The 230686-nt window shown below is 42.9% G+C and carries 115 protein-coding genes and 3 pseudogenes (1 of these 118 cut by a window edge); 22 read left to right on the plus strand and 96 right to left on the minus strand.

Annotated features, from left to right (window positions below):
• Window positions 1-207: 207 nt before the first annotated feature.
• Both MLE17_RS13005 and MLE17_RS13010 read right to left on the minus strand, forming a co-directional pair.
• Window positions 208-1824, minus strand: a complete 1617-nt coding sequence (locus MLE17_RS13005; protein WP_243349141.1) for an ABC-F family ATP-binding cassette domain-containing protein — start codon at window positions 1822-1824, stop codon at window positions 208-210.
• Between the two features lie 108 nt (window positions 1825-1932).
• Window positions 1933-2472, minus strand: coding sequence for a DUF4337 domain-containing protein (locus MLE17_RS13010; protein WP_243349142.1), 540 nt, complete (start codon window positions 2470-2472; stop codon window positions 1933-1935).
• 200 nt (window positions 2473-2672) lie between these two features.
• Between MLE17_RS13010 and MLE17_RS13015 the strand changes: the two genes are divergently transcribed.
• Window positions 2673-4892, plus strand: a complete 2220-nt coding sequence (locus MLE17_RS13015) for a RelA/SpoT family protein (protein ID WP_243349143.1) — start codon at window positions 2673-2675, stop codon at window positions 4890-4892.
• A 111-nt stretch (window positions 4893-5003) separates the two neighbouring features.
• Here the strand turns inward: MLE17_RS13015 and rplI are convergent, their stop codons facing one another.
• The 14 genes from rplI to MLE17_RS13085 form a co-directional block, all read right to left on the minus strand.
• On the minus strand, window positions 5004-5447 hold the full coding sequence (gene rplI / locus MLE17_RS13020; RefSeq protein WP_243349144.1) for a 50S ribosomal protein L9: 444 nt from the start codon (window positions 5445-5447) through the stop codon (window positions 5004-5006).
• Window positions 5448-5471: 24 nt separating this feature from the next.
• Entirely contained in the window at window positions 5472-5741 is a 270-nt protein-coding gene (rpsR, locus tag MLE17_RS13025) for a 30S ribosomal protein S18 (RefSeq protein ID WP_243349145.1), read from the minus strand.
• Between the two features lie 12 nt (window positions 5742-5753).
• Window positions 5754-6092: a 30S ribosomal protein S6 gene (rpsF, locus tag MLE17_RS13030; protein WP_243349146.1), complete on the minus strand. Its 339-nt coding sequence runs from the start codon at window positions 6090-6092 to the stop codon at window positions 5754-5756.
• Between the two features lie 126 nt (window positions 6093-6218).
• A complete protein-coding gene (locus tag MLE17_RS13035; protein WP_410795628.1) occupies window positions 6219-6935 on the minus strand; it encodes a lysophospholipid acyltransferase family protein in 717 nt (238 codons plus the stop codon).
• Between the two features lie 112 nt (window positions 6936-7047).
• On the minus strand, window positions 7048-7752 hold the full coding sequence (locus MLE17_RS13040; protein ID WP_243349148.1) for a response regulator transcription factor: 705 nt from the start codon (window positions 7750-7752) through the stop codon (window positions 7048-7050).
• A gap of 5 nt (window positions 7753-7757) precedes the next feature.
• The gene (locus MLE17_RS13045) at window positions 7758-9299 is read right to left on the minus strand and encodes a sensor histidine kinase (RefSeq protein ID WP_243349149.1); all 1542 of its coding nucleotides are present in this window, start codon (window positions 9297-9299) and stop codon (window positions 7758-7760) included.
• Between the two features lie 331 nt (window positions 9300-9630).
• Window positions 9631-10761: a radical SAM family heme chaperone HemW gene (gene hemW / locus MLE17_RS13050; RefSeq protein WP_243349150.1), complete on the minus strand. Its 1131-nt coding sequence runs from the start codon at window positions 10759-10761 to the stop codon at window positions 9631-9633.
• Window positions 10762-10766: 5 nt separating this feature from the next.
• Window positions 10767-11717, minus strand: a complete 951-nt coding sequence (locus tag MLE17_RS13055) for an MraY family glycosyltransferase (RefSeq protein ID WP_243349151.1) — start codon at window positions 11715-11717, stop codon at window positions 10767-10769.
• A 101-nt stretch (window positions 11718-11818) separates the two neighbouring features.
• Window positions 11819-12793, minus strand: coding sequence for an NAD-dependent epimerase/dehydratase family protein (locus MLE17_RS13060; protein ID WP_243349152.1), 975 nt, complete (start codon window positions 12791-12793; stop codon window positions 11819-11821).
• Window positions 12794-12877: 84 nt separating this feature from the next.
• Window positions 12878-15076: a B12-binding domain-containing radical SAM protein gene (locus tag MLE17_RS13065; protein ID WP_243349153.1), complete on the minus strand. Its 2199-nt coding sequence runs from the start codon at window positions 15074-15076 to the stop codon at window positions 12878-12880.
• 307 nt (window positions 15077-15383) lie between these two features.
• Window positions 15384-17615: a signal peptidase I gene (locus tag MLE17_RS13070; protein WP_243349154.1), complete on the minus strand. Its 2232-nt coding sequence runs from the start codon at window positions 17613-17615 to the stop codon at window positions 15384-15386.
• Complete coding sequence (locus MLE17_RS13075; protein WP_243349155.1) at window positions 17605-18456, minus strand: hypothetical protein; 852 nt, start codon at window positions 18454-18456, stop codon at window positions 17605-17607. The genes MLE17_RS13070 and MLE17_RS13075 overlap by 11 nt, the downstream gene beginning before the upstream one ends.
• A 35-nt stretch (window positions 18457-18491) precedes the next feature.
• The gene (locus tag MLE17_RS13080) at window positions 18492-18764 is read right to left on the minus strand and encodes a PqqD family protein (protein WP_243349156.1); all 273 of its coding nucleotides are present in this window, start codon (window positions 18762-18764) and stop codon (window positions 18492-18494) included.
• A 185-nt stretch (window positions 18765-18949) separates the two neighbouring features.
• Window positions 18950-21265 carry a T9SS type A sorting domain-containing protein gene (locus MLE17_RS13085; protein WP_243349157.1) on the minus strand — a complete coding sequence of 772 codons (2316 nt, stop codon included), beginning with the start codon at window positions 21263-21265 and terminating at the stop codon, window positions 18950-18952.
• Between the two features lie 282 nt (window positions 21266-21547).
• On the opposite strand from MLE17_RS13085, the pseudogene MLE17_RS18980 reads away from it, so the two are divergent.
• Both MLE17_RS18980 and MLE17_RS18985 read left to right on the plus strand, forming a co-directional pair.
• Window positions 21548-22621: pseudogene (locus MLE17_RS18980) on the plus strand (glycoside hydrolase family 88 protein); the annotation flags it as partial.
• A gap of 207 nt (window positions 22622-22828) precedes the next feature.
• Window positions 22829-23593: a discoidin domain-containing protein gene (locus MLE17_RS18985; protein ID WP_410795629.1), complete on the plus strand. Its 765-nt coding sequence runs from the start codon at window positions 22829-22831 to the stop codon at window positions 23591-23593.
• Between the two features lie 865 nt (window positions 23594-24458).
• On the opposite strand, the gene MLE17_RS13095 is transcribed toward MLE17_RS18985, so the two are convergent.
• The 56 genes from MLE17_RS13095 to MLE17_RS13370 form a co-directional block, all read right to left on the minus strand.
• Window positions 24459-27440, minus strand: a complete 2982-nt coding sequence (locus MLE17_RS13095) for an immunoglobulin-like domain-containing protein (protein WP_243349159.1) — start codon at window positions 27438-27440, stop codon at window positions 24459-24461.
• Between the two features lie 306 nt (window positions 27441-27746).
• A complete protein-coding gene (locus MLE17_RS13100) occupies window positions 27747-30242 on the minus strand; it encodes an immunoglobulin-like domain-containing protein (RefSeq protein ID WP_243349160.1) in 2496 nt (831 codons plus the stop codon).
• A 38-nt stretch (window positions 30243-30280) separates the two neighbouring features.
• Window positions 30281-32944, minus strand: coding sequence for an alpha-L-arabinofuranosidase C-terminal domain-containing protein (locus MLE17_RS13105; protein ID WP_243349161.1), 2664 nt, complete (start codon window positions 32942-32944; stop codon window positions 30281-30283).
• 154 nt (window positions 32945-33098) lie between these two features.
• Entirely contained in the window at window positions 33099-34739 is a 1641-nt protein-coding gene (locus tag MLE17_RS13110) for a RagB/SusD family nutrient uptake outer membrane protein (RefSeq protein WP_243349162.1), read from the minus strand.
• A gap of 44 nt (window positions 34740-34783) precedes the next feature.
• On the minus strand, window positions 34784-37987 hold the full coding sequence (locus tag MLE17_RS13115) for a SusC/RagA family TonB-linked outer membrane protein (RefSeq protein WP_243349163.1): 3204 nt from the start codon (window positions 37985-37987) through the stop codon (window positions 34784-34786).
• A gap of 25 nt (window positions 37988-38012) precedes the next feature.
• Entirely contained in the window at window positions 38013-39617 is a 1605-nt protein-coding gene (locus tag MLE17_RS13120; RefSeq protein WP_243349164.1) for a fasciclin domain-containing protein, read from the minus strand.
• A gap of 35 nt (window positions 39618-39652) precedes the next feature.
• Window positions 39653-41563 carry a fasciclin domain-containing protein gene (locus tag MLE17_RS13125; protein WP_243349165.1) on the minus strand — a complete coding sequence of 637 codons (1911 nt, stop codon included), beginning with the start codon at window positions 41561-41563 and terminating at the stop codon, window positions 39653-39655.
• Window positions 41564-41577: 14 nt separating this feature from the next.
• Window positions 41578-43173, minus strand: a complete 1596-nt coding sequence (locus MLE17_RS13130; protein WP_243349166.1) for a RagB/SusD family nutrient uptake outer membrane protein — start codon at window positions 43171-43173, stop codon at window positions 41578-41580.
• Between the two features lie 12 nt (window positions 43174-43185).
• Window positions 43186-46488, minus strand: coding sequence for a SusC/RagA family TonB-linked outer membrane protein (locus tag MLE17_RS13135; RefSeq protein ID WP_243349167.1), 3303 nt, complete (start codon window positions 46486-46488; stop codon window positions 43186-43188).
• A 14-nt stretch (window positions 46489-46502) separates the two neighbouring features.
• Window positions 46503-49076, minus strand: coding sequence for a hypothetical protein (locus MLE17_RS13140; protein WP_243349168.1), 2574 nt, complete (start codon window positions 49074-49076; stop codon window positions 46503-46505).
• An 89-nt stretch (window positions 49077-49165) separates the two neighbouring features.
• Window positions 49166-51898, minus strand: coding sequence for a glycosyl hydrolase (locus MLE17_RS13145; protein ID WP_243349169.1), 2733 nt, complete (start codon window positions 51896-51898; stop codon window positions 49166-49168).
• Window positions 51899-52560: 662 nt separating this feature from the next.
• Window positions 52561-53892, minus strand: coding sequence for a hypothetical protein (locus MLE17_RS13150; protein ID WP_243349170.1), 1332 nt, complete (start codon window positions 53890-53892; stop codon window positions 52561-52563).
• Window positions 53889-54374, minus strand: a complete 486-nt coding sequence (locus MLE17_RS13155) for a T9SS type A sorting domain-containing protein (protein ID WP_243349171.1) — start codon at window positions 54372-54374, stop codon at window positions 53889-53891. Before MLE17_RS13155 ends, MLE17_RS13150 begins: the two co-directional genes overlap by 4 nt.
• Before the next feature lie 499 nt (window positions 54375-54873).
• Window positions 54874-57912, minus strand: a complete 3039-nt coding sequence (locus tag MLE17_RS13160) for a LamG-like jellyroll fold domain-containing protein (protein WP_243349172.1) — start codon at window positions 57910-57912, stop codon at window positions 54874-54876.
• Window positions 57913-58358: 446 nt separating this feature from the next.
• On the minus strand, window positions 58359-60785 hold the full coding sequence (locus tag MLE17_RS13165) for a sugar-binding domain-containing protein (protein WP_243349173.1): 2427 nt from the start codon (window positions 60783-60785) through the stop codon (window positions 58359-58361).
• Window positions 60786-61119: 334 nt separating this feature from the next.
• Window positions 61120-63369, minus strand: a complete 2250-nt coding sequence (locus tag MLE17_RS13170) for a T9SS type A sorting domain-containing protein (RefSeq protein WP_243349174.1) — start codon at window positions 63367-63369, stop codon at window positions 61120-61122.
• A 732-nt stretch (window positions 63370-64101) separates the two neighbouring features.
• Window positions 64102-66435 (minus strand): glycoside hydrolase family 44 protein, encoded by a 2334-nt coding sequence (locus tag MLE17_RS13175; protein WP_243349175.1) that lies wholly within the window; start codon window positions 66433-66435, stop codon window positions 64102-64104.
• Between the two features lie 207 nt (window positions 66436-66642).
• On the minus strand, window positions 66643-68838 hold the full coding sequence (locus MLE17_RS13180) for a beta-glucosidase family protein (RefSeq protein ID WP_243349176.1): 2196 nt from the start codon (window positions 68836-68838) through the stop codon (window positions 66643-66645).
• Between the two features lie 24 nt (window positions 68839-68862).
• Window positions 68863-69990: a glycoside hydrolase family 5 protein gene (locus MLE17_RS13185; RefSeq protein ID WP_243349177.1), complete on the minus strand. Its 1128-nt coding sequence runs from the start codon at window positions 69988-69990 to the stop codon at window positions 68863-68865.
• 54 nt (window positions 69991-70044) lie between these two features.
• Window positions 70045-72867, minus strand: coding sequence for a TIM-barrel domain-containing protein (locus MLE17_RS13190; protein ID WP_243349178.1), 2823 nt, complete (start codon window positions 72865-72867; stop codon window positions 70045-70047).
• A 23-nt stretch (window positions 72868-72890) separates the two neighbouring features.
• Window positions 72891-74972, minus strand: coding sequence for a beta-galactosidase (locus tag MLE17_RS13195; RefSeq protein ID WP_243349179.1), 2082 nt, complete (start codon window positions 74970-74972; stop codon window positions 72891-72893).
• Between the two features lie 362 nt (window positions 74973-75334).
• Window positions 75335-76270, minus strand: a complete 936-nt coding sequence (locus tag MLE17_RS13200; protein ID WP_243349180.1) for an alpha/beta hydrolase — start codon at window positions 76268-76270, stop codon at window positions 75335-75337.
• A gap of 50 nt (window positions 76271-76320) precedes the next feature.
• Window positions 76321-77244, minus strand: coding sequence for an alpha/beta hydrolase (locus MLE17_RS13205; protein ID WP_243349181.1), 924 nt, complete (start codon window positions 77242-77244; stop codon window positions 76321-76323).
• 23 nt (window positions 77245-77267) lie between these two features.
• Window positions 77268-79067: a glycoside hydrolase family 2 protein gene (locus MLE17_RS13210; RefSeq protein WP_243349182.1), complete on the minus strand. Its 1800-nt coding sequence runs from the start codon at window positions 79065-79067 to the stop codon at window positions 77268-77270.
• Between the two features lie 102 nt (window positions 79068-79169).
• On the minus strand, window positions 79170-81545 hold the full coding sequence (locus tag MLE17_RS13215; RefSeq protein ID WP_243349183.1) for a T9SS type A sorting domain-containing protein: 2376 nt from the start codon (window positions 81543-81545) through the stop codon (window positions 79170-79172).
• A 19-nt stretch (window positions 81546-81564) separates the two neighbouring features.
• Window positions 81565-83646, minus strand: a complete 2082-nt coding sequence (locus MLE17_RS13220) for a discoidin domain-containing protein (RefSeq protein ID WP_243349184.1) — start codon at window positions 83644-83646, stop codon at window positions 81565-81567.
• A 91-nt stretch (window positions 83647-83737) separates the two neighbouring features.
• Window positions 83738-86149: a carbohydrate-binding protein gene (locus MLE17_RS13225; RefSeq protein WP_317236632.1), complete on the minus strand. Its 2412-nt coding sequence runs from the start codon at window positions 86147-86149 to the stop codon at window positions 83738-83740.
• Between the two features lie 228 nt (window positions 86150-86377).
• Entirely contained in the window at window positions 86378-88801 is a 2424-nt protein-coding gene (locus MLE17_RS13230) for a sugar-binding domain-containing protein (RefSeq protein ID WP_243349185.1), read from the minus strand.
• 228 nt (window positions 88802-89029) lie between these two features.
• Window positions 89030-90922, minus strand: a complete 1893-nt coding sequence (locus MLE17_RS13235) for a T9SS type A sorting domain-containing protein (RefSeq protein WP_243349186.1) — start codon at window positions 90920-90922, stop codon at window positions 89030-89032.
• 147 nt (window positions 90923-91069) lie between these two features.
• The gene (locus MLE17_RS13240; protein WP_243349187.1) at window positions 91070-93514 is read right to left on the minus strand and encodes a T9SS type A sorting domain-containing protein; all 2445 of its coding nucleotides are present in this window, start codon (window positions 93512-93514) and stop codon (window positions 91070-91072) included.
• 51 nt (window positions 93515-93565) lie between these two features.
• Window positions 93566-95977: an alpha-L-arabinofuranosidase C-terminal domain-containing protein gene (locus MLE17_RS13245; protein WP_243349188.1), complete on the minus strand. Its 2412-nt coding sequence runs from the start codon at window positions 95975-95977 to the stop codon at window positions 93566-93568.
• 134 nt (window positions 95978-96111) lie between these two features.
• Window positions 96112-98040, minus strand: coding sequence for a sialate O-acetylesterase (locus MLE17_RS13250; protein ID WP_243349189.1), 1929 nt, complete (start codon window positions 98038-98040; stop codon window positions 96112-96114).
• A gap of 46 nt (window positions 98041-98086) precedes the next feature.
• Window positions 98087-101224, minus strand: a complete 3138-nt coding sequence (locus tag MLE17_RS13255; RefSeq protein WP_243349190.1) for a glycoside hydrolase family 2 TIM barrel-domain containing protein — start codon at window positions 101222-101224, stop codon at window positions 98087-98089.
• A gap of 59 nt (window positions 101225-101283) precedes the next feature.
• Window positions 101284-102654 carry a glycoside hydrolase family 27 protein gene (locus MLE17_RS13260; RefSeq protein ID WP_243349191.1) on the minus strand — a complete coding sequence of 457 codons (1371 nt, stop codon included), beginning with the start codon at window positions 102652-102654 and terminating at the stop codon, window positions 101284-101286.
• Window positions 102655-102698: 44 nt separating this feature from the next.
• A complete protein-coding gene (locus MLE17_RS13265) occupies window positions 102699-104648 on the minus strand; it encodes a glycoside hydrolase family 97 protein (RefSeq protein WP_243349192.1) in 1950 nt (649 codons plus the stop codon).
• A gap of 57 nt (window positions 104649-104705) precedes the next feature.
• Window positions 104706-107114 (minus strand): VPS10 domain-containing protein, encoded by a 2409-nt coding sequence (locus tag MLE17_RS13270; RefSeq protein ID WP_243349193.1) that lies wholly within the window; start codon window positions 107112-107114, stop codon window positions 104706-104708.
• 82 nt (window positions 107115-107196) lie between these two features.
• Entirely contained in the window at window positions 107197-109212 is a 2016-nt protein-coding gene (locus tag MLE17_RS13275; protein ID WP_243349194.1) for a sialate O-acetylesterase, read from the minus strand.
• Window positions 109213-109293: 81 nt separating this feature from the next.
• A complete protein-coding gene (locus MLE17_RS13280) occupies window positions 109294-110934 on the minus strand; it encodes an alpha-L-fucosidase (RefSeq protein ID WP_410795627.1) in 1641 nt (546 codons plus the stop codon).
• Between the two features lie 92 nt (window positions 110935-111026).
• Complete coding sequence (locus MLE17_RS13285) at window positions 111027-111380, minus strand: L-rhamnose mutarotase (RefSeq protein ID WP_243349196.1); 354 nt, start codon at window positions 111378-111380, stop codon at window positions 111027-111029.
• Between the two features lie 35 nt (window positions 111381-111415).
• Window positions 111416-113842, minus strand: coding sequence for a TIM-barrel domain-containing protein (locus tag MLE17_RS13290; protein ID WP_243349197.1), 2427 nt, complete (start codon window positions 113840-113842; stop codon window positions 111416-111418).
• 14 nt (window positions 113843-113856) lie between these two features.
• Window positions 113857-115416: a carboxylesterase/lipase family protein gene (locus MLE17_RS13295; protein ID WP_243349198.1), complete on the minus strand. Its 1560-nt coding sequence runs from the start codon at window positions 115414-115416 to the stop codon at window positions 113857-113859.
• Between the two features lie 2 nt (window positions 115417-115418).
• The gene (gene xyl3A, locus MLE17_RS13300) at window positions 115419-118016 is read right to left on the minus strand and encodes a xylan 1,4-beta-xylosidase (RefSeq protein WP_243349199.1); all 2598 of its coding nucleotides are present in this window, start codon (window positions 118014-118016) and stop codon (window positions 115419-115421) included.
• 117 nt (window positions 118017-118133) lie between these two features.
• Window positions 118134-119768, minus strand: coding sequence for an alpha-L-fucosidase (locus tag MLE17_RS13305; protein ID WP_243349200.1), 1635 nt, complete (start codon window positions 119766-119768; stop codon window positions 118134-118136).
• A gap of 127 nt (window positions 119769-119895) precedes the next feature.
• Entirely contained in the window at window positions 119896-121185 is a 1290-nt protein-coding gene (locus tag MLE17_RS13310) for a T9SS type A sorting domain-containing protein (RefSeq protein ID WP_243349201.1), read from the minus strand.
• 98 nt (window positions 121186-121283) lie between these two features.
• The gene (locus MLE17_RS13315; RefSeq protein WP_243349202.1) at window positions 121284-122819 is read right to left on the minus strand and encodes a T9SS type A sorting domain-containing protein; all 1536 of its coding nucleotides are present in this window, start codon (window positions 122817-122819) and stop codon (window positions 121284-121286) included.
• 78 nt (window positions 122820-122897) lie between these two features.
• Entirely contained in the window at window positions 122898-124628 is a 1731-nt protein-coding gene (locus MLE17_RS13320) for a RagB/SusD family nutrient uptake outer membrane protein (protein WP_243349203.1), read from the minus strand.
• Between the two features lie 38 nt (window positions 124629-124666).
• Window positions 124667-127741, minus strand: a complete 3075-nt coding sequence (locus tag MLE17_RS13325) for a SusC/RagA family TonB-linked outer membrane protein (protein ID WP_243349204.1) — start codon at window positions 127739-127741, stop codon at window positions 124667-124669.
• 54 nt (window positions 127742-127795) lie between these two features.
• The gene (locus tag MLE17_RS13330; protein WP_243349205.1) at window positions 127796-129673 is read right to left on the minus strand and encodes a RagB/SusD family nutrient uptake outer membrane protein; all 1878 of its coding nucleotides are present in this window, start codon (window positions 129671-129673) and stop codon (window positions 127796-127798) included.
• A 10-nt stretch (window positions 129674-129683) separates the two neighbouring features.
• Window positions 129684-132818 carry a SusC/RagA family TonB-linked outer membrane protein gene (locus tag MLE17_RS13335; protein WP_243349206.1) on the minus strand — a complete coding sequence of 1045 codons (3135 nt, stop codon included), beginning with the start codon at window positions 132816-132818 and terminating at the stop codon, window positions 129684-129686.
• A 244-nt stretch (window positions 132819-133062) separates the two neighbouring features.
• Window positions 133063-134967, minus strand: a complete 1905-nt coding sequence (locus MLE17_RS13340) for a glycoside hydrolase family 44 protein (protein WP_243349207.1) — start codon at window positions 134965-134967, stop codon at window positions 133063-133065.
• A gap of 104 nt (window positions 134968-135071) precedes the next feature.
• Window positions 135072-136649 (minus strand): glycoside hydrolase family 43 protein, encoded by a 1578-nt coding sequence (locus tag MLE17_RS13345; RefSeq protein ID WP_243349208.1) that lies wholly within the window; start codon window positions 136647-136649, stop codon window positions 135072-135074.
• A 189-nt stretch (window positions 136650-136838) separates the two neighbouring features.
• The gene (locus tag MLE17_RS13350) at window positions 136839-140855 is read right to left on the minus strand and encodes a two-component regulator propeller domain-containing protein (protein ID WP_243349209.1); all 4017 of its coding nucleotides are present in this window, start codon (window positions 140853-140855) and stop codon (window positions 136839-136841) included.
• Window positions 140856-141001: 146 nt separating this feature from the next.
• Window positions 141002-143047: a beta-galactosidase gene (locus tag MLE17_RS13355; RefSeq protein WP_243349210.1), complete on the minus strand. Its 2046-nt coding sequence runs from the start codon at window positions 143045-143047 to the stop codon at window positions 141002-141004.
• 192 nt (window positions 143048-143239) lie between these two features.
• Complete coding sequence (locus MLE17_RS13360) at window positions 143240-144655, minus strand: cellulase family glycosylhydrolase (protein ID WP_243349211.1); 1416 nt, start codon at window positions 144653-144655, stop codon at window positions 143240-143242.
• A gap of 74 nt (window positions 144656-144729) precedes the next feature.
• The gene (locus MLE17_RS13365) at window positions 144730-146664 is read right to left on the minus strand and encodes a sialate O-acetylesterase (RefSeq protein WP_243349212.1); all 1935 of its coding nucleotides are present in this window, start codon (window positions 146662-146664) and stop codon (window positions 144730-144732) included.
• 12 nt (window positions 146665-146676) lie between these two features.
• A complete protein-coding gene (locus tag MLE17_RS13370) occupies window positions 146677-148662 on the minus strand; it encodes a glycoside hydrolase family 97 protein (protein WP_410795630.1) in 1986 nt (661 codons plus the stop codon).
• Between the two features lie 1336 nt (window positions 148663-149998).
• Between MLE17_RS13370 and MLE17_RS13375 the strand changes: the two genes are divergently transcribed.
• On the plus strand, window positions 149999-154030 hold the full coding sequence (locus MLE17_RS13375) for a hybrid sensor histidine kinase/response regulator transcription factor (RefSeq protein WP_243349214.1): 4032 nt from the start codon (window positions 149999-150001) through the stop codon (window positions 154028-154030).
• Between the two features lie 252 nt (window positions 154031-154282).
• Window positions 154283-155134, plus strand: a complete 852-nt coding sequence (locus MLE17_RS13380) for a helix-turn-helix transcriptional regulator (protein WP_243349215.1) — start codon at window positions 154283-154285, stop codon at window positions 155132-155134.
• A 58-nt stretch (window positions 155135-155192) separates the two neighbouring features.
• Here the strand turns inward: MLE17_RS13380 and MLE17_RS13385 are convergent, their stop codons facing one another.
• On the minus strand, window positions 155193-156710 hold the full coding sequence (locus tag MLE17_RS13385) for a glycoside hydrolase (protein ID WP_243349266.1): 1518 nt from the start codon (window positions 156708-156710) through the stop codon (window positions 155193-155195).
• Window positions 156711-157208: 498 nt separating this feature from the next.
• Between MLE17_RS13385 and MLE17_RS13390 the strand changes: the two genes are divergently transcribed.
• Both MLE17_RS13390 and MLE17_RS13395 read left to right on the plus strand, forming a co-directional pair.
• Complete coding sequence (locus MLE17_RS13390) at window positions 157209-158333, plus strand: glycoside hydrolase family 88 protein (RefSeq protein WP_243349216.1); 1125 nt, start codon at window positions 157209-157211, stop codon at window positions 158331-158333.
• A 67-nt stretch (window positions 158334-158400) separates the two neighbouring features.
• The gene (locus MLE17_RS13395) at window positions 158401-160746 is read left to right on the plus strand and encodes a beta-galactosidase (RefSeq protein ID WP_243349217.1); all 2346 of its coding nucleotides are present in this window, start codon (window positions 158401-158403) and stop codon (window positions 160744-160746) included.
• Window positions 160747-160824: 78 nt separating this feature from the next.
• Here MLE17_RS13395 and MLE17_RS13400 read toward each other — a convergent pair whose 3' ends face one another.
• Window positions 160825-160965 (minus strand): hypothetical protein, encoded by a 141-nt coding sequence (locus MLE17_RS13400; protein ID WP_243349218.1) that lies wholly within the window; start codon window positions 160963-160965, stop codon window positions 160825-160827.
• A gap of 207 nt (window positions 160966-161172) precedes the next feature.
• Between MLE17_RS13400 and MLE17_RS13405 the strand changes: the two genes are divergently transcribed.
• The 6 genes from MLE17_RS13405 (at window position 161173) to MLE17_RS13430 (ending at window position 171547) form a co-directional block, all read left to right on the plus strand.
• Entirely contained in the window at window positions 161173-162159 is a 987-nt protein-coding gene (locus MLE17_RS13405; RefSeq protein ID WP_243349219.1) for a family 43 glycosylhydrolase, read from the plus strand.
• Window positions 162160-162221: 62 nt separating this feature from the next.
• The gene (locus MLE17_RS13410; protein WP_243349220.1) at window positions 162222-165338 is read left to right on the plus strand and encodes a glycoside hydrolase family 2 TIM barrel-domain containing protein; all 3117 of its coding nucleotides are present in this window, start codon (window positions 162222-162224) and stop codon (window positions 165336-165338) included.
• A gap of 475 nt (window positions 165339-165813) precedes the next feature.
• Window positions 165814-167040, plus strand: a complete 1227-nt coding sequence (locus tag MLE17_RS13415; protein WP_243349221.1) for a DUF2264 domain-containing protein — start codon at window positions 165814-165816, stop codon at window positions 167038-167040.
• Window positions 167041-167418: 378 nt separating this feature from the next.
• Window positions 167419-169638, plus strand: a complete 2220-nt coding sequence (gene pflB / locus MLE17_RS13420; RefSeq protein ID WP_243349222.1) for a formate C-acetyltransferase — start codon at window positions 167419-167421, stop codon at window positions 169636-169638.
• A 115-nt stretch (window positions 169639-169753) separates the two neighbouring features.
• Window positions 169754-170482 (plus strand): pyruvate formate-lyase-activating protein, encoded by a 729-nt coding sequence (pflA, locus tag MLE17_RS13425; protein ID WP_243349223.1) that lies wholly within the window; start codon window positions 169754-169756, stop codon window positions 170480-170482.
• 282 nt (window positions 170483-170764) lie between these two features.
• Entirely contained in the window at window positions 170765-171547 is a 783-nt protein-coding gene (locus MLE17_RS13430) for a formate/nitrite transporter family protein (RefSeq protein WP_243349224.1), read from the plus strand.
• Between the two features lie 181 nt (window positions 171548-171728).
• On the opposite strand, the gene MLE17_RS13435 is transcribed toward MLE17_RS13430, so the two are convergent.
• A complete protein-coding gene (locus tag MLE17_RS13435; RefSeq protein ID WP_243349225.1) occupies window positions 171729-173714 on the minus strand; it encodes a polysaccharide biosynthesis protein in 1986 nt (661 codons plus the stop codon).
• Window positions 173715-174361: 647 nt separating this feature from the next.
• Between MLE17_RS13435 and MLE17_RS13440 the strand changes: the two genes are divergently transcribed.
• A complete protein-coding gene (locus tag MLE17_RS13440) occupies window positions 174362-175654 on the plus strand; it encodes a hemolysin family protein (protein WP_243349226.1) in 1293 nt (430 codons plus the stop codon).
• A 95-nt stretch (window positions 175655-175749) separates the two neighbouring features.
• Here MLE17_RS13440 and hemG read toward each other — a convergent pair whose 3' ends face one another.
• Entirely contained in the window at window positions 175750-177129 is a 1380-nt protein-coding gene (hemG, locus tag MLE17_RS13445; RefSeq protein WP_243349227.1) for a protoporphyrinogen oxidase, read from the minus strand.
• A 50-nt stretch (window positions 177130-177179) separates the two neighbouring features.
• A complete protein-coding gene (gene hemN / locus MLE17_RS13450) occupies window positions 177180-178553 on the minus strand; it encodes an oxygen-independent coproporphyrinogen III oxidase (RefSeq protein ID WP_243349228.1) in 1374 nt (457 codons plus the stop codon).
• 255 nt (window positions 178554-178808) lie between these two features.
• Between hemN and MLE17_RS13455 the strand changes: the two genes are divergently transcribed.
• Window positions 178809-181604 carry a glycosyl hydrolase 115 family protein gene (locus tag MLE17_RS13455; protein ID WP_243349229.1) on the plus strand — a complete coding sequence of 932 codons (2796 nt, stop codon included), beginning with the start codon at window positions 178809-178811 and terminating at the stop codon, window positions 181602-181604.
• Between the two features lie 75 nt (window positions 181605-181679).
• Here the strand turns inward: MLE17_RS13455 and uxuA are convergent, their stop codons facing one another.
• Complete coding sequence (gene uxuA, locus MLE17_RS13460) at window positions 181680-182858, minus strand: mannonate dehydratase (RefSeq protein WP_243349230.1); 1179 nt, start codon at window positions 182856-182858, stop codon at window positions 181680-181682.
• Between the two features lie 87 nt (window positions 182859-182945).
• Window positions 182946-183752, minus strand: a complete 807-nt coding sequence (locus MLE17_RS13465; protein WP_243349231.1) for an SDR family oxidoreductase — start codon at window positions 183750-183752, stop codon at window positions 182946-182948.
• Between the two features lie 333 nt (window positions 183753-184085).
• On the opposite strand from MLE17_RS13465, the gene MLE17_RS13470 reads away from it, so the two are divergent.
• The 4 genes from MLE17_RS13470 (at window position 184086) to MLE17_RS13485 (ending at window position 187980) form a co-directional block, all read left to right on the plus strand.
• Entirely contained in the window at window positions 184086-185126 is a 1041-nt protein-coding gene (locus MLE17_RS13470; RefSeq protein WP_243349232.1) for a hypothetical protein, read from the plus strand.
• A 218-nt stretch (window positions 185127-185344) separates the two neighbouring features.
• Entirely contained in the window at window positions 185345-186382 is a 1038-nt protein-coding gene (locus tag MLE17_RS13475) for a T9SS type A sorting domain-containing protein (RefSeq protein ID WP_243349233.1), read from the plus strand.
• Window positions 186383-186471: 89 nt separating this feature from the next.
• On the plus strand, window positions 186472-187248 hold the full coding sequence (locus MLE17_RS13480) for a TIGR02757 family protein (protein WP_243349234.1): 777 nt from the start codon (window positions 186472-186474) through the stop codon (window positions 187246-187248).
• A gap of 126 nt (window positions 187249-187374) precedes the next feature.
• Entirely contained in the window at window positions 187375-187980 is a 606-nt protein-coding gene (locus MLE17_RS13485; protein ID WP_243349235.1) for a hypothetical protein, read from the plus strand.
• A 475-nt stretch (window positions 187981-188455) separates the two neighbouring features.
• Here the strand turns inward: MLE17_RS13485 and MLE17_RS13490 are convergent, their stop codons facing one another.
• The 16 genes and pseudogenes from MLE17_RS13490 to MLE17_RS13565 form a co-directional block, all read right to left on the minus strand.
• Window positions 188456-191752, minus strand: a complete 3297-nt coding sequence (locus MLE17_RS13490; protein ID WP_243349236.1) for a glycoside hydrolase family 2 TIM barrel-domain containing protein — start codon at window positions 191750-191752, stop codon at window positions 188456-188458.
• A gap of 105 nt (window positions 191753-191857) precedes the next feature.
• Window positions 191858-193885, minus strand: coding sequence for a glycoside hydrolase family 127 protein (locus tag MLE17_RS13495; RefSeq protein ID WP_243349267.1), 2028 nt, complete (start codon window positions 193883-193885; stop codon window positions 191858-191860).
• Window positions 193886-194206: 321 nt separating this feature from the next.
• A complete protein-coding gene (locus tag MLE17_RS13500) occupies window positions 194207-195295 on the minus strand; it encodes a glycosylase (protein ID WP_243349237.1) in 1089 nt (362 codons plus the stop codon).
• Window positions 195296-195518: 223 nt separating this feature from the next.
• Complete coding sequence (locus MLE17_RS13505; RefSeq protein ID WP_243349238.1) at window positions 195519-197642, minus strand: amylo-alpha-1,6-glucosidase; 2124 nt, start codon at window positions 197640-197642, stop codon at window positions 195519-195521.
• A 531-nt stretch (window positions 197643-198173) separates the two neighbouring features.
• Complete coding sequence (locus MLE17_RS13510) at window positions 198174-199745, minus strand: sodium:solute symporter family transporter (RefSeq protein WP_243349239.1); 1572 nt, start codon at window positions 199743-199745, stop codon at window positions 198174-198176.
• A 153-nt stretch (window positions 199746-199898) separates the two neighbouring features.
• Entirely contained in the window at window positions 199899-200963 is a 1065-nt protein-coding gene (locus MLE17_RS13515; RefSeq protein ID WP_243349240.1) for a Gfo/Idh/MocA family protein, read from the minus strand.
• 80 nt (window positions 200964-201043) lie between these two features.
• A pseudogene (locus tag MLE17_RS13520) lies at window positions 201044-202102 on the minus strand (cobalamin-binding protein); the annotation flags it as partial.
• A gap of 225 nt (window positions 202103-202327) precedes the next feature.
• Window positions 202328-204592, minus strand: a complete 2265-nt coding sequence (locus tag MLE17_RS13525; RefSeq protein WP_243349241.1) for an alpha-xylosidase — start codon at window positions 204590-204592, stop codon at window positions 202328-202330.
• Between the two features lie 154 nt (window positions 204593-204746).
• Window positions 204747-205376: pseudogene (locus MLE17_RS13530) on the minus strand (corrinoid protein); the annotation flags it as partial.
• Between the two features lie 114 nt (window positions 205377-205490).
• Window positions 205491-207371 carry a right-handed parallel beta-helix repeat-containing protein gene (locus tag MLE17_RS13535; RefSeq protein ID WP_410795631.1) on the minus strand — a complete coding sequence of 627 codons (1881 nt, stop codon included), beginning with the start codon at window positions 207369-207371 and terminating at the stop codon, window positions 205491-205493.
• A 492-nt stretch (window positions 207372-207863) separates the two neighbouring features.
• Window positions 207864-208535 (minus strand): vitamin B12 dependent-methionine synthase activation domain-containing protein, encoded by a 672-nt coding sequence (locus MLE17_RS13540; protein ID WP_243349242.1) that lies wholly within the window; start codon window positions 208533-208535, stop codon window positions 207864-207866.
• Between the two features lie 69 nt (window positions 208536-208604).
• Window positions 208605-212144 carry a malectin domain-containing carbohydrate-binding protein gene (locus MLE17_RS13545; protein ID WP_243349243.1) on the minus strand — a complete coding sequence of 1180 codons (3540 nt, stop codon included), beginning with the start codon at window positions 212142-212144 and terminating at the stop codon, window positions 208605-208607.
• Between the two features lie 96 nt (window positions 212145-212240).
• Complete coding sequence (locus MLE17_RS13550) at window positions 212241-214961, minus strand: hypothetical protein (protein WP_243349244.1); 2721 nt, start codon at window positions 214959-214961, stop codon at window positions 212241-212243.
• 191 nt (window positions 214962-215152) lie between these two features.
• A complete protein-coding gene (locus MLE17_RS13555; RefSeq protein WP_243349245.1) occupies window positions 215153-216592 on the minus strand; it encodes a sialate O-acetylesterase in 1440 nt (479 codons plus the stop codon).
• A 137-nt stretch (window positions 216593-216729) separates the two neighbouring features.
• Entirely contained in the window at window positions 216730-219327 is a 2598-nt protein-coding gene (locus tag MLE17_RS13560; RefSeq protein WP_243349246.1) for a glycoside hydrolase family 2 protein, read from the minus strand.
• A gap of 86 nt (window positions 219328-219413) precedes the next feature.
• Window positions 219414-222167, minus strand: a complete 2754-nt coding sequence (locus MLE17_RS13565; protein ID WP_243349247.1) for a glycoside hydrolase family 78 protein — start codon at window positions 222165-222167, stop codon at window positions 219414-219416.
• A 699-nt stretch (window positions 222168-222866) separates the two neighbouring features.
• Between MLE17_RS13565 and MLE17_RS13570 the strand changes: the two genes are divergently transcribed.
• From MLE17_RS13570 to MLE17_RS13580, 3 genes are read left to right on the plus strand one after another with little or no spacing between them, the layout of a single operon-like run.
• Window positions 222867-224354, plus strand: coding sequence for a DUF4992 family lipoprotein (locus MLE17_RS13570; RefSeq protein WP_243349248.1), 1488 nt, complete (start codon window positions 222867-222869; stop codon window positions 224352-224354).
• A 35-nt stretch (window positions 224355-224389) separates the two neighbouring features.
• Window positions 224390-227731: a SusC/RagA family TonB-linked outer membrane protein gene (locus MLE17_RS13575; RefSeq protein ID WP_243349249.1), complete on the plus strand. Its 3342-nt coding sequence runs from the start codon at window positions 224390-224392 to the stop codon at window positions 227729-227731.
• A gap of 12 nt (window positions 227732-227743) precedes the next feature.
• Window positions 227744-229891, plus strand: coding sequence for a RagB/SusD family nutrient uptake outer membrane protein (locus MLE17_RS13580; protein ID WP_243349250.1), 2148 nt, complete (start codon window positions 227744-227746; stop codon window positions 229889-229891).
• A gap of 488 nt (window positions 229892-230379) precedes the next feature.
• Here the strand turns inward: MLE17_RS13580 and MLE17_RS13585 are convergent, their stop codons facing one another.
• Window positions 230380-230686, minus strand: partial view of a polysaccharide lyase family 1 protein gene (locus MLE17_RS13585; RefSeq protein WP_243349251.1) — the final stretch only. It continues 1268 nt past the right edge of the window; 307 of the gene's 1575 nt are visible here — the last part of the coding sequence; its start codon lies beyond the right edge, outside the window; it ends in the stop codon at window positions 230380-230382.

Below are 230686 nucleotides of genomic sequence, written 5' to 3' on the forward strand. Positions count from 1 at the left end.
CTATCCAGAAAGATGGCCACAGCAGCATAATCCACCCTATACACCTCCTTTTTTGCTTATTCTGCAACTCTTTGGCCAGACTCCGATAAAAAACAATCTTTCGCAATATTAATGCTAACGCCTGCCTGGTGAGTTCTTAATTGAATGAAATGGGCAAAAATGAAGAGAGGATGCCCTTTTGGGACACCCTCATATATTATTGTGCGATTATGAATTGTATTTCGACATACGAAGCTCGTGAATCTTCTCATCTGTCAGGTACTCTTCAAAATCCATATATTTATCAATAGCACCATCAGGTGTCAGGTCAATCACACGGGAACACACAGACTCGATAAACTCATGGTCATGAGAAGCCATTAGGATTTGTCCCGGATAAGCAATCATATTGTTGTTGAATGCCTGGATAGATTCCATATCCAAGTGGTTCGTCGGGTGGTCAAGAATCAATAGGTTCGGATTCTGAAGCATCATGCGCGAAATCATACAACGCATTTTCTCCCCTCCTGAAAGCACTTGAGCATTTTTCAACAGATCATCACCAGAGAACAGCATACGCCCCAGATAACCACGAAGGAACGACTCACTGGTATCGCTTGAGGATTTGCTCAACCACTCTACCAGGTTTTCCTCTTTCTGGAAAAATTCGGTGTTATCCATTGGCAGATAAGCAGGAGTAATCGTTACACCCCATTCAAATTTACCTGCTGTCGGCTCTAATTCTCCATTGATAATTTTAAAGAAAGTCGTAGTTGCACGGTTATTTTTACCCAGGAATACTACTTTATCTCCTTTTTCAATATTGAACTCTACATTTTTGAACAGGACTTCACCATCTACTTCATATGAAAGACCTTCTACTGTCAGTACACGGTCACCGCAAGGACGTTCCTGCTGGAAGATAATCCCCGGATAACGACGGGTCGACGGTTCAATCTCGTCGATCTTGAGTTTGTCCAACATTTTCTTGCGACTGGTCGTTTGTTTTGACTTCGCCACGTTAGCACTGAATCGCTGGATGAATTCCTGAAGCTCTTTGCGTTTTTCTTCGGCTTTCTTGTTGGCATTTGCCTGTTGACGAGCTGCCAACTGGCTTGATTCGTACCAGAAAGTATAGTTACCCGAGAATGCACGGATTTTACCAAAGTCGATATCCACGATATCGGTACATACATTATCAAGGAAGTGACGGTCGTGAGAAACCACAATCACCGTATTTTCGAAGTTAGCCAGATAGTTTTCCAACCAAAGTACAGTCTCAAGGTCAAGGTCATTGGTAGGCTCATCGAGCAACAGGTTGTCCGGATTTCCGAAAAGAGCCTGAGCCAAAAGCACACGTACCTTTTCTTTACCACTGAGGTCTTTCATCAGCTGGTAGTGCATATCTTCTTTAATCCCCAGACCGCTCAACAGGTTAGCAGCATCGCTCTCAGCTGTCCAGCCCCCCATGTGACCAAATTCATCTTCCAGTTTTGCAGCCAGGTTTCCGTCTTCTTCGGTGAAATCAGCTTTTGAGTATAATTCCTCTTTCTGCTTCATATTATCCCACAACTCTTTGTAACCCATCAGCACAGTATCAAGTACCGTACATTCGTCAAATTCGTAGTGGTTCTGTTTGAGTACCGAAAGGCGTTCGCCTGGTCCCATTGAAATTGTACCTCTTGTAGCATCCAGTTCACCGGAAATCAGTTTTAGGAATGTTGATTTTCCAGCACCGTTTGCGCCGATCACCCCATAACAGTTGCCTGAGGTAAACTTCAGGTCAACATCCTGAAAAAGAGGCTTCTTGCCGAACTGAATAGCTAAATTTGAAACAGTAATCATTAGCGTATATCTTTTCTATATTATTTTGGGCGCAAAGGTACGACTATTCGCCCATTAACTAAAGCAATCTGGGTTAATTATTGATTAATAACCTGACAATGAATCTCATTACATAAAGAGAAAGAACCCATTGAAGAAATAAAGCACACCGGCCACCCCTACCCCAATACTCAGAATCCAGAGAATTTTCTTTTTGATCAACGCTGCTACCGAAGAAAGCAAAATAGCAATCTGCAAGAAAATAACAGCTATACCAAACGCCGAAGAATGTAATTGGCAGTTATCGCGCTCTTTTTCGAATGCTTCTGCCTTTGCCTTGATATCCGCTTTATCGGCATCATACTGTTTCAATTTCTCGTTATAAGTATCTATTTTCTTCTGATATTCAGTTGAGATAGCTTTTGAATTTGGCGAACCAGCCAATAAGTCGCGCTGCAATTCCAGATTATCTTTCTGATTTTCAAAAATGTAACTTTTGATACTTTTTGACTGATAATAAGACCATTGGTTAGCCGCATTGGTTTGGTTCATCAACGCCTTACTCCCATACCCTCCACCTTTAAATGTGGACAAGGTGGCACATACAGCAATCAACACCGTGGACAACGCCAAATAATTAAGCCATTTCTCTTTCTTTTCTTCTGCCATATATTCTGATTTTTAGATTAAATGAATGTAATGCGACGATAATAATTGGTTTGCAAAATTAGAAAATGAAGAGCGATTGACGAAAACATCTGATTCCAAATTATCTTTTTGATATCAATATATTGTGATTAATGACATCTCTATTAATTGGGTATATCTGATAAAGATTGTATATTTGAACCAAATAAAATCCTAAAGAAATGAGTAGTCAGGAATATATCAGTGCAGATGAAGCCAGGGAATTTATTATCAACTACAGGCGATTATTGAAAGCTCTGGAAGGGACAGTTACTTCTCCGGAAATTGATTTAATCAAAACAACAATAAAAGAGGCAATTAATCAGGGATTATACCAGCGTAACGCATACGGTATCCATCCACTGATACGGTTAATTGTGACCGCTAATATACTCAATGAAGAGATTGGGTTGAAGAAAACTTCTATTATCTCCTGGTTCCTCTATGAAGCAGTCGTCAACGGTATATACCAGTTAAATGATTTACAGACGAATTTTGGAGCCGATTCAAGCACTATCATTCGCGGATTATCCAAAATCAACGAACTGTATGCGAAGAATCCCTCGATAGAATCAGAAAATTTCAGCAAACTCTTTATCACCTTCTCTGAAGATGTTCGGGTAGTATTAATCATGCTTGCCGACCGTCTGTTTCTGCTTCGCTCAATCAACCATCATCCCAATGATGATTTCAGGCGTCAGGTAGCGTATGAGGCTTCATACCTCTATGCGCCATTAGCACACCGGCTCGGTCTTTACCGCGTTAAGTCGGAGATGGAAGACCTTTCGCTAAAATATACCAACCGGGAGATTTACACCGAAATTGCAAAGAAGCTGAGTGAAACCAAACGTTCACGTGACACTTATATCTACAATTTCATCGAACCGGTTAAAACCAAACTGGAAGCAGCCGGATTAAAGTTTTCGATAAAGGGACGGACAAAATCGATTCACTCAATCTGGAATAAAATCCGGAAACAGGAAATCGCATTTGAAAAAATATATGACCTTTTCGCCATCCGTATTATCATAGACACTCCTTACGAAAAGGAAAAATCAGATTGCTGGCACGCCTACTCTATCGTTACCGATATGTACCAGCCTAATCCTAAGCGTTTGCGCGACTGGCTCTCCATACCTAAAAGTAATGGTTACGAATCATTACACATCACCGTGATGGGCCCGGAAGGAAAGTGGGTTGAAGTCCAGATCCGTACAGAACGTATGGATGAGATAGCCGAAAAGGGTCTGGCCGCCCACTGGAAATACAAAGGAGTAAAAGGAGAAAGCGGGCTCGATGAATGGCTGAATAACGTACGTGAAGTATTGGAAGCCTCTGATGCCAGCCCGCTCGATGTAATGCAAGAACTAAAACCGGACCTTTACGATAAAGAGATCTTCGTCTTTACCCCTAAAGGCGACCTGCATAAGTTACCGAAAGGTGCTACTATTCTCGATTTTGCTTTCCTGATCCACACGAAACTGGGAAGTAAATGCGTTGGTGCCAAAGTCAATGGTAAGAATGTGACCATCAAGCACAAACTAGCTAGTGGTGATCAGGTGGAAATCCTGACAGCAGCCACACAAGTCCCCAAACAGGACTGGCTCAATATTGTCACAACCTCCAAAGCGCGTATCAAGATCAAACATACGCTCAAGGAAATGGCCTCTAAAGAGGCAGAATACGGCAAAGAGCTTTTGCAACGTCGATTTAAAAACCGCAAAATTGAGATTGATGAGTCAATCCTGATGAAACTGATCAAGAAAAACGGCTTCAAACAGGCAACTGACTTTTTTGCAGATTTAGCTACTGAAAAACTGGACATCAACAAGATACTAGAACAGTACCTGAGCCTCGAGGTGAAAGAGAAAGAACCATCGTCAGAAGGTCGTACTGCTACTGGATTCGTAGCACCGGCTCCAACACCTGAACACACTCATAAAAAGGACGATGAACTTGTTATCGATCAAAATCTGAGAGGAGTTGAATACAAACTGGCTAAATGCTGTAACCCTATATATGGGGACGAAATCTTTGGGTTTATCTCGACACTAGGAGGTATTAAAATCCACCGTACTTCTTGCGCCAATGCTCCGCAGATGATCTCCAGGTTTGGATATCGCATTGTAAAAGCTAAATGGACCGGTAAATCCGATTCTCAATATGCAATCACCTTGCATGTCCTCGGAAATGACGATATCGGCATTGTCACCAACATAACCTCTGTTATTTCAAAAGAGAAAAATGTCATTCTACGCTCAATTTCCATTGATTCTCACGATGGTCTTTTCAGCGGAAATATTACAATATCCATTGGTGACACAGGTCAACTTGAGGCACTAATTAAAAAAATACGCACCATAAAAGGTGTAAAGAAAGTTGAGCGCGGAAGCCAGATATAATCTGACTTCCGCTTTCACAATGTTTTGAACATTGGAAAGTAACCTCAAATCACACAAAAAAGGCTGTCTTCGAATGAAGACAGCCTTTTTCAATTTATAATGTAGCTAAAATTACTCAGCAACAACTTCGAAAGGAATCTCAACGCTAACTTCTTTGTGAAGTTTCAAAGTAGCTTTGAATGAACCCAACTCTTTAACAGCTTCTTTAATGATGATCACTTTACGATCAACTTCGAAACCAAGTTTAGCCAAAGCTTCAGCAATCTGAATGTTGTTTACAGATCCGAATACTTTACCGGTAGAGCTTGCTTTTGCACCGATTGTCAAAGAAACACCATCAAGTTTAGCTGCCAACTCTTGCATATCAGCTTTTATTTTAGCCAATTTGTGAGCACGCTGTCTAAGGTTTTCTTCCAACATTTTGATTGCAGAAGGTGTAGCGATGATCGCTTTTCCCTGAGGAATCAGGTAGTTTCTGCCATATCCGTCTTTAACGGTTACGATATCGTCTTTGTAACCCAGGTTGGTTACGTCTTCTTTTAATATTAATTGCATAGTTGTATTTCCTCCTTCTGATTATTATTTCATCATATCAGTAACATACGGAAGCAACGCCAGGTGACGAGCTCTTTTTACAGCCTGAGCAATTCTTCTTTGGAATTTCAGTGAAGTACCGGTGATACGACGTGGTAAAATTTTACCCTGCTCGTTCAGGAATTTTTTCAAGAACTCAGGATCTTTGTAGTCGATGTAACGAATACCGCTTTTTTTGAAACGGCAATATTTTTTTCTGTTTACGTCAACAGAAGGGGGAGTTAAATATCTGATTTCAGAATTTGCTTGTGCCATGATTGATTCTCCTTACGCTTTAGTTGCTTTAATACTTTTTCTTTTAGCTGCATACTCAGCGGCAAATTTATCCATTTTGAAAGTAAGGAAACGGATAACGCGCTCGTCGCGACGATAGTTAACTTCTAACTTAGCGATAGTGGCCGGAGAAGCTTTAAACTCGATCAATTGGTAAAAACCGGTAGATTTTTTCTGAATTGGATAAGCCAGTTTTTTCAAGCCCCAATTCTCTTCATTCACGATTTCTGCGCCTTCAGCTGCCAGAATACCTTTGAATTTTTCTACCGCTTCCTTCATCTGTACATCAGACAAAACGGGAGTCAAAATGAAAACGGTTTCGTAATGGTTCATTTGTTTATAATTTGGTTTATTAAATTGCGGTGCAAAAGTAGCGATTATTTTCCGTCCGACAAAACAGAATTCAAAATTTCGCAGCATTAAAATGCTCAGCCACTTAATTTTCGGCCTACATTCGTTTTACTTCAATCCTAAAGATATAACGCTATGACATTTTTCCATCAGTGATGGAATATCATCAACTGATAAATCGTCCGTTGAAATTGGCTCATGAATAACCAGTTTCAGATGCATCGGACGCAACGTATGTGCTCCTCTGGGCATAATACGAAAAGGACCATCTATTGAAATCGGCACTATAGGCAGATTCAGATCTGTTGCCAATTGAAATGCGCCTTTTTTAAACCTGCCTATTTTTCCGGTTTGAGTACGGCTTCCTTCCGGGAATACAACAACAGAAAGCCCACCGGAAAGTTGTTTCCGGGCATTTTCAAGACTCTCCTTAATGGATTTGGGATTGCTCCGGTCTACAAAAATATGTCCGGCAGACGCACAGGCTGCGCCAACAAAAGGCAAACTCCGCAACTCCTGCTTCATAATCCATCGAAAGTTATGATTTAAGAATCCATAGATCAGGAAAATATCAAAGGCCCCCTGGTGATTCGCAACAAAGATATACGAGTGTGACTTCATCAGATTATATCTGCCCTCAACTTTTACAGGGCAGAATGCCAGATAACAGGTTATTATAGACCACAAACGAGCCGGGTAAAATCCCCAAAAACGGTTCCCAAACAAGAAAGAACCGATGATAGTCGTTAGCGCCGTAAAAACTGTCACTACGATAAAAACCGGCAAAAAAACAAGCCATTGATACAGAAAGAGAACAATTCGAATCATTTTTGGAAGATATTAAATTCTGGGAAGAATATATTTATCCGGCAAAAATAGAATAAAAAAGCCGCCGCGAAATTCTCACGGCGGCTTTATAATCATTTAATAAACAGAATTAAGACTGTTCGATTTCCGGTGCTATCAATTTGTATCCTTTACCGTGGATATTGATGATTTCAATTTCCGGATCATCTTTCAGGTGTTTACGAAGTTTTGTGATGTAAACATCCATGCTACGAGCATTGAAATAGTTATCATCCACCCAGATAGCTTTCAAAGCAAAATTACGCTCCAGAATTTCATTTGCATGAGCGCATAACAAGCTCAACAAGTCTGATTCTTTCGTAGTAAGTTTGGTTGATTTTGTTCCAATAGAGAGAATTTGTTTCTGGGTATCGAAAGTAAATTTACCGATACGGTAATTTTGAACTTCTTTTCCTTTTTTACCTTTGATACGACGCAGGATAGCTTCGATACGAAGGATCAACTCTTCCATAGAGAAAGGTTTAGTGATATAATCGTCAGCTCCAAGCTTGAAACCTTCAAGAATATCTTCTTTTAATGTTTTTGCTGTAAGGAAAATAATGGGCACTTCACTGTTGGTAGCTCTGATTTCCTGAGCGAGTGTAAATCCATCTTTTTTAGGCATCATGACATCAAATACACAAATGTCATAGCTACCTTTCATGAAAGCTTTATAACCAGCTTCGCCATCCGGACAAAGTTCTGCGTTATAACCTTTTGCCTGGAGATACTCTCTCAGCAACATACCTAGATTTTCGTCATCTTCGCAAAGAAGGACATGCAATTTTTCTTCCATAGTGGTCAGTTTTTAGTTATTTGTAGTGAAATAATGAATTTAGTTCCAATGTTAACTTCGCTTTCAGCACGAATACTTCCGTTATGATCATCAACAATTTTCTTCACATAAGCCAATCCAAGCCCAAAACCTTTAACATCGTGCAAATTACCGGTATGGACACGGTAAAAACGTTCGAATATTTTTTTCAGATTTTCCTTTTTAATACCGATCCCATTGTCCATAATTGAAATATGTAACTTACCGGCATCATTCCAGGTTGCAACACTTAATTTCAGTGGATCTTCCGGCCTACTGTATTTTACAGCATTATCCAGAAGATTAAAAACCACATTGGTTATGTGCATTTCATCAGCCATTACCCGACTATGCACAGCCTGAAGTTCACATTCGATAGTCCCGCCGTATTTCTCAACCTTCAATCTGAATTTATCAACGACATCAGCAATCAGGTTATTCATATCAACCTCTTTAAATTTCAACACCACTTTCTGGCGATCAAAGAGCGACATTTGCAGAACTTTCTCAACCTGAAAACTTAAACGTTTTGTTTCATCAGTTATTACACCAGAAATATGTTGAAACATTGTCGGATTTTTGGCTACAGCTGAGTCTTTCAACATTTGCGCCGCCAACGATATCGTTGACAGTGGCGTTTTAAACTCATGGGTCATATTATTAATAAAATCATTCCGCATCTCAGACAAACGCTTCTGCCTGAATATCACAATAATGGTAAATCCAAACGTTATCAACAGGACGAAAGTAAAAATAAAAGACGGTATCATAAACCTCACGGAGTTAAAGATATAACTACGTTTAGTCGGGAAATAGACTTTCAGCAAATTCAAGGTCAACGGGGTATCATTTGGAAACAATATCTGAGTATAAACCTCATCTTCCCGTTGCATTGCAACATCTGCACTCTTATATATTACCCTCTTATTATTATCAATCACCTCATACTCAAAGAGTAAATTCAGCCCATTATTCTGAAATTCAGATTTAAGCATATCTTTGAGGTCCTTTACCTCAATACGCTCAGACAGAGGTTTTGTACCAGATTTGTACAAAATATTCAGAATCACATCATCCAAAAGAGCCTTTTCATACAAATATCGTCCTTTCAGAACCTCCTGCAATTCATTTGAAGTCTTCAGTATCGATTTCACGCCATGCTCTGAAGAAATATAAACTCTGGGAGCACTTTGTTTAGTCGAAGGATTAACACCTGGCTTTGTAAGGTTTTTCGACTTAGCCATCCGATAATCCTGATTCAGGATTTTCTGATACTGGTCTGTTAGTTCATCAAAATTATATTTATGCTCTGTTTTAGCAGTTGCGATTATATCTTCTTCCAGATAATGTTTTGTCTCTTCGTTTTCCAGATTCTTAGAGACTTGATAAAGGCTTCGCATCACAGCTTCGTTAAACTGCTCTTTTCGCATCTTTACCATCTCGTTAATGTAGTCAATCTGAAGAGCGAGGAGCGTAACGAAAGTCAATACCATTACAATGATTAAAAGCCAAATCGTAGATTTTCTCATTTCAGGGTTACATTATAATCATTGATTAGTTCTTAATCAACACAAACACGCCAACCTGTTTAATAATTAAACACATGATTGGTTAATTTGTTTAGGTCATCTTCAAAATCAGGGTCTTTTCCTATTAACATGCAACTGCAAATTTAACAGGTTGGCTGTTAATATCCAAATTTTTATTTGCGTTTTTTTGAAAGGCCACCCACCTGATTACTGTTATTTAACTTTATCGCCTCACGACAGGTAAATATTCTTAATACAAAACAAAGAGACTATGTATTAGTTTTGGAGATATTTTTAGTTAACAAGGGGGATTAATGAGAACTACTATAACTTAATCTACACACATTAGTTGCGCCATAATCGCATCAGACATAAAAAGGCCACAATCTGTGATTTTCAGACACTTACCATCATCAACCAGCCACTTTTTATCAATAAAACCACGGGCTTCATCGAGACAATAACGGTAGAGTTCATTGCCAAATTGAGTCTTCAAATCATCAAGATTTAACCCCCACATGGTACGCAGAGAGGTGATGATAAGGTCATTATATCTGGAGTAAATATTTGATTTTTCAATCTCAGGTGACCAATTCCCAGTCTCAATATTTTCAATATAATTCTTCAGATCGGCTCTGTTTGAAGACCTATTTATCCCATTATAAGAATGAGCGGATGCTCCGATACCCAGATAAGGCACTCCTTTCCAGTATGAAGAATTGTGCTTTGAAAAATATTTATCAAGAGCAAAATTGGAAATTTCGTAATGAACAAACTGATGTGCGGATAGTTTTTTCCGCAAAAGGTCGAACATATCCAGGCTTAATTGCTCATCAGCTTCTTTGACTTTTCCTGCCTTTAATTGACTATGTAGCTTTGTCCCCTTTTCATAAATCAGATGATAAGCCGAAATATGCTGAACAGGAAGTTTTATTGCCTCATTAAGATTATACGACCAGTCTGATAATGTTTGACCGGGCAATCCATACATCAAATCAATGCTGATATTTGAAAAACCCAAACGACTACAGCACCACACTGCATCCTTTGCTTGTTGAGCGGAATGACGACGGTTAATCTTTTCAAGTTCACCATCAATAAAACTCTGAATTCCAATACTAATACGATTGAATGGCAACTGGAGTAAGCCTCTGATATAATCCTCACTCAGGTCATCCGGATTGGCTTCGAGAGTAATTTCAGCCCCGGAATCAACCCGATAATATTGATTAATGACAGAAAACACCTTTTCAAAATCAGTTATCGAAAGCTGGGAAGGTGTACCTCCGCCGAAATAGATGGTCTGAATTGTGATATCCGGAAGCTCATCTTTTCGCAACTGCAACTCTTTACAAATCGCATCAACATAGCGCTCCACCCACTGTTCTTGAGTGGAAGAGTAAAAATCGCAATAACTGCAACGCGTTTTGCAAAAAGGGATATGGATATAGATGCCTGCCATATATATTATTTTGTAGAAGCCATAAGTCTCAGCTTCAAAGGATAGATTGCCACAAAGGGTAAAACAACCAAAGCGTAAAGTGCAATTGCGGGTAACCGGTTATAAAATAAAATGACAACCAACGAAACAATCCCCTGAAGCAGAGCATAGGAGAAAGAAACAACACGATGGTCTATCTTTTGCTCATTGGCCAGAATCTGATAAAAATGAAGTCGATGCGGCTGAAAGATATTCTGTTTGAGATAAATACGGTGAATCACTGTAGCGGCAGCATCTACGCCATAAACGGTAAGTAGTAATAACCATGAGGCATTGCCGGTTTTCATTACCAATTGCAACAACAGCATAATAATCCAGAATGCAATGGAAACGCTGCCCACATCACCGGCAAAGCATTTTGCACGCTTCCTGTAATTAAAGAAAAGGAATACAAGTGAAGCAAAAACCGGATACCAAATAAAATCAGATTCGGTAAAAGCAACTATCTTGTTATTGATAAAAGCCAATGCCAAAAGGATAGAGAGGCTGTACAGACCTGTAATGCCATTAATCCCATCCATGAAGTTATAGGCATTTATCACTCCCACAACAAAGAAATAGGCCAATGTTATTTGCCAGAAATTGAGGATTTCAAATAATCCGATACCGTAAAATGCCAGGGAAACGGCTGTCATGTGGATTGCAAAACGTACCCGTGAATGCAGATTCTGAATATCATCCATAAAGCTGATAAGGCTTATCAGTGTAAAACCGGCCAGAAACCAGCCGCTTTCCTGAATATGCAAGCAGGAGTAAATTGCCCCTGCTACCCAGAAAATTACGCCACCTCCACGAAGCGTAATATCACTGTGAGAACTACGCTCATTCGGTTTATCGATAATATTGAATTTGTCCGCAATTTTGAAATAGATGAGTAAGGCACCAAAAAGGGCAGCTAACAATAATAGATAGTTCATTGGGATTATTTCTGGGTTCCTTCGAATGGTAAAAAATTTATTGCTCCGCGGTGTTCAGTATGGCGACCTCCCTGAATTATGGTAGGTTAGGTAGGTGTTTATTATTTTCCACAGATAAAATCTAGTGCCAAAAAAGATTTAATCGTTTGCTGCAATCCCTCTTTAGCTGAAACAGGCATTTTCTCTATCCCCAACGCTGTCTTCAGTTTTGCATTCGAAACGACATAATTTTCGGTCAGCTTCTTGAGACGTTCCGAATTCAATGGCAAATGAAGAGTATCTCCGGCTTTTGCGACAGAGCGGATAAGTCCTGCATTGATATTCCATATTCTTGTACGCGAACCAAGCGTCCCGGAAATGACAGATATCAGTTCATTAGTCGAAAGCGCCTCGTCGTCCCCAATCTGATAAATACCTGATTCGACATTCCCCTCAATCAATCGCATTAATACAAAGCCTAAATTGTCGATTGAGGTAAAAGAGCGTTTATTTTCAAAAGCGCCCAAAGGATAGGGGATACCTTTTTTCACTAAACGGTACAAGAGGTTCAGATTACCCTTATTGCCCGGACCATGAATCATACAGGGACGGAGGATATAGACTCTCTTTCCCGTACTTTCCAGTTTCTGCATTTCCGATTGAATGTATTCTTCAGCCTTAAGTTTTGACTGCCCGTAAGGAGTCTGTGGATTAGCTTTGTGACTTTCAAGCAATATATCACCTTCAACTGTATCAGCTGCGGCTTTTACCGAACTGAAAAAGATAAAGGTTTTCGCTTTGGATTGCAGGAAAAGGTCAAATATCTGTTTGGTCAGGCCATAATTGACATCAAAATAGGATTGAGCGTCAGAGGTATTTTTAGTATCGTGAGCTTTGCCCGCGAGGTGAATAACAGTATCAACAGTATCCCAATCGATTGGTTTTAGGTATTCCCATATAAACTGTCTCTGATAAAGAGCCGTTGCATAGTGTATAACATCCAACGCATGAAGTTCAAACCAGGATTTCTCTTTCAGATAAGCGGCAACATTCTTGCCCACAAATCCATAAGCTCCTGTAATTAATATTTTGGTCATATAGCTCTTTCTTAATTTCAATTCTGGAATGCAAAGATAGCCATCTTATCAATATTTGCTTTTGATAAAGAGTGATAAAAACAATTACAAGAGTAACAGGCCGTTTTCCCTCAGCTCTTCCACCGTGCGGCTGTTCCAGAATATCTGGAAATCGCCCAGTTTTGCCGATTCATAGCTCTCTTTAAGTTGTTGGAGTTTCACCGGCTTGTCGCTTTGAAGCGAGATTGATGTCATTGCCTCTGCCAGCCATCTGCCTAAATCCTGCGAAACCTTCAGCGCCAGGTCGTATTTCTTATTGTGGAAAATCAGTTCCGAAGCCTGGACGGTTTTGCCCTTTTTCTTCTTTTCGTAGAAACGGATTTCGGGAAGATTGCCCAACCAAATCACCTGCCGGTTCAAAGGCAATCCCGTTTCATCCGGTGCTGCGAGGGCTTTCTGGATAAAATTGGACGGGATGGTGGTCACCGGCACCTTGAAATCAAACCACTGGCTGAGCGGAATATCAAAACCAACGCCGTGCATGTAATTGAACAAGGATTTGCGCAGTCCTTCGCCGAACATCTGGTGGTCTGCCCCGATGCGGTCGATGTGCGGCACATCATTATTGGCAAATTTGCCTTTATTCTTGATAGCCTGCACGCCAAAAGGCTGCGGATTGAGTCCGATAGGGCTGTGAGCCGTCATGGTAAAGAGGTGCCAGAAGCCCGATTGCAACACACCTTCCTGAAATAGCTGACGAACCATTTCGAGTGAGTCGATGGTTTCGCGGTCAGTCTGCGTAGGAAATCCATACATCAGGTAAGCGTGTACCATGATGCCGCATTGGGTGAAATTGTCGGCTACCTTGGCCACCTGTGCCACGGTAACGCCTTTATTAATGAGTTTCAAAAGACGGTCGGAAGCCACTTCGAGACCACCCGAAACAGCGATGCAACCCGCCTCTTTCAGCAAAGCACAAAGGTCTGCCGTATAGTTTTTCTCAAACCGGATATTGGTCCACCAGGAGACGCGAAGACCGCGTCGCAGGATTTCCAGCGCCAAATCACGCAACAAAGCGGGTGGTGCGGCTTCATCCACGAAGTGAAAACCGTTTTGTCCGGTCTGACGGATAATCGCCTCCATCCTATCGCATATCAAAGCGGCGGAATTGGGCTCGAAACGGCGGATGTAATCGAGCGAACAGTCGCAGAAGGAGCATTTCCCCCAGTAGCAACCGTGCGCCAGGGTCAGTTTATTCCAGCGTCCGTCACTCCAGAGGCGGTGCATCGGATTGACAATCTCGATGACCGAGAGATATTTATCCAAAAGCAAATCGGAATAATCAGGCGTACCCACTTCGGATTGCGGAAAATCCTTTTCATCTGACTCATTGAGGTAGCACACCTCGTCATTGAGGAGTGTGAAAGTGCGTTTGAGGTCGTCGAGCTTGCATTTTCCCTCAAAATATTCCAACAGGCGAAGCAAGGGCAATTCGCCGTCGTCGAGAGTTACAAAGTCGACGTATTTAAAGAGTAATTCTTCACGTAATGATCGCAATTCGGTATTCGGATAGCCGCCCCCCATCACCACTTTTATCTCCGGGTGATTGGCTTTGAGCCATTGGCCGCACTTGAGTGCGCTATAGAGATTACCGGGAAACGGCACGGAAAGTCCGACCACGGTTGGCTTTTCCTGATTGATTTTTTCCTGTAAAAGTGAAAGAAGAATCTCATCCACAAAGCTCGCCGGAGCATTGAGTCGCTCCTCCAGCGCATCGAATGAGGTGGCGCAACGGCCCAGACTCTCGGCATAACGACTGAATCCAAACTGCGGGTCAACCGCCTCTATGATCAGGTCGGAAATATCTTCGAGATAGAGGGTAATGAGGTGTCGCGCCTTGTCACGCGTCCCCATCGTGCCAAAGGCCCACTCCAGCTCCTCGGTCTCTTCGGTAAAGCGGGAGGCTTCGGGCAGGAAACTGCCTTCGCAGATGACCTGTGCCAGGGTGGAGTTTTTATCTTGCAGAAAAGCAATGGCCGCATCGATGGTCTGAATATAGTCGCGCTTCAGACTGACCATGCGTTGGGCATTAGACGAAAGTTCGGGTTTATTTTCCTCAATATATTGAAAAAGGGAGCAGAATCCTTCGGATGAAAACAGCCTCAGAATCACCTCAATTCCCAAATCGGCCTGCACGGAGGCGATACCGCGGGTGTTGAAAAAACCTTTGAGGTACATGGTCGCCGGATAGGGCGTATTGAGTTGGGTAAACGGTGGCGTGATGAGCAGTATCTTCTGATTCATTGATGCGTGTTAGTTATTTGTCTGTCATTAAACAAATAAGAGAGGATAAAGTTAGGATATTTACGAGGATGGGGCCGGTTGGCTTTGGGTTAATTAACGAATTTCGAAAAGATAAAGCGCTGACTTAGCGGTCAAGAGCGGCAAGTTAACGCTCCGGAGCGACAATCTGACGGTCGGGAGCGATAAATTGTCGGTCAAGAGCGACAATCTGACGGTCGCGACCGACAACTTAGCGGTCAAGAGCGGCAAGTTAACGCTCCGGAGTGGCAATCTGGCGGTCGAGAGCGACAAATTGCCGGAAACTATCTTATTCCGAAAACTCCTTGTTGACAAACTGCCAGTAACGTCCCTGCATAGCCATCAACTCAGCGTGCGAACCGGCCTCAACTATACGTCCTTCCTCAAAATGATAGATAATATCGGCCCATTGCACCGTCGAGAGGCGGTGGCTGACGATAACAACCGTTTTTTGGCGAGAGAGCTGTTTCAGTTTTTGGAGAATCAAAGCCTCCGATTCCACATCCAACGCACTCGAAGGCTCATCCATAAAGAGTACCGGAGAATCCCGGTAAAAGGCACGCGCGATGGCCATCTTCTGCCATTGGCCGATGCTCAGCTCCTCCCCTCCTTCGAAGAGATTACCGAGCATGGTATTATAACCTTTGGGCAAATGCTCTAACACATCCGAAACACCGGCCAGTTGAGCCGCTTCGGTGACTTTATCCGGATTAAAATCGAAAGCCAGACGGCCCAGACCGATATTTTCGGCAGCCGAAATATTATAAAGGGCAAAATCCTGAAACACCGCCGTCACCTGGTGGCATACGGACTCGGGACTTTGTCCGCTCAAATCGGTATCATCGTAAAGAATACGGCCGGATTGGGGTTGGTAAAAACCACACAGCAACTTAATCATGGTGGTTTTACCCGAGCCATTGCCCCCGACGAACGCGACCGTCTTACCCGCCGGAATGGTCAGGCTGACATTATCCAACGCTTCCCGATGGCTCGTTTCGTACCTGAAACTCACCTGTTCGACTGCGATTCCCCGCTCCAGGAGAGGGATTTGCCTGCGCTTTTTATCTTTACCCGAATCTTTCATTTCCACAAATGAGACAAAATCATCGAGGTAACTGTTGTCTTCGAGCATCAGTGTCAATGAACGGAACAGGTCATTTATCACTGTAAATCCGCGTTGGAACAAAAAGAAGAAAAGCACCACTATGCCCAGGCTAATCTCACCATGCAACTTGAGATAAGCCACAAAACCGAGCATCAGGAAAATCATCACAGCCGAAGAAATCTGAGCAATGAAATCCAGTTTCAGTTCCGAACGTAGCAGGGTCGCCTTCTGGTCAAACAGCTGCTCCTGCACCTTATTGAAACGACTCCGGAAGAAAGGCGCAAAGCCAAACAACCGCATCTCCTTGGCAAATGGGAATCCGGTCAGTACACGGTTGAAGTAATACATTTCGCGTTCGGGCGCACTCTGCTCCTGCTTGAGTTTGTAAAAACGGGCCGATGTCTTCAACCGCACCAATACGCCCGGAATAACAACCAAGACCAACGGCAGAATCAGGTACCAGCGAATCATCGAAAACATCCCCAGCATCACGAGCACAGCCACCAGTGATTTGGCCACCGAGATAGATTCGTTGATGAGCTTCACAGGACGAAATCCGGCTTGCTGAATGGCGCGGTGCATCTTATTTTGCTCCTCAGGATTTTCATAATGGGAAAGCTCCAGCGTCTCATGCTTCGAATGGAGTAATTCGTATATCCAGCGGGAGACCGAATGGTTTAGCTTTTCGGAGAAATAGCTTTTGATGCCGTTCAGCAGTGCATTTCCCATAAACAAAAATGCGGTCAGCGCCAGCAAAAGCAACAATTGGCGATTCACACCCTCTGATTGGGTCGTTTTTGACAAAAAGTCAATCAACAGCTTGATGCAATAAATCATACCGAGCGGTATAATCCCCTGCAACAGCGCCAATAGGGTATTGATGAAAATCATTTTGCGGGAATGGGTAGAAACCAGCCGCAAATTGTGCCTCAACGTATGAAATGAGGTAGAGTAATGGATAAACAACAGCCCCAGCCGGATTCGAAACCGGTTAACAGGCAACACCAGTCCGGGCAAATACCCCGAAAACAACCCCTGAAGAATCACCGTCAGGCTATCCAGCCGGCGTTTCTTCCCGTTTCGGGTAAAGGATTCCACTTTCCCAATCAACGCCTCCTCCCTGAAAGGAGTATCGGTGTGGCGGTTATTATCCCCTTTAGCTATATAAAAATGGGTATTCTTTTTCTCAACGATTTTGACTAAGCGATGGGCAACCAGCTTTTGTGCGGTACGAAAGACGATGATATCGCCCGTGTACAAATCTTCCGGGGCGCACTTTTTGACCAAACCAACATCACCCGGTTTCAGGGTCGGATACATGCTGTACCCTGCCATCGTAAACGAAACGGTACGCCCTTCCTGCAGCAGGGAATCAGCGATTCCAACCAGTTCCTCGTGTGCCAATTCAGTCTTCATGATCAAGAATATATTGAACGATACTACAATCCGGCACAAAACCGGTTTCATAAACCGATACCGATGAGCAAATCACACTCATCACCCGAAGATTATTTTGCACAAATCGTTTGTCGTAATTATTCTGAATGCAGAAAGCCAAAACTTTGGAAAGCGCTTTAGCTCCGGCCACCTTCTCCACAATGTTTTCCGGCGCATGCCGAATCAGGTGAATACTGTTTAAACGCTCTTTTTTCGGAATATCCCGGTAAAACATCGGCGTGTTATAGAAGTAGATTCCGTCAGCACATTTGCGGATAATCAGACGGTCGTCATTTACCACCCGGGAACCGTTTTCAGCCCATATCCGGGACATGGTACTCTTTCCCCGACCTGAAAAACCGGTAAATATCCGGCCTTTCGCTCCGTCAAAAATACCGGATGCGTGAATCATTACCGCATCAGAGTTCACCGTCAGATAGTACATCATAATCGGACCCATCGGATATTTCAATGGCATCAATTCGCTCTCTTCATTCGGCTCTGAGTAGATTTTCCAATGGGTAAACGACACATCAAGCAGGGCAATCTGCTGAATATCCTGTCCTTTTTGCGGTTCATAAATGGCAAATCCTAGTCCGGACTCCATCTTGTATATGGAATAAAAACGCTGCTGCTGATTTTTTGCCTCAAACAAAAGCTCTTTACCGTCAATCACTTCGTAGGGAATGCCCTTATAACAGGTAATTTCGACATCAGGCTGTACCTCTTTTTCATTCACAAAAAGGTCATAGCCCTCTTCGAGCATAACCGGGTATTCTGAAGTTATTCGAATGTGAAAATCAGCGATTGATAGAATCATTGTTTACTGAAAATCTGTGGTGCGGAATTGTAATATTAAAGCATTTGTTCTAAACGGGCAAGAAAAGCTTCGATATCTTTATGTGCCGTCTCACGGTCAATCTCAAACTCTTGCACGACGATATCCTCCAATTCATCAACAGTGATGCCTTCCGAAATATTTTCCCAGATGAAACGTCCCGTCTCATTCATGGTAAATAGTTTATTCATGTGAGCAACGCTTTCGGTCAGGGGAACCAAGACAAGCTCTTTATCAACTTCCCGGGCAACAAACTGTGATTTCGATTTATATATTCTCTCTATGTTCATATTCTATCAAATAAACAGAGCCCCTGAAAACTCAGAAGCTCTGCAAACTTAGTGATTATTTGTTTAATATTGGTGTTTCAGCGGTTTGGAAGTGAAAATAGAGAATAAGAAAATAGCCTATTAATGAAAACGAGGATGCCACATCTGACATCCTCGCTTTAGGTTATATTCTTAATGGTCAAATGTTATTTCACCACTTTCAGTACTTTGTCATTTACTTTGATTACATAAACGCCTGATTTCAGATTCAATGATGTTGCATCTGAAAGTGCTACCACGGTTTGAACCAATTGACCGTTTACGCTGTAAACTTTTACATCATCACCAACCTGGGTACCATTAAGAACTATTTGATCTCCAATTCTTGAAACAGTCAGACTTTTAGCAACGTCTGTTGAATTAACAGAAGTCGGAACGCCGGTAATATCATACAATTCCCAGTTATCAATTAATCCTAAAGTACCTGTTCTACTCCAGTTGTTGAAGTAAACAAATCCAGAAGTTGCATTAGTTCCTGCTGTAATAGTAAAATCTACAGGTTGCCAAACACCGTCTGTACTTGTAAGCTGCTGTTCGTAGGTTGCATTTGTACCATCTGCATAAGTATTTTGGAACCCAAACTGGAATACGCCTGTTGTATTGATCATGGCTTTCATGCGATATGTGTGTCCAGGTGTCCAGGTATAATTTGAAGTCGTAATTGATCCGCCATTAGCTCCGGTTACTTTACCAGCACCGTAACCACAATATGCATCTGAACCAGTCACTACAGATGTAGCTCCCCATGAATTTGTATAGACTGACAAATCATTCATATACGGATTTGCAATCATATTGGTCAAATTAGTATATAACGGAGTAAAACATCCTGCATCCGCTGAAGCATTTACAGTAATTGTGCGGGTTACTGATCCTGTTGTTGCTGAAATAGATCCGGCAGTAATAGAAGTTGTACCATCAAAAGTTGCTGTAACAGTTGAGCCAGCAGCCACTTCTGCGGGTGTCAATGAAGTTTTATTCAGTGTAATACCAGTCGGAGCACTTAGTGAAAGATTGCTGGTCAGGTTTCCACCACTAACATTGAATGTTTTTGACAGGTTTACGCCATCAAACAACAGCGCACCCGGAGTTAGTACAACATAAGGAGATCCATCACTGATATATGACAATCTGAAGTTATCAATTGCCACCCAGTTACCGGTAGAAACTACGTTATATCCAATCTCAAGTGTATTATTTGTAACTGTAGTTGTTACAGAATAATCATTTGTTGAGAACACCTCTGTTTGCTGGTTATTTGCATACAGAAACGCACCTCCCGGATAAGTTCCTCCAGTCTGTTGTGTTGCCATCGCAGAGGCTGTTACCAAATAAATACCATTCGGCAGATTCTTGATGACTTGCGAAAGCTTCAAACCCGACAAAGAACTACCTGAATTTATCCATTTTTCAACATAATTGGTTCCGTCTTTTTTAGTAAATGAAGTATTGGACTGTCTTACAAATGAACCGACATTAGTCCATCCGGTTGCCAAATCAGACTCAAAACTTGGATTTACAATAACTGAAGATGCATTATAAGGAAGAGAAGTCCAGGTAGAAATTCTTGATTGCAATAGAATTGCTCCATAAACATTTGTAATAGCGGTTTTCAGAGCCTCCTCCTGGCCTAATACCTGTTCAGACGTTGCACTTGAATTATCGTAAACCACTTGAGCAGCTGCGATTGTAGTATTCAAATCTGTATAAACGGTAGATGAAGCAGGCACTGGTTGAGGATTATTATACATCACTGTCGCTGAATCTTTCAACTGTTTAAGTGATGTTTTATCAACCGGCAAAAGAGTCAATTTGACATAATCAAAGAAAATTCGTCCAACAGTTCCTGAACCCGAATTTGGAGAGCCCACTCCGATCTGAATCTTACCAGAAGTCGAACTTGCTACAGTAAAGGTCAGGGTTTCAGTACTCCAGGCAGCCTGGGTAAAGGATGTCTTACTGGATATTACAGATGTACCGGAAGATGGAACCCAACCAACTTTACTGTAAGCTGCAGCAGCAGGGCCTGAATTATATGCTGCATATTCGAGAGTATATTTACCTGCTGGTAAAGTCACATTCTGATAATAAGTGATAGTTGAGGACCATGCAGCAGAAATACCCAATGCTCCATGACCACTACCGGTAGCACCATCATAACCTTGAGAAGGAATAAAGCCATAAGTAGTACCAGACAAATTTAATGTTCCGGCGTATCCATATTCAAAAGTTGAAGAGGCTGTGTTCGCTGCTGAAGCAGTTAATGTCCAGCCATTAATTGTCTGGTTGTTTGTGCTTCCGGATGCAAGGTTACTTGCCGTAGTTGTTGTGAGATAATTACAGCTATTATCAAACCCGGCATTGGTTAGGTACGTTGCTGTGACATCGGTTTGAGCCTGCAAACTGAATGCTCCGGCAAACAGGACAAAGGCTGATGCAATTAATGAAGTAATTTTCCTCATGATAAAAGAATTAAATAGTTTATAGATAGGTAATTGTTTTTTATATCGCAAATATATCTACATGGCTGTAGCACAAGGAGGAATATTCATTCAATTAGGAAGATGAAACACATGTCACTCCCTTTTGACAATAAATCAGACCTGTTTAAAATGTCTCAATATTATCTTCCGTGGTATTCTTATTTGAATATATCCTCTCCCCCATTCTTTCTCAATCAATCTATTTTTGCTTCTGAGAAATAAGAGCCAAACATTAACCCTCTAATCAAATAAAAAACACAGATGAATCGACGATGTACCTTTTTTGGAGCATTACTACTTTCAACCAGTCTGATGGCTCAGGTACTTCCTTCGAAACTGGAGATTATCTCATCCATGAAATCGGTCAACAATTACTGGATAGAGCAGAATACCGACCCGGGCAACAACCAATGGGCCAGAGCGGTCTATTTTACCGGGAATATGGATTTCAATAAAATCTATCCGAAAGATACTTACCTGAACTATTCAACCTTATGGGCAAACAATAATAGCTGGTCACTCAATGGGGGCACCTCTACCCGTAGCGCCGATAACCAGATATGCGGTCAAACCTACATCGATCTCTATAACCTGGATCCGTTAAAGCCGGCCTCGAAAATCAACGCCATCAAAACTTCGGTGGACAATATGGTCAACAGCTCCACAGTCAATGACTGGTGGTGGATCGATGCCCTGAATATGGCCATGCCGGTTTTCACCCGTCTTGGTGTGATGTACAACAATACCAGCTACTTCAATAAGATGTACGACCTCTATTCTTATGCCAAAGTCACGCTGGGATTGTACAACAGCGCAAAAGGCCTTTGGTACCGTGACGCATCATTCAAACCGCCTTACAAAACCATTAACGGCAATGAGTCTTACTGGTCACGTGGTAACGGATGGGTGCTTTCTGCTCATGCACGTGTATTGCAGATGCTTCCACTGACCGATCCTCACCGTACAGAATACATCGAAACTTTTCAAAACATGGCCGCAGCCCTAAAAGACCGCCAGCGTACAGACGGTTTCTGGAACGTCAGCCTCGATGATCCGAATGAATACGGAGGGCCGGAGACAAGTGGTACAGCCATGTTTGCCTATGACATGGCATGGGGGATCAACAACGGATTCCTCGACAGTACCACCTACTATCCTGTGGTGGTGAAAGCCTGGAATGCGTTAACCAGCGTAGCAGTCCAGTCCAATGGGTTCCTGGGTTATGTACAGGGCGTGGGTAGTAATCCGGCCTCTTCACAGCCGGTTACGGTCGCTTCCACGGCAGACTTCGGAGTAGGTGCATTTCTTTTGGCGGGTAGCGAGGTGGTCAAACTGGCTTCCGGAGAGATGCCTGTTCCCTCACCTTTCGTCCTGATTTCGGCAACAGCGACTGACCCGAATCATATCAAAGTAAAGTTCAATAATATGATTGACAGCAATACCTCATTGGTGGCTTCGAATTATACCGTGAGCAACGGAGTAACAGTCTCCACTATCGCTAAAACCGGCAATGATAGTTGCTGTGTGCTTACGGTCAGCGGAATGACTTTTGGATCTTATAAACTTACCGTTCAGAATATAACGAGTGCCACTGGTTATGTAGTCGAAAGCGGAGATTCAAAGACCTTCGCCTATTCGGGGATTACAGCAGTAACAGCCAGTGGATACCAAAGCGGAACCACCAATACTCCGGATAAAACAGTCGATTTTGACTTCAACACCCGTTGGTCGTGCGATGGTAAAGGTCAATGGATCATGTATGATCTTGGAGATACAAAGCTGGTAACCTCCGCCGATATTTCTTTTTATAGCGGGAATTCCCGTAAAAGTTATTTCAGTATCAACCTTTCAAGCAATGGTACTGACTTTACGGAGGTCTATAATGGACAATCGAGCGGAACAACGACCAGTCTGGAAAACTTTGACTTTACCGATCAGAATGCCCGCTACGTGAAAATCATAGGAGGCGGCAATAACCAGAGCACCTGGAACAGTTATACGGAAGTGCGAATCAACCATGGCACTGCAGCCGGAGTTAATGACCTCTTCAATGGTGGTAAGAATCGTTTGGTGATATATCCAAATCCGATGGTTGGGCATGAACTGACTCTTGTTCTTAAAGCAAATGAAACTGGAAGCGTGACCGTTCAGATTACTGATGTGGCCGGGAAAACTTTAATTTCCAAGACGCGTAACATCGAAGAAAACAGCATTCATCTTTCTGATCTAAATCTCCCATCCGGCCAATATTTAATCAAGGTAAAAGCAAATGATATCGTACAAAGTGGATTGCTTATCGTGAAATAGTTGAAAAACCCAAAGATAGGATGTCAGTACGGCATCCTATTTTTTTGTCTTTAATCCAACGCACCGGCGTTTTTCATTCCGGAGAAACTTATTGTCGCCACTTGCTTGTGATATTATTTCTACAAATATTATTATCCCTACAGCAATCTATCTCTATATGACACATTCTTAAGCATCCCCAAAATGCATAGCACCGTAATCTTGTTGAATAGTTTGCTCAGGTAAATATCCGCACTATCAAAATATGCAGAAAACACTCTTTTATTAGATACTTTCGAGAATTATATCTTAAATTCCTGCTTATCAATTCACGCAGGCACAACTTACAATCTATCACACAAATAGGCTATTTTATATCAATTCAACACTAACAAACCCCCTCAAAACACAAAACCAACACAAGCCTACAACCTCTCTTTACTAGAGTATCTCTGGAGCATCTGTAGAGGATCACTGGAGCTAGAGCGGAGGATGAGTGGAGTTAGAGTGTTTCTTGACCAATTTACACATATGAGATAAATACTTACAGGAATCAATTATTGTAAAGTAGCTACATATTGCGACAATATACTTTGAAAGTGCATATCAGGACCGAAATTCCACTCTTCAAAGTCCCCTTTAGATTTAGGGGAGATAAGAACAGACGAACTATCAATATGTGAGTTTAATGACTTTTGGGACACCCTCTTCCGAATATACACCCCAACAATCCATCTGACATCGTGCCGAACCATCAGGTATGTAGGTGTCCTGTTTTTCTGAATTAAACAGGTTGACTATAATTCTAAATTCTCTGCGGATTGACATTAAAAAAGGGAGAAGCCAGAATGACCTCTCCCCTTGGTGATAGTGTGTGTATTTGGGATTATTTTACTACTACCTTAGTAACAAATCCGTTTACTTTCACGATATACATGCCCGGAGTCAATGCAATCACAGATGGGTTAGTCACTTGGAACTGGCGACCGGTTACATCAAATACAGATACTTTCTCGCCACCTGCAAGGCCTGTGATTTTAATAGCACCTTCAGTTGCGATTACCTGATATTGTGAAGCTTTTACCTGTGATACACCAGCTGCTCCTGAATTTGCATTATATGCGGCATCCAGTAAAGAAATTGTGTTGCCTACATTCAGATCTGTTGTCATGATCTCTTCAGCACTCAAAGCTTTACGGTACAGACGGAAGTCATACACCATAGTCTTGCGAAGATAAACGTCACCGGTATAGCAAGAACGACCAATCCAGTTATACAAAGTACCAAGAACTCCATCTTTTGGAAGAGTTGTGCTTAGCAGATTAGTTACAGCAGCTGTAGCTACCGGCATTCCGTCAACATAAATAGTACCTGTAGTACCACTTTGAGTATAGGTAAAGTTGTGCCAGCTACCCATCAATGCAGCAGTAGCAAAGGTTACAGATTGTTCACTGTTCCAGTTGCTAGAAGAGAGCGTCTGAACTTGTGATCTCAAGCTAGCGATAAGATAACCAGTTGGGTTATTAATAATATCTTTTGAGTTGGAGAAATTCCAGATAAAGTTACCAGCTTTAGTCAGATTAGCATAAGTATTATCAATACGATAATAAGCAGTCATGGTGTAATCATTGAGATGATACATGAGTTTACCCACTTCAGCACCCATATCGAAATAACCGATACTATCACCCAATGCTAAGACTTTATAGGTTCCTGTTTCAGCAGTACCGATAGTACGGATACCTGCATAACTGGCATTTTTCACCACACCGGTAAAGTGTTTCTCTGCAGCATCTGTTACGATGGTATCGTTAGTTACGTTTGCAAAATCATATTTAACCAAAAGGTCATTAGCAAACTGTGTACCTGGTTTAACCAATACGGTTGGGTGGAAAACTTTACTTACTTTCTGACCATTCAATGATAAATTAGCAGTCAGAGTAACTGTGTAAGGATAGTAATCAGGACGTGTTACCTGACCAGCCGCTGTTATCACTTTGTCATTTGACGTGCTCCATGTTATGGTAACATTATTGTGCAACAATCCGGCAGTAGGTAAAGTCAGATTTGTGGTTACCTGAGCAGAGTCTTCAGAGGTCAATTTTGCAAATGTCAGGTTAGCAAGTTCATCATTGAGGTCTGTATTTACATAGTTCGGATTTTCAGCATAAGCCGCTTCCAGGTTACCCAGGGTTGAAATAACGCCTTCTTCACCTTCGTTCCATCCGGTCACTGCGATATCATCTGGTGTCAATGCTGTGCTCAACACCTGGAAATCGTAAAGCATAGTTTTACGCAAGTAAGAGTCAGCCACATAATTTGAACGGCCCAACCAGTTGTAAAGGGTTCCGGTCAATCCTGCTTTAGGCAAAGTTGTAGCAGGTAGGTTGGTCATAGTAGTGCTCTGAGCCACTTGTACTCCATCAATATATACCGTTCCGGTATTTCCACTCTGAGTATAGGCAAAATGGTGCCATTTACCCAATCCGGCATTTACATTGGCTCCGGTAGCCTGGTTTCCGTTATCGTAACGATTGGAAGATACACTCTGGCTTTCAGCCTTCAAGCTACCGATGATATAACCGGTTGGTTTGGTCATAGCCGAGTCAGTGTTAGAGAATGTCCAGTAGAAGTTACCGTTACTGTTAATGGCTGTATAATCATCATCAATACGGAAATATCCACACATTGTATAGTCAGTCAATGAATATATCGCTTTACCAATCTCAGTTCCCATATCCAGATAACCGGAACCATTACCTGTATATAAAACGTTATATTGCGCAGAACCCGGATTACCGATAGTTCGGATACTTGCCTCATTTTTCACTGTTCCGACAAAACCGCTGTACTGATCTTTAACCGTTACAACACCGTTTGCTGAAGTAATATCGCTGTTATCAAATTTCCAACGAGCCATGTAAGTGGGCATTTCAGTAACCGGAGCAACGATAACTCTAAAGCTTTTTGTCTGGTTGTAAGTCTTTCCATTTAAGACCATAGACAGCGTAGCAGTAAGAGTTGCCAGCGCATTGTAAGTCTGCGGACGGGTCACAACACCAAATGTATCCACAACGGCATTGTTTGACGAAGCCCATTTAATGGTCACACCCTGTGTTCCTGCTGTCGTCGGCAAAGTTAAATTAGAAGATATCGGTTTACTTAAATCACCTAAGGTCAATGCATCAGTTTGTTTCTGTAATTCTGCAAGCGCAGCATAGTCAGTTCCTTTATCTACAAGTGATAAATCCCGGATAGCACAAAGTGACGCGGTATTAGCACCGAATGAGATATAATAATCACCATCTTTAGACGCCAAAAATGTAAGGCTACCAGTCGTCATTGATTTTGCAGTAGTACTTAACGGGAAAGTGGCACTTGTACCAGAGATAGCTGCGTTTGTACCGGTTACCTCTAATGGAGCTATTGCACCTGAACCATCTCTTGCAGTACAAACGGTTGTAGTAATTGTAGGAGCTGATCCATTACTATTCCAGGCATAACTCCATGTAAAAGTGTAAGCATGTCCAGCGGTAAGTTTTGTTGTGTTTATTGTATCCAACTTCAGGTAATACTTTCCGGAAGTAGAAACAACGCCATCCCAACGGATGTACATAAGACGACCTGCATCATACCCCGATACATTATCCATATAACGAATATTCCCTGAACCATTCGCTGTGTTCCAGTTTGTAACTGCAGTAGCCGGGTTAGTTGACCAGCCCCATTTATTTGCCTGAGACCCCTCGCCTGTTGCATAAGTGGCCGTAGAGGCGGTATAACCATTCCAGAAATCTATAAGATTCTGGGCATTCGAAGTGAGTATCATGCAAAATGACACCACAATAAAAGTCAAGATTTTCTTCATGATAAATTGATTAAAATGTTCATTACCTAATTACATTTGATTTGTGAGTAAATTCAAGTAAGCATAAGGCTCTAAAAGGGTTTACCCTTTTTACCCGTTACAAAACTAATAGGAGACTCACTCAACCATGAGGAAAATTAATTCAAAAAGGAGGAGACAATCTGAGCGGCTTGTAAAAAACGATTCTTTGAAAATATAATGGCCCCGACTGACCTAAAATGAGAACGGTAAACACAGATGCACTGTATTTACCGTTCTTTGCTACTATCACTTAACCTGAGAAGGAATGAAAAAAAGCAGATTTTTTTACTTTACGATGAAGCGGGTTAGGCCTGTGACTTTTTCGTCCGCCACTGATTGAATCAGATAGACACCGGGAGTCAGGGTTGAAATATCCAGGGTTGAATTTGGAGAGGTTACTTCCTGACGTTTTACCTGTTTTCCCAGCATATCATAAATAGCCACATATGATTTTACCGCATCTGATTTCGGTAGATTTAGATTCAAAACATCTTTCGCCGGAACCGGATAAACCGAAAATCCATTATCGTTTTTTTCTGAAGTTACTGCTGATGGATTCCATTTCGCATTCAAAGCATTCAACTCTGCCGCTGTAATCGGGATAATCGTTCCGTGACGCGGAGTGAAATCAAATGATACGGGATTAGGTACTACTGAGAAGTTGATCAGATCTCTACTTACCGTAAACTGATATGCCCCGCTGGTGTACATGTCGTAAATCAGAATCCAGTCATCGGTGTTGTACATTCTGTAAACGCAGCCGCCTTCTACCGCATTGGTGGTTGACTGAAGGTATTTATCGTACAATACATATCCTCCGGTGAGTGTATTGGAAACCGCTCTTTTTATCCCATTGCCATTGCCTTCGGTTTTAAAGAACATATGGTACTGTCCATCTTTATAAACTATATCAGCATCAATTGTTGACAACCCGTTATTATTAAACAATAACTGAGGAGCCGATTCCAAAGCGGTGAAAGTACTGTTTGCATAAGCGTAATAGATTTTGTCAAAATCAGAAGATCCCAAACGCATGGCGAAATAGACCATGTATTTACCAACCTTCGGATCAAAAATGGTCTGTGGTGCCCATACACGGTCAGCAGCAGCATACTGCGAATACAACTGTGGAATATTCAGATCGACATGAGTCCAGTTGATCAGGTCTTTGGACTTCATGAGAACCATTGCCCGGTTTGAACTCCAGCCTAATGAGGATCTCATATCCGTTGCCACCATGTAATAATCGTTATTCTCTCCTCGAAGGATATGCGGGTCACGCAGGCCGTAACTCGTAGTAGCGACAGTATCGGCACTCACTACTGGGTTATTATTGTTCAAAGCTTTATAGATGAATCCGTCGTTGCTGGTAGCAAATCGGATCTGCTCTTGCGAGCTACTATTCCCTGTAAAGAAAGCAAACAAATAAGCAGCAAACCCCTCATCCTCAGCCACTGAAATGGAAAATTGTTTTTGGACCGAAACACCACCTTTGGTAAGGGTAGCCGTTAGAATTACAAGTGAATTTCCACTCCCGTGTGCCGGACGATTTACAATCGCACCTGCATTCGACAGAACTGTTGGTTTATCCGAAGTCCAGGTGATGGTCGACCCCTGAGCACCTGATGCCGGAAGAGTGAGACTAGAATGAAGATTGGTCAGATTTCCGTTCAGGTGAAGGCTGTCTGCATCCATTTGCACACTCACCTGATTACTGTAGGAAGGAACAACCTTAACAGTGATCACACGGACAACTTTGATAAAGCCGCGTGTCACTGTAGCCGTCATTTGAACTATAGCGGTATCCGAGCCACTGGCAGGACGGGTTACCACTCCACTGTTTGAGACGACTGCGGTATTAGACGAACTCCATTGAATCGTAGAACCATTGTTGTCGGAAAGTGGCAATGTCAGGTCTGTTGTAACGGCATTCACATCGCCCAATGAAATAGCGGCAGCCGCCTCTTGTGCCTGTTGGGTAAAAGTAAGCGTGTCGAGCGACGCGATATTCGAGGCCAGACCTGCAACTTCTGTTGCCGAAAGCGCCCGGTTGTAGATGCGGAAATCGTTGTACATCGAATTGAGCAGATACTGATCAGAGGCATAGGCTGATTTACCTAAGTAATTAAATGGAGTCGCGCCCAAAGCAGAAGGTAACATTGTCACGGTGCCGGTCTTTTGGGGTACACCATCAATATAGACCGTTCCTGTTGAACCCGACTGAGTATAGGTGATGTGCGTCCACTCCCCCTTAGTTGCAGCCGTACCGTAACTCACCGATTTCTCTGTACTCCAGTTAGTAGGGCAAATAGCATACCGTGATTGTTTGGCAGAATAGAACATACACCCTGTAGCAGTCGTGTTGATGTCTGCTGAATTGGAGAATGACCACACAAAATTCCCGTTATTGGTCAAGACCAATGAAGGGTCAATGTATAAATAGGTCGATATTGTAAAATTTGACAACGAACTGATAACCTCCCCAAGCTTTGCCCCCATATCAGCATACCCGGTTGTAGAGCCAATTTGCATCAGGCTGAATTTCCCCAGCTTTTTGAGTTGTGCACTACCCATCAGACGGGCATTATAGCCGTGACCTGTTTCATCTATAATTGAGTCCGTATTGGTTTTACCATTAAATCCATACTGCACTCTCAACGAAGTATCCTGCGCATGTATGACATTTGCAAATAAAAGACTCCCCATCACAATTATGCCTTTAAAGCCGGCTTTCAGACTCCGGCTCCTGAGCATAAATTCTTTTCCTAATCGTTTTTTCACGTTCTAAATGTATTATGAGCTGTATTAATGTTTGAATCTTATTCTTTGATGACTTTAGTTGAATAGCATTGACCGCCTTTTATCGCTTTGACAATGTACATAGCCGACGAAAGTGATGACAAATCCAGTCGGCCCTTCTCTCCTATCTGTTTCTGCAACACGGTTTTTCCGTTCAAATCAAAAACGGAAACCTGTACCGTTTCATTTCCGGCTCCTTTAAGGTAAATGAAATCCCTGGTCATCTGTGGGTAAAAGGTTATTCCATGTGCAGTCTGCTTTACTTCTGAAATTGCACTGGAATTGGAGGTATTCAATTGCATTACAGTTACGGAATTGGCTTTAAATGTTTGGCTGAACGATTTGTTCAGAACTCCAAGAGTAGATGCCACCGGAGCTACTTTCAACGGTTCGGTGAGTGAGTTTTCGTCAGTCTGACTTGATGATGTCAACACAGTGGACATGCCACCTGTGAAACCGGTCAGGCTCTTGAAATCTAATGCAGTCGTAACATCTGATGTTGTCGGGTTAATAACCTTCAGATAGAGCTGCTTGCTGTTTTCATCCAATGTTGCAGAGGTATAAAGTAACGGAGTTACCGTTTTGAGCGTATGAATCAGCACATTATCGAGATAACATTTCACCTGGGTTTTACCCACTTCGATGCGAATATCATACCATTTCCCGGTAGTTACACTCCCGGCTGCCGAGGCTACTACCGATTTGGTCCCGCTTACACACTGCTCGATGGCATGTTGCGTATTGCCCCATCCACCGATATTCCACCAGTAGAAGTTACTAGCATCTTTGTAACCGAAAATAATGAGGAACCCTTCGTTGCCACTATTCTTACGAGCTTTAAGGGAATAGGTATAAACCGAATCGGAAATATTCGCTGCTACCGAGCGACAATCAGTTGAAGTCGCCGTTTGCGAATAGACACCGTTCGATACGCTCCAGGTTCCGGAAGTTGGTGTCCAGTTGGCGCTATTGGCAAACTGGTCGGAGAATAGCGTAGTTCCTGCTCCGTTTTGCACCGTCACATTACTATAATCAGAAACGGTTGACCAGGTTCCCAGTCCGACTTTTCCTGTTATGATATTGTAATTCTGGCATAATGAATCGTTTACGGCTACATTGACAGTTCCGACATTATTGGAAAACATCTTCTGCACATAATAGGATGGCGTGCAATAGACATTCGAAGCGTTATAATCAATCATATCCGGCGACCACTTCCGGTCATTTACATTGACAAAAATAGGAGCGTAAGAGTTCATGGGAACAATGTCCGAGTTACGTTCCATCCCAGCCATATAGACTGCCTCCCCAATTGCTGCGCTAAGATTACCCAAACCACAATCGGAAGTTACGGCATATTCACCCGCATAAACCTTGGGACCTGTACGGCTGTAGGTATCGTATTTATTATACTGATTAATAAACCATTTAGGATTCCGGTAATAGTGCTCATCTACGAGGTCAACCGGATAAGTGAATGTCCAGCTTGGATTATCTGTTCCCCATGCAGCAACATTTCCGATACACTGGATATCAGGATACTTCGCCTTAATTGCGTTGTAGAACAAGATATAACGATTGCCATAATTATTTCCGAAATAGTTTTCATTTCCAATCTCGATGTACTTGATATTGAAAGGTTCCGGATGGCCGTTAGCAGCGCGGATAGCGCCGTATGTGGAAGTTACCGGCCCGTTGGCATAATCTATCGCGTCGAGTGCATCCTGAATGTAACCGTTCAGGGATGTATAAGCCTGGTAATCATTGTGAGCCAAACCAACATTGACTACATATAAAGGCGCTGCACCCAAATCTTCGCAAAGTTGCAGGAACTCGTGATAACCCATTCCGTCAGAAGTATGATAGCCCCAAAGGTTGGAATGTCTGGGACGCTCTTCTATTTTACCAATCGTATTTTTCCATTGGAAACGATTCGCCAGATAATCGCCTTCGATAAAGCAACCACCGGGGAAACGCATGAATTTAGGCTTCAAATCCACCAGTAGTTGAGCCAAATCAGGTCTCAATCCATTTTCCCGGTTATTGAATGTAGGTGGAAAGAGAGAGACAACATCCAGCCACAATGTACCGGCCGATTTCATGATGAGTGAAAAACGGGCAGCCGGGTCACTGCCGGTTGCAGTCAGTGTACAGGTATATTTTTGCCAGTCTGTGCCGGTCACGTTGATTTCGGTCTGTGCATACTGCACACCGGTTGCACTTTCAAGTGTTGCATTGATTAATCCGCTGAACGCTGCATCGCGTTTAGCATAAAATGACAAGGTGTATTGGGTACCTTTCACTACATTGATGCCCCAGAAGCCGGTATTCGCCAGCTGTGCTTTTGTGGAAGAAGTTGCGCTGCTAACATTTAGCTTTAAGGCTTTTGTCTGAGCTGAATTCAACAGGTTAGCAGTTTCAATCGTTGCAGTAGCGGTTCCATTGGTTGTGGTAAATGTCCAATAGTCTGGTGTTGTGGCATCTTCAAATGAACGGTTACGAATCAATTCAGCATACAATCCGCCATCAGCCGCGTGGTTGATATCTTCGAAAAATACCCCATAGTGCATCGGGCTGATCTTTGCCCCTTGTTTGCTCAGATCAATAGTAAGTTTAGGTTGGGCAAAGAGAGAACTTAATATCGCCAAGAAAAATGCAATAAATAAAGTTAGCTGTGTTTTCATTTGTAGAGTATTTCAAAGTGAGTTTAAGGGAAATTTGCCTGGTATATAATTAGCACAGGAGAGACTGCTCTCACGAACAATCTCTCCTTCAAACTAATTTCAAAACCATTTATATAAGAACTTATCTTTCAAGAACAAAGTTCAGAGTATGATCTTATTTTCTAAGATACCAATTGCTGCGATCCATCAACTTGGTTTTGATCGCGTCGCTATTGGATTTATATTTTGCCGATATTTTATTTGCCAGATAAGCATTATCATTCCGACGAATAGCTACACGCATCAGGTCATGGAAACGGTTACCTTCGAATGCGGTTTCAAGAGCTAGCTCATTTACTATAAGGTCTTCAACATATTTCACTGAATCTGTTCCCAGTTTTGACAAAACTGCCCCCTTGGGTATAATGTAGTATAAAGTATCATTTTGCAGATTGCCTAACACCCGTGCTCTAAGCCCAAAATTATTGGTAAAACGGGTATCGTTGAAATTCATATAGTTGGGCAAAGAAGTTCCAATTTCTTTTGCCGGTATAATTTTACGGTTATCCAGAGTTGCCTTTTTCAATCCATTTTTAAGTACAGCCATCGCCAGATTTGGTTTACCTAAACGGTTTACGGCTTCTGCATAACGTAAATAAAGCAATGAGTTCCGATAAATCCTAACCTGACGACTGGTCTTAATATTAGTAGTCTTAGGATTCATGTTTATATACTTCAGAATTGCACTATCTTTAAAGGATTCCGATACAGATGCATAAAGGCTACTGCCATAAGAAAGTTGTCTCCGGAAATCGCCCATTTTATACACGGTATCATTATAAAAATACATCTGGCTGTCCCAGTTCTTTCTGGCAACATCAGATGCAGCCAACATATTATTACGATTCAGGCTATCGAGGTGGAATATCTGTCCATACTCATTAGAAGCGACAATATTGGTAAGCGCCTCTGATGAATATGCTGTAAACATATAATTCCAACTGTAATCTATACTCCCTGTAAAAGCATAATTGGTTACCTTGCGATCAACGTCATAACCCAATAATAAGTTTGAACCCTTGTACATCAAATCATGATACTCATTGGCAGCGTTTTCATACTGACCAGACCATAAGTACAGATCACCCAATACAAACCGGATCGGGAAGAATGAAGTGGAAGTATCATAAGAATACAATGATCCCAGATTCGGATTTTCAACATCTTTGTAAGGTTTAATGTCATTGATCAATATGGGTGCCAGCTCTTCAATAGTCAACTTAGGGGCATTCTTCTCGATATTTTCTGCGTCTGTCAGGTTGAGAATAGGTTGCTCATAATAAGTTGCAGTCTTGAAGTTAAGAGCAACCTGCATGTAAGTCCATGCACGGATCGCTTTGGCTGCAGCATAAACCCTCTTCATCACCAGCTTACCACCTTTTACTTTAGTGGTATCAACGGTTTTGATTACGTAGTTACAGTTGTTGATTACAGCATAGTAATCCTTGATGTTGTTAGTGTATGGATTTTCTGATGAGAAATTAAAATTATTGATCTCATTCAGATATACATCGGATTTATCAGTTACATCCATCAAATCTCCACGAAGCTCACCCAACAGGACATAACTGTCTGCCAGTTTTTCCAGCTTGTTAAAGATGCCAAACATCGCATAAAGGCTATCGTTGGCTGCATTCATCTGATATTCGTCTTCGGTTACGATTCTATCAGAATTCACATCCAGCAAGTCATTACAACTCACTAGTGCAAACGATGATAAAAGGAGGAATATCAATATTTTACTGAATTGTTTCATATCTCGTTATTTTAATATTAAATGCTGATTTCGTTGAGTCTGGATTATAGATTCAACTTAATTCCAAAATAATAGCTTCTGGTAGCAGGTAGCAATCCGGCATCAACTCCCTGGTAATAAACAGAGTTCTTAGCTGATACTTCCGGATCTACACCAAGGTATTTGGTTAAGGTAACCAGATTGTTAGCTGACACCCAAAGGGTCACACCCTGGATAAAGTTATTTTTCAGAGCCAAATCGTAAGAGAGGGAGACTGTTTTAAGTTTCAGATATGATCCGTCTTCAATCCAACGGTCTGAGAAACGGGCATTTCCCATCGGGTCACCATATACGGCTTTAGGCTGAGAGGTTATCTGGCCATCAGCTGTCCAGCGGGCATTCATTGCGGTTGACTGGTTGCTCAGGTCCTTTCCTGATTCGAGCTGACTGCGATAGTAGTTATAGATATCATTACCCAACGAATAGGTGAAGATCGTATTCAGTGTCAGTTTTTTCACAGCAATCTTACTTGTAATCGTTCCGTAAACATCCGGGTTAGGATTACCGATCACCTGCTTATCTTTAGCATCAATGATACCATCCTTGTTTACATCTACAAAATGAATGTCTCCGGCGCCAAATGTTGCATAAGTACCATCGCTTATTTTTGTTTTTAGATTAGCGACAGCAGCTTCTGGTGACGTTGAGAATACACCCAAAGTTTTGTATCCATAAAAAGTACCTGCTGCTTGTCCTACTGCTGTAAGCACTTCACCTTCATATACCGATGTGGTGTAATCGCCATTAGGTAAAGTGGTGATTTGGTTTTTGTAATGACCAACGCTTAGGCCCAGTTCCCATTTGAGAAGCTTCGAGTTCAATGCTTTTACATTTGCCGAAAATTCAAAACCTTTATTGGTCATGGTACCGCCGTTGCTCCAGTATTTACCCAAACCGGTTACTTCCGGAAGATCTTTGAGCGTCAGCAGATCAGAGGTTTTGTTTGAGAAATAATCAAAGTTAAATGAGGCTCTATCATTCAAAATGGACAAATCCAGACCAACGTTTGCTTTTGCGGTGGTTTCCCATTGCAATTTATTATTAGCAACGTTGTCAATAGCAAGACCGTTAGCCACATTCATCAGACGTACTGATGAAAAATAGGCCATTGACTGATAATCCTGAAGACCGTCATTTCCGGTCAGACCATATCCGGCACGCAACTTACAATAATTTATCACATCCACATTTTTCATAAACCGCTCAGAAGAGAGTAACCAGCCTGCATTTACAGAAGGAAAAACACCCCATGAATGTCCGAAAAGTTGAAATCCGCCTCTGGTCTCATTACCAAAACGAGAAGATCCGTCAACAGCTGCCATTGCATTTACAAAAATGCGGTTATCGTAGTTATATTCTGCATTCAGATAGTTTGACAGCGAATTGGTCAGATTGTTGATACCTGTTGTGGTCAGGAATTCATAATCTCCGGTAATCGTTGTCTTGTTATTTGACTTCGAGTTATACTCAGCCAAATAGTCTGATTCGTAGTAATTTGACATATATCGCCATCCCAATATAGCCTTCAAATGATTCGATTTATTGAAGGTTTTCTCATAGGTCAGGCGGGTATCATCATAAATAGCAGTATTGCGCATCACCTGACTGCTGGTCTTATTGTAGAATGCGCCAAAATCCTTCAGTTCTCTTGTAGGAACATATTGATAAGGATCGAAATGGCCTTCTACTGATTTGTCTAGATTGTAATCAAACTGAGAACTCAATGACAATTCAGGTGTAATCTTATAAGTTGGCAATAATCCGATGTTGAAACGATATTGTTTCAGGTTATTCACTGCATTATAGATCACCCCCATTGGATTACTAATACCGAATTCATCAGCAAAAGCATAGTTATGGGTGATTTGTCCGCTATTCGTAAACTTATACATGCTCAGGAATGGTGACTTCAGCATACTTACCCAGGTTGGTGAAGTATAGTTGTTTACACCGTCATCCTGCAAAATCCGTTCATTACGGGTAAAACCGATATTCATTCCCAGGCTCAGGTCTTTCATCATTTTGAAATCGGCATTGAAACGGGCATTGTAACGCTGAAGGTCTGTTGTTTTTACAATACCGGTATTTCCTGTATAACCTAATGACAGATAATACATGGCCTTTTCATCACCTCCGGTTACATTGATCGAATAGCTTTTATTCACTCCTCTTTGGTATACGACATCCGACCAGTCTGTATTGTTGTGATAGGTATTGTAAACGGGATTGCTTTTGTTGGTTTGCAGGAAGCCCATCGAAGAAACCTCACTTCCCGAAAGACCTTTTGAACCAAACATATCACTGGCATAGCTTCTGAACTCTTCACCGTTCATCAGCGGCAGAGTTTTAGGCTGCCCCACAATACCGTGCAGGATACTTACATTGATTTTGGTAACCATTGATTTCGCACGTTTGGTCTTGATCAGAATCACGCCATTACCACCTTTACTGCCATAGAGCGATGTTCCGTCTTTAAGTAAGGAAATGCTTTCAATATCATTTACATCAATACTATTCAGGGTATTTGCGAAGTATCCGTCATGAAGGGAAACTGCATCGTACTGATTATTCCAGATTACACCATCCACTACGAAAAGCGGCTGGGCATTTGCATTCAAAGAGTTGAGACCACGAACGAACAACGAAGCTCCTTCTCCCGACAAACCGGAACGAGTGATCGCACGCACATTACCTCCAAGTGCTGTTTGTAAAGCGTCATCGGCGGCGACTGCTTCTGACAGGCTTAGATCATCAATACTGTTAGCTGATGCTCCTATCGAGGAATTATCAGTAGTACCGGTCAATCCTTCAATTTTCTTGTACTTATTGGTAAATACATCGGAATAGAGATCGACAATGATCGAATCTTTACCTCTCAATGTAATCTCCTGTGGATTATAATCGTAAGCGCTTACCCGCAAGATGGATCGTATGGAAGATACTTTGATGCTGAATTTTCCCTTATCGTCAGTCACCGCTGATATCATAAAATTTGGAACTGAAATTTCAGCGGCGCTGATAGGTTGTTTAGTATGAGCATCACGCACCAGACCAACAATCGTCTTGCCTGTGTTGGACTGCTTACTTTTGTTCTGTGCACAGATTACCGATAAAGGTAGAATGAATGCCACCAAAGCTATTGCTCCGATGCGTTTTACCCGATCAGATTCCCGGCCCATTCCTATTATATTTATATATTTTTTCATCATATGCCATTTATAGATTTACACAATACTATTGTACAGGTTCCAGAATAATACAGTCAATGCGTATTGTTCGGTTGTAATTTTTCGTTTCGGTAGTTGAAGTTCCGGTCACATTCTCCACCTTCAGAAATACAGACGTTTTTTCTGACGTGGTAGAACTTCCGGATTGATCTACAATGTTACAGAACGGGAACTGAAAATTCTCAGCCACCAGCATTTTAGTTGGTGATGATCCATCTGTTGTAAATGTGGCAATCTGAGATGTTACGGTGGTCAACTTATGATTTGCATCAAATCCGGCTTTACTATACGGAGCCACTGCATTTACTTTATTACCATTAGCATCAACATAAGTCATATAAAACTTAACTTTATATGGTCTTTTATCTGCTGTATCAACAATAGATGACGGTACGAACCGGCAATAGATATTGTATTTAGTGGATAAAGTATTAGGGATCGGGAATCTTACATACAATTTAGATATACTACTAGTTGTAGTCGGAACGCAAGTCAAATAATATTTGTTAGAAACTGAGACTCCGGTACCAATACTTGAGGTTGCAACCATTGAATAGTTACTTTTCAATGAGTCTGTTGCGTAAATATACTCAGCTTCCGGGCGGATTTCCTTATACCACGACTCGGTCGCTTTGTGCTTCAGGAGACTCGTCTTATAAGCAAGTCCGTTACTTAAAGTGTCAGGCTGTATTCCACCGATTATCTCATTTATATTTGAGATTTTATTTCCATTCGTTGAAACCACAGTATCTTTTTGACTCGGAACTGTAATTTTTCCGCTGAAAAACAGATCCTGAATCAGCGTTGATTTAGCATAAGCTACCTGAGTAGCTGTCCCTCCGCTTGCAGGCAATGTTTTGAAGAACGGAAAAATGCGGTTGTATGCCTCTGACCAGGCAGCATTGTCAGGGAAAACGGTAGTATAAGTACTGTCTTCCGACTTCATTTTACACAGATAGGTAAAGACCGGATTGTAATCGTAAAATACAGAGTCAACAAAAACACCGTCAGCATTGAAACTGGTACTGGCATCGTATTTCTTTTGTGTCAACGAATTAACAAAAGTACGTACCGAATCAAGTCCGGGTTTTTCATTCAGGTATTCCCATACATTCAGCTTATAAGGCACATAATTACCCAACACATGTACAATACCATTTCTCATTGCTTTATCCGCCTCTACGATCGGCTTTCCCGCCAGGCTGTAATCAGATCCGCTTCCGGCGAAAGTAAGTAACTTATTATTCAACATGGTCAGGGTTTTACTTGTGATCCCAGCCGTTGGAATGGAAAACTGCGTAATGTGGTTTTGTAGAAGCCGACGCACAGCCAGCGTATCATTTACATTAAAACCACTTAATGAGCTGTTAGTCGGCGCCCATACCGTGAAAGTCTGGGCGCTGTTTAATGTACTATCATATCCTTTTGATTTAAGCAGTTGTGCAAACGTGCTCATATCGGGACGAGACTGGATATATTCGTATAAACTCAAATTACTCTTTCCGTTGATTTCCGGATAAAAGTGGCTATCCCAGTCATCCTTACATGATCCTAACAGCAATGTTATCAAACAAAGCGTGAATAGAGGAAGACCATAAATTCTTTTTCTCATATTTCTTTGGTATTTAGAGCTATGATGCATCGTTATCAATAAATATCTTCAGTTTCAATTGCACTTGTTGGCACAAACTCCAGGAAGTCAAACATAAACTCTCCGTTACTCAACCCTTTTACTGTCAATTGGTGTTTTCCTGCTGAGGTAAAGGTATATGTTCCTAAAATGCGCCGTAAAGAGTTGGCATTTTTACGAGCCGGGCCAACTGTCTGCCATCTTAGGTCAGGTGCAGTATAGCCAGCAGGACCTTTCATATATCCACGGTTACGCATCATTTTATCATTCTGATATCCGTATGGGTCCTCTGCAACAGAACCGATTGTCTGATAACCAATTGCAGAGTTAGTGGCTGAGTTATTGAGGTTAAGTGGCAATCCGGCCGGTGTACCATCAACATAGAATTGAGCAACACCGCGTTGTCCGTTAGTCAGATATCCGAAACGAACCTCATAAGTTCCAGCTGGGATCGGAGGAGTAGTCACCGTAAAGTCGTAAAGCTTACCGTTTGCAGCACTCAGAAAGATCTCATCGCCCTCATAATCCAGAAACGCATCAAATGCAGTTAAATAATTTATAGTGGTTTGCTCTGACCATGTTAATCGGTCTAGATATCCTCGCGGAATGTAAAACTGAAGGTTCTTTTGATCATATTTGGTACTTCCTAACCCGCGCATATTGTTATTAGCAAACTCATTAAAGAAACTGGCAACATCAAAACGCAGACGCTTACTGGATAACATAGCATCAACATCCTGGCTATAAACCAACATTTTATCAATTTCGTGATATACCCCGTTTGAAGCATCTTTATCACTATTTGACGTTACAACATTGACAGCCAATCCGGTTTCGGGCATTCTGTTCAACTGATTGGTTTTGTTGGTCGATCTGATCTTTGAAACTTCAATAAGTGTATTCGGACACATTGTTTCAAGGTATTCGAACATATCGATAGTCTTAAGCATGTGACCGGTATCATACGCATCGATTAATTTAGCCACATTCAACTGTTTTTCGATAATGTGATAAGCGATAAAACGGTTAAGGCTGTTACGACGATCATGAATGTCTGAAATATTGGCATCTTCCGGATATACCTGATCATACACGCTTGCAGCATAGGCTTTCATAGAAGCCAGATCGGTAATTCCATTTGCATTCATGGTGGTGTTGCTTTCCATCAATAGGGTGTATCCATACTTTCTGGATGCTGGAACTTTTAAGATAGTCCATGAACCTTCACTTTCAAGACTTTTGTAGGCTGTAGCATTATAATTTGGATCCTTATCCTTTAATAGTGAATCAGCCAGCCCGGTAGCTACCAAAGCCTCGTTAAATAACGAGAAGGTCTGATCCTGAGCGACAACACTTGCAAGACCAAAACGGGTAGGATTCAAAACTTCACCAATCTGGAATACTACACCATTGTGCAATCTGATATCCTTTTCGATAATCTGCGATGTATTGTTCAGAAAAGTTGTATCTCCGGAAATACGAATCGAAAAGTAGCGATCACTCATGGAAAGCTGAGATAGACGTTGGCCATTTAAAAAGCTTCTTGACAATACAGTATCACCACTTACAATATGATCGTAAGCGATAAGCTTTAATGAATCCAGAGTAAAGTCTGACAACTTAGCCTTTCCTTTCTTTTTATAAAATGCGGCCATCGCCTTATTATTGGGAGCGAAACAGGAATAGGTGCCATAAGCATCCAAAAGGCCGATTACACCAGTCGTATCCAGTAAACGTGTAAATTCAGAATACTGTGCCGGATTATTTCTAAGATATTCTCCGACGTTCTTATCGGTGAAGGTGTATAGATTACCTCCTACATCATCAGAGTTATAACATGCGGTAAATAGCAAATTCGACAAAATTGCCAATGCTATACCGACAATGAGTTTATTATAAAATGCTGTTTTCAATATATTTCTTTTCATAGCACTGAGTATTATTATCTTGAAGAACTACTTGAAACCGTGTAGTATGGATTTTGCTTCAGGTTTGGATTTGCTTTCAATTCAGACTGTGAAATAGGCATATACAATCCGTCCAGCGAAGAGACAGCCAGCGAAGCACCGCTTGTAGAGGCTTTATGGTCCACATACTCATTTAATGATGAGGTAGATTGCTCGCGGCGAGCTAAACGAACCAGGTCAAACCATCTTTTACCCTCAAACATCAACTCACGCTGACGCTCACGCAACACCAGTTTCTCCATCTCCGATTTGGTAGGATAATTGGTTACATACAAGGAGTCTGCTACTATTCCGTTAGATGTGTTGGCTCTTAAATAAGGAATATTGACCATCTTGATCGCTTCATGATAATTGGATTCACCCATCTGTACCAATGCTTCCGCTTTCATCAACATAACATCTGATAGTCGGTAAAGAATCCAGTTACAGGTGTTGGTTCTGTAGAAATAAGAACTGATTCCATTAATGTTTTCTATTCTACGAATACCGGAGTATTTGAAAATGTAATACTTACCGCCGGAGGCTAATGACATATTTAAGAAATCCTTCTGACGAATATCATTAGCGCTTTCATGCAACGTTGAAGATAAAGAATAGTTGAATGGGCTATAGGCTCCATAATACTTATTCTGGACATCATACGCCAAGGTCGCCGGGAAACTAAAATCGCCTAAAACATCGCTACTATAACCATATAAGTTAAATACAGGATTATTCTTCTGTACTTTATCGTCAAACTGTAGTTCCAGAATACTTTCTGTTGAGTTACCGTTATTAAATACTGTACTGTACATGAGTTCAGATTTAACCAGTTTCAGTTGTTTATCTGCAAGTACACTGTTACAGGTTTCCACGCATTTGTCGTACTGTTGATTCCACAAATAGACATCTGCCAACAAAGCATTTACAGAGTTTAGCGTGAACCGGCCTTTGTTGTAGTTTTCATTTCCAAAGTCAGTCCGTGCATATTGTTGCGCAAATTGCAGGTCTGCGATGATATGAGCGATAAGCTCGGGTTCTTTCGACTTTTCCTTATTAAAGTTCTGAGTATCATCGATGCTGGCATCCTCAATCCAGGGAACCTCCTTGAAGGTTCTTACCAGATAGAAATAGCAAAGGGCTCGAATGGCTCTGGCCTCTGCCTGAACATGATGCAAATCATCTTCGGTGAAGTTTTCATCACGGTCTATTACATATGGAGCATAATACAACAATGTATTGCAATAGTTGATTACACTGTAAAATGAGCCCCAGCTACAGTAGGAATTGGTTGGGCTGATATTTCCCTCCAGCAATCGTTGAAGATCGTATCTTTCATTGGGGATAGAACCGCCATAGGTTAAGTCATCAGAGCGAAGTTCTCCCCAGACGATCATCCTGTAAACATTATCATCCGAAATCAGTCCCCGGTAACAAGCTGCCAGCACGGCATCCACATCAGACTCCGATCGCCAATAATCTTCAAGAATAATCTGGCTTTCCGGCTTTACATCCAACCAGTTGGAACAACTAGTTCCTCCAAAAAGCAATAATACCGACAATGCGATTATATATAATTTACTTTTCATCATTTTCTGCTATAATTAAAATCCTAGTGAGACTCCCAGTGTAAAATCTTTTGTACGTGGCGTGCTTGAGCCATCGGTACTTACCCCCAATGATCCATAACCAACCTCGGGATCTACTCCGGTATATTTTGTAAATACATACAGGTTGTTAAATGTCAGATAGGTCGTTAGCTTGTTGATTCCAAATCTTTTCAACTTGGAAGATGGTACTGAATAGTTAAACGTCAGGTATTTGAAACGAAGGAATGAACCATCTTCCACGTAGCGGTCACTGCCCAACCAGTTGTATCCGTATTTATGTAATGCTCTCGGAATTTCTGTAACATCTCCATCTTTGCGCCATCTCCAGTTAACAGCTGCGCTCTGGTTGTCGTCATAATACATGTTCTCTGCATTCATACGGGCAGCATTGATAATCTTGTTTCCGTAGCGGAAGTTGAAGAACATGGTACATGAGAGGTTTTTATAACGGAATGTAGGGCCAAATCCACCATTGAGTTTCGGATTACTGTTTCCGAGATAAACGATATCGAGCTCATCGATATTTCCGTCATGGTTTATATCTTCATACATGGCATCTCCACCACGGAAACGATATGCACCAACACCTCCTTTTTTGTAGTAATTGAACCACATTGGTAGTGCGTTTCCATCCTGATCCGTCAAAACGTTACCTTTTGCATCACGGGCAACAGGTGCACTTTCGTGAATGACTGTATTTCCCTTGCTATCAGTACCCTTATATTTGTCGTATTGATAAACGCCCTTATATTTAAATCCATAAATAGATCCAAAGGAGTTACCTAATTGAACTCGGGTAAGATACGAACCGTTGGCATAGTTAAACTCACCATTGTAGCTGTTCAGCAAGGTTTGGTCAAGGTCAATCAGTGTATTCTTATAATTGGAGAAGTTACACTTAAAGTCCATACTGAAATCTTTCGTTTTGATAATCTTGGTCGCATAGAAGTTTAACTCCCAACCATTATTATCCATGGTACCACCATTGATATAAGGCAATGTCGTATAACCGGATGATGTCGTGATCGCTACATCTTTAAACAATAAATCTTTTGTCCGTTTATTGTAGTAGTTCAGGTCAAATACATACTTATCGTTTAAGAATCCGAGGTCCATACCATAATTGTAAGATGTGGTAGTTTCCCATTTCAGGTTACTCAAACGAAGAGACAAAGGTCTTACGGCATTCATATCAATATAGCTTCCGTAAGCGTCATATTTACTAAAGTGCAAATATTCGTAGGCTGGCTGGTTACCACTTACCCCCCATGCCGGACGAAGTGCCAGTGTACTTAACCATTTCTGGGTAGGTTTCATAAAAGGCTCATCCGAAATGATCCATTTCAAGGAAACTCCGGGGAAATTACCCCACTTATTGGCATTACCGAACTTGGTACTACCATCACGACGCAAAGTTCCATCAATGATATATCTTGATTTGTAAGCATAGTGACCGCGAGCCATCAAAGCCAACGATCTCCAGGATGAGTGGCTTGAACTACCATCTGCCAGATAACCGAAGTTAGATGCGTCAATTGCTTCACCTGAAGGTAATGAGTACGATACAATACCCTGAGCGGTTGAATTACCTAGGTTAGTCTGGAACGAACCATACAATAAGAGACTATGATCTTTGTTCTCAAAAGTGGGTTGCCATGCAATATTATTATCTGTATAAATAGTAAGACTTTCAGAGTCATAGTTCTCAGCACGGTTCACATTCTTGTCCGACCAATAGAGGTTTGATACCTCCTGCGGTAAAAACATGGTAGTTTTGCTGTTATTGATGTCAAACGATACATACATGTTATATCTTAACATCGATTTCTGTGGATCCATCAGATCATATTGCAAACGGAAAGTCGGCAAAATACGAAATGATTTCAGCTCATTCTTTGCCAGATGAGCCAGTGCAACGGGGTTTCTGAGATCCCTTTGTGAAGCATCCAGTGACGAAGATCTGGGTATATTATAATAGGAGCTTGTATTATTTCCATTTGAATCCTGTGCATAAATGCTAACGTTTGGCATTTTATTGTATGCAATACCAAGTAAATTGTCGTAGTTTCTGCTATTATCCGAATTGGTCAGGGAGAATTCCGAAATAAACTTAATCCGGTCAGAAACCGCATACTCCAAATATGCGCGTGATGAAACACGGCTTAATTCCTGTCCGATTACAGTTCCGTTCTGACGGAAAAAACCACCGGATACACGGTAAGTTGCACGGTCTCCACCTCCTGATAATGTCAGGTAATGGTCACTGATATTACCAACCTGAGTTACTGCTTTCACCCAATCGGTATTGTTATTGTAATTCTCGTATTCAGGGAAGTTTTTATCATAGTTGTATTCGTTCTGATTGCTTGCAGTTTCATCCAGAGCAGGATTCAAATATGACTGTTTCATCAACATGGTAAACTGGTCACCATTCAACATATTCAACCCTTTAGGTTGTACGGTGCGGGTATAACGGTAAGTATAATCCACCCGGGTTGGACCGGCAACACCTTTTTTGGTGGTAATCATGATTACACCGTTAGCTCCCTTAGACCCCCAGATAGCAGAAGCGGCAGCATCTTTCAATACTGAAATCTCCTGGATATCATCCGGATTGATACTCAACATATTGGCATATTGCTCCTGATTGGAGTTGGCAAAGTCAAAACTGGCATCAATCTGTACTTCATAAGGCACACCGTTTACAACGATCAATGGCTCGCTACTCCCGTTGATAGAGGTTACCCCACGAATACGCATTGAAGAGCCACTACCCGGGTCACCGGAGTTGGATACGATATCAAGACCGGCAATACGTCCCTGCAGAGCCTCATCTACCGATGATACCTGCAGCCCCTCAACGTCTTTCATATCCAACGTCTGGATTGCAGTACCCACCTCACGGGTAGGAATCACATAACCGCCCTGACCAGTCTTTCTAGTTGCTTTTACCTCAACGACTTTAAAGGTGTGGCTGTCGTCCTGCATGACGATATTGATCTGTCGTTTATTATCTATTTTGCGGATTTGTTTGGCAAAACCGATATAACTTACTGAAATGCGATTCTGCATATTCTTAACTCGCATCACGTAGTGACCATTTACGTCCGTAATGGTTCCGCTGACCACACGGTTATTGGCATCGAGTTCTGTCACGTTTACCCCGATCAACGGACTGCCATCCGAGGATGAGGTAACCACACCCTGTACAATTGTTGTCCCTCCGTTCTGGCTATAACCCCGCATTGGAAGCATAACAATCAACAGAAGGATAAAAAAGGCTGTTCTGAATTTCATTATATTTCTCATTATTATTGGAAAGTCAATACATTATCAATTTGATGGATGACTGCTGAAGCAGACGATGTTATGGAAGAAGAAGAGAAATTTGATCCCGTTGCATTTCCTGTTCCATCAATATTTTTATACTTGCTTGGCACCTGAGCAAAAATGTAGTCCTTAACTATGATGTTATATAAACCGTCCTTGGTCTCTACATTTGCGGTCTTGTTATTCTCGGTTGTTAAAGTCAGGCTACTGTTATTCCCTACAACCCCGATTTTATAATATTTATTTTTGGCTGTGCCCCAATGGGTGGCAAGGTTGTCATTTTTTATCGTAGCCGATTGATATACAGCGTTAACGTTTTGGCCAAAGAAGACGGCATTATCCTGGAAATGGTAACGCAGGAAACGGATCATCTTATTGATTGCCGCACTCTGTATTTTACCCGGAGTAAGGGTGTAGATCTGACTCCATGGAGTAATAGTCCCATTATCCAATGCTGCCTGAACAGCATCATTAGTCGGTACATAAATGGTATAACGGAAAGCATTGAAGAAGTTAATGCGGTTATCAACTCCCTGTTGAGTAAAGATCTGTGAGACGCAGGTATCAGGCACACCATTCAACAATTCAAAGAATTTAGAGAACTGAGGGGTTTCACTCAACACTTTGTATGAAGATCTTAGCGCCGACTGAATAGGCTTATTGATAAAGAATGTTTTACCATTTTCCTGACTGTAATATTTATCTGAAACCACCTCCGCTTTCGCATTCTTGGCCAGATCCTCTCCACCCTGAACAACAAGGGATGTCCCGGTTCCGGATACTTTAATCAGATCATTTGCTTTGGTCACGTAATATCCGGCACCCGACTCCACATTACCGACAACAATATGGCTGTCCAGCAAATTATGCAAACGGTTGATGATAAAAGCTGGTTCTGTAATCAGGCCCACAGAATCGCCAACCACATCTGTCGTTTTGTTGTATTTATAGACTGTGGCTTTTACGGCTGCATCCTTTTCATCATACCAGAATTTCAACACACCCTGTACATCCTGACCGTATGCTATGGGGTCAATGTATTTGGTTAAATAATTATCAGTCGGAATAAACAGGCTATAATTAGCCGCCAGCGAGTTAAGGTATAATTTATAGAAAGCAAACGGAGTTCCGTCTTTTGCTTTTTCTGTTTCATATTTTATCGCCCAGTTCAGAATCTTAGAATCATCACTAAACAAAACCGGACTATAAACAGAGATGTAGTCAACCGGAGGATAAACGGCATTAGTTGTATATACGACACCATTCACTCCGGCATAAGTATCTACGACATGGTTTTTCTCAACCGGCAAGGCAAAATTTTCGGCATCGATCATCTTACTGAATTTACTGGGAACCGATTCAATCAGCGATGCACGCATGTGACGTTTTACCAACGGCAGGGCAATCGCATCAGGAACATTATCCCAGGTTTGGAAACGAGCCTTAAGCAGCTTACCAACGCCATTGTTGAAATATTCATTCATGGCATCGTCAGAGGGAACAAACATTGCCGCCATGTCAGACTGAAGCTGTGCATCCGAAGAAGTTTTGTAGGAATTCCATCCCGGATCAAATGCTAACAGGTTCACAGCAGGAGTAATACCATTTCTCAAAGTTTGAACTCCTCCATTCACGGCAAAATATTTTTTCTCAAACAGCGTGTCGTTAAATTCAGGGTGATTCTGATGGTAATCACTCGTAAGTTTAGCGGCCTTAGTTGTGTAATAAGGAGTGCTATAGCGTTCCAGTAACTTTGAAAAAATAGTGGTTTTAGGATTTGAGAAGATGTATTGAGCCATATTCACCGGTGGAACCAACACTTTATTCAGAATATTGACATAACCATTCTGACAGGTAATGTCACGTTTCTCTATTTTACAGTTGAAAAGATGAGCATCATTGGTCTCCCGTGTCATTCCACCGGTAATGATGCTGACATCCTCATTCGTTATGGCATTTTTATCGAGGAAAGGCTGAAAAAAATAGACGATAGGGCTTGAAGTTCCGTCTTTCATCAGATAAAGCCCCTTATCTTTATAATAGGTCCAGTTGGAATTCGATGGTATTTTGTCTCCTTTATCAAAAGAGATACTGTCCAATGGTGAATTTGCTGTCGCACGACGCATAGCGTTATCCTCCACCAAAGTACCGCTATTATTATAGCTGGTCAATTGCTGAATCAGGAACGCGTTATTAATCATCGTGTAATTCAACAGCATTTTCTTTTGTGAAAGAGACAATTGTTCATAACTGGTTACACCCCAGTCGTTCTTTTTAAAGAACTCATTATAGGCACTGTCAGTAGCCACAAACAATGTCTTACTACCGGTTCTCTTTAATACTTCAGCATAATCAAGGTCATCTGCAAGTTTTAAGGTGTACTTATAGTTCCCCTGTTGTTGAAGATAATCATAAATACTTGATCCTAACCAGGATGGCATCGTGTCATCGTAAAAATAATCATCCTTACAGGAAACAAACATAGATATCCCTAACGCCAGGCTAATGATTAGCTTGGAGAGTCGAAAACCTGTTCTCCTAAAATAATTTTCCATTTTCTATTTGTGTTATAAACTATAATTTAGAGTATAAAGAACCGCAACACAGTCTGATACCGTGTTGCAGTCATTAAATTTTTCGGGATTTATAATTTCACGAACTTCTTGGTTCCGTAGGACGTGCGCAGAATATAACATCCTGCCGGTAAATCTCTTACATCGATCTGGTTTTCCATAACACTCAGGCGTTTTACCATCGCACCAACCATGTTATAGATTTCAACGTTCAGAGTTCCCAAATCGGCAATATTCAGATAAAGATAATCTCTCACAGGATTAGGATAAATCTTAAATCCTTCAGTGGAAGGAACATCTATACCCTGTGGAATGGCAGCAGGCTTTATTAATATCCAACCTACGGTTTCCGCTGCAGCTGTTGTCGCCTGATTATATGATCTCTCGCGCTGTTTTACTATGGTCGCTGATTTTATGCCGATTGTCAGACAACGTAAGGTTGCCGTTACAGTATCGTCATTACAGGTTTGCATTTGTGGCAGGAAAATAGGATTCGCCACACTGTCACCATATAATATAGATGAATAGGTTGTACCAACAGTGTTACCTGTTCTGCCCACAGTGATTTTATCGTTGTTGTAAGAACCAACACCCGGAGTGATTGCCATATAAGAAACTGTTTCTGATGGTAATGCAGTAGTCACTTTTGACTCTTTCTGCAATTTCACCTGAAACCCTGTTTTGGTCACATTTCTAATCCGTGTAGTAATCGGGAAGGTTGATGAGGTATTATACTCAGAAGTAAGAACCACCGGAATAGTATCAAAAGCTGTTGGGAATGTTACAGAAACCCAACTTCCACTGACACCGGTTACCCGATCTGAAATTACTTTTAAACCACCTAAGTCATAAGTGCCTTTATTCGTAATGAAATAAGAGATCTTCTCTTCATTTGACAATGAAGAAACGCCCTGATATGACCACGGTGCCAATTGAACTCCGAAGCGGCTGGATGCACTAATCAATTTTGTTCTGGGGCATAGCAATACAGATATATTCTTATTGGTTGGAGAACCCATAATTACAACCGGATTAGTTATCCCCTGTTTGAAAAATACAGTATTCCAGTCAACATTCCCTAATGATAAGTTTCCGTAATGAACATCAGATGTTCCACTGGTGACATCATAACCGACTTCATTGGAATAAGCCGACAAAAGTCCTCCGGGAAGTTTTGAGCGCACCCGGTACCGGATTTTGCTGGCAGCATTGAGATCCAGGGTGTCAAGATAATTTACAGTCGAATGATTATCGGTATTAAATAACTCAACATATTCACCATTATCCATCTTCTTCTCTAAAATCATTCCTGAATAATTTTCAAGGTTTGGATCAAAAACTGATATGGTTGACTTTTTGGATAGTACAGAAAATGAGATTGATAGAGATGGGGTTCCGTAATTAAATGTAGGGATTACCTCATTGACGCGATTGAAAGCCATTGGGGCATTATCGGCTGCATAATATTTTCCGGCCGGAGTCAATGTGTCGGCCAAAATCATTGCACGACAATCCTGTACCCAATCATAAATAGCATAACGCTCAACAAAATGAGCAGTATCCAACACCTGAAGAATTCCTTTTATGTCACTCAACTGTTTTGCAGCATTTGCGGGTGAAAGGGAATGATCTGATGTTGGCCAATATTCATTTGTCCAGTTAGCACCGTTATTCCATTCAGTAATCCAAATTGGGCGACCGGTTCTCTCATGTATTGCTTTCAGATCATTATACCAGTTTTGCGGAGATTTTCCACCCCAGTAAGCATGCCATCCTACGAAATCCACACGATAGTTTTTAGCTTTACAACTATCCATAAAGGCATAAAGCCAATTTGCATCGGTACACGAAGGTGCACCCAGTCGCAATCCGCTTTTTATCATATCGGGCCATTGAGCCAAAGCCTGAGAAACAGTCAGCGCCTTTCCGCCATTATCATCCTTATGCTGTTCGGGATGGTCCGGCTCATTAAACCCAAGACTTTGAGTCACAAATTGCAGTGAATTGATTTGAGTAAACGGAGCCCAGGTTAGCTTGGCATGCATTGGTACATATTCAAAATTAGCAGTTGTTGCACCATATGCGCTCCAATCATACCCCCAGGTTGCATTTACTTTATTCAAAGGAGTCGCATCGGAACTGCAATATCCTTTTTTAGAGACATAATTCCAGGCAAATACACGGATAAAAGACACTTTCTGATCCAACAATTCAGGCATTACCGGGACTTCCAAATCAGAGTTATCAGCTATGAAACAACGGCTGTATCCTGTACCATCTGATTTGGTAGCCATTGTAACCATGTAACCTCTTTTCAATTTAAAAGACTGGATCTTGTTATCCATGGCTCCCAGCGAATTGTAGTATGTAAAAAGTGAATACTTCTGGGAAGTACCTGTAAAATTCTGATCGTTATAAACTGTCAGCGGCTGGAAAGTTGACGTTTGAGGAATGATTATAGTACCTTGTTTATACATTGATACCCGCACGTTTGTATTAAGAGCTGCGGCTTGCCCATTTACATAAATACAGGAAAGCAAAGAACTGACAACATTTGCAGGACGGATATTATCAATAATAACCCATGAATCTTCAGAATTAAGATTGATAACACTATTAACCAAAGGATTAAACAAAGCTGTCAGATGTAAATCTGTTTTTCCGTTTATAACAATAGAATCATTGGTATAAGAAGAAACAGTTACTACACCTTCGGGAAGAGTAATGGTCGTACGCGTAGTCTGACCAAATGAGAGCAAACAACATGAAATGAATAACAAGAATAGAGTAAGGTGTTTTCTCATGATAAATTACTTAGTTGAATAAACCTAATTAGCGATATTATTTCAGTACAAAATTACATGCGTTGGAAAAAACGAGGGAAACTATACGTTCAAATAGGGTGACTATATATTCACCGCTGAAATTCAGGTGTAAAAACAGTTAATTGACCGTTTTCACCATCATTAAAAACGCCATTCCCAGGCAAACAGAGCGACAAAAACCGTGTTTTTTGTGCATTTCAGACAAATCATGCAATCAAATGAAAAAATCCACAGCAAATATGAGATATTTCACTCTTTCTGGTTCATCCCACCACAATCTGGAGATTTGAAACAATTATCAACCCGGAAGTTATCAATTCCGACAATAACAAGACCAATCAGAGTGGAAAATCCCGGGCAAATACCGGTAATGGCTTTGAATTTTCAATTCTCATCAGCTTTAAAACAGCTTTCAAAGAGAGAACCTGACAAAAGCAACTGTCATAAAAAACTGTTATTCAGCAGATAAAACCTGACCTGTTGAACAATGGCCGTTATTATCGACTGTTCAACAGTTTCACTCATTTGGGAAAAGCGAACTTATAGAAGTAACCGCGTTTAATCAGGTAAGGCCAGGGTTTTCATTTCATGAAAACCTCGACAAAAAAAGAGGCAGACCGGATAGTCAACCTCTTTATCATTTATAATCCACAATCAAGCTTACACATCGCTTGCACAATTTTTGTATGGATAATGAGTCCGTTCTTCTGGGCCGTCGCATCGCCTAATGAAGTGATCTCCGATTTGTAATTTATACCATAAGGCCAGAAGTGCATTGCATCCCCTTTGAGCGTTTCGCCGGTTAATGTTTTAAGCAAAGTAGAGGCGTTTGTACCGGTCCAGACATTACTCACCATTTTACCCTGCCAAACCGACGTGGTACCTGATCCGAAATAGTGAGCCATCTCATGCATGGCAGTACCTACCCACATATAAGTAGTATTCGATCCAAATCCGATGCTTCCATGATAAGAGGCCTGAGCCGTTGGAATACCGGAATTATAATACACATATATATTAGCCGTAAATGAGGTATAGCGGTTGTAATAATAACAGGCACTATCCATTGCAGCTTTAATCAGGCGAAACGGTTCTGGATTAGCCGTCGAGTCAATACCCATCGTAAAGGTCACGTTACCCATCAATGCTCTTACCACCAATTGATTTCCATAAGAGGTACCGGCGCAGTTTGTTGCAAAAGAGCGAACATAGTAAGTAGCATTGACTGACAGATTTGACATCATAGCGTAAAACTGTCCGGTAGTTATACCACTGGAATATTTAGAGTTGGCAATAGTCGGGTTAGGAGAAGTGGACCAACAAATACCACGTTCAGTCAACGCGCATCCTCCGTTGCTTTTCACGTTTACCACGCAGGTTGCTTTATTGGTGCTATAATTATAGGTCGCTGACACGGTTTCTACGACCGGCAATGAATAACTGCTCGTTGTGAAGCTGACCTGGCTGCCGTATGTTACACCGAAGGCATTACTGGCATAAGCTCTTGCGTAATATTTAGTACCTGCTGTCAATGATGCGATGCTAACAGTCGAAGAGTCGGTTCCCTGTGTTGTGATTGCTTTTGTATCATTCATAGTCGGGTTTTGTGATGTACTCCAGCAAATACCTTTTTCGATAACCACAGATGCTCCGGTTGAGATTTGTTTCATTCCACAGGTTGCCGTTGTATATGAAACGCCGGAAACAGTACCGGTAACCACAGCTGGCAAATCCTGCGGATCAACATCATTAACGGTAATACTATCAATCGCTGCAACCGGGAGAGTTGTTACGGATTTGTCCGAATTATGGATATTCATGCCGGTTTTGTCACTGCTAAAAGTAATGCTGTCAACGGCACCAATAGCGACTCCCAGTTTTGATGTATCTGTTTTAAATATACTGAGTTTCTTTTGAGCAAAAAGAGTGACTAGCGAAATCACGCAAAGGGAAATGAGTCCGTATTTCTTCATATTTTGGAGAATTTTGCAACCTGATTATTGACTTTGATCAAATACAATCCTTTCGGTAAACCACTCACGTTAATCTGGCGGGAATCAGAATCAAGTTGAAGATTTAATACTAAAGAACCTGCTACCGAATAAACAGCAACATTCAACTCACCCTCCGGGGTATTCTTCAATTCTATGTAGGTTGTTGCAGGATTGGGATAAATCCGGATAGCTTTACGGTCAGCCATGATCTGGGTTACTCCCGCAGCCTGGGTAAATACGATTTTCTTTACAGACGAGAGGGTTACCGGTTCATCGTTGCCTACGGAGTAGTTCAGTATAAGATTTACATCGGAAAATGTTATCTTACCAAGAGTAGTCAGATTCAGAAATTTGTCAGTGCCATCAAACTTTTTAATGTTCAATAAAGTTTGGGCCTGCATGCTGATGTATCCTATTCCCAGAAAAAATAAGATATATGTCAAAAGCAGTTTGTTTCTCATTAGAATAATTTTTAAGATCAGAAAGCGATCTGTTTAGATTCGGACCCATTTAGCCCGAAGATATTTGTTGTAAAAAAAGGAAAAGTCCGGCTCAAAAGCCTCCTTAAAACCGGTTAGAATACGAAGTATTATTCCCCCATAAGCAGTGTTTAAAGTATTATTTATTTGACCAGGTATTTTCTGTACAAAGTCTTTAAATCTGACACAAAGTTACATACACGGCTAAAGAGCATGGTATAAAATATGGTCATATAGGATGATTATCCTACCACAACCCTTTAACGATTAAATGGCTACAAGATATTTCCTTGTTACCTGGCCGGAATGAATTACTACCGACCAGAATGCGCCAGCGTAAGCTCAGAATTTACCTGTAACTGTACAAAATGGAATTCTCTCAAGATTTCGGCAACCAACAAAAAAGAAAAGCGGTAAACAGTGGGCATTTACCCAACCGTTTACCGCAATAATAATGAAGTTTTCTATTTCACAGAAGCGATTACTTAACAATCACTTTAGTTACATAGTCATTTACTTTTACAATATACATACCTGACTTGACCGTAATTGAAGAAGGTGTAGTTACTTTAAACTGACGACCTGTGATGTCAAACAAAGATACTTTTTCGCCACCGTTCAATCCCTGAATTGTGATCAGGCCTTCAGATGCAATTACTTTGTATTGGCTTGCTTTTACTGAAGCTACAGACATTCCGGTATTTGCAGCATAAGCAGCATCAAGAGCACCCATCATATCATTGATAGCTAATCCTGTTTGAATTTCTTCTTCTGTCAATGCCTTACTGTACACTCTGAAATCAGCTACAAGCGCCTGACGAAGATAAACATCACCGGTATAACAAGAACGACCGATCCAGTTGTATAAAGTTCCAAGACGTTGGTCTTTAACTAATGTATTGATTGGATTTTGTTTGACTGTTCCAGACTGTACTACCATACCATCAACATAGATTGTACCGATTGTATCTTTTTGAGCATATAGAAAGTGGTGCCAGTTACCTGTCAAAGCTATAGAACCCAACGCAACAGTTTGCTCACCACCCCAGTTTCCACCGGTGATAGTAGCAGCCTGATTTCTAAGGCTACCAATCATATAACCTGTAGGATCGTTGATGATATCTTTTGAGTTAGAGAAATTCCATAGGAAGTTACCGTTTGAGCTAAGAGCTGTGTAAGCAGGATCAATGCGGTAGTAAGCACCAACGGTATAATCACTTAAACCGTACATAACCTTACCTACTTCTGTCCCCATATCAAAGTAACCTTTGGTATTCAAGCTATCGCCCAATGACAATACTTTGTAAGTTCCGGTTGCAGAAGTACCGATTGTACGGATTTTCGCATCATTTTTCACAATACCTGTAAAGTGTTTTTCAGCGCCATCAGTAACGATAGTATCATTGGTTACATTGCTGAAATCATATTTTACAACCAGGTTATTGGTAAACTCAGTACCTGCTTTTGGCAATACATTTACATTAAATACTTTGGTTACCGTCTGTACACCTTTTGACAAAGTAGCCGTCAGTTTTACTTTGTATGCGTGGTAAAAAGGACTTGTTACCACACCGGTATTACTGATGATCTCATTGTGGTTAGATGCCCATGCGATAGAGATAGTCGGATCCAATATACCACTTGTAGGCAAAGTCAGATTTGCTGTCACTGCAGTAGTATCACCTATAGATAAATTACTTGCTTCCGTAATAATACTAGTGCTTACATAGTCTGGATTTGCAGTGTATGCTGCATTCAGTTTACCAAGCGTAGTTGGAACAGCAAAATCACCTTGAGTCAAGTCATCACCCGAAACAGCAACATTCAACAACTGGAAGCCATAGTACAAAGCATTTGGAGTATAAGCATCACCGGTATAACCAGATTTACCTAACCAGTTGCAAAGCGTACCGGCCTGGTCATTTCTGCGTAATGTTATACCCGGCACATTCGTCATTGTAGTATTTTGTGCTACCTGTGCACCGTCAACATAAAGTGTTCCAACATTTCCTTTCTGAGCAAAACACATATGATGCCAAGCCCCTACACCGGCATTAGTACCAGTCTCTAGTCCTTGTTCACCATACCATGTGGTTGGGCTGATCGCATATCTTTGGTTATTCAAACCGAGGATGATATTACCGATAGGATTTTGAGTACTACTGTCACGGTTAGCAAAGTACCAAAGAAAGTGACCATTTCCACTGAACGAGAAGTTTTCCGGCAGACGGAAATAAGTTTGAACAGTATAATCTGCCAATCCATACATAGCTTTACCGAACTCGGTTCCCATATCAAAGTAACCGTTATTGCTTCCCAGGTCAACTACATTAAACTGATCTCCGGAAGGATCGCCAATTGTACGGATTCTTGCGCCATTTTTACAGGTTCCCACGAAACCGCTTTCATTATCGACCACGGTTATCACACCATTCTGAGAAGAAATTTTATCCGTATCGAAATTCCAGGTTGCCAGGAAATCAGGTACAGCAGTCGGACCGGCTACGATGAACATGATATCTTTAGTAGCAGTATAAACTTTACCATTTACGGTTTGAGACAGAGTCGCAGTCAATCTAACAGGAGCCTGATAGATATTCGGACGTGTAACTACACCAAAGGTATCAATAATACTATTATTCGAAGATGCCCATTTAACAGTCACATTTGGACCCATCTGAGTTGGCAATGTAATATTGGATGTTACAGCCATACTATCCTGAGTAGTCAGGTATTTAGCGGTCAAAAGCGCTTTTTGTTGATCCAACTCAACCGGATATCCCATCAATTTGAGAATATCAGCGCGGGTCAACGCTCTGCTATAGAAGCGGAAGTCATCCAGGCTACCATTAAAGCCCGGGTCTGGCCATTGTGATTTCGCAATATAGTTTTGAGTAGTTGAGCCCAGAGAGGATGGGTTAAGAGTCATACTGGTGTTTGTAGCTACAACGGCACCATTAACATACAATGTACCGGTTGTACCTGACAAGGTTACAGCCACGTGTGCCCATTGACCTGTTGTCAGACCTGAAGGTCCGTTAAGTTGCTGCTCATTGACAGAAGTCGTTCTGATAGCAAAACGAAGATTACCGGTTGCAGAACCCTGGTTAGGACACAAGAACATATAGTTCGAAGTATTTGCTCCAAAGTCAAAGATACGCGCCCAACCTCTTGGGTTGTCCACTTTCACCCAGGTAGCAACTGTAAAATCAGTCACGGAGGTGGTAAAGTCGTTCGGCATTAGCAGATAGTCTGCTGCTGGTGAAGCCACGGTGGGGAAGTTCATTGAATTTCCACTGTAACCGGGTATTGCGGTTGCAGCTCCGAATACTGTTGCCGAAAGGCCATTTCCGGAATCATCATTTACAACACCACCGGCCACTGATTCAAACGAATAGAGAGCCTTCAATCCGGTTGTCACATCCTGTGCGTAGGTAGAAGCAGCAGCCAGCATCGCTAACGAAAAGAGGCCAAGCTTGTTCCACCTCTTTACGTTCAAAAAGATAGACGTCTTTTTCATAATTGAGTAATTTGGTTATTAAAATAAAGGGAAAAAGAATATTCAGTCATTATGAGAGCAGTTTACTCATGTGTAAATATTAATTCAGTAATAAGGTTAATGTAAAAAAGAATCGTCAAAGAGATAAACAACTATCATGATTATATAGTTCTGTTACCTTTTCTATAAACAAAAAAAAAGAGAGAGAAGTATCGATCCGACTGGATATTGATTTTCTCATGTATTCAGATTTCAGGGTTGGTTAATTGAAAATAGCTAACCTGTTTGCTTTGTCAAAATGCACACAATGTAAAACTCCGTTCTTCACACAGGACAGGGAAGTTCGCAATCGCAGACTCGACTCAACATCACAAAATTAGGCATCGAGCCTATCGGAGACGGCATATAAATCGGTCAAATACCACTCACGAATTAAGCACGACGCCTAATAACAGGCTATTTGCAGTTTACAGTTCTACAGGCAATGATTTAATGATGACAGAAGCTTCCGATAATCCATTTCCACGAATACTCAGCCTTATTTCACCTGCGTTTTTAATGCTCTTGATTACCACCATCGCCCGGCCATGCCATGTCTTGCGGTTGTTGGATACATAATTATCTGTGTCTTTCAGATCAGCATTATCCGCCCCGGCAATTACTCCCGGACCTGTTACTGTAAATTGCAATCGGTTATCGGCATTGGGTTGCAATATGCCATATTTGTCAACTACCTCAACGGTTACATAAGATAAATCCTGTCCGTTTGCCTTTATCTCTTTTCGATCCGCGGTCAGTTTAATTGCGGCAGGTGCTCCGGCTGTTTTCAGGAGTTTACTTTCGACCTCTTTTTCACCAACTACGCCTACAGCCTTCAACACGCCTGCTGTATATACGACCGGAAAAGTTGCTTTAAATTCTTCGGCTTTTGTGGTTTGCTTTTCCCCGACCAATTTATTATTCAGGTAAAGACGTACTTTCGGATATTTCGAGTAAATCTCTACCTCAATTTGTTTCTCTTCACGACCGGGCCATGTCCAGCTTTCCCATGTTGGCCAGACTGACCAAAGCGTTTCACTGATTTTACCATTATCGGGATTGGGTTCACGTATCGCCAGATAAAGTTTCTCGGTATCGTTCCACAGCAGATTGCGGTAGTGGGAAATCGGCTTTCGCCAACCGGTCAGGTCGATATCACCGCAATAAGCTCCGTGCCATGGATAAAAATCACGTTCCCAGTGTTCTCCTTTAGGATCGCCCGGATAATAATAACGGCCAATGCCCGACTCACCCAGATAGTCCATGGCCGTCCAAACAATATCACCGGTGATGTAATTATGGGTTTGCACCATATTCCAATTACTGAAGGCATCCCGTGGATAGGATTCTGTCTGGAGAATAACACGGGAAGGTACCCGTTGATGATCCGATTCCGCCTTGTGCATTTGATAATTATATCCGCAAATATCATGCGCCGCCATCAGGGAATCGAATATTTCCCAATCCTTATCCCATGTGGTCATGGCAGAGGTAACAGGACGAGTCGGGTCAATGTGCCGAACATAACCGGCAAGTCTTTTTGCTGTTTCAACTGCTTCTGGCTTCTTGCGTTCGATGATTTCATTGCCGATACTCCACATGATTACGGACGGGTGGTTTCGGTCTCGCAACACCATCGACTCGATATCGCGTTGTGACCAGGCATCAAACACTTTCGAATAGTCGTGCGAATTCTTACTGACCCGCCATCCATCAAATGCTTCATCCAACACCATCAATCCCAGTTTATCACAATAGTTCAGGAATGCTTCCGAAGGAGGATTGTGTGAAGTCCGTACCGTATTGTATCCTGCGGCTTTCAGCAACTGCACTTTCCGTTCTTCGGCCCGGTCATAGGCCGCTGCACCCAGGCAACCATTATCATGGTGGACACAACCACCGTTAATCTTGATTGTTTTACCATTAAGCTGAAATCCTTTTTCAGCAGAATATTGGATGAGGCGGATACCAAAGTTTTTATTCAACACATCCACTATTTTACCATCAAGGGTTACGCTGATTTTTGCCTGATATAAGTGAGGAGTCTCGGGGCTCCAGAGCAACGGTTTATTAACAGAAATAATTTGTGTTATTTCCTTTGTACTATTTGCCTCAAGCTGTACATGAATAGGATTAAGAGCCTGCTTAATTCTGTTTTCACCAGTGAGCTCTGCGTTTAGAATTATATTTTGAGGTTTTCCCGTTTCATTTTTGACAAGAGTCTTGACCTCAACGGTGGCTTTTTGAGCCGAGACTTCAGGTGAGGTAATCGCTACTCCCCAATTCGCAACATGGACAGGATTGTTCACATACATCCATACATGCCGGTAGATGCCGGACCCACTATACCAGCGACAGTTGATTTGTTGCGAGTTATCCACCCGAACGGAAATGACATTCTCTTTGCCATAATCCACAAAGGAAGTAAGGTCATATTCGAATGACGTATAGCCGTAAGGATGCACACCAACGGATTTCCCATTGACAAAGACTTCTGAATTCATATACACCCCTTCGAAGTATATAGAGATGCGTTTGCCTTTCCAGTCAGCCGGCACATTGAATTGCTTCCGATACCATCCCGTTCCGGCAAGGAAATACCCTCCTGCCCCACTCATCGGGTTCCTCGGATCTGTTTTTCCTTCAATACTCCAGTCGTGTGGCAAATCAAGTTTCCGCCAACCGGTATCGTTGAAATTTATAGCTCCGGCATCGGGAGCATCGCCTAAATTGAATTTCCAGTTGTAGTCAAACAGCTGTTTACGTTCGGAGATATTCTGTTTTTGGGCATTTGAGCCAATACATCCGGCGATGAATAAGACGATGGTAAGTAATTGTTTTTTGTGTCTAATCATAATGGTTATCAGGTTTCAATAAGTACTCACAAAGATAGCTATTGCCTAAAATATATCCGACAATAAATCATTCATTAGTCGCCCTCGAAATCAGCATTTTCATATCCGGAATATTGCCCTATCTTTTTTCATCGCCTCCCTCGTATTTCCGGATGTAGTCTTGCATTTCAGAGTACCGCCATCGCATTTTCAGGTATTACTCACCACCTTTGCATGAGCATTCACCTTCGTGAGAACTGACAAAGGCGGTATAAAAAAGCCGGATCAGAATCTGTTACAGATCCTTGATCCGGCTGTCGGTAAACCATCAAAATCTACCTCAACAATATTAATATCATTTGATTACTTTCTTCGAAACGGAGAATTCATCAGAAGTGACTTTTACGATATAGATTCCGGTAGGCAAAGTGGTATCAATCACTTTTTTGTTGCTGCCTGCACTAAACCATTTGGTGTATTTTGCCATCAGTTTGCCCTGCACGTCATAAACTGCCATAGTAACATCCGATTCTTTTGCCAAAGCAAATTCAGACACAATGTAATTTCCGCTCAGATATACATTCTTAACTTGCTCAGATACAGTTTTTACGTTCGTCGGAGTCTGGACTTCATATAACTCGTAGTTGTCAATAAAGCAAGTATCTGTAATTGCTGGTGAGGTTTTGCCCTGGTCAGCTGCACATGAGTTGAAATAAATACCTTTTTCGGCTACTACTGCCCCTGTTGTAAAAGTCCAATCTTTTTGTTCCCAACCGTTTGTTGCAGGGAGATCAAAATATATGGTATTCGTCCCACCAACATTCACTCCGTCAACCACAATTTGGAAAATTGTACCAGTAGAAGCCTGTGATTTGATCATCGCTCTGAGTCGATACGTAGTATTAGATTTCAATGCGTTGCCGTTTGCAGCAGATAATGCACGATCAATAGACCCCCCGTTAGGCCAGCAACTACCGAAAATGTAAGCGCTACCTCTACCGCAATATGGATTTTTACGGTCAATACCGGTCGGGCCCCATCCGCCAAAACCGCCATCAGCTAATGAAGCAGCACTAAATGTTGGGTCTGCAATCAGGTTGCCAGTAGTGTAAAGAGGAGTATAACAGGGTGCATTGGAAGATGCTTTAACAGGAATGGTAACCACGTTACTGCCACTGGTTATAGTAATGTTTCCATTAACTGTTGATGTTCCGTCATAAGTAACCGAAATGGACGCACTGGTTGTATTAGCCGGGAGTGAAGTCGAACCTAAAGTTATGCCGGCAGGAGCTGTAATTGTGATCGGAGCTGACAGATTGGCTGCTGCAACAGTAAACGATGAAGGAGTCTTGTAAATATCATCATAATTGAGTGATGCAACTGAAGCTGTTAAAACAGGAGTTACCACCGGTCCGAAATAATAGAGTCTGAAATTATCAAACCCGGTCCAGTTACAAGCTACCGTACCTTGCAGCGCATATCCAATTGTCAATGTTCCGTCTGCAACATAAGCGTAATCACAATTATAATCGTTTCCTGAGGAAATTTCAGCAGAAGATGCTCCGGCAGTAATAAATGCACCGGTATGAAGTGGGTTGGCTCCGGCTTGTTGAACGGCATGACCCGAAGCTACGATACCATACAATCCATTTGTAAGGCCTGATACAGTTTGAGTGATACTGCCTGTACCTAAATTTCCTCCTCCAGAGGTCCATTTCTCACAGAAATAGGTACCATCTTTTACCCAGCCTTGTCCCGGAGTATTACTTTGTAAAGCAAAGCTTCCACTATTGGTCCACCCTGTAAAACTATTCGTTTCAAAACTTGGATTAGTAATAGAAGAAGTCACTTCTGTTCTTCCAAGCACAGTCAACAGATTAGCAGCAGCTGCGTTGATATCAGCTGTTACGCCAGCATTGTAAGTGGTGATATAAGATGCAATGTCAATGCCACCTCTGAGTTTTGCGTAGGTCATGTATCTATCCAACAACACTCTTGCATTATAGAGGTCAAAATCTGCCTGAGACACAAATTTCCACTGGATATAACTATCACCGCTGGTTCTGTTAAATCTCACAACATTAGCAATACCCTTGTTTGTTGACTCTGTGGTTGCACTTGAACCCAGATATTGCGATGCCATATAACCTGCAAAAGTACTTGGTGCCTGAATGGTGTAAATGTTATTTATTGCATCTGTCAATACGACATCCCAGGTATTGTTTGATGAATTATCAGTATAAACATCACCGGAGTTAGGGTCTGTACTGGCCGCAAACAGATAGTTATTAGAAACATTGGAGCCATTATTATACTGGAATGTCCAGATTGAGCCGGAGGTGTTTGTCGGAGTCCATTTAATAATTGTTGCAGGAGTTGCGTTAGCAGTAGGTGTTGCTGACACTACTGCCTGCATAGCCCAGTATCCACCACGGTTTAAGAATCCTTTTGAACCCACATTATAGATATAATAGGTGGTTCCGGATACCGGGACACTTCCGTTGTAAGTAGGAGCTGTCCACGTCTGGGCACTACTGTTCGCAATACTCAATACGCCGAGTATAGCTAGTAAAAGCCCGCATTTCAGGTAGTTTTTCAATCTCATAGAATAAAATTTAATTGATTAATAAAATGCACTCCAACTTCTATTCTGGTAAACAAAAAGCTATTGTGCGTTTTCGATGAATATTTGTATTGATAATAATCAGGATCAAATGTGTATCGAGAAAATACACTGATGCAAGGAGAGAGATAACAACTTTCTCATGATAGGAATTTAAGGGTTAAACTATTTGGCCAGATCCTATATTGCAATCACATAAAAAGAGTTTCTTCTGATTGTCTGTATCTTGATTAGGCTCAGTTGCAAACATAGGCAAAGCAGAGACATTACACCGCTTCAAAATCGGTCATTCACAGAACACAAATCGGTCATTATGCAATTCGCACCCTATCTATAAGCCGACTATGTACAGCTACCCCCCTACTAGACATCTCATAGGACATTCTATCCAAATAAGAAGACGATAAAACGTTTCCTGATTCTCATTTTTCAATGAGGGAATAAATACAAAAAGCAGCTCCAGACACTTTATTGCTGAAACTGCTTTCTAATTGTTTCTATCGATACGTTTGTTTACGTTGGCTTGGATCTGTTATAAGCGAGGAATAAACGGTGCATTTCACAGACACTGAGCAGTAAGAAATAGTGAAGCCAATTAGGATTGCGACAAATCCGAAACAAGAAACCTTTCTAACTCTAACGTTTTGGAATAATTTATTCGCAATTCAAAAAGGCTTGACTATAAAAGTATCAAATTGATTTTACCAAGTTATCCTATTGCCTTTTGATTATCTTGAATGACTTTGCCCAATTTACACCTTGTACCCTAACAATATATAAATCAGGCTTCAGCGAAGCGCCCATAATCATCAAGCTTGACACTGACGACGAACTGACACTCTCAACGTCTTTGCCAATTTTGTCATATACTGCGATTCTTACGACATCACTTGGGTTATCTACTTTTACATTGAAAGTTGATGTGAATGAGGTTGGGTATATCAACACATTGTCACCGGTGTTCTCAACCGGTTGAACCTCTGTAGCCACCGACTTCACCAACTGCGGACCAGCAAGCGTTGTAACTGTCCAAACCTGATTATTGTTACTACTTCTCTTATACTGGCACAAATTAGAGCCGTTAGTTGTATAACCCATACCATCAATATACAATCCTGAAGTTCTGTTTTTGAATTTAAAATTAGTCCCTGTGGCAACTTGCTGCCATTGTTGATTATTGCTGGCACTACTAACTTTTTGAGCTACAACGGAACCATTGGTGCTGCTACCCAATCCATCTAAATACAACCCACTGGCTTTATTTCTAATTTTTACGTAGCTGCCTACCGTTTCGATAACCCATTGCTGAGCATCACTGCCACTATTACTCCACTGTCCGGCTGTTGAACCGTCAGTATATCTGCCCATGCCATCGGCCAATAATGAGGTAGCAACATTTTTCAGCGTAGAATATGTAACAGTAGGAGGAACGCCTTTCAAAAGCAGAATAGCCGTTGTAGAGAGTGCCGGAACGGTTATGGTAAGAGAATTTGAACTTACGGCTACCGTACTTGGTTTCAGCGCATTTTGTGTTTCAGACACAAAAGTCTCTGTTGTTGGCAACGATGACAATTGCAATGTCTTGTAATTTCCATTGCTAACATTAAAATTGCTCAAATTGATTGTTACATTTTGAGAAGCTGTCATATCGCGGTTTACAAGTATCACTGTTAACGAGTCAGCATTCTGGTTTACCGAAGAATAAGCCGATACTGTATTTTCTGCGCTGGAAGTACTGGAAACACTGAATTGTTTAGCATTTTTAAACAAGTGCAACGTTTCCCACATACCGATAGACCAGTTCCAGGGTGAAAATAATTCAACACCATTGTTTGCAAATGTGCCCAGATGTGAAGCGTATATTACAGATTCAATGTTTGGGTTGCTGTTTGTGGTCATTGTACCCCATTCGCTTACTCCGGTTGTAATGCCATGGTTTGCACCAAATTCTTCGTTTAACCAACCGTTGATACGTTTGAAAATATATTGTTGTTTAAGCGATGTATCCCATCCGCCGGTACTTGTATAAATACCATTTGAACCCGGATAAACATACGTTGTATCATAATAAATCCGATGCCCCTGCAATGCCTCTGTATTGTTGTTATAAAATGGATAATTGTGAATATCAACAACGTCAACCAATTTGATTCCAGTTGCTTTATACTCATCACCCAGACGTTTTATGAAGTACTCAATCCATGGGTAATAACGGCCATTGATGTATATACTTTCAGATGACCATTTGTACCATTGCCATTCGGAAGTTGCAACAGGACCGCAAAGTTTAATGCCCGGATACAAAGCTTTTGCCTTTTTGGCCAATTCGATGTAACGATCCATAAATGCAGAAGCGGATATTAATGTTGGCATAGCATAATCATGCGTACCATTCCATACATCTACCTCGTTGTCCATATTCCAATAAAGGAATTTAGCCGGGTTCAAGCCTAAACCATTTGCACCAAACCAGTGAGGAAGGATGGCCACTGAAGAATCGGCAGGCCAAGGTTGAGTGAACAAATTAATGTCTCCGTCAACAAGTGCCTTACTTCCCCCGGCTGGGTCAGGCGTTCCCCCTCCGGCTAAATTTTGACCAAAACCATTAAAACCCGGGTGTGCTTGCATGTATGCCCAGTCATTGAAATTATTATTTGTGTTGGATGCGACTCTACCCAGCAACTGGAAAGCAAACATGCCCTGCAAGCTGGAATAGTTGCTATTAATGTTTTGTGCCTTTGCATCCCAGTCTTCGGCATACACATTATTAAACCAGTCGGGAGAAACCGTAATTTTTTTTCGCCAGTTGTAACCTGTGGCGTTATTGCCGTGGTTCATCCGCGAAAAGTGTAGCCCCGCATCTATGTAAAACTGCACAGGATTTGCTAGGTCGTCATTTTTCCCGTAGATGCTCGGGGAAATCAGGCGTTTGTTTTGCGCAGCATCTACGGATATAGTTACTGACTGCGACCAAGCACTCACGGACATTAGAAGTCCGATTGCCAAACTCATTAAACTGAGTTTTCTAAAAGCTAATTGTTTTTTCATGTAATAGAGATTAATAATTAAACATTGATATTTAACTTGTGCGACGTTGCACAAAGCTTTTCTTTAATGAAAAATGTTAATTCGGTCAACAAAATAATATGGTAACTAATAAGATTTAGGTATTACATGCCATCGGCTAACTACTTAGAAATAATAAATATAGACAAATAGTCCAGATTCAGCCCCGGCTGAATCTGGACTTTGGATTTACAGCACTTTGACGTCCACTTTTCCTTTTATATCACGAGATGAGCGACCGAGCAAAAGCGAGTAGCTTCCGGATTCCACTTCCCATGCTTGCTTAGATTCGTTGTAATAGGCAAAACTGCTCACGGGCACTTCGATGTTTACGGTTTTACTTTCGCCTGCTTTCAGGAATGTTTTCTTGAAAGCTTTGAGTTCTTTTGCCGCGCGAGCCACTACTGATTTCGATTTGCTTACATAGAGTTGCGCTGTTTCAGCTCCATCTACTTTTCCTGTATTGGTGAGCGTAAACGACACTTTTACTGTTCCGTCGGCTTTTACCTCATTAACATCAACTGAAGGTTTGGAATAAACAAAAGTGGTATAACTCAACCCATAACCGAAAGGAAACAGCGGTTCTATCTTCTTCGTTTCCAACCAACGGTACCCAACCAGGATGTCTTCTTTGTATTGCACATTCACGCTGTCGCCGGGATAGCAAAGTTTATCAAATGCATGAGCACCGATATCGGTAAGTTTTTTAGGAAATGAAAATGGTAATTTTCCGGAAGGATTCACATCGCCCGAAAGCACATCGACCAACGCATTGCCGGCTTCGGAGCCAAGATGCCATGTTTGAACAACGGCAGGTGTTTTATCCAACCATGGCATAGTAATAGCGTTGCCACTTGAGAAAACAACCACCACGTTTTTGTTTACCTGCTCAATAGAAGCTATCAGTTTGTCTTCGCCAAATGGCAAACTGAGCGATTTGCGGTCGCCGCTTTCGCAGTCCTGAAAATAATTCTTATTCAAGCCTCCTACAAAAATCACAAGATCCGCAGTTTTGGCAAGTTCAACGGCTGCATTCAACAAGGAATCAGCATTTAATTTTGAAGCTTCTTCCCTTCCATAAAGTGATGGACCTGAAGCATAACCCATGCTGTAAACCACATGTTCTTTGCCATACTTACTTATAATGCCCTGCAACGGAGTAACTTCATAAGCTACTTTGAGTGAGGTAGATCCTCCACCTACCACCAAACTACGACTTGCATTCTCGCCAATAACAGCAATTTTCTTGTATTTCCCAACAGGAATTGGCAGCATATTATGCTCATTTTTCAACAAGACAATGGCTTCCTGTGCAATTTTGCGTGCAGCTTCGCTATGCTCTGGCGACACAAAACGTCCAAACGGACGATTGGCACTCATGGTGGTGCGGAAAATCATGCGCAAAATCCGGCGGGCTTTATCATCGAGTTTTGCCATTTCGTATTTACCGCTTTTAATCCCTTTCAAAAAAGGATCAGCTAGATAGTAACTTGAGAATGGGAAATGTCCTTGCGTTGTCAAACCATTGGTATAAGTACCCATTTCAATGTCAAGACCATTGTTTACAGCCTCGTCGGTGTTGTGTACGCCACCCCAGTCGCTCACCACCACTCCATCGAACTTCCAATCTTGTTTCAGGATTTTATTCAACAATAAGTCGTTATGACAACAATGTTCGCCACGGAATTTGTTATATGCGCCCATGATCGACCACACTTTTCCTTCCTGAACGGCCGCTTTGAAAGCGGGCAAATAGATTTCTTGTAATGCGCGGTCGCTTAGGTTGACATTGATTTCACCACGGCATATTTCCTGATTATTGAGTGCAAAATGCTTTACACAAGCTGCCACACCACAAGATTGTACTCCCTGAATATACGGAACCACCATGCGCGAAGCCAAATACGGATCTTCGCCCATGTATTCGAAGTTACGACCATTCAGCGGACTGCGGTAGATATTCACGCCCGGCCCCAACAACATGGTCTTTTCGCGGTGACGGGCTTCTTCGCCAATTGACTTTCCGAAAAGCGATGCCATTTCGGGATTAAATGTGGCTGCCAAAGCCGTGAGAGCAGGAAAAGCGGTACAGGAGTCATTCGCCCATTGAGCACTGCTCCATTCATCCCATAATTTTTCATCGCTCACCCCGTGCGAACCATCCGACGACCATACGTCAGGAATACCCAAACGTGCAACGCCTTTGGAGCTAAATTTTGATTGCGCATGGCACATCGCCACTTTTTCCTCGGTGGTCATGAGCGAAAGGGCATTTTCCACCCGTTGTTCAATCGGTTTTGTCACGTCAAGGTAAACAGGCGTTTTTTGTTGTGCGGAAACCATTAACGAGGCTCCGAGTAAAATGATTGAAAGTGTTGATTTCATTATATTATTTTAAAGAACAGATAGTTAGTATTTGTAGCGAACCGATTCTTTTTCGCCTTGCATAATGGCATTTAGAACAGCACTGTCAACCTGTCTGCTTGTTTTTCTATTGTATAACAAACCCGGCACATCCCAGCAAACAGGAATCAATCCCTTATTCAAAGCCGTTTTCACGGTATATCTGTAATAATATTCAATAGATGCATTGTGTAAGGCCTGATCGGAAGGGTTAGAAAGTCTCTTTCTGAATGCGCCAAATTCGCCAATAATCACCGGAATTCCTTTGTCCACAAACTTGGTTTTCATGCTTTCAAACTTCTTGTCCACATCATTTTCTTCACCCCACGTGGCATTACGGATTGTGTCGGTGGCCGAATGATTGTTCTTTCCCCAATAGTAAGCTATTTTACCCCAATCTGCATCTTTTTCCATCAAGCAAAATTGATAAGGGCTATAATAATGCACTTCCACCATCATTCTGTTCGCAACCTTATCTTTGGGCAATGTATTCATCAGTTTATTCGTTTCATCAATATCGGTAGAAGGCCCCTGCACAATCAACGTGCGCAAACTGTTGTTACCACCAGTGGCTCTGACTGCATCAATAAAGGTTTGATGGTATGACAGCAATACGGACATTTGTACCGAATCGTGCGCACTCGGTTCATTGGCACTGGCAAAAAGCAAACGTTCATCGTAGTTTTTGAAATAGTTGGCAATCTGTGTCCAATAGGCATATTGTCTTTTGTTTACAATAGCCTGATTAGCTTTATTAATGCGGTTTTCCAACCAACCTTTATCCCAGTGCATGTTCAGAATCACGTACATATCGTTATTTATGCAATAATCAACCACTTCCTTTACACGGTCAATCCAGGCTTTATGAATAACGCTGGTAACTGTGTCGGAATGGATAAACCACGAAACCGGAAGCCGCACCGTGTTAAAACCAGCCGCCTTTACGGAATCGATTAACTGCTTTGAGGTGTGTCCTGCCCCCCAGGCACCCTCCCCGCCAATGGCCTCAAGGGTATTGCCTAAGTTCCAGCCAACAGTCATTTTGTTGGCAATTTGTTGTGCCGTTGACATTTTTGCATTTGCCGGAAAAGTAATTGTAATCAGCAATGCAATTACTAAGAATATATTTTTCATAATATCAAATCAATTCTTTTATATCAATACAAGTTGATCTCAGAGTTTATTCGGTCATAAGTTTACTTCAACTTTTGCCCCAGTATAATGTACCACTTGTATATTGGTATTTGAAGCTCCGATAGGTACAATACGGAACGTACGGTTCAGCAACATGCCTGTGAATTGTCCCTGACGAGCGCCGATAACCAATTGATGTTTGGCTTCGTTGTATTCGAAACTGATGGTAGAGAAAGCACCTTTTTCGTAGTTGTAGTTGTCGCCTTCGTCTTCATACAAGCTGAATTTTCCATCTTTACCCTGATATACGCGAATCTCGATATCTTCACCTTTTTTCTCGGAAGCATATTGCATTACATCGCCGATGGGCAGAATCGTTCCGGCCGGAACAAACAATGGAATGCGTTCGAGTGGTGCGTCTGCTTTTATTTTCTGGCCTCCTGCAATTTGTTTATTGCTATAAAAATCGAACCATTGAGAACCTGCTGGCAGGTAAACCTCTTTCGTGCGGGCTTTGTAACTGTACACCGGACAAACCATGATTCCGGGGCCAAACATAAACTGATCGCTTACGCCAAAGGTCTGTTTGTCGGAAGTATAACTCATTGCCAACGAGCGCATAATGGTGTAATCTTTGTGATAAGCCATTCCTGCCAACGAATAGATATAAGGCATCAAGCGGTAGCGCAATTCATCGTAGTAAACCAGACTTTTATACACAGGATGTCCTTCCGGAGCCAAATTATATATTTCGCGAAATGGGAATTGTCCGTGACTGCGAAACAGCGGGCAGAATGAGCCAAACTGAAACCAGCGGAGATTCAATTCGCGCCATTCGTTGAGGTCGGCATTTTCTTGTCCTGTTTTATCGAACAGACGTTGAGCTTCATCGTATCTTTTCTCCACACAGAAACCGCCAATATCCATTGTCCAGAACGGAATACCCGACATGGCAAAGTTCAGTCCGGCAGAAATTTGCGCCTTCATATCTTCCCAACGGGTAGCAATATCACCACTCCAGGTGGCAGTAGAATAGCGTTGCAAGCCTGCAAAACCCGAACGGGTTAGCAAGAATACGCGCTTGTTGTTATCGACTTCGCGTTGTCCGTTATAGATAGCATCGGCATTCTCCAACGCATAAGCGTTAAAGTATTTCCACGAAGAACCTAAAGCAGTAGGACCGCATAACTCTTTACGATAAATCATATCGGTACAGTCCCTTACATTAGGTTCGGAAGCATCCATCCACCAGGCATCAAAGCCTTTGGTGTAAATATTTTCTTTCATTTGATTCCAGAACAATTTACGAGCACCGGCACTGTAAGCATCGTAGAACGAACCCACATAACCCGGACCGACCCAGTCGCGGATGCTGTCTTTCGCAGCCTGCATATACATCCAGCCTTTTTGCTCAAATTGCTTGAAATGATCGGTCGTAACATAGAATTTAGGCCATACCGAAATCATGATATGGGCATTCTCTTTGTGTAACGAGTCCACCATACCTTTTGCATCGGGGAAACGATCAAGATCAAATTTGTGACTTCCCCAAGCATTTTCGGGCCAATAGTTCCAGTCGAGCACGATATTGTCAATAGGAATGTTACGTTTGCGGTATTCAGACATAACCCCAAGCAATTCTGCTTGAGTTTTGTAACGCTCGCGACTCTGCCAGTAGCCCATCGCCCATTTAGGCATAATGCTGGCTTTGCCGGTAAGGGTACGGTAACCGCCAATCACATCGTCCATGTTTTTGCCAGAAACGAAGTAGTAATCAATTTTATCGCCCATTTCGGACCAGAAAGAGATATTTCCGTTTTTCTCAATCGGGCTTGACGACAAGGCTTTCAGTCCAATGTACGAAACGCCGCCATCTGGTTTCCATTCCAGTTTAATTTTATTGCGTTTGCCTTTTTCCAAATGGCAGGTAAAACGGAAAGTATTCGGATTCCATGAAGTTCTCCAACGCTCAGGTACTACCAACGAGTCGTTAACCCAAACTTTGGTATAACCTGCGTAGTAAAGACTGAATTTGTAAGTATCGGTAATCGGCGACACGATAGAACCTTCCCAAACAATTGATCCATCGTTGAAATCAAAATTCGCGGGGAATTTCTTCACGGTCTTCAGGTTTTCGTAGTCGATTGCATTCTCTTTGCGAACAATAGACGGTTTACTTTTTTGAATATAAGTAGCCGTTAGGTTGCCTTCGTTGCCATCCTTATCGAAAAGTGTAAACTGATTCATGTCCTTGTAATCGCGTGAATCGCCGTATTTACTTTGCGAGTAGTTGTCCCACAGAATTCCATAGTTAGCCGTTGACACAATAAATGGCACAGAAACCTTGGTATTGTACTGGAAAAGGTCTTCGCTTTTGTTTTTATAGTTGAAATCGTCCGACTGATGCTGTCCTAATCCGTAAATAGCTTCGCCCTGCGTACCTTTAAAAACCTGCTGCATGGTATAGCCGTGGTCGTTTTGAGCCGTAAAAGGTTTGAAGCTCTTACTGTTGGGCATTTCTTCTAATATTGCTTTGCCCGCTTTGTCGAAAAACGACACTTCACCGGTGGACAATGCCACTTTCACGGTAAGTTCATCGGTGGTTATCGACGCGAATTTACTGTTGGTTGCTACCTGAAAATTAGTTTTGGTAGCCGCATTGGGCACCACACAAAGGCTCGCCGCTGAAGGCGCCTCAACTGAAGGAAGTGCTTGCACACGGATAATCCTGCTATTAATAACTGAAATCTCGATTGTTTTTGCAGCCCCCTTTTTAGGCGACACGCGCATGCCGTTCGATAGTTTTTGTACAGGACTTGCTGCACACAAGCTTCCAGCAAACCAAAGAAGCATTAAGAGAAAAGGAATTCGTTTCATGTATATATTATTGTTCATTTAAATTATTCGCTCCATACCAGAACACCGGCAGGCTTCAAGGTTTTATCGCCAACAAGAACTTTTGCAGAAGCAGGGATATTCATCGTATAGTCGGTCGATGAATAGTTCACGGCCACATAAAATCCATCACGCCAGTACACATACACACCTTCGGGATAATTTTCGGTGGTAGCACCCACACTTTGGTAAGCATTCCGCAAAATATCTTTTTCCAGCATCGAATCGTCGGTATCAACACCGATATAGGTTACCGAACCTTTTCCGAGTTTATGACGCACAACAGCCGCTTTGCCTTTGTAGAACTGGTTGTCATAAGTAGCCACCACTTCCGTTCCCTTATCAGCATCGAGCAAGTCGGCCCAATTGTTCCAGTTGTATGAATTGCCTTGCATGGCAATGGAGCCTTTAGCATAGCCTGAAAGCATATCGGTCGCTTGAACATGCGCCCCGATTAACCCCAAAATTGGCGCGGCACATTCACCTTCCCAGAAATGACCGGCGCGGTCTTTAGTGGCAGTGCGACAGGTTAAAATCAGATTTCCGCCATTGCGTACATATTCTGTCCAACGTTTTACCAATGCCGAATCGGCCAGTTCGTATGCCGGCACGATAAGCACTTTGTATTTCGAAAAGTCAGCTGTTTCGGGAATCACATCAGTTGGTGCACCCAGTGATTTTGCCATTTCAAGGAATTTGACGGGATAATTCCAGGTATCCCATTGCCATGTTTGCTTTTGTCTGTCGATTGTCCAGTAGTTTTCCAGATTCCAAAGTATAGCGGTAGAGCGGGCAGCCAGTTTTTCGGGCATTTTTGCATCCGGTTTGCAAACTTTGCGCAGCTCCTTGATTTCTTTCATAAACTGCATGTATTCCTCGCCTCCGGGCGATGGCGTTACGCCGTCGGTTTTGATAACGCCGGAATGATATTGCTCTGAACTATACAAAATCTGTCTGAAACGGTAAGAACAAGCCAGTTTTCCACCGGCAGCAAAAGAGTGGTATAACCACATGCGCACGGTACCTGGCAAAAGCAATGGATTGTAACCTCCCCAGTTTACGGGTCCTGGCTGGATTTCCATCACACCACTTACACCGCCCACAGCTTTGTATAATTCTGAAGCAAAAAGAATTACCTTACTGTTTCCCAACCGAAATCCGGTTTCGCCAATATTGTCGTTACCACCGTTGGGGTAAGCTGTATAGGCCGCAAAATCGAGCTTTTTTGTTCTTGATGCATCAGCGCCGGTACAAACTGCGGTATAATTGGTTGTGATATATTGCTGAGCCGAAATGTATTTGCGAAGCGTGCCGGCTTGCAAATCGAGAAAATCGGCCTGTGCATCGGCTTCGTAACGTTTGAAGTCAAGTAGCGCATGAGGATTGTTGCCCCACCAGCCTACCAGGTTGGTATTGGGAATAATAACCTGACTGAAGTCACTAAACCACTGACTCCAGAATGCAGCTCCCCATACTTTGTTTAGCTCATCAATAGTTTTGTATTTGTTTTTCAGCCAAAGACGGAATGCTTCCTGCGATGCTGGGCTGAAGTCGGAAATTGCAGGTGGTTCGTTATCAACCTGCCAACCGATCACCGATTTATTTTGGCCGTAACGTTTGGCCATTTCGGCAACGATTTGGGTGGTAAATGTGCGATATTTTTCGTTCACCACCGAACCTAACCCACGCGTACCGTTTTCGGCACGGATATAGTGGCTGTCCATAATGAACGTTTCGGGATAATTCAGCCTCATCCATGTAGGAGTTGTGGCCGATGGGGTACACATCACAATTTTCAGATGATACTTTTCGCAAAGTTTTACTACTCTATCCAACCATTCAAAATCATATTTTCCTTCTACAGGCTCCATTTTGTACCAGGCAAATTCTGCCAGATGCACGAATTCGTAACCCATATTGGCAATTTTCTTTATATCGCGTTCCCATTGACTTTCGGGCCAATGCTCAGGGTAATAATAGATACCGGTAGAGATTAAATCTTTCTTTGGGAAAAACCGGTCTGCATTCTGCGATTTAGCGGCCAATCCCGAAACTATAAATAGCAATAACAACAAGTACTGTTTCATATTCTAGTATTAAATTTTTTGTTGGATAAAAAGAGACCCTCAGCTAATGAGTTCGACTTGTCGTTTTTTCTTTATCAATTTTACCCCGGTATATATCCAATCGGATGTAGCGGACTAACGAACAAAGTCACTGTATAAATAATTAAGACAAGAGTTGGGCAAAAGTATTTTATTTTGTCATTGATCATATTATCCAAATGTTTCCTATAAGGTATCATTTTCGCTCTTTACGCGGTTTATCCAAATAAAGAAGCCTATCCTGAAGCATAAACTTCGGAATAGGCTTTGCTTTACATGAAAAACGGTTGGAGCATGTTATCGGATAATGATTACCCTTTATTAACCCTGAGAAAAGTATCAATTTATTTTCCGGATAACAAACCTTTTACCTCCAACCATTTCTCACAAGCTTTAGTCCAGGTGGATTCAGTACCTTTACTCCACATTCCCAAACCGTATCCGTGTCCTCCGTGTTCGTAAATATGAAGTTCGCAGGGAATGTTATATTTTTTCATTGCCAATGCATATTCGATACTATTTTGCACCGGCACCACACCATCGTCCATAGAATGCATCATAAATGCCGGAGGAGTCTTAGCTGTAACCTGCAAAGCGTTAGAGAAATGTTTTATCATTTCCGGAGTCGGATTTTTACCCAACAAACTTTCTCTTGAGCCCCAATGAGTTATAGCAGAGTCCATGGAAACTACCGGATAAATCAGTAACGAAAAATCGGGACGCGCACTTGTCGTATCTTTTGGTTCATACACCTTTTCGTCGAAATGAGTGGAAACCGTAGAGGCAAGGTGTCCTCCGGCCGAGAAGCCCATTATACCGATTTTATGTGGGTTGATGCCCCATTTCTTTGCATTGCGGCGTACAATGCGCATAGCCTCTTGACCATCTTGCAACGGAGCAATGGATTTGTTTTTCATAATAGCATCGTCGGGTAAGCGATAGTGTAAAACAACAGCTGTTACCCCCAACTGATTGAGCCATTTAGCCACTTCAATACCCTCGTTGATAAAAGAAATACCATAATAGCCTCCTCCCGGGCATACCACAACTGCCGTTCCGGTATTTTTGTCGGCAGGTGCCGGGTAAACCTGAATGGTGGGATTTGTAACAAACCTGATTTTTATCCAGTAAGCCGAATCAACTTTTTGCTTGTAGGTAGAATTAGGAATTGCTCCGGGAACTTTGCCGTTCCAAATATCAATTACTTTGCTCTGACTAAAAACACAGGCTGCTATTAGCATAATGCCAGCAACCAATAATAGGTTCTTTTTGAAACTCATAACATTAAATTATTACTTATCAATTCACTATTTTCACTGTTAAAATTTTCTCATTTATAAATTCCTGCCATCAAACCACTCACTTCCATCCATTTACGGCAGGCTTCAGGCCAGGAGGATTTCGTATCTGCCGATTTACCCATACCGTAACCATGCTTGCCGGTTGGATAGAGATGAAGTTCGCAGGAGATATTGGCTTTGTGCAATGCCAAGGCATAGTTGATGCTGTTTTGTACCGGTACGGCATCATCATCGAGCGAATGTACCATAAAAGCCGGCGGTGTTTTGTCGTTCACTTGCAACTCATTCGAATAGTGTTTCACCATCTCCGGTGTTGGTGAATTGCCAAGCAGATTTATCCGTGACCCCCAATGGGTAATATCCCCATTCATAGAAATAACAGGATAAATAAGGATTGAGAAATTGGGTTTGGCGCTGGTCAAATCGTCCGATTCATATACTATGTCATTGAAATGGGTAGAAAGCGTGGCTGCTAAATGTCCGCCGGCTGAGAATCCCATTATCCCGATTTTTGAAGGATTTATACCCCACTCTTTTGCACGACTGCGCACCATGCGAATGGCTCGTTGCCCATCCTGCATAGGACCGATGGTTTTGTTTTCCATAATGCTATCGTCGGGCAAACGGTATTTCAGCACAAAAGCGGATACACCCAAACTATTCAACCATTTTGCTACCTGATCGCCTTCGTGTTTGATAGCAAGTCCGCCATAGGCTCCCCCGGGACAAATAATGACAGCAGTACCCGTTGCCTTTGCCTTGGGAGCAGGATAAAAATAGAGGCAGGGGGTGACGATGGAATGCTTATCCACCCAGCCGGCGGCCGTATCGACCATCTGTTTGAATTGATTGCTGTGTTTCGCTCCGGGAATTTTCCCGTTCCATAAATCAATCACTCTGGATTGCGCAGATAAACTTCCGCCAATTGTAATCAGGCATATAAATGCCAACATTGTTTGTTTTAGTTTCGATACCATCATTTTCTCTTATAAAATTCATTCATAATATACCATGCTTTTTTCTTTTCTCCTTTTTCGGACAACAACCCTTTGCGGTTGTAACCGTTTTGATAAACCTGGTTCATGCGACCCAGCGATCTGTAATCAAACAATATCCACGGGCATACCCCGCACAGGTTTGGAATGGTGCTGAACAGTTCGATTTGGTTAGCATAAATCTTTTCCTGATAGGCTTCTGTCCAATATGCCGCCTCATCGGTAGGGCCGCTATTGCTACCATACAAGGCCTCACCGCCGAATTCGGAGATAAACACCGGCTTGTCAGGAAAGGCGAATTGCCATTTGGTTTCCGACGGTTTTCCCTGCCAGGGATCGTACCACCCGATATACTCGTTAATCGAAATCAGGTCAGAATACTTATAAAGCGGATCCCAGACGTTGAATGCATTGTTTTTATAAACCTGAGTATTCATCACGTGTGTAATCAGGCGGGTTGAGTCTAACGCCCGGCATTTACCGGTTAGGCTGATAAGCGCCTCGTTGCGGTTAGGCCTTCCGGGATAGGTTTCGTTGGAAAGACTCCACACAACGACTCCACAGCGGTTTTTGTCGCGACGAACCATTTCGTTGAGCATAAGTTCCAACTTCTTAGAGACAAGACTGTCCGAAAACTGGATATGCTGATAAACCGGAAGTTCACTCCACACCATCAGCCCCATCTTTTCGGCTTCGCGTATCATGTTTTCGCTGTGCGGATAATGCGCCAGACGAACCATGTTGCAACCCAATTCTTTGGCTGCATTCAACAGGATGCGGGCATCGTCAATCGAATAGGCACGCGCTTTTTTATACGGATTCTCTTCGTGAATATTAACCGATTTCAGGAAAACAGGGTTACCGTTAAGCAGCACTTTTTTTCCTCTCACTTCAATACTTCTGAACCCAATACTGTCGGTCACCATATCGTTATCGCTTTCAACGATAACCTTGTAAAGTTTTGGGCTTTCGGGCGACCAGAGCTTGAAGCGGGAAGAAAACTCTATTTTTGCCCGTCCATTTTCGTCCGATTTTGTATTGTACACTAAGTTGAGTTCCGGTATTTTCACCTTGATGTTTTGACCATGCTGCGAGCCGTTTAATTGTACCCAGCCCAACACCTTATTCAGGCTGCCTTTTGTCAACTGAATTAAATAATCCTCAATATACGAATTGTTGGTTTCAATCAGGTCAACATCGCGGGTGATGCCGCCGTAGTTAAACCAATCGTAGCCCGTACCCGGCAATCCATTTCCCTGTCGGTTGTTGTTGACCTTCACTACAACGGTATTGCTTCCGGATTTCACCTTACCGGTAATCTCAAACTGAAAAGGAGTAAAGCCCCCTTCGTGACTACCTATTTTCTCGCCATTCAGATAGACATCGGCCATATAATTCACCGCTCCGAAATGGAGAAAAAGCCTTTTACCAGGCTGAAGGTCATTATAAAACTGTTTTTTATACCAGACAGTTCCCTCAAACCAAGTGAGTTCGCACAATTGCGAATTGAAATCGCCCGGCACTTTCAAATTTGGCCCACCATCAAACGAATATTCTATAAAGTCGGTCTTCTTTTGCGGCTTTTTTTCTTGCCAAACCTGCTTCCATTCGCCAATCCCGGTAGGGTCAAGAATCACTTGCCATTCGCCGTTCAGGCTTGTTTTGTTTCTGTTTTGAACATTTATCATGGCGGTTTGAGCAAACAAACTACCAGTCAGTTGTAACAGGCAAAGCAGAAGAACAGCCTGAATTTTGAATAGATTCTTTTTAGTAACAGTCATTTTATATCGCATTGATTTGATTGAGATTAGTTTAACAGCAACCAAAAAATATTTGGTTATTGTTAAACAGTTGAATATACAAAACCTGGATATTCAAATCCACTACTTTTTAATCACCTTAAACGATTTCGTAAAGTTTGAACCAGACACCTGCACAAGATAGATATTCGGTTTTAAAGCGCCCCCCAGAGTCATTTCACTTTTGATCTCTGATTGTCCTACAGTTTCAACCTGTTGGCCCAGCATATCATAAACCGCAACACGAACAATCTGATCCGGATTTTCCAGTTTTATTCTGAAAGCTGAAGAATAGGGATTAGGATATATATTAATTGCTTTGGAATCGACAGAAATATCCGATACATCGGAGACACTTTGATCATCCCAATATATAATACCGCCGCCACCGGTGTACACTCTCCCGAAAACGTTCATATCGCCTACCAGCAATTCAAGTCCTCCGAATTGATGAGCATTATCGTTCATTCTCAACCAACTCACACCTTTGTCGGTAGACCTGAAAAGTCCAGTAATTCCATTCACAGTTCCCCAGATAAAAATGGTCGGATAAGAAGCTCCGGTCGCTGCTTTTCCAAAGCCGATAGACCGGCAATAACTTACATTCGTTACTGTTTTATATGTTTTTCCATAGTCGGTTGAATACCGTAATCCGTTGGCTATTCGCGGAACCCATATATGCCCTTCGTTACCCGGTGCAGCGCGACAAATATTTGTTGTCCATGGATTGGAAGAACTCCCCGCACTCCCTGCAAATGCGAAACTGACACCTTTGTTTGAACTTACATACATTCCACCATTACTCGGGTTATAAACGTAAAAGTAATTGCTGTTCACCGGATCTGCCACCGGAATTGCACCGGAAACAATAGCACCTGTCGATTTTGTCCATGTATTGCCATTATCGGTGCTGTAAAACAGCGAATCGCTCGGGCAGTGAAGTATCGTTCCGCCATCGGCACTTAGTGTAGCTCGTCCGCCCGAGCCCTTGGAAGTGGCACAGGCTGTCCAGTTAGCCCCCATATTAGTAGAATAATACACATGAGCATCTGCATCACTCGTTCTTACCAATTTATTTACATTGGCACTGGCATACGCAATGCTTCGGTTAGTGCCACTACCAGGTGTAAGAAACTGTTTCGGATATGCCGTCAAGTCGGTAAATAAAAAACCAGTCATATCTCCCATCGCGCAAATAAACGGACCGCCCGGAACACTTACACCATCCAAAAATGCAGTTTCTTCTATTCCGATGACATCGTAAAACCATGTTGGGTTGGTTGCTGTAATATCGGAAGTGGTAAAGATTCCGCCACCGCCAACAACACGTACTTTTTTACTGTCAAACGGGTCGAAAACAGCACATTCTGCCCAATTATCCTGACCAGAAGCACACCCAATACCATTATTGTTAAATTTGCTATTGGATCCATTCTTCAAAGTCCAGCTTGTACCTCCGTTGGTGGACAGGTAAACGAAATCGCCCCACGTTTTACCATATTGGTTATTCATATAAACTCCGGTAGTGGAAATCACCACCCTGTTTACATTTGCCGGATCGATATCGACACCGCCATAGGAAAGATAATATTGTGAAAACGTATATGGTGTAACATCCTTCCATAAGCCTGTTGAAGTATTCAACTTGTATACCGCACCTTTGCCACTTGTACCCGGTCCTTCATTATCAGCGTAAGTGACGTACATAGTGGTATCCTGAAGTACAGCTCTGTGCGGCATGTAAGTGGTAGTGGCAGACATTGGGGTAAATGTGGCTCCACCGTCGGTACTTTTATAAATATTATCACTTCCCGTGCGGGAAACTCCGAGATAAATTGTTTGAGTTGTACCGTTGGAAGCGGTAGTGGGGTCAAAAACCACAAAACAGATTCCATTGCCATTGGTAGTAGTGGTAACCCCATTCCATGCTAACGACCAATTGACACCACCGTCGGTACTTTTCCAAAGCCCGTTGGCTCTCGTACCGCAAAAAAGGATATTGCTGTTGTTCGGATCTACTGCAAGACGCTCGCCATTACCGCGCCCATATCCATTGCCATGCGCCTTGAATTTGGAGGTAACATCTACATAGGTAAACGTATTTCCTTTATCGGTTGATTTCAGAATAGCCGTTCTCCCGTTATTTACATAAGATGTGCCACACAGCATATAGATATTGTTGGGGTTCTGGTTGTCAATTGCCAAGGCCTCTACACCATAGAAACCGCCTTCGGCTTCCGAAAACCAATCGAGCAACTGCACCCACTTGCTGTTTGCCGCATCCCAGCGATAAGCGCCGCCCACATCGGTACGGCAATAAATATCCCCGGTTGTTTTATGGCTGATAACGCCAGTCACAAAACCTCCGCCCCCGATTGCTACGTGTTTAAATGTGTACTGCGCAAAAGAAGAAACAGAACAAACAAATAGGATTGTGAAAAGAATTAGATTTTTTTTCATGATTATTATCAATGTTTATTTACTCTGTTATCACATCCACTTCGGCATACCCCGCTACATTATCGCCAAAAGTGTTTTTCAAAGCACGGAGTTTGATATATCGAGCCATTACCGGGGTGAATTTTTTGGTCTGTAACAATGGATTGTTTTTGATATTGGAAAATTCGCCTTGATCCGCAATTTTCCAATTCATATTATCGTCCGACACATAAAACTCGTAAGTGGTAATAATACCTGAACTCCATTTATTCTGATCGGGCAGGTATTTGAACCCGGATACATTGTATTCATTTCCTAAATCAATCACCAAGTCAATTGGCATTTTTTTGCCATCTCTCTGATGCCATACGCTGGCTGGATCTCCATCAATAACGGCAGAAGCCCTTTCATCAGTAATTCCGACAAGCTTCCAGTTTTTTCTGGAAATGTCAAATTTCTCCAAAGCCACCGGGCTGCTTTTGCGTGAAGCAGGATCGTAGGAGATGGCCTTCACGGTCACCTTCCCGTCTGCTGTGAAAGGGCCTGTATATTTGGTTGAGTTTGAAGTCGGTACGCTGCCGTCTAATGTATAATAGAATATCGGGCCGATATCATTTGTAATTATTGCCACTTGGCCTGATTGGTTTCGGGTAATAACGGGAGCATAGAGGAATACCGGCGCATTATACACACCAATATTCGAAATGACCGGGCAGCATTTTGAGTCGGTAATACTGAAACGCACCTGCGTAGCCTTTACGGCCGGAAAACGAAGGATACGTTTGTAACCGATGGTGGTCGCCTTGGCCAGTTCTTTCCAGTTTCCGTCCACAAGAGCTTCTACCTTGAAGGCTTTTACACGCTGCCCTAATCGAATATATTCCTGCGCCAGAAAACGATTGAATATCGTTGGTTTACCCAAATCGATGGTCAACGAAGCTGTCTTCGTATTGTCATCGGTTGCCCAATAAGTATTTTTGTTTCCGTCAAGAGCCATCGAAGCGGCAAATTTGCCTGATTTTCCACGCACGTTCGATGCTTTTGCATTTTTATTGAGTGCAAGATTAACCGCAAACGACTCTTTTACCGCTTTGGCAAATTCAATCCCATTCTTTTCGTCTGTCGGGTGGATCAAGCCATTGGGCATGATAGGGAAATTGAGCAACATAGTTCCATTGCGACCTATTGAATTGTAGTACAAATCCATCAGTTGAGGAACGGTCTTCACTTTATCATCTTCGTTCGGATGATAGAACCATTCGGGACGGATAGAGGTATTTACCTCAGCCATGACCCATTTATTGCCGGTTTCGAGGCCGAAATGCAACATATTCCAGCTAACATCACCGGTCGCATTTAATAAGCTCCAGTTGGTTTCGCCCACATTTCCTTCTTCGGTACCCACCCAACGCAGATCGCCACGGTCACCGCCATCATTCCAGATCACACATTTGGGCTGCAGCTTGTGAATCAGGGCATAGGTATTTTTCCAATCGTAATAAGTTTTCGCATCAATCTTGCGGGTCTCGTTGGCTCCGCCGTAGTATCCGTCGCCCCCGTTGGCTCCATCGAACCAAATTTCAAAAACCTCGCCATAATTGGTCAGCAGTTCGGTGAGCTGGTTACGGAAATAGGTGATGTATTCCGGTTTTCCGTAATCCTTGCTATTTCTGTCCCAAGGCGACAGGTAAACCCCGAATTTCAGCCCATATTCTTTGCAGGCATCGGCCATTTCGCGCACCATATCGCCTTTGCCGTTTTTCCACGGGGCGTTTTTTACTGAATATTCGGTGTACTTGGATGGCCACAGACAGAAACCACAGTGGTGTTTGGCAGTGATGATAATCCCTTTCATCCCCGATTCTTTGCAAATACGCGCCCACTGGCGGCAATCGGCTTGCTGCGGATTAAAAAGCTTCACATCTTCGTTGCCAAAACCCCACGACTGGTCGGTGTACGTGTTAAGCGAGAAATGAACGAAAGCGTAACTTTCCATTTCCTGCACCCGCATTTGGTTCTCTGTTGGAGTAGGGCCACAAGGGATTGGCTTACCGGTTTGGGCATTCGAAACACCCGTAAAAAACAAGGAAATCAAAATTCCCACAAAAATTTTCTTCGTCATAAAACAATAACCTATTTATTCGATATGCATTAGTACGTTCTTACACAAATATTCTTGAGAAACATTCGCATTTCAAAACAGATCAGGTGTATTACTTCTTACCTGAAACCGCAACCTTTTTAACTTGAAATTGCGTAGCGTTGCTAATTTTCACCAAACACACTCCCTCCGGAATGGCAACTGGTATTGAGAGCTTCGGCATCCCATCACAGGGTTTTGACAAAAGCAACTTGCCCATCATATCAAAAATTTCAATCTTATTAAAATCAAAACCATTTGTTTTTATTTCCAATTTGCTTGAAGATGGATTAAAATAGACCTGCGTGCCCTCAGCATTCACTTGGGCAAGTCCGGTATTCAGTGCTTTTACATCCATGTAGTTGAAATTAAACCCTGTTGTTTTAGCAACCACTTTAAGATAATGCTTGCCCGGGTTGGCGGTCAGCTTCATATCAGTAGATTGAAACACCTGCCAATCGCCTGTAGCTGGCACATTAAAGCTTCCTCCTTTGACTCCATCGAGATAATAATCGATAGCACCACCGGCACTTGGAGCTGAAAGTCGGAACGAAATCTGAAAATCCTTGCCTGTAGATGTGTTATCAATGGTATATTCTGCCCAATCACCTGTTGCGATATATCCCATATTTTGTCCACCTCCGGTATCCGTGGTGGTTTCGGCTTGCATACCCGATTTGAATGCAAAGTTTTCTGCTTCAATTCTTCCGGGAATAGTTATCCAGTTGGTAGCCTGAACATCACTTTGGGCTACCAATCGGGTAAAAGCGGTTAGCGTGCCATTATCTTCAGCTTTAACTGTACCGGGAATATAGGTTACCCGCACCGTATCTCCGTAATGGGTTGCATCGGTTAGTTTGAAGATGATGGAACTGTCCTGAGCAGAAAACGATTTGACGACACAACGGGCAGTAAAGTTTTTAATAATTGCCATCGACGTGAGCTGCGCCGTAGTCAACAGCATCGGTTTTGAAAATTTCACATTTAAAGTAATGCCATCTGCATTTAATTTAGCTGATTTAGCTGTTGCAGGTAGCCCATTGGCCACGTTAGTTACCTGAAACGAAGTAACAGGCTTCAGCAAACCACTATCCACCGAAGCTACATTTACACCCGAATATGCCAGTGTTAATTGATAATCTCTGTACACTTTCTGACCTAAAGTCATTATTAAAATGGTAGAATCTGTTTTTGAAACAATACATTTAGATAAAGTTATTGCCTGATTGCCGTTGTAAGCCGCCGAAAGGGCAAATCCGTCCAACGAGGTTGGCAACAACATTTTCTTATTCAACTTGACTTTCAAAGTATCACCTCCTGTATTTGTACTAACCTCTAATATGTGGGGATAAGAACCTGTAAGTGCATTATCCACCGGTTTATCATTGAAATTCGCCATTTTTTTGCCAAGTCGCGACCAAACATTACCATTGTTGTAGGACAGCAAAATTTCATCAGACTTAATAACATTGCTCTGTAAATTGATGGCTAACTTATTTGAATCAGACAACACAACATTACTTACAGCCACCGTTTGATTGTTCACTTTCACAGTGAAGCCTTTAAAGTTCACAGAATCAGCAATTGAAGCACTCAGGGTGAGGTTGATTTGTTTCGGATTGTTGTTTGAAACGGCGGCCGACACGAACTCCGCCACACCAATTTTCAGGGAGTATCGGCTACAAAAGTTCCAGATTTCCTGACTGGAAACCACACCACCAGTACCATTAGAATACCAGTGATCTACTCCGTTAACACCTATAAATACAACCTCAACACCTTCTTTTCCTGGTCCATAATATTTCTTTATTGACAACATATCAGAAAATGGATTTGTTACAACGGCTGGTGGGCAACCATTTCTTTTAACCCAGGCATCAATATGAGTTTGTACATTGCTATAAGGTACAAAATTATCATTCATACCATGTAGATGTATTATCGGAATTGGTCGTGAACTAACGGCATTAGGTCCACTCATCAGATAGCCGCTAACCGGTGCAATTGCGGCAATTTTATCGGCTATTTTGGTTGCAGCATAATAACACATCATGCCGCCCATCGAAAAACCTGAAAGATAAACACGGTCACGGTCAATACCGTAGCGTTTATACATTTCATTAATAATTGCCAGAATAAAATCAATATCACTCGTACCATTCAAATCCCACGTAGTGCCGATTGATTGAGGGTAAACCAGAATAAAGCCATTGGCATCTGCAACCGGCTGAAATGAAGTTTGATTTTTTTGGTCGTTCATCGTTTGACCCATCCCGTGCATCGTAATTATTAGGGGGCAATTTTGTTTAATGCCTGATGGTGCATAAACAATCATCTGGCGGGTAGTTGAACCCACTTGTAAGGTTTGTTCTTCCTGTGCATTCACACATAAAGGGAATAGTAAAAGTACTGTGAGTGCTATGAAAAAAGACTTTGTTACATTTCGAAAATGAGACATTGATTTGTTTGAGTTTGATGATTTCATGATTTTATTAGTATTTATTCTAATGATATATTCAAATATGCAATGTAAACAATGAGTTGCACATTGTAATTATTAACGAATTCTCAATTTAGCCGATATAGATTCATTGGCTGCTACTGGCTGACTCACAACATTCGGTGTGACAATTGAAAAATATATTTAGAATTGGAATGGATTTGGTTGATGGCAAAGCCGTCAGCCAAACTGTTATAGACAGGTCATATCCAACTATTGATTCGCATTATTTGTTTTAATATTCAATATCGCATTCTCTATTCCCGGAGAATTTACTATTAGTTTAATTTCGCCTGCTTTTTGCGTGCTCTTAACCACTACCTGCGCTCTGCCTTTCCAGGCCTTACGGGTATTACCAACATAAGGATCGGTGTCTCTTACATCGGCATTGCCCACTCCGGCAATTGTTCCTTCTCCTTCCACTTTAAAATTCAGGCGATTGTTGGCATTGGGTTGTTGCACTCCGTTTTTATCCGTTAACTCAACGGTTACAAATATCAAATCCTGACCATTGGCAGTCATTTCCTTTCTATCAGCAGTTAATTTGATTGCTGCTGCTTCGCCGGCAGTTTTTAGAAGCGTTGACTCAATTTCTTTGCCGTTATCAACACCAACAGCTTTGAGCACTCCGGCAGCATAAGGCACTGTGAAGGTTGCTTTAAATTGTTGATCGCGACCAACAGATTGTTCTCCAATCAGCTTATCGTTAAGGTAAAGTCTTACTTTCGAATATTTCGAATAGACTTCTACCTGAACACTTCGTCCTTCAAACCCCGGCCATGTCCAGCTCTCCCAGGTTGGATAAACCGACCACCAGGTTTCTTTAATTTCAAGCGGTTCGGGAGCCGGCTCGCGCACAGCCATATAGAGTTTCTGATTGTCGTTGTACAACATACTACGATAGTGAGAGATAGGTTTCCGCCAACCGATCAAATCAATATCACCACAATAGGCCGCATGAATGGGGAACATATCGTTGTCCCAGTTTTCGCCCGGTACTTCGCCCGAATAATAATAGCGACCAATGCCCGATTCGCCCAGATAGTCGATGGCTGTCCAAACAATATCGCCCAACACATAGCTATTATCGTGTACCAATTTCCAGTTCACAAAAGCATCTTTGGGATAGGATTCGGTCTGAACAATCATGCGCGATGGCACCCGTTTATGATCATCTGGAGCTGCAAACAAGTGGTAATTGTAACCAACCACATCATGCACTGCCATCAGGGAGTCCATGATAGTCCAGTCCTTACCATTCTCTACAATGGCCGAGGTTATCGGACGGGTATTATCCATCTTTTTTAGCGCATCAATCAGCATAGTCGCTGTTTTTACCGCTTCAGGTTTACCGCGTTCAGGAATTTCGTTGCCAATGCTCCACATGAAAATAGATGGGTGGTTGCGGTCGCGCAGCACCATAGCCTGCAAATCGCGCTCCCACCATTGGTTGAAATACACCGAATAATCATTCGGATTTTTCCCTATTGTCCAGCAATCGAACGATTCGTCCATCACCAACAAGCCTAAACGGTCGCATGCATCCAAAAAAGCTTCAGAAGGCGTATTGTGAGAAGTTCTTACCACATTAAAACCGCCTGCTTTGAGCAATTCGATTTTTCGCTCTTCGGCACGGTCGTAAGCTGCTGAACCTAAGCAGCCATTTTCGTGGTGTACACATCCACCGTTTATCTTCAGGGGTTTTCCATTGAGTTGAAATCCATTTTCGGCACTGAATTTCAGGCTACGAATACCAAATGTGGTTTTCGAGTTGTCAATAATTTTATTGCTACTTATCAACTGAATCTGCGCCTGATACAAATCGGGCGATTCGGGCGACCAGAGCAAAGGATTTGCCACCGGAATAAGCTGAAAAACGTCTTTCTGCCCATTAGCCGAAAGCTGAACCTTTACACTTTTGCTTCCGGCAACTTTCCCGCTTTTGTTCCACAAAGTGGTTTTTAAGGTAATATTTTGAGGGATTGCGCTTACGTTTTTCACAATCGTTTTCACCTGTACGCTTGCCTTTTTCGGGCTAACTTCGGGTGTAGTTACAGCAACGCCCCAATGCGCCACATGCACCGGATCTGTTACCTGCATCCACACATGGCGATAAATGCCCGAACCGCTATACCAACGGCTATTCAGGTGTTTTGAATTATCTACGCGTACGGCAATTACATTTGTTTTGCCAAAATCAAGATAAGAGCTAAGATCGTAGATGAATGATGAATAACCGTAAGGATGAACACCTAACGATTTGCCATTTATAAATACTTCGGAATTCATATATACCCCTTCAAAATAAACGGATACTGACTTGCCCTTCCAATCAATGGGAGTCTGAAATGTTTTTCGATACCAACCGATGCCAGCAGGGAAATAACCGCCGGCACCTTTTGTGGGATTTTTAGGATTCACTCTTCCTTCAATACTCCAATCGTGAGGTAAGTCCAGACTTCGCCATGAGGCATCGTTGAAGTTTTTTTGTTTCGCAGCGACTGTATCGCCCAAAAAGAATTTCCAATCGTAATCGAAAAGTTGTTTTCTTTCCAGATTGGTTTGCGCAAAAATTGAAAATATGCAAATAAACAGCAGGCAAAACAACGCTTTAGCTCTAAAAAAGATTTTATCCATTCTATTGTTTATCACAGTTATAATTGAATTAATTCCGTTGTATTACCGGTGTTAGTAACCTAAACTATATCCTGAAAACTGAAGTTTTAATCGATTTGATCAAAGAAATTATATACTCTTTCCCTGTTGTATAATTGAAAAATAAAAGGGTGAAACCTTCGAGGTTTTACAACCCCAAAGGTATTAGGTACAATAAAACAATCAGGCTATTATTAGTACTAAGTTGCTTTATTTCAAAAGAATCATTTTTCGGGTTGTCGCATAATTTCCAATTTTCAATTTATAGAAATACACCCCAGCAGGTAATGAACTTCCATCAAAATTTACAGTTTGATCACCTGAGAGTAATGCATTATTTATTAAAGTAGAAATTTTTCTACCCGTTTGGTCAAAAACCTCTATAGAAACAGGCTCTGCTGAATCTGTTTGAAACTTGATGGTTGTAGTACCCGAAAATGGATTCGGATAATTGGTAACACCAAATTTATCTTCCCTCAAATTATTAATTGAGGCTGGAATTCCTGCATCGAGCATAATAAACTGAACCGACATTCTGGGGCAATTCACCACGATTGATCCGTCTGTAGAGTAGGCATTCGCCGGAATTGTCTCCAAAGTTTCACGCGGTCCCCATTGTGTGCCGGTCGGTGCGACACCATTTACCGACACATATAATGAAGAATCAATATTATCAACACCGCCAGTCAAGGTGTAAGTATAATATTTACTTCCAACACCGATATTCTTAGGATTGATTTTGACAACCTGAGCGGTTTTCGCTTTGTTTACAAGCACAACCCCGGTTTCACCTGAAGCAAACCGGGAAGCGTAGGCCAAAATACTTGAATTGGTTGAAGTCGCAGAAATCGCATGATCGCCGGTAAACTTCTGCTGATAATAGGCATAATAGAAGTCAGGACGTGGCTGCCACAACAAACTGGTATTATTCCCCTGATAAAACATACCATCGTCACCCGAGGCAAGCAACCATCTTGCACCTAAACCAAAGTTGTTCTTAATCAACTCATTAAACAGGATAGTCGCCTGCATCCCATTAACATATGAACGCACCATGGTTGAACCGGACTTATTACCATCCATATTATATTCAGTCAACGCTATGGGCTTTGCGAAAGCTTCTTTATTGATAATATCCTGCCGAATAAAGCTGCTGTTTTTTGCCGGCTCTGTTAGTGCTACCGACAATAAATTATCGGCATTTTTATCATTTCCAAAATAATTATGCATTACATAAAAATCGGCTGCATCTCCCACCTGGCTAAAAACCCCGGCGTTCCATGTTTTATCCACCGAATTCCAGCTTGTTGCGCCATCATAATGCAATATAAGTGCACCAATGAAAATTTTAGCATTCACTTGTTTTGCTGCTGCCCTCATAGAGTCGGCAAAAATCTTAAAATGCTGACCGTAAAGCTGTCCATTTATTATCTGTGGTTGCCCGTCTTTATTGGTTTTTGTATCTATCATCCAGCCTGCCTCCCAAGGACCGGGATTTTCATTCCCAATCTCCCAGAATTTTGTCCGCCCTTTATCGTAGCGCACCCATTCGGCAGCCTGATGGGCAGCCTGCGCAACAGGATTTTGACCTAGCCCGTATCGCGCATAACCGTAATTAACCGTAATAAGCCCTTGTGAACCCGTCTGCTGACGCAACGTATAATAGTTTGCCGTAGTAGTGGACCATTCATTCGTTCCTGAAATGGAGGTAAACTTTACCTTTTTGCCAGATGCACCGTCATAAATTGAATCGGGCAGATCAGTTGGTCTTCCGTTCCAGAAAAAGATATTACCCCAGCTACCGCCCGGAAAACGGATCAAAGACGGATTCAACGCCTTTGTGTTTTTTACAAACGTAGCGTTACCTGTGTTATTCCCCATCCAGGCGGCTATGGCATTTCCAAATACGTATTTAGAAATTGCACCAATGGTGTCAGCTGAAACAGTTACGGTTACGGCTGGTGTACTTGTAGTTTTAACTGCTACTTGAGAAACAGGAATGGTAGCTGTTTTAGGAACAAAATCATCCAGAAAGCAATTGGTGGTTTGGGCATTCACTGCCGAAACACACGCCATTAACGCAAATATCAATTTAAATTTCATGTTGTTTGTTTCTTGTGTTTTCCAAATACTAAATAAGCGTCTATAATAAATTATGGCAGAGAGTGGTTATATTCCTCATTAATGTAGAAATACTCCAGGAGTCAGAGACTCCTGAAGTATTTCTTATATTGAACTATCCATCAATTTTCATTGAATAATAAGTTTTTTAGTGATGCTCATCCCTTCTGATATTGCCTTCACAATGTAAATCCCTGTTTTCAGCCCTGAATCAATATCCAACTTACCAGTATTAGCAGATACCTTTTCAAACAACAATCTGCCCTGATTTTCATAAATACTGATTTTCACTCTATCAGAAGCCCCCGGAAGCATTATCGAAAATTTACCATCCTTAGCCGGATTGGGATAAATAGCCATATCATTCAAGCTACTTTCGGTTTCTATTGAGTTAGTTGCACCGACAGGTTCCCCGTAAATTATACCTCTTCCTCCACCGACACCCATATATACTCTTCCGAAAGTATTCATATCTCCAATGAGTAAAGGTGCTCCGCCAAACTGATGAGCATCATCGTTCATTTTAGTCCATGTAGTGCCTTGATCTGTTGAACAAAAAAGTCCTGTGACACCAGACACAGTTCCCCAAATGAAAATGGTTGGATAGCTGGCTCCTTCTTTTGCCTTGCCAATGCCGATTGATTTACAATATGTTATTCTTCCAATATTGGTATATGTCACGCCATAATTGGTCGAATATTTCAATCCATTTCTACCACGAGGCACCCAGATATGTCCTTCATAACCGGGCACTGTCCGAATCAAGACAGATTCCCACGGATAATTCGCCGTTGAATTGCCCGGAGCACCCGCGACTGAAAAGCTGACACCTTTATTGGTACTTCTGTACATCTGACCTGTGGAAGGATGATAGATATAAAAGTAATTAGCATTCACCTGATCGGCCACCGGGGTTGCAGATCCCAGTGTTACACCCGAACATGCAGACCAGTTTGTTCCGTTGTCTGTTGTATAATAGGTCGTGGTGGAATTTCCGGGACAGTGCAGTATTGTGCTTCCATCCGCACTGATAGTCACCCTGCCATCTGTGCCTTTATTGGTGGCGCACCCCGTCCATGTAGCACCCATGTCGGAGGAGTAGTAAACAACGTTTCCGCCGTTCGATGCTCTTACCACTTTGCTTGGGTTTGCACCCGCGTAAGCAATGCTTTGGTTATTCCCATCCGTAGGTGAAAGTCTTTTTGTTGGATATGAAGTTAAAGGATCATGCACAAAACCAGTCACGTCACCGAAAGACGAAATCAGCGGACCTCCTGGTATAGATATACCATCCAGAAAAGCTGTCTCTTCGATTCCAATCACATCATATTTCCACGAAGGATTCGTGGCCGTAATATTGGGACAGGTATATACACCACCACCACCTATTACCCGTACAATATTCGTATTAGTATGGTCAAACTCAATGCAGTCCATCCAGTTAACAGCTCCTCCGTTTGACCAGCTCATTCCGTTACTGTCATAAGTAGCGTTCGTACCATTCTTAAGTGTCCAGGATTTTCCACCATCGGTTGTGAGGAAAACAAAGTCTCCCCAACCGGTTTTAAACTGGTTGTTCCAGTACATGCCGCATGTCGAAACTACCACCCTGTTAACATTATTGGGATCTATGCTTACCCCTCCATATGAATAATCCTTCCAATGAACGGGAGTCGCATTTGTCCACACACCAGAAGAGGTGTTGAGCTTATATAATTTGCCATTTCCATTGACTGCCGGGCCAGCACCATCAGCATAGGTAACATACATAGTAGTGTCTTTCAGTGCTACTCTGTGAGGCATATATGTCGTATCAGGAGTAATGTCAGTAAATGTTGCCCCTCCATCAGTACTTTTGTAAACATTACCGCTTCCGGTGCGCGAAACGCCGATATACATGGTCTGGGTTATTCCGTTCACCACGCTGCCCGCAGGATCGTAAAGGACAAAGCATATCCCGTTACCATTGGTAGTGGAAGTCACGCCGCTCCAAGCCTGATTCCAGGTTACTCCGGCATCCGTACTCTTCCATAGCCCATTGGCCCGGGTTCCGCAGAATAAAATATTACTGTTATGTGGATCTACGGCAAGTCGTTCTCCATTTCCGCGTCCGTTCCCATTTCCATGAACTTTAAACTTAGCGGTAAGGTCTGTATAGGTAAAAGTATTTCCTTTATCGGTTGACTTTAACATGGCAGACTTTCCTGAGCCAGAATAATTGGTTCCGCAAAGCATGTAAACATTGTTTGCATTTTGCGGATCAAGTGCCAAGGCCTCTACTCCGTAAAGGTCACCTTGTGAATCGTTAAGCCAGTCGAGCAATTGAACCCATTTATTGTTCGTGGCATCCCAGCGGTAGGCTCCGCCCACATCGGTACGGCAATACCTGTCGCCGGTTGTAGGATGGGTAATGAGTCCTGTTACAAATCCACCCCCACCAATGGGGGCATTTTTGAATGTGTATTGAGCGTATGACTCAATAGCTGATAAAAAACTAACACATATCAATATTAACGCCGCTATAAATCGAGGCAGCCTATTGAAATATCTGTAATTCTTAGCTCTCGTTTTCATATTTATCAATTTTAACTAATAATAGTTTTTAAATTTACACTCAGAAAAAGACTATTTTTTCGTGCCGAAACGAATTACTGTCAGTGAATTTCCCGGGAAATTACGCTTGCAGGTAGCTCCCGTCAATTTCACATCATCTGTTTTCGGATACACTTTCTTTGGGTTTTCTAATGTATTCTCGTCAAGCGGACTGGCCGAAGTCAGCACAATGGCTTTTCCTTTTCCGGTAAAAGTTTTGGCATCTTTCAAATCTATCTGTGTTTTTATTGCTTTGGCTGACGCGTTCACAACTTTAACGATTACATCGCCAGACTTTTCGTCTTTCACGGCACTCATAATCAGGCTTTTCACAGCAAGGTTTTTATCTGAAATTTCCTGCACCAGCTTTCCGTCAAGATATGCTCTCACGTCATTTCCTTTGATTTCAATTTTTACATCGTACCATTGTTCCGTTTTAGCTTCAGCTTTCATTTCTGCTGTTGCCATGCCCATTTCGAGGTGCATAACAGAATTACTCCAACCGCCTACTTCGAAACGGTTATGGTCATCATTTTTTCTATTGTGGAAGTATATCTGGAATCCGTTCTCACCCGAAATTTTACGAGCCTTCAGGTTGACAGTATAGTCTTTCCACGTAGAATCGCCCATAAAAACACTTACGCCCTGCTCTATTGCCGATTGTTTGAGCACTCCATCCTTTACACTCCATTGGCCTTTCCCGGTTTGTCTCCAGTTATTGTCAACTTTTGCAAAATCAGGTTTAAACAGAATTTTTCCGTCAGGAGCTGTAACTACGACATCTTTAAATTCAGCCGAGGTCATCCAGGTGCCAAAACCTATACCTCCCATGCTTTGTGCTGTTTCTATTGCCGGATTATTCTCCACGTCAAATGGCAACACATTGGTCCCCTGATTATTGGAAAACATTTGCTGTACATAATAGCTTGGCAAGCCGAACCAACGATAGCTATCGAAATTGATGAGATTGATTGGCCAGGCTTTGTGATTTGTATTACATAATAATGGTGCATAAGCCCCCATCTCCACAATATCGGAATTTCGTTCCATCCCGGTCATCCAAGCCGCTTCGCCAATTGCCCCCCGAAGGTTACCGTTTCCTGTACCTGATGTTACCGCATACTCACCAATGAAAATTTTAGAACCGTTGCGGTTGTAACCATCGTATTTGTTTGAGTTCCAGATAAACCAATCGGGATTGTTATAATAGTGCTCATCAATCAAATCAGGTTTCGGCTCATTGGGATGGCCGCCGGCCCATTCGTTGGCAATGAGTTTCATGTACGGATATTTTGCCAAAATTGCTTTTACAAACAACGGCCAACGTTCATTATATGGAGTTCCTCCGTTTTCGTTTCCAATTTCCATATATTTCAGGTTGAATGGTTCAGGATGTCCGTTTTTGGCTCTTATCCCACCCCAAACCGAAGTTATCGGGCCGTTGGCATATTCGATTGCATCCAGGGCATCCTGCACCCATTGTCCCATTTGGTCAAGCGGAATTACTTCGCTGTGCGACATACCCACATTGATGCAGTATAGAGGTTCAGCTCCCAAATCCTCTGCCAGTTGAAGGTATTCGTGGAAACCAAGTCCGTTAGTAGCGTTGTAACCCCAAAAATTCCAAAGCGGAGAACGTGTATCAATATTGCCGATGGTATTTTTCCAGTGGTTCATTTGTTTCATTTCATTCCCTTCCACCCAACAGCCGCCCGGAAAGCGCAAAAATTTGGAGTGAATAGCATCTAATGCTTCAGCAAGGTCGGTGCGTAAGCCATGATTTTTCCATGTTTTATCAGGCAGCAGTGAAACCATGTCCAGAAACAGTTTTCCGTTGCCTTCACCTGAAATTTCCAGACTTGCCTTGGGATCGCCTGAGCTTATTTTCAGATTTGCAGTGTAATACGCCCAGTTGTCTGTAATTCCTTTAATTTCACCAGAGGATATTTCTTTTCCTTTTGCGTCCAGAATTCTTACTTTTAACGGTGAAGAAAAACCTTCAATGGCACGGGCTGCCAACTTTAGCGTATAACTTTCGCCCTGAACCATATTCATACCCCAGTAACCGGCGTTTTCCAACTTGAAAGAACCCGCTGCTGATATTAGTAATGACTTACGGTTAAACGGGTTTAATGGAGAAACCGGCGGTTTAGCATAAATTTCAGCATTGCTTATCTTCGCTACACTTTTGCCATGAATACTACTAAACTTCCAGTTTTGAAGCGTATCAGCATCTTCAAACGAACGGTTTTGTACCATTTCGGGATACAACCCGCCATCGGCAGAAAGATTAATATCTTCGAAGAAAATTCCAAATAATGCAGGCGAAATTGCATGTCCCGGCTTGGTTACATCAACCGTAATTTTTGTTTGTGCCTGAATGGTGCTACCCATTATTAATAGCAATAGAATTAATTTAGCTATAGAGATTTTTTCCCAATTCATATTTGATATTTTTCCTTATTTGACTTTTTATGATTCAGTACAAGTTTATATTGTTTACTCAACTCCTCCTTGAATTTCGCAGAATTATTACCAATATCAAATTATGACCGTACTGAATTTAAGGCGACCTCCACCTAGTCAATAACAATTTTAATGTTACGAGTTTGATTATTATTTAGCTTTAAAAAATAGACTCCTTTCTGTAGTTTTGGATTGAAATTGAGGTGATTTGTCAAATCAAATTTTCTGCTATACACTTGTTTTCCGGAACAATCAAAAATAGCCACATTGCTAATTCCGAATATATCACTCTTAATATTCAATTCACCATTGGTGGGATTTGGATAAATACTTAGTCCGTTATCCAAAACATTTTCTATTCCTGTTGCCTTAACTTTCTCAAAATTAATCCAATTCAATTGAAACCCACCCGAGGTTGCAACCAATTTAAGGGTATGTCTTCCTGCCTTTAAAGGGATGTCCGTTGAACCCGATTTATATAAACCGCCCGTACCAGGTAAAGATATTGAGCCAACTGGCTTCTCGTCAAGCAATACAGCTACTGCCCCATTCGAAACAGATGAAGTATAACGGAAGGTTGCTTTATAAGCTGTATCAGTTGGCACATTCACCAGATATTCCATATAATCGTCGGTATCGATATTCGTCACATCCGAAACACCATCAATATCGGCAGTAGCTGTAGGAAGTACCCATAATTGGTATGAATATGATTCTGCTTCAATTTTGCCTGGTACGTTATACACTACCGGATTAAAAGCTTTCACAGCCTGATCTCCCATTCCTGTGGGGAGAATGTCAACATTTGAAATATATATTTTGTCAAGGCGGGCTCCCTCTTCGCCGTTGGTAATAGCCAAAGTATGATGTCCGGCTTTAAGATTATAGGTTTTCACCTTCACCCATGTCCACGCACCTTTTGGCAAACCATTTACATATTCAAATGAGCCATCATCCATTTTAAACCAGTATGAATCCGATTTTAATGTAGCGCAATACACCCGCGCATAAACATAAAAAGTGGTGTCCGTTTTGGCAGTAAAATCAAAATAAATTGCATTTGCACTATCCGTTGATGCCGCGGTAGTGTTGTTCATTCCAGACTTAATCGTCACATAATTGTTATTAGAAGCGGTTTTATCAGTAACTATATTCCAGTTAGCACCCAATTTCGAACATTCAGGTTCATAATAATAGTTCTCCGGCTCAAAAACCTTAGCTCCAACCCCCATTAACGATAGCATTTTTGCAGCGTATCTTATGCCAAGTTTTCGGTAACCATCGGAGGTAAAGTGTCCCCAATCTCCGGTCAATCCTTCGGAAGAAATTATATGTGCCGTAGGAACGACATTAGGAAGTTGCCTGATGATGGGATTCATGTGTAAGAACATCCCGGTATACAATACCTCACCTGATAAAAGCGGTACCGTATCGGCACTCAATGAAAGTTCAGCCAACATATCGTTATATACTTTCTTTACATACAATGGCCAGTTTGTATTACCGGTATTAGCCTCTCCCTGATGCAATAGAATACCTTTTATTACCCCATCTTGTTGTGCTTGTTTGGCCAAATCCATCAGATGTTTAAGCGGATTTCCTCCATATGCCTGAACTTTAGCTGAAAAGGTAGCATCAGTTGGATTGAGATAACTCTGGTAAAGATCTTTATCAAACATCCTGATGTCGCACCCGCCAATTGACACATTGATAACCCCTACGGTAATACTGTCCGGAAGGTATTTCACCATGGTTCTTCCGAAATAATCGGCAGGCGAAAGGCCTGAGGTACACTGACACAATGGAGGAAGAGCCGTATACCACGTACCCTTATTCCGGCCTGTACAATCCAAGGATTGAAGAACTTTAAAACGGCTATCTACCGTTTTGTCCTGAGCTTCGATAGCTCCCTGACCTTCCATATTCGACTGCCCGAAACAGATATAAATATGAAAATTCGGGTTGCGTGAGAATGAATTTGCACTTAACAGGAGCAAACCCGTTAGCATAAGTGCCTTAATGTATTTTTTACTGGTTTTCATTGAATGTATTTTGTATTGGTTTTCATTAATCATTTTTCATCAGCTATTATTTTCCGGCATATTCCAGCACAAAACCGTATTTATAAGATTTGTTCCCCGGAATGGTGTATTTATCCATTGTTTTTGCACCCCACGAATCATCGCCACCCACGCCATGAATATTCAAATCGATATTCAGGTTGATAAAGTCTCGTTTTGGCAATTCGTAGTCGTGGCGGGCAGGCTCCAGATCTTCCTCTGTGTAAGACCAAGCCCGGAAGCAAAGCGGCTGCAAGCCGGTCACCTTCACAGCCGCATTGTTTTGCGAACTCAGCGTAAACCAACGCACATCACAGCGGTTGCCATTATCCTGGGGCGCTGCATAATGCGTCATGAAATCATCCAGTTTTGCCCGATAAAGTCCAATGAACGTGGCCGTTTTACGGTCGGGGTAATTTTCGTAAAAACCACGTCCATACCAGCCAATGGTGTTATAATTATCTGCAACACGAATCCTCATTCCAAATTTAGGCATCAGCGTAATGGTATCGTTCAGAGGCTGATAAGCAGCTTCAACCTGCAATTGTCCAAGCCCGTTCAGTTGGTAACTCAATGTATAATTTGCACCGATAGCCGGCAAATTCATTTCGAATTTTACCAATACCGAATTATCCTGTTTGGACAGTTCTACTTTGTTCACCACCCGGTTTTCGGCTGCATTTCTCCATTTCGCAAATTCTTGTACATAGCCACTATGCTTTTGGTTGTCGTTAGGTGTTTTCCAGAAATACGGTTCCAGTTGACCTTTCAGTATTTCCTGCTGGTTCACCTTCCAGCTTGTCAGCGAACCATTCTTTTTATCCAAAGTAAAGGTCATGGTTTCTGTTTTAAGTTGAATTTGTGAGGTAGTCTCAGTCACATTAACCGTCTTCCCGGCAGGAACGATTCTTTTCCATGCAAACGGCTTCACCACAAACTGCTCGCGGGCAATACAATACCCTGTTTCGGCCCAAAGTGTCGCATTTTTTAGTCTGACGTAGATATTCAGACAGATATCAGACGAAACCGTATCGGCCAACTGAGGCACGGGAAGATTGACAACGGCTGATGCACCCGGCAATATGTCGTCGCATCGGAATGTACCCCGTTGAATCGATTTGCCGTTGGAAGTATATTCGTATTCAAAATCAAAATTTTGCAAGGGTTGGAAATCAAAATGATTGGTAACCCGAACACTTGCAGTTCTATCGTTTACCAACTGGAATACAACCGGTTGATACACTTTTTGCACCTCGTAATAATGTGGGTTTGGTTTTCTGTCGGTCGTAACCAGACCTCTTATACAGAAATTGCCATCGTTGGGTGTGTCGCCAAAATCGCCTCCATACGCCCAGAATTCGTTTTCTTTCAACGAACAATCATCGGGGTGCAGCGTAAGTTTAAGCGAAGAACCATCCTTGGGCTTAGACAATCCATTTTCGTTCCATTCCCAAATGGCAGCTCCTGCAATGCTTGAATCGGCATATATCACATCCCAATACTCCTGAAGATTTCCGCCCGAACTTCCCATCACGTGGGCATATTCGCGCATCACAACCGGTTTATCATTAATCTTCTCTGCTAATTTTTTAAAATCGGCCGGATGCAGGTAACTGTCGTCGTACAGGTCTGAAATCTCGCGGTGTGTATCGGAAAAGACCAAACGTGTTGGGTCAAGTTTTTTGATTGTATCGGCCATGGCCTTCATATTGCGGCCTTTTCCACCTTCATTGCCCAACGACCAAAAAATGACGCAAGCATGATTTTTATCTCTTTCCACCAACGAAACCGCACGTTCCACATGCATTTTTTTCCATTGCGGGTCATCGCCAGACACGTTATTACTCAAACCATAATCGTGGGCTTCCTGATTGGCTTCGTCCATGATATAAAATCCGTATTTGTCGCAAAGCTCATAAAACAGCGGGTCGTTGGGATAATGCGAAGTACGAATCCAGTTGATATTAGCTTGTTTCATCAACTCCATATCTTTTATCATCGTGCCCCTTGGCATGTGTTTGCCGGTGCGTGGATGTTGCTCATGACGGTTGACTCCTTTCAGTTTCACCGCTTTGCCATTTATATAAAATACTTCACCCCGAACTTCAATCTTTCTAACGCCAAAATTGCATTCGGCTTTATCTACAATTTCATTCTTTTTGTTTTTTAATTTCAGTACAAGATTGTATAAATCAGGCGTTTCGGCTGACCATAGTTTTGCATCGTTTATCATCGACTTCAAATCCACCGAAAGGATTTTTCCGTTTAAAACAGCGGGGATTTTTTGTGAAAAATTCATATCCACCGTTTCACCTGATTTTGTAAAACCTGTTATTTCGGCATCGATATGCAAACCTGAGCTTTTTACGGTTGAACGATTCTCAAGTTTCACATCAACCGAGATATTGGCATTCTTAAAAGATTTATCCGGCTCTGCCTTCACAAAAAAGTCGCTGATATAGGTTTTCGGGCGGGCAATTAAATCCACATCCCTGAAAATTCCACCCAGTCGCCACATATCCTGATCTTCGAGATAGCTGCCGTCACAATATTTATATACTTCTACCGCCAGTTTATTTTCTCCTTTATGAATGTAAGAGGTGATGTCAAACTCAGCTGGCGACATCGAGTTTTCGCTATAACCTACTTTCTGACCATTCACCCACACATACATGGCTGATTGCACGCCACCGAAGTTCAGAAACACTTGTTTATCAGTCCAGTTGGAAGGAATTACAAAGCTTGTCAGGTAGCTGCCTACCGGATTCCGTTCTTTGTAGGTGGTGAAACTCTTATCTGGCTCGCCCATTACTCTTGGGAAGTCCTTTTTAAACGGATAAGCAACATTGGTGTAGATAGGCGTTCCAAATCCCTGAAGTTCCCAATTGCCGGGCACCAGAATATTGTCCCACTTTTCGGCCGAAAAACCTGCGGCATAAAAGTCCTGCGGCCGGGCTTGCGGATTAGCCGACCAGTGGAATTTCCAGAGGCCATTGAGCGACTGAATAGCCGGATTATTACGCTTTTCTTCCGCCAAAAAAGTGTAGGCGTGCGGTTTTTCTTTGTTTATGCCATTAACGGCCGGATTTTCCCAATCGTTTACTGTTTGGGCTTCAATTTTGAAGATTGATAATAAGACTGTAAGGGTAATTAGATATGGTTTCATTACAATTAATGTATCTCAATTTAAAATTCCACAAGAAGATCTACTCATTTTGCCTGACATTAACGCACCGGACTTATCCGATAAAGTCCGGCTCCGTGTTGTGGTAATTCGCGCCCGAAACTTCCATTAAAAATTCCAAGGTCTTTGTGACTCCACAAATCGCGCACTTTGGCTTTGCCTTTTATACCAATGGCTTCAAAGTTTACTTTTACATTGGCCTGATTGGCATTGTTGAAATCAACATTCTCACCCTTGCTTTGCGCATTGAAAAGAGCCACATATTTGTCTTTACTGTTAGGCACATCGGCCGTCCACACAATCAGATTTTTATTGCGCGACACCTGACGGTTGTTTATGCTGTGCTGGTTTACCTTGAGCATTTCAGGGTTGGTGAGTATCTCTTTCGTGAAATCGTCGAGCTTGGTCATGTCTCCTCCAAGAATAAGCGGCGAACGCCCGATAGCCCAAAGGCTCATCAGCGTATATTGTTCATTTTTGGTGAAATTGGTAGGGCGTTTGAATTCTACAATCCCAATGGGAAGCATATCGGCATCGGGGAAATGACCCGGCCCACGAAATGGCGTCCACACATCCAGACGCTCAAACATGGCTTGCAACAATTCCCAACGATCCCAAAAATCGTCGGTGATTCGCCACATATTGGCATGATTCATAACATGTTCGCCCATCTTAACCGGCGTTGCACCCGGCGACAAGCTCAAAATGATCGGGCGACCAGTTTTATCAATCGCCTTACGAAGAGCCTCAATCTCGGCCTGTTGCACATTGTCGTAAGGACGCGAAATATCGTCGCATTTGATAAAATCCACTCCCCAGTCGGCATACATCTGCACAATAGAGTTGTAGTAAGCCTGACCTTCCGGTTTGGTAGCATCTACGCCATACATATCAGGGTTCCAAGCGCAGGTAGAGCTTTTAATGGCAATATCCTGAGCCTTGGCATTTGTACCAAGCACAGGAGTATTCTTCTCAACAGCCTGACGGGGAATTCCACGCATGATATGAATGCCGAATTTCAGTCCTTTAGAGTGCACATAGTCCGCCAGTTGTTTGAACCCTTTGGCGTCGGCTGCCGAAGGGAATTTTTTCAGACCGGGCGTTAAGCGACCGTACTCATCCATCGTGAGCGTAGCGTTAGGATCATAAGCATGTCCTTTAGCTTCGGGCTCGTACCACTGAATATCCACTGTGAGATATTTGTATCCGCTGGGTAAAAGGTATTTTACCATGGCATCGGCCTGTTCTTTTATTTGCTGTTCGGTAACTGTTGTTCCAAAGCAATCCCAACTGTTCCAGCCAAGCGGTGGTGTGGGAGCCCATTGATGGTATTTTTTGGTTGTTTGTGCATTTGCAACACTAATTGCAACTGCCATGAACAGAGCCCAAAGGACTGTAAGTTTGTGTTTCATTCTTGAATAGTCTATAGTTTCAATAAACATAAGTTTCCAAATTGTCAATTTTCCGATACCAAGGATGCAACAAATCCACCTCTGCGAAGCAATTTCACATCAACTGAACTCGATTTATTTACAACCATGTATTGCACCTTGAAATCCTTATCATGGTTGCCATCAGCGATTAATGTGAGCTTATAGCTTGAATTATCCGGTAAAAAATCGAATTTCAATGTTTTGGTTTTTTCGCTATTTTCGCCGTTTATTCCGCCAATATACCATTTATCGCCTTTTTGTCTGGCCATGATAATGTCCTGACCGGGATAGCCATCGAGCAGTTTGGTGTTATCCCAGGTATTTGGAACATCCTTTAGGAAAGTTTTTGCCGCATCGGGCAAAGCATAATATCCTTCGGGACGGTCAGCCAGATGCTGGAAGCCCGATTCGAACACCACACTTAAAGCAAGCTCATGCCCATACGAAGTGATATGCGGATATTGAGAATTGGTGAAAGTGACGGGCGTATAGTCCATCGAACCAATCACGTTGCGCGTAAACGGCAGTGTAGCGTTGTGCGCAGGAGCAGCTGGGGTAAATTCCGGCCCATTGTTGTACCACTCAGCACCACGAACTCCCTCGTAGGTCATCAGGTTCGGGTAAGTGCGTTGCCAGCCGCGTGGCACCAGGCAACCGTGAAAATAAACCATTATCTTGAACTTAGCTGCATCATCCAAAATATCAAGATAATACTTGATCATATCCTGCTTTTCACTTTCGAAGAAATCAATCTTAACGCCTACGATTCCCAACTTATTCAGTTTGGTGAATTCTTCCACCCTGTTCTCGTGGGTGAGCATACGATCCCTTGGAGTTGCTGAAACCCAGTTATGGTCTCCACCCGAGTTGTACCAAATGAGCGGTTTCAATCCTTTTGAATAGATATATTTAACAGCATCTTCAAGATTACCGCCATTGCCCATGGCATCCCACTCCCAGTCGAGCAGCGTATAGGGCCAGTTCATGGAAGCAGCAAGGTCAGCAAAATCGCATACCACTTTATAGTCTTTTGTTCCGTGGTTGTCCGACCAGTAGTTCCACGAGGCTTTACCGGGTTTTACCCAGTCGGTAGTAGTCAGTTTCGAAGGCGTTGACACATCATTAACAAGCGTCGATTCAACAATATCAGCCAAATTTCCCACAACCACTACGCGCCACGGCGATTTCCAAGGAAGCGTGATTGTCGGCTTAGATTCCCCTTTTCCACGTCCGTTCCATTGGTCGGGGAAAGTGAGCTTGTATTTGGTTTTATCCCCGTAGTTGGTCAATTTAGTACCGCAATACGAACGGTCTACATCCGCCTCATGAATCAAATACCAACATGATTTATCCGCAGTATTAAATAATGCTGGATAGCCCCAATCCGTTTGTTCGTGACCATTATTCATTGTGCTGTACAAACCTTCATTGGCTGTATTAAACTTTTCGAGCCAACGTTGTGTACTATCCGGAATGGAATAGGCGGTCAATTCATCTTTCATCACAAATTTCCCTTCTTTCTCAGGGAACTCGTACCGAAAAGCGATTCCGTCATTATACGCACGGATAATCAGGTTTAATTTGGCTTTGGAAGGATTTTCGAAAGCCACCACCATTTCGTTGGCTGCGTTACTGCACCGGCTGCGTTTTCCGTGAACATCGGTGTATTGTTCGTTTACCGAAACGGCTTTACCGGCTTTCAGAAATTTCAATTCAGAGGAAAAATCCTGATCACTACGCGAAAGGCCCAAACCGATAGCCGGAATGACTTCCGAAACTTTGCCACTATTTGCGTAATTTACCTGCAAATGCCAACTCCCAGTCGTTTTGTTTTGCTGGCAATACAGTGCTACACTGATTTTCTTATTTGGCGACGAAACTGAAACGGTTTGAGAGATTACTCTGCTGGAACTGAATGTCATTAACACTAAAGCAATTACAAGTTTTGCAATCGGAACAACTCTGTTTTTCATAAATATCTTTGAATTTATTATTTTACCTACAATAATATCCGCGAACAATATTGCTCATTACTGTTTGATAATCTTGTATTGTTGAGAGCATTTTGTATCACGTACATTTACCAAATAAACACCCGATATAAGATCATCACCAAAATCAATACTTTCATTCGCATACATATCGGTTTCAATATGTTGTATTTGCATTCCCTGAAGATTATAAATATCGATAGATTTGATATTTACACCATTTGCGCGAAGGGTTATGCTATTCTCAAACGGATTAGGCCCAATGATTGAATTTTTATCAGCATAATTCGCAGAAACTCCGGTTCCTGTATTTATGCCCATCCAAGGAATTCCCATTCCTGCCGTACTTTTATACACTCTCCCGTAAACATTTTGATCTGCTTCAATATTACCGGCATTGGCTAAATGACCCCATTCATGTTCATCATCATTGGCTCTAATCCACGTTTTCCCCATATCTACCGAACGACACATTCCCTCTGGCGAAGAACCTAATGATTTTCCCCAAATATAAACAGTCGGATAATCGTTCCCTGGAGCTTCTTTTCCGAGCGAAAATGCGGCACAGGAGTAATTATTACAGGTTGTAAACGTTACCCCTTCATTGGTGCTGTATCTTATTTTTCCGTTATTATTTATCCATACATGGCCGGCTTTTCCTGGAATGGTTTTGAGCACACTCGAACCGCCTGCACTTCCCACATTCGAAATCGGGTTAAACGTTTTAGCACCATCATCGCTTCGGTAAATTTTACCTGTAGTGTTGTACAAATAAAATTTCAACGGATCAACGCCATCGGGCACCGGAACGGCATTGGCAGGCATTGTGGCAGTTTTATTCCATGTCACCCCTTTGTTGTCAGTCCAATACAGGACATTGCCTGTTGCAGTGTTATTTGCTTGCCACAAAATTATTTTTCCATCAGCTGATATAGAGGCCTTACCACCTGCAATTTTAACAGGCAATACCGGTAATTCAGTCCATGTGCTACCGTTATTTTCACTTAAAGCAACAACATTCCAATACTCAAATTGACCGGGGCTCAATTCTTTTTGTTTATTTACCGACCGTACAATTGTGCTGGTATTTTGCGGAGCATAAGCCATACTCACCGACTGTGTAATACTTGCTGTTGGATATTGGTCGATATCTGTATGAACGAAACCGTTTACATCGCCAATGGCTGTGATGAGCGGACCGTTAGGAATACTAAGCATTCCCTGAAAACACGGCACTGTTTCTTCCAAACCATGCGAAACTACTTTCCATGCAGGTTTCGAAGCCATAATATTATCAGTCATAAACACTCCATTTCCGGATACCGCATATACTACGCCCGGCTTGGTGTTGCTCATGGTAACACAACCTACCCAATGCATCGAGTGGTTCTGCATCCAATTAATGCCATTCGTGAGCATTGTGCTACCAGTACTTGAATTTTTTCGTACCCACAAACCTGTAGAACCTCCGGTTGCACTGTAATAAATCTCGTCGCCCCAACCCCATGGTTGCTGTGAGCCCCAGAAATTATAGGTTGAACAGGTTATTTTCTGTGGATCATTTAATATTAAACTGATTCCGCTGTATCCCCTATTGGTTGCAGGTGAAATATTTGTCCATTGTTTGGTGGTCATGTTATATTTGTAAACCCCACCATATCCATCGGCGGAATCACCATTGGCATAGGTTACATACAAATTTCTATCGTTAGGCGATAATACGCAACGTTGAGGTTTTGCCTTGCTAAATCCGCCAATCGATGTCCATGTAGCTCCAAAATCTTCGCTGATAAAAAGGTTGTTTCCCGTTTTATGATTACCCACGATGATAGTCGAGCAACCCTCTGGGGTTGCCGAATCTTTATCGAACAGAACAAAACTAAATGAGGCAGCAGTGCCGATACTATCGGGGAAAGTGGTTACTTTATTCCAGGTTTTACCCGCATCGGTACTTTTAAACAAGCCATTTGAATTGCGTGTGCCGAAATAAAGTATATTTCCATTTGCAGGGTCAATGGCTAAGGTTTCTCCTTTTTGACGATCCAAACCATTTCCATCCACCTTGAACTTGGATGTGGTTTCATAAACCTCCCAGGTTTTTCCGTAGTCGAACGAACGCAACAAAGCACTTTTTCCATTGTTCCAATAGTTTGTCCCTGCCATGGCGAAGAGTTTATTGGGAGAGCCTGGATCAATGACAAAAGCCTCAGTTCCCATATAGGTTGTTTCATCGGGCGAAACCCATGCAAAGAGAGGCGTCCAGTCTTTAGTGGTTTCATTCCACTTGTAAATACCACCCACATCGCTTTTTGCATAAAACACATTTTGTTCAGATAAACTCTCGATTACAGAGCATACATAACCGCCACCGCCAATTTTCACATAACCAAATGTTTTTTCTTGTGCAATATTTCTTTGAGCTAAAAAGGCAGTGAGAATTAAAAGCAAAATTATTCGCTTTGAGTTCCAATTACAATACTTTTTTTTCATGGTTTATTTACAATTCAATTTAAAAAAATACATTTTTCAATCAATAATCTGATTGAAAAGAAGAAGCAGGCAATCCTTCTTTGTTAAACAAAGTGGCAGATGCCGTATCAGACCATGCATATCTTACTGCAACCGGTGCTTTTACTTTATCAGACCACGCCATCACATTCTTATCCTTAATCAAAGCTTTTGCCGGATAAAATACTTTATCTGCTCCTGCAATTTCAAAGCCATCCAGCATTTTCCCGTTTTGTTTCAATCCGCTTCCGGTATTCGAGAAACTTATAATAATTTTTTGCCCTTCTACTCTATGTTTTTCATACAATGGACCCGAACAGGTATTTTTTTGGCCATACGTTTTTGCAAATGCCCATAAAGCGAGCCTTTTCCCGACATCCTGTTTATTCGCCGGATGGATATTTGCATTGTTTCCTATATCCATTGAAACAACCATTCCTGTACCTGGAAGAGAAAGTGCTTTCCGTTGCGCATCTCTCAGCTCTTGCGATTTTCCTTTCTGATAATCATTTTGGTAAGCCCAGGGAGCGATCTGTACAAAATAAAAAGGAACATCACTATTCCACTGCTTTCTCCAATCGGTAATAAGAGCAGGGAAAAGTCTTTCGTATTGCTTTGCATTTCCTACATTGGCTTCACCCTGATACCATATTACACCTTTTATCTTATAAGAGGTCAAAGGCGCAATCATGGCGTTAAATAATGCTGTCGGTGTACCTGGTGTAAGATCCATGCTGCAGAAAGGTTTCTCCTGGAATTTAAATTGATCAATTCCAAAGAGATAGAGTTTCCCATTTCTGTATTCTGCAGAAGGAAGATATTTCCACTCTCCCGCCAGTTCAATCCTGCCACCTTCAGAATTTTGGAGAAAAAGCTGTTCTTTCTTTCCCCAAATTCCGCCTCCGCCTCCTGTATCCATCACTTTGACAGAAATCACATTCTTGCCTTTTTTTAGAAGACCTTCGGGTATTTCATACACACGTCCCGACTGCCATAGTCCATCCTTTACAGTCGTCCCTACCAGCTTTCCGTTCACATAAGTCATATCCATGTCGTCAATTGGACCCAGCGATAACTTATAGGATGAAGGTTTTTCATCTGTAATTTCAAACTCTTTCCTGAACCATACAACTCCGTCAAACTCCCCAATTCCGCCTCGTTCCAATGCAGAAGGAAGTTGCATCGTTTTCCATGACCTGTCATTGAAATTTTCTGTCGCAGCTTCTGCATCTTTCAGGTCAAGGTGAGACCAGTTGACTCCAGATGAATTGGCCGTGAGACTCAGATCAATCGCAGGCAACTGCTTCATCCATTCATTGATCTTTTTTCTTTCCAGAGAAGACACGCTGATTTTTTTAAGAAGTTCTTTAAAATCATCCATTCCTGAAAGACCTGCATTGCTTACCCAGGACTCAGCCGGCGTACCTCCCCAAGAGGAGTTGATAACACCTACAGGCACACCAAGTTTTTTGTGAACCTCCCTCGCAAAGAAATAAGCTGTGGCACTTAAGTCCGGAGCATTTTGCGGATTACATACATTCCACACAGCCTTTACATCACTGAGAGGAGTATCAGAAAGTTCTTGAGCAACTGTAAACATTCTGATTCCCTGATAAGATGCAGAAGCAATTTCATTTTTTGAATTCTGCACCGTATCAGCAGGAGGCCAACCTTTAAGCCTCATTTCCATATTTGATTGACCCGATGCAAGCCAGACTTCTCCAATCAATACATCGTCAATCAGGATAGTGGTATCTGCATTGGATATCTCGATTTTATATGGACCTCCAGCACCAGGTGTTCTCAGTTTGGAAGTCCATTTGCCATCCTTTGCCGCTTTTGATTTTGCTGTTTCTCCCCAGCTTCCCCTGATGGTTATTTCTGCTTCGGAATTACTTTTTCCCCAAAAAACAACTTCCTCCTTCTGCTGAAGCACCATGTGTTGGGAAAAAAGTGATGGCAGCACAAGAGTATTTTGATTCTTTGCCATGCAACTGAACGAGAGAGCAAAGCACAATATCAAAACCAGTGATTTCATATTGAAAATATTATCTAAAAACATCGGTTAGAACTTTTTTATTTTTAAAACACATCTAAAGGGAAACAGCATCCTTGATTATTATTTCCGTTCTATTTTAAACACAACCGCTATATCGTTGGGAATATTCTTTGGTTTTTGAATGATAAGGACATCTGAATTCTGTTTCCAGGATAGCTTTTCCTTGCTGCCAAGCAGTTCGATTTTCTTGATTTTTTGTTTCCCAAGATTTTTCACAAGCGATTTGAGCGAAATATCTTCAGCCGGAACTCCCATTACAGTAGCATAAATCACATTTCCCTTTTGGGCATAACGAACATCCTTTGCAGTATAAGCCAGTTTTCCTTCGTTAAAACCTGCACCGTCCAACTTGTTCACCGCATCCACCGAAGGTCCTTCACCAATAATTTTCCACGGACGAGTATCGAAAATACTCTCTTTGTTTACTTCCATCCATGCAGCAATACCTTCGAGCACAGTCACTTCCTTATCGTCGATAGTACCATCGCCACGAACAGGAATATTGAGCAACAGGTTTCCGTTTTTACTTACGATATCTATCAACATCCGGATAACCGTAGCTGCCGATTTGTAACCGCCATTATCGTAAATACCCCTATTATAATGCCAATCGCCGATACAGGTACAGGTTTGCCAGGCGTTCACCTGCGGTTTGTCGGGTGCACCGCGCTCCACATCCCAAACCATACATTTCTTTTGGTCTTCGGTCAACTGCTTGCCAAACAAAACTGCTTCGAGCTTCCCTTTATGTTGAGCCATATTGGTATTGTAGTAGTGCGCCGCAATTTTCAGTCCTGCATCGCTAGCCGGGTAAAGGGGTAATTTAGAATCATCGAAATAAAGCAAATCAGGATGATAAAGGTTAATCAAATCCATAGTGCGGTTGTAAAACTTATCGCAATATTTCTGATCGGGGGTACTTGCACCGTTATCCCAATCCCACTGACTCCACAATGCGGTAATGTTTTTTTCGCTGCCATTGCTCATAGGATGGTTTTGCTCATAAAGCTCTTGAGGATCAAGTCCTTCCCACCAGGTACCTTTGCCATCTGCTTTCGTTAATTTAGCATCGTAAGGCACACCTTTTAAGGCTCCTGCTGTATCAGAGCGTTGAGAAGTTTCAAACCATGTCCAGGTATGTGAAGCATGTACACTTAAACCAAAAGGCAATTTGTATTTTTTTGCCGCTGCAGCCCAACCGGCTACAATGTCTTTTTTAGGTCCAACGCGCACCGAATTCCATTCCTGGTATTTGCTGTTCCACAAATCGAGGTTGTCGTGGTGGTTGGCCATGGCAAAGAAATACTGAGCACCCACACGTTTATAAAGTGCCACCAGTTTTTCGGGATTCCAATTCTGGGCTTTCCACTCGTTGATCACATCTTTGAATCCAAATTTTGAGGGATGCCCATATTTTTGAACATGGGCGTTATATTGCCAACCTCCTTCGTTGTACATAAAACGACCATACCAGTCGCCCAACTCGGGTTGACATTGCGGACCCCAGTGCGCCCAGATACCAAACTTGGCATTGCGAAACCACTCAGGGGCTTTGTACTGACTTAGCGACTCCCATGTTGGCTCAAACTTACCCAGAGCAACGGGTTCCTTTTCTGTGTTAACTACAACCATTTTCTTGTCCTGCGCTGACATATTTAAAGATATCAGAACTAAAACAACACTTAAAAATTTTGCCTTCATATTTCTTTTAATCAATTCTATAACCAACTCATTTTACTTTCATCAAACAGCTGGTTCATTTATTCATTACTTAAAAATTTCTCTCAGTAAAATCATTCTCCCATCTTATAAATTCGCTCCATCAATTGCCATTTCTGGTCAGCAGAAGCGTCGGCAGAAGCGTCCTGAAACTGTGACATGTGCGCTTCCCATTCGCTTTGTCGAGGCTTTGTAGCAAGTTCAGCCATCGCCTTGTCATGATCAAAATCCGCTACGGTATCCATTATCATGAATAGCTTTGTGCCGATCAGATATATCTCCATATCAAGAATACCCACATCTTTCATCCCCTGCGTTATTTCGGGCCATGCAGCACCTTTTGCATGAGCTTTTTTATAAGCTTCGATTAAGGCTGGGTCGTTGCGCAACTCCATGGTTTTGCAAAATCTTAGAATCGGTAAATGCATATACTTTTCGTTTATAAATTATTATACGATTGATTTCATTTTTCAAAATTCACAACGAGTTTATTGCCATTGTATTTAACTACCTGATTAGGCGTAGCCGATAACTCAGCACCAATACCACGATCAGTACCAACTACAACTATATTAAACTTCCGATTTTCAAGCATACCTGGAAATTGACCACTTCGTTTGTCTATTGTAAGCGTTTTGTGTTTATCGTTCCATGAAAAATGAATGGTAGAATAAATTCCCTTTTCGTAGTTGTAATTATCGTTCTCATCTTCGTAGAGCGTAAATTCACCGTCAGCTCCCCTGTAAATGCGGATTTCAAGATTGCCCCATTTCTTTTCAGTAGCGTATTGAACTTTTGGCCCGATAGGCAGTATGGAACCGGCTTTTACATATAATGGGATAATGTCTAAAGGAACTTCTTTTTGAACGGTCTGGCCACCATTTACTTTTTCACCTGTCCAGAAGTCGTACCAATCCGCTCCCTTCGGCAAGTAAACGGTCTTTGTTTTTACCGAACTGTAATCTTCTACCTTGACAGAATCATTTCCCTGCAACTGATTTTTCCAATACATTGGTTGTGTAACCGGGCTAACCAGCAAGGATTTACCAAACATAAATTCATCGTTGAGATTTATCGCCTGTTTGTCGGAAGCAAAATCCATCACTAGCGCACGCATCATGCTCGACTGGTTGGCCGTAACCTGCCACGATGCAGAATATATGTAAGGCAATAAGCTATATCTGAGGTTGATATATTTTTCGATCGCATCGTAAGTAGGGTTGCCTTTCTTGCCAAACTGGTAAAGTTCGCGTGGATACCCTTCGCCATGCGAACGCATCATCGGACAAAAGGTTCCAAACTCCATCCAACGTACATGTAACTCTCTGTAATCAGGGTTTTCGAGGGGATTTTTGTATTTCCACAAAAAGAATCCGCCAATATCCGAGTTCCAGTTGGGTATAGCTGAAAGTGAGAAATTAAGACCTGTCGAGATCTGATTTTTCAAGGTTTCCCACGATGCGGTAATATCTCCCGACCAGGTATTGGCTCCATAGCGTTGCTGACCTGCAAATGCAGAACGGGTAAGAATAAAGACCCGTTTATCGGAAGAAACCTCACGTTGATGCTGATAAACCCCACCGACCGACATCAACGGATATGCATTCCGCACTTTCCTGAAACTGCCCAGGTAGGTCTTTGTGTCAAAATCGGCAGGCGTTTCATCCAAATGATCCGGCTCAGACGAATCCATCCACCAGCCATCCATGCCCAATTTGAAGATGCCATTATTCAGATATTTCCAGTATAAATCACGTGCTTTCGGATTGTACGCATCATAAACCTTAACGCCGGAAGGATAATCCTTATTAACCGGGAATTTTTCGGATCCGGATTCAGGCCAGGTCTTGAAATTAAACAAGGCATTCATTTTCTCTAATTCACTGAATTCCTTTGTCTTTGGTCCGAATGAGCTCCAAATGGAGATAATCATGTGAGCATTAAGTCCATGCACATCATTCACCATCTTCTGAGGATCATCAAAGCCCGGATTGAGGAACTCCATGGCATTCCACAAGTAATTGTTCCCCCAATACTGCCAGTCCTGAATAATTCCATCCAAAGGCACATTCAGTTCGCGGAATTTTTTCACCACACCTACCAACTCATCCTGGGTTTTATAACGTTCGCGGCTTTGCCAGAATCCGTACGTCCACAACGGGAACATCGGAGCCTGCCCGGTAAGGTTGCGCATACAGGCTATCACACCATCGGCATTGCCTCCGCTCATAAAATAATAGTCTATACAATCTCCGACTTCAGATTTAAAAGTCGTCAGTTCTTGATTATCATTAAAATAAGTGGACGAATAATTATCCCAAAACAGGCCATAGCCCTTAACGGATTGAAAAAACGGGATATAGTCATCGAGATTGCCCTGAACCATTTTAAGACTTACGTTGCGTTTCGACATCTTGCCTTGGTGCTGCTGCCCCAACCCGTAGATGCATTCGTCTTTGTCTAATTCGAAAGATTGAGATACAGTGAATGATTTTTCTCCTGCATCGTTGATTTCAGCAAATGAAGTACTGCCTGCTTTTTCTTTTAGCAATGGAAGCTGATTTCCTGAAGAAAAACCAACCTGGCCACTGTGCAGATCAATCGCAACGCTCAACGCTTTGCTTTTCAATAATAAATTATCACCAACTTTTTTGGTGATAAAAGAAACTTTCTCCGGAGATTTCACTACCGAAAGGCTTTGCTTTGCACACACACTTCCTTTGGGGTATTTCACAACCCTTACAATAGAGGGTGTGTAAAACTGGATTTCGACAGTTAAATCGTTAATTCCCGCTTTCACTCCTGTACTTGTCACGCTGTAAGACTGCGCATTTGCAGCACTTGTTAAAAGCAAAAACAACATGACAATTTTAAACACGCGTTTTTTCATTTGACCTATCAAATTTATTTTGTTTCACTACTACCTATTTTCCATTTAAAATATCTATCCAGCACCTCAAGTGGTGCTTCATCGGGTACTGCTCCTAAGTGTGGAGTATCTTCAAAATACATTACCATTGGACTATTACGGTTAAATGGAGTCCATTGAGGCAAAGTACCTCCATTGGGATTTCCAGATTTCACAAAATTTATCCAGTAGTTACCCATAGCCTCTGAAATGACTAAGTCCGATTTGGAAGTATTGGGATCAGAAGCGTTCAAATGCTGAAAAACATACGAAACATCCTGCGCGTGAGGCGATCCATGACCATATTCAGGTGAAGTTTCGGGGTAATCGGGGTGTTGATCGAAGAAATAATAATACACCTTCGATTTGCCGGTTTGCGATTGCAATTTCGCCCAACTCCAGTTATGCCACCCAAAAGCCGCATCGCGCGACAGGTTACGTGCTGAACGAAGCACCGAATTTTCGCCCACAGGATATGCCTTGAGCAAGTCGTCGGCAAATTTCCCATAGCGTTTCTTCACCGCATCAATACATTCCTGAGGCGTTTTTCCGGGCGAAAAGCTCAGCCCTTCATCCGAATTGTACCCAATCAGCACCGGCACATCGTTGTATTTTCCCTGATCGTATAATTTATATTGTACATCGGGAATCACGTAGCCATCTATCACAGGCCACGAGCTGCCTGCTCCCCAACCCATCGGCAGTTTGTCGGCGGGCATTTTCCGAAGTTCTTCGATAGAAGCAGCACCTGCATTTTGAGCGTACTTAACACCTTCTTCGGTTGCAAACGACAACAACTTCATATTTTCTCCAGGATAAAACTCAGTGCCAATGGGACCAAACGAAGCACCGCTTTGCGAAATCGCCCCACGGAAAAGGCCTTTTGCCAATGGGGAAGCACATAGCATACTGACTGAAAGTCCGCCTGCCGATTCACCAAAAATGGTTACTTTGCGTGGGTCGCCGCCAAATTTTGCTATGTTTTTCTGTATCCATTTTAATGCAGCAACCTGATCCAGCAAGCCGTAATTTCCCGAAACATGATTCGAGTTTTCGGCATTGAGCGATGGATGCGCCAAAAAGCCCAAAGGCCCAACTCGATAGGCAATACTTACAAAAACGACGCCCTTTTTAGCCAATTCGCTTCCTTCGTACCAGTAATCGGCAGTAGAGCCGGAGCTGAATCCACCTCCGTAAATCCACAACATGACAGGCAGCGATTCCGATTTTGATTTTACCGGTGTCCACACATTCAGGTACAAACAATCTTCGCTTTTACCTCCGGCGGGATTTCCGGTCTGCATAGGCGCGGGTGCAAAATGTTCGGCTGATTTTACGCCTTTCCAACCGACGACAGGCTGCGGCGCTTTCCAGCGCAACTGACCTACAGGAGGTGCAGCAAACGGAACTCCCCGGAATATCGTCAAATCATTTTCATGAACTCCCTTCACCCATCCGCCTTCTACCTTCACTTGTAAAGGAATTTGAGCATAAGCTACAATATTGGCAAATACCAATAGGAATAGCACAATTATGTTAAACCTATGTGTAGTCATTATTATTTGATTATGGTTACGTTCATTTTCTTCAAATCTTTCAACGAAGAACTTTTCCCGTATAAGATTTCGTATTCGCCCGGAGTGACCATCATTTTACGTTGGCTCCAGTCAAAAAATTCGAAAGAAGAAGGATTTAATTCTATGCAAACCTGCGCAGTTTTACCTGCGGGAATTTCCACACGTTTATATCCACGCAGGGTTTTCAACGGACCTTCAATGTCGTTCACTTTACGCACATACACCTGCACTATTTCAACACCGGAACGTTTGCCAGAATTCGTCACAGGAACGGTCAACTGAACTGATTCATCCGATTTTATTGTTGTCTTGCTCAATTTAGCCTCCGCAATTTTGAACGTGGTATAGCTTAACCCATATCCAAAGGGGAAAAGCGCATCGTCAGTGAAACGGTAGGTACGACCTTTCATCGAGTAATCTTCAAAATCGCCCAGTTTGTCTGAATTTTCATAGAAAGTAACCGGCAGTTTTCCCGATGGGTTGTAATCGCCAAACAAGACATCGGCTACAGCCTGTCCACCGGATTGGCCACCATACCAGGATTGAAGAATGGCATTGCAACTCTCGGTTTCAGGTGTCAAAGCTATCGCCGAACCTGAGCAGCTAACGAATACGATTTTCTTGCCTGCTTTTTTCAAAACCTGCAAACATTTGCGTTGCGATTCAGGAAGTTCGATATTGGTTCGGTCACCTCCTTTAAAGCCATTAAATTCAACCGGCATTTCCTCTCCTTCTACTTTTGGAGAAATACCACCCACAAAAATTACCTCGTCAATTCCCTTCAGTTTTTGAATTAATGCGTTATAATCAACGGGAATTTCCCTGCCTATATTCAATTTCAGGCTGGCATCCATATCTTTGTATATAGCCGAATATCCGACCTCAATTTTATATTCTTTTCCCTTTTCTACTTTAAACGGAAGCCTGATAGGCGCAATTTGCCACACCTCTTTATTAAACAAAGTGTCATTATTGACAATCACATGGCATTTCCCTGCAAATTCCAGCCTTATTACTAATTCTTCGGATTTGTCAGACTGATAAACGGTTTGATATTTCCCGGAAAAGTTTCTGAGATTGACCCCGCGACCAAACCGGTTCTGACCGGCAGTTGTCAATTGTATCGGGCTTGTAAGCTGTTCGACAGCCACAGCTTCGCCCTTGAACTCTTTGTTGTTCCAATAAGTTGACTTCACACCTGTTTTTCCTTCGAACAAACAGTTATCGAAAAGACTTTGGGTGATTTTATTTTCAATCAAATCACAACCCCTATCGTACAATATTTTATCAGCCTGAAGTTTTGATTTAACGCCATCGAGAATGGTGGTGATACTGGAAGGAAAACCATTATAGTTGCCCAATAACATGGGTTTGTCATCGGCATTAGGGCCAATCACAGCTATTTTCTTTACCGATTTGGATAAAGGAAGGATGTTGTTTTTATTTTGGAGCAAAACCATTGATTCCTGTGCCATTCTGAGCGCAATATCTTTGTGTTGCTGGCAATCTACAACAGACATCGGAATTCTTGACCACGGAACGATAGAATCATTGTCCATTTCGCCCAAATCAAAACGCCCTGCTAAAACCCGGGTAAGACTCTTGTCGATTTCCTTTTCGTCAATTAATCCCTTATCTATCGACTGAGGCAACTTTTTGAATGCATATCCCCAGCCACACTCTACATCAGTTCCTGATAAAACGGCTTTAGAAGCGGCATGAAAGTCATTAGAGGAAACTTTGTGTGTGCTGTAAAAATCGGTAATCGCACCACAATCGGAAACAACCAGATATTTGAACCCCCAATCATCCCGAAGAATTTTTTGTAATAAGCGGGTGCTTCCACAGCAAGGTTCATCATCTATGCGTTGATAGGCACACATAACTTCACGCACATCAGCTTCCTGTACCAATGCCTTGAAAGCAGGAAGGTAGGTTTCCCACAAATCGCGTGGATTTACATTATTGACATTTAAAGTATGTCGGCTCCATTCGGGGCCCGAATGAACAGCAAAATGCTTAGCGCATGCCAGTAGTTTTTTGTATTTTGAATCAGCAGGACCTTGCAACCCTTTAACAACGGCAACTCCGATTCGGGAAGTCAGGTAGGGGTCTTCACCATACGTCTCCTGACCGCGACCCCAACGAGGATCACGAAAAATGTTTATATTGGGAGTCCAAACCGACAAGCTTTGGAATTTGCCGTTTTCCAATCCTTTTCTACGCGCTTCGTGGTATTTGGCTCTGAATTCGTCGGAAACTGCGGTAAAAGCATCAAAAACAAGTTTTTCATCAAATGAAGCAGCCATTCCGATTGATTGCGGAAGAACGGTTACATTATATCCATGTTGTATGCCATGCAAGGCTTCACTCCACCAATTGAACTTTTTGATCCCTAAACGCGGAATTGCATCTGATTCGTCACACATCAATGCTGCCTTTTCTTGCAAAGTCAGGCGGGATATCAAATCTTTAGCACGCTCTTCAGAGCTAAGTTCTGGATGCTGGTAAGGCAACTGTTGCGCGCAAATTGCCACAGAAGAAAAAATAATGGAAAGAAGTACGACTGATTTTTTCATTTTATATACTCACTTGACGTGAATTGTTCGACTACAGATTAACAAATAAAGAGAATGGCCTGAACGGGTAACGACCGAACAGACCATTCTCAACTTCCCTTCACAAAAAAACAGCATTTATTCGTTACGCAGGGGCTCTTTTTGTATCACAAATACTACCGAAATATCATTTGGAATAAATTCAGGCTTTTGAATAACCAACGAATCGGCATTTTGCTTCCAGACGAGTTTTTCACTACTACCAAGAAGTCTGATGCTTTTAATTCTCTCTTTTAGTTTATTCTTACCTAACAATTTCATACACACATCATCGGTGGGGACACCCAATAATGAAGCATAGAGAACATTTTTTTTCTGGTTGTAACGTATATCTTTTGCGGTTAAAATGACTTTCCCCTCGTTAAAGCCCTGCTCTTTCATCGGGTTTATAGCCTCCACAGCCGGCCCTTCGCCAAACACTTTCCACGGACGGGTATCAAAGATACTCTCACTGTTGATCTTCATCCATTTGGCAATTCCTTCCAAAACAGCAACTTCTCTGTCATCTATCGTTCCATCGCCGCGAACCGGAATATTCAGCAACAGGTTTCCATTCTTGCTCACAATATCAATCAGTGTACGAATAACGGTGGCTGCCGATTTGTAACTATTATCATTGTAACGACCGCGATTGTAGTGCCAGTCGCCTATACAGGTACAAGTTTGCCAGGCCAATTCCTGACCTTTATCAGGCGCACCGCGTTCTACATCCCACACCATACATTTTTTTTGCTCTTCGCTAAGGATTTTCCCAAACAATACAGCTTCCAATTTACCGTGGTGGGTGGCCATATTGTGGTTGTAATAGTGTGCTGCTATTTTCAGACCTGCATCGCTTACCGGGTAGAGCGGCAACGCTGTATCGTCAAAATAGACCAAATCAGGATTGTATTTGTTAATCAAATCCATGGTGCGGTTGTAGAACTTATCGCAGTATTCCTGCGAAGGTGGAGTTACCCATTTTTGCCATTCCCAGCCCCAACCTTTACTTAACGCATGGTTTTGCGCATAAAGCTCCTGCGGATCCAATCCTTCCCACCAGGTTCCTTTTCCATCGGCCTTGGTCAATTTCCCATCGTAAGGTACACCTTTGTACACCCCGGAAGTATCTGCACCCTGAGCGGGTTCGTAGAATGTCCAGGCATGTGAAGCATGTACGCTTATACCGAAAGGAAGTTTATATTTCCGGGCTGCATTTGCCCAGCCGGTCATAATGTCTTTTTGCGGGCCTACCCGTACCGAGTTCCATTCCTGGTATTTACTGTCCCACAAATCAAGATTATCATGATGATTGGCCATTGCAAAAAAGTATTGCGCACCTGTTTCCTTATACAATTTCACCAATTTTTCCGGATTCCAGTTTTCAGCTTTCCATTCATGAATAATATCCTTGAACCCGAATTTTGATGGATGACCATAATGCTCCAGGTGATAATTGCCGTGCCAATCATTTTGACCATACATTCCCCGTGCATACCAATCTCCATGTTCGGCCTGACACTGTGGTCCCCAATGTGCCCAAATGCCGAATTTTGCATTTCGATACCATTCTGGTACTTTGTATTTACTGAGCGATTGCCAGGTTGGTTCATACTGTCCTGATTGAACAGGCTCTAGATTTGTATTGACAATCACCTGATTGTTTTCCTGAGCTAAAAGAGTTTGTGATAGCAAGAAAAACGCGATTAGGGAAGATAAGATTAGCTGTTTCATAAAGATTTTTTAGTCGTTTGTACATTTTGAAATCTAAAACTAAAAAAGAGGGTGTCTGTACACCCTCTTTTTTATGAATAAACTTAAGGCCAGTCACACAATAATGGAACTTTCTCTCTGTTTAAAACTACTTTTTGACAAATTTGCTCTGCGTAGTGCTATTTCCAACAGTCATCTTCACAAGATAAACTCCGTTAGGTAATGAAGACACATCTACTTTCTCGCAGTTTTCTGCGCTTTTAACCATTTCACCGCTTAAATTAAAGATGGAAGCCTTTGCAGAAGCCGGTATCACAATATAAGTGGTGGCCGGATTTGGATAGATAGAAAGAACATTCGGTTTTCCTGCTTCTATCGATGTGGGGACACCATTATGTACTTTACCAAGAATTTTCACATTGTCATAAACAGCTGTAAACAAAGGTGTATGCGAAAGTCTGATACTGATTGTATTTACATTGCTTATCGGATTACCACTTACATCTTTTAAAAGAATAACAGGAGTTGCCCAGTTCTGTCCAATTGCAGAAGTCGGTACAGGCACCCAATCACCGGCTCCTATCTTCACATCAATTAGTGGCGATTTATCAGCATCACTCGCACTGTAATATCCGGCATTTTGTTCCGTCAGACTCCACGGCCATGACATATCGGCAGATAACTTCAGGCTGTCAAATCCGGCAACATTAATATCAGGTATAATAACAACAGCATCAGTTGGAGTAATTTTCAGAACATGACCATGATCACCCCACCACTGATCTAAATTTATATTTGCATCACCTGTAGTTTGCAAATTTACTTTTCCAAACCAACTACCAGCTTTGGTACTGGGAGCTCCTGACCAACTACCCCATGGACTCCACGATGCAGCGAATGATTCACCATATAATGTATTAAAAGTTGATTTTTTGAATACTATATTGTCAAGGTACACAGTATCCTTTGCTGTACCTGTTGAATTAGTACCATTATTGAAGAAAACTGTTACTGCGGTAATTTTTGAAGTACAAACCAGGTTGCGGGTATATTTGATCCATTTTGTGGAATCCGTGACCGCCTGTTCATACCAATCCAATTGATTACCAGACGCATCTTTTAATTGAATTTGGACTTTACCTTTAATCGTGTTTGGTGAATATACACTAACTTCATATGAAGAATAAACTTTCGAGTCAATATCAACTGCAGTTGAATTACCATTAGTATAACCACCGTTATGTGTAAGTTTTCCTACATTTGCCGAACTATTCACGGCATCCGAAAGCGGATTGGCATTAGGCACAAAAGTGTCACCCCAGCCTCCATTGGAAAAAGCAGGAGTAACTCCATCAAAGTCAAATACAGTGATATCCTGAGAGTAGCCCGAGAGGCTTAGCATAAATATGCCGAGAAGAGTAAAATAGAATCTTTTCATAAAATGTTATTTCAAGGTAATTATACAATTGATTTGGGTTAGATTAAAAAGGGTAGGAAAATCAAAGACTAACCTACCCTTTTGAGCTTATTTATGATTTACTCTTTTACGAGCTTACCAATTTTAGTCACACCATCGTTGATTACTTTCACAAAATAAACGCCGGAAGCCAAAGAAGCTACAGATACTTTATCAGTGTTTTGAGCATTCAATACAACACGGCCATTCAGGTCCATAATAACTACTTTTTGAGCGTAAGGAGTTTTGATGTAGCTTACAGCAGGATTTGGATATACTCTAAACACATCTGATTTTGTATTAGAAACACCTGATAAAACTGATTTTCCTGACAACCACAAATCGTCAATCCAGAAATCAGCTCCTGACTTATAGCTCATGCGAAGGTTAATTGTACTGGCTTTAGGCAGTGGTGCTCCCTCGATAGTTGTAAATGGATATTCCACTAAGGTGAAAATTTCATCTTCGTATTTATCCATCAATCCCCAGCCTAAATCAACTTGCTCGCCTGTGAATTGCAAGAAAGTGCTGTTTGAGTATATTTCATAGAAGTTACCACCATCTACAGAGATTTCCACTTTTGGACGTGCATTTGCAATTTCACTATTATAAGGCCACCAGAGTTGTGTTCCAAGCCCGAAGCTCAAATTCAAATCAGTATTGCCTGAAACATCAATAGGACCAGTCTCCAACGTACCGATAAACTTAGAGCGAAATTGCATTCGTCCACCACCAGAAGCACCTTTATATTTAGCACCCATTCCCCAGCCACGGGCAATAAAAGTACCTACACTATCTGCTGCAAAATCTCTGAACTTAAACGGAATTCCTGACGTAAAACCACCAACAGACGCATACCCCTCAGCTGTTCCGTATTCGCCAGGCCCGTCAAATTTTGTTACTCCATTATTATCAACGTAGGGATACGCTCGTTGTCCAGGTATCTTTCCATTCTCCCAGTCAGCAATATAACCTCCAAAAGTTTCGTAGAAAACGGTAGCCGGCAATTCTACACCATCAGCAGGAGCTTTAAATCCGATCTGGTCGATATAATACTCCGTATCTTCAGTTTTAGCTACTGAATCACCATTGTTTATGCTAATTTGAATAGCATTAAACTTTACTGATGATTTGTTTTTCCCCAAAAAAGCCGTAACTGTAGTCCACTCATCCTGAGGAATCTGATCTTTATATCCTCCAACTGCTACTATTTCACCTTTGTCGTTAATCAGGTTAATGCTAATGTTGGATTTTGCAGGAGATTTACCTGCAACCGGATACACCTGAACCTGAAAATTTGGAGTTTGAGAGAAAACAATACTTTGGTTAAGTCGAATATAAATTGATCTCCAACCACCTGCTGCACGTACATATTTCGCCGCAGTAGGACTCGTATTTTCCACAGCGAAAGGATTGTCAGCCAAAGTTATGTTGGCACTTTGGACTGTGACGGGAGTTGTCTTCAGAGTGTCCATCCATAAACTGTCTGTTACTAACGGATTCTTATCCTCAAAATTAGCGATAAGAATGTCTTTTGCTCCAAAATCAGAAGCATCCTGTGCGTAAGCCAATGCCAACGCACCACTAAAAAGAAGGGTCAAAATTTTTCTTTTCATAATAACAAAAATTTAAAGTAAATAATAAAGAGTGTTTGTTTTATCTATTTGCAATAGCCTATCATTTCAGTTTATAAATTATTCCCAACCACTATTCTGTTTCAGTAATTTAGATTTTTGCATTTCATCGTATGGCAACGGCATTGCATACATTTTGGAATCGAACACACGATCTTCTACTTTGAAAACTTCGTACGTGAATGTAGTACCATTTTTGGTTATTTTCATCCCATGTATTGGTGCGTTAAAATATGTCTCGCCTTGTTTCCAACGACGCACGTCCCAAAAACGATGTCCCTCGAAACAGAGCTCAACTCTCCTTTCATTTCTAACTCTTTCTAAGAAATCATCTTTTGATAATGACTTAAGTGCTGACGGCGTTGCTAATCCTGCCCGATCTCTAATAAGTTTTAACGCATCATAAGCAGCACTGATGTTCCCTATTTCAGCCAAAGCCTCAGCGTAATTTAACAATATCTCTGCATATCGGAAATGAACCCAGAAATGGGTGGCTGTTTTACGATTCAGAATAATATCAGCATTAGGATCTACGAACTTACGGACATAATACCCTGTTTTTGTAGCATTTTTTGAGCTGTTGAAGCCATCTTTACCTCCCACATACGTATCAAGAGTCCTGGCTGCTAACTGAGCAGGAGTTTCGTCTTTAACTGCAACGCCATATTGCGAGCCATTTAAAGCAATAAAATACGCAAGGCGTTTATCTCTTCGGTAATACGGATTAGTAGGGTTATATCCGCTTTTGGGATCCGTAATGGGATAGCCCGTGAGGGATTCAAAAGCATCCACCAAATCCTGTGTAGGATTAATTTGTCCTCCTCCTCCTAAACTTGGCGGCAAATTACTTGCTTCAAAACCATTTGATTGGACCACAGGGCTAGAAAACAAAACTTCATCGTTATCTGGAGTTGTAAAAACGCTTAACATATTATCGTTCGAAACAGTAGCTTTATCAGTCAATTTGTATGTTGGTGATTTAGATCCGACTGGTATTACAGCTGCTAATTTTATTACATCATTAGCAGCATCCGCAGCTAATTTCCATTTCTCCACATCGCCGGAAGGATTTGCAAACGGACTAGCAGCATATAACAGAACCCTGGATTTTAAAGCCAATGCGGCAGCCTTAGACGCTTTACCATAATCAGAACCTCCTCGTCTTACAGGAAGAACTGCAGCCGCATTATCGCAATCACTAACGATGTAGTTCACACACTCATCATACTTGTTTCGCGCAAAATCGAGCGTATCATTGATCGTAAGGACTTTTTCAGGAACGATTGGAATGCCCAGATTTTTAGAGGGATCTCCGAATCTTTTCAAAAGCTCGAAATAATAGAATGCCCGTAAGAATCTTGCTTCTCCCCTCAATTGCTTCCTTAACGTATCATTAACACTAGGGGTCAATTTATAAGTATTGTCATCAAGAAACATAGCCTTGTCAACATTATCCAAAAATATATGCACCCTCCTGATACCTGCATAGTAATGACCCCAGGTCCATGAACCTACATATGTTCTGGAAGTCCATGAGCCATTATTCATGATCAAAAATGGCGATGCCTCATCCGTATGCTTGGATTCATCGGTCATAAAAGTCTCATCGAATGCCCCTGATGGCAAATAACTATAGATCGTCCGGACATAATTTAGCGCATAAACGTAAGATGAAAATACGTCACTCTTAGTAAGAGTCTGATCGTACCCAGGATCCAGGTAACCCTCGCAGGAGCTCAACATTGCGATGAATATTGCAACAAAAAATATTTTGAAAGCAGTAAATTTCATGGAATCTAATTTTTTAATATTCAATATTTACGTAATAATTAGAAAGTTACATTCATCCCCAAAGTGATTATACGCTGCATTGGGTAGTGACTAATGCCAGCTTGAGTATCTTCGGGATCATAATCTTTCACATGATCTAAAGAAAGCAGGTTGTACCCATTAACATATGCCCTTGCTTTAGAAACGCCAACGCTTTTAAGAATTGAGGAAGGTAAATTATAACCGATTTCGACCGTCTTTAATTTCACAAACGATCCATTTTTAAACCAGAAATCAGAATATTGTTGATTATTGCTATTGTTATTTACAGACAAACGGGGATAAATAGCCGTTGCTGCTGTTTCAGGGGTCCAGGCCTGCAAGGCATAAACCGAAGCATTTCCTCCACCATTAAAACTATTACTATAAACTCCCGGCATATAAATATACCGATCAGCCATCCCCATCAACTGGGCTGCAAAATCAAATAATTTGTATTTAACTGACAGGTTAAGACCGCTTATCAGATTTGGCACTGAACTACCTGCTATAGGTTTTGCATCGTTCCAATCAATTTTTTTGTCACCATTGACGTCCACATATTTAATGTCTCCGGCACGTATATTGCCGCCATTTTGAGCAACATCATAACCTTTGTCTTTTTCTTCCTGAGTCAGATTCCCCTGAGCTCTCCGGTCGATTTCCTCTTGAGTGAAAAACCCATTGCTCGTATAGGCGAAGGGTTGTCCGATTGGATTTCCTGCCTGATATTGATAAGCATACTGCTTGAATGATTCATCGATATTAACAATTTTACTTCTGGTTAGCATCACATTTCCTTTTATAGTCACACGCAATGACTTGCTTATTTGCTTATCAAAAGTCAACTCGGAATCAAATCCCCAGCTTTTAGTCTCACCTGCATTTTCATAAGGCAACGGAAGACCGGCCATACTTGGCGTGGTAGCATATTTTTGAACAACGATATCTTTACGCTTGTCATAGAACCCATCGATAGTCCACAATAAGCTATTATTCAGAAATCCAAAATCCAAACCAACATTTGATTTATAAGAAGTCTCCCATTTCAGATTATCGTTACCTACACGAGTCTGGTCTGTTCCGGTTCTGTCAACACCACTTGTACCAAAAGCATAACCGGAAACATCTCCCCAGTTTTCCCTGAATAAAAACCTATCATTAAAAGGTTTTTCTAATCCTGTAGCGCCATAAGAGAGTCTTAATTTCAAGAAAGAAAGGTCATGATTATCTTTAAGAAAATCCTCATCGCTCACAATCCAACCGGCAGAAACTGCAGGAAATAAACCGAAGCGATGGCCTCTTGCAAAGTTTTCGGATCCGGTATAACTCGCAGTTCCATCCAACAGGTATTTGTCTTTATACGCATAACTAACCTGAGAAGCAAATCCAACCGTTTTATAAGGAACAGCAACACCAGTCGAATTAAGTTCACGCAAATAGAACAAAGTCATCGCATTAATACGGTTATTTTTCCAGGTTTTGTCATAATTGAAAGAAGTTTGGAAAGTAAATTGTCTATCTTTACCTGTGTACCAAAAGTTTGTAGCTTTTGCAAGATCTTTTGTCCCATTGGCTGTGTATGTACCATCAGCTAACAACTGGTAAACTGCAAACTGGGACGATGTTAACTGAACTATCATTCCATCTCTGAAATCAAGTCCTCCCTTTCCTCTCCAGCTTAGTCCTTTAAGGATATCACACAAATCAAGTTTAAATTGCACATCTGCATTAAAATAGCGGTTTGTCTGATCCTGTTGTCCTTGTCTGTTCATCATCCCGTAGGGATTAAGTGGATATGTTTGGGTGCCTCCAAGTGTTCCATTTTCATTGAATATAGGATAGGCATTGGATGGAGTATTTGCAAACTGGCTAAATAATAAATAGGAATAATTCCCTCCAGGTCTTGTTTGGTTTTCAAGACGACCAGACATATCCATACTTACATCAAGACGTGGATTCAGTTTTACATCTACATTCGACCGGAAATTATACCTGTAAAAGGTGTTATCTCCGTACTTATAAGCGCCCTCCTGATTCATATATCCAAGCAAAACAAAATATTTCGCAAAATCATTCCCCCCGGTCATGGTGAGGTCATATTGTTGCTGCTTTACAATGGGTTTCAAAAACTCAGAGTAAAAATCGACATTTGGATATTTGTACGCATTAGCGCCAGCAACTCCGTTCACAACATCTTTATATCCATTGATATCCGCATCTGAATATTTAAGATTTGCTGGAGCAGCACCATCAAGGACTTGAGCTTCATTATACAAACGGGCATAATCATACGAATTAAGGATCTTAGGCAAACGCAGAGACTGTGCCATCCCCATCTGTGCATTAATAACTATATCCCTTTTATTAATTGTACCACGTCTTGTTTTAACCAATATAACGCCATTAGCTCCTCTATTTCCATAAATCGCCAAGGCTCCGGCATCTTTCAAAACAGAGATCGATTCAATTTCATTTGCATTTAACTGGTCAAATGTCCGCTCAACATCATCCACCAATATCAATGGTGCATTTTGGTTAACCGTTTTTAATCCACGAATATAAAAGCTTGTACCAACACCGGTGTCTGACCATCCAGAAGAGAGAACTGCGAGACCATTTATAAGCCCACCCAATCCATTCATGGTATTCATATCCTTACGTTTACCAAAATCATCAAATGTAGTCATTGAGACAGATGATGTTAAATCTCTTTTGTTTTTGCTTGAATAAGCAATCGGGACTATGTCTTGATCTCTGTTACCAAGTTTAAGCTCAGGCATTACAACATCAATGGTTGCAACATCCATATCCACCACTTTGATTACAGTCTGGTATCCTGCAAGAGTAAATGTTAATTTATCACCTACAACAACCGGAATAGAAAACTTACCGAACTCATCCGACGTAGCGCTAACAGTAGATTCTTGTATCGTTACAAGTACACCTGAAAGCAAATTGCCCTTATTATCTCTGATAACTCCGTTAACTTTAGCGGATGCAGTTTGCGCAAAAAACACCGAAGTCAAGAAAACGGTAAACAAGAGCGCAATACATCTGTAATAAATACTCCTGTAATATTTAAAACATCTCATATATTTATGTTTTTCTTTTATTTCAAATTCAAATATCAAACATCATTCAAGGAATTACCAGCCCGGATTTTGCTTTAGCTTAGGACTTTTTTCAATTTCCGCATACGGGATTGGATACTTATGCATATAATCATAAAACACCCTGTTTTCAATTTTCCTACGGGTAACTTCAAAAGTTGTAGAAGGTGTAGGCGAAGTTGTCGGACTATAAATTCTCACACCGTAAACAGGTTTATTAAATATGTCATTTCCTTTTTTATATCTGATAACATCCCACCAACGCTGCTCTTCGTAAACAAATTCAATTGCACGCTCATTCATAAGGCGCTCCAGAAAAAAGTCCTTATCGTCTGTTACCAGGTCGCGCTTATGAGAATTTTTCGGGTTCATCCTGTTACGCACCCTGTTTAACGCCCAACTTGCAGTCTTGCCGTTACCAAGTCCGTCAACATTTGGACCGAAGGCCTGATCCATAGCTTCAGCATACCATAAAAGGACATCTGTATATCTAAACCAAATCCAATTCATAGTAACAGATGCAACTCCACCTTGTCTCAAGTCTTCTGGCCACATTTTTTTACACAAATAGCCGGTGGTTGTATAATCCTGCGCATCCTTCATCTCAGAGCCACTGATTGTTGGGTTATTTTTGTAAAACCAGATTTGTACAGGTCTATCCTGCCATTGATCCTGATTGCAAAGGACTGTAAGTTTTAAGCGAGGATCTCTATTATTCCACATACTCTCTTCTTTGTAACCTGAAGCTGGATTAATAATTGGGGAACCATCCGCGTTATACCCTGTAATCGGAATAGTACCATCCTCCATTTCATACATATCTATCAGATTCTGGGTAGGATAAGTCCCGGCAGAACCGCCATACCCTTTCGAGGCGCCAACATCGGAAAATCCAACCCACCCCATAAGAGCTTTACCTCCACTAAATTTAAATGAGCCATCCACCCGGCTAAAGAGAATTTCATTTTGCTTTGCATCTACCGAATTTGTTTGGTAAATAATATTTCTATAATGCGCTGAATCAGCTAAACCGCACAGTCCCTGATCTTCCAATTTTATAACCTCATAAGCTGCTTTCGCTGCATCTACCCATTTTTGGTGAATTTCATCCGGAGTATTGGGTTTTTCAAAATAATATAATGAAGTGTCTCTTGCTCCGATGTTTATATCATACGGCTCGGTATTTAACGGGCTGGCAGCATACAACAACACCTTAGCCTTTAGCGCCAAAGCAGCGCCAACAGTAGGACGCCCAAAGTCGACATTTGCTTGCGCTTTTAATTGAGGCAAATTAGGGAGTGCAGCATCAAGGTCTCGAACTATTTTTGCTACACATGTATCATAAGGTTCACGAGGTAGATCCATATCATCAGTCTCTTTTAAAGACTTTGTAATATAAGGTACCCCCCCGTAACGCTTAATCAACTCAAAATAGAAGAATGCACGCGCGAACAACGCTTCAGATTTATATCCGCTAATCTGACCCGAACTCAAACCGGGCACACTATCGGCTTTTTCAAGCACAACATTGCAACGTCGTATCGCCGCATAGCTACCGGTCCAGGGCCATAACAATTCTACCTGAGCTCCATAGGCGCTTGGAGACCAGTTCCCTAGATTGAAACTTGCATTTGTGCCGGCAACTGCCCGGGATGCTTCAGCCAAATCAGAGGCCCCCTCAAACGAGGAATATGCGATTCTACCCAGCCCACCAAAAGACTGGCAAGCCCAATCCCCAGGCCAGTAGTGATAATAGGTATAAATGTCATCAACGAATTTCTGAAAATTGATTGGATCTTTGAATACCTGATCAGAGGTAAGCAATGCACTCTCCTTTTTATCTAAGTAATCTTCACATGCAGCAAAAAAAAGCGAGACCTGCAGCAGAAGTAAATATATAATTGACTTTTTCATATTTCTACAGTTAGAATGTTACGTTTATACCCGTATTGTAAATCACTAGTTGCGGATAATTCCAGCCACGCTCCCTGTTGGCTCCATATCCGGGACCTTCAGGATCAACTTGCTTAACCTTTGACAAGGTCAAAAGATTATTTGCATTTGAATAGACTCTCAACTGGCTAATTCCAAGCTTTTTCAACTGTTTTATAGGTAATGTATATCCTATCTCCATATTTCTCAATTTTAAGTAGCTTGAGTTATATAGGAAAAAGCTATTTGTAGTCCAGTCAGGACTAGAACTTTGGGAATGCAATCTGGGATAGGTTGCCGTAGCTCTTGTATCTACCAATTTACCGGTAAATGGATCAGTATAATATGCCCAGCGTCCTTCATGGAAATCCTGAACTTTACCACCTTCACAGAACTCATACAAAACTTCACTTCCTATCTTGAGGCTTACATTATACGCCCCTTGCCACATCATGCTAAAGTCAAACCCTTTCCAGTTAAAGCCATACGAAAATCCGTAGGTTGCCACTGGAATATCAGAATAACCGATGGGCAATTTATCTCTGTCGTCAACGACTCCGTCTCCATTAACATCACGGTACCGGAAATCTCCCGGCTTTGGAGCTTCCCCAACAAGCTGACGTGCATATGGAACTCCTTTAGAATCTTTACCTACTAAATTGCCATTTGTATCAAAGTCGGTTATATCGAAGAATCCAAGCACCTGATAACCATAAAACTGACCAATGGATTGACCTTCCTCCTTTTGCCAGGAAATCTTGTTTGCAGGCTCGTCCTTGGCTACAACTTTATTCTTCGCATAACTGTAGTTTGCTTTCACCCAATAATCAAAATCTTCACCGATTTTGTTGTTATATTTCACCTCAAATTCAAAACCTTTGTTTTGGGTTTTCCCTATGTTTGCAGACGGTGGAGTAACTCCGAGATAAAGAGGAATTGATCCCCTGTCCATTAAAATATCTCTCCGGTATTCCAAAAAGCCATCTAAAGATGTTGTTAAATGGCTATTAAACAAATTCGCCTCAACACCGACATTGTACTTATTTGCCTTTTCCCAGGTTAGGTTTGGATTGGCGATACGAGACAAGTATATTATATCAACCGAATGTCCGTCAAGGCCGAAAGAAGGAACAGAAGGAGCTTCCCATCCATTACGGGTAGAATACTCTTCAGAATACATAAACCGGCCTCCACCGATCTTATCATTTCCTACCATACCATAAGAGGCCTTCAACTTCATGAAATCAATGAATTTAATGGAATTTTTAAAGAACTCTTCATTTGAGATCACCCATCCCGCAGCAACAGCTGGGAATAATCCAAATCGTTTGCCACGTGCAAAATTTTCAGAACCGTTGTATCCCATATTTATTTCCCCGAGATAACGCTGGTTATAATCATAAGTGACACGTGTAGATAGACCCATTGTGCGATAAGGAATATATACACCGCTTAGTTCTTTTTCATCCAAATTCCCAAGCAATAGCCCTGTGACACTATGCTTGCCAAATTGACGCGAGTAATTAAGAGAGCCTTCAAGATATGTCTTGGAATACCCCCCCATGTATCCCCCTGTATATTTCAATTTTGTATCTTGTCCAAATACAGTATAACTATCTGGCTCATCCGGTCCGGAGTCAAGTCGGAACGCCTGGGTCTGTTTTGCAAAAACTTTTTGTTCAGAATAATAGCTATCATACGAAACCAACGCCTTGGCAGATAACCCGGGAGTAATTTTATCTAATTTATAATTTAGATTAATACTCGATTCTACCACATCCTTTTTATTCTGAGTAAAACCAGTACCATTCACTTGCAACCAAGGGTTAACTCCGGCAGGACCGACACCTGGCTTACCGTTTGCCTGAAAGACTGGAGTTTCGTAAGGGGTTGTCCGCGTTAATGCGCTAAAAGCAGATTGATTTTCACCGGTCGTGAAGCCTGTGGCTCCCGGCTCATTCGTGTCCTCCATCCGGGCAGCCATTGATACAGACACAGTCAGCACCTTAGACACATCAATATCAAGATTTGATCGGAAATTAAAACGGGTAAACTGATAGTTTGTATTATAATCCTTGTGCATATTGGTATTGAAAAGCCCGTCCTGGTTGAAATAACCTGCAGATAAGAAATACCTTGCGGTTTTTGTACCTCCACGCACGTTAAGGTTGTATTGGCTTTGTGGGGTAGTCGGTTTCAAAACCTCTTTGTACCAATCTACATCGGGATAATGGTAAGGGTCAGAGTGCGTACGGAATGCTTCTAATGCATTGGGCTGGAAAGGTAATCTGCTTGCCGGATACCCATCATTTAAATAAGCTTCGTTCCGCAATAAAGCAGTGTGATAAGAATCCAGATAGTTTGGAAGGCGCGTTGGCTGCTGCAAACCATATTGCGCAGAAAGGCTTACAACAGGTTTTGAATCTTTACCTCTTTTTGTGGTGATTATCAAAACCCCATTTGCACCTCTTACTCCATATACAGCAGTTGCAGAAGCATCTTTAAGAATAGAAATAGATTCAACTTCGTTGGCATCCACTTGAGTGAAGTTTTCTCTTTCAACACCATCGACAATATAGAGCGGCGTGGAATTCACCCAGGTACTTCGACCACGTATATACAACGACGCATCATCTTTACCAGGCTGTCCTGTATTTTGAACAGTTGTCAAACCAGTCAATCTACCTGCTAATGCGTTACTTAAGTTTGCGGCCGGGCTTTGAACCAAATCTTTGGTTGTGACTGTCGAAATAGAACCAACTACACTCACTTTCTTTTGCGAACCGTAACCGACAACAACGACCTCATTCAAATCAGCTTTGGTTTCAGTCATTGTTATTTTCAACACATCCGCTCCCCTGAAAGAGCGGGTAATAGTTTTATATCCAATAAATGAAAACGACAAAATCCCCTGAGGCTGCTTAGTCGTTAAACTAAATTTACCATTTAAGCCAGAGACAGTTGCATTTTGCCTGGTTGGAGTTGTTGTATTTGTAATTTTTTCAACAATCGAGACTCCGGGTAATGGATTCCCGTTGTCATCTACGACAATACCAGAAATTTTATTCTGAGAGAATACCGAAGACCAAATAAAAGGTAGCACTAATAATATTAGAAATTTTTTCATGGAACGTTTGTTTTAGCAGTTACGTTATCTATGAGACTTTATGTCTTTCATCTATTTCAATACGTCAAGTAAGACGTGTGAACAAAATTACTTATGGCTCCATTTCCCGATAGCTCATTTTGTATCGGAAAACGGCCACAATTGTATCACCCGTCTCTTCACGACCCTTAAAACAGACGTAACATATTAATTATAAACACATTGGACTCTATTAATAAATATCAAATTCCAACCCTAAAATCTATTACCTGAAGATAGAAACAGTTTTAGTTGAAGAACAAATACTGCTTTTTATAGATAAAAAATAAAACCCATTGGATAACTCTGACACATTCATTGTTATAGGGGAATGACCATCATATTCAACCAACGAATTACATATCCGACGACCCATTTGATCATAAACGATCAATTCTGTAGTCCCTGGAATATTCGAACTCATTGAAATACTCAGATTATCCGATGCCGGATTGGGGTAAATCTTTACATCCACATCCGGAGTCTTTGTCTGCGAGATTCCGGTTGATGTTGATTTCAACAAAACAGCAGTTACAGAAAGGGCAGGCACTGTTATAGTAAACGAATTTGAATTCACTGTCGCTGAGTTCAATTTAAGTGCATTGTTCGTATGTGATTTAAATGTTTCTGTCGTCGGAAGCGATGACAATTGCAAAGTGCTGTAATTACCATCACTAACCGCGAAATTATTCAGATTTATAGTGGCTGTGCGCGAAGAAACCATATCACGGTTAACCAGAATCACTGTCATTGAATCTGCCCTCTCACTCACAGTTGTATAAGCCGAAACAGTATTCTCAGTGCTTGACACACTCGATACGCTATATTTTTTTGCATACCGGCTAAATAAATGGAGTGTTTCCCACATGCCCGGATACCAGCTCCAGGGGGTAAATAACTCAACCCCATTGTTGGCAAAAGTGCCAAGATGCGATGCATACACAACTGCAGTTGAATTTGCATTTTTTTGATCAGTTGCCGAATGCCATTCACTCACTCCGCAGGTAATACCATGATTTGCTCCATAATATGTTGTCAGCCAATCATTGATTCGTTTAAAAATATATTCGCTTTTAATACGGGTATCCCAACCACCATTCATTGTATAAATCCCATTGGCTCCCGGATAATCATAGGTCTGATCATAATACATCCGGTGTATCTGAAGCGCAGCCGAATCATTTGCTGCGTAAGCATAATTATGCAAATCAACGACATCAAGGACTCTTACACCCGAAGCTTTTTCTTCGTCGGCACATCTTTTGATAAAATACTCGAGCCAGCTATAATATTTGCCGTTTATCTTTATGGATTCGGATCCCCACTTAAACCACTGCCACTCGCTGGTTGCTACCGGGCCACAAAGTTTGATTTCCGGACATATGGCTTTTGCTTTTTTAGCTGTAGCGATGTAATTATCCATAAATACAGATGCAGCGATCAGAGTCGGCATCACATCATCATGAGTTCCGTTCCAAACATCCACTTCATTGTCCATGTTCCAGTAAACAAATTGCTTTTGATTCAGGCCAAGACCTTGAGGTTTTGGCTGGAAAAAATGATTCAGAATTTCGACAGTAGAATCGGCCGGCCATGGTTGAGTATATAGGTTGATATTGCCTTCGACAGCAGCTTTCCCAGAATTCACACCGGTGGTATTGGGAGTCCCACCGCCAGCGAGATTTTGGTTAACCCCGCTCCAGTAAGCTGATTGGTTGTAGGCCCAGTCGTTAAAATTGTTGTTTGTGTTGGATGCCACCCTACCAATAAGCTGAAAAGCCCACATCACCTGAAGATTGGGAAGATTTGTAGCGGCATTTTGCGAAGTTTTATCCCAGTCGTTTACATATACGTTGTTATACCAATCGGGATGGCTCGATATTTTTTTACGCCAATTGTACTTGGTGGCATTGTTTCCTCCATTGGTACGTGCCATTGTCAGCCCGGCATCTTTGTAAAACTGAGCTGGCTTATCAAACCAATTGTTGGCACCATAAATATAGGGTGATACAGCTCTCTTTCCCACAGAAGCATCTACAGTGATGTTGACATCTTGTGCGATTGCAGGATTTACTCCTGTAAGAATCAATAGTAATAGTAAAAAGTAGTTTTTAAAGACGTGTAGTTTCATCGGCATTATTTGTTTTTTTTTGTTTTAGGTTCTATTTATAATCATCAGCGGCCTTAAAGCCAGAATTGCCATGTGGAAATTCTGGATTTAAGGCTATCGCTATATTAGATTTCCGGGGTATATTCGAATTTATCAAAATCGGCGTACGCATTCGACTGGCTATTTTCAGAAGTCAGGAACAGCCCCAGGAAAACCCCGGTAAATCCGCCGGCAGTTTCGGAACTGATATAGCGTGTATTCATCTTGCTTATAGCACGATAGGTAGTCCCATCAACAGAATATGAGAAAGTATAGTAATCAGCCGTTCCCTTCACGCGCAGAAAAACCTCACCTTCAGGAATTTCAACTTTGGATTCGATATGAGACAATACCCCCATCCGGTAACGAACGACTAAATTCCGTTTACCGCCTGAAGACTGCTCTATCAATATATCATAATGTGATTCTTTATCCAAAAAGACCGTGAGTCCGGATTCATCACCCTTTTGAGCTTTGAATAAATTCATTGATGTAGTAGCAGTAAAATTAACGTGCTCTTGTCTTCGACCCACTAAAGTAGGAGAGTCAATATCATCTAATTTTATAGTTGATGTTTTTAAACGCAGAAACCCTTTTTTCTCAGTCAAGGAATAGTTATTTACATTGGGATTTCTGAGATAGTTCCATTCAAAACCCAGCTTTGGCTCATCGAAGTTAGTTTTATATGAAGCCTTTTTAACGGGCTGAAATGGTAGAGTTTTGACATTCATATTCAGGTCAATAGTACCGTTTCCGTTAACAACAGGCCATGAATCCTTGTCCCAACGAACCGGCGCTAAAAATGTTTCCCTTCCCAACAAATGATGCAAACCTGACTGAGGTCGGAAAGCCAAACAAACCATCCACCAGGTACTATCATTAGCCTGAACCAGATCAGCATGTCCGGTACCTTGAATAGGGTTTGACTGAGTAACCGCATTCATGTGGGTTAAAATTGGATTGGATGGATTGGAGTCGTAAGGACCATAAATACTCCGGCTTCGAGCTATGGTTACTTTGTGCGCATATTCTGTTCCCCCTTCGGAAATCATCAAATAATACCATCCGTCCTTTTTATAGATATGAGGTGCTTCGGGATAGCGACCGCCTGTCCCTCCCCAGATGGGTTTGCTCCCGGTAATTTGTTCTCCGGTCAATGGGTTTATTTCTGACAAATAAATCATATTACCGGGATTCGAGGTAAAATAGCATTTATCTCCCTCGAAGTAGAGTGACGGGTCAATACCGGCTTGTTTTAGCCACACTGGTTCTGACCACTCGCCAGCCGGATCCTTCGTATGCACTATAAAATTACCCCTCGACACATGGGTGGTTATCATATAGAATAGCCCGTCGTGATAGCGAATTGTAGGTGCATAGATTCCTCCTGAAGGCCTGCATTTATTAAGATCAAGTTGAGAGGAACGGGTAAGACAATGCCCGATCTGCTCCCAATTGACCAGGTCTTTGCTATGGAATATAGGCACACCGGGAAAGTACTCGAAACTACTGGTTACCAGATAATAATCATCCCCCGCCTTACACACGCTCGGATCGGGGTGAAAACCAGATATTACCGGATTGGTATATCCTACACCATTACTGCCATACGATAACACTGAAAGTTTTAGAAACAGAAGGCACAAAAAATAGATTTTTCTCATTTTACCACACATAAATAAATTACATTACGACATCAGAATAAGCTTCTGTCAAATCACGCGTCCTCAAAAAGGATCGAAAACCGTGCAAGCTAAACTGGGTATCAGACATAAAAAAAAGTAGCCGTAAAATTATGGCTACTTCCTTTTTTGCTATGGAGCATTATGTGTTGCAAATGGTATCTCAAAGTATCATTCCGGCTTTTGTTGCCTGTAAATACGAAGATATTCCGATGGTGACATCCCAAATTCTTCTTTAAAGTTGATAGTAAATCTTTTTGGAGAATTATACCCTACCTCGTAAGCAATTTCCGCAATCTGCAACTGACTCTTTTCCAGCAGTTGGCGACCACGCTTAAGCCTGATGGTCCTGATAAATTCAGCCGGTCCTTTACCGGTAATTGCCATTAATTTTTTGTAAAGATGCCCACGACTCAATCCTAAAGATTCACCCAAAGTTTCAACACTAAATTCAGTATCACTCATATGTTCTTCTACTATTTTCAAGGCCTTTTCTAAGAGCTTCTCATCAAGCGTTGTGATTGTAATCTCGCTTGGAGATACATCTAATTTCTGACTGAAAGACTGATGGCTCTTCTGGGTCCATTCTATAAACTTCGTGATTCTCAATTTTAGAATATCCAAATTGAATGGCTTGGTAATATAATCATCAGCACCCAACTCCAACCCTTCTATCCTGCTTTCCTCAGCAGTTTTGGCCGTAAGAAGGATGACCGGGATATGCGACCATTTTATATTGGTTTTTACTTGTCTGCAAAGCTCGTTCCCGTCCATCACAGGCATCATCACATCACTTACCACAATATTCACATCATGGTAGGTCAGCATTGACAATGCCTCCTGTCCATCATGGGCAATTAACACATTATAATCATCCGACAGGTTATCGCTGATAAACTCGCATAAATCTTTGTTATCATCTACAAAAAGCAAGGCCAGTTTCTCCGGCTGACTTTCTTCCGGTTTTTCAACGGTTTCATCAAATGCCTCAGTCAGTTCTTCACTGTCATCATCTATTTCATTAGAACCAGCTCCCAGTATTGGAATTTTCAATGTAAATACGGTGCCTTTGGGGGTATTATCGGTAATGGTGATTGTACCCTCATGTAGCTTAACATATTCGCTAACGATATGCAGACCAATTCCGCTACCTGTTTTCCCTGCATCGTTCAATGATTGATAAAACCGATTAAAGACCAGGCCTTTTTCTTCATCGCTAATGCCAATTCCGGTATCAGAAACGCTTATGCAAACTTCGGATTCTTGAATAAAAAGACTCAAATTGACCTTTCCGTGATCCGGGGTGTATTTAAAGGCGTTCGAAAGCAGGTTTACGATTGATTTGCGGATTTTATCATGGTCAAAGTATATCCACAAACGTTCAACATCAGAGTCAAATGCAAACGAAATTTTGCGCTCTGTGGCATACATTTTGAATGAATCATAAATATCGCTCACAAAATCGACGATATTTCCGGGTTTCAAATGCAGAGATTCAGCACCTACATCCAGTTTCCGAAAATCGAGCAATGAGTTTATAAGAGATAGCAATTGCTGCGCATTTTTATATATTACCCCCAGCTTCTTATTCAGTCTTTCATCTGCAACTTCTTTGAGCAGTTGTTGCAATGGAGTTACTATAAGTGTTAAAGGCGTCCGCAAGTCGTGGCTGATATTTGTAAAGAACTTCAACTTCATTTCTTTAAGCTGGATTTCCTGCTCAATAGCCATTTGCGCTTTTTGTTGCGCCAGCTTTCTCTGGTGTCTTTGTCTGGTTCTGTAAAAGAGGTACAGTGTCAGGCCTATTATAGCTAAAATATATATGATGATAGCCCAAAACGAATAGTAAAAAGGAGGTGCCACATTGATAACCAACACCTTCGGTTCATTGCTCCATACTCCATCACTATTGCAGGCCGAAATCAACAATTTATATTTCCCGGGAGGCAGTGAAGTGATAATGATTTCATTCGCTCTTGTTGTGATCCACTGATTACTAAACCCCTCTATCTTGTAGCTGTATTTAACTTTGTCTGCGTTAATTAAATCTGTTGTTGTAAATTGCAATGAGATCTGTTTGTCATTATATTTCAAATCAAGGGTAGATGTAAACTCTATTGAATGATCCAGCAGAATTCGCTTGTTGTATGTCGAGTCAACTAAAATCTCCGTATTGCCAACCGTTAGTTTTGTAAAGACAATTCTTGCCTGAGGTTGTCTTTTTTCAGTCATTTTATAAGGGTTAATGACTGTATATCCGTCAGTTGACCCCACCAATATATTACCATTTCGTAACGCACAAATCGAATGTGCATTGAAATAATCGCTCTTCAGTCCGTCTTTCACAAAAAAGTTTTTGCAATCTATTGTCAACGTTTCATTGGTATTTCGATTTACGGTCAATGCTGATATTCCTTTACTTGTCGTAACCCAGACGTTTTGAAGATTATCTTCTACAATGCCTTGTATAATATTATCACACAACCCATTAGATACATCTAAATAATAAAGAGTATCCTTTTTCATATCCCACGCGGTTAGCCCGGTATTTCCACCTAACCATAGAATATTATTTTTCCCCTTATAAACACTTGTTATCTGCTGGTTCCTAAAACGCTGAGTTCCCTTTGCATTTGCATAGCAATAAACCCTTTTGTTATTATTCACATCAACATTCATAAGTCCAAAGGATGTACCCACATAAAGTTTATCACCTCCGTCATAAGCCATATCCATAGATTGGATTATATTATCGTATGGGGTTTTCAAGGATTTAAAATCACTGGATCCTGCTTCAAGCTTATGCAGTTTTCCACCCAATGTACCTATCCATATGCTTCCAAACCGATCCTCTTGAAGACTCCATACGTTATTATCCGAAAGACTGCTATTGCTTGTAGTGAATTGTGAAAATTTCCCCTGGTCGTAGCAAAACACCCCCTTTTGATACGTGCCAATCCAAATGCGTCCCTTTTTGTCTTCAATCATACTTGTGATCGCAGTATTGGGAATAGGAAGCTTGTTGACAATTCCGGTTTTATCTTTCATATACAATCCGTCGCCATCTGTACCCAACAAGATTTCTCCGGTTGTCTTTTCCATGATTCTACTTATATCACTGAATTTATTGGACTCGACGTTTGAGAAAAAGTGAAAACTCTCATTATAGAATGACATTCCTTTTTTATTATGTCCAATCCACACAGTCCCGGTATTGTCAATCAAAATACAAGTAATATTATTCGCAGATAAGGTAGTCTGATTCGACAGCTGACTTATTAAGTTTCGAAGAGTACCATCCTGTTGATTATAAACAAACAATCCCTTATGGTCAGTTCCAATCCAAATTTGACCGTTTTGATCTTCTACAATTGTGCGAACATTGCTTTGAGCTTGTATATCAGACTTTAGTTCAATTGTTTTCCAATCTTGTCCGTCATTTCTCTTATAAAATAGCTGATCGTTTTTATAGGAATAGATCCACAGTCCGTTTTTAGAATCGACAAATATCTTACCATAGTTGTTAAGGGTGAGTTTTTGAATATAATCGGGGATTTTAATGATGGTTTGCTTCCCCGTACGTTTATTCATTTTCCAAAGCACGCCTTTTGTTTGAATTGCGTAAAAATATAGATTATCATTACTAAAGCCGACACTGGAAATTCCATCAATTTTCACTCGTGACCTTAGGCAAATGAAGCTTCTCCCCCTTACGTTATAAATGTATATATTGTTTCCATTAAACACGAGCAAGTTTTTCAATTTGTCAACAAATACTTTGCTATTGCCCTCTGTCTTAATGCCCAGATTCTCCAGAAACTTCTTCACATCAGTCTCAAAACAATCTTTTTCCCTGTTATACACTGCATATCCATAACCAAAATCGACCCAGATATTCCGCAACCCATCTTCTTGTAATCCTATTATATTATTAGACAGAAGAGTATTCGGCACGCCTGGATTCACCATATAAACCTTGAATCCGTATCCATCATACCTGTTCAATCCATTTCCGGTCCCAACCCAAAGAAACCCATAGCTATCTTTCAATATTGACGTTACACCGCTATTTGACAGGCCATCACGAGTTCCTAAATGATGAAATACAAATGATGTCTGACCAATGATATGGTTTGACAATATCCATAACACACTGGTTACAAATAGAATTTTAGTATATTTCTTCATATAAACAAAGAGAATATTATATAGATTATTATTTGCAGCTATGAATAGAAAACCTTCTTTTGAGCAGCGTACTGACAATTGCTCAAAATGTAAAAAACGACAACTCCCATGATTGTTTAGCATTTATCACAGGAATTGCCTTGATCTTATCTTACCTCAACAAAGTCAGGCTCATAAGGTTCGACGGTAAAATTACCATTATAATCTTTATCAAAAAGGATACTTCTGGATTTTCCTTTCATAGGTATTTCTTTTGGTTCTCCTGTGACATTCAGGTATAAATAATGGTTCTTGTCTATTTGCCTTGCCATCACTCCCAAAGGTACATCCAGACCTTTTTTAATTCCCAGTTCGACGATTAATTCATCAAGCAAAGGATTGAGGACGTTTCCATCAGCAGGTAAGCCAACGTAAATAGCGCGACCTTTACCATACTTGTTTGAGGTCATTATGGGGTAATCTTTGTCCAAACTAGTAATGCTGCCGATAACTTCAGCACCTTTGGGATCAATTATATCGAACCTTGCAGACTGCATATCAACGGCTTTTCCTTTGTATGTAAACTCCAGTTTCTTTCCATTATATGCTTTCCTAGAAATCTCATTCATCGACTCGGTTTCTTCGAAACTACCAACGCGAATGCCGAACACATCACTCAATTGTCCGGGATGGGTTGTTTTAAATACTTGCCCCGAAGCATCTACCAATGCCGAATTGCTGGTCATGATTGCCGTTCCTCCATTTTTCACAAATTCGCGAATTTTTGTAGCGGTTTTATCATCCATCACCGTCACTCCGGGAACAAAGAGCAATTTGTAATTCAAACTGCTTCGGCTAATTTCCACCACATTGGCATCCATATTCCGCCAATAAAACAGGTTCCAACAAGCTTGAAGCTGGCTTTCGTGCTGCTCAGGAAACGAGCTGCTTGCCATTTGGCTTGGAAAAGAGAAGGCCATTCCGACCTCAGGCCGGGACTTATACGGGAAATATTTCCCGATCTTTTTAAACTCGGTGGCAATTTTCTTATACTCGTAATACTTGCGGTTAGGCACGCCATCCCAATCAAGCATTCCTTGCAAATACTGCTCCTCGCCACCCCACATACTTTGCCAAGTCCAGCCACACACCATCTGGTTGCCATACATCAAAGTAGCATAAGCCGACTTGCGAATCGAATTGGGCACTGCTGTCATCGTTGTAAACTCACTACACCAAAAAGGATTAGTGCTTTCGAACTGAATTCTTGATATTCCAAAGGCCGCATTCATGACTCCCCAGTTGGTGGTCAGGGAGTTTCCGGGGTAGAAACCACACCCCTCTCGTGCCATTTTACCGGAATAAGCTATTTCTGACCAATCGATATATTTCAGCGGACTGTAGTACCAGGCATTCGTATTTGTTAGCGTTCCCGGCGCATTGGCGTTGACTTTATCCAAAACGGCAAGCAAAAAGTTGTTCACTTCGCTGGAGACAAACGTGCGGAAATCGAGAATTTTCTCCGGTGCACCGTTTTTTTGTCCTTCGCTTGGCAGACCCACTTCTTCAAACTGATTTAACCTACGCGACCAACGATGAGTTGCCCACGCTTTATTCAATCCTTCAAGGGTACCGTATTTCTTGTGCAACCACTCAATAAATCGAAGCCGCACTGTTTCTGAATAGGAAATAGGGCCGTCTCCCGACTCATTGTCAATGCCAAAAGCTAATAATGCCGGGTGCTTCGCATATCTTTTTGTCAGCACATCGGTGTATCGAAGTGCGTACTTTTGGTAGTTGGGATCTCCCGCATCGTCCATATAGCGGTGGTTGGGGTACAACCGGTTTCCAGTCGCACTGACAACATCGATAGAAGGAAATTTATTGTGCAACCAGATAGGAGCAGGATGAATGGCAATATCCAAAATGACTTTAATCCCAGCTTGGTTCATCATATCCATTACGTGATCAAACCACGCAAAGTCGAATTGCCCTTCAGACGGTTCATAACTATCCCAAGCCAAATGCCCCATTCGAACAACATTGAAGCCGGCTGATTTCATTAGTTGGATGTCGCTTTTTATTTTCTCTATGTTCTTATCATCGTGAGGATGATAATTGGTTCCGACAAACAATCCCTGAGCTTTCAAATTGTCGCAAAAGATGGTTGCAATCGCAATCAACAGCAGAGTTATAATTCTACTTATTTTCATTTTCAATATATTATCGGAGTAATCAAAAATTTCTGATAAAACCAAGAGCAAGGCTCTACATGTCTGCTGCTTTCGGCAATCCAGCGAGATCATTGGCCACTACCGAATTGATCTCACTCGGAGCATTCTTAGGCAATAAAACCCAGACAATATTTTAGCATATCAAAAACATATAATATCATCTAAATGCTCTTATCGTTTAATTACCTTTACCGTTTTGTCCCAATTACCACCCACTATCCGAACAATATACACCCCTGAGTTCAATCCTTCTCCAAAAGAATTTTGTCCTGATTGAAAGTTCGAACTTTCTACCACTTTACCAAGAAGATCAATTATTTCAATCCGCTTGATTTCTTCTTGATTACCGGCATTCAGCGTAAAAGTGGATTGAAATGGATTGGGATACACACTCATTTTTTTGTCTAGAACTTGAGGTATTTCAGTTGCCTGAGTTTCTTGAACTCCCTGCATAATGGCATTACGAAGTGCAGGATCTAACAATTTACCCGTACTTCGGTTAAACAATCCCATATTTATATCCCAACAGTAAGGTATAATACCTTTGCTAATCATTGATTTGGTAACATATTTATAGAAATAATAATAAGAAGCCTCGTGAAGTGCCTGATCAGATTTGGGATCTGTCAACTTTCTTTTGATTGCAGCATATTCGCCAATAATAACAGGTATTCCATTGTCAACGAATTTGGTTTTCATTTTATTCAGGTATTTTTCGACATCGGTCTCTTCCCCAAAATTTGCATTGCGAATAGGATCATCGGTCTTCGAATGATAATCCTTTCCCCAATAATAAAACATTTTACCCCAAGTTGCATCGCTGGTTAGAATACAAAATTGAGGTGGAGTATAATAATGCACTTCAACCATTAACCGATTAGGTGTTGGGTCAACTGGCAGTTTGTTCATCAGACTATATGACAGGTCAATATTTGTTTGTGGACCTTGAACAATCAGCGTACGCGTGGTATTATTCGCGCCCGTGCTTCTGACTGCATTAACGAAGGTTTGATGATACGATAGCAAAACCGCCATTCCTGTGGCATCTTTCGCATCGGGCTCGTTGGCGCTGGCAAACAACAAATGATCGCCATAATACTTGAAATAGTTGGCTATTTGTGTCCAATAAGCTTTCTGTCGCGCATTCACTCTTGCAGAATCGGTTACGTTTATATGGTTTTCCAACCAACCGCTATCCCAGTGGATATTAAGTACAACATACATACTATCCTTGATGCAATAATTGACTATTTCCCTGACCCGGGACAACCAGGCATCCTGAATCACGTTTTTCACTGTATCGGAATGTGTAAACCAGGCAACTGGGAGGCGGACAGTATTGAATCCGGCCATTTTCACAGAATCAATTAGTTTTTGGGTAGTATATGCACCGCCCCAACCGGTTTCGCCGGATGGACATTCAAGCGTGTTACCAAGATTCCAGCCAACTTTCATTTTGCTGGCAAGTTGCGGTGCTGTTGGTAGATCTGCCTTTATAGATCCAGACCATAGAAGTCCGCATAAAATAAGGGTATAGAGAAAGCCCCAACTATGTGAACGAGGCAAAAAAGCGATTTTGTATTTCATTTTATTTTAGATATAAAGTTAAGAACATTTCAGTTGAATATATTCGAGCTGGACAAACTAGAATTTCTGCTTTTTTATTTCTGCGTAATCCCTTTCCAGCTATCCGTTCTGAAAGGTACAGCAGGCAAGCCTTCCGAATTGACCAAATTGCACACAGGATTATCCGCCCAGGCATAGCGCACGGCCACCGGATTGGTTACCTTGTCAGAAGAAACCACCACCTGATCGCCTTTTATCGTTGCTTTTGCCCAATAAAAATGCTTATCACTTCCAGCAATGGCAAAGCCGGTTACGTCCTTTCCATCACGGGTTTTCAACCCATTTTCTATATTTGAAAAACGAATGGAAACTTCCCCTCCATTGATACTGAAATTTTTAAACATCGGACCACTCGCAATCACATTTTGCTGGTAAACCTGTTTTTCGGCAATCAATGCCAAACGGTGACCCACCTCCTGCTTGTTGGTTGGATGGATATTATCCGCATCGCCCACATCGATAATGCAAGCCATACCGGTATTGGGTTGCGAAAGCGTCATGGTCTGTGCTTCGCGCAATTCTGCCCATTCACTTTCCATCGGTTCAGCTTGCCCTTTCTTATAATTGGTCAACTGTACAAATAAGAACGGAAGATCACCTTGTCCCCAACGTGTTCTCCAATCGGAAATCATCATCGGGAACAATTTCCTGTAATTATACGCTGCAGAATCGTTCGCTTCTCCCTGATACCAAAGGAAACCTTTGATTCCAAATGGAATAAGCGGATGAATCATTGAATTGTAAAGCACTGTAGGATAATACTGATAATTGTTTCTTATCGGGAATGATGGTTCCACGTCTTTTTGATAGAGCCATTTCCCGGCTAAGGACATTTTAGATTTTCCATCCGCCAGATACAGATCTTCTGCCGGAGGGGTTATCCCACCATTGCCCCAAATCATAGCTATTCGTACCGCAATTGTATTCTCTCCCTTCTTTACAATACCGGCCGGAATAGAATAGGTATGTGTTTGGGCGCCATTCCATACCGTTTTACAGATTTCAACACCATTGAAATAGAGCGAATAGTTCATTTCGGGGTGGCCGATATTCAGTATCAGGTCTTTCCCTGAAAAGGACACGGGCAAGATAACCTTCTTCCGCATCCAAACCATTCCTTCATAAGCCCCAATACCGAAATTCTTAATCGACCCGGGCATTTCTACAATCCTCCAGGAAGAATCGTCGTAATCTGTTGACGTGAAAATTTTATCTGTGTTGTTTTGTGGGTGATAAACAATATCCCACATACGAACCCAATTCAAACTATCCTGTACAAAATGGTTCGGAGTAAGCGTATCGTTGCTCAGTGTTCTCGCCCGTGTGATGGGCGATGAAAGTAATTTTTCGCGACTTGTCCATGCTTCTACCGGAGTGCCGCCCCGCGACGGTTGAACAATTCCGATCGGTACATTTTGATCCATATGTATCTTACGTGCAAAAAAGTAAGCCACCGCCGAGAAATCCTTCACATTGGTTGGGTTGCAAACTTTCCATTTACCCGAAAGAATATCGTTTTGAGGCGTTAATTTCATATCCTGAGCCACCACAATAAAACGTATCTGCGGATAATTCGCTTTTGCTATCTCGTTTTTTGCGTCCTGAGTCTGCTGAACGTGAAAATCCATGTTTGATTGGCCTGAAGCCAACCACACATCACCGATTAAAATTCCTTTGTACTGAATCTTAGTCTGTTTTCCAGCTTCTGCAATCGTTAGTGTATAGGGTCCGCCCGCTTTGAATTTCGGGAAACGAACCATCCATTTTCCCGTTTTGTCGGTTTTCACATTAACAATACTATTCCCAAGCTGGGCAACAATTTGCGAACCGGGCACAGCATTCCCCCAAACAGGAATGCGAATATTGCGCTGCAAAACCATGCTATCGCCAAAAACCTTGGGCAAGGTTATTTGCGCTGACGCCAACACTGCAAATAAACAAAGTGCAACACTTAAAATATTTTTTTTCATGGTAGTGGTCTCTTATTGTTTTTCAAATCGGGCGGCCCAACCGCCAGCTGTTGCCAGATTAATTACTATCTTATCTTTATTGGTGAATATCTTTTCTTCCCGTTTATAATCGGTGGCATCACGATCGGCATTAATACCATCACTGAATATTTCGGCTTTATAGTTTCCTTCAGGCAGAAAAGACAAATCGATAGTCAACTTGCGGGCATCCCAGTTGGTCAACGCCCCTACGTACCAATTGTTGCCTTTGCTGCGTGCCGTTACAAGATATTCCGATACTTTCGCATCCAAAATAACCGTGCGATCTGTAACTGTTGGTACTTTTACAATAAAACGTGTACATTCTGCCTCCTTGCGGTAAGCGGTGGGATTATCGCACAGCATTTGCAATGGCGCTTCAAACGCCACATACATAGCCATTTGATGCACCCGGGTTCCCTGACTCATTGGCATTGAGTTGGAAGGTTGATAATTGTCTCTTGTCGCATTGCGCATAGCACCCGGAGTATAATCCATCGGGCCCGCCATCATGCGGATAAACGGAAGCGTAACATCGTAAGGAGGCATATTGTCGCGCGCCCATTTCACATTTTCCAATCCTTTCACACCTTCGAAATTGAGCACATTAGGCCATGTTTTTTGAATGCCCGAAGGTTTCATACCATGATAGTCGAGCAACATTTTATGCTGTGCCGCCAACTCTGCGATGTCATAGCACGAGCGCATCGACTTTTGATCGTCGCGATCAAAGAAGTCCACTTTAAAGCCCTTTACGCCCATCGCAGCATATTTTTCAAAAGCTTTTTCCTTCACAACATCCAGATCGTGCCAAGACGACCAAAGAATAATCCCGATATTTTTACTTTTAGCATAATCGAGTATCGCCTTGAGATCGATTTCTTCGGATGACGTCAGAATATCGTGTTTTTTGTACCAACCCTCATCAAGAACCACGTATTCAACGCCATACTCCGAAGCAAAATCGATGTAATATTTGTAAGTGGGGGTATTAATCCCAGCTCTGAAATCTACGTGCGAGATATTCCAGTTGTTCCACCAGTCCCATGCTACCTTTCCTGGCTTAATCCATGAGGCATCCGCAATTCGCGAAGGAGCTGCCAGCCGTTGCACCATGTCGTTGTCGGCCAATTCTTTATCGTTTTTGCTAATGAAAACCACACGCCACGGAAATTCACGAGACTTTGTCGTTTTCGCGATAAAATCTGCCCGTTTGCTTACCCAGTAGTTCAAGGTTTCATAGCCTCCAGTTCTTTCATTCAGGGGGTATTTTGGAAAAACGCCCTGAAATCCTTGTTTTGTTTGTTTGTTAAGGCCAAGATACATTCCGGGATAATCTTCCAGGTCTGTTTCCATCAGCAGGGCCTTCTTTTGATTCCCCAAATCGACCAGCAGCGGAAGAATAGCAAGCGAATCGGGATAGAATTGAGAAATAGGAGTTTGGTCATAGATAATTTCAAAAGGCGTTTGAAATTTATCGCCTTCACGAGGGTCTCGTGCGTAAGGTATCCATGCTTTGTGGTTGGCTTTGAAGTTGAAGTTTGCCTGTTCATCGGCAATCACAATCCCGCCTTTTTTGGTAGAAAAGAAACGATACGCAACACCGTCGTTGTAGGCTCTGAAAATCAAACCATAATTGCCTTTGAAGGTAATGGTCATCTGGTTATAATTGTCTGCGACTTCTTTTTTTCGGTAATTTATTGCAGTGATGGTTGTATTTGTCGAATTCCGTTTGGTCGACTTGATCTTAGCATCTTTGCCTAACACTTTTCCATCAGCCAACTGCAAAGATATATTTGATGGCGTAATTATCGTTTCACCGGATTGAACTAAAGACCAGCTTAGTTCAGAACCAACTTTAATTTGTAATTCTATTTGCTTGTCGGGAGACGATAACTTCATCTCAACAGGATTTGCTTTAGCAAAACAAATTTGTGTAGAGAGCATCACTATAAAAAACAATGAAAAAGATTTGATCATATTCATCACATCAATTTTTAATATATACCAAAATAATTAATTTCTTCAATCAATCAGGTGCATGAGACCGCCCAAAATGTTGAATAACGATTGAAATTCGTAACATCTACGTTTTATTTTGCAAATAGGATGTTTCGATACGAGGTTCGAAACGCCTATCTGCATTGTAGTTAGTAGTAGGAAGAGGGGGCTTTTCATGATATACGCACTCTATAAACGATATAAACCTCAATATTAAAGTTACACCTTCAGAATAAAAAGAGACTGATTGTAACTACCGAAGCAGGACAATCAGCCTCAACAAATCAAAACTAATATCTATCAAAACATAAGAAACCACACTAATTAGTTGTATTTCGAATCAACTATCCATCTTACTAAAAAATAGTAATCGAATAATACTTTGCAAATATACCTTGATCCCTATCCACTATTAGTATCATTATGTATCAAACAATATACGCCGATGTTGCATAATATACTTTAATCAAAACATTGAGCTCACAATAGCCTAATAAAAGAAGCGGAGGATTCATTCGATTAGATCACCATCAGAATTAGTACAGAAAATGCAGTTCGGCCATCTATATTCAATATCTGTTCTCTCTACGTCTATTTTAAGTTTAGTATAAGATATAATAGACATATAATAGTAATTATATAGTGATGACATAGAGATAAAATAGTCTTTATAAAGACTATTTTATCTCTATGTCATCACTGCATAAGTAATGTGTATCAATTCTTAATACTTAAAATCAACCTAAAGCAAACCTGTAAATAACCCTTTCTTATCCCCGGAGTAAATTCGAATTGGAAACAATCCAGGAAACAGTACCTGGATCCGCCCGATTATGATCTTTCAAATAAAGGCAAGGACTATGGTTTAGACATTACAGACAAGCCTTTTGGGTTTGAGAAATTGCAGTATCAAAAGATATTAGCTACGCGATAATAAGCAATGCTAATATTATTCGTGTCGGTGCAATAAATATCATCCGGAGGGTAAATATCAACTTAATATCGTAAAGCAACTATCTGCAGGTTGTCGCATTTTTGCAGGCTTTACTATATTTCTGATCAGTCGGAATACTTTATTCCGTATCATGACGAGCCATTTTCGCTTAACAGACCAACTGCAAAACAGTCATTTTACAATCACTTTTTCAGCAATCCGTCAGTCTATATGACACATCCGGAAATTATTGGTTAACTTTGATTGGTTCTTTTTACTGACACGCTTAATCTATTGTCTGTAATTGATTGTTATAGAGTTAAATGTCAAACGACAAATCATTATCAAATAAAGAAAAGCCCAATATTCAACCCTTGACCGATGAAAACCTTTTCCTTCTTACTATTTTTATTATCTCCCATCTTACTACTTGCCCAGCCCTTTAACATCAAAAAGCTGGGGATGGAACAGGGATTATCCAACAGTTACATCGTCGGAATTACTCAGGATCGGGACGGTTACCTGTGGTTTGCAACCGAATCGGGCCTCAACCGTTTTGATGGACAGAGTTTCAGGGTCTATAAGAAAAATACAACACCGCTTACCAGCATAAACAGCAACGAGCTGAACAAAGTGCTGGCCGACCGGGATGATAATATCGTCTGGATTGCCACCCAACGCACCGGACTGAACGCCTTCAATACAAAAACGGGGGAATTTACTTATTACACCAGCGATCAACCCTCTCCTTTCAATGTTGTTACCAATGACATCACCAATCTGGCTCAGGCTTCAGATGGCAATTTGTGGTTAAGCACCTATCACTTCGGGGTGGATTACTTCGACAAGAAGACTAAATATTTCACCCACTATAACCAATCGACTGTCAAAGGATTGGTAAGCAATCACGTGTGGTGTATTGCCGATGACGGGCACGGCAAGCTCTACATCGGACATGTATTCGACGGATTGAGCGTATTGTCCATCAAAGAGCGAAAAGTAAAAAACTATGCCTTCAAAGCCAATGACCCCAATTCCCTTCCCGGGACAGAAGTCGACTGCATTTACATCGACAAAAGAAATCATGTATGGGTAGGAACTAATAACGGTCTGGCTCTCTTTAATCCACAAACGGAGAAGTTTACCGTTTTCCGGAATATCCCCGGCAAAGCAAACTCCTTATCCAGCAACCGGATACTTTCCATCCGCGAAATGCCCAATGACAATCTTTGGATTGGCACAAACCAGGGCGGAATTAACATCCTGAACCTCAACTCCCCCTTAAATCCGAATGATATCTCTTTTCGCCACATCGAAGTTACCGAAGATGAAAACGGTCTCTCCCACCAATCCGTAAAAGATATTTTTCAGGATTCATTTAACAACATCTGGATAGGAACTTACGGAGGAGGCATTAATGTTATCAGCAGTAAAAACCGGTTTTTTAATACCTGGTCTTACTCTCCGTTGCGCGGTGCTAAAAATAATCTGAGTAACAAAGTGGCGACGGGATTATGCGTTGATAATGATGGCAAAGTGTGGGTCGGCACTGACGGCGGCGGCATCGATTTATTTGAAAACGGGACGAAAACCCATCATTTCGGCAAAGAAACAGGTGACCTTCCCGACAATTTTATCATATCTGCCCTCAAAGACTCCAAAGGCAATCTCTGGCTGGGCTCGGCTAGTGGTCCTCTAACCAAATACGACTCCGGATCCCGGAGATTTATACCCATTACTGCCATAAAAAGCGACGTCAGCATCCGTTCCCTGTTTGAAGATAAGGATAAAAACATCTGGGTGGGGACAAACCTGGGACTTTACGTTTACAATCCTTCAAACGGTAATGTAAAATACTATACATCAAGCAACTCCCAACTTCAGGACAATGTAATCATCAGTATCTCTCAGGATGCCAAAGGACGTATGTGGATAGGAGCCCTCGGTCAGGGCCTGAGCATCTTTACTCCGGACTTTAAATTATTGCAAAGCTTCAACAAGAACAACGGATTCTGTTCCAACGCCATTACCCATCTCTTCCGCGACTCCCGAAACCGGATGTGGGTAGGTACGTGGGAAGGATTGGTCTTATTCAACTCTTTAAATAATTTCCATTACAAGCTTTTTACGGAAAAAGAGGGAATGGCCGACAGCTATGTTTGTGCCATTGCCGAGGGAAAACCCGACCAAATCTGGTTTAGTACCAATACCGGTATCAGCCAGTTTAATGTCAGGGAAAATAAATTTGTCAACTACAATTCTCTGGATGGAATCCCCCGTGCAAATTTTGTTCCCGGCACGGTTACCCGTACAAAAAACGGAATGATCTATTTTGGCTCTCAAAGTGGGGTCTGTTACTTTAATTCCACTCAAATTCATTTGAATCAAAAGCCCGCTCCGGCTAATATTACCGATTTTTGCTATTTCGATAAGCGGGTTGCCCAACCGGAAAACGCAGTTAATCTGCCGGTTACCGATAAGATAGAGCTGAAGTACTACCAGAATACCTTTACAATCTCATTTAACGTACTGGATTATGGCATGAGCGAACAGACCGAATATGCCTATATGCTGAAAGGATTGGAAAATACGTGGTATAATGTGGGAAATGAAAAGAAAGTTACTTTCCGCAATATTCCTCCGGGCAGGTATGAGTTCCGGGTAAAATCCCGCCTTCGTAACCAGGAGTGGTCCGATAAAATCACCTCTGTGGATATAGTTATCAATCCACCTTTCTGGCTAACCTGGTGGGCCAAATTCATTTACTTTATACTGATTGTATTGCTGGCCCAATACCTGGTGAGATTCTACAAACGCAAACTGGATCTGGAAAACAGCCTCTATCTCGAACAGCAGAATCACCAGAAGGAACAGGAACTCAATGACGAACGATTGAGTTTCTACACCAACATCGCACACGAACTGCGCACTCCGCTTACGTTGATTATCGGTCCACTGGAAGATTTATCGGAAGATAACACCCTCTCGCAGACGCATATCAAAAAGATATCGTTGATACACCGCAGCGCGACCCGTCTGCTGAATCTGATTAACCAGATTCTGGAATTCCGGAAAACAGAAACTTATAACCGAAACCTGTGTGTTGTCAAAGGTGATTTGGGCGCAGTCATCCGGGATATCGAACTGAAATATGAAGGATTAAATCAGAACTCGAATATCAAATTCCGGGTTTCCATCGAAACGGAAGAGACAACGCTCTATTACGACCCGGAAATCATTACCATTATACTGGACAATCTGATTTCAAATGCGCTAAAATATACAAAACAGGGAGAAATCGCCATCTTTATGCGAAATGTATATGAAGCGGAAAATCTGCTTACCGAAATTGAAGTCCGCGACACCGGTCTGGGAATTGCGGCTGAAGCTTTGGGACGTATTTTCGACCGTTATTATCAGGTCAAAAACGAGCATCATGTTTCCGGCTCAGGTATCGGGCTCTCTTTGGTTAAGAATCTTGCCGAGATCCATCAGGGCAGCATCTCTGTCGAAAGTGTTGCGGGGGAAGGCTCTTCATTTAAGTTCCGCCTGAAAACCCGCAACGAGTATCCGGAAGCGCTTCATACCGAAGCTGCCACCAAAACGCCGGAGCAAATAGAACATCAGTTGGAAAACCAGAAAGGATTGATGCTTATCGTAGAAGATAACGCCGAAATCCGGGAATACATCGCCAATGCCTTTGAGGATGATTTTGATATCATTGAAGCTGAAAACGGTAAATCCGGTGTCGAACAGGCATTCGAACGAACTCCCGACATTATCATCAGCGACATCATGATGCCGATCATGGATGGTCTGGAGCTCTGTAAGATACTGAAAGAAGATGTGCGGACAAGCCATATTCCGTTGATCTTGCTGACGGCCAAGGATTCGTTGCAGGACAAGACCGAGGGTTACTCTACCGGGGCGGACTCGTATCTCACCAAGCCTTTTAGCGCAGCTCTGCTGCAGAGCCGTGTCAACAACCTGCTCGAAGCCAGAAAAAAATTAGCGGCTTCTTTTGCTTCGGCACCGAAACAAAAGCAGGCTATCATCACCGAATCGCTGAACAACCTGGATAAAGAGTTTCTGGATAAATTCACTGATATCGTGGAGAAGAATCTGGAAGCAGAGCAGGTGAATATAGCCTTTGTAGCCGAGAAAATGAATATGAGCCACTCTACCCTCTACCGGAAAGTGAAAGCGTTGACCGATATGTCGGCCAATGAGCTGGTGCGCAAAATCAAAATACAGAATGCCGAACGTCTGTTGTTGACCGGTAAATACACCATCTCCGAAGTGGCGTTTATGGTGGGAATGAACAGTCCGACCTACTTCCGTCAATGCTTTAAAGAGGTTTATGGTCAGACCCCGTCGGATTACCTCCGGAATATCAAGGATGCGAAGAATTAGTAGGGAGAAGATAAGTTCATTTTCCTCTTTAATATAATCTACCGAAAGGCTGTCCCATTGAAAAGAGACAGCCTTTCTTATTTCTATCTACCTGAAAAACAAACCCAATATACATCTGCTTACCCCCTGAACGATTTACGTATCTATAATGATGAATTTACAATCTATCCTCTGACCGTACACTGACTACATTTGCATAAGCCCCAGAAACTGAAAACAAACAACGAATCGGTTTAATTCAATTTGTGTGTTATGCAAAATACCATGATTTCATTCCCGGATTACTTGAAAAATCTTTCGCCCTTTCCCATTCCGGAAAAAACAGGTGATGTAATTTACAAGAAACTGATTACAAATGATGTCATTCGGTTCTTCGAAGTGGAGTGCGGGAAAAGTATTTCCGGTGAACCTTTCGTAAAAGCCTATTTCAAACAAAAAGATTTCCTGATCAAATCATTGGAAATCATTACCGACCATTTGTCTGATCATGGCTTTGACCTGAACAGGTTTACTTCAGACATGTGTATCTCGAAATCGACCCTGCACCGGACAATACATTCGCTGATAGGAGTCTCTCCCTGTGATTTCATCCTCTATCTCAGGATGCGTTACGCCCAGATGATTTTGACAGATACATCCTTCCAGGTTGCAGAAGTGGCTGGAAAGGTTGGTTTCAATTGTCCCAAACATTTCACCTATAGCTTCAGAAGGAGATATGGGTTATCTCCGAAATTGTTTCGGGAAAAACTAAAGCAATCGCAAAGTCAGGTTGTAGTTCCGTCAAACGACAAACTGATGCTCCAAAAAGTAACAAATCTGATTAAAGATAATATTTCGGATACCGGCTATGGATTAAGCAACCTGGCCTTTGACCTGGGAGCTTCAAAATCAACCCTCTACCGGAGAATAAAATCCATTACCGGGCTCTCTCCCATCGCATTCATCCGTTCGGTCAAACTTAACCATGCCAAATCGCTGCTCGGAAGACGCAACGGCGATGTCCTTGATGTGGTCTATGCGAGCGGCTTTTCTGACCCCAAATATTTTAGCCGCTGTTTCCGCAATGAATTTGGTGTGTTGCCCAGAGAGGTGATTAATTTCTGATAGTCGAAACCTGACAGGTTTTGAAAACCTGTCAGGTTTCGACTATCATCAGTATATTTTACTCTGACACAAATGTTGTTATTGATCGGGCAGGGAATATTATATTCTGATTGTTTTTGAATTGTCCGACCGGAAGGAGATCTTCTCCTGCAACATCTGAAGTTCTATACGCTTTCCAATCCATTTTTGCTTTACCGACCGATAATCTGGCTTTGTTAGGATGATTTGCGTAATTGATCATCACGACAACGGTCGTACCATCACTGTTTTTGTAAGCCGAAGTCATAACGCCCTGTTGATCAGTGGCACCGTCAGCAACTTCCTGCCCGTTTTTATCATACGCATGTACTCCAATTCTTGTTGCTCCCGGACGAATAAACCGGCTGTAATTTCCCAGACACCAAAGCAGCTTGGAATCAACCACATCACCTTCTTCATTCATCCGGTCGGTAAACATTCTGAGCAGTCCATCCTTGTAATCGCCGCCGATAGCCCTCCACCACTGCCAACTGCCAGCATTGGCATACACAAGGTCATGATGAATAATCCGGGCAACGTAAAGCGCCGTTTTCATCGTGCGGTCATAGCCGCCTCCTCCACCGATTTCGATATCATTTCCCATAATGCAGACTTCCGTTTCCCAAAATCCGACTTTATATTTCTGTAGGGAATCATTCATCATCCGGCGGATATTTTTCAAATCAGAGAGCGGTGTCGTCGTCCAGTAGCTATGTCCCACCAATCTACGGGGAACATTCGGAAGATTACCGAGATAGGTATCGGTGCTGTCACCGGAGAAAAAGGTCTGCACCTGATTTCCTCTTGCCGGCCCACTTAACGGATGAACGCGGAAGATACAATTATAATCAAATGATTCGGGTAAAAGAATCTGAGTTGACAATCCTCTTGAAGCAAACTGCTTACTGGTCTCTTTTATCAGGTGAGCGATTTCACGGTTTGTAGCCGGTGTTCCTTCCTGTTTCGGACCAATCCAGTTCCAATGTCCGTCGGGTTCATTCACCGGACAAATGTAATCGAGATGAATGCCATCGTGCTTCTCCAAACCTTCAGCCACATTCGACATAAAAAGGGCAAAATCATCGTAGCAATCCGGTTTAAGGTTGAATGTTCCTCCCCTACCGGTATTGGTTGCCAGTCCGTTTTGGGTAAAATAGACAGGAGGTGAATTAAAAAATCCGAGAAACTTATTGACACCACGCTCCTTCGCCAATTTCAGGAAATTGCGCTGTCCTTTCTGCTTCTCCCAGTTATAAGAACCGTCAGATTGCAGAAAACATTCTGTCCGCATCCAGGGCGAGCCAATCTGGCTTTCGTTTCCCTGCTCTGTGCTTCCGGCACCGATATTGAATCGCCACATCGAAAGGCCAATTCCTTTGGGCTGCCCGTTCTTTCCGGTTTCGAGGCTAAACAGCCAGTCGGCAATCTGCTTTGTTTTTGGTTCCGACCATAAGCCGACGGCTTGCATGCTCCAGCAATCGGACGCCCCGAAATGCTCAATGGTTTGGTACTTTTCCGTCGGATCTATTTTAAAGGTGCTGACTTGTTGCGCATTCATATCGCAAAAGGCCAACAACGAAAGTAGGGCAACTCCCCGGCATGGGAAATTTGACTTACTCAGGCGTTTTTTTATGGATAGGTAGAAATTCATAAATCATATATTCTTGTACATTGCAAAGTTATCCACTAACAATATTTCCCTCCGTCTCTAAATCGTCATTGTGTATATAATATCAGGTCAACACTTTCCTTTTTCTTTATTTAAGGAACAAATGGCTGACAAACTGCATATTCCGCAAATGGCATTATTATTACCCTTATTGCATATATAAGACACCTTAAAAACTGCTATTGTTGATAATTTTGCAGCAGCCATGGAAATGAAAAACAGTGCAACGGACCATTATGCAAACACATCTACCATATTGAACGGATTATCCACCCGATGCTGTCTGTCATAGTATAATTTTGCACTATCGGAATTGTGTAGAGACATTTAGTCAATAGGTTATTATTTTTGTACGCTGATTCCTCTAATTCTTTTTCCTAAGTAAACATGAAAAAAACCAGTTTTATCGCATTCCTTATTTTTTGTTTTAGTGCTTATCTGCCTGCGCAACAGAAACCGACGAAATCAGAATTAATCAGCATTATCCAAAAAGTAAATGATTACTGGCAAAATACACATACCGATCCGGGCAATCCGTTTTGGGATAATGCAGCTTACCATACCGGAAATATGGAAGCGTATTATATCACTAAAAATGAAGCGTACCGTAAATATTCGGAAAAATGGGCTGAGCAGAACAATTGGAAAGGGGCAACTTCCAACGACAAATCAAAATGGAAATACACCTATGGAGAAAAACCTGAATACGTTTTATTCGGTGATTGGCAAATATGCTTCCAGACTTATGCTGATTTGTACAACCTGACACCAGACTCTCAAAAGATAGCCCGTGCACGCGAGGTGATGGAATATGAGATGAGCACACCTCAAAACGATTACTGGTGGTGGGCCGACGGACTTTACATGGTAATGCCGGTGATGACCAAAATGTACAAAATAACAGGCAATCCGCTGTATCTGAAAAAGCTGCATGAATACTTTCAATACGCCAAAAGTATCATGTATGACTCTAAAACCAAACTTTTTTACCGTGATGCCAAATACGTTTATCCTAAACACAAGAGCGTAAACGGCAAGAAAGACTTTTGGGCGCGTGGTGACGGATGGATTTTCGCCGGTCTTGCTAAAGTGCTGCAGGATTTGCCGAAAGATTACAAATACCGGAGCCTGTTTGAACAGCACTATCGCGATATGGCCAAAGCCATCATCAAACACCAGCAAAAAGAGGGCTACTGGACACGCAGCATGCTTGACCCAAATCATGCTCCGGGTTATGAAACCAGCGGAACAGCGTTCTTTACCTACGGTCTGCTTTGGGGAATCAACAACGGTTACCTGAAAGAAAAGAAATATCTGCCTGCTGCAATGAAAGCTTGGAAATATCTATCAACCACGGCTTTGCAGCTAAACGGCAAAATCGGATATGTGCAGCCCATCGGAGAAAAGGCCATTCCGGGACAGGTAGTCGATGCAAATTCCACAGCTAATTTCGGTGTAGGGGCATTTCTATTGGCAACCTCCGAGTTAGTCCGGTTCACTGATAAAAAGTAAACGCATTAGAGCTATAAGTAACACAAAACACACTATTATTTCACAAATAAAACGCAAAGAGAACTGAATGAAAAAGATTCTTTTATCATTAATGATCGCCCTCCTGCTGGCGCCGGGTCTTGTAAAGGCCAATCCAACGCAGGGCGGCGACTTCGTTGCCGGAAAGAATACGTTCCTGCTCAACGGAAAACCTTTTATCTTACGCGCTGGTGAATTGCATTACAGCCGTATCCCGAAACCCTACTGGGAGCATCGTATCCAGATGTGTAAAGCAATGGGGATGAATACCATTTGTATTTACTTGTTCTGGAACTATCATGAGCAACAGCCCGGAGTGTACGATTTTTCAGGAGACAAAGATGTAGCTGAATTCGTTCGTCTGATTCAGAAAAACGGCATGTATTGTATCCTTCGTCCGGGTCCATACGTTTGTGCGGAGTGGGAAATGGGTGGCCTCCCCTGGTGGTTACTGAAAAAGAAAGACCTGAAAGTCCGCACACTGGCTGACAGCTATTTCGTGGAAAGAACCAAGCTTTTCCTCAACGAAGCCGGTAAACAATTGGCTAAATACCAGATACAGAACGGTGGCCCGATCATCATGGTACAGGTGGAAAACGAATACGGTGTATGGGGCAATGATGCCGCTTACATGTCCATCATCCGCGATGGCATACGTGCTGCCGGATTCGACAAAGTGCAACTGTTCCGTTGCGACTGGTCTTCCAACTTTGACCGTTACAATGTACCGGGAGTAGCCAGTACGCTGAACTTCGGCGCCGGTTCCAACATCGACAACCAATTCAAGAAATTCAAGGAACTCAATCCTGATGCTCCTTTGATGTGCAGCGAATACTGGACCGGATGGTTTGACCACTGGGGCAGTCCGCACGAAACCCGTTCCATCAGTTCATTCATCGGAAGCCTCAAAGATATGATGGATAAGAAAGTCTCCTTCAGCCTTTACATGGCTCACGGAGGTACATCCTTCGGTCACTGGGCAGGTTCCAATTCTCCTTCATTTGCCCCTACTACTTCATCATACGATTACAATGCACCGATTGACGAATCAGGACATGCTACGGATAAATTCTATGCCGTTCGTGATTTGTTGAAAAACTACCTTCAGGAAGGAGAAACTTTGACTGATGTTCCGGCTTATCCTGAAAAAACGATTGAAATTCCGGCCGTTAAATTCATCCAGACTGCCAGTCTGTTTGACAACCTGCCTGTTGCTAAAAAGAGCGAAGATATCCAGCCGATGGAGTTCTTTGACCAGGGCTGGGGTTCTATCCTTTACCGCACTACCATCCCGGCGTCTGCCAAAATCAGAAAGCTGACCATCAGCGATGTTCACGACTGGGCTACCATTTTCGTAAATGGTAAGATCGTCGGTAAACTTGACCGGCGCCTGGGTGACCGGGAGGTAGAAATACCGGCTACAGCATCTCCTGCCAGACTGGATATCCTCGTCGAAGCGATGGGCCGCATCAACTACAGCGAGGCGATTATCGACCGGAAAGGGATTACCAAAAAGGTGGAACTTTCGGAGGGTAATAACACAACCGAACTGAAAGGCTGGTCGGTGTATAACTTCCCGGTGGATTACGCGTTCCAACAGAACAAGAAATACAAACCGGCTCCGGCGAAAGGCCCTGCATGGTATAAAGCGACATTTACCCTTAACAAAACCGGCAACACCTATTTCGATATGAGCAAATGGGGCAAAGGTATGGTTTGGCTCAACGGACGCAACCTGGGTCGTTTCTGGAAAATCGGACCGACGCAGACCTTGTTTGTTCCTGCCTGCTGGTTGAAAAAAGGAGTCAACGAGATCATTGTGTTGGATGTGGATAAACCATCTGCAACGACAATTGCCGGTCTTAATCACCCGATCCTTGACAAAACGGCTCAGGATGAATCCCTGCTACACCGCAAAAAAGGTCAAAACCTTGACCTGACCGGCGTGAAACCGGTGAATACAGGCTCGCTTCCTGCCGGAAACGGATGGAAAGCCATCACTTTTGACCAAATGCAGAACGGTCGCTACCTCTGCTTCGAAGCGCTCAACGCTCAGGATGCAAATGACCCGGTAACTTCGATTGCCGAATTTGAGCTGATTGGAGAAGATGGTAAAGCAATTTCATCACAACTTTGGAGAGTGCTTTATGCCGATAGCGAAGAGGTAACTACCGTAAATAACTCGGCTGACAAAATCTTCGACCTGCAGGAGTCTGTGATCTGGCAAACCCAGACAACCAGCAGCAAAACCAAACATCCGCACCAGGTGGTGATTGATTTGGGTGAAAATGTAAACGTGAAAGGATTCCGCATCCTGCCACGCGGAGACAAAAGCAATGTCGGTGTAGTCAAAGACTACCGCGTCTATTTGTCTAAAGCTCCATTCAAATTTTAGGTACAATTCTTTGTACAATCCATAAGAACTATATTTTCGAGAGGGGATTTCCGTGAGGAAATCCTCTTTTTTTATTCTTTATTTACGCCCTATATTGGCATTACATTTCGACCTGAAGATGAAATCGACCGATAAACTGGAACTCCATTTCACTCCGATAGTGTAATATTTCACCTCGAATGAGTAATATTTGGTCATTTCAGGTAACAGATGTTTCATCGAAAAGCGTTAAACCGTTCAGAATATGACCTTTCATTGCAAAAACAATCTGAATTACCACCAATTTGTGACAGAATTATTTTCAATCCTTATTGAACGAATAATCGCCCCACGTTGGTTATTTAGCTTATACTTTTGCAAATAGAGAATAGTACTCGTTATCACAATAGGTTTTCAATAGGTATTAACCAGTCAAAAGTCAAATCAATGAGAAAGCAGCTCAAGTTAAGGTTATTATTTTTTTCAATTCTCATTTCTTTAGGCATATACTTCTGTGCCATCGCCCAAAACCCACAAAAGACAATCGTCAACGGAGGCAACTACACTGACACCTCCGGCAAAATCATCAACGCGCACGGAGGCGGATTCCTCAAAGCAGGCAAATACTACTACTGGATTGGTGAAAACCGTCACGATCAGGTCCTTGTTTCCTGTTATCGTTCGACCGACCTGATTAATTGGGAATTCCGTGGCGATCTGCTTACCCGCCAGTCTAATCCGGAGCTGGTCAACGCCAATATTGAGCGCCCGAAGGTCATTTATAATGAGAAGACTAAGAAATTCGTCATGTGGATGCACTACGAAATAAGCTCCGACTACAGTTATGCCCGCGCCGCGGTGGCTGTTTCCGACGATATTGAGAAACCTTTCAAATATCTGAAAAGCTTCCGTCCTTTCGGCAACATGTCACGCGACTGTACGCTTTTTAAAGACACAGACGGTACTGCTTATTTCCTCTCTGCTGCCCGCGAAAATTACGATATGATGGTGTACAAACTCACCGATGATTATCTGGACACGAAAGAACATCTGCTTACCCTTTGGCCGGGCGGTCACCGTGAAGCTCCGGCACTGGTCAAACGGGGAGATTATTACTTCATGATTACTTCGGGCTGTACCGGCTGGGCTCCCAATCAGGCGAAATACGCCTATGCCAAATCCATCCGTGGCCCATGGTCTGACTTGACCGATATCGGAAATTCCACTACTTTTGATTCGCAATCCACTTATATACTTCCTATCGAAGGAAATGAGACGACCAGCTACCTTTATGTGGGCGACCGTTGGGATGGCAACCACTATTTCAATTCGAGATACATTTTCCTGCCTTTAACCTTTAAAGGAGAAACGTCTGTGGAGCTGAGCTGGAAAGATTCGGTTGCACCTGACCTGAAATCAGGAAGAATCAACTAAGGAAAATCCCCACTATAAACGTCTTATAATCGATATTCATATAAAACACAAAAACCGATTACATGAAACACACATGGTTACTGACTGGCTTTCTCTCGCTTTTGCTTACTCCGGCTATTGCCGAAAAGAAACAGGAGAAGGCGGTCGCCAATGACTGGGAAAACCCCGGTGTTTTCCAGATTAACCGCGAACCGGCAAGGGCTACCTTCCTGCCTTTCGCAGATGAACGATCAGCTGTTGCTGACCAATATGAAAGTTCTCCCTGGTACTATTCATTAAATGGCAATTGGAAATTCCAGTGGTCTCCGACTCCGGATCAGCGTCCGAGGGATTTCTACAAAACGGATTTCAACGTGGTCAACTGGAAGGAAATCAAGGTTCCATCCAACTGGGAATTGCAGGGCTATGGCATTCCCATTTACACCAATATCACTTATCCGTTTCCTAAAAACCCGCCATACATCGACCACAGCGACAACCCTGTAGGTTCGTATCGCCGCGATTTCACTCTTCCTTCAGGCTGGAACGGTCGCCGCGTCTTTGTTCATTTCGAAGGAGGTACGGCTGCGATGTATGTTTGGGTAAATGGTGAAAAGGTCGGTTATACCGAAAACACCAAGAGCCCGGCTGAATTTGACATAACCAAATACGTAAAACCCGGTAAAAACATCATCGCTGCAGAAGTGTACCGCTGGAGCGACGGCTCTTATCTCGAAGACCAGGACTTCTGGCGCCTTTCGGGTATCGACCGCAACGTTTACCTCTATAGTACGGACAATATCCGTATCGCCGATTTCTTTGCCCGTCCTGATTTGGATGCCAACTATAAAAACGGCTCATTGGCCGTCGATGTTACCTTGCGCAATTACAACAAATCAGCCAAAAACGGACTGGTAAATGCTCAGTTACTCGATGCAAAAGGTAATGTTGTATTCAATCAAAACCTGAATATCAACGCTTCGGCTGAAGGTATCAAGCAGACAACATTTACTCAGGCGGTCAATGCTCCGGCATTGTGGAGCAATGAGACACCGAACCTCTACTCTCTGGTGCTTACGCTCAAAGACGATGCCGGTAAATTTATCGAAGCCGTTTCCACAAAAGTCGGTTTCCGCAAAGTGGAGCTGAAAGACGGTCAGCTGCTGGTCAACGGCAAACGCATTTATGTGCACGGGGTAAATATCCACGAGCATAATCCGGTGACCGGACACTATCAGGATATCGAAACCATGATGCAAGATATCCGCATGATGAAGCAACACAACATCAATGCGGTTCGTTGCAGCCACTACCCCAACAACATCAACTGGGTGAAACTCTGCGAAAAATACGGTATTTACCTGGTGGATGAAGCTAACATCGAAAGCCACGGCATGGGTTACGGACATGAAAATATGGCATTCCACCCGGAGTGGGACGCTGCTCACTTCGACCGGACTTATAGCCTGGTAGAAAGAGACAAAAACTCTCCGGCTGTGATTCTCTGGTCGTTGGGTAATGAGTGTAGCAACGGAGATGTATTTTTCAAAACCTACAAATGGATTAAAGAGCGGGACAAAACCCGTCTGGTGCAGTTTGAGCAGGCGGCTGAAAAAGAGAATACCGACATCGTTTGCCCCATGTATCCCTCTATCGGTTACATGAAGGAGTATGCAGCCCGCAAGGAGGTGAAACGCCCGTTCATCATGTGTGAATACGCTCATGCGATGGGCAACAGCTCCGGTAACTTTAAGGAGTACTGGGACATCATCCGTGGCAGCAAAAACATGCAGGGCGGATTTATCTGGGACTGGGTAGATCAGGGATTCCAGGTCACCGACGAAGTGGGTCGCAAATACTGGGCTTATGGCGGTGACATGGGAAGCCAGAATTACACCAATGATGAAAACTTTGACCATAACGGACTGGTATTTCCAGATCGTATTCCTCATCCCGGCCTGATGGAAGTTAAGAAGTACTACCAGGATATCTACTTCAAAGGCATTCAACCTGAAAAAGGAATCATCGAAGTGGACAACGAGTTCCATTATACCAATCTTCAGGACTACATTTTCAAATATGAGGTTTTGAAAAACGGCGAAAGTATTAAGGAAGGATCATTTGACCTGAATCTTGACCCGGATTCTCAAAAACAGGTGCAACTGGAGATGCCTGAGATGCCTGCCAAAGACGGTGTCGAGTATCTGTTGAATGTTTATGCCCTCGCCCGAAATGGGTCTGAGGTTATTCCGCAAGGTCACGAAGTTGCCCGCGAGCAATTCAAACTCGGCGAAGGTAAATACTTTGTAAAAAGCACTCCTGCCGGAAATGCGGCTAAAGTGAAAGATGATAAAGACCGCGTCACCCTGAGTGCTGCGGGTGTGGAAGTAACGATCAACAAATGGTCGGGAATGATTGGTGGTTATAAAGCCGCTGACAAATGGTATTTCAACCAGAATCCGAAACCGAACTTCTGGCGTGCTCCGACCGACAACGATTTCGGAAACGGCATGCAGGACAAATGCAACATCTGGCGCACTGCCGGCAACCACGTTTCTGTAAAAGGAATTGAGGTTAAAGAGGAAAACGGCAAAGCCATCGTAACGGCAAACCTTTACCTGAAAGATGTGGCTTCGGACTACAAAGTCATCTACACGATGAATCCTGACGGTGCTTTAAGCGTCAATGTATCTTACCAGGCTGGTGCGAATGAATTGCCTGAAATGCCACGCTTCGGTATGATTATGTCGCTCGGCAAACAGTTTGAAAACTTCGCCTTCTACGGCCGCGGCCCGTGGGAGAACTATGCCGACCGCAACAATGCATCATTCATCGGCATTTACAACAGCAAAGTGGCTGACCAGTATGTGCCTTACACCCGTCCGCAGGAAAACGGTTACAAAACCGATATCCGCTGGATCACTCTGACCAACAACGACGGCGCAGGTATCCGCATCGAAGGCCAACAGCCTCTCAGCGTAAGTGCATTGAATAACTGGCCGGAAGATTTCGACCCGGGCTTAAGCAAAAAATACCGTCACATCAATGACATCACACCCCGCAACGAGGTTGTACTCAGCGTTGACCTCGCCCAGCGCGGCGTGGGTGGTGACAACAGTTGGGGCGCTTATCCGCACGAACAGTATTTGCTCAAAGGCAAAGCTTACAACTACGGATTCGTAATCACACCGCTTAAATAACACACACTCCATCTCTGGCACCATTCGGTAAGGATTACTCCCCCGGATGGTGCTTTTTTTATTCAGGAAAATGCTTTTTCTTCGCTAACTTTGCCCATAAAGAGCTTGAAGTACCCCACAATCATGCGAAGCGATATAAGAGTGGTCGTAAGGAAGACGTAAAAGGCATTAAGGAAACCCTAAAACATGCTAAGGAACACAATAGTGACCATAAGGAAGGCTTAAATGGCCTTAAGGAATACACAAAACATGCTAAGGAACACAAGAGTGACCGTAAGGAAGGCTCAAATGGGCATAAGGAATACACAAAACATGCTGAGGAACACATAAACGGTCATGAGGAGAGCTAAATGTCCGTGAGGAATGGGAAAAGCATGCTGAGGAACGCAAAATGACTGTGAGGAAGGCATTTTGACCATCAAAGCAAACCATATTATATGAACACCAAGCACAATCGATTCAAACCTTTATACAAATGAAGAAAATACTCTTTCTACTGGCTATAATTTCCTGTACGGGAATATCCGCCAAACAGCAAAAGACACAACCCATCAACGAACGCCAGCTTTGGCTGATCTATATGGACAAAGTGGCCCGCCCGGTCATCAAAAACATCGCGGAAGACCAACTGAAAACCAATATGCCGATTGTTCTTTCTCCGAAAATCGACAATCCCGAAAACCGAACCAAAGTGGCCTATCTGGAAGCTTTTGCCCGTACCCTGTGTGGCATTGCTCCATGGATCAATCTGGAAGGCGGTTCGGCGGAAGAGGTCGCCCTCCGCAACCAATACCGTACCTGGGCGCTGAAAGGTATCGCTAATGCTGTTAATCCTGAAGCGAAGGATTACCTGCAATGGAAAGGCGGACAACCTCTGGTGGATGCCTCGTTCTTTGCACTGGCGCTGGTTCGCAGCCCCTGGTTGTGGGAAAACCTCAGCGACACCACCAAACAACAGGTGGTAATGGCGCTCAAATCAACTCGCCCGACCATCCCGGTGTACAGCAACTGGATTCTCTTTACCGGAATGATCGAAACCTTCTTTTGCAAATACGGATACGAGTATGACCCGGTACGCATCGAATACGGCATGCGTGAATTTTCGGAACACTGGTACACCGGTGACGGAATGTTTTCGGATGGGGTGAATTTCAACCTCGATTTCTACAACAGCTACGTTATCCAACCCTATCTGAACAACATCCTGGACGTAGTCAGTCAAAAAAACAAATCCTACAATGGATTCAAAGCCAAACTCGACAAGATATCAAAACGTTACGCCGACATCCAGGAGCGTTTGATCAATGCCGACGGTAGTTTTCCCGTAATCGGACGTTCAATCACCTACCGCGGCGGCGCTTTCCACCATCTGGCCGATATGTCGCTCCGCAAGCAATTACCGGAAAACCTCACTCCGGCACAGGTCAGATGTGCTTTGACCGCTGTAATCAAGAAAACCCTCTCGGCACCGAAGACCTTTACGGATAAGGGTTTTCTCAACATCGGACTTTGCGGCAGTCAACCGACTCTGGCTGATTTTTACATCAACACCGGCAGCCTATACCTCTGTAACACAATCTTTTTGCCGCTCGGATTACATGAGACAGATGAGTTCTGGAGTGCACCATCCGCACCATGGACAGCTGCTAAAGTGTGGAACGGACAGGACGTCCCGGCTGATCATGCCCTGGAACTACATTAAATAATCCATTTTAGGTCTAAATTAACTTAGCGGGAAAAATATTTCAGTCCGTATTTTATTTCAAAGGAACCAAATACAGAATTTTTTCCGGATTTCAAAACGTCAGATCAACCCACTATTTTAACATAGGTATCTACAACCAATGAATATGCTGCTTACAAATATGTTGTGCAGCATATTTTTTATTTGCAAAATGATAGCGGCTAATTGATGCTGTTTCACACAGTTAGAAATCAAACTCATTGATTAAAAGCCATTTCAGATAAAAACCGGATTTGTTAGTGTGGTTTTCTGTTGTATCTTTGCATCGAAATTGCAATACAGACATTGCAATTTACCCGAAACTTTACCACAAACCATCAAATATAAATTTCTTATATGGCTACTTTTAATCCCGGAAACTGGCAGGAAGCAATCGATATCCGTGACTTCGTATTGAAAAACATCACCCCATACGATGGTGATGAATCTTTCTTATGTGAACCGACCCAACGTACCCTTGACTTATGGAAAATCTGTACCGACGCGATCAGCGAGGAGAGAGACAACAACGGTGTACGTTCTATTGACAACAAAACCATTTCAACCATTACCTCTCACGCTGCCGGCTACATCGACAAAGACAAAGAGTTGATCGTAGGCTTGCAGACCGATGAGTTGTTGCGTCGCGCCATGAAACCTTACGGAGGAATTGCCGTAGTGGAAAAAGCATGCAGCGAACATGGGATCCAGGTTGATCCTCAGGTGAAAGAAATCTTCACCAAATATGCCAAAACACACAATGAAGGGGTGTTTGACGCATACACTTCTGAAATCAGGACATTCCGTTCATTGGGTATCCTGACCGGTCTGCCTGACAACTACGCCCGTGGTCGTATCATCGGTGACTACCGTCGTCTGGCTCTTTACGGAACCGACAAACTTATCGCTTTCAAAAAACAAGACCTCAATAACCTGCTTGGTCCGATGACAGATGACCGTATCCGTCTTCGCGAAGAAGTGACTGCTCAAATCAAAGCATTGAGCGATATGACTGAGATGGGTCGTATCTATGGCCTTGATCTGACCCGTCCGGCTGAAACTGCTCAGGAAGCTGTTCAGTGGGTATATATGGGTTACCTGGCTGCTGTAAAAGAGCAGGATGGCGCCGCGATGTCATTGGGTAACGTCTCTTCTTTCCTTGACATCTACATCGAGCATGACCTGAAAGCAGGTATCATCACAGAGGAATACGCTCAGGAGTTGATCGACCAGTTCGTAATGAAACTGCGGATGGTTCGCCACCTGCGTATGGATGCTTACAACGATATTTTCGCAGGAGACCCGACCTGGGTTACTGAGTCTATCGGTGGTTCTTTGGCTGACGGTCGTCACAAAGTAACTAAATCTTCATTCCGTTTCCTTCAGACACTTTACAACCTCGGAGCATCTCCGGAGCCTAATATGACTGTGCTTTGGTCTGACAAATTGCCTGAGCCTTTCAAATTGTTCTGTTCAAAAGTGTCAATTGACACCTCTTCTGTTCAGTACGAAAACGATGATTTGATGCAGACAACCCGTAAAAGCGACGACTACGGTATCGCATGTTGTGTATCATTCCAGGAAATCGGTAAACAAATCCAGTTCTTCGGTGCACGTTGTAACTTAGCTAAAACACTGCTTTTGGCCATCAACGAAGGTCGTTGCGAAATCACCGGCAAACAGGTATTGAAAGGTATTCCTAAATTGAAATCAGACGTACTTGATTTCGATGAGATCATGACTAACTTCAGACTGACCATGGAGCAGGTAGCGCGCGTGTACAATGATTCAATGAATATCATCCACTACATGCACGACAAATACTACTACGAAAAAGCTCAAATGGCGTTGATTGATACGAATCCTAAAATCAACCTTGCCTACGGTGCTGCCGGTTTGAGTATTGTTGCTGACTCATTGTCTGCAATCAAATACGCAAAAGTGACGGTAGTTCGTAACGAAGACGGTGTTTCTCAGGACTTCAACATCGAAGGTGAATTCCCATGCTACGGTAACGATGATGACCGCGTAGATACATTCGCAAAAGAGATTCCTGCTATCTTCAACGATATGCTGGCTAAATTGCCAATTTATAAAAATGCAGAGCCAACCTTGTCCATCCTAACCATCACATCAAACGTGGTGTACGGAAGCAAAACAGGTGCTACTCCTGACGGTCGCGCTAAAGGTATTCCTTTCGCTCCGGGAGCTAACCCAATGCACGGACGTGATGCCAGCGGTGCTATCGCTTCTTTGAGTTCTGTGGCTAAAATCGATTATGCAACTTCACAAGACGGTATTTCAAATACCTTCTCTATCGTGCCAAAATCATTAGGTCCGACCGATGAAACCCGTCAGGAAAACCTGGTTTCAATCATGAACGGTTACTTCACTAAAAACGCTCACCACCTCAACGTGAACGTTCTGAACCGTGAAATGCTGGTTGACGCAATGGAGCACCCTGAGAACTATCCGCAGTTGACTATCCGTGTATCAGGTTACGCAGTGAACTTCGTTCGCCTGACACGTGCTCAACAGTTGGAAGTGATCTCACGTACCTTCTTTGAAGCAATGTAATTTTCATAAATAAAAAGTTGTTGGCTATCGGCTTCGTGCCTTTAGCCAACATTTTTGTGTATAAATGCGTTTTGCATGAATCACTCACTTTGTTTCATTGCTTTAATTTACTCATATGATCAAACTCCACTCTATCGAATCATTGGGAACCTTTGACGGTCCGGGCGTCAGACTGGTATTTTTCCTGCAAGGTTGTAACTTCAAATGCCTTTATTGTGCCAACCCTGATACAATCGACTGCACCAGTGAAGGTAAACTGTACGACGTAGAAAGTCTAATGTCAATGGCTCGCAATGAACGTCCTTTCTTTGGCAAAAAGGGAGGCGTGACCGTATCGGGAGGAGAACCGTTAATTCAGGCAAAAGAGCTCATTGCTTTGTTCAAAGCACTCAAGGCGGAAGGGTTTAATACCTGCATTGATACAAATGGCAGCGTATTAAATGATTTCGTAAAGGAGTTGCTGAAATATACTGACCTTGTATTGCTCGACATCAAGGAAATAGATGATGATACGCATCGCAGGATCACCGGTCGCAGCAACCAACGCACGTTGGAATTTGCTCGCTACCTAAACGAACAGAATATCCCGGTTTGGGCGCGTTATGTGCTTGTTCCAGGATTTACGGATAACCCAGAACACCTGCATCGTCTGGGCAAGTTCTTAAACGACATGGACAATGTTCAGAAAATTGAGATACAACCCTATCACAAGCTGGGAATGCACAAATACGAAGCACTGGGATGGAAGTATCAGCTTCCGGAGGTCGAAATGAATTCACAGGAACAACTGAAAGCGGCCAAAGAGATTTTTGAGCAATATGTAAAAGAGGTAATTGTAAATTAGGAAATCGGCTGATTGCGAAATCAGCCAACCAGAAGAAAAAACTATGGCTTAATAATTAGATAACTTAAAAGCCATACAATAATGACAATTTAAGATTCAATAGGTAAGGACAATATTCAGGGTTGAAGGGTAAAAAATAGGGTATAATCCTCCGGATTTGACGTGTACGCACACGTCTATAACAAAAATCCATTTATTTGCAGTAATTGTGCAATGATATACCACCTGAGAATAACTCTCCTACCAGATTTACAACCAATAACTAAAAACTGAAAACCAAAAATGGGTTACTATACATCTAAAGAGATTATACACCGCGTGTATGATGCTGCGGTTATGCGGGCTAATACACCCGTAAACAAGACACTGGCACTGGCTTTTCTGGCAGGTGCATATATTTCATTAGGCGGACTTTTAGCCGTTATTATCAGTGGTGGCTCACCCGGGCTTGAAGCCAGTAATCCGGGACTACAAAAGTTCCTTATGGGTGCTGCCTTTCCTATCGGACTTATGCTTTGTGCAATTGCAGGAGCTGACCTATTTACAGGAAATACTGCATATTTCATACCTCCTGTCCTATCTAATAAATTGAAAATTCAGGATATGCTGAAAAACTGGACTCTGGTATATGTTGGAAACTTTGTCGGAGCAATCTTTGTGGCTTACTTCCTGACTTATCAAACCGATTTGTTTGCTAAAGGCCCCTGGCTCGATGCGATTTACCACATCGCTGAAAAAAAGACATCAGCACCATTCTATAAAGTTTTCTTGAAAGGGATTGGAGCCAACTGGTTTGTGGCACTTGCCATGTGGATGGCTTATGCGGGTAAAGATGTTTTCAGCAAAATGATTGGCATCTGGTTTCCAGTAATGGCATTCGTAACTATCGGATACGAGCACAGCATTGCAAATATGTTCTTTATCCCGACTGCTATCTTTTATGGTTCTCCTGTGACCTGGTATCAGTTTATCGTTAACAACCTGATACCTTCAACGTTAGGCAATATTGTAGGAGGAGCTGTGATGGTTGGATTCTTTTATTGGTATATTTACGACAGAGATTGAATTTAATTCAAAATATAATCATACACAAAACATCAATGAATGTTTTTCTGAAATGAATACACATTCCAGGTAATTGAAGAAACATATTGAGAGATAGATAGTCAAAGAGGCAGTTCTGTTCATTAGAATTAGAGCTGCTTTTTTTACATCCCCCTATCTATCATTACCCAAAATATCATATTCAATTATCAGCTCCAATTTTATGAACCTCATGGATTCCAAGATGAGTATCCAATGTCTCATATATTGAGTTTTCACTAATAAACTCCGGCACCAATAATTTCATTTTATAAACAGTTTCATTTACATCCATTCTACGAGACATTTCAATTAAACTATTTATCGATTTTAAAACTTCACGGAAGTTATATTCCCGCACATCCGCAACCATAATTTTTTTGTGTGACGTGGGCTTGGTAATCTCATGGTCATTTAGCAATTCTTCATATAACTTTTCCCCCGGACGCAATCCTGTATATTTAATTTTTATATCCTGATCCGGAATCAATCCAGCAAGCTCGATCATTCTCACAGCAAGATCTTTTATTTTGATTGATTTACCCATATCAAAAACATATATCTCTCCATTCTCTCCCATATTACCGGCCTCTAACACAAGACGACAGGCCTCTGGTATGGTCATAAAATAACGGGTGATTTCAGGGTGGGTAACTGTTATTGGCCCTCCTTCTTCGATCTGTTTTCTAAACCGGGGAATCACCGAACCATTAGAACCTAACACATTTCCAAAACGAGTGGTGATAAATTTGATCGGCATATTTCTTCGACTTATGTATTTGGCTAATGATTGAACATAAATCTCTGCAATACGCTTTGATGCCCCCATTATGTTTGAAGGATTAACGGCCTTGTCTGTCGATACAAATACAAAACGTTCAGAGCTGAAACGAATGGCAAGATCTACGACATTTCTTGTTCCATCGACATTAGTCAAAATAGCCTCACAGGGACTCTTTTCCATCAGTGGAACATGCTTATATGCAGCTGCATGATATACAATCTGCGGTTTAAAAGTACTAAATATCCATTTCAGGCGTTCTACATTCCGGATATCTGCGATAATTGTCTTAAAATTCAACCCTTTATTATTATCCTCTAGTTCAAGTTGCATATTATGTAGAGGAGTTTCTGCTGTATCTACCAAAAGCAGCAGCGATGGAGCAAACTTTGCAATCTGACGAACTATTTCTCCCCCTATAGAACCTGCAGCACCAGTCACCAAAACAACTTTTCCTTCTAACTGGTGGCGAATTTTATCTGTACTTATTTCTATTTCCTCACGTCCTAGTAAATCTTCAATCTGAATCTCTCTCAAGGCTTTTACGTTATTACTACCCTCGTGTTGTATTAAATCCATAGGGCTTTTAGCCAGCATCATCTTAAGATTCAGTTTCATACACTCATCCAACAAATTCTCCCGACTATTATACAAGTTCTCTTTATTGGTAAAAATCACCGTATCAATTTCATATAAGGCTTTCAAAAAGTTCAGATTATGATTCAAATGATATACGGGTAAGTCTAGAATCCGCTTCTTATTCATATTAAAGTCTGAAGTCAGAAATCCAATTAATTTATAATCTCTTTTTCGATGAGCCTGAATTTCTTTTGCCATAGCAACGCTTACAACACTGGTACCATACACTACAGCCTTGTGTAATACCTTTTCGTTTTTACTGGTGATAGAAACAAAAATTCTCACGATAATCAAACGGAAGGTAATCAGGCCAACAAAAGAAAAGGTAAAATTCCAAATTAAAAGCGATAGTTCAGGGATAAAACCATATCTAAAAACAAGCCCCAAAACAAGCAAAATAAAATTTGCCGTAAACGACGATGCAAGTAAACGCCAAACATCCTGATTGCTAGAGTATCTGACAATCCCCGAATGAGTCTTAAAAGTCAAATAAAATACAGCGTACAATATTGTATTTACAAACAACAATATTTTAAAGGGCGGCAATAACGTTACTAATAAAGGAGACAGATTAATCGTCAAAATAAAAGACAATACAATCGAAGCAGTGGACAACAATAAATCCAGACTAAAGATGATCCAACGACTTGTATACCTCGCATTGATCATTCTTTCCAAAATATTCTCCCAAAAGTTACGAAACAATTTCAACATAATAATGTAATTCAAACCTCTTCTCTTTAAATATTCAGCCACAATATACTATCTCCAAAGCTTCAATATCCATAATCAACAATATGTTAATTTTGAAGTCTTAGGCTATTCCGAAAAAAGAAGCAGTTTAGTTTTCAATCTTTAAGCTAACAATTGGAACAGCCCAACTCCCAAAAGACAGCTAAAACCAACAATAATTCACAAAATAACAATAAACGTCCTTCTAATTGTATCCAAAAACAACGAACTTCATGAGTTGACAAAGCATTATGGCACCAGCTTAGTAGCAACAAAGATAATAGAAAGTTCATATAACACACAATTTCCACAGGCTAATTAGGACGCAATGAAACTAAGATATAGTGACTCTGAAATTAAAAGTCCATATCATGACTGTTCGCACTGGATCAGCAATATTAAACATAATCATCTTATTCCAAGGCTTATTTGTATTATATCTTTTCAGTGAAAGTCGAGAATAGGTTTCCATATTCCTGGTTCCAACATTCACATTCGCTTTCAAAACTTCTACAATTAAACATTCAGTATATATACAGATATATCACAAAAGCAAACTCCTTTTGCTAAATGAACACAGGAATCTGTATCTATGGACATCAGATACTACCAACTTTTTTCTATTTTTGCAGAAAACGGAACAAATGGAACTACTTATTATATGTTTCTTGATTTTATTGAATGGTGTTTTTGCCATGTATGAAATGGCATTAGTATCATGCAGCAGGGCCCGATTAGAGACTCTTTCTCAAAAAGGGAACAAAACCGCAAAGAAAGTTATTTCTTTATTAGCCGAGCCTGAAAAAATTCTATCAACAATCCAGGTCGGAATTACCCTGATTGGTATTATTTCCGGTGCATACGGAGGAATTGCATTATCTGGAGACTTAGCCAATTTCCTCAAAACCTTCGACTCCATCCATGAGATTGCAAATGACCTTGCCGTGGTCATTGTCGTATCCCTGATTACCTATTTTTCATTGGTTATTGGTGAGTTGGTTCCCAAATCATTAGCGCTTAATAACCCTGAAAAAATAACAATCAGTCTCACTCCGTTGATGGTTTTTCTTACCAAATTAGTTTACCCTTTTGTTCTTTTGCTCAGTTTTTCGACCAAACTTTTCAACAAACTCTTTGGTATTAAGGAAAATGAAGAAAAGTCAATGACTGAGGAAGAGCTGAAATTCATTCTGAATCAAAGCTCTGAACAAGGGGTAATCGATAAGGAAGAGACGCAAATGATTAAGGATGTTTTCCGTTTTGGAGACCGCCGGGCCAACGAGATCATGACTCACCGTTCGGAAGTTATTATCATGGAGCCGACTATGACACAAAACGAAGTAATCACCCTTATACAAGAGGAGAAATACAGTAAATACCTCCTGTGTGACGACAATATCGATAATATTATTGGCGTAATAGCAGTGAAAGGTATTATCTCCCTATTGAATGAAGAAGCAATTTTTGACCTCAAATCCATCGCTCAGGAACCTCTCTACATTCCTGAAAATCTGAAAGCAGCAAAAGTTTTGGAACTTTTCAAGCAAAAGGCAACCAACTTTGGGGTCGTTATTAATGAATACGGAACTGTTGAAGGTATCATCACACTCCACGACATTACGGAAGCGGTATTGGGCGAAATACCCGAAGAAAATGAAATGGATGAAGTGGATATTGTTTATCGTGAAGACGGCTCGATGCTTGTGGATGGTTCGATGAATATCGATGACTTTATGGATAAGATGGAAATCCTGATTCATGAAGACATTGACAACCTAGGATTTACAACACTCGGTGGTCTGGCCATGCACTTCCTTCACCGTATCCCGGAAGAGGGAGACATTTTCTACTATAAAGAACTGAAATTCGAAGTCGTTGATATGGACAAAAGCCGTGTTGATAAGCTTCTGATTATTAAGACAGAGAAAGTGGAATAAGGTTATTCCCACTAAGATACGCATACACAAATAAGGGCTGGAATTCAAAAAATCCAGCCCTTATTTGATTCTATTTCATGTGTTCAAAAATACCATTACACCATCCCAGCCAGTTCTTTACCCTGCTTTATCCGGTCAGCCATTCCAATTCCATTTCGCAGGTTACCTCCAATATATAAGCCAGAATATTCGGATTGTATTTGGTCTAGAGCGGCAAAACGAGCCTCACAATCAGCCCCGTATTGCGGAATGGCATGATTATAGCGAAAAATACGGATTAAATCAGGTTTAAATTCTTGCAGCTTCATCAAATCACAAATCTCTTTTTCAAGCAGGGAACGTATCTCATCATCGGATTTCTCCACCAGATTATTATTACGAACGCCACCCATAAATACTGAAAAGAGAGCTCCCTTTTCCGGTGCACGTCCCTGTAGAAAAACAGAAGGGAAGAGAACACCCAATATCTGACGATTCTCTTTATGAGATATCAACCCGCCAAAAGCATCCGGTTGCCAACCCATCCATTGATTAAAGCCTAAAGCAATCTGTAGAACTCGTGCATAGCGAAGATTGGTAATATTCTGCATTTTTGTCTCATCCACAAAAGGCAGAAGCTTGTCCAGCTCGTAAGCGCCGGTGGTTGTAATCACCTTATTTGCTGTTAATTCAAATATTGAGCCATCAGCGTTTTTACCTGTGATATGATATATCCCATTTTCAGGAACGATGGTCAATCCGGCTACACCCAACAAGAAGTTTTCAGTTCCAGCCGATTGGTAAAGAGCCTGCATAAAATTTGAAAGGCCTCCTTTTACCGAAAATATACGGTTTTTCTCTTTCTTCTTTTTATCAGTTTTGGGTTCGATTCTTGCTTTCTCGCGCATCATTTTGACTGAACCGCCAATGAAACTACCATAGTTTTGCTCCAGATTATAGAGTTTGGGCAAAGCAAAACGTGGAACCAGATAGCCAGGGTCTCCGGCATAAACTCCAATGATAAACGGGTCAATGGCATAATCAAGAAAACTTTTTCCCATACGACGCAGCACCAATTCGGACAGGGTTTCATTCGGATTGGTTCCGGGTTTACGAAAAGGTTCTCCCAACAGACTTAACTTATCTTTCCAGGTAAATAGGGGGGTTTTGACACCACCCATCAGACCGGAAGGGAGGGCTTCCCATTTGCCTTTATATAACACATAGCGTTTATTCACCGCATCAGTCGGGCGCTCTAGTTCGCAAAGGCCCTGCAAGTCTTCAAAGAGTTCTGCTACAAACTCGTTGCTCATCACTCCGGTACTGGGACCTTGTTCGAAAGCGAATCCATTCTCATGTCCGGTCTGAATATCTCCACCTACGACCTTTTTTCGTTCAATCACCCGGAAATTCTTCCCGGCTTTCTTCAAATAATGGGCAGTGGTCAGTCCGGTCAAGCCGGCTCCAATCACTGCGATATCTATCGTTTGTTTCATTGTCAAAGTTATTCCTGTACGTTATGAAAAAATCTGTCAGGTACGAGTGTTTACACAGTTCGTGAATATTGTCCGGTTCCCACTGAATATAGCGGGTCAAATAGCATGGCCACATTACGCAGAAACATTCGGCCTTCGGGAAATACTGTCAATTTATGATTTTCCCATTTGACTAAATCATCTTCAATAAACGATTGCAAGGCATCGGGATTAAAACACAGTTTCTCCTGCAGTTCCCCATAAGTCAGCTGGAAACGGGCTGCCATGGTCTCCAAATCGACAAAGTGATTGCACATAATCTCCTGAATCACGGCACGGCAAAGCTTGTCAGTATCCGTCATAATGTAACCTTTATCCACAGCGGTCTCTTGTGCAGTAACAGCATCAATATAAGCTTGTGTATCTTTATAATTCTGGAAATAGGCATTGTCAAGCTGTGTAATGGAAGAAGCTCCGAACGCATAAACCTGCCCTGTATGCGAAATGGTGCAATATCCCATAAAATTACGGTGCAGCGAGTGGGCGGTTAACGCCTGCGCCATTTCATCGTCAGGTTTAGCAAAATGGTCAAGACCGATAGCCACATAACCGTCGCGAGTGAGCTTTTCATAAGTCCGGCGAAACATTTCCAGTTTCTCGGTTCCTTGCGGAATGGCATATTGCTCCAACTCTTTCTGAGCCGCTTTCACCCAAGGCACGTGAGCATAGGAGAAAGTGACAATGCGGTCGGGATTTGCATCGTAAGCCTGACGTATAGTATTTTCAAAACTTTCCGGGGATTGACCTGGCAAGCCGTAAACGAAATCCAGATTTACCCGAATGCCTTTATCCTGCATATATTTCACCAAATCGGAAACAGGAAGAGTTGACGGCTTTCGGTGAATACGACGCAATACCTCTGTTTCAAAATCCTGAATCCCCAGGCTAATGCGGTTGAATCCCATGTCTACCAGTTCATCCACTTGTTTATAGGACACGTAGGCCGGATTACATTCCATAGCCACCTCAGCATCTTCGGCCAGGGTGAAATATTTGCGGACCAGCGACATCACATCGCCTACGAGCTTCATCGAGATCGCATTGGGCGTACCTCCGCCCCAGTGAATCTGCGTGACGGGACGTGAAGCATCGAGCCACTGAGCCACGGTTTCAAACTCCCGCATCATCGTCTTCATGTAAAGTTCCACGTAGTCGCGGCGAGGCATAGCGCCGGTATTGCATCCGCAAAAATTGCAAAGCTGCGGGCAAAAGGGCACATGGAAATAGAACGACAAATTGCGGGGGTGACTTTGATTGGATGCGATGATGTGTTCGCGGAAAAGTTCCTGGCCGATGCCCGATTTGAAGAAAGTTGCAGGCGGATAGCTGGTATAGCGGGGGCCAGGTTTATCGTATTTCTGTATAAGTTGAGGGTTAAATAACATATCTCCTGTATGTTTAGGCGAATGTAAACTATCCCGTCCATAAAGCTCGACGGGATGCAAAGGAACAACAAAAAACGAAATTCGCCAATTTAAAATAGAGTACGGAATGATATAATTTGTAAACATTCCAGATTCGTAATGTGAATTTAGAGCCGCAATAGCGTAGTTTGCGACAATTTTCCATATAATTGGTCATTTTCTCTTGTTTTCCTATCTGAAAAGTTACTTCTTTTGTACCTCCTTAAAAATCATCACATGAGAAAATCAATATTCAACACATTCACCATTTGTTTCCTGTTTTTTTTCTTTACTGCAAAACTAACGGCTGCTGATTTCACAATAGTTTCCGGCAAGGACAGAGCGATAATCTGCATAGACCAGAACGAAGCCTCTGTTGTAAGAAAAGCTGCCGGAATGTTTCAAAATGACGTTACTGAAATCGCCAGAGTTAAACCGCTTCTTCAGACAGAAATCCCGTCATCGGGAAATGCCATCATCGCCGGAACTTTTGGCAAAAGTAAATTGCTACAATCCACCATTAAGAAATATCACCTCTCCACTGATTCTGTAGCCGGTAAATGGGAAGCCTTTTCCATCCAAATCATCGAACGAAAACAAGGCAAGCTCCTCGTGGTGATGGGAAGTGACCGCCGCGGTACAGCTTATGGCATTCTTGAATTGTCCCGCCTTATCGGTATCTCGCCCTGGATTTGGTGGGCCGATGTGAAGCCAAATCACAAAAGCGAGCTTTCCATTTCCCTTGATAAAATCATTACCGATAAACCGGCTGTTCAGTACCGGGGTATTTTCCTTAACGATGAAGACTGGGGACTGAAGCCCTGGGCATCTAAAACCTTCGAGCCGGAAGTGGGCGAAATCGGACCAAAGACATACGGAAAAATATTCGAATTACTACTTCGACTTAGGGCCAATACCATCTGGCCTGCAATGCATGAATGTACCACTCCGTTTTATTTCGTAAAGGGAAATGCAGCGATGGCTGATAGTTTCGGTATCATAGTCAGCACTTCGCATTGTGAACCACTGATGCGCAGTAATCCACTCGAATGGGACCACAAGACCCGTGGGGATTACAACTTTTTCACCAATAAAAAAGGGGTTATCGACTACTGGAGCGAACGACTCACAGAGGCATCGAAGTACGAAAACGTCTATACCGTGGGGATGCGCGGCATACATGACGGAGCAATGGAAGGTGCCAAAACCGTTCAGCAACAGGTGGAGGGACTGACCGATGTTTTCAAAGAGCAACGTAGTCTTCTTCAGAAATTCCTGAAGAAAAACCCGGAAGAAATTCCACAAATTTTCATCCCTTACAAAGAGGTGCTTGATGCCTATAATGCCGGGCTGAAAGTACCTGACGATGTGACTCTTGTTTGGTGCGACGATAATTACGGATATCTTACCCGCCTGAGCAACGCGGAAGAACAAAAACGCAAAGGTGGCGCAGGAGTATATTATCACATCTCTTACTGGGGCCGTCCGCACGATTACCTCTGGCTGGCAACCACGCAACCGGCTCTCATCTGGCAGGAAATGCAACGGGCGAGGGCTTACAACGCCCGCAAAATGTGGATTTTCAACGTAGGAGATATTAAGCCAGGAGAATACCTGACGGAGTTTTGTCTCGACCTTGCCTGGAATCCGCAATCTGTAAAACGCGATAATATTTCCGGGCACCTGCAACAATGGATGGGTAAAACATTCGGGGCAGAAAATGCCGCTCCTCTCAAAAATATTATGGATGAATATTATCGCCTTGCTTTCATCCGTCGGCCTGAATTTATGGGTTGGAGCCAAACCGAGCCCAATACTAAAGTAAAACCTTCAGACCTGAATTTTACTGAATTCGGAGACGAAATAGCAACAAGACTGAAACAATACGACCAATTGGAGCAACAAGTTAACGAACTTGAATCCAATATCTCTCCATCTTTGAAAAGTGCCTTTTATGAGCTGGTAAAATATCCGGTGACAGGAGCTTCGCAAATGAATAAAAAGTGGCTCAACTGGCAATACGCCAATCTGTTTGCAGCAAATAACTTATCTGCAACACAACTCGTTTCGCAACGAAGCCTGAATGCCTATGAGAAAATCCAGCAATTGACGGCCTATTATAATGATTCACTTGAAAACGGGAAATGGAATCAAATGATGTCCTTCCAACCCCGCAAACTCAATGTATTCATCCAACCGGAATTACCGACTCTGTCAGCAAATGCAGCGACGGCTCCGCTTATTTGGCCTGAAGAGTCTGAAAAACCAATTTCAAAAGGTGATACCGTAAGATTGGTATTAAATCACGACTCCAAAGGAATTTATTGCTTCAACGCAGAAGCATTTAACATTGAGAAAAAGCCGGATTGGCTGGCTGTGGAATCCCTTTCAGCCGGAGAGATTTTACCTGCGAAAAAATTAGCATTATCAGTTATTCCTGAAAAGCAAAAAAATGCAATGACAGAAGGACTTATTATCCTGAATGCTAATGGAAGCCGATTTCCGATAAAAATCAAAGTGCAAAATGATGTCAACGACAGCCGACAAAATCGTTGCATAACGTTACCTGCCTCATCTCTCGTATCGAAGAAAAGCGCTACAGCCCAATGGCAGCCGGTTCAGGGGCTCGGTTTTAGCGGAAAAGCCATGGCGTTGCAGCCATTCAACGCTTCATTACAAGATGATGTTACGTTAAATCCGTCTCTTGAATACACGTTTTCCACTACTGATGCAGATAGTGCGTTGATTAGCCTCTATCTTCTACCCGACCAACCGGTGGACAGCAAAAATCCAATGCGCATTGCTATTTCCATGGATAATAGTAAACCTCAACTGTTCAACTTTAAGACGGTGGGTAGAAGCACAACCTGGAAGGAAAATGTACTTCGCAATCAGGCGATAGTAAAAATGCCATGGAAATTCAGTACGGCGGGAAAACACACCCTCCACATCTTCGCGGTCGACGCCGATGTGGTACTTGACCAAGTAATGATTGACTGGAAAATAAACCGAAAATTCTACGGTGTAAAATAATAAACAAAAGCGGGACTCTCCTTGCAAATGTCATTGCGGAGAGTCCCGTTTTATTTTATCAATAAAGTAATCTGCTTACTCGGCAGACATTCCTTTTGCAATACCCATCTCTAAGCCGCGAAGCTCTGCCAGCCCGCGCATACGGCCATAAAGTGAGTAACCGTAAAAGACTTGTTTTTTGTGTAAATCATCCAGCATCTGGTGACCGTGATCAGGACGCATCGGCAATGATATGTTGCGCTTCTGCATCACTTTGAGCAGATTTTTCACGACGTTGTACATATCCACACTACCTTCGAGGTGATTGGCTTCGAAGAAGTTTCCGTCGGGTAACTGTTGCGTGCTACGCAGGTGTACAAAGTGAATTCGGTCGCCCAAACGCTCAGCCATATCCGGAAGGTCATTATCAGCGCGTACGCTCAACGAACCGGTACAGAAGCAAAGACCATTCGCTTTTGAAGGAACAGCATCGAGGATAGCTTTAAAGTCCGACTCTGTACTGCCGATGCGTGGAATTCCCAATACTGGAAAAGGTGGGTCATCCGGGTGAATCGCCAGGGAAATTCCACACTCTTCAGCCACCGGAGCGACCTCTTGAAGGAACAAAATCAAATTGCCACGGAGTTTGTCAGCATCAATACCCTGATACTTTTTCAGTTCTGCTTTTACCTGTTCTACGGTAAAAGCCTCATTTGCACCGGGAATACCCGATAAAACGACCTGTAACAGACGCTCTTTTTCATCTGTGGTCATTGTTTTGTAGCGCTCTACGGCTTTCACCTGGTCTTCTGCTGAAATATCCTCTTTCGCACCTTCCCGTTCAAGGACAAAAAGGTCAAATGCAAGGAATGCATATTTATCAAAATACATCGCTTTCGAGCCGTCTTCTACCGGATAGAAAAGGTCGGTGCGCACCCAGTCGATAACCGGCATGAAGTTGTAAGTTACTACTGAAATACCACATTGAGCCAGGTTGCGAAGAGTGATTTTGTAGTTTTCGATGTATTGCTCATAGTTTCCGGTGCGGCGTTTGATGTCTTCGTGGATGTTTACACTCTCCACTACTCGCCAGACCAGACCCTCTTTCTCTATATTTTCCTTATAAGCTTTAATCTCTTCCACCGGCCAGATTTGTCCCACCGGAATGTGGTGCAATGCCGACACAATGCCGGTTGCTCCTGTTTGACGAATGTCTTTCAGGGTGATAGGGTCATTCGGTCCGTACCAGCGCCAGGATTGTTCAAATGTCTTCATATTTGAATTATTTATGATTGAGGGATTGAGGGACTGAAGGTTAGAATTTTCATCAGTCATTCTATCCCTCAGTCCTTCACGCCCTATTTATACTCCCGAATAAGCTTCAAATCCACCATCCACAGTGATGGTCTGTCCGTTCATGAACGATGATTCGTCACTACATAAATAAAGGACTGCCCCGCAAAGCTCTTCCGGACGACCCATGCGACCCATTGGTGTCATGTTGATGATTTTGCCGCCACGCTCGGTCAGCGAACCGTCTGGGTTGGTCAGCAGCGAGCGATTTTGTTCTGTCAGGTAAAAACCCGGACGGATGGCATTCACACGCATTTGGTCTCCGTATTTTTGAGCAAACTCAACCGCCAACCATCTGGTAAAGTTGGCAATAGCTGCCTTAGCCGATGAATAGCCGATTACACGTGTCATCGGGCGGTCAACAGTTACAGAGGTGAAGTTGATGATATTTCCCTTTTTATTGCGAATCATCACTTCCGAGAAGATTTGAGTCGGATAAATGGTTCCGTACAGATTGAGGTCAATCGCTTTACGCAGTTCATCCAGGTCAAGGTCGAGCAACGACTGGTCAGGCAATACATTTGCCCCCGGCATATTACCACCGGCACCATTAATCAGCACGTCAATGGTACCACAGGTCGCCAGAATCTCTTCGCGATTCTTTTTCAGTTTCTCGATATCCGTTACATCGGTTGTAAAGAAATAGGCCTTACCTCCTTTGTCCGTAATCTCCTTCACCAAGGCATCTCCGGCCTCTTTCTTACGGGCGAGACACACTACGGTCGCCCCATTTTCGGCCAGATTCAATGCAATGGCGCGGCACAACACGCCTGTTGCTCCGGTGATCACGATAACTTTGTCTTTCAATTTAGTCATGGTCAAATGGTGTTTAAAATCGGAGCAAAAGTATGTGTTTTCGAAAACTATTTACTTGTATTATCGTACACATTATATTGACAAATTGTTATAGTGAGTAGTTCGAGTCCTTATATTGGGATTTAAAAGCATGTTCATTTATTCAATCCTATAAGATAATTATCTGATTTACAACACATGTCACATTTGCCTCATTTCTCATTTCGTTAATTTACTCAAATTCGAATTCTTGGCCGCAACGTTTCGGTATTTCTTACGTCTAAGTAATATAAAAGTTTATGAGTTGACAGTCATAATTTTTAAAGACTATATTTCTACTAAATACCTACAATTATGAAAGCGAAAAAACTTTTCTTCCTGTTTGCTCTACTGACCCTGATATCAGGAGGATTCAGCAGCTGCAGTTCTTTTATGGTAACCTCAGTTTCCGCGCAGGGAAGGTATGTCAATCCAAGGTGGGCTCCTCCTTATTATGAAGGCGTTCGCTACTACTATATCCCTGACATCGAGGTTTATTTTGACCTGACCCGAAATGAATTCATCTTTCTGGAAGACGGTAGATGGTATTCATCCCCTTATTTACCGGGTTATTATTCTGATTTCGACCTGGACGATTGCTTTGTAATTGCTCTTAACATCAATGTTTTCCGTCCATGGCTGCACCACCACTATTACATTTCCCACTACCCGAGATATTATTACCGTGACTACTATGACCATCGTAATATACCTTACGTAAGAGGATTTAATGAAAATATTCGCAGACCATTCTTCTGGGGTGAAAATGAAAGGAACCGTGCCCGTAAGTGGGATAATGAAGGGTTGAAAGAAAACCGTAAGTTCAAATACGAACGTTACGATAATGATATTTACAATCAGGGAAATCGTCAGGACCAGGGAAGACGGCCTTCAGATAACCGTCAACAAGATAATAGGAAATCAGGATACGACCGTCAACAACCGAACAACCGACCTGACAACACTAACGCTCAACCGCAACAACCCAAACAAGGTGGCTATGACAACCGCCAACAATCCGGCAACAGACAGGATAACAACAATGTTACCCAACCACAAAACAACAGAAACGATAACATTTATCAACCTCAGCCAAGACAAGGTGATAATAGTAACAGACAACAAGGTGGTAACACTGACCGCCAACAACAACAACAACAACAACAACAACAACAACAACAACGTAAGGCAAATGTTGAGAACCAGAGTCCGAACTATTATGGAAGACAAATCGGACAACCGGTGAAGGTAGAACGCCAAATGCGTGAACCAAGAAGCTCACAACCGGCAACCCGTAGCCAATCCGATAACAAATCGGATAACAAAGACGGTTCATCAGGCCGTGGTCGTCGTTAAAAAGCTTCACTGCAAAATAACCGCTTCTTTCCAGGGGCGGTTATTTTGTTTTCAGGAATATAAATATCAGATAAATAATCCCACTAATTCTTGATTTTAAATCTTTACCGGCTTCTGATTTGTTTATAAAGGATGAACATGTCCATTCATGATAACACATGAAACTATTTCAATCGATTGACACATTGATATAATCTAAACCTGAAAATCCTTATCAAATGAAGAAGCTATTCTATTTTACAATTTTCAGTCTGGGTTTGCTGATAACAGCCTATGGACAAACCCGGCTATCCTTTCAGAACAATGCATATACCGCAGGGGATTCTCCTTCTTTTATTGTGGCAAATAATGTAAACGAAGGACTTCCGGGCAGCAACCAGAAGTGGGATTTTAGTGTTCTGACAGCTAAAAGCGAAATCCCGGTTCAGTTTCTAGAGTCGAATGCATCCGGCAATCAGGTAAATTTCCCCGAATGTAACATCCTGTTGCGGGAACAAGGCAGCGAGTTTTTCTTTAAGGTAACAGAAAACAACATCAAAGACTACGGTTATTCCTGCCCGTGCTACGTGGTCAGGTACAACAATCCGATTGTAAAATTCGTCTTCCCGTTTACTTATGGCTCAGCATTCAGCGGTAAATATCAGGGAGATATAATCGGGCAAGGCAATAAAACCGTTTCAGGGGAATATGCCACGGCAGCCGATGGATACGGAACACTGATTCTACCCGGCAACGTAACGATAAATAATGTGCTCCGGGTAAAATTCACACAGAAAACAGACAGCATCTCATCGTGGAACGTAACCTACCGCTGGTATGCCAATGCAGCGTATCCAAACCTGAAGTACCCGTTGCTAACTATCATGACTAAGGTCAATAAAGACAGTGCCTACACCTATCATGTAGCCTACAATTCTGAGGCTGGGAAACTCGCTGTGCAGCAACCGGTTTCTCAATCAGTTTCGCAGGATTACAATTCAATTGACTTTGAAAGTTACAATGTAAAGGTATTCCCCAATCCGTTTAAAGAAAATGCGCAGGTAGCCTATACATTACCTGAAAATGCAAAAGTGACTCTCTATATCTCGGACAATACCGGCAAGATCATTCAGACGCTTATTGACGGTATGCAACAGAAAGGTTCATACCTGCAAGACTTTTCCATTCCACAAGCGACCACCTATTATGTAATTACACTTGTGGTCAATGGCAAAATCATTTGCTCTAAACTTCTTTTCCACATTGATGAAATATAAGCATCAACCTTTTCCTGTAATTAACTGTTTATATCGGGAACTATGCAGTATCATAGCTCCCGATTTTTATTTCTGTAAATCCTCAATACGTGAACGAATCATTCTCTGAACTTAAAGCTTTTCTGGACGAAAAGGTGGAACAATACAACCGCCCCGGTTTTATTCCAAATGACCCCATCTCCATCCCGCACAGTTACACATTGCGACAGGATATCGAGATTATGGGATTCTTTGCTGCCATTTTAGCGTGGGGACAACGAACCACCATCATCAATAAGTGTCGCGAACTGGGCAAGCGAATGGATAATGCACCCTACCAATTCATCACCCAATCCACCGAAAGCGACCTACAGTCCTTACTGGGATTTAAGCACCGGACCTTCAACGATACCGACCTGCTTTACTGCATCGACTTTATGAAACGGCATTTTGCGAAATACAATTCACTGGAAGATGCTTTTATTCCGGGGGAAAAAGCCACTGCCGAAGAAGCGTTGATTCATTTCCGGGAATATTTCTTTGACGCATCATACGCCCCACATCGCACCCGCAAGCACATTGCCTCCCCCTTGCAAAAATCAGCCTGCAAACGGCTAAATATGTTCCTCCGCTGGATGGTACGAAGTGATGATAAAGGAGTGGATTTCGGTATTTGGAAGAAAATATCCCCGGCTGACCTGATTTGTCCTCTCGATGTGCATGTTGACCGCACGGCCAGATATTTCGGGCTGCTTACCCGCACACAACCTGACTGGCTTGCGGCATTGGAACTGACCGAACATCTCAGAACCTTTGACCCGGACGACCCGGTGAAATATGACTTTGCCTTGTTCGGTATTTCAGAGGAAGGATTGTTGATGCAGTAATCTTTTCAGTAACATTATTTACACCAATATTTTAAACATATCCCTACGAGATTTGTCTGATTTATATACCCTTAAAGGTAAGCCGACAAGGTCATCATAATAGTATTTACCCTAAAATCCCAAATTATGAAAACGCTAAAATCATTCAGTCTCAGAGTACTGTTTGCTGCGCTGATTCTTTTCTTTTCAGGATTGGGAATCAGTGAAAGCAACACGGCTCTGGCGCGCCCGCCTCATGGCAATCCGGCCTGGGCGCCTCCTTATTATAATGGAGTTCGTTACTACTACCTGCCCGACATTGAAGCATACTACGATTTGCAACGGGAGGTATTTGTTTATTTCAGAAACGGGCAATGGATATTTTCGGCCAGTTTACCTGGAATTTATGCAAATTTCGACCTGAACAACGGTTTTGTCATTGCACTCGGATCCCGGGTGGTAAATCCGTGGCAAAATCACAAACATTACGTGGAAAGCTATCCCCGTTACTACTACGAAAAGAGGTATGCACCCGACCGTCTTCGTGAAATCCGTGGCTATAATGAAAATTCCCGCAGACCTTATTTCAGTCCGCAAGGGGCTCGAAAAGGCAACTGGAAAGAGATTTATAAAAGCGAGCGAAAACAGCAAAAAGAGTATGAAAAAGCCCGCAAACACGAATGGAAAAACGAGGATAAAGGCAACAAACACGACAATGGTGAAGGCCGTGGAAATAAACGCGGATGGGAATAACCCTCAGGAAAACTGATTATGACACCCGGTTCGGCAAAACCCGAACCGGGTGTTTCTTTTTGTAAAGTGGGATGACCTGTTTTGAAATTCAGACAAGCGTTCCCGCTTGCGAATTTCGCATTTTAAAGCCGGGTGAAGCTCTTCGCGCCTGCGAATTCCTTGTCCGGCATCCGGTTTGCCCTCTTCGCAATCGCTAATTCCTTGTTTTCATTTTAAAACAGACCATTAGCGACTGCGAAGAGCTTGTTTTAGATCCCGTTTGCCTCATTAGCGGGCGCTAATTCCTTGTTTTGGATTTAAAATGCCCAATTAGCGACCGCGAAGAGCGTGTTTTGGGTTCAGTTTAGGGTATTAGCGGGCGCTAAGAGGTTGTCTGAGCTTTAAAAGGTCAAATTAGCGGTTGAGAAGCATCTTTTTGAAAATAATAAGGGCCTCGCAACTTGCGAAGCCCTTATTATTTTCAATGGGAAAGTATTTACTTAAACCCAATCTTCTTAACCAAACTTCCCATCACATCTGCATTTCCCGAAGCAGGGACAAGATAGAAGCTGTAGCTGTACGGCTTAGACAGAATTTGGTATTGCGGCAGCGGTTGCGACACTTCCGACCAGGTATCATTTCCACCCAGACCCATTTGCACAAGGTCAATATTGAGCGTCAGGTAACCGGCGTCCTTGAGCTTGTTGGTGTGTTTCGCCTCAACGATATTTTGTTGCGTATATGGCCATGCACTCATGCTCAAAAGGCTATCGGCAACAACCAGCAGTCCGTTATTTTTTGCATCGTGCAGATGCATCCAGCGGACATCAGTACGGTTGCCATTCTCCTGCGGATAGACATAAGGCTCCATAAACTGCGCTATTGGCTGCGACCAGATACCGGCATCGAAACCGTAACGGCGGTCCACGTAATTCTCATACAATCCGCGGCCATACCAGGTGATGTTGTCATCAGCCCGACGGATGCCGCATTGCAGGCCGACTTTCGGAATATTGGGCAATCCGGCTGCCGGCACAAGGTGGTAATCCACTTTCAGCACACCGTTTCCATTCACCGTATAAACAAGTTGCAGGGTAGTTTTGCCATCAATCAACGTGTAGTCACTGGTCACCTGAGCGACTCCTGTACGCAATGCTTTCGCTTGTATGAAAACTAATTTAGGAACAATGCCGTACCACTCCTTCAGGACGTTGGCCGGTTTCCATCCGCGGCGGTCGGTATCGGTCTGCGGACGAACGAAATTGGGCACCAGAGGGCTAAAGATTTGCTCCTCCCCTTTCCATTGGTATGAATAGAGAGCGCCGCTCTTTTTATTTACCGACATGCGGAAGTTTTTTCCCGAAATGATCAACGCAGAATCGGTCTCTGATTGCTGCACCGGCGCATAAGTGATGACCGGCTGTTGCGGACGGATAAGCGGGGTCAGCACAAACTGGTTTGAGGCTACTTCGTGCCCTTGCGGAGCCCAGGCCTCATCCTGCGACAGACTGAAACGAATATTCGCCAGATACTCTGCTCCTTTTTTATATTTAGGTAAAATGCTTTTTACGGAAATAATGGTATCGCGTCCGGCAGCCAGAGCGATTCGTGGCAGCTCTTTGGTCAGAATCACCTTGCCATCTTCCAGTACTTTGAATGTAACGGTGTAGCCAGCCAACGATTTTGAAGCGTGGCGATTGGTTACTTTAATGAGTCCCTTTGCCGCATCAATCATTTCACACTCTGCCGGCTGATAAACGCGTTTACATTCATAAATAGCAGCTTTGGGATGACCGTCAGCCGCTACAATACCTTTGATGCAAAAGACTCCGTTGTGTTGCTTCTCACCAAAATCACCTCCGTAGGCATAGTATTCCACGCCGTTTTCATCCTTCTTCAGCAAGCCCTGATCCTTGTATTCCCAGATGCAACCACCGATCAGGCGCGGCATTGTCCGGAATTTATCCCAGAACTCTTTCATGTTACCGGTAGCATTACCCATCGAGTGCGAATACTCCACAAACAGGATCGGGCGATGGTCACCGTTCTTTTGATTGACCAACAGGTCGAGCGTTTCAATACATGGATAGAAACGGCTGATCATATCCACATAAAACTGATCCACCGGCACCTGAATACGCTTGTAATGGACCTTCGGATAAGTCGGATCTTCCGGGTCAACATAACCTTCCACACGGTGATTTCCCTGCGCGGGTTCGTAATGTACCGGACGCGTGATGTCGAAATCGTGTGTCCACTCCGCCATCGCGGCATGGTTAGGTCCACGCCCCGACTCATTACCCAAACTCCAGATGATGACACTCGGGTGATTTTTATCACGCTCCACCATCCGCGTCATACGTTCCATATAGGCATTTGTCCAAAGCGGATCGTGACTGAGCTTCCCTCCCACGCCGTGCGTTTCAAGGTTTGCTTCATCCATCACCAGAATACCGTATTTATCACACAATTCGTAGAAATAGGGATCGTTGGGAAAATGTGAAGTCCTGATGCAATTGAAATTGAACTGCTTGATCTGACGAACATCCTTTTCGATATCCTCCCGGGTAACCGCCTCACCTCTCACCGGATGATGATTGTGCTGGTTTACGCCATAGAGATAAGTCACCTTACCGTTGATCAGCAGTTTGCTATCGGTTTTGGAAAATTCGATCTTGCGGAAACCCAATTTACAGCTTTTAGCCTCAAGGAGTTTACCGTCTTTGTCTTCGAGCGAAAGCACCAATGTATAGAGGTTTGGTGTTTCGTCGCTCCATTTATCGGGATTCTTCACCGTGGTTTCGAGCAGACCGAATTTCGGCATATCGAGGCGCGGATAGATTTCGGCAATAATGGATTCCACGGTACGTTCGAGCGGTTTTTCAAAAACGGGCTTGTTGTTTTTATCATAAAGCTGCGCTTTAACGTTGTACCCTTCGATCATTTTTCCCGTATAGTTATCAAAACGGGGACGAATGCTCAGAACAGCGTCTTTGTAATCTTTATCCAGTTTGGCTTGCCAGTGGAAATCTGCCAGACGCAATTTGGGTTCGGCCAACAGCATCACCTCGCGCTGAATACCACTCAGGTGCCAGTGGTCCTGATCCTCAAGAAATGCTCCGGTTCCCCAGCGAATCACCTGAACAGAAAGAACGTTTTCATCAGCTTTGAGATAAGGCGTGATGTTAAATTCGGAAGGCAAAAAGCTGTCTTCGCCATAACCGACAAACTCACCGTTTAACCAGACCTTAAAACAAGAACTCACCCCTCCAAAATGAAGGGTAATATTCATATCTTTCCAATTCGCAGGAACAGAGAATGTGCGTTGGTAAGAGCCTACCGGATTATCGTCTTTGGGAATAAAGGGAGGCAATGCCGGACGGAACGGATAGGTTGCGCTGCGGTAAATGGGTTTATCATATCCCTGCATCTCCCAGTTGGAGGGTACGGGAATGGTTTTCCAACCCTTTACCCGGCTTTTGTAAAAGTCTTTGGGAGCAGCATCGGGATTAGGTGCAAGTGAGAAATCCCAGTTGCCGTTGAGCATCATCAAACGCGAGGTCTTGGTGCGATCACCTACGATTGCATCCTGAATCGTCTCAAACGAGTATGCAGTTACCCGCGAACGGTCGCGATTGAGACTCGTTATTTTGGGGTCTTCCCACGGCTCGGCATTGTATTTGGTCGGGACAGGCGGAATACCACCTGCCATCTGGCCATCTACGAGACGCTCTTGTGCAGAGAGACTCAGGGAGGCGAAGGCTGCAAGTAGGAGTAGTTGTGTTTTTTTCATGATGAATATTTTTACCACTAAGGCACTAAGGACACTTAGCTTCACTAAGTCTTAGTGTAACTCTGTGCTCTTAGTGCCTTAGTGGTGAAATTAATTATAATCTATTTATCGTGCTAACGGTACCCAAACCTCCATGTCCGCTTTGCCTCGGTTACCCCAGGCATAGTAAGGCACGAAGCTTACCGGAACCTTTTTCACATCAGCCGGAATCTCTTTGTAAAGGCTGTTGCTCCAGTCGCCTGAAGGTGTGCAGATCGCCTGTCCTTCGAGGCTCATCATGCGGCTATTATCGATGGTAACTTCTTTCGGAGTCAACTTAATCGAAGCCGGAACAGCAATATCTGCCAATTTAGTACCGGCCGGGATGTCTTTGCTTTCAAGACAGTAAACCACCGGACCACGTTTTACAGAAACCTGATTGCGGGTCTCCTCCACCAACGGATTTGAAGCCATCAGTTTCGCAGGCATATCGAGGGTCAGTTCCAGCTTGTCGCCTTTTTTCCACGTGTTGTTGATTTCAGCATATTGACCGGAAACCAGTTTCACGTCAGCCGCTTTGCCGTTTACCAACAAAGTGGCTTTGTTACACCAGCCCGGAATACGCAGGAAGATGGAGAATGCTTTTTTCGGAGCCAAATCAACATTGATGGTCACCTTTTCATTCCACGGATAGTCTGTGCTTTGTGACAATTTCACTTTCGATCCATCTTTCAGTTCAGATGAAAGCGCACTTCCACCGTACAGATTCACATAAACACCTTTCGCTGATACACTGTACACATAATCCTGAACTTCAGCCATCGTACGCGCGATGTTCGGTGGACAGCAATAACAGCTTATGAAATCTTCGCGGGTTTTCGACCAACGCATTTTGTATGGAAAGTCTGCACTTACGCTCAACGGATTGGTGTAGAAATATCGTTTCTGGTCAAGGCTCAATGAAGCCAATAAGCTATTGTAAAGTACAGTTTCCACGATGTCGGTGTATTTCGCATCGCCGGTGAGCTGGAACATGCGCCAGTTCCACAACATGTTGCCGATGTTGGCACACGATTCGTTGTGGGCGGTGTGGTTAGGTAACTGGAAGGCACGACCGTAAGACTGGTGTACTTTCTGTACTGAATCGGGCTCGTATGATGTTCCGTCTGGTGAAGTTCCGTCGTACAACGCACCACACGCACCGGTGATGTACATTTTACGGTTGGTCACATCGTTCCAGATGGATTTCAGGCAGGTCATCAATGAATCTTCACCGGTCTCAGAGTAGATGTCGGCAACACCTGCATAGAGGTAGTTCGCACGAACGGCGTGTCCCATCGCTTTCATCTGTTTGCGGAAAGGAATGCGGTCCTGGTTGTCGTCGGTTCCTTTTTCCACCAGACCACGGATGTTGATCAGGTTCTCTGCCAATTCGAGGTAACGCGGATCCTTGGTGGTGCGGTACATCTCCACCACGCCCATGTAGTGCGACGGGCAGATGGCATTGCGCGCCAGCTCCGGAGACGAACGTTTGTAGAAATTATAGAGGTAATCAGTCGCTTTAACAGACAGGTTGAACAACGTCTTTTTGCCTGTAGCACGATAGTGCACGCAGCCCGCTGTCATCAGGTGACCGAGGTTGTAGGTCTCAAAGTTCAGACGGTTTTCAAATTCGGTTCTTTTCTTTTCCTTGCGCTCTTTGATGATTACCGGCGTATGGATGTAACCGTCTTCGCGCTGGCATTTGCTGATCACACCGATGATCTCATCCATCAGTTTGTCGAGCTTAGGGTCATGGGTGATGGTGTAAACGGCAGCTACTGATTCGAACCATTTGTAGAAGTCTCCATCAAAGAAGGGAGGACCGAAGTGTTCGCCTTGCTGCACGCCAGCTGCAATCTCGAAGTTGCGGTAAGCGTGGCTGATATTTGGGTCTTTGAGCACGCGCCACATGTCGAAGATCATGGTGTCTTTGCTGATGTTGAAGCGGTCGGCCCAGAAGCCGTTGGTCCATTTCACGGCATCCATATCGACGTTCCACACTTTCGCAAATTTACTGTTTGAGTCATCGGCCAGACTCTTGGAGTAAGGCTTCGCTTTCTGAGCCATCATCGCTGAGGTGCAAAGGAGCATCCCCAGGGTAATGTTTTTCAGTTTGTTCATTGTTGAGTTTTATAGATTGGTTTTTGATTAATTGCTTATTTGGCACACTGATGACACAGATTTGAATCGATTTTCACCGATTTTCCTGTACTGGATCAAACCTAACAGGTTTTGAAAACCTGTTAGGTTTAGCCAAACCAATACACATTACAAAATTATAGGGAGAATGGATTTTTGCCCTGTAGGAATTATCAAAAGAGGGTTGTGAATTGACGGGAAAAGAATGATACTAAAAAACCTCCAAGGTTTTGAAAACCTTGGAGGTTTGGCGGGATACAAAGAGGGCGACCACAAGGGTCGCCCCTACGAATATCATTTCTCCGGATACCTCATCGTACTCTTTCTGAGGTCTTTGGAAGTCGCCACGGCTATGCCGCGGCGGTCGTTCTTATCCACCGAGTTATAGAAGTGATATACGATGCCTTTCCATTTTATCACATAGGGCTTATGGGCAAACTGTATATCGAAATCTTCCGACGGTGAGATGAGGTTTTCACCCTCCCAGTCGGTCCAGTGGACGAGGTCGTAGGAGCAGGCGAAGCGTTCGAAGGCAGCCGGTTTCCAGAAGGCGCCGAAGTAGAACATCACGTACACGTTACCGATTTTAGCTATCTGAGCATCACCAGTGATGCCGGTGTGATGGTTTAGCAACGGTTCTTTGCCGTAGCGTTTCCAATTGACCATGTCGTTGGAGACGGCCAGTCCGATACGCTCAGCTCCTCGTTTTTCCTTGGTTTTCATGCTGTCACCACGGGCGTTGTAGTACATCAGGAAGCGGTAGCCGGAAACTTTTTTCTTGTCTTCGATCACCAGATTCTTGTATTGCACCATGTTGTCCCACCAGCTTACGTCCTTATCGTTGGGGGTAAAGATGGGATTGTTGGGCAGTGGTGTCCATGTTTTAAGAGCGGTGACATCGTCGGTGGTGGCAATGCCGATGCCGAGATCACCCTGCTCGTAGCCGGGGGTATCGCCACCGATGTAGGACATCCAGTATTTGTTGTCGTATTTACTCACTTTATAGCCTCCACCCCATTTAATATCCACGAGGCTGACGTAACCGCCGCGCTGGTTTTCATCCCAAGCTCCTTTTGGTCCGAACGGGAAGATTTGTCCCAGCTTATTCCAGTGAAGCAGGTCATCGCTCTCGGCCAGATGGGTCTGGTAGCCTCTGCCGTCAAACTCGAAGTAGGACATGTACCACTTGCCGTCTTTGCGGAAGATGGTGGGACAGTCGTTGCGAAGATTGTTGTTTTCGGGAACCATCACCAGACCGTACTTGTACGGGGTTTTGACTTCCTGAAAGACTTTCTTCATCACCTCTTTGGGTACTCGATTTTGGGCGAAAGAGAAGGAGGTGAGCAGCACAAGGGCTGCGGTGAGAGTGATTATTCTTTTCATTGTTCCTATTTAATTGAACGCAAAGGCGCTAAGACGCAAAGGTTTATTGAATCCCCAACAAAACTTCGCGATGTCATCCCGTGCTTGACACGGGATCTCAAAAACGCAGTTACATATAGATTGAACCTTTATCTGATTGAGAGATCCCGCATCAAGTGCGGGATGACAATTGCAAATTTAATCGGATTCTTACCCTTAGCGTCTTCGCGACTTTGCGTTTAAATCATTTCGCCTGATATTTCACCAGATACTCTTTTCCTTTCTCCACAGTCATTTCAAAGACACCGTTGCCTTTGGCTACGATAGTCGCGCTTTTGCTGGAAGGTTTCGATTTGCTGTTGATGCGGAGCGTACCGGTTCCGGTATCTGATTTCACCTTGATTTCTTTGGTGTTGCAATAGACATGGATTTTACCGGTATGCGTTGGAACATCACCTTCCATCCATTGCAGGCCGCCGAGTTTCGGCTCAATCAGGTAAGTTTGGTAAGCTGGAGAGGTCGGTTTCACACCGAGGTAATATTTACCCAAAAGATAAATCGGGCTGGCTCCCCAGGCATGGCAAAGGCTTTTTCCGAACGGACGACCGTACATCGCATAGTGGTCGGCATCTTTCTTCGCAGGATTGTACTCTTCCCAGAAAGAGGTCGCACCGAGATTGAGCATGCCGCCCCAGTAATCCTTCACCTCTTTCAATACATAAGACTGCTCACCCATCGAACACAACGCTTCCAATTCGTAGAAACGCATGTAAGGCGTGGTGATTTTTTGAATCTTATCGTTGAGCAATACCGACTGCTTCACCTCCTGTTTTTGTTTTTCGGTGAAATAGTTGAAGAAGATGGCAAACATATTGGAGTAACGGGTCACATTGTCAGTCAACTGGCCATTCACCCGGTTGTGGATAAGGGCTTTCTTATCCTCCGACCAGAAGGTTTTGAAGAATTTATCTTTCATATCAGCGGCCAGTTTTGCGTATTTCTCCTGACCGGCTTTGTCATTGGCAATGCGGGCACAGGTGGACATGGCTTCGAGACTGCGGGTAAAGAGCAATTGCTCGAAACTCACCTCTCCTTTTTTGCTTAGCTTATCCGCCCAGTCGATAAACTGCCAGTCACCGGCCAGTCCTTCCAACATGCCATTCGCATTGCGGCGTCCCAGCACGTAATCCATCATCGACACCATGCGCGGATATGCCTGCGCAATGAATTTTTCATCGCCGGTGTACTGGTAGTAATCGTAAATTCCGAGGAACCAGTAGAAGGTATAATCCATGATGGTATTGGTGTGGCTGGTCACGGGATCTTTGCCGCGCAAAGCCCATAAAGTTCGTCTTACGGTTGCATCATCATTGAAGAGGTAGTAGTTCATCAGGTAGCTTTGGTACGCATCGCCCGACCAAATCCAGCGGTCGCGCTTGATACCGTCGATGAAGAATTCGCGGGTAGTGAGGTGCATGGTGTAAGCCGCCACGTCCCAGATTTTGTTAATCTGATTGTCGTTGCAACGGAAACTTCCTTTGTAGGTCAATGGTTGGTATTCGTAATCCATCGAGACAGAATCGAGCTGCACCGAACCGTCGCATTCCACATTCACGTAACGGAAAGCGCGTGAACCCTCCAACGTCAATGTTGCAGGTTGCGCGCTGTCTATATTTTTGCGGTCAAGCGTCTCACAGGTTCCGGTAGCCAATGCCTCTTCACGCGATTCTCCGTAATAGACATTGACTGTTCCTTTTCCTTTCAGTCCGTGGAGCTTCACATAGCCGAAAGTCTCTTTGCCAAAATCAACAACCAGCGACTTGCCGCTTTTCTCCGCTTTCTTAGCGGAAATGGCTTTGCGAGCCAATTGATATTTTGAGGGAGGAGTTTGTGCATCGTCAAAGTTCCAGGTAGCGGCATTGAGGAAGATGGTTCCCGACTGGTCGGAAGCCTTGCCTGATTCGTCAATCCACTCCTTGTCTTCGTAGGTACAGAGCCAACTGTCATCCGACACCAAGGTTTTTCCCTTGATGTAAACGGCTGGCACATTGGTCTGATTGTGCACTTTGATATTGAGCTGGTGCTTACCGGCAGGGATGGTCATTTTTGTAGGCGAACCGAAAACCAGTTTGCCGTCGAGCTTTACGTTGTAACGGCCTTCCACCGCTATCTCGATCTCCTCGGGAGCTGTTAGTTCGAAATTTTTGTGGAAATCAATCAGCACGTAGTGGCTGTCCATTTTCCAAAACGGAGGGAAGAAAGCGCCCCTTTCGGTGCGGCGGTTCTGCATTTCATTACCGAGCCAGATTTCGAAGTCACCGGGATACCACATCCAGGTGGCTTTTTGGGCGGAGATTATTCCGGGCATAAACATTCCGAATAATAAAAGGAGAAGTGAAAGTTTACTGAAACATTTCATTGTATTTGATTTTAATATATTGTCGAGTACCAAACCTCCAAGGTTTCGAAAACCTTGGAGGTTTTTGGAGGTTTACGGCTAGAACCCCCACACCATTCCACATTACGAAATTACATCGAAGATGAAGCATTTATAGGCAGAAATTGGGAATAAACCATCAGATATTATCAGATGAGAAGTCGGGAAGCTGTCAACTAATGTTGAAAGTCTCCCGACAACCGAGGACAAGGTTTCAACCTTTGTTGGAAGGTAGCCACGAAGCGCGGACAGGTTTCCAACAATAGTTGAAAGTTTGCCTTCAACCCGTGGCAGGGTTTCAACCTTTGTTGAAAGCTTGCCGGGAGTTGTCGGCTGGCTTTCAACTATTGTTGACGCAAAAAAACCAGACGAGATATGGAAATCTGTCTGGTTTTATTATATACTGAGACGAGATAAATCGCCGTCTCTGCAAAGGTTACTTTGATCGCAGGGCGGGTTTTCTTAGTGATTATTGAAAATAAAATACAACACCACCATCACAATGCTCAGTATAATCCATGAAGCTCTCACTGCAAAAGCGGTCTTCATCGGAGTGAACTGAAGAGCGCTGACCTCTTCTTCTTTTTTCCTTTCCAATAAAGAATAAATGATGACGAAAACGGAAAGCAGGACAAAGAGGAAGAACGACAGATACATGAAGTGCAGACCGGTCAATATCACCTTAAAGTAGTACAAAATACCGATAATAAGACAGAATGCAGTCCCCCCCGTCAACACCCAGTTGATGGCTTTGCGCGAAGTCTTTTTCCACAATACGGCAAAGAGGAAAGTCACCGTCATCGGCGGAGCCAGAAAGCCCAGCACCGACTGGAAAACGTTGAAGAGATTCAATCCCTTGATTCCGTCAATGGCCAACGCAATGACCACCGCCACAATGGCACTTACAACAGTCACCCAACGACCGATTTTGATAATCTCGGCATTAGTGGCATTGGGTTTATGTTTTTTCAGGTAAATATCCATCGTATAAACAGTACTCACGGAGTTGAGCGACGAACCCACATTCCCCACCAATGCCGCCAAAAGCACCACGATAATCAGCCCTTTCATCCCCATCGGGAAGAGGTTGGTCACCAGCACCAGATAAGCTTCATCGGGGTTGGTCAAATGCGGAAACAGCACAAAGCAAAGGATACCGGGAAGGATAAACAAAGGCACATCGAGTATCTTCAACCAACCGATAAAGCTTGCGCCCAATTGGCCCTGTTTGAGGCTCTTCGCACCCAATACCGACTGCACCATCGACTGCTCGGTACACCAAAACCAGACTCCCATCACCGGATAGCCCAGCACAATGGCTAACCACGGGAAGTCTTTATCGGAATTGGGCAGGAAAAGATTCCAGTAATGCAAAGGCGTTTGATGGAAGAGTTCAGAAGGACCGCCTACTTTATAAAGACCGATTAATGTCAATGTCAGTGAAACGGCAATCAGCAACAGCATCTGGAAAACGCTGGTGTAGGCAATCGCCTTCAAACCACCGGCAGCCGTCAGTGCCGTTGCCAGCACCACCATAATCATAATGGATGTCCACATCGGGATGCCAAGAAGCTGTTTCACCATGATTCCCCCGGCAAAAAGGCCGAGCGAAAGCCAAGAAATCAGGATAGTAATCAATGTGTACCACGCGAGCAGGTGACGGGTGGACTGTCCGAAGCGTTTTCCCATGTATTCAGGCAACGTCGAAACCTTCGCCCCCAGGTAACGCGGCGCAAAAACCACCGCCAGCATCAGGATAAAGATAAAGGCGTACCAGGCAAAATTACCGGATGCAATTCCGGTCGTGTATCCCGCACTCGCCGATGCCAACAGCATAGAGGGGCCCACATTGGTTCCCCACATGTTCAGTCCGATAGCCGGCCAACCGAGCGAGTGCTCGGCAAGGAACATATTCTCGTTCTCTTTTTTCTTTTTGATAAAACTCGCCCAATAGCCGATCCCGATCAGAACCAACATATACACGGCAATAATAATGTAATCTAATGTCTGAAAATGACTCAGTAGGTTATTCATGTTTTTGGTAAATGATTTCATGTGACACGACGTCACTAGCGGTTAATATTATATGTAATGCACTGCAGTAGAGACGCAAGATTTTGCGTCTCTATCAAAACGATAATCAAAAAATAGATTACTGACGATCATGAGACGCAAAATCTTGCGTCTCTACAAAAGATCATATTTCTCCAGAATCTCTTTAATCTTCACCGGACGGCCAAGTTCCATGGAAAGATCCATTGCCTGCATGACCGCAACAGTTCCGATACCCTCTTTCAGGTCAGGATAAGCGGTTTTACCTGATTCGAGGCAATCCACGAAATACTCGAGGTAGTTTTGATACTCTCCGGCATGGTGTGATTTCCCTTCGAAACGGAAGAAATGTTTCAGTTTATGGTCAAAAGTGATCAGTTTCTCTTCTCCGGTTTTAGTAGTGATGGCATAGCGCAAATCCATGTAGTCACCCTGGCTGCAACCTTCCGTTCCGCGGAGAATGCAGCTCATTTCACTGTCGCGCACCGTCGGCTGCACCGGCCCGGTATAGACGCCGCTTGCACGAGCCACGCGACCATCGGCCGCCTTGAAGATAAAGTGCATCGTGTCGTTGTTCTTCAATCCACCCGCTTTACCGTTAGGGCTGAGCATTCCGTAGCCCATCACCTCTTCGATGTCGGGCAGATACCAACGTACCAAATCCACCGGATGGCTCATGCCACCGTATAACCACTTGAAGGCTTTTTCCAATGACCAGCCTTTACCCAGAAACCAACGGTGGTCGGCGTGGTAATAAGCTTCCACAGTCACCAATTCGCCGATTTCCCCGGCTTCGAAGTCTGCACGCTGGCGTTTCATCGGTTCGAAGAAACGGCTGCTCTGGCCAACGAAGACTCTCTTGCCGCTCTTTTCGCAAAGCTCCAGCAACTCTTTGGCTTTGGCCAAATCGTCAATCAACGGCTTGGTGCACACCACATTTTTGCCAGCCTCTAACGCCATCTTGATGTGTTCGGCATGAAACTTATCCGGTGTGTAAATGGCAATAATATCAATCTCCGGATCGCTAAGCAAATCCTGATATTCTGTTGTGTACTGGTGAAAATCGAACTCCTTGGCGCGATGTTTACACAACTCTTCGTTCCTGTCACACACTTTAACAAGCTCCAGTTTGTCACTTTGTAATGCAGCGGACATGGTGCTGCGGCCTTCACCGAGACCTAGAATTGCTATTTTTTTCATGATTATATTGAATCTGAAGACGAGGCAGGCCTCGTTTGAATATTAAGACGAGACAGACCTCGTCTCTACAGGGTTTATCGGTATTTTTCAATAATCTTCAACGCCGCATCAATGTCCTTTTCCGATTTAAAATCGACGTTGATGTGCAATCCCTGGTTGCCGACATTATCCAACAGCGGCTCCAGCTCATCAAGAGTCACCCAGTTGGCCATGATGGATTTTCCTCCGGCAATAATCCGTTTGTACAGGTCGTACCAACGCGGGTCTCCGCCTTGCGGTTCACCCACACCAGGCGTCCATTGGATGGCGTTCAGTTCTTTGATTTCGAGCAGTGCATCCAGGTGGCGGATAGCTCCTACCCCATCAAGATGGTAGAGTGAGTAATCCAGCTTCTGGCATTGCTCCCGTAAATAAGGCTGTGCAAACTGACGGAAATCATCTTCCGAAATCATAATGGAGATGTCCGATTGCAGCTTAGCCACCTTGCCCGGTCCCCAGATGGAGAAATAGCAGAAGGCCATCTCTTTATCCACATTGATAACATCGTAGATTTGGTCAAATACTTTGAACCAGATTTCATTCACCTGTTTCAACTGCTGTTCCAACACTTCGGGGCGCATAATCATGTCCATCAGCACGGCTTCGGTTCCTCGCAGCCCGGCCAGTGTATCAAGACCTTCCACCAAGTCAGGGCAGCCTACCAGATAGCGGTTATCAGCTTTCGCACGGCAATTACGGAGCAGCTCCAGATGCAACTTAAACCACGGATTATTTTCATCGAAAAGAATATTGTCGCCCAAATCTTCCCGGTGGTTAATCCAGATAGAATCTGGCAAACCTTCCAGGTCGGCGCCGATACAGGCGGCCAGCGAGCCCGGTCCCAAATGGGTATTAGCAACCGGCAAAATGTCGGCTTTGAAAGAACTCTTTGAGAGTTGATAGTGCAGGTTATCCGCCCGCCAGGCAGGGTCAAACCAATATTGATTGATGTCCTTTGCCGCTGCGGGTTCGGGTACTATTTCGTAAGGTGCGCCCTCTTTTTGCAGGTGTTCCCACATGCTGAGAACGATGCCTTTGCCGCTCCACCAGTCGAGGTAATGCTTTTTGGTTTCTTCGAAGTTTGATTTCCAGGTTTGCATGGTATATTGTTTTTTGTATCACAGAGAAACACTGAGAGTTTTCACAGAGGGCCACGGAGTTAAATCTCTGCGATTCATTGTTCTGCCCTCTTTTTTCATCTGCGACAATATTTTTCTGTTTTTATATCACAGAGAAACACAGAGTATTTTTCACAGAGGGCAACAGAGCTTAGTTCTCTGTGGTTCTCTGTGCTTATTCTCTGTGCCCCTCTGTGATACAAATCTTTATTTCTCTAAATAAGACAGTGTTTTGAAGATTCCGTGGAAGCTTTCGTCCATCTTCACCTTAATGACTTTCTCCATATCCATCTCGTCGGTGCAACTTACCGCTTCAGGGTAAAGTGAAAGCTTCACTCCGGCTTTTACCCACACCGGCATTTCGTCGAGCGGACATTCGTAGTTGTGAAGCCAGTGACCGCCTTCGGAGAATTTACCGGAAAATAGGTTCACCCATTGTCCTTTGGGTAAATAGATATCGCGGTGGTTGTGGTCATTCATCACCGGAGCCACCATTATATCGTCACCGAAGTAGTATTGGTCGTCGATATGCTGGCACATTTTATCATCCAGATGATGGAAAATCAGGGCGCGCAATACCGGATAACCGGTTTCGGTTGTCTTCTTACTTTGTTCCAATAAATAAGGAATCAATGCGTAACGTAGTTTCAACCATTTGCGTACGATACCCGAAATATTGGGGAATTCATACGGTTCGCGTTTTGAAGTTCCGTGGTAGCGGAGGTGCGAACTAAACACGCCGAACTGTGTCCAGCGGACATACAATTCATCCGAAATCACGGAGTTCATAAAGTCGGGTACGCTGTGGAAGCCCGGCACATCGTGGCTCCAGAATCCGAATCCGGAGAGTCCCAGGTGCAAGCCGCCCTTCAGCGAACCGGCCAATCCGTCCCACGAGCAGGCTGCATCACCACCCCAGTGCAACGGGTAGCGCTGGCATCCTGCCCAGCCGGCACGCGCCCACACGATGCCGTCACCCACCACCTCTTTGGTGATTTCGTAAGCGGCTTTCTGGTAAAGCAGTGCATAAAGGTTGTGCAACAACTTCGGCGCCATCGAATGGTAATCGGCATCGAGGTGAATGTCTTCACCGAAGTCGGTCTTGATGCAGACCACGCCCATATCGAGGAGTTTTTTGAGTAACCCTTTGTACCACTCCACCGCTGCGGGATAGGTAAAGTCAATGGTTCCGGCATAATCCAGCGCACCGAAGTTTGAACCATCGGTAGCGCGTTCGCCCTGTACCTTGCAGATGTAGTTGTTATCCACCGCCTCTTTCAACTGTTCGGCGGCAAACGCGATGTAGGGCAACTGCCACAGACTCACACGGAAACCGTTATCTTTTAGCCCTTTGATGAATCCTTCCGGATCGGGGAAACGTTCGTCGTTGAACTTCCACTCGCAGAGCCAGTCGGTCTTGAACCAACCGGTATCGAGGTGAATCACATCACAGGGATAATCTTCTTTGCGAAGTCGATTGCAGATAGTCTCTACTTCATCGGCTGAGAAGTAGGTCATGCGGCTCATCCACGTTCCGAAACTCCAGAGCGGAGGCATGGTCGGGAAGCCGGTCAACTGGCGATAACCGCGAAGGATTTCTTCTGGCGAATCACCGCCAATGAGGAACAGATCCACGCAAGGTTGTTCCACCATCCACTGCACCGAACGGGTAGAGATGTCAGCGAGTGACAGTTTGGTATAAGCCGAAGTGTGCATAAATGCACCGTAGCCTTTTCCCGAAAGGTAAAAAGGTATATTCTTGTAGGTACGGCGGCTGTTTACGCCCTGACCGTCCTGATTTTCAAGTTGCAGGGTTTTGCCGGAAAGGTCAAGCTTGGCAAAACGTTCGCCGGTGCCGCAAAAGATTTCATCAGCAGCGGCATGAAAAGCGGTCGTCATGCGGTCTGCCACTCCCTCTTTTTCCACGAAAGCCAGCGCCATCGCATCGTGGCGGGCAGGCTGAAACTGGTCGTAAGCACTGATGGGAACTGCCTTTTTGCCGTCGGGATAAAACACTACGTTGAGTGTTTCATCGGGTGCGGGAAGCAGGTCGCTCCAGTGGTCGAGTACGGGATTGGAAAGGTCGAAAACGGCTTTCTTTACGCCTTTGAAATCGGTAACCACCCAGGTTTCACCCTTGATTTCATAAGAAAGAGGATGGATGGTCAACGCCGGGTCAAGCTCCAGCATCAGCGACTCTTCGGCCACCTCTTCATCTATGCCGATGGAGAAGCGAAGAATCTTATCGCCGTAAGCACGCAGACGAAGGGTGTAATCTTTTCTTGGAATGGTGGTATCGGCAGCGATTTCGGTAGTCTGCTTTTGTGCCTGAAAAGGTACGGTCACGAGCAGGTCGCCATTCGCAGCGGTCGTGATTGCAGCGGGTTTGCAGGCACGCCAGAGGCGTTCGTTGCCTTTCCCGTCGGGGTCGAAATCGAGGAAATCGACGGTATAGTTGTGTGTTTGTCGCATGAGATTTAGTTTAAGGAGTAAAAAGGAGTTATGGGGAGTAAATGTAGTTAGAGTAGTTAATGTAGTCAGAGGTAGTTATTGTAGCAAAGGGAAGTGCAATTCCTACTTTTACTACATGTGACTACCTATAACTACACTGACTCCTAACTTTTATTTAGCAAACGCCCAGCAGCCCTTTCGCACAGGTCACCGCTTCGTTGGCATTTTCAGAGTAGCCGTCGGCACCGATTTCCATCGCGAACTTCTGATTCACGGGAGCGCCACCTACCATTACTTTTACCTGGTCACGGACACCGGCTGAAACCAATGCGTCAATCACCGTTTTCATGTAACCCATCGTAGTGGTCAGCAATGCTGACATGCAAAGGATATTCGGTTGCTCGGTTTTCACCACTTCCACGAATTTCTCGGCAGGAATGTCGATGCCGATGTTTACCACTTCGAATCCGCAACCTTCGAGCATGGATGCTACTAGGTTTTTACCGATGTCATGGAGGTCACCTTTCACCGTACCGATAACCACTTTGCCAATCATCGCATTTGGGTCACCTTTTAGAAGTGGTTTCAACAGTTCGAGCGCACCTTTCATTGCACGCGCCGACATCAGCAACTGGGGAACGAAAGCTTTTCCGGCACCGAAACGTGCACCGATTTCTTCCATCGCCTTAATCATGTAGCCGTTGATAATTTCCTGAGGTGCTACGCCCTCTGCAATCGCTTCTTTGGTAATTTCTACCGCCGGTTCGAGTTTGCCGGCGAGGATTGCTTCGTAAAGATTTTGTAAGTCTGCCATAGTTATTGTTTTAAGGAGTAAGAGGGAGTAAGAGGTCGTTATAAGTAGTCAAGGGGGAAAATGGCTGCTCCATCCTACTCCTTTTGACTACTTATAACTCATTTACTACTTAACGCTTTTTATATCCTGATATTCCGGAGTAATGCCCGCCCTGTTCTTTATTTCCAGGGAAACATCGGGGCCGTTGTTGGTCCATTCGTTGCCGGGGCCATTGGCGTTCTGAAGAAACTTCGCCACTTCGGTCCAGTTGTCGTGGACACGGATGTAACTGGAGCCTTCATCGGTATAGAGATAGAAACAGTGTTTCGGGTCATGCGGATACGGAGCCTTGACCAGGTCATAGACACAGTTCTCGTAAATCTCCGAACCGGGCTGCGGTGACAAGGTATAGATGCCCGCCACGTCGTACATCTGCTTGGCATAATGGTGAACGAGGTTAGCGAAGACGCGGTTGTTGCGCATACAGTTCAGTCGCTTGTTCCACTGCCAACCCATGCTGATGCCGGTGTAGTAAACGTCATATACTTCGTTGTGCTCGATGTTGATGTTGCGCACGTGGCCAGCACCGATACCGACACAGCCCCAGTCTTCGTTGGCACAGTCGGTCACGTAGTTGTTGGCGATGCGTTCGTACTGGCAAACGTCGCGCATATCCTGCGGATTGTAGGCGCGGTGAGTCTCATAAGCTTCATCGGAGAAGAGACCGATTTGCAACCCGTTTCCTCCCATATCTTTGAAAACGCAACCTTCCACGGTATCGTAAGAAGTGCCGCGCACGAAGTCGAGTCCGGCGAAGGCCATGTGCTGGAAGACACAACGGTTAAACGAAATGTTATTGGCATTCATCACCGTCACTCCCGCCGTGGGGCGACCCAGCCAGGCCAGGTTGGTCAGGTCGGGACGTTCGTCGGTGCCTTTTTCTTTTTCAATACTGTAAGCGTCGAGCATGTACATTCCCGCCTGCAAAGGCACGTGACCGGCACGCGACGGACGCATCCACGCTGCGTGCTCAAAGGTGATACCCTTAAACTGAATGTTTGAGACCTGACGGTCAGGGGTTCCTTTTATATTGACAATGTTTTCAAGATTCGGAGCAATGATTTCCGCCTTGTGCATATTCTCTCCTTCGCGGGGATAGTAGTACACGAGCCCTTTCTCAAGGTCTTCGTACCATTCACCCGGCGTATTGAGGAAGCGGATAGAATTGGCGAGATAGAACGGTGAGTTTCCGTCCTTTTTAGACATAAACGGCGCGGGCCACGGGTGCTCATTCTGTACGCGGCTCTCGGGTTCGTAAAAGCTGAGGCAGGTGCTGTCTCCGTGAATCTCGACACTCTTCACGCGCAGGATGGCAATCTCCCACCACTGGTGAATAATCATTTCGAGCTGTTTGGTATCTTCCCACTTGCCGTATTTCGGAGTAGGAATCCAGCAAATCGCTTTCTTCTTGTCCCAACGAATGATACGGTTCATCTGTTGCCATTCCGGAGTCTGAGCGCGAACGGCTTTTTTATCATTTACCCAAAGCTGACGGAATTCTAAAAGACGTCCGCCCACGCGGGGAGCTTTCGCCACCCACACTTTGCCTTGTGCCTCAGCCGGAAGTTCGGCTACGTTGCCCGCCTTCTCCCAATTGGTCACAGAAACGCCTCCTGAAATCACAGGCTTCTCCCCTTTCACCGCCTGAATCACAGTGGGAGATGTCGGGCTTCCCGAATCTTCCGGACGAATAAACAACGGCTCTTCGGAGCTATAGACTCCACCCTTGAGAAGTATATTTACCGGTTCATTGGGTTGAAGTTTATGGGTACGGCGAAGTTCGCTGCCATTGCGGAGAGCAATGATGAGAGATTTAACCGGCTGTGCCGCTGTGCCGGGATTAGCATCATCGCCTTTGGGCGAAACCCAGATGTCGGCAGCTTGTGTAAAAGTGGTACTCATGCCCAATAAAAGTAAGGCGAGGAGTGCTTTGGATTGTTTTTTCATGAAATTATAACTTGTATTGGCATCTGCATGGTTTACATTAATGCCTAAATGCGTTGTATTTGCTTCTTTACCAAATGTATTAGTAGCTACACATATTGTATTCATATCTTCGGGCGATGTATTGTTAAATACTTGCGTTGTATTATTAATTACACCCGATGTATTATTAATTCCATCAATGTATTGTCAATTCCATTCAATGTATTGACAATTATCTTCAATGTATTGTCATTTCCATTCAATGTATTGTCTATTATCTTCAATGTATCGTCACCTTAATTCAATGTATCTTGAAATATCTTCAATGTATCATCTATTTCATTCAATGTATTGTTAATTTCATTCGATGTATTCGCATCTGCAAGTGTTGTATTTGTTTCTGCTTGCATTGTATTCAGCATTTGCAGTCGTTGAATTGAATCTTCAAGTAATGTATATTCATCTTTCAACGATTGAATTACATATTGTATCGATGATATATCTTATTAAAAATCACCGTTTCACCTTCCGCTTCACGCAATCAATCAGGTGACAGATGCCGCACTGGTAATCGCGCCATTCTACCTGATTGCCGATAGCGACAATGCCGCTGACCGACTTGATGGGGTGCATCAGGCAGGAATCATTGAGCGAAATGCCACAGAATCCTTCCGGCAAAAGGGCGAAAATAGATTTCTGTTCGGCCACACTCCATCCGCAATAGCCGGGGCTGTAGTTGTTACTGATGTTTTGCCCGATCGATAAAGCCGTTTCCCTGATTTTTTCCGTAATGTACTCTACAGCGGCTTCGGCAATCACCGAACCGATGGCATCTGCCATATAGGTATGTACAATATCATTCAGCGACGATGCCCATTGCTCAAACTCCTCCCCCGCCGTGGCTACAAAAACGCCAAACCGAGTGGAATCATCCAGATACTTGGTGATGGTGCGCCCGGGCTTGAAAGTATGGTCTTCAATCCGAATGTGACGCGGGTCAATCACCGCTCCATCCTTCACCACATATCCTACCTGCGGCCGGCAAACCTCATACGCCTGTTGAAGAAGATTTTCCATCATTTCTTCTACATCTTGAGTCGGTTCTGCCCCGAGATATCCCATCGTAAGCCAGATTTCACTCCGGCGGATGGATAGGTCGTGAGGGGAAAGGGTTTGTTGGTACATTTATTACTGTATGTCATAGACCTGACAGGTTTTGAAAACCAGTCAGGTCTGATATGATTCAATTAAATCTTACTCCACCTCCAAGGCAACGATGCGCACCCCTTTCAATCCGGGGTTGAGCAGTCGGAGTTTGTATGTACCGGCATTGATCGTGGTGCCGGTGGTGGTATTAAACGACTTCCATTTCTCCGAAGCCACCGGAAACTCCAGCCTATCCTTACGCATCACCGTTCCATTCGGAGAAATGATTTCGAAATCCAGCGGAGCCGGTGTCGTATTCATATTCATATACTGGAAACGGAGCAGATAGGTGCTGGCCAGTCCGACAGAGAAATTGAATTCCAACGTGTCTTTCTCCGGACGGGTAAATTCGACATAACCTTTCGATTTGAAATTGCCTTTTACCAAACCGGGGCCCAGTATTTTGGCTTTTTCGGCTTCGTAAGTCGTTACCGAACGCGCCTCTTTGGCTTCGTCCATCTTCACATCGGGTGTGACGAATACGATATAGTCGGCTGTCGCGTTGCTATGCGTTTTCACCTTGTCGCCGGCTTTAAAGCGGGCCTTGAAAAGGTTGTATTTCTTACCGTTTGAGAGTTCCACCTTCTGATTCGTGATTTCAAATCCGGTCAGCCACGGTGGGAACAAACTAATCTTATCTGACAATGCAATATACACAGTGGCATCATTCGTAAGCCTGAAGCTGACGGCCGCTTTCGTATCAGTAGGGCGTACAATGCGTTCGGCGGTGTATAATGCAGCTGGCAATGAGGAGAATGACGCATCCGAATTGGAAAATGCCTTATCGCCGGTGTCGGTCCATGTTTTTACCTGAAATTCCGTAGAATCTGCCGTCACAGCCAGGTCGGCAATGAACAGGGATGATGCCGGAGCAGCTTTCAGGGTATTGTCTTTCGAAGCAATGGTGATGGCCGAAATCACGGCTTCACCCGCTTTCACATCAGGGAAGTTGATGGACAACTGACCGCCTTTTACATTTACATTAAATGCTTTTTTCACCGCACGATTTACACCGGCTTCTTTCCAGATGTCGAAATCTTTCAATACAATCCGGTTGTTCACCGCCACGTCAAAGACTCTCCAGCCTTTGGCGTTCACATTGCCGATTCCGTACCACGGTTCGGTAAAGTAAAGCTCCACGCGGTACTCTCCATCGGGAACGGGGAAATCGAAATGCAGTTTATCCATGCCGTAACGGAAGGTTTGGAACAGCGCATCGTCATTCGTCCCAGCGATCGCGTCACGCGTGCGACGCTGACTCGCATAATAGGGATGCATTCCGGGATAATCCTTGCTCCATGACACCGAACCCCATGAAAGGGAATCCGTTTTGGCACGGTCTGCCATCCAGAGTTTGCCATTCGCATCGGTATAATCCCCTCCCCCGCAGTTCACGCGGAAAAGGTAGTTGAAGCCCTTTTCAGGAGCGGTTATCGCTTGTTTCTCTTTTTCTTTTTGGGAAAACAGAGGCGCTTTAGGTAAATGATTCAATACAATCACATCGGTAGCCACGGCTTTACCATTGACATAGCCGACTGCCTTCAATACATTGTATTTTACATCAATATTATTAAAGGTAAAATGGGTGCCGCGACCCTGATTCTTCAGACGTCCCAATGAAGCGCCGTCCACATCGTTGAAAAGCTCAACTTCATTGCAATTTGAATAGACAATAATGCCATCCTTCACCCCCGGAGTCATCCAACGGTCGGGCCAGGTGTGCGATGCGATATAGACCATCGGCTCTTTTTCTTTCGAAATATAATTGGCACGGAACATATAGAAAGCATCGAGCGGTTCGCCCCACGGAGTGAATACTCCTTTGTAGTTTACCGGACCTACGCGGTCGATGTCACGCGTCCCCTCCTCGTTTTGAATACGTCCGGGGTTTTCGTGCGAATTAAGCAACCAGTGATACTGTCCGCAAACCTTGTCTTTCACCGCTTCGGCCAGACGAATCTTCGATTCCATCAGCAGTGTCATCCGGTCTTCGCTCAACGCTCCGCTTTGGTTGAATTCTCCTTCGGAGTGAAGGTCAATGCTGCGCCACGCACCGTACTCGCCGTTCAGGAGTTGGTAGCTGAGCTCTTCGCCATACTTAGCCGGATTGCCGCTATAGGTTCCGGACCAGTTTTGAATAACATTCCAGTCGGTACCGGTACCACCGTTGCAGGTAGTCACCAGTCGTTGAGAAGAGGAAGTCGGGTCGAGCGTGCGAATCAGTTCCGTACACTCGCGGGCAAAAGATTCCGGCAGTGTACTTTCGTTCTGCAAACCCCACAGAATGACTGAGGGAGAGTTGCGACGCTCCTTCACCCACTCGGTCAGCAGTTGCTTGAAGTTGTTTCTGAATTGGGGAGTATCGTACCAGATGTGCGCCGAAAGTTGCGGCCAGAAAAGGATTCCCGACTCATCCCAGTATTTCTGGTAAAGCAGGTTGTGCGGCTGGTGCGCATCGCGGAATGAGTTGTACCCGGCTGCTTTCACCTGATTCACCCTTGCAACCACCTCTTCATCGGTAAAGGCGTGGCTGCGGCCCATCAGGTGCTCGTATTCGGCAGTTCCGTTGATGAAAACCGGTTTTCCATTCAGGTAAAAACGGTTGGAGGGATTCTTTCCTTTTATGTCCCATTTCACCCAGCGGATACCGTATGGAGTTTCCACTTTGTCAATCACGTGATTATTTTCCTTAATCTCGGTGACCAAAGTATAGAGGTAGGGATTCTCAATCGACCACAAAGTGGGATGCTGAATCTCCGTAAATTGTTGCTTAATGGTTTTCGTTGCACCGGCAGTGATGTTTTCCGTAGTTTGCAGTTGGGCAACCGTTTTACCTTTCCCGTCAATGAATCGTTGCACCAGCTGAATCTGATGTGTAGCGGCTCCGTGGTTTTTGATTTCGGTTTCAAGGAAAAGAAGTGCCGATTTCCCGGTCACTGTAGAGTCGTTCCACACGTGTACGCCAAAAGGGTTCACACGTACCTCATCAGTTACCACCAAATGAACAGGACGGTAAATCCCCATCGGCTGCGTACCTTCCGAGAAGCCCCATTCACTCGAACAACCGCCACACACCCACGGCAAATCACTTATCATAGCCGGATGGTCAGCCTTCACGGCGAGAATGTTGCTTTTGCCAAAAGCCAAAGCATCGGTAGCATCGAGCGTAAATGTAGTGCGGCCACCGGCATGATAACCGATTTTCTTACCGTTCATATATACGGTTGCATACGAACTCACCCCTTCGAAATAGAGAAAATAGCGTTTGCCTTCTTCTTTATTTCCTATGACAAATGACTTGCGGTACCAGGCATAACCGTGGAGATTTCCGTGTTTCAAGCGACGGTATCCTCCGTGCTGGTCCCAGTTATGAGGAACATTCACCGATTTCCATTTGGCATCGTTGAAAACCGTTTGTTCGAAACCTTTATAGGCATCTGCATTGGTCTCGTTCATAACGGTTTTCCATCCGTCGTTGAGTAATACCTCATGACGGATACCGTTATTAGCAAAAACCGATGCCGCCAAAAGCAGCAGCACCGGTACTATTGTGAGTTTCTTTGATATTTTCTGAAAAAGGGAATTCATATATGAATGAATTTCTGAGTACTATATTGTTGAACCCTTTCCGGGTTCTTCGTTCATTTCGTTTTCATCCACGGGTTGCAATCGCGGATATTCAGCTTAGTAAAAAAGCCAATCAACACTTTCCGTCTGACCCGCAGAAGTCAATCCGGCATCACGGTTTGGCATCTTCTGCTCTCCGTCAATGAAGCCAAGCAAAAGAGCGGCACCTTTACCGAGTCGGAGGGTATTGTTTCCGGCTTTGAAATAATAGCTGTGAATATTTACCGGAGCCAAAGTCGGAATATTTAGCGCATTCATCAGCTTAGGCTCAGCTTGTCCGTAATCATTCGCACTTGCATCGGTTTCGAGCGTTGGTGCTTTGAGGAATCCGCGGTCATTACCTGTCAGGAATCCCACCAACACGTACACCGGCTTGTCGCAGGTAAACTGAATTTCGGTTGGCAAGTTGTTTTGTGATTTGAAGCTGGTCTTCAGCGCATTCAGTTTCTTCAATTCCGGTGCAATAGTTTTGATACTGAAAGTCGTATCCGAATAAACTATTTTGCCGCCGCTCAACGGATACTGTACAAAATCTTTCGATAGTATTTTTACGGTTGCCGGTTTAAGCGGAACAATCTCGGTAGCCTTTTTCACACCGTTATTGGCCTTCAGCATCACGATGTTTTTCTTCAGATTGTTGTATTCTGTCTGATAGTAAGGATAAAGCTCTGCCCAGGTTTTGTTTTTACCATCATCACCACCCACCGGCACGCGACGCTGTTTGGTCTGCATACTGTTGGCATAGAGGTAAGTGTCTTTGGTCAAATCAACCAGTTTCTTGTAATGCGACAGACTGCTTTCCAGGAAAGGAACTGCCTGGTCAAGTAATGCTATATTTTTGGTATAACCATACTCAAGAATAAGCGCCGCTGCTTTTACCTTATCGGCAAAGAAATTGGCAAATTCGTTATAGCAATAAACGTCGTTTTTGAGACGATTAAATTCATCCTTATTTTTAGTGACAAACGGAGTTGCTTTTTCGATGGATTCAACAGCAAGTTTACCGCGTTTAACGACATCATTGGTCACATCAAACGGTAACTCACCGATATGAGGTTGATGTTTGTTTTCTTTCTCAGCCCATTCAATCAGTTTCTCTCCTTCTGGACCACATGATTCGTAGAATCCGGGATAGATTTTGTATTTGTACGGATTTACCAACTGGCTCATCAACATTCCCAACAAGAGAGTCTGACGGTTTCCTTCGGTGATACCAAAGCGACGAAGTAATTTAGGTGCAATCTCTCCGGTCTGCTCGTAAGCTGCCAAGATATTTTCTCCACCCTGAGCACATCCGTAGAAATCACAAAGTTTATTAGACCAATAGTTGATTTCATCTTTGCGATCACGGTGGTCGTTCCATGCATATCTCGCCCATCCCTGGTACCACATCCAGTCACGGTCCATTTCGAGCAAACGATTTGGTGCTTTGTCGGCTGAATAAGGCCAGTCCCAGTAGGAAGCCTGTGGATAAATGTGAATCGCATTGGCACCGTGTATATTGTGCATTGCTGACACCGACTTCTGGATAAAGTCAGGTGAACCGTAACGGAACGGCTCCAGATTAGCCAAAATGTGTACGTTCGAGATATGAACAGAACCCAAAGCACTCAGGTCTTTGTGGATTTTTGCCCATGGGCCACGCGGCTCGTATGTTGTGAGTGACTCTCCATTGTATTTGTGCATCGAGTAAAGGTTACTGTACAAAGGCAAAGCCTCTTTCATCACCATGCTCAGATCAGTATCGTGGGCACGCACTACAATCGGAGGAAGGTCTTTGGTTCCCAATGCTTTCAGACCGTCTTTTACCCCGGGTATGATAGTTTTGCAAAACCAGTTCACATCATCTTCGTAAGTATCCATCGCCTCTCCCAGGCAAACAAGCAAGCCCACGTGAGGGTATTTTTCAATAAATGCAGCAATCGACTTTTGCGTATAATCAGCGATCAGCGGAGTAATCGGACGACTGCGGTCCTGTGTTTTAATCCCGTAATGGTCAGCAAAAGGTTTTGAAACGATGATATTGTAAAACATCTGAATCACCCAGATACCACGTTTCTCAGCTTCTTCGGTCAGGAACTTGAACATCTCCTCATTTTTGGCAAATGTCTTGTCATCCACCTCTACTGCAAACGGATAATCTTTCAGTTTAACCAATGAAGCAAACGGGTGACCGTTCCACAAGTAAAGCGAATTCATGCGGTTATCCACCAACATGTCAAGGTACTTAATCCACAAGGCTTTATCGTAGAACCATGGAAAATTCTCTGGAGTATATGGATATTCATATACATCATGACCGGGCAGGTACACCGTTTTTTGCACACCGATGCAAGCGCCACGCATTACCATCTCGGGCTGATCGGTGATATTCAATGAAGCAGGCAGTTTCTTATCTTTTTTGATGCGGTCTGCCAATTCCAGACAACCATACAGTACGCCGGATGCATCTGCACCTTTGATGATAGTAACCCCATCAGCCGACTTGATGGCAAATCCCTCTTTGGCTGGTTTTTTATCAAAAGACAACTTCGATTTCTGAGCCAGTTTACCTGTTGTCAGATCATCCCATTCTCCTACGGCAATAACTCTTTTGGAATCAGCTTTAGCAGAAATCCTGACCTGAAAACCTGCAGATGCAAGGGACTCTTTCAAGCGTTCTACACCAAATCCGACTCTTTTCGATTTAGCTGTATCAGCAACTATAGTTACCTTTTCAATAGAAAATGAACAAAATAACAAGTATAAAAATGGTAGGTAAACCAGCAGTTTTCTCATATTATCGTATTTATTTTTATTTCCCAAACCCGTCTGCATTTATATAAATGCCTTAACAGGAATGCAATTCAAAATTACATTGACTCGAAATGATTACCGTATAAGAATTATCAATTAAACATCAGTATCTGACAACCGTTGTAAATAGCGATCACAGAAAACTAATTATCAACAATTTATACAATGGCCGCTTATTTAGTCAGCGTCAACGAGAAAGTTCCCATCGGCAACCCTTCAGTATTAAATACCTGAGCCTCCACATAATTGCGGAAGGCGTAGCGCACTGATACCGGGTTCTTTACCTGCGGTGAGGTCACCGTAATAGACTTCCGCCCCAGCTCTGCTTTCGCGGGATAGAACTTATTATCACTTCCGGCAATTTCAAAAAGAGTCACTTCCTTGTCATAAGAGGTAATGCCATTCGGAATGTTTTTGAGTGAAAGACTTACGGTACTATCCTTTACCGTCATTTGATCCACCTCCGGACTATCGTAACCAAACCCGGTCACTTGGTATGTCTTCGCAAGAGCCTGATAAGCAAGTCTTTCGCCCGGAGTCTTTTTGTCATAAGGGTGAATGTTATTTTCCACACCGGCATCCAGCAAAATCGCGATTCCGGTATTTGGAATCATTGATTTAGCTTTTAATTGAGCGGCACGGATATAAGCCGAGTTATTCTTCTCGCTTTTGTCATTCGGAGTCAACAAAAAATAGTCGTAAGGCGCTATCTGGGTAAAGTAAAAAGGGAACTCACCCACATTCCAGCGTTTGCGCCAGTCTGACACCATCGTTTTGAGCATGTCAGGGTATCTGTCCGGCTCCTGATAGTTGGTTTCACCCTGATACCAGATGCAACCTTTGATACCATAACCGATTACCGGATTAAGCATTCCGTTAAACAAAGTAGTCGGAGTGCGATTCGGCACTTTGATACTGTCTCCTTTTTGAGGAATTCCGGTCTTTTCAAAAGCGCAAGAAGTCTCTTTGCTCATCCATGCCTGAATGCAGGAACCGCCATAACTCACACATATCAATCCCACCGGTACATTTGTAATCTCATTGACCAGTTTTCCGAAATAGTATCCTGTCGCCGAAAAATCAGCAACAGAAGCCGGTGTAGCTTCAGCCCACTGCGCTTTAAATTCTGTTTGCGGCTCGGTAGTCGATGCTCGGGGAACTGTGATTACACGAATATTTTTGTTTTTTGAACGCAAGATCGCATCATTGGAATTTGCCACCGGAGAAGCCTTGAAGCCTTTCATCGGCTCTTCCATGTTTGACTGGCCGGCGCAAATCCACACCTCTCCGATGAGTACGTTTGATAGTTTCACCTGTTTACCGTCAGAAATAGTCACATCGTATGGCCCGCCGGCTTTGGGTGTAGCCACTTTTGTGCTCCATTTACCATTAGCATCGGTTACCACTACGTATTTCCTTCCGTTCCACGAAGTTGAAATCTGCACTCTTTTGCCCGGTTGGTCTGTTCCCCACACAGCTACTTCGGATTGCTGCTGAAGCACCATATTATCAGTAAAAATGGAAGCCGGCTTGGGTTGGGCAAAAGCAGTTGCGCTAATCATCAGCGACAACGCCAGACCGGCAAATGTCTTTTTGGATAAAATATTATTCATATTTAGTTTGTATTGGAATGTCAATTCAATGGTTAAATAAGTCAGGTCTGTTGAGTCGTAATTTACCCACCCCTACCCCTCCAAGGAGGGGAATCCGGTTTATCAATTGACATATCCGGACGATAGTGAGGTCTCTCCTATTTCTTTATTTTCTCTCCAAAATCCTTTTGCTGATCCTGTACCTCCTGAAGCTCGCGTTTGCGTTCTTCATCGGTGCGGGTGGACTGATGCTCTTTGCCAAAAGTCTTAGCTTTTGCTGAAACCGTTTTCGGAGTTTCGTCATATACCGCTTTGAGGGCAGTAGGTACTGATACAAATTCGAGAGTAGCGGCTTTCGGTGCATGCTCCCCTTCGAAAAGGACACGGGCATTGACCTTTATCTTACCCGCTTTCAGTGTGGAACGGATCAGCACCGGTGCAGAGCCAAACTCAACCAAACGAGGATTTGCTCCGATGCGGTCATCGCCGATAATCTCGCCCTCGCCTTCTACCGTGAAATAGACCTGATCTTTGGCCAGACGGCGCACATTACCTTCATCATCAGTCACTTCTGCGACTACGACTGCAAAATCAGAACCATTCGCCACCAATGACTGACCGTCATTATCGAGTGTCAATCGGAGTTTAGTAGATCGACGGGACGGCATTTTCTTAGTCGAACACACCACTTTGCCGTTAATCAAACCTTCCGCCACAAAGCTCACCTGCTGCCATTTCTTCTGCTCGTAAGTTAGGACACGCATTTTCATAAAGTCAAATACATTCCTGAAAATGACCGGCGGATGCGGCATACCGGGTGTAACCTTAGGCGCTTTCATCACCAGCGTATCTTTTTCATAAACAATCAGGCGGACTACATCACAATTGGTAAATACCACCACATCAGGATCTGAAAATGGAGTGATTTCGTGTGCGATATAAACCATCGGACCGCTTTCGGCCACCGGCAGTTTCACATCGGCATCCTGCTGGCTTTTAAACATATAGTAAGCATATTTAGGCTGACGGAAGTTATCCATCATTCCCCCGAAGTAAGGATCAGGGTAATAACCGCGCTGATGGTCAAAAGCGTGCCACTGCGCACCACCGATAAACTGACGGCTGGCGGTGTACATTTCATCATACGTCTGAGCCAGTCGCAATGCCTGCACGATTTGCGGTCGTTCACCCCAGCTGCGGGCTGCTCGGTTATTATTGTTGTGGGCATACCAATCGTCCACCGTCTCGCCAAACTCGCGGGTAAAGATGCTTTGCTTCACCGTACCGGTATCTTTTGGCCAACCGTAAACGAGGTCGTAGTTTTCGGCCACTCCTGCCGAATGAATATCAGCCACGGCCACACATCCATTATAAGGATATTCATCGTGAGTAATTTTCAATACGTTATTGGAAAACGAGAGTGGAAACTGAGTTTCATTAAGCACAGGTTCCCAAGCGATTACGCAAGCATGATTGCGATCACGACGGATCATATTTCTCACATCGTCATATACGCGTTGTTCAAAAATGCTATCTTTCTTGTTCCAATATTGCCAGCCGGGAGTAGCCACAGTCAGGAACATTCCCAATTCATCACACGCATCAAGAAATGAAGGATCCTGCGGATAGTGCGCCGAACGGATAATGCGGCAACCGGCATCGCGAAGCTTTTTCACATCGCGCCAGTGCATATTATTAGGCACAGCATTTCCCACATAAGCAAAATCCTGGTGACGATTGGTTCCGAGCAGTTGGATATAGGGTTTTCCATTCAGGTAAAAGCCTTCTTTCCCCCGAAACTCGATAGAACGAATACCAATGCGGCTCATCACCCCATCAAGAGACTGATTACCTGACAATACGCGACTTTTCACCTGATATAAATAAGGAGAATCCGGCGTCCAAAGCTTCGGATTCTTTACCGAATATTGCTGTTTTACAGATTGAGCCTGACCGGGTAAAAGTTTCACTGCGGTCACTAATGTCTTCAGCGGATTGCCTTTATCATCACAAAGTGTAGTTTCCAGTTTGAGATTGACAGCCTTAGCCGATTCGTTGATAATCTCTGTCTGAGCAAAGACATCGGCATGCTTTTCACTGATATTATCTGAATGAATAAATACTCCGCCACCGGCTACTTTACTGGCCTCATTGGCATCAGAAATATGAACCGGAGAGACTGCCACCATCCACACGTCACGGTACATTCCCCCGTGATAGGTAAAGTCAAGCTGTGATTGCTTCTTGCCCGGAGCATAGGTTTTATCATCGCTGTTGTCCGTAATCACAGCTACCAAAACCTTCTCACCCGGCTTTACGCCAAGATCAGTCAGGTTAATATTAAATGGCAAATAACCGCCGAAATGCTCTTTCACCAATTTGCCATTCAGGTAAACTTTAGATTTCCCCATCACAGCCTCAAAGTGCAGATAGACTTTTTTCCCTGCCAGATCCTTATTGACCGTAAAGTGCTTACGGTACCAGGCAATGCCCTGATAATTGCGACCGCCACTGGCTTCCGACGGCTCCAACTCCACGGTATGCGGTGTGGCTACCACATCCCATTTTGAATCATCGAATGCAACAGTTTCAGCTCCGTCAACATCGCCTTTATGAAAACGCCAACCGATATTGAAGTCAAAAACCTCCCGGCCCTGATTCTTCCATTCGAAAAAACCAGCGGTAGAGAAGGGCCGCTGCGCCTGGGCAGCCAAAATCAGGAATAGCGATAGAAGTAAAAAAGTGGTCTTTTTCATAGTTTATTCAATTAAACGCAAAGGTGCTAAGACGCAAAGGCTCTTTAAATAATCCCTTCGCGTCTTTGCGACTTAGCGTTCATTAATCATTCACAAACGAATTCGTAATCACCCGAGCCTATTTCGGCTTTATTCTTTTTCAATGAAACACCTTCGCCCTGACTGACCGTCACCTTAGAAGAAGGTAGAATCACGGTAGCAGTAGTATTAGCAGGTACAGAGACTTTCAATCTGAATTGTCCGTTTCCCTTTTTCCAATCTACTTTTATCGGCCCATAAACTGATGCGTATGAAGCCTTTGCGTAAGTCAGATCACCAACGGGTTGCGGAGCAATGATCGTATGTTTGAATCCCGGCTGCTTCATATCCGGCTGAATGCCTGCTACCGAACGGTAAAACCACTCCTCGATCTGCCCCATCATAAAGTGGTTCCACGAGTTGCCTTTCGATGGATCCCACTGCTCGGTCAAGGTGGTGAGGCCGTACTTTAACTGAAAGCCATACCCCGGAGCATCGTTGTGATTCGTCATTTTGTACATCAGCTCATTCAGCCCATTATCAGCTAACACACGGAAAAGGAAACGGTTACCGATATCACCGGTAGTCAAGCGATCACCGTGCGCTTTGATGTCGGTCACCAGATTATCCAGCACCGACTGACGGTATTTAGGCTCAACAATATTGAGGAATATCGGCATGGCATTGGAATACTGGCTTCCTGTACCGTATTGTTTGGTTTTGGGATTGAAAAATTTAGCATTAAAGGCCCGGCGGATTGCTTCGGCTCTTTTCTCGTATTGTTTTGCCTCTTTTTTTAAACCCAGCATTCTAGCAGATTTGGCCACCAGATCAGCATAATAGTAATAAAATGCAGTAGCAGAGAGTGCGATCGGGCTATTTTGCGAATACCCGGCAGGTTTTGGACCATAATCATACCAATCGCCCAGACCAAAAGCCAATGTATCGCCTTTCGCTTTGCTATCGAGATAAGCCATGTAGCGGGTCATCATCGGATAAGCTTTCTCTATTTGCGAAGCATCACCGTAATATTCATAATACATCCAGGGCAGAATAGCCGAGGTTGCTCCCCATTCCGGCGAATCCTTAAAGTCACGAATAAATTCAAAATCGGTATATTCGGGTGCAGTCGTCGGAACCAAGCCATCCAGCAACTGGGCATCCTGCATATCACGGATCACTTTGGCAAACATCTGTGTCTGGTCGTAATTAAACATCAGACCAGGTCCATTCAGGTGGTTTTGCTCCAGCCAACCGAGCTTCTCCCGGTGGGGACAGTCGGTAAAAATGGATTGAAAATTACTTTTAATAGCATTGTTGATCAACCAATGCGTTTTATTGTAAATATCGTTGGAGCACTCAAACGTACCTGTTTCGGCAGTTGAGTTATAGACAAAGTTTGATTTCACATCCAGTAAGACAGGCTTATCACTGCCGGGCGCATTCTCCAGATAATCAGCACCGTAGAGTTGTATATATTGATAACCGTAGTAGGAGAAACGCGGTGTCCACTCCTCTACCCCGTTTCCTTTCAGCGTATATTGGAAATAATAGGGTTTGCCGGTGCGTTTCTGATTCACGGCGCTGTCCTTGATGGACTCTCCCACCCATAAGCGCAAGGTCTGGCCTTTTTTGCCTTGTACCTTAATAGTAGGAAATCCGGACAGGTTTTGCCCCATATCAAGAATTACCGGATCTGTACCTATTTTTTTCACCTCTTTCACCCCGAATGTTTGCATAATTTTCACTGGTGCGGTCAACTGCGGCATCATCTCTCCTTTCGGATTTTCCACATGCACCACCTTTTTCCAGGCTGAGTCGTCAAATCCGGGCTTATCCCAACCGGGCTGTTCTTGATTTGCATCGTAATCTTCACCACCGAATATACAGTTGAAGGTCACGGGACTCAAGGCATATTTCCAGCTTTTATCAGAGACGATCTGCTCGGTAGTACCGTCATCGTATTTCAGACGCATGATGAAGTAAAGTTTCGGAGTCCCAAAGCTTACCCAGAACTTACGGTAACGGTCACCGGTGACATTGTACATGCCATTACCCAGCATCACGCCGACGACATTTTCGCCCTGAGTCAGGTTTTTCTTTACATCGTAAATATTGTAATATACGGTCTTATCGTAATCACTCCATGCCGGAGCAAACTGGCTCTGACCAATCTTCTCACCATTGAGGGTAAGCTCGTATTGTCCCAGTCCGCAGATAATAGCCTGCGCACTTTTCACTTTCTTCATTATAGCGATAGGATGGCGCAACAAGATGCTGCGTTTGGCCAATGAGTCCACCGGCCCCCACAGATCCGCAATTTCCTTTTTCTTCATCGACGGCTGGTGGAAGTTGCGGCCCTCCGGCAGCTTGGCTTTCTTGCGTGAAATAGCAGAGATCCACAACGCGGCTGTAGCCATTGGAGGTGCGGTCTCGAATGATGACACCTCACTCCACGCTGATGCTTTCTTATTTGCATCCCATACTTTTACGCGCCACAGGTAACGCTGGCCTTCCTTAAGCTCAGGACCTGCATATTCTACAAACTGGCTTTTGTCCGACTTTACCACACCTGAATTCCAGACACGACCGACTCCCCGCTCAATAGATTTGTTATCCATCGACAGAATGATCTGGTAAGCAGTCTGTTTATCTTTATTGACAGAGGAATGTAATTGCCAGCCCAGACGCGGACCTTTAGCAGTAATTCCTACCGGGTTTGTGATTAATTCGCAGGTAGTTCGTGTTACCTCAATCGCAGAGACAGTGGCAACCCACAACAAAGCATATAATGACAGAGTTATTTTTCGTAATGAAAGCATGACTGTGTTTTTCAATAATTATTTACAGAAATCGGACGAGATCTGAACTCAAAATTTAGAAGTTCAAAATTACCCTTGAATAGAAGTATTAAAGTACACGAATTAATAAAAAACAGTAGCGATTTGCCGGCACCGTCTCTACCTGGCAGCTGTGTTAAAAATGGAGCTCAACTGCACGTTTCCAACAGACATTCTAAACATATTGCAGAGCTAAAACGTTTATAACGATGACTGAAAAATACAATAACCAGCCATTACCTCACACTCTGCAACGCCGTTCTGCAAAGGCATTGAGATGCCAAGAACCCCTCTTTAACTATCTAACATCAAAGCCTATACAACAATTTACTATGGTAATTCAACAATTCGTGTACCTGCTTGCTGCTATTCCATTATACATTTGTGCACGTAAATATTTACAATGCTTCAAAATGCACAACTAAGAATTAAGCATCAGTAGTACCATGTAACATACAACCCCTTCACCACTGACTCTATAGCAGGTGATGAAATCTAAAACACAGATCTCATATCATGCTATAAGAAAACTGAGTCTTGAAAACACGCCTTAATAAAGATGTCTAATATCGATAAAAGCACAGCCTTTCAAAGACTCAAATAAAAACAGAGGCTATTATATCAAAAACCCAATAAGTAAACCAAATCAACAAACAATTTATTAAAATTCAAACTTAACCTATGAAGATGAGAAGCAAATTCAGAACATTATTAAGTCTGGTTTGTATCGCAGTCGCCTTATCTATTACATCGTGTATAGATGGATTCAAGGATAACTTGACATGGGCTCCAAGTGTGCAAAATGCGCAATTAGAGTCTCCGGCGGCGGATCAAATCACAGTAACTCCCAGTGCTGACGGTTCTAAACTAACATTTAAATGGCCGGTAGTATATGGAGCCGGAGGATATCAGTTTTCTCTTTACATTGTTGACGATCCTACCAAACCGGTATTAGTCGGCACTGAAAATGAAGTGGTAGATGGAACTAGCGTTGAGCGCCCAATGCAGGAAGATACACGTTATAAAGTTGTTATTAAAACTTTGGGAAATGCTAAGTACAACAACACGGAGGCAACCACTGCAACTGAAAAGCTGTACGATAACCTGTTAGCTATTACAGCTACGATTCCAAGCGGAACCAATTTAACAGATTATTTTACTGCAAATCCTATCCCTGCCAGTACAACAGAATTGTGTTATCAACTTGAACCCAATGGAAATTACACTATGAGCGGTGATATTGCGATCGGATCACAGGTAACTATCCGTGGGGATAAAGTCAATCATGCAAAAATTGCTATGACCAATGGTTCATTCGTCAATAATGGAGTTGGATTCAAAATGAAATTTATGGATATTGACTATTCCGGTTTTGCTGGAGCCAACACCAGTTCAATAATTCTGATGAGTGCAACACCAAATCCTGCAATCACATTGACTTCTACAGGATACACAGTAGTTCCAACTACTGCTCCTATCGCAATCCAGTCTTGCAAGATTACAGGTCTGAAATATTACCTTTTCTACGACAATAGCAAGAAATATGGCATAGGCTCATTCCTTATCAAAGATTGCATTATCGGACAAAACACCAATTCCTTCGGTTTTGCAACAATTCGTTTCGGAGCTGGTATGGTAAAGGATATGACGATAACCAACAGTACTTTCTACAACGAAGTAGTTGCTAATAGCAGCAATCGCATTTGCCAGATATCATCAGGAAATGCTGGTAGCGTAAAACCATTGACTGAAACCTGGGCAAATGGAAGTGTTACTATAACCCACTCTACATTCTACCACTGTTCTGAAGGAGCCCAATCCTTTAACTCAAATGGAGCTATGGGGCAAGTTGGTGATAAAATCACCATACAGAAATGTGTTATAGTCAACTCAGCAGAGAATGCTGCCACTTCGGGTAGTAACGGCTTTGTAAGACGTTTTCGTAGGGGAAATACCAACGCAACTTTTACAGGAGGTGGAAACTCCTATTGGTACAATGGTGCTTTCCCAATAGGAGAAGTGCAGGGTACTACAAGTTGTGATACCAGTGGTGATTATATTGATTCCGATCCTCAATTGACTTATCAGGGTAACGGAGTGTTTAAAATGGAGGGAGCTACTCAGATTGCAAAAGGCTCCGGAGACCCACGTTGGTTACCTTCTAATTAATACATAAAGAATATAAACAATAAAAAAATAGCAAGATGAAGAAATATATAATTCTTGGTCTGATACTTACCCTCATCCAGGCATTTGCATTGCCGGCTCAGGCTCAGCAAGTCTCTGCGATTAATGGAATCGTGGTGGGTGAAGATCAAAAACCCATTATCGGAGCTACCGTTAGGGTAAGTGGTACTACCACAGGAACGGTTACAGATATTGACGGAAAATTTACTCTTAAGGTTCCGGCTAATAGCAAACTGACTGTAACTTATGTGGGATATTTAACTCAGACAGTCTCAGCCTTAAAAAATACGCGCATTGTCTTGAAGGAAGATCAAATGAAGCTGGACGAAGTAGTCGTAGTAGGCTATGGTACCCAAAAGAAAGCGCATTTGACGGGTGCGGTTGCTTCGGTAGCCACTTCTGAAATTCGCGACCTTGCGGCTACCAACCTTTCATCTACTTTGCAAGGCCAGATCAATGGTGTCAGTGTAAGCGAAAGCGGAAGTCGGCCTGGTGCTCCAACATCACTTGTAATCCGGAACGGTAATTTAAGTGTAGCTGCCCCCTCCTCCAGTACCGGTCTCCTGGTTCCATTGTACGTCATTGATGGCTTTATATATGATCCAACAGCAGGCCAGCAGGCATTTGACAACCTGGATGTGAATATGGTTGAAAGTATATCGGTACTGAAAGATGCTGCTGCAGCCATTTATGGTGCCCGTTCTGCGCAAGGAGTTGTTTTGGTGAAGACTAAAAAAGGAGAAGTAGGTAAACCAAAAATCTCTTACAGCGGACAATTTGGTTATGCTGACGAAGTTTATCGTTCCAAAATGCTGGATTCTTATAATTTTGGTTTGATATGGAATGGTATACGCGCTGCTGACCCGACAAGTCCTTATGATAAGAAAAATGATTTATTCCAGGCAGACGAATTGAATGCAATGAAATCGCTTAACTATGATTTGGTTGATAAATACTGGAGTTCTGCGATGTCACAAAAGCATAGTATCAATGTAAGTGGAGGTACAGATAATGCTACTTATTTTGGAGGTATATCGTATGTTACACAAGATGGAAACTTGGGTAGAATTGATTACAACCGCTGGAATTACAATGTCGGAGTAGAAGCTAAAATCAATAAGTGGACAAAATCTTCTTTGCGAGTATCAGGAGACTATGGCAGTACAACAAAAGCAAACGTTAAAGTTGGGGGGTCTAATGCAGATAAAGACTATGCTACATTATTGACACGTCCCCGTTACATTCCTGAATATGTAAATGGCCTGCCAATTGCTGCTTATGGTGTTACAAACGGTGCCATTGAACAAACGCAGGAATACAACTACAATGTTGTCGAAAATATCGGCAATTTCGTTACCAACAAGCCTCATAACAACGTCATTAATGCTTCGTTGGATTATGATTTTGGATGGAGCAATATATTGAAAGGATTGAAATTGCAAGCTACATATTCTAAGAATATCAGCACAACAGAAGACAACGAATTTGGTTCTGATTATTCGCTCTATAAATTTGCTGACGGGGCTCGCGGTGGTAGTGGTTCTCACCTGTACACAGATACAGAAGAGCATGCTATGAATTTAACCGGCATGACAACTATACCTGTTTCAAATGGAAACTATCTGAGAAGAAACATGAGTCGTAGCGATAATTATCAATTGAACTTTATTGTCAACTATTCACGTACATTCGGCAAACATGACGTAAGCGGATTGTTTACCATTGAAAAAGCCGAAAATGAATCAGAATATGTGTGGGGTAATGTTACAGGACCATATTCATTTACCAATTATCAGTCGAATGGAGCAGGTGGAAATCAAACAACATCTTTCTCCCGTTCTGAAGGTGGAGTATTATCGTACATTGGCCGCTTCAATTACTCGTATGCCAATAAATATCTGGCAGAATTTTTAATTCGTTCGGATGCAAGTACCAAGTTTGCTCCGGAAAATTATTGGGGAGTGTTCCCTTCCTTGTCTGCCGGCTGGATTATTTCTGAAGAACCATTTTTCAAGAAAAATGTGACGTTCGTAGATTATATGAAAATTCGAGGGTCATTCGGTCTATTGGGACGTGACAATATCGGAGCCTGGCAATGGGCGCAATTCTACGGATCTGAAACTGTTAAGGGACCTATTTTCGGAACAGACCCTAATGCGTATGCCGGACCACACTTTCAATTACCCTCTGCAGTACCCAATCGCAATTCACAATGGGATCAGTGTTACAAGAAAAACTTGGGACTGGATCTGGCTTTCCTGAACAATCGTTTAACAGTCAATTTGGATGGTTATTCTGATCTTACAAAGAATGTATTTATGGCTATTACCAACACTGCGGGTTTCCCAAGTACAGTTGGAGCTATAGCTTCGCCTTCAAATTACGGTACTATTGAAAATTATGGAATTGAAATTTCGTTAGGCTGGAGAGATAAGATCGGAAAAGATTTCAAATATTACGTTAAGCTGAATACCGGTTATACAGATAATAAGATTATTAAGGCCCCTTGGGTTAGTGAGGCGACTCGCACATTTACCGATTTAATGCCAAATCAACGTGCTGACCGCGGAGTGTGGGGGTATCAGTCAATTGGCATGTTCCGGAGCTATCAGGAGATTGCAGAGTATTTTGCGGCCAATAAAATTGTCACCTACATGGGAAAAACTCAGGCTGATGTTCATCCGGGTATGATGATTTACAATAATGTCAGAGGCTCACAGAAAGCTGACGGTACATATTACGCGGCAAATGACCCGAATGATCCTGCCGGAAACGTAATTGATGAAAAAGATGTAGTACAGATATCAAAATTCTCTTCTAATCCTTTTGGCTTTACAATAAATATGGGGGGTGAATGGAAGAAGCTGTCATTCAGCGCTCAATTAGGTGCCAGCTGGGGAAGCTATGGATTGATGCCGACACAGGCAATTAGTACTTCAAGTATTATTTCGACCGCATCTGGCTATAATGTAATGCAATATACCAATTTACCTTCATTCTGGGCTGGCAATATGTATGTTTATAAGGATGTACTCGATAACCAGGGTAGAGTGGTTTCTCCACAGAACCTCGATGCAAGATATCCAAACTTACGTTTCTCGGATGTTAATAGTGTTGCTTCTACTTTCTGGAAAATCAGTAATACCGATGTTACCCTGCGTAACATTACTCTAGCGTATTCACTGCCGAAAACATGGTTAAACAAAGTGGGTGTTGAAAGCTGTCGATTAAATGTGACCGGTCAGAATATGATCAGTTTCTATAACCCTTATCCGGATCATTTTATGAGTCCGATGTCAAGTTATAGCAAGTATCCTACATTACGGAAAATTACTCTGGGTATCAATGTTACACTCTAAAAAGACAAAATAATGACAAAGCTATATAAATCGATTTTTCACGTCGCTTGCTTATTAAGCATTTTCCTTTGGATGGGATGTAGCGACGACTTCTTGAAGGATAAGAAGAACTATTCCAATCTTACTCCTGATATTTACAATGATTATGCAGGGGCATCATTGAGAGTTCAGGATATATATCTGAGATTACTCCCTGATGTCAATAATGGTTTATCATACAGAAGTACCAGCTCGGGTAAAGCGGATATTCAATCTCAGTCAACCGAAGAATTTAGCGGACTTTCAAATTTTGTAAGTCCTGATGTTATCTTAAGTACATCAAGCGGACTGAACGATTGGTTCCACGTTAATAAAGCTACCAATGCCGGCCCCTGGGGGGAAATCCGTAATTGTAACGATGTATTAGAGGGTGTTTCAGGTAGTACATTGACTGACACTCAGAAAAAAACATTACTTGGTCAGGTATATTTCTTCCGTGCTTGGCAATATTATTTGTTGGTAAAGACCTATGGTGGTGTACCTATTGTTGACCATGTACAGGTAACTGATGTGAGTCAGGCTCAAGCTCTGGAAGTGCCGCGTTCAACCACCAAACAATGTATCGATTTCATTTGTCAGGGTTTGGATACAGCCGCAAGCATGTTGCCAGCACGCTGGGACGATGCAAATTTTGGTCGCGTTACCAAAGGAGCAGCCTTAGCCCTTGCAGGTCGCGCCAGATTGCTTTATGCTAGTCCATTATTTAATCGTGCCGACAATGCCGATCGTTGGCAAGCTGCCTACGATGCAAACAAAAAAGCAATTGACGCGCTGACTGCAGGAGGATTTGGTCTGGCCTATAAAGACGCTCCGGGAATTAACGGCGCCGGTTGGGCAAAAATATTTTCTGATTTTAACAGCAATGAAGCTGTATTTGTAACGCTTTATAATAAAGTTCATGATGACAATGCAGCCAATGAAATCTATAGGAATAATCACTGGGAACAGACTATACGCCCAGCCAATACTAATAAGAATGGTGGCGGAATGAGTCCCACATCGATGATGGTGGATTTATTTCCAATGGCCGATGGTAAAAAACCGACAGAAGTAGGAACTTACAACCCATTGACGTTTTTTGCGAATCGTGACCCTCGTTTCTATAGAACTTTCGGATTTCCGGGTGTATCCTGGAGGTTTGATGCAGCCAGCGATCCTACTTCATTAGGAGTTGATTATCCATACTCCGGAGCTAACTACATGTTGTGGAACTACTCCTGGTATGCGAACTCTACCAAACAAGCCGACATAACTCAGAGTGGTTACGGTGCAGATGGTCTAGGCCTGAATTATAAAGGTGTTTATATTCGTAAACGTTCAGACGATTTCGACATGACCACACCAATCCCTACTTTGCTATACAGATGGAGCCTAGAAAACAAACAAGGTCCGTTTGGTGAAGGAGCAATGCCGTGGATGGAAATCCGCTATGCTGAGGTATTACTCAACTTTGCTGAAGCTGCCTGTGGAGCCGGACATCCAGACGAGGCTATTCAGGCATTAAAAGACATCCGTAAACGCGCCAGCCTTCCCGCTGGTACTGATGGACTATATGGTTTGAGCTCAGACTTGGCTTCTGATAGAGGAAAATTATTTGGAGCAATCCTATATGAACGTCAAATAGAATTGGCATATGAAGGTAAACGCTTTGATGATATGCGTCGTTGGTTACTATGGGATGGCGGAGCCGCTTTCAATCAAATAGCAGGTGTGCCAACATCCTGGACATTGACAGGATTTGGAGGTAATACATGTACCTATTTGGGCGTAGAGCCTTTGAACGGTAAGCGAAGAGACAATATTGAAATTACTGCTAAAGCTACAGCAGAAGAGGCACAAGGAAAAGATCCTATTAAAACCAACCGTCCGGCGGCCATGGATTTGAAGACTGATCTAAGCACTCAAACGAATGCTTTGGTAACCTTTTATACTACTTATCTGATGCGTAAAACGCGTCAGGGAGATGAAGCTGGAAAGGTTGTTTCCTTCAAACCTCAGTATTACTTCATTGGTCTGACAAGTGGTGCACAAACGAACAACGTCACTTTGTTGCAAACCATTGGATGGGCAGATGTACTGCATGGCAATATTAATGGTACTTTTGACCCATTAGCTGAATAATAAATTTTATTCTGAATAACATTACAACCGGACAGATTTATTTGTCCGGTTGTTTTTTTTGAAGCAAATAAGATATCTCTCTTATATTGTCAGACACCCTGACAATAAAACGAAAAATGGATGCTCTTTCAAGAACAGAAAGAGTATCCATTTTTTGTTGATTATAACGGCCCAGAAAAGCCCACACAAGTTGTATCGCAATGGTAATGAAACGATTACCACAACCCAAAACAAAGAAGAATGCGCCAAATTAGCTCGAAGACAACGCTCGAAAGTCTCGCTTATAGAGAGGCTTTCGATAAAAACATTGGACGGTTGGTTAAGCAGCGTTTTGTCCCATTTGAAGGAAACTAAGCGCATCAACATTTCAAAGAACCAGACCATTGAGAGAAAACAAGAATAGCCAAATGAAATCCTTTTACAGACTTCATTTGGCTATTCTTACTATTGGGATAAATGATCAGTTTACAGAGAAATAATCTGCGTCATCAAAACTCAGCAACATTATTTTTGTTTGACTTATTATTCAGACGAATGGTTTTATACCCTTTTCCTACTACCTGATAAGGAGCATCAGCAAGAGAATTGAGGTACTTTTCTAAATTGGTATATCCGTCTTTTCCCTTCTTGCTGCCATCTTTCGGGTCATTAGGATTTAACCTGTTTTGCTTTTCCCAAACATCGGGAATTCCATCGCGATCACTGTCCCTTAGTGCTTTGGAGGGATCATCTACCGAGGTATAATTGGCATCCCACGCATTCCAGGCAGCAGGTGCATTCTTAGGGCGAAGGTTA

Origin of the sequence: Parabacteroides sp. FAFU027 (genome assembly GCF_022808675.1) — a bacterium.
Taxonomy (GTDB): domain Bacteria; phylum Bacteroidota; class Bacteroidia; order Bacteroidales; family UBA7332; genus CAXXIC01.

Bases quoted from the DNA above. Each gene is read 5' to 3' on its own strand.
- MLE17_RS13160 (WP_243349172.1), bottom strand. From the start codon at position 57,912: ATGAAAAAGACGTCTATCTTTTTGAACGTAAAGAGGTGGAACAAGCTT.
- MLE17_RS13005 (WP_243349141.1), bottom strand. From the start codon at position 1,824: ATGATTACTGTTTCAAATTTAGCTATTCAGTTCGGCAAGAAGCCTCTT.
- MLE17_RS13145 (WP_243349169.1), bottom strand. From the start codon at position 51,898: ATGAGAAAACACCTTACTCTATTCTTGTTATTCATTTCATGTTGTTTG.
- MLE17_RS13395 (WP_243349217.1), top strand. From the start codon at position 158,401: ATGAAAAAGATTCTTTTATCATTAATGATCGCCCTCCTGCTGGCGCCG.
- MLE17_RS13490 (WP_243349236.1), bottom strand. From the start codon at position 191,752: ATGAAAAAAACACAACTACTCCTACTTGCAGCCTTCGCCTCCCTGAGT.
- MLE17_RS13210 (WP_243349182.1), bottom strand. From the start codon at position 79,067: ATGACTGTTACTAAAAAGAATCTATTCAAAATTCAGGCTGTTCTTCTG.
- MLE17_RS13230 (WP_243349185.1), bottom strand. From the start codon at position 88,801: ATGGATAAAATCTTTTTTAGAGCTAAAGCGTTGTTTTGCCTGCTGTTT.
- MLE17_RS13140 (WP_243349168.1), bottom strand. From the start codon at position 49,076: ATGGAAAATTATTTTAGGAGAACAGGTTTTCGACTCTCCAAGCTAATC.
- MLE17_RS13225 (WP_317236632.1), bottom strand. From the start codon at position 86,149: ATGAAATCATCAAACTCAAACAAATCAATGTCTCATTTTCGAAATGTA.
- MLE17_RS13365 (WP_243349212.1), bottom strand. From the start codon at position 146,664: ATGAAAAAAAATATTTTAAGTGTTGCACTTTGTTTATTTGCAGTGTTG.
- MLE17_RS13295 (WP_243349198.1), bottom strand. From the start codon at position 115,416: ATGACTACACATAGGTTTAACATAATTGTGCTATTCCTATTGGTATTT.
- MLE17_RS13570 (WP_243349248.1), top strand. From the start codon at position 222,867: ATGAAGATGAGAAGCAAATTCAGAACATTATTAAGTCTGGTTTGTATC.
- MLE17_RS13510 (WP_243349239.1), bottom strand. From the start codon at position 199,745: ATGAATAACCTACTGAGTCATTTTCAGACATTAGATTACATTATTATT.
- MLE17_RS13465 (WP_243349231.1), bottom strand. From the start codon at position 183,752: ATGACTAAATTGAAAGACAAAGTTATCGTGATCACCGGAGCAACAGGC.
- MLE17_RS13250 (WP_243349189.1), bottom strand. From the start codon at position 98,040: ATGAAAACCAGTAAAAAATACATTAAGGCACTTATGCTAACGGGTTTG.
- MLE17_RS13555 (WP_243349245.1), bottom strand. From the start codon at position 216,592: ATGAATAATATTTTATCCAAAAAGACATTTGCCGGTCTGGCGTTGTCG.
- hemN (WP_243349228.1), bottom strand. From the start codon at position 178,553: ATGTTATTTAACCCTCAACTTATACAGAAATACGATAAACCTGGCCCC.
- MLE17_RS13405 (WP_243349219.1), top strand. From the start codon at position 161,173: ATGAGAAAGCAGCTCAAGTTAAGGTTATTATTTTTTTCAATTCTCATT.
- MLE17_RS13515 (WP_243349240.1), bottom strand. From the start codon at position 200,963: ATGAAAAAAATAGCAATTCTAGGTCTCGGTGAAGGCCGCAGCACCATG.
- MLE17_RS13205 (WP_243349181.1), bottom strand. From the start codon at position 77,244: ATGTTGGCATTTATATGCCTGATTACAATTGGCGGAAGTTTATCTGCG.
- MLE17_RS13175 (WP_243349175.1), bottom strand. From the start codon at position 66,435: ATGAAAAAACAATTAGCTTTTAGAAAACTCAGTTTAATGAGTTTGGCA.
- MLE17_RS13340 (WP_243349207.1), bottom strand. From the start codon at position 134,967: ATGAAACTACACGTCTTTAAAAACTACTTTTTACTATTACTATTGATT.
- hemW (WP_243349150.1), bottom strand. From the start codon at position 10,761: ATGGCAGGCATCTATATCCATATCCCTTTTTGCAAAACGCGTTGCAGT.
- MLE17_RS13180 (WP_243349176.1), bottom strand. From the start codon at position 68,838: ATGAAATCAACACTTTCAATCATTTTACTCGGAGCCTCGTTAATGGTT.
- MLE17_RS13415 (WP_243349221.1), top strand. From the start codon at position 165,814: ATGAAGAAAATACTCTTTCTACTGGCTATAATTTCCTGTACGGGAATA.
- MLE17_RS13535 (WP_410795631.1), bottom strand. From the start codon at position 207,371: ATGAAAAAACAATCCAAAGCACTCCTCGCCTTACTTTTATTGGGCATG.
- MLE17_RS13575 (WP_243349249.1), top strand. From the start codon at position 224,390: ATGAAGAAATATATAATTCTTGGTCTGATACTTACCCTCATCCAGGCA.
- MLE17_RS13240 (WP_243349187.1), bottom strand. From the start codon at position 93,514: ATGAAAACGAGAGCTAAGAATTACAGATATTTCAATAGGCTGCCTCGA.
- MLE17_RS13085 (WP_243349157.1), bottom strand. From the start codon at position 21,265: ATGAGGAAAATTACTTCATTAATTGCATCAGCCTTTGTCCTGTTTGCC.
- MLE17_RS13220 (WP_243349184.1), bottom strand. From the start codon at position 83,646: ATGACGAAGAAAATTTTTGTGGGAATTTTGATTTCCTTGTTTTTTACG.
- rpsF (WP_243349146.1), bottom strand. From the start codon at position 6,092: ATGAACCATTACGAAACCGTTTTCATTTTGACTCCCGTTTTGTCTGAT.
- MLE17_RS13505 (WP_243349238.1), bottom strand. From the start codon at position 197,642: ATGCCCGGAATAATCTCCGCCCAAAAAGCCACCTGGATGTGGTATCCC.
- MLE17_RS13285 (WP_243349196.1), bottom strand. From the start codon at position 111,380: ATGCATTTACCGATTCTAAGATTTTGCAAAACCATGGAGTTGCGCAAC.
- MLE17_RS13105 (WP_243349161.1), bottom strand. From the start codon at position 32,944: ATGAAAACACAGCTAACTTTATTTATTGCATTTTTCTTGGCGATATTA.
- MLE17_RS13305 (WP_243349200.1), bottom strand. From the start codon at position 119,768: ATGAAACAGCTAATCTTATCTTCCCTAATCGCGTTTTTCTTGCTATCA.
- MLE17_RS13130 (WP_243349166.1), bottom strand. From the start codon at position 43,173: ATGATGAAAAGTAAATTATATATAATCGCATTGTCGGTATTATTGCTT.
- MLE17_RS13170 (WP_243349174.1), bottom strand. From the start codon at position 63,369: ATGAGATTGAAAAACTACCTGAAATGCGGGCTTTTACTAGCTATACTC.
- MLE17_RS13545 (WP_243349243.1), bottom strand. From the start codon at position 212,144: ATGAATTCCCTTTTTCAGAAAATATCAAAGAAACTCACAATAGTACCG.
- MLE17_RS13470 (WP_243349232.1), top strand. From the start codon at position 184,086: ATGAAAGCGAAAAAACTTTTCTTCCTGTTTGCTCTACTGACCCTGATA.
- MLE17_RS13370 (WP_410795630.1), bottom strand. From the start codon at position 148,662: ATGATCAAATCTTTTTCATTGTTTTTTATAGTGATGCTCTCTACACAA.
- MLE17_RS13485 (WP_243349235.1), top strand. From the start codon at position 187,375: ATGAAAACGCTAAAATCATTCAGTCTCAGAGTACTGTTTGCTGCGCTG.
- MLE17_RS13015 (WP_243349143.1), top strand. From the start codon at position 2,673: ATGAGTAGTCAGGAATATATCAGTGCAGATGAAGCCAGGGAATTTATT.
- hemG (WP_243349227.1), bottom strand. From the start codon at position 177,129: ATGAAACAAACGATAGATATCGCAGTGATTGGAGCCGGCTTGACCGGA.
- MLE17_RS13550 (WP_243349244.1), bottom strand. From the start codon at position 214,961: ATGAGAAAACTGCTGGTTTACCTACCATTTTTATACTTGTTATTTTGT.
- MLE17_RS13540 (WP_243349242.1), bottom strand. From the start codon at position 208,535: ATGTACCAACAAACCCTTTCCCCTCACGACCTATCCATCCGCCGGAGT.
- MLE17_RS13325 (WP_243349204.1), bottom strand. From the start codon at position 127,741: ATGAGATGTTTTAAATATTACAGGAGTATTTATTACAGATGTATTGCG.
- MLE17_RS13070 (WP_243349154.1), bottom strand. From the start codon at position 17,615: ATGAAGACTGAATTGGCACACGAGGAACTGGTTGGAATCGCTGATTCC.
- MLE17_RS13525 (WP_243349241.1), bottom strand. From the start codon at position 204,592: ATGCGACAAACACACAACTATACCGTCGATTTCCTCGATTTCGACCCC.
- MLE17_RS13135 (WP_243349167.1), bottom strand. From the start codon at position 46,488: ATGAAATTCAGAACAGCCTTTTTTATCCTTCTGTTGATTGTTATGCTT.
- MLE17_RS13580 (WP_243349250.1), top strand. From the start codon at position 227,744: ATGACAAAGCTATATAAATCGATTTTTCACGTCGCTTGCTTATTAAGC.
- MLE17_RS13010 (WP_243349142.1), bottom strand. From the start codon at position 2,472: ATGGCAGAAGAAAAGAAAGAGAAATGGCTTAATTATTTGGCGTTGTCC.
- MLE17_RS13360 (WP_243349211.1), bottom strand. From the start codon at position 144,655: ATGAAATACAAAATCGCTTTTTTGCCTCGTTCACATAGTTGGGGCTTT.
- MLE17_RS13110 (WP_243349162.1), bottom strand. From the start codon at position 34,739: ATGAAACAATTCAGTAAAATATTGATATTCCTCCTTTTATCATCGTTT.
- xyl3A (WP_243349199.1), bottom strand. From the start codon at position 118,016: ATGAAAAAATCAGTCGTACTTCTTTCCATTATTTTTTCTTCTGTGGCA.
- MLE17_RS13275 (WP_243349194.1), bottom strand. From the start codon at position 109,212: ATGAAATCACTGGTTTTGATATTGTGCTTTGCTCTCTCGTTCAGTTGC.
- MLE17_RS13190 (WP_243349178.1), bottom strand. From the start codon at position 72,867: ATGAAACGAATTCCTTTTCTCTTAATGCTTCTTTGGTTTGCTGGAAGC.
- MLE17_RS13390 (WP_243349216.1), top strand. From the start codon at position 157,209: ATGAAAAAAACCAGTTTTATCGCATTCCTTATTTTTTGTTTTAGTGCT.
- MLE17_RS13345 (WP_243349208.1), bottom strand. From the start codon at position 136,649: ATGAGAAAAATCTATTTTTTGTGCCTTCTGTTTCTAAAACTTTCAGTG.
- MLE17_RS13120 (WP_243349164.1), bottom strand. From the start codon at position 39,617: ATGAGAAAAAGAATTTATGGTCTTCCTCTATTCACGCTTTGTTTGATA.
- MLE17_RS13045 (WP_243349149.1), bottom strand. From the start codon at position 9,299: ATGAGAAAATCTACGATTTGGCTTTTAATCATTGTAATGGTATTGACT.
- MLE17_RS13115 (WP_243349163.1), bottom strand. From the start codon at position 37,987: ATGATGAAAAAATATATAAATATAATAGGAATGGGCCGGGAATCTGAT.
- MLE17_RS13440 (WP_243349226.1), top strand. From the start codon at position 174,362: ATGGAACTACTTATTATATGTTTCTTGATTTTATTGAATGGTGTTTTT.
- MLE17_RS13355 (WP_243349210.1), bottom strand. From the start codon at position 143,047: ATGAAAATAAGTAGAATTATAACTCTGCTGTTGATTGCGATTGCAACC.
- MLE17_RS13315 (WP_243349202.1), bottom strand. From the start codon at position 122,819: ATGAAAAGAAAAATTTTGACCCTTCTTTTTAGTGGTGCGTTGGCATTG.
- MLE17_RS13215 (WP_243349183.1), bottom strand. From the start codon at position 81,545: ATGAAAAAAAATCTAATTCTTTTCACAATCCTATTTGTTTGTTCTGTT.
- uxuA (WP_243349230.1), bottom strand. From the start codon at position 182,858: ATGAAGACATTTGAACAATCCTGGCGCTGGTACGGACCGAATGACCCT.
- MLE17_RS13385 (WP_243349266.1), bottom strand. From the start codon at position 156,710: ATGAATGCGCAACAAGTCAGCACCTTTAAAATAGATCCGACGGAAAAG.
- rplI (WP_243349144.1), bottom strand. From the start codon at position 5,447: ATGCAATTAATATTAAAAGAAGACGTAACCAACCTGGGTTACAAAGAC.
- MLE17_RS13075 (WP_243349155.1), bottom strand. From the start codon at position 18,456: ATGATTCTATCAATCGCTGATTTTCACATTCGAATAACTTCAGAATAC.
- MLE17_RS13280 (WP_410795627.1), bottom strand. From the start codon at position 110,934: ATGAAGGCAAAATTTTTAAGTGTTGTTTTAGTTCTGATATCTTTAAAT.
- MLE17_RS13400 (WP_243349218.1), bottom strand. From the start codon at position 160,965: ATGAAACATCTGTTACCTGAAATGACCAAATATTACTCATTCGAGGTG.
- MLE17_RS13430 (WP_243349224.1), top strand. From the start codon at position 170,765: ATGGGTTACTATACATCTAAAGAGATTATACACCGCGTGTATGATGCT.
- MLE17_RS13335 (WP_243349206.1), bottom strand. From the start codon at position 132,818: ATGAAAAAATTTCTAATATTATTAGTGCTACCTTTTATTTGGTCTTCG.
- MLE17_RS13235 (WP_243349186.1), bottom strand. From the start codon at position 90,922: ATGAAATTTAAATTGATATTTGCGTTAATGGCGTGTGTTTCGGCAGTG.
- MLE17_RS18985 (WP_410795629.1), top strand. From the start codon at position 22,829: ATGACTTTTGGATCTTATAAACTTACCGTTCAGAATATAACGAGTGCC.
- MLE17_RS13065 (WP_243349153.1), bottom strand. From the start codon at position 15,076: ATGAATCAGAAGATACTGCTCATCACGCCACCGTTTACCCAACTCAAT.
- MLE17_RS13330 (WP_243349205.1), bottom strand. From the start codon at position 129,673: ATGAAAAAGTCAATTATATATTTACTTCTGCTGCAGGTCTCGCTTTTT.
- MLE17_RS13200 (WP_243349180.1), bottom strand. From the start codon at position 76,270: ATGAGTTTCAAAAAGAACCTATTATTGGTTGCTGGCATTATGCTAATA.
- MLE17_RS13195 (WP_243349179.1), bottom strand. From the start codon at position 74,972: ATGAAACAGTACTTGTTGTTATTGCTATTTATAGTTTCGGGATTGGCC.
- MLE17_RS13080 (WP_243349156.1), bottom strand. From the start codon at position 18,764: ATGAACATAGAGAGAATATATAAATCGAAATCACAGTTTGTTGCCCGG.
- MLE17_RS13150 (WP_243349170.1), bottom strand. From the start codon at position 53,892: ATGAAGAAATACGGACTCATTTCCCTTTGCGTGATTTCGCTAGTCACT.
- MLE17_RS13380 (WP_243349215.1), top strand. From the start codon at position 154,283: ATGCAAAATACCATGATTTCATTCCCGGATTACTTGAAAAATCTTTCG.
- MLE17_RS13060 (WP_243349152.1), bottom strand. From the start codon at position 12,793: ATGACCAAAATATTAATTACAGGAGCTTATGGATTTGTGGGCAAGAAT.
- MLE17_RS13255 (WP_243349190.1), bottom strand. From the start codon at position 101,224: ATGAAACCATATCTAATTACCCTTACAGTCTTATTATCAATCTTCAAA.
- MLE17_RS13565 (WP_243349247.1), bottom strand. From the start codon at position 222,167: ATGCTTTCATTACGAAAAATAACTCTGTCATTATATGCTTTGTTGTGG.
- MLE17_RS13260 (WP_243349191.1), bottom strand. From the start codon at position 102,654: ATGAAACACAAACTTACAGTCCTTTGGGCTCTGTTCATGGCAGTTGCA.
- MLE17_RS13245 (WP_243349188.1), bottom strand. From the start codon at position 95,977: ATGAATTGGGAAAAAATCTCTATAGCTAAATTAATTCTATTGCTATTA.
- MLE17_RS13455 (WP_243349229.1), top strand. From the start codon at position 178,809: ATGAGAAAATCAATATTCAACACATTCACCATTTGTTTCCTGTTTTTT.
- MLE17_RS13310 (WP_243349201.1), bottom strand. From the start codon at position 121,185: ATGAAAAGATTCTATTTTACTCTTCTCGGCATATTTATGCTAAGCCTC.
- MLE17_RS13095 (WP_243349159.1), bottom strand. From the start codon at position 27,440: ATGAAGAAAATCTTGACTTTTATTGTGGTGTCATTTTGCATGATACTC.
- MLE17_RS13055 (WP_243349151.1), bottom strand. From the start codon at position 11,717: ATGAACTATCTATTATTGTTAGCTGCCCTTTTTGGTGCCTTACTCATC.
- MLE17_RS13125 (WP_243349165.1), bottom strand. From the start codon at position 41,563: ATGAAAAGAAATATATTGAAAACAGCATTTTATAATAAACTCATTGTC.
- pflA (WP_243349223.1), top strand. From the start codon at position 169,754: ATGATCAAACTCCACTCTATCGAATCATTGGGAACCTTTGACGGTCCG.
- MLE17_RS13320 (WP_243349203.1), bottom strand. From the start codon at position 124,628: ATGAAATTTACTGCTTTCAAAATATTTTTTGTTGCAATATTCATCGCA.
- MLE17_RS13165 (WP_243349173.1), bottom strand. From the start codon at position 60,785: ATGATTAGACACAAAAAACAATTACTTACCATCGTCTTATTCATCGCC.
- MLE17_RS13185 (WP_243349177.1), bottom strand. From the start codon at position 69,990: ATGAAAAATATATTCTTAGTAATTGCATTGCTGATTACAATTACTTTT.
- MLE17_RS13560 (WP_243349246.1), bottom strand. From the start codon at position 219,327: ATGAAAAAGACCACTTTTTTACTTCTATCGCTATTCCTGATTTTGGCT.
- MLE17_RS13350 (WP_243349209.1), bottom strand. From the start codon at position 140,855: ATGAAGAAATATACTAAAATTCTATTTGTAACCAGTGTGTTATGGATA.
- rpsR (WP_243349145.1), bottom strand. From the start codon at position 5,741: ATGGCACAAGCAAATTCTGAAATCAGATATTTAACTCCCCCTTCTGTT.
- MLE17_RS13500 (WP_243349237.1), bottom strand. From the start codon at position 195,295: ATGAAAAGAATAATCACTCTCACCGCAGCCCTTGTGCTGCTCACCTCC.
- MLE17_RS13475 (WP_243349233.1), top strand. From the start codon at position 185,345: ATGAAGAAGCTATTCTATTTTACAATTTTCAGTCTGGGTTTGCTGATA.
- MLE17_RS13410 (WP_243349220.1), top strand. From the start codon at position 162,222: ATGAAACACACATGGTTACTGACTGGCTTTCTCTCGCTTTTGCTTACT.
- MLE17_RS13155 (WP_243349171.1), bottom strand. From the start codon at position 54,374: ATGAGAAACAAACTGCTTTTGACATATATCTTATTTTTTCTGGGAATA.
- pflB (WP_243349222.1), top strand. From the start codon at position 167,419: ATGGCTACTTTTAATCCCGGAAACTGGCAGGAAGCAATCGATATCCGT.
- MLE17_RS13040 (WP_243349148.1), bottom strand. From the start codon at position 7,752: ATGGAAGAAAAATTGCATGTCCTTCTTTGCGAAGATGACGAAAATCTA.
- MLE17_RS13265 (WP_243349192.1), bottom strand. From the start codon at position 104,648: ATGAAAAACAGAGTTGTTCCGATTGCAAAACTTGTAATTGCTTTAGTG.
- MLE17_RS13375 (WP_243349214.1), top strand. From the start codon at position 149,999: ATGAAAACCTTTTCCTTCTTACTATTTTTATTATCTCCCATCTTACTA.
- MLE17_RS13290 (WP_243349197.1), bottom strand. From the start codon at position 113,842: ATGAAAAAACGCGTGTTTAAAATTGTCATGTTGTTTTTGCTTTTAACA.